This window comes from Bradyrhizobium sp. 22 (genome assembly GCF_000482425.1).
Lineage (GTDB): Bacteria > Pseudomonadota > Alphaproteobacteria > Rhizobiales > Xanthobacteraceae > Bradyrhizobium > Bradyrhizobium japonicum_B.
The window spans coordinates 990,712-1,181,175 of the sequence record NZ_KI519399.1; the positions used below are offsets into that span (position 1 = coordinate 990,712).

Consider the following 190,464-nt stretch of genomic DNA (forward strand, 5'->3'; position numbering starts at 1 on the left):
CGATCAATGGTGCCGCGGCAGGGCCGATCTGGCTGATCACGTCGCAGACTGTCTCGCCGAAGTCCGGGAAGAGCCTCTCCAGATGGGGCAGCGCGACGTCGATGCGGCGCTCCACACGCCATAGGGCGCCTGTGGCGGCGATGGTGATGAATGCGTCTTCGCTGTCGAGTGCATCTATGAGGAACGGTACTGCCCCGTGAGCTCTTGGGCCCAGCATGCCAATCACCTCGCAGGCGGTGGCTGCTGAGCGCCTTCGTGCGCCGCGTACGACCTGGCAAATCGGGGCAAGATGGGATGTAAGGTCGATTTCATCGGCGAGACCTTTCAGTTGTTGGATGGCGATCTCTTCTACACGCTCCGATCGATCTGAAAGCCGAGGCACGATCAGCTCGAGGTGAGTCGCAGGATCGAGATCAAGGGATTCAATGGCATAGCAGGCGCTCCAGCGGACGGCCTCGTCCTCGTCCACGAGCGCGTCGAATATCTCCTGCTGACGTGCGCGAAATGTTGCGAGGTCTGCGGCCGCGTTTGCTAAGCTGCCCAAGCCGTGCAAGGCAGAGCGGCGATCTTCTATCGTCCCCGAGCGCGCCATATCGAACAGGGCCGCAATCGTGCGTTGACGGGAATCCCCAATCACACCAAGTGCCCAAGCCGCGCGTGAGCGCACCTCCTGAACGGGGTCCGCGAGCAACGGCAGGATGCTCTGCGTGGCGAGCATCGCTTCTTGGCCGATCGTCCCGAGCGATGAGCATGCTCGCTGCCGTACAATCGGATTATGGTGCCTTAGTTGCTCAATCAATGGCTCGATGCTGTCCGGCGCACAATAGCTGAGGCCGTAGCTCGCACTCTCGCCGATCTCCTTGTCTCCATCGGCCAGCAGCTCCAGCCAGATAGGAATTGCCGCACGCGCGCGAACGCGGACCTTCCGGCAAAGATCGGAGAGGTCGCGAATGGCGGCTTGGCGGTGCTTCGCGTCAGTGCGTTTGATTTCCGCGGAAACGCGGAAGATAGTCTCCGCTATCGTCCGGTCAGCGAAGGAATGGTCGTCAGTCAACATGGTGCAAGAACCTAAACGGGGTAGAGGCTCCTCAACAAAGCTTGCATTTGGCTCATTCAGATTAGCCTTAAGCCCCGCAAGCTCGCATGCCCGTTCTTGCCCACGATGATATGGTCGTGCACGACGATCCCCAGCGGCTTGGCAATATCGATGATCGCCTTCGTCATCTGGATGTCGGCCTGCGAGGGCGAGGGATCGCCGGAGGGGTGGTTGTGGACCAGGATCAGCGCGGTCGCCGATAATTCCAGCGCGCGCTTGATCACCTCGCGGGGATAGACCGGGGTGTGGTCGACCGTGCCGGTCTGCTGCACCTCGTCGGCGATCAGCTGATTGCGCTTGTCGAGGAAGAGCAGGCGAAACTGCTCCTTGTCGGCGAACGCCATGCTGGAGCGACAATAATCGATCACCGCGTTCCAGGACGACAGGGCGTTGCGGCTGTTGACCCCGCCCTTGGCGACGCGATGCGCTGCCGCGGCGATCAGCTTCAGCTGGTTGATCGCGGATTCACCGATGCCCTCGACCTCGCGCAGCCGCGCCACCGGCGCATGCACGACCTCGGCGAACGAGCCGAAGGTCTTGATCAGCGTCTTCGCCAGCGGCTTGGTGTCGCGCCGCGGCAGCGCCGGAAACAGCGCCATCTCGAGCAGCTCGTAATCGCTGAGCGCATCCGCGCCGGCATTGTAGAAGCGCTCGCGCAGCCGCTCGCGATGGCCGAGATAGTGCGGCGTCTCGTCAGGTTTGCTCTTGTCGTGGTCCGGCTTGGCGGGCATCGGCCGCCAGCATCGCCCTCTCGCCGGAATTTTTCAACCGACAATTGCGCTGCTCTCAGGGCCTCCGCATGGGAGCGGTTATCGCCATGACGCCGACGACGATGAGCAACATGCCGGCCAGCATCGACCAGGTGAAGCTTTCGTCAAGGAGCGTAGTCCCAAGCGCCACGGCGAAGCCGGCGCGCAGATAGCTGCCGCTCGTCGTGCCGAGGGGGCCAAGCGTATGGATCAGGCGGAAATAGATCACCATCGCGAGGGCGGTGCAGACGATCGCAAGGCCGAGCACCGCCGTGATCGCCTGCGTCGTCGGCGCCAGCGTCCAGGGACGGTCGAGGACAGCGGCGATGGGCAGCATCAAAGCCGCGGCGCAGCTCATCGTCCCGGCTGCCGTGACGATCACGGGACGGCCCGCGAACCGCTGCCCCCAGATTGGTGCGAGCGCGTAGCAGAAGCTCGCCGCCAAGATGGCGGCCTGCGCCAGCAGTGCGGCGGTGTCCCCCGATCGCGCGTCCACTCGCATGGTCGACATCGCGATGACCAGCACGAACATCGGCGGCGTCGCATTAAGCACGCCGGCGAGGCCGCTTGTGATGTGGACCTCGCCCCAACTGATCAGGGTAAAGGGCAGCGCGCTTTGCAGCAGCCCTTGCACGACAAAAGCCGCCCACAGCGACCCTTGGCGCGGCAAGGCGTGCCCCTGCGCGAGCGCGATCAGGATCAAGAGAACGGCCGCGATCGTCACCCGCGCCGCGACCATTGTGAAGGGCGGGATCGTCGGAAGCGCGACCTTGATCAGCGTGAATGAGCTGCCCCAGATCAGGGCGAGAAGGAGCAGGAGCCCGATCTCGAGCGCGAGACGGGTTTGTCCTGATGTCGTCTGTTGCGGCTGTGTGCTCATGCGATCTGTTCCGGGTCTATCGACACGATGGTCCGGAGCGGCACCGCAGGCTGGCGGGATTCGGACCTCATCGTCCGGTCAAGTCCGATTTCAGCTACTCGGCGGGGCGCTTCGACACTAGGATTTCGCCATGACGACAGGCCCGGCACAGCGGCAGACGCTGCGACCGCATCTCGACCGTGAAACCTGCGATCGGGCACGCCTCGCGCGTGCGCGCGCTTTCGATGGCCTGTTCTTCTCCGGCGTTCGCTCGACGCGCATCTATTGCCGCCCGGTCTGCCCCGTGCGTCCGGCCCGCTCTGAGAACGTCACCTTCTATGCGACTGCGGCTGCCGCCGAGCGGGCCGGCTTTCGCCCGTGTCTGCGCTGCCGGCCAGAAACCGCGCCGGGCTCGCCGGCCTGGATGGGGACGGCGACCACCGTCGCGCGCGGCATGCGCCTGATCAATGACGGCTTTCTCGACCGCGCGACCATGGCGGAGCTTGCGGATGCCCTGGGCGTCGGGCCGCGTCACCTGCTCCGCCTGTTCATGCGCCACGCCGGCGCGAGCCCGAGCGAGATCGCCGCGACGCGCCGCGTGCAGGAAGCCAAGCGGCTCATCGACCAGACCGAGATGACATTGGCGGAGATTGCGTTTGCGGCCGGCTTTGGCAGCATCCGTAGATTCAACGATGCCTTTGCCGCGACCTACAAGCGGCCGCCGTCGTCATTCCGCCGCAAGCGATAGAGCTGGATCAGCCTTCGTTGAGGCGAAGCGTTCAGAACTCCGTCGAGCTCTGTCCCGCCGGCAGGGCAGAGATGAACATGGATCGCCGCCGAACCGCATCCAAGAAAACGGCACTCGCATCCGTCAATCCGGGCCGCGCCCACTTGGGTGACCGCAGTCTTGCGGGGCATCGGCGCAAGGATGCCGCGCCGGGCGGTTTTTGCAACTCTGAAGTGCTGCGCGACGACGCCGCGGCGGCAAGAAAAAAGGCGCCGTGCGAACACGGCGCCTTCGCATTCACTGCGTGCGGCGCGATCAGGCCTTGACGGCGGCGAAGGCGTAGCCGTTGCCGTCCTTGGTCAGCGTGCCGACGTTCGGAAAGCCGAAATGATAGCCGGCGATCATGCCCTTTTCGGCGATCACGCGGTCGAAGAAGGCGCGCCGCGTGGCCTCCGCCTTCGGTCCGTCGCTGTCGAAGCCGGAGAACCAGCCGGGGTTCTTGACGAACAGCTGGTGGATGCCGGTGACGTCGCTCTGGATGAAGAGCTGCTGCCCGCCGGAGGCCACCAGGAAGGACATGTGGCCGATCGTGTGACCCGGCGTGGCGATGGCCTTGACGCCGGGCGCGAGGTCGGCGCCGTCGCCATACTGCTTGATGTTCTTCCAGGTCGGGAAGGTCGCCTGAATCCGCTTGACGTGGGCGCGGTTGGCTTCGGGCACCTTCTCCACCAGGGCCGCATCGGTCCAGAACTTGTACTCGACTTCGGGCATCATGATTTCCGCGTTTGGAAATACCTGCGCGTTGGTTTCCTTCACCCACAAGCCCGAAATGTGATCGGGATGGAAATGCGAGATCACTACCGTCGACACCGCCGCCGGATCGAGACCGGCCGCCTTCATGTTGCCGGCGAGCTTGCCGACGCTGGCGGGACCGTTGCCGCCGAAACCGCTGTCGAACAGAACGACTTTGCCGCCGGTACGGATCGCGGTGACCGTGAAGGGATTGTCGATCTTGTCGGGTCCGATGCCGGCTGCGGTCAGCGCCTTCTTGACGTCGTCGAGCCCGGCATTCTTGACTATGCCCTCGGTCACCGGCCGCTCGATCGAGCCCTCATGCAGGCTGAACACGTCGATGTCACCGACCTTGTAGGTAAGGCTATCGGCGGCGCGCTGTGCCGAGGCGGCACCGATGAAGGACACGGGCCCCTTGAGACCGAAGACCAGTGCTGCCCCCGTGCTCCCGAGGACCAGATCGCGTCGTGAAACCTCGAACATTGTGATGCTCCCTTTGAGTGGATCCTCGGAAGGCGCTTTACACCGGTTGAAAGCGCCCGCGATGGTTCGACACCGGGATGCGTTGCCTATTCCCTGGCGATTGTCATGCGGGGAACGGCAAGATGACGCAGGCTGCTGCTGTATTGAGAGCGATTTGCAACAAGGGTTGCGCTTACGTTGCCGCGATCTGCTTCTCGCCGTGCCGCTCCGACAGCGTGAAGATCTCGACGCCGGTGGCGGTGACGCCGACGGAGTGCTCGAACTGCGCCGACAGCGAGCGGTCGCGGGTCACCGCGGTCCAGCCGTCGGAGAGGATCTTCACGTGCGGCTTGCCGAGATTGATCATCGGCTCGATGGTGAAGAACATGCCGGGCTTGAGCTGCACGCCTTCGCCCGGACGGCCGATATGGATGATGTTCGGCTCGTCGTGGAACATGCGGCCGAGGCCGTGGCCGCAGAAATCGCGCACCACGCTCATGCCCTGCGGCTCGACGAAGCTCTGGATGGCGTGGCCGATGTCGCCGGTGGTGGCGCCGGGCTTCACCGCGGCGATGCCGCGCATCATCGCCTCATACGTCACCTCGATCAGCCGCTCCGCCTTGCGGGCGATCGGGCCGACCGCATACATCCGGCTGGAATCGCCGTACCAGCCGTCGACGATGAAGGTGACGTCGATGTTGACGATGTCGCCTTCCTTCAGCGGACGGTCGCCGGGCATGCCGTGGCAGACCACGTGGTTGAGCGAGGTGCAGGTCGAATAGCGATAGCCGCGATACATCAGCGTCGCCGGATAGGCGCCATGGCTGAAGGCGAACTCGCGGACGAACTGGTCGATGCGCTCGGTCGGCACGCCGGGCCCGACGATGTCGGTCAGCTCGTCCAGGCACTTCGCCACCAGCGCGCCCGCCTTGCGCATGCCGGCAAAGGCGGCCGGCCCGTGCAGCTTGATCTGTCCGGTCTTGCGCAGCGAGGTATCGGTGGCTTCGACGTAGCTCATGCGGGTGCGGTCTTCCTCGATGTCGGTGGAAAGGCTTGATATCAGGCCCCAATTTAATGATTGGCGGCCTTCATGCAAGCCGAGCCTACCGGCCCTGGGTGCGAAAGCGGCCTAATTCGGGACTTCTACGGTGGTTTCCACCGGCAGCGCGCCGCCGCGGATGCGGATTTCGCGGACCGGATAGGGAACCCGGATGCCCTCCTGCTTGAAGGCGTCCCACAGCGCCAGCATCACGTCGCTCTTGACGGTGTCCATGCCGTCGGGGTCCGCGAGCCAGAGGGTGAGGGAGAACTTCATCCCGGCCTCCGCGAACTCGGTCAGAATGCAGTTCGGCGGCTTGCCCTTCTGCGCGCGGGGATGAGCGGCGGCGATCTCGGCGGCGAGCTTGCAGACGAGCCGCGGGTCGGCGTCGTAATTGGTGCCGAAGGCGATCTTCACCAGCGTGTTCTTGTCGGTATAGGTCCAGTTGACGACCTTCTGCGTCACCAGATCCTCGTTCGGCACCAGGAACTCGCGGCCGTCGCCGGCGGCAACGGAAATATAGCGCGTCTTCATCGCGCTGATGCGGCCGGTATTGTCGCCGATGGTGACGAGGTCGCCGGGCTTCACCGACTTGTCGGCGAGCAGGATGATGCCGGAGATGAAATTGGCGACGATCTTCTGCAGGCCGATACCGATGCCGACGCCGACCGCGCCGGAGAACACCGCGAGCGCGGACAGGTCGATGCCGACCGCGCCGAGCGCGATGACGATGGCGACGGCCAGAAGCCCGATGCGGATGATCTTGACCAGCAGCACCTGCACCGACGGCGTCAGGTCGGTGGTCGCGTTGATCCGGCTCTCGGCGAAATTGCTGGCGATGTTGGTGGCCCAGAGCGCGATGAGGAGAAGCGCGCCGGCCTTGATCGCCAGCAGCGGGGTCAGCCGGAGGCCGCCGAGCACGATCGCGTAGGCATCGAGCAGCTCGACGGTCGCATCGAACTGGCCGAGGATGGAGAGCGCGGCGACAAACCAGGCCGTGATCGACACCAGCCTGACGATGAAGGCATTGCGCAGCACCGAGGTCAGGAGCCGGATCGCGAGCCAGGCCAGCCCGAGCTTGGCGGCGACCATCAAGAGATAGGAGCGGCTCGGCCAGGTCGCGTGGTACATCACGAGGCGCGAGACGATCACGAGCAAGGTGAACACCGCCGTCGACGCGCTGGAGACCATCACCCGGGCGAAGTGCCGGAGCGGCAGCGGCCAGCGCATCGTCAGCGCGGTCATGTCGACCCGGTTGCGGATGCCGGCCTCCGCCGCATAGGCGATGCCGGCGGCGGCCAGAATGAGCCCGAATTGCAGGTAGAACCAGGGCGAGGAGATCTCCGCCCCGACGCTGCGCGCGGTGGTCTGCACGAACTCCATGAAGTCCTTGAGGTCCATGTCCATCGGTCTCGTCGGCAAGCGGGGAGGATTTGATTCGAGGGAGCCGCAGAATCCCACAAAGGGCGCGGCCGGACCACCGATACACCGGCATGTGATGGACGTTAAGGCCGCAAAAACGGGCAGATTGCCGCGAGACGCGAAAATGAGTTGGCGCGTGAGTCTGCCGACGATAAGGATGCCATTCCAGCTGTTTTAACCCGGAAGGTGGATGGCCTCCCTCGACTCCGTCAGCCTCGCCATATTGCTCGGCGCCGTCCTCGTCATGGCCGGTATCCTGTCGAGCCTGCTCGCGCTCCGCTTCGGTGCGCCCTTGCTGCTGGTCTTCCTTGCGGTCGGCATGCTCGCCGGCGATTCCGGTCCCGGCCAGCTCCAGTTCGACGACGTCCGCACCACCTATCTGGTCGGCTCGGTGGCGCTGGCCCTGATCCTGTTCGACGGCGGCCTCAGGACGCGCTTTGCCAGCATCCGCACCGTGCTCGCGCCGTCCGTGGTGCTTGCGACCGCCGGCGTGCTGCTGACCGCGCTGATCACGGCGCCGTTCGCCAAATTCGCGCTCGATCTCAACTGGACGGAATCGCTGCTGGTCGGCGCCGTGGTGGCCTCGACCGATGCGGCCGCGGTGTTCCTGCTGGTGCACACCCAGGGCCTGCGCCTGCGCCCGCGCGTCGGCGCGACGCTGGAAGCGGAATCCGGCACCAACGACCCCTTCGCGATCTTCCTCACCTTGATGCTGGTCGAGTACATCTCGGTCGGCTCGAGCTCGCCCGGCCACGTGCTGACGGAGTTCGTGCTGGAGGCGGTGCTGGGCGCGGTGGTCGGCGTGTTCGGCGGCCGCCTCGTCGTCATCGCGCTCAACAAAGTGGCGCTGCCGCAGGGGCTGCATGCGCCCTTCGTGACCACGGCCGCGCTGGTGATCTTCGGAGCTTCCCAGATCATGCATGCCTCCGGCTTCCTTGCGGTCTATCTCGCCGGCATCATCATCGGCAACCGGCCGACGCGCGCGCACAACCAGGTCGTGGCCTTCCTCGATGCCGCGACCTGGCTGGCGCAGATCGTGATGTTCGTGCTGCTCGGCCTGCTGGTCTCGCCGAGCAGGCTGGGGGACAGCATCGTGCCGGCGGTCGCCGTCGCGTTCATGCTGATGCTGGTGGCGCGGCCGATCGCGGTGTTCGTGTGCCTTGCGCCATTCCGCTTCAATTGGCGCGAGAAGATCTTCATCGCCTGGACCGGCCTGCGCGGCGCGGTCGCGATCTTCCTGGCCTCGATCCCGATGCTGGTCGGCCTGTCCAAGGCCTATCTCTATTTCGACGTCGCCTTCGTCGTCGTCATCATCTCGCTCTTGCTGCAGGGCTGGACCCTTGCACCGGCCGCGCGAAAACTGCACGTGGCGCTGCCGCGCGCCGAGCGCGGCCCGCGCCGTGTCGAATTGGATCTGCCCGGCCAGCTCGAGCAGCAGCTGGTCGGATATCCGGTGCGGCCCAAGAGCCTGTATTTCCGCCGCGGCCTGATCCCGTCCTGGTCCAAGCCGACGCTGGTGATCCGCAACGAGAACATCCTGACGCCGCTGGAGGCCGATCCGATCGCGCCCGGCGATTACATCTATCTGCTGGCCCCGCCGGAAAAGGCCGAATCGCTCGACCGCTTCTTCGTCGACATGCAGCCGAGCTCGGCGCCGGATCCGCATCTGCTCGGCGACTTCATGGTCTCCGGCGAGCACACGCTGGCCGAGCTTGCGGAGATCTACGGCGTGACGGTGAGCGAGGAAGCGAGCAAGCTCACGCTCGCGGACTATTTCGACATCCATCTCGACCACGCGCCGAAAGAGGGCGCCGAGCTGCCGCTGGACGAGATCGTGCTGGTCGCGCGTAGCATCTCCGGCGGCCGCGTCAGCGTCGTCGGCCTGCGCCTGCCGGAAGAAGACGAGACGCCCCCGCCGCTGACCCGCGCGCAGGCGCTGCGGAAGAAGCTTTCGGATATGTGGACCTCGGTGGCGGGGGTGTAACGCAGCCTACGATGGCTACGCTCGCAATAACTCGTGTCCCGGACGTGCTGCAACGCGCAAGCGTTGCTGCGCAGAGCCGGGACCCATGGCGCGGTGTGGGTCCGGCTCTGCGACGCATCACTGCGTGCTGCGTCGCGTCCGGGGCACGAAACGCCTCACGCCAGCACCTTCACCCCGCCGAAGCTCGTCACCCGGCCCTGCTTCAGCATCACGATCTGGGTGGCGAGCTGGCGCAGCTCGGCGGCGTCGTGGCTGACATAGACCATCGGCACGTTGGCCTCGTCGCGCAGCCGCACCAGGTAGGGTAGGATCTCGAGCTTGCGGCCCTCGTCGAGCGCGCCGAGCGGCTCGTCGAGCAGCAAGAGGCGTGGCCGTGACAGCAGCGCGCGTCCGAGCGCGACGCGCTGGCGCTCGCCGCCGGAGAGTTTTCCGGGACGACGATCGAGCAGGGCACCGATGTCGAGCAGGTCGATGATGCGCCTGTGCTGGGCGGGATCGGGCGCAAGGCCGTTCATGCGGCGGCCGTAGTCGAGATTCTGCGCGACGTCGAGATGCGGGAACAGCCGCGCGTCCTGAAACACGTAGCCGATGCGGCGGCGATACGTCGGCACGTGGATGCCGGCCGCGATGTCGTCGACGGTCTCGCCGTCGATCACGATGGTGCCGCGGTCGGGCCGCAACAATCCTGCGATCATGTTGACCAGCGAGGTCTTGCCGGCGCCCGACGCGCCGAACAGGCCGATGACGCGGCCCTCGCTGGTGAAGGACGCCTGAAGCGAGAAATCGCCGAGCTTCTTCTCGACATCGACGCGCAGCATGGTCAATTCCCGTGCAGCCGCGCGGTGGCGCGGCGGGCAAACCATTCGGCCGATATCAGCGCGCCCAGCGCCAGCGCGATCGAGACGATCACGAGCCGGCCGGCCGCGGCGTCGCCGTCCGGCGTCTGGATCAGCGAATAGATCGCCGACGAGATCGTCTGGGTCTCGCCGGGAATGTTGGAGACGAAGGTGATGGTCGCGCCGAACTCGCCGATCGCCTTGGCGAAGCCGAGCACCATGCCGGCGAGCACGCCGGGCAGCGCCAGCGGCAGCGTCACGGTGAAGAACACTTTCCATGGCGCGGCGCCGAGCGTCTCGGCGGCCTGCTCCAGCCGGCGGTCGATCGCCTCGATCGACAGCCGCATCGGGCGCACCAGCAGTGGAAACGCCATCACGCCGCAGGCGAGCGCCGCGCCGGTCCAGCGGAACGAGAACACGATCCCGAGATGGTCGGCGAGGAAGCCGCCGATGAGGCCGCGCCGGCCGAAGCTGAGGAGCAGCAGATAGCCGGTGACGACAGGCGGCAGCACCAGCGGCAGATGCACCACGGCATCCAGCACCGACTTGCCCCAGAAGTCCCTGCGCGCGAGCAGCCATGCCAGCGCGATGCCGAACGGCGTCGCGACCAGCGTGGCGATGATCGCGACCCTGAGCGAGAGCAGGATCGCGGTCCATTCGGCGGGAGAGATCTCGAACATCGAGTGCTGAATATCAGGTTGTCGGGCTGACCAGGAACTTGAAGCCGTATTTTTCCAGGATGGACTTGGCCACCGAGGAGCGCAGGAAGGCGAGATAGTCGCCGGTGCCGGCCTTCGCGATCGTGGTCGCGGCGACCGGATAGATGATCGCGGGATGCGAGTCCGCCGGGAAGGTGCCGACGATCTTGACGCCGGGCTCGACCTTGGCGTCGGTGGCATAGACGATGCCGAGATTGGCCTCGCCGCGCGCCACCAGCGTCAGCGCGGCGCGCACGCTCTCGGCCATCGCGAATTTCGCTTCGGCCGCCTGCCAGGCGCCGAGCTTTTCGAGCGCCGCCTTGGCATATTTGCCTGCGGGCACCGACTTGACGTCGCCGGTCGCGACCCGGCCGTCGCCGGCGAGCTTGGCGAGGTCGAAACTTTGCGCGATCGTGACGCTGTCGATCTTGGACTCCTTCGGCGCGATCAGCACGAGGCTGTTGCCGAGCAGATTGACTCTGGAAGACTCGTTGATGGTCTTCCTGGCGATCGCGTAATCCATCCAGTCGGTGTCGGCCGAGACGAACACGTCCGCCGGCGCGCCCTGCTCGATCTGCCGGGCGAGCACCGAGCTCGCGGCATAGCTGACCGAGAACTTGACGCCGGTCCTTGCGGTGTAGTCGGCATCGACCTCGTCGAGCGCGTTCTTCATCGACGCGGCGGCGAACACGGTGATGGTCTTGTCCTCGGCTGCGGCCGGCGAGAGGGAGGCGGCGGCAAGGATTACGAAGGCAAGGATCACGAAGGCGGTGAGAAGTCCGGACTGGCGAAACATGGATGCGCTCCGTGCGAACTCGCGCGCGCAGGCGGCGCACGCAAATCTGGCGTTGATTGGTCAGATGCGACGGGCGGACGCGCCGTTCCACGGCTCCACTTTGGCTTACGGCCAGCGTGGGATATCGCAGCAGCGAAGATAGCAGGCCAGGTCGGAAGGTCAAACCCGGCGCGTCATCCCGGGGCGCGCGTAGCGCGAGCCCGGGATGACAGCGGTGGGCGAGGGGACAGCGTATCCTACGGCTTCGCATCGCCCGCGTGCAGCACCGCCTTGCAGGCCGCCGGCATCTGCGCCAGCGTCATCGGCGGCTTCGGCTTTGGCGGCTCCGGCGGCGGCTTGGGGTGCAGCACCGCGTCGGAGAACCAATAGGCGAGATCGGCGGGCTTGCAGCCTTCGTCCTCGGCCTGCGAGGGCTGGCCTTCGCATTCGCCGGCGCCGGCCGGGCAGCGCATGCGGATGTGGAAATGGTAGTCGTGGCCCCACCAGGGCCGGATCTTCGACAGCCATGCGCGGTCGCCCTTGGCCTCGCGGCACAGCGCCTTCTTGATCGCGGCGTTGACGAAGATGCGCTGCACCGCCGGCTCCCGCGCCGCATCGCGCAGCACCAGCACATGGCCGGGCGTGAACACTTTCGGATCGACGTCGAGCCGGTCCTGGCGCACCATCATCACCGCCGACATGTCTTCGCGCTCCTCGCGCGAGAGCCGGCGGTCCGGCATCGGCGTCAGCCAAATGTCGGCGTCGAGACCGATCTGGTGGCTGGCGTGGCCGGACAGCGCCGGGCCGCCGCGCGGCTGCGCGATGTCGCCGACCAGGATGCCCGGCCATCGCGCGTCCTTGTGCGCCTTGGCCGCGAGCCGCTTGATCAGCGCGATCATCTCGGGGTGGCCATAGCTGCGGTTGCGCGACAGCCGCATCACCTGCCAGTGATCGCCGTTGAGCGGCATCTGCTCCGCGCCGCCGATGCAGCCCCTGGTGTAGGAGCCGATCACGTGGGCCGGGCCCTTGGACGGCAGCAGCTTGCGCGCGAACAGCTCCTTGGCGGCCAGATCCGGGTCGTTCGGATTGGCGAGCGGCGGCAGCGGCTTCGGATTCACGCTGCCTTTGTCCTGGGCCAGCGCGGTGCCGGCGGCCAGGGGAACGAACCAGAGCAGGAGGAGGATGATGCCGCGGCGACTCATGCAGACGTCCTTATAGCCTAATGCCGCATCAGGGGTAAGAATGAGGCTGGAGCCGGCCGCCGGCTCGGCGCTGCTCGTTAAATCGTGTCTCAGGCCGCGTTTCTTAAGGCGGCAATAACCGTATCCTGCATTGACCAAAATTCGTGCGCGGCGCGAGGGAAATCCGCGGCTCGCATGCAATCGTGCCTGATTTCGGAACTGATTCAAGCGCACGCGCAATTTTGCATCAGGTCGACCAACGATTGCGGCTCCGGACAGGGTTTGACGGCGCCTGGCGCCACGGCCACGCCGCGCAAACAGGCAGCAAGGTCCGCATCGCGCGGACCGCGGCGGGGCGAGATTACTTTTTTTTCAGACACTTGCCTCAAGACTTTTTCATTCAGGACTTGCGCGGGCGGGCGCGACGGGAACGAGTGAAGTTGGGTTTGAAGTCTCGAAAAGCAAAAAAGCGAAGGCAAGGCTTGCCTGCCCGGGCCGGCCGCTCGCCGCGCAAGCCGCGCTTCGCATGCGCACCGCGACCCCTGTCCGAACGCGACGAAGTCCTGCGCAGCCGCGCCGAGGCGGAGGCCGCGATCGCGGACGCACGCAAATCACATGAGCGGCTGCGCCAGGCCATCGACATCCTGCCGCAAGGCATCGTGTTCCTCGACGCCGAAGGCCGCTACGTCCTCTGGAACAAGAAATACGCCGAGATCTACAGCAAGACCGCCGATCTGTTCGAGGAAGGCGCACGCCTCGAAGACACGCTGCGCATCGGCGTTGCCCGCGGCGACTACCCGGAGGCCGTGGGCCACGAGGACGAGTGGATCGCCGAGCGGCTGCAAAAACTCTATCAGCCCGGCGCGCGCCACGAGCAGAAGCTGTCGGACGGCCGCGTCATCCTGATCGACGAGCGCTTGACCGACGACGGCGGCGTGGTCGGCCTGCGCGTCGACATCACCGAGCTGAAGCAGCGCGAAGCCTCGTTCCGCCTGCTGTTCGACGGCAATCCCGTCCCGATGATCGTCTGCGCGCTGGACGACGAGCGCATCCTCGGCGTCAACGATGCCGCGGTCGCGCATTACGGTTACAGCCGCCCCGAGTTCGAGCGGCTGAAGATCCGCTCCTTGCAGGCCTTCGACAGCGAGCCGCCCTGGACCGCCGATCGTTCCAGCGAGGAGCAGGCCGGCCGCACCTGGAAGCACGTCAAGGCCGACGGCGCGCTGATCGACCTTGCGATCTATTTCCGCGAATTGACCTATGCCGACCGGCCCGCGGTGCTGCTGGCGCTGATGGACATCACCGAACGCAAGCGCGCCGAGGCGCGGCTCGCCTTCATGGCCCAGCATGACTCCCTGACCGGTCTGCCCAACCGCGCCCTGCTGCGCCAGCAGACCGACGAGATGCTGCTGCACACGCGGCGCAGCCCCGAGAAGGTCGCGCTGCTGATGCTGGGGCTGGACAATTTCAAGGCGGTCAACGACACGCTCGGACACGCGGTCGGCGACAAGCTGCTGCGCGGCGTCGCCAAGCGGCTGCGCTCGACCTTGCGCGAGGAAGACGCGCTGGCGCGGCTCAACTCGGACGAGTTCGCGATCGTGCAGAGCGGCCTGATGCGGCCCGAGGACGCGGTCGGGCTGGCCAAGCGCCTGCTCGAGGCCATCGCCGATCCCTATCTGCTCGACGGTCATTCCGTGGTGATCGGCGCCTCGATCGGCATCGCGATGGCGCCGGGCGATGGCGACGATTCCGAGAAGCTGCTCAAGAGCGCCGACATGGCACTGTCGCGCGCCAAGCAGGACGCGCGCGGCAGCTTCGCCTTCTTCGAGGCCGCTTTGGATGCGAAAGCGCAGAGCCGCCGCAAGATCGAGGTCGAGCTGCGCGACGCGATCCAGAGCGACGTGCTGCGTCCGTATTATCAGCCGCTGATCGACCTCCAGAGCGGCCGCATCACCGGCTTCGAAGCGCTGGTGCGCTGGCCGCACGCCGAGCGCGGCATGGTCTCGCCCGCCGAGTTCATTCCGGTCGCCGAGGACACCGGCCTGATCAACCCGCTCGGCGGGCTGATGCTGCGCCGGGCCTGCCTGGATGCCGCGGCCTGGCCGGACGACGTCCGCGTCGCCGTCAATCTGTCGCCGCTCCAGTTCCGCAGCGGCAATCTTCTCTCGATGGTCACCGAGGCGCTCAAGGGTTCCGGCCTGCCGCCGCGCCGGCTCGAGCTCGAGATCACCGAGACGCTGCTGCTGGAAAAGAGCGCGCAGGTGCTGGCGACGCTGCATGCCTTGCGCGCGCTGGGGGTGCGGATCTCGATGGACGATTTCGGCACCGGCTATTCCAGCCTCAGTTACTTGCGCAGCTTTCCCTTCGACAAGATCAAGATCGATCAGTCCTTCGTTCGCGATCTCGGCGCCAACCGCGAGGCGCAGGCCATCATCCGCTCCATCGTCAGCCTCGGCAAAGGCCTGGGCGTCACCATCACCGCCGAAGGCGTCGAGACCGAAGCCGAGCTGAGCTGCCTGCGCGCGGAAGGCTGCCACGAAGGCCAGGGCTTTCTGTTCAGCAAGGCCCGGCCCAATATCGAGATCGTCAGCCTGCTCGCCGCCCAGCGCGGCATCGACGGCGATGAGGATGCGCTGGTGGCGTGATGCGGCGGTCGCCGCCTGGCGATGCCGATGTGAACGGACGCGCCGCTTTCTCCATCGTCGCAACACGAGGCCTAAACTCGAAGTCCGACGAAGGGGTGGGCTCATGACGCCGACTTGCTGACGCAAAGCCTTCGACAATGGCGGACCTGAGGTCGGCCAGTCGCGTTGTGCTCCAGGAGAAGGTGTCCCACCCATGTGCCGAGCACAAGATTCCTTCTCTGCGCGCTTGGTTGTTGGACAAGGGGGCGTCCGGTTCAGAGGGAGCACGACGAATGTTTGGTAAGTCCGACGGCACTTGGTTGAACGAGCCGAAAACTTGGTCCGAAAAGGAAAACCTCCTTGAACTGATAACGGACAAGGCCACTGACTTCTGGCGCGAGACACATTACGGCTTTGTCCGCGATAGCGGACATTTCCTCGGTTTTGAGGCGGGAGATGCGTTCACGGCCGAACTTCGCATCCGGGCTGATTTCAAGGCGCTCTACGATCAAGCGGGCCTGATGGTGCGCATAGACGAACGTCGCTGGCTCAAGGCGGGGATCGAGTTTTCGGACGGGCGCGCCATGCTGTCGAGCGTGCTGACTGCGGGGCAATCGGACTGGGCAACAGCCCATTATGAGCACGACGCCAGTGACTTCCGATTGCGTGTCACGGTTGCGCACGGTGTTCTTCGTTTGCAGGCTTCGACCGATGGAAAGATGTGGCCTCTCATGCGGCTCGCGCCATTCGCGAAGAGTTCTTCCTATCTCGTTGGACCCATGGCTTGCACGCCGGAGCGGTCGGGATTGGCGGTCGCATTCTCGGATTTTCGGCTGGGGCCGCCGCTTGGCAAGGAGCTTCATGATCTAGGATGAGGAGCACGAGCGAAAGCGAGTTGACGTCCGCTAGCCAGGGAAAACTGGCGATGTACTCGCTCGTCGAAATCAGGCCGCGGCGCGGCCGAGGGCAAGCGATGGCCTGCGCCTGGTCGGGAAGCTCAGCGCCACCGCGACGGCGGCGAGCCCGATCGCGAACGAGCCGGCGTGCAGCCAAGTGTAGCGCTGGAAATTGTCGAACACGAGGCCGCCGGCCCAGGGTCCGAGCGCCATGCCGAGGCTGGCGAAAGCCGACACCGCACCGAACACCGTGCCCATGATACGCGCGCCGAAGAACTCGCGGACCAGCACGGCATAGAGCGGCATCACCCCGCCATAGGCGAGGCCGAACACGACCGACAGCGCGTAGAATTCGCCGAGCTGCGCCACCGCAAGATAGGTCGCGATGCAGATCGCCTGCACCAGGAGCCCGCCGACCAGCACGGGCTTGGCACCGATGCGATCGGCCAGCGCGCCCAGCAGCAGGCGGCCGCCGAGGCCCGAGACGCCGGCGACGCTGTAGACCGTCACCGCCGTGAGCGGAGCGATGCCGCAGACCATTGCGTACGACACCATGTGGAAGATCGGGCCGGAATGCGCCGCGCAGCAGGCGAAATGCGCCGCCGCCAGCGCAATGAATTGCGGCGTGCGCAACGCCTGCGCCGCGGTCAGCTCGACCTCCGGCGCGGCGTCTGCACGCGTGTCGGCCGCGGCCGCGGGCGCCGGCCGCACCAGGAAGCAGGCGGGGATCAGCAGCGCCCAGGCGGCACAGCCGATCACCAGCATGGCGGTGCGCCAGTCGTAGGCCGTGATGAGCCAGCTCGCGGCCGGTGCGATCGTCACCGGCGACACGCCCATGCCGGCCGAAACCAGCGCCACGGCGAGACTTCTGTTCTTCTCGATCCAGGCGCTCGCCAGTGCCATCATCGGTGCATAGAAGCTGCCGGCGGCAATGCCGATCAAGACGCCGAAGCAGAGCTGGAACTGCCACAGGTGTGTGGCCTGGCTCGCGGTGACGAGGCCGAGCCCCAGCAACAGGCTTCCCGCCAACACCACGATGCGCGTGCCGAACCGGTCCGACAGCGCGCCCCACAGGAACGCGGCAAATCCCATGAAGAGGAAATCCAGCGTCGCCGCCGCCGATACCCCGGCGCGCGACCAGCCCATGGCGTCCGAGATCGGCTGCAGGAACACCGCCAGCGACAGCATCGTGCCGAACCCGACACACGTCATCAGCGCGCCTGCGGCGACAACGACCCAGCCATAGTCGAAGCGTGACGGCTTGCTCATGCGTTTCCTCGGCGCTGTTGGTTTTGTTGGTGGTGCGCGGGAGAGATCGTGGCCCATCCGCTTCCGGAGAGCAAGGCGCGCTGGGCGCACGGCTGACACCGGCTGCACGTCATGATAGCATTCCGCTCGCCATCGGCCTGCTTTGTTGTTCTCACTAACGCATCCGCAAGAACGCGTGAGGAGGCAAGTCCAATGACATGGGAAGCGCTCTGCAGCCCGCGCAATTGCCGTGGGCTTGTCTTGTCAGCCATGCTCGCCGCCGCGGTCGCGGCATCCCCAGCCTGCGCAGACGACGGCCGCAGCTCCGCCCGCGAGCCGGGGCCGGTGTTTTCGGATAGTGGCCCGGATGCCGAGCTCTACGGCGCGGCCGAGGGCTATCCGGTCGGCACACGCGGGGGCGCCCCCCAGCTTGACAAGCTGGTCGGGGCCTACAGCCATTACGACGAGCTCTATCGTTCGCGCCCGGTTCGCCGCGCAACGGTGCCATGGTCATTCAAGCGCGCGCCGGAGCCGCCGATTGCCTATAGCTTCGATAGCCAGCGGCTGAGCATCGCGGACTACCTCAAGCGCAACCCGGTGACGGGACTCCTGATCGCCCGGGACGACACCATCCTGTTCGAGCATTATCAATATGCACGCACCGACCGCCACCGCTTTGTCTCGCAATCCATGGCCAAGACGCTGGTGGCCATGCTGGTCGGGATCGCGGTCTCGGAGGGGCGGATCAAGTCGATCGACGACCTCGCCTCGACCTACGTTCCCGGCCTTGCAGGAACGGAATATGGAAACGCATCCATCCGTGCCCTGCTGAACATGTCGTCAGGCGTCGCGTTCTCGGAAGTCTACGACGGCAAGGACGACATCGCCCGGCTCGGGCGGGCCCTGTTCGTCGACGAGCCGAAGGACCCCGCCGCAATCGTCGCGCAATTCAATACCCGAACCGCACCGCCGGGGACCAGATGGCACTATGCCAGCGTTGAAACGGAAATTCTCGGCCTGGTCCTGCGCGCCGCCACGGACACGACGGTTGCCGACTATCTCCACGACCGGATCTGGGGTCCCATCGGCACCGAAGCGGATGCCTCGTGGGCGATCGACGGCAGCGGGCAGGAGATCGCCTTTTGCTGCTTCAACGCCACCTTGCGCGACTATGCGCGCCTGGCCCGGTTGCTCGCGCATGACGGCGCCTGGGAGGGGCGGCAGCTGATCCCCCGGCAATGGCTGCTCGATGCCACGACGGTCAGGCCAGAGGATGGTCATCTCGCGCCGCGCGTTGCCACGCCCTTTCTCGGTTACGGCTATCAGGTCTGGCTTCTCCCCGGCGAGCAGCGCAGATTCGCCCTGCTCGGCATCCGCGGCCAAATCATCCTGGTCGATCCCGCCTCCAAGCTCGTCATGGTGCACACCGCCGTTCGCAAGAAGCCGACCGAGCCCGGTGGCCTCAGGGAGCCGCTGGCGCTGTGGTCTGCCGTGCTTCAGCAGCTCGGGCACTGATGAATTGCTGATGCCTGCCAATGGCATACAGCCGCGCCCGGCGCGGTCCGTCGCGTCGGAAATCCGCGGCTGCATTTGAACCTGTCCGGCTTCCGGGAGCACCAACGGCGCGTAGGTCCCTGATGTCAGCGACGAGGGAAGGCGCGATGAAGGCTTTGAAAACAATCTGCGTTGCAATGACTGCGCTTGCCTTCAGCCTGTCGTTCGGCACGCCATCCCATGCCGCAGAGGACGAGGCGGGCACGCTCACGCAGCAGATCAAGCAACTTTATCAGGCCGGGAAGTACATGGAAGCGCTGCCTCTGGCCCAGAAATCGCTGGCCCTTCGCGAGAAGGAGTATGGCCCCGATGATGCGCGTCTCGCGACGCCGCTGAACGACCTCGGCACGATCCACTACAATCTTGGCCAATACGCCGTTGCCGAACCGCTGTACAAGCGCGCGCTGGTCATTGACGAGAAGACGCTAGGTCCGGATCACTCCGAAGTCGCAATGGTGCTGAACAATCTCGGCGACCTCTATCGCGCGGAAGAGCGTTACGCCGAAGCGGAGCCGCTGCTCAAGCGGTCGATCGCCATTCACGAGAAAAGCGATGATCCATCAATCGTGATGGCGCTGAGCAATCTGGGCGCCGTTTACAGCCATCAGGGTCGCTACGATCAGGCCATACCGCTGTTCAAGCGAGGCCTCGCCGTGCTGCAGAAAGCGCGTGGTCCCGACGATCCCGAAGCGACGGTGCTGATGAACAATCTGGCCGACGCTTATATCAATCGCAATCGCTATGCCGATGCCGAGCGGCTGCTGAAGCGGTCAATCGCCGTGACCGAGAAGGCGTACGGCCCGGATCACCCCGACATCGCGCAGGCACAGAACAATCTGGCTGCACTCTACGGGCGTCAAGGCCGTAACGCCGAGGCCGAGCGGCTGTTCAAGCGGTCGGCGTCCACTTTCGAGAAAACCCTCGGCCCTGACCATCCGGATCTCGCCGGCGTTCTGGAAAACCTCGCCGGTCTCTACAAGTATCAAGGCCGCTATGCCGATGCCCAGCAGGTCCTGAAACGGTCGATGGCCATCCGAGGGAAGACGAGGCCGATCTGAACCAGGATGGTAGGGCGTTTGCCCACACCACGACTTTCTCCAACTTTCTTGGCACATTGACGCCGGACCATGTCGGCATGGGCCGGTCTCGATCGTCCTTGGGTCGACACGTCGCGGACGTGCTGGAAATGGACCCGGCACATGTGACGAAATTCCGTCAACTCGAGCCGTCAAAGTCGCACTGGAGCAATGGCCATGAGGATCACCGTCGAAACCAGCGTAGCTGCCCCGATCGATCAGGTCTGGCAGGCCTATACGACGCCAGCCGACATCGTGAAGTGGAATGCGGCGTCCAACGACTGGCACACGACCAGGGCGACGGTCGACCTGCGGGAAGGCGGCGCCTTCTCGTCCCGGATGGAGGCCAAGGACGGCAGCATGGGCTTCGACTTCGCCGGCACCTACACCAGGATCGTCGAGCACAAGCGGATCGAATACGCGTTCGGCGACCGGAAGGCCGAGGTCGAGTTCGTACCCGGCCCGAACGGCGTTGTCGTCCGCGTCGTGTTTGATGGCGAAACGACGCACTCGGAGGAGCAGCAGCGGAGTGGCTGGCAGGCGATCCTCGACAATTTCGCAGGATACGTCGAGGCGAAGCGGAAGCGGGAATGATCAGGACGCGGACGTGCTGCCGGACGCCGGCATCACGCACCCTTGCGATGCTGCCAACCTGCCCCTGTTTTGCCCGACAGGGCAAACGGATTTCGCGAAACCGAAAAAGCGCAATGCCGCCAATGGGACGGCTACTGTGCATGGGGTTGTTTTCGCAGTTTTTGGTTTTGGCGAGTCCCAATGGCTCGCGCCGAGCTGATCCAGCCACGACATCTGGTCTCGCTTCTCCGCCGTCATGGCCGGGCTTGACCCGGCCATCCACGTCTTCACGGCGCCAAGAACGTGGATGCCCGGGACGAGCCCGGGCATGACGATGGTCGGTATCGGCGGCTCAGCTCGGGAGGTCGCTCAGCTGTCCACCTTCAGCGCCGCAATGAAGGCTTCCTGCGGGATGTCGACCTTGCCGAACTGCCGCATCTTCTTCTTGCCTTCCTTCTGCTTCTCCAGAAGTTTTCGTTTGCGGGTGATGTCGCCGCCGTAGCACTTTGCGGTGACGTCCTTGCGCAGCGCGCGCACCGTCTCGCGCGCGATCACCTTGCCGCCGATCGCCGCCTGGATCGGGATCTGGAACATGTGCGGCGGGATCAGCTCCTTCATCTTCTCAACCATGGCGCGACCGCGGCCTTCGGCGCGGGTGCGATGCACCAGCATCGAGAGCGCATCCACCGGCTCGGCGTTGACCAGGATCTGCATCTTGACGAGATCGGCCGGCTTGTAGTCGGTGAGGTGATAGTCGAACGAGGCGTAGCCCTTGGACACCGACTTCAGGCGGTCGTAGAAGTCGAACACCACTTCGTTGAGCGGCAGATCGTATTTCACCATGGCGCGGGAGCCGACGTAAGTGAGCTCCTTCTGCGAACCGCGGCGGTCCTGGCACAGCTTCAAGACGCTGCCGAGATATTCGTCGGGCGTCATGATCGTGGCCTCGATCCAGGGCTCCTGGATCTCGGCGATCTTGACCACGTCGGGCATGTCGACGGGATTGTGGATCTCGAGCTCGCTGCCGTCGGTGAGCTTCATCTTGTAGATGACGCTCGGCGCCGTCGCGATCAGGTTGAGATCGAACTCGCGCGACAGCCGCTCCTGGATGATCTCGAGGTGAAGAAGCCCGAGGAAGCCGCAGCGGAAGCCGAAGCCGAGCGCGGCCGAGGTCTCCATCTCGAAGGAGAAGCTGGCGTCGTTGAGCCGCAGCTTGCCCATCGCGGCGCGCAGCGTCTCGAAGTCGTCGGCGTCGACCGGGAATAGGCCGCAGAACACGACGGGGATCGCGGGCTTGAAGCCCGGCAGCATTTCCGTGACAGGCTTCCTGTCGTCGGTGATGGTATCGCCGACGCGGGTGTCGGCGACTTCCTTGATCGCGGCGGTGATGAAGCCGATCTCGCCGGGGCCGAGCTCGTCGACCTGCTGCATCTTCGGCGTGAAGAAGCCGACGCGCTCGACGTCGTAGGCGGCGCCGGTGCCCATCATGCGCACGCGCTGGCCCTTCTTCATCGTGCCGTCGACGATGCGCACCAGCACCACGACGCCGAGATAGACGTCGTACCAGCTGTCGACCAGCAGCGCCTTCAGCGTCGCGTCGCGGTCGCCCTTCGGCGGCGGCAGGCGGGTGACGATGGCCTCCAGCACGTCGGGCACGCCGAGGCCGGTCTTGGCCGAGATCATCACCGCGTCGGAGGCGTCGATGCCGATGACGTCCTCGATCTGCTGCTTGACCTTCTCGGGCTCGGCGGCGGGCAGGTCGACCTTGTTCAGGACCGGGACGATCTCGTGATTGTTGTCGAGCGCCTGATAGACGTTGGCGAGCGTCTGCGCCTCGACGCCCTGGCTGGCGTCGACCACCAGCAGGGAACCTTCGCACGCCGCCAGCGACCGCGACACTTCGTAGGCGAAGTCGACATGGCCGGGCGTGTCCATCAGGTTGAAGATGTAATCCTTGCCGTCCTTGGCGCGGTACGACAGGCGTACCGTCTGCGCCTTGATGGTGATGCCGCGCTCGCGCTCGATGTCCATGGAATCGAGCACCTGCTCCTTGCCCGCCATTTCGCGGTCGGAGAGCCCGCCGGTCATCTGGATCAGGCGGTCGGCCAGCGTCGATTTGCCATGGTCGATATGGGCGACGATGGAGAAATTGCGGATGTTGGAAATAGGGACGGTCGTCATGGGCGCGGGATACCACTCACATCCCCCTGCGGCAACCATATTGCTGTAATTTCAGGGCCTTTGTTCACGCCAAGCTGATTCCACGACGGGCCAAAACGCGCTACGCAACGGCCCATGTCCACGACCTCCATCTCCGCTGCCGGAGCACGGGCAAAGACCCGCTTGAGTTACGACCGCTTCCGGGCCTTCCTGGTCGCCTGCGCGGTCCGCCCCGAGGCGCGGCTGTGGCTGGTGATCCAGTTCGCCATCCTGCACGCGGTGCTGTGGACCTTCATCCTGATCAATCTGAAGGCGGCGCAGGACGTTCACATGGACGTCGCAGAAGCCTGGGGCTGGGGCCAGAAATTCCTCTGGGGCTATGGCAAGCACCCGCCGCTGTCGGGCTGGGTGGCCGGCGTCTGGTTCAGCGCGTTCCCGGCGGCGGATTGGGCGACCTATGCGCTCGCGATGACGACGGTGAGCGTCGGCATGGTGATCTGCTGGCTGATCGCCCTGCGCGTGGTGGATGCGCGCCGTGCGTTCCTGGTCGTGGTGATGGTCGCGCTCTACCCGATCTTCAATTTCAAGGGCTTCAAGTACAACCCGGACCTCTTGCAGCTCGTTACGCTGCCGCTCCTCGTCCTGGCTTATCTCAACGCCTTCGAGAAGCGGAGCTGGCAATCCGGAATCCTGCTCGGGCTTGCCGGCGCGCTGGCGCTGATGACCAAATATTGGGTGCTGACGATGATCGGCGCGATCGGCCTCGCCGCGCTGATCCATCCCGACCGGTTGCGTTTCCTGTCCTCGCCGGCGCCATGGGTGGCGATCGCCACCATGGTCGCGGCGATGATCCCGCACCTCGTCTGGCTGGCGGATGCGCATTTCGTGCCGCTGACCTATGCCGGCGACACCTACAGCCTCAAGGACAAGGCCCAGCTGCATCAGCTCGTCGCGGGCTACGGGCTGCATAACCTTGGGCTGCTGGCCTTGCCGGTGGCGCTCGCCGCGCTGGCCATGGCGCTGGTGCCGCCATGGCTCAAATTGCTGCTGCGTGCGCCCTTGCGCATCGTCACGCGCGCCTGGGCGCGCGGCGCCAATCCAGGCGTCAATGTCTCACAGGCGCTGAATGTCTGGATCGTCCAGATCATCGTCGCGGTCGGCCCGCCGCTCGGCGCGCTCGCCTTCAGCATCTACATGAAGACGGATTGGGGCATCTCGCTGTTCTTCCTGGTGCCGCTCGCACTGGTCGCGATCCCGACGCTGCGGGTGCAGAGCGCCGCGTTGTTCAACATCGCCGCGATCTGGCTCGTGCTCAGCGCCGCGACGCTCGCCGCTTCGCCCTGGATAGCGGCGCGCGAGATGGCGGCCAATGCCGGCAACGCCCAGATCTATGGCGCGCGCTCCGAGCTCGCGCGCGAATTGACCCAGGCCTGGCACAGCCGCTTCGGCACGCGCTGGGCCGTCGTTGCCGGCACGATGGAGCAGATCCAGCCGCTGGTGTTCTACAGCCCGGATCATCCGGCCGCGCTGCTGCCGCTCGAGGCCTGGAATTCCGGACTGACCTCGCGCGACGACGCCAGGAAGTACGGCTTCATCGGCGTGTTCGATCCGAGCCCGACCGACGGCCGCTTGCCCGTGTTCGAGAAATGGGTGTCGGAGGTCGCGCCCAACGCCGAGCGCATCGTGATGACCACGCGCCGCTTCACCCACGGCAAGGCCGGCCCGTCGATGAGCTGGAATGTCTACATCGCGCCGCCGGCGAAGTGATTTCTTCACCTCTCCCCGCTTGCGGGGAGAGGTCGGATTGCATCGAAGATGCAATCCGGGTGAGGGGGTACAGGTCTCACGACGATCTCATGCTTGGAGAGAGCCCCTCACCCCAACCCTCTCAGCGCGAGCGAAACTCGTCGCGGCCCCGTAAGAACGGGGCGAGGGAGCGCACCTGAGTGCGCGGCGCGCCGCTAAACCCCTTCTTCGTTGAACTTGCTTTCAACGAGCTCGGTGATCGCCGCGAGCGCGGCTTCGGCGTCGGGGCCGGCGGCGGCGACCGTGATGGTGGTGCCGGGTCCCGCGGCGAGCATCATCAGACCCATGATCGACGTGCCGCCGACGGTCTCGCCGCCGCGCGTCACCCACACTTGCGCGTCGAAGCGCTCGACCGCCTGGACGAATTTTGCCGAGGCGCGGGCGTGCAGGCCGCGCTTGTTGACGATCAGGAGATCCTTGGAGATCGCGCCCGCGGGCACGCCTGTCCCCGCTTGTGACGCCTCGCCGGTCATTTGCCGGCGAGCACGCGGCTGGCGATGGTGACGTATTTGCGGCCGGCTTCCTGGGCCATCGCGATCGCGTCGGGCAGCGTGCGCTCCTCGCGCACCTTGGCGAGCTTCACCAGCATGGGCAGGTTGATGCCTGCGAGCACTTCGACCTTGGGCCGGCTCATGCAGGATATTGCAAGGTTCGACGGCGTGCCGCCGAACATGTCGGTGAGGATCGCAACGCCGTCGCCGGAATCGACGCGGTTAACCGCTTCGATGATGTCGCTTCGGCAGAGATCGGAATCGTCTTCGGCGCCGATCGTGATCGCTTCGATTTGTTTTTGTGGGCCCATGACATGCTCAAGCGCTGCCTTGAATTCGTCGGCAAGGCGCCCGTGGGTCACAAGTACTAGACCAATCATCGGAAAACTCCTCGCGGGCGCTTTTGGTGCACCGCACGAACGCGCCACTTTGACCATCCAGAGCCCCCGCGCAAGAGGGGATGTTGCGTATCTCCCTGAATCTAGACGGATGGATGAGGGGAGCTGCGCCGGTCTATTCGGTCGCGATAGTGGGGTTCATATGGTTACCATTTCCCTTCAAACAATCGCCTGAAGGGTTAACGGAAGATGAACTCTTGGTAGTGGTCAAGGCCGCGACAACCAAGGGGAGGGGTGAATGATCGCGGCCCACCGGGATTCGCGGTATTTCGACACCAGAAATGCTGGTTTTCAGGGCTTCGGGCGGCGGCAGGCGCTCGGCGTCCGCGGCGTCGAGATCGACCACGAGACCGACGGTCGCATGCTCCACGAAGTCGCAGGCGCGGATTCCGAGGCCCCGGATCTCGATCAGGCCCTTGAGGCGCGGCGCCGGGCGGACCTCAATTTCATCGCCGAGTGTCGCCAGATGGACACGGTCATCCCCGACCAGAACGGCCCTATCGACCACGCCCGCGCGTCCCGCCATGATCAAATCGAAGGCAAGGCGCGACTTGCCCGAGCCCGAGGGCCCGCGGATCAGCACCGCCACGGGCCCGACCTTGACCGCGGAGGCGTGAACGCTGGGTCCGGCCTCGATCAAGCTGCCGTCGTTCAATCTGCCCTGGCTCATAGCGCCGGCAGCCTGACCACGAAGCGCGCACCTGCGATCGTCGGGACGCCCTCGTCATCCGGCGGGCCGGCACGGTTCTCGGCCCAGATGCGTCCGCCATGGGCGTCGACGATCTGCTTGGAGATCGACAGGCCGAGGCCGGAGTTCTGGCCAAAACCCTGATGCGGACGGTCGGTGTAGAAGCGCTCGAAGATGCGCTCCAGCGCGTCGTCGCGAATGCCCGGGCCGTCGTCGTCGACCACGATCTCGATCTCGGAGCGCACGCGGCGGCAGGTGAGGCGCACCTTGTTGCCGGCTTCCGAGAACGATTGGGCGTTGGAGAGCAGGTTGGAGACCACCTGTCCGAGCCGCGAATCATGGCCGCTGACGGCGAAGGTGTCGCTCGGGCTGCGGCCCTCGAAGCGCGTCTCGACCGCGACGTCATGGCCGAGCTTGGTTTCATTGGCGACGGACACCAGCGTCGTCAGCAGGCGGCGCAAGTCGACCGGGATCGCATCCTGGCGCTGCAATTCGGCATCGAGGCGGCTGGCATCGGAGATGTCCGAGATGAGGCGGTCGAGCCGCTTGACGTCGTGCTCGATCACCTCGAGCAGGCGCGCGCGGCTGGTTTCGTTGCGCGCCAGCGGCAGCGTCTCGACCGCCGAGCGCAGCGAGGTCAGCGGGTTCTTCAATTCGTGGGCGACGTCGGCGGCGAACATCTCGATCGCCTCGATGCGGCTGTAGAGCGCGCTCGTCATGTCGCGCAATGCGCCTGAGAGATGGCCGATCTCGTCGCGGCGGCGGGTGAAATCCGGAATCTCGATGCGGGCCTTGATGCGGCGGCGGACGCGCTCGGCGCTGTCGGCGAGCCGGCGCACCGGACCTGCGATCGTGCTCGCGAGCAGCAGCGACAGCATGATCATGACGGCGGCCGCGACGCCGCCGACCTTGAGGATGGCGAGGCGCTCGGCGGTGACCATCTGGTCGATGTCGTCGCCTTGCGTCGACAGCATCAGGGCGCCGTGAATCGCGCGCGAGCGCAGCACGGGGACTGCGACCGAGACGATCACCTCGCCGCGGGCATTGACCCGCACCATCGAGCGCTTCTGGCCCTGGAGCGCATCGCCCACCTCCGCATAGCCATTGCCGTTCTCGGGCCCGAGCTCGCGATAGAGCGGCAGGTCGCCGCGGTTCAGCCAGGTGCGGACCGCGACCATGCCGCGTTCGACGATGCCGGGCTTCTCGGCCGGCGGCGGCAGGTTGTAGCGCAGCACGTTTTCGAGGTTGCGGCTGTCCACCAGCAGGCTGCCGTTCGGATCGTAGATGCGGGCGCGCGTCTTGGTCGGCGAGATCAGCGTGCGCAGCACCGGCGCCACCCGCTCCGGATTGATCGGGAAGTCCAGCGGCGAATATTCGTCCGAGCCGCCATAGGTCTCGCCCGGCTTGAGGTCGAGCAGCCGGTCGGGATCGATGGTGATGGCGTTGGTCTGCACCGTGGCGGAGGCCGCGATCGCGCCGGCGATGATCTCGGCCTGCACCAGCAGGCTCTGCGCCCGCGCGTCGATCAGGCCGGCGCGGAATTGCGACAGATAGAGGATGCTGGCGACCAGCGCGACGAGGCCGGCGAGGTTGAGCGAGACGATGCGGCGGGTGAGGCTGGAAAAGGACAGCGCGAAGAAGAACTGCCCGGCGCGCTTCAGCCAGTTCAGCGGTCGGAAGCCCTGCGGCTTGGCTTCGGCAAATGGCTCCTGAACGCCGTCGGATGCGACGTCGCCGGCGCTCTGGTTGGGATCAGGCTGCGTTCGGTCCAGCAATGCTTACGCCCGTGTTCAGACGGCGTTGAGAAGGTCCCCATATTCTAGAGCATGATCCGGAAAAGTGTGCAGCGGTTTTCCGAAAGGATCATGCTCGAGAAACAGAGCACGATGATCTCATCGCGCTTTGGAGCGATCCCGGTCCCGATGCAATCAGAACCGGCGATGCTCGTCGTCCGTTCGTGAAGCTGCCTGCCGCCTCAGGCTTCCTTGAAACGATAGCCGACGCCGTACAACGTCTCGATCATCTCGAACTCGTTGTCGACCACCTTGAACTTCTTGCGCAGCCGCTTGATGTGGCTGTCGATGGTGCGGTCGTCGACATAGACCTGGTCGTCGTAGGCTGCGTCCATCAGCGCGTTGCGGCTCTTCACCACGCCGGGCCGGGTCGCCAGCGCCTGCAGGATCAGGAATTCGGTGACGGTCAGCGTCACCGGCTCGTTCTTCCAGGTGCAGGTATGCCGTTCGGGGTCCATGCGCAAAAGGCCGCGATCGAGCGCCTTGGCGTCGTTCTCCTTCGGCGCGACGGTCGGGTCCTTCGGCGCCGAGCGGCGCAGCACCGCCTTGACGCGCTCGACCAGGAGGCGCTGTGAGAACGGTTTGCGGATGAAATCGTCCGCGCCCATCTTGAGGCCGAACAGCTCGTCGATCTCCTCGTCCTTGGAGGTCAGGAAGATCACCGGCAGGTCGGATTTCTGCCGCAGGCGGCGCAGCGTCTCCATGCCGTCCATGCGCGGCATCTTGATGTCGAGGATGGCCAGATCAGGCTGGGTGGTGCGGAAACCGTCCAGCGCGGAGGCGCCGTCGGTGTAGGTCATGATGCGATAGCCTTCGGCTTCCAGCGCGATCGAGACGGATGTGAGAATGTTGCGGTCGTCGTCGACCAAAGCGATTGTGGGCATGAGCCTCTGCTTTCTGCTTTCCGTTTGGGTCGTGGCTTGAAACGGCGAGCAATCCACTGATGCGCCGCATACATGGGTGCCGAAATCGGCGTTCGAACCTTGTCACCGAGCAATGCAAGCTGGGCTGAAGTGTGACCAAGTTCCACGAAACACGGCAGATTCGCCGCATGTCGACCCATAACCAGGCCCCCGTTTACCCGAAAAAAGGCCTCCGATGCAACCACCTGAGCCGAGAAAGCCGATGCAACCGACCGCTGATTTCGACCCCGCCAAGCTCGCCAAATCCCTGCTGCGACGATCGCGCCAGGGGGCGCTGGCAACCCTCATGGCCGGCAGCGGCGATCCCTATTGTTCCCTGGTCAATCTGGCCAGCCATCCCGACGGCTCGCCCATTCTGCTGATCTCGGGCCTTGCCGTGCATACGAGGAATATCCTTGCCGACAGCCGGGTCTCGCTGATGCTGGACGAGCGGGCGGAAGGCGATCCGCTGGAAGGCGCCCGCATCATGCTGTCGGGCCGGGCGGAGCAGGCCGAGGCCGAAAAGGACCTGCTCCAGCGGCGGTATCTCAATGCCCATCCGTCGGCGGAAGACTTTGTTTCCTTTAAAGATTTCTCGTTCTTCCGGATCCGTCCCACGGGAACCCATCTGGTCGCCGGTTTTGGTCGGATCGTCGATCTCAAGCCCGAGCGGTTCCTCACGGATCTCACCGGGGCCGAGGATCTGCTGGCGGCGGAGGAGGGCGCCGTCGCGCATATGAACGCCGACCATCGGGAGACCATGGGCCTCTATGCGACCAAGCTGCTGGGTGCCAGCGCGGGTGATTGGCGCTGCACCGGCTGCGATCCGGAAGGCCTCGACCTGCAGGACGGCCCGATCGCGCTGCGGCTGGACTTCCCGGAGCGAGTGACCGACGGCACGTCGCTACGCAAGATGCTGGTCCGCCTTGCTGGCGAAGCGCGTGGCAAGGTGGACTGACGCGCAACGCTTTGAACGCTGTCCTCCGCCGCCGCGACCCAACACCGGTATGGTTCGAGGCCGGCCGAGAGAGGGTTCATGACACGCCGTCGTTTGACGCTGGTCGCAGGTTTGGCGCTCGCGATCGCCGCATCGCTTGCTACCCCATGCCTTGCACAGAAGGGTCTTGCCGCGGAGAGCACGCGGCTCAATGCGCTCATCCGTGCCGGAAAATATTCGGAGGCGCTGCCGCTCGCGCAGGCGATGGTCGCTAGCCTCGAGAGGGAAAACGGCCGCGATCTCTCAGGCGCGTTGAACAATCTCGGCCAGGTCCATGCCGCTCAGGGGCGTGACGATCTGGCTGAGCCGCTCTACAAGCGCGCGATCGCGCTCATGGAAAAATCACTCGGCCTCGACAACGCATTGGTTGCGGCCGAGCTGACCAATCTCGCCGCGCTCTGTCAGCGGCAGGGTCGTTTCGCAGAGGCCGAGCCGCTGTTCAAACGTGCACTGGCCGTGCGCGAGAAGGCGCTGCCGCGCGAACATCCCGACGTCGGTCAGTCCCTCAACAATATCGCCACGCTCTACGCCAAGCAGCAGCGCCCGGCCGACGCCGAGCCGCTGTTCCAGCGGGCGCTCGGGATATACCAGAAGGCTGCCGGGCCCGAGCATCCTGCGGTCGCAACCGTCCTGAACAACATCGGCCAGGTCTATCGCGATCTCAACCGCGATGCCGAGGCCGAGGCGCCGATCAAGCGCTCGCTGGCGATCCGCGAAAAGGTGCTGGGGTCCGATCATCCCGACGTCGCGCGCTCGCTGAACAATCTCGCCGGGCTCTACGAGCATCAGCAGCGCTATGCCGATGCCGAGCCGCTCTATCGCCGCGCCCTGTCGATCCGTGAGCGTGCGCTTGGACCCGATCATCCCGATGTCGCGACCTCGACCAGCAATCTCGCCAATTTCCTTCAGGCCTCGGGGCGGACCGCCGACGCCTTGCCGTTCGCACAGAGGACGCTCGCCGGCAATCGCGCGCAGCTGCGCGTCATGCTGCCCATCCTGTTCGCCGCGCGGCAGCAGCGTCTGCTTGGGGATGACAAGGCGCTGGACGAGGCGCTCGCGGCGATCCAGCGCGGCACGCAATCCTCCGCCGCCGCTGCCGTAAACAAGCTCGCGGTGCGGATGGCCGCCGGCAGCGACCGGCTCGCCGAGCTCGTGCGCAAGGATCAGGATCTCGCCGCCGAATCCGAAGCCCTCGACAAGGCGATCGTCGCGGCGGTGTCGAAGCCACCCGCTCAGCGCGACCCCGCGCTCGAGCAACGCAGCCGCACGAGGATCGCGGCGATCGGAAACGAGCGCAGCACATTGCAGAAGGCTCTCACGCTCGAGTTTCCCGACTACGCCTCGCTCTCCAACCCGCTGCCGCTGGCGATGAAGGACATCCAGCCCCTGCTGTCGGCCGACGAGGCGATGGTGATCTTTGCCGTCGGCGACAAGCAGAGCTATGTCATCGCGATCACGCGCGAGGGCGCCGACTGGAAGGAGGTCCCGCTCGGCGCGGATGCGGTGACGCAGAAGGTCGCCGGCTTCCGCAAGGGGCTGGATGTCGGCAAGGCGCGCGATGCCTCCGGCAAGTCGGGCCTGTTCGACCTCGCGTTGGCCCATGAGCTCTATGCGGCGCTGCTCGGCCCCGTCGAGGCGTTGACGAAGGACAAGCGCAATCTGCTGGTGGTGCCCTCGGCGGCGCTGACGGCGTTGCCGTTTCATCTGCTGGTCACGGAGAAGCCCCAGGCTGCCATTCCGGACCGACTCGAAGGCTATCGCGATGCCGCCTGGCTGCTGCGGCGTCAGGCCGTCTCGGTGCTGCCGTCGGTGATCTCCCTGAAATCGCTGCGTGCCTTTGCCCGCAAGGATCAGAGCGTAAAGCCGATGACCGGCTTCGGCGATCCCGTCTTCAACCCCGCGGCCGAAGATCCGGCCGACCGTCGCGCAGCCGGCGGCAAGGTCGCCGCGCGCAGCATTGCGACGATCGCCTACACCGATTTCTGGCGCGGTGCCGGCGTCGATCGCGCGCGGCTGGCGCAGGCGCTGCCGCAACTGCCCGATACCGCCGACGAGCTGAACGCGGTGGCGAGGGACGTCGGCGCGGCCAAAGCCGACATCCATCTCGGGCGCGATGCCAGCGAAACGACGCTGAAGCGTGCAGCGCTTGCTCAATACGGCATCATCTACTTCGCCACCCACGGTCTCGTCGCCGGCGACGTCAAGGGGCTGGCCGAGCCCTCGCTCGCGTTGTCCATTCCCGATCAGCCGTCGGAGTTCGACGACGGTCTTCTGACCGCGAGCGAGGTGGCGCAGCTCAAGCTCAACGCCGATTGGGTGGTGCTGTCCGCCTGCAACACCATCGCCGGCGACAAGCCCGGCGCCGAGGCGCTGTCGGGATTGGCGCGCTCGTTCTTCTACGCTGGGGCCCGCGCGCTCCTGGTCTCGCATTGGGCCGTGGATTCGGAGGCCGCGACCCGCCTGACCATTTCGACGTTCGAGTTGCTCAAGAACGAGCCAAAGATCGGTCGTGCCGAAGCCTTGCGCCGCGCGATGTTGACATTCGTTGACGACACCTCCTCGCCGCGCAACGCCTACCCAGCCATGTGGGGGCCGTTCGCTCTGATCGGCGAAGGTGAGGTGAGATAGGAAAGGCGCCGCGCGATTGTGCGTCGCAATAACCTGACATAACGCGCAACCCCCCGTTTGGTTGCGCGATCATCGGCGATTTCGTGATGCATCCGCTCAAAGCTGACATGCGCGACGTTTGGCGCGGTCCTTGAATAAACCAAATCCTGCGGGATCAGCTTGGCAACGCCAGCGTTCATGATTATTAGGTCGTTCAGCCGAGGCCGAATGGCCCATTCATCACGGTGACTGCGATGGCGTCCAAACTTGGTCGCGCAGGGTGTCGCGGGTTCTAGGAGGATTTTTTCGTGCAAGAGACGGGCGTGCGCAACGGTGCCTTCGGCGCCGACAAATTCGGCTTAAAGAATCTCAAGCAGGTTCACTGGAATCTTGGTGCGCCGCAGCTCTATCAATACTCGCTCGCGGCCGGCGAGGCGGTGCTGTCCGCTGACGGCGCACTCTGCGCCGACACCGGCGAGTTCACCGGGCGCAGCCCGAAGGACAAGTTCACGGTGCGTGACGCCACCACCGACAAGAAGATGTGGTGGGCCGGCAACCAGTCGATCACCGCGGAGCAGTTCGAGACGCTCTATCAGGATTTCCTCAAGCACGCCGAAGGCAAGAAGCTGTTCGCGCAGGACCTCTACGGCGGCGCCGACCCGGCCTACCGGATCAAGACGCGCGTCTTCACCGAGCTCGCCTGGCACTCGCTGTTCATCCGCACGCTTCTGATCCGCCCCGAGGCGATCGAGCTGTCGACCTTCGTGCCGGAGCTCACCATCATCGACATGCCGAGCTTCCGCGCCGATCCCAAACGTCACGGCTGCCGCTCGGAGAACGTCGTCGCGATCGATTTCGCCCGCAAGATCGTCCTGATCGGCGGGTCTTATTATGCCGGCGAGATGAAGAAGTCGGTCTTCACCACGCTCAACTATTACCTGCCCGAGCGCGGCGTGATGCCGATGCACTGCTCGGCCAATGTCGGCGCCAAGGGCGACACCGCGATCTTCTTCGGGCTGTCGGGCACCGGCAAGACCACACTGTCGGCCGATCCCAACCGCACGCTGATCGGCGACGACGAGCACGGCTGGGGCCCGAACGGCGTCTTCAATTTCGAGGGCGGCTGCTATGCCAAGTGCATCAAGCTGTCGAAGGAAGCCGAGCCCGAGATCTTCGCGGCCTCGACCCGCTTCGGCGCGGTGCTCGAGAATTGCGTGCTCGACGAGGACACCCGCGTGGTCGATTTCGACGACGGCTCCAAGACCGAGAATACGCGCTCGGCCTACCCGCTCGACTTCATCCCGAACGCCTCGCGCACCGGCCGCGCGCCGCAGCCGAAGAACGTGGTGATGCTCGCCGCCGACGCCTTCGGCGTGCTGCCGCCGATCGCAAAACTGTCGCCGGCGCAGGCGATGTATCACTTCCTGTCCGGCTACACCGCCAAGGTCGCGGGCACCGAGCGCGGTCTCGGCAACGAGCCGCAGCCGGAGTTCTCCACCTGCTTCGGCTCGCCCTTCCTGCCGCTCGATCCCAGCGTCTACGGCAACATGCTGCGCGACCTCATCGCCCAGCACAATGTCGATTGCTGGCTGGTGAACACCGGTTGGACCGGCGGCAAGTACGGTGTCGGCTCGCGCATGCCGATCAAGGTGACGCGCGCGCTGCTCACCGCCGCGCTCGACGGAAGCTTGCGCAACGTCGAATTCCGCACCGACAAGTATTTCGGCTTCGCGGTCCCGACCGCGCTGCCCGGCGTGCCCAGCGAGATCCTCAACCCGGTCAACACCTGGAAGGACAAGGACGAGTTCGACAAGACCGCCCGCGCGCTGGTCGGCATGTTCCAGAAGAACTTCGCCAAGTTCGAAGCCCAGGTCGACGCCGACGTGCGTGCGGCCGCCCCGGACGTGAAGCTCGCGGCGGAGTAGGGTGAGACCGTCATTCCGGGGCGATGCGAAGCATCGAACCCGGAATCTCGAGGTTCCGGGTTCGCGACTTCGTCGCGCCCCGGAATGACGCTGATGACCTACGCCTTGAAATACGCGATCTGCGTCGTGGTCGCGAGCAGCCGGCCGTTCGGCGACCACAGCTCGGCGTTCTGGTCGGCGTAGCTCTTGTGCATGATCTTCGAATCCGCCGTCGCCAGCACGCGGGTGATGTCCTCGCTCGCGAGCTCCTCGCTGTCGCTGTGGAAATAGGTCGTCAGCGACACCGTGCCGAACGGCACCAGCTCGCGCCGCGCGTGGAAGATGCGGCCGAAGAAGGCGTCCGACATCGACGTCAGCGACAGCATGTCGAGCTTGCGCGGCGTGCGGTCGCTGATCCAGATCTTCGAATAGGTGCTGGCGGGCTCGGCCTGTTGCGGGCCGATCCGCATCTCGCCCTCGACGAAGCGGAATTCGTACTGGTTGGCCCAGGACGCCGCGATCTTCGGAAATGGCATCGTCTCCTCGAACGGCTTGGCCTCCGGATATTGCGCCACCCGGTGCTCCCAGGACGGCCGCCGCTCGGCGAACACCGCGGTGGCGAGCGTTGCGACCTCGCCGCCGCCCTGGCTGAGCTCGACGCACCAATGCTGGCTGGAGCGGTTGGCCTTGACCAGCCGCACGTCGAGATCGAACGCGCCCTTGGCGATCGGCGCGCAATAATTGACGGTGAGCGCCAGCGGATCGCCGGCGGCCTGCGGATGCTCGATCAGCGCGCGGAGGATGGTCGCGGCCGTGGCGCCGCCGAACGGGCCGACAAAGGCCCAGTAATCGTCGCTGGTGTGCCCCTGCCAGCTGGAGTCGCCGGCGGTGATGCGCGTGGCTTCGTCGAAGGGGTGCGCGAGCTTGGCGTGCATGGGAGTCCTCGGTGTCGCCCCACCCGTCATTGCGAGCGCAGCGAAGCAATTCAGACCGTCTCCGCGGAAGGATTCTGGATTGCTTCGCTGCGCTCGCAATGACGGCGCTTGAGGTGGCGGCGTCGGTTCACCGACTCCGCCTTGGGGATGATGGCAGTCATATCATCATCCGCCTTGCGAGATGCAAATAACCTCGCAGGTAATTCCGCTTCCATGCCGCGGAAAATCAGCCTGCGACGTTCCGCAGATCCGGCAGCAGCGGCGTGGTCGGGTTCACCGGCACGTTCCAGATCTCCTCGGCGTATTCGCGGATGGTGCGGTCCGACGAGAACCACGCCATGCGCGCGACGTTGAGGATCGAGGCGCGGGTCCAGGCCGGCGAGACCTGCCAGCGCGCATCGACCGCGCGCTGCGCCTCATAATAGGAATCGAAATCGGCGCTGACCATATAATGGTCGAGATAGCGCAGCGCGTGCGCGATGGATTCGAAGCGGCCGGGATCGCCGGGCGAGAACTCGCCGCCGCCGATCGCGTTGATGGCGCGCTGCAGCTTCGGCGAATTGCGGATCACGTCGGAGGCGTCAAGCCCCTGTTTGCGGCGGATCATCACGTCGCCGGCCTCCATGCCGAAGATCGCGATGTTCTCCGCGCCGACATGGTCGCGGATCTCGATATTGGCGCCGTCGAGCGTGCCGATGGTGATGGCGCCGTTCAGCGCCAGCTTCATGTTGCCGGTGCCGGAGGCCTCCATGCCGGCGGTCGAGATCTGCTCGGAGAGGTCGGCCGCGGGAATGATCACCTCGGCCAGGCTGACATTGTAGTCGGGCAGGAACACGACCTTGAGCTTGCCGGCGATCGCGGGGTCGTTGTTGACGATTTCGGCGACGTCGTTGATCAGCTTGATGATCAGTTTCGCGTAACGGTAGCTCGCCGCCGCCTTACCGGCGAAGATTTTCACCCGCGGCACCCAATTGCCGTTGGGATCGTCCTTGATCGCCTGATACAGCGCAACCGTCTCGATGACGTTGAGGAGCTGGCGCTTGTACTCGTGGATGCGCTTGATCTGCACGTCGAACAAGGCGGTCGGATCGACCTTGATGCCGAGCCGCTCGCCGATCAGGCGCGCCAGCGCAGTCTTGTTGTGAAGCTTGACGCTGCGGAACCTCTTCTGGAATTCGACGTCGCTGGCGCGGGCCTCGATCAGGCTGAGCTGGGTGGGATCGTCGAGCACGGCCTCGCCGCAGGCTTCGCGCAACAGGTCGGTCAGCTTCGGGTTGGCCAGCATCAGCCAGCGGCGGAAGGTGATGCCGTTGGTCTTGTTGGTGATGCGGCCGGGATAGAGATGGTTGAGGTCGTGGAACACGGTCTCGCGCATCAGGTCGGAATGCATCGCCGAGACGCCGTTGATGCGGTGCGAGCCGACGAAGGCGAGCTGGCCCATGCGCACGCGGCGGCCGCTCTTCTCGTCGATCAGCGAGACCGAGGCGCGGAAGTCGATGTCGCCGGGGCAGCGCGCCTCGGCGAGCGCGAGGTGCTGCACGTTGATGCGGTAGATGATCTCGAGGTGCCGCGGCAGCAGCCGCTCGAACAGCTCGACCGGCCAGGTCTCCAGCGCTTCCGGCAGCAGCGTATGGTTGGTGTAGGAGAGCGTGGCGACGGTGATCTTCCAGGCCTCGTCCCAGCGGAAATTGTGCAGGTCGACCAGGATGCGCATCAGCTCGGTGACGGCGAGGCTCGGATGGGTGTCGTTGAGCTGCACCGCGACCTTGCCGGCGAGGCTGCGCAGCTGCCCGTCGGAGGCCAGATGCCGCTTCACCAGGTCCTGCAGCGAGGCCGAGACGAAGAAATATTCCTGGCGCAGGCGCAGCTCGCGGCCCGCCGGGCTCTCGTCGTTGGGATAGAGGAATTTGCAGATCGCCTCCGCGCGCGACTGCTCGGCGCTGGCGCTGACATAGTCGCCCTTGTTGAAGGCATCCAGCTTGAGCGGATCAGGCGAGCGCGCCGACCACAGCCGCAGCGCGTTGACGTGCTGGCCGCGCCAGCCGACGATCGGCGTGTCATAGGCGATCGCCTGCACCGTCTCGGCGGGATGCCAGATCGCGCGGTCGCGGCCCTTGTCGTCGACATGCTCGACGCCGCCGCCGAAATTGACGTCGTAGATCACCTCGGGCCGCTGCAATTCCCAGGGATTGCCGAAGCTCAGCCATTCGTCCGGATATTCCTGCTGCCAGCCCTGATTGATGATCTGGCGGAACAGGCCGTAATCGTAGCGGATGCCGTAGCCGATCGCGGGGATCGACAGCGTCGCCATGCTCTCCATGAAGCAGGCGGCGAGGCGTCCCAAGCCGCCATTGCCGAGCGCGGCGTCCGGCTCGCATTTGCGCAGCTCCGGCAGCGAGACGCCGAGATCGCCGAGCGCAACCTCGAAGATCTTCAAAAGGCCCATGTTGTTGAGCGCATCGCTGAACAGGCGGCCGATCAAAAATTCGAGCGAGAGATAATAGACGCGCTTGCGGCCGGCGTCGTAGCTGTGCTTCTCCGCGGTGAGCCAGCGATGCACGATGCGGTCGCGTAGCGCCAGCGCTGCGGCCTGATACCAGTCGTGCTTGGTTGCCATGCCGGCATCCTTGCCGATGGCAAGCCGCAGCTTCGCCAGGATTGCGCCCTTGATCTCGGCCAGCGCGAGTTCGTCGATGGGCTGCCCCGGGGCCGGAAAACTGGGTTGGAACGATGAATCCTGCAAAGCCGTCATTTCCTAGGTCGAACTCTTACCAATCTACACGTCGTGCCCTTGCACCCAGAACCGTCGCAGGTGGCCGTGCATTGCGCTGGCGCTATTTTATGCAAGGAACGGGCCGAATTGGGAACCCGGGTGAGCACGGAGAAACCTCAGATTCGGTGCTAGATTACGAAAGATTCAGCCATCAGTGTGGAGAGGAGACGATCATGAGACGGGTGATTGAAATCGCCGCTGCAGCCCTGCTCGTCGTCTGCATCGGGGCCTCCAGCGCGGCGTTTGCCGCCGGCAAATCCGGCCGCAGCGCCGATGGCCTCAGCTGCGGCTTCACGGCCCCGCAAAAGGCGTCGCCCGCGGCTCGCTGCGCTGCGATCAAGCGCCAATGCGGCGGCAAGTTCTATGCGAATGCGTGCGGTGACAAGCTGCTGTCGGCGGCGAATTGAGCGCCTGACCTCAGCCGGGCTCAAGCCGCCTTCGCCTGCACCGCATCGCAAAATTCGGCGAGACGATCCGCAAGCCGCAGCGTGGCCGGGCTCGCATCCGGTGCAGCCATCAATGCGACCTCGGTCTTGTTGATCGGTGCAAAACCTTCCTTCGCCGTCAGCACGCGGTGATCGGACTGGATCGACATCTCCGACAGGATGCTCAGCCCCATGCCGGCGGCGACCGCGGCCTGGATGCCGGCGAGGCTCGAGGAGGTATAGGCGGTGTGCCAGGCCCGGCCGGCGCTTTCCAGCGCATGGATGGCACCGGCGCGGTAGATGCAGCCGAGCGGAAAGCCGATCAACGGCACCGAGGGAACGTCGACATCGACGGGATGGCTCTTGCTGGTGACCCAGTGCACCCGCTCCGGCCACACCGCGATCGCGCCGTTCGCGCCGGCCTCGCGCTTGTAGAGTGCAAGGTCGAGCTCGCCGCGCTCGAGATCGCGCGCCAGATGCTTGCTCTGGTCGGCCCGCACGTCGAGCCGCAGGCCGGGATGCGAGCGCGCGAACGCGCCCAACAGCTTGGTCAGCCGGTACGCCGCGAAATCCTCTGGGATGCCGAGCCGGACCGCGCCTTCGCCATCCGGCCGGCGCAGCACGTCGCGCGCCTCCTCGGCCAGCGAGAGCAGACGGCGCGCATAGGAGAGCAGCCGCTCGCCGGCCTCGGTCGGCCGCACGCTCTTGCCGTTGCGATGCAGCAGCACCTGGCCGATATCGTCCTCCAGCCGCTTGATCTGCTGGCTGACGGTCGATTGGGTGCGGTGGACGCGCTCGCCGGCGCGGGTGAAGCCGCCGGCCTCGACCACCGAGACGAAGCTGCGCAGCAGCTCGAGATCCAGCATCGCTGTTTCCATTCGAAAATCAACTGATCGGAAGTTAATCATTTAATTTCCAAATGACAAGCGGCGTCCCTAGATCGAGGGCCGGAACAAGAACATCCCGAGAATGCCCCTCATGTCGCTCGCCCCCTCAATCCCGGCCCCGACCACTCGCTTCAACACGCTGCCGCTCGCCATCGGCCTGTTCTGCCTGCTCTGGAGCTACGCCTTCGTCGCCGGCAAGATCGGCGTCACCCATTGCCCGCCGCTGATCCTGCTCGCCGCGCGCTTCTCGCTCGCCGGCATCTTGATCCTGGGCGCCACGCTGATCCGCGGCGAGACCTGGTCACTCTCCTGGCGCGATGCCGCGATCTTCGCCGTGCTCGGCATCGCCAACAACGCGCTCTATCTCGGTCTCGGCTACACCGGCCTGCAATCGGTCTCCGCCGGCCTCGGCGGCCTGATCGTCTCGGCCAATCCGGTATTCACCGCTGGCCTCGCCGCGCTGCTCCTCGGCGAAGGCATGACCTGGCGCAAGGCAAGCGGCCTCGTGCTCGGTGTCGTCGGCGTGACGGCGATCGTCTGGCACCGGCTGTCGGTCGGCACCGACAGCCTGCACGGCATCGGCTTCACGCTGGCCTCGCTCGCCTCGATCGTCGCCGGCACTATCCTGTTCAAGCTGCTCGCGCCGAAGGGATCGTTGTGGATCGGCAACGGCGTGCAGAACCTCGCTGCCGGCATCGTGCTGACGCCGGTCGCCCTCACCTTGGCCGACATTCACGCCATCGACGTCACACCGAGCCTGATCGGCGCCTTCGCCTTCCTCGTGCTCGGCGGCTCGATCCTCGCCTACTGGCTCTGGTTTCATCTGCTGAAGATGTGCGGCGCCACCGCCGCCAGCGCCTATCACTTTCTGATGCCGCCGCTCGGCATGCTGTTCGCGTATCTTGCCCTCGGCGAGCACGTCGAAGCGCGCGACCTGCTCGGCATCATCCCGGTCGCGCTCGGCATCTATCTGGTGACGCGGCCGGCGAAGGCGGTGGCGTGAGCCCAGCTTTCGTCATGGCCGGGCTTGACCCGGCCATCCACGTCTTCGTCGCCGCGCGCAAGAACGTGGATGCCCGGGACTAGCCCGGGCATGACGGCGACGAGGCAGCGCACCCCTCAATCCTTCCGGAACACGATCGACGCCATCCATCCCGTCATCAGCGCCATCGCCACCGTGGCGAGGCCGTACAGCAACCCGTTGTGGCGCGCGGTGTTGGCGACGAACTGCTCGAAGCCGACCTTGACGATCTCGAACGCGGTCTCGGTCTTGGCGACGAACGCGCCGTTGGCGAACAGCTTGATCTCCACCTCATAGGTGCCGATCGGCACCTCGGCCGGCAGTGGAATGCCGGTGCGGAACAGGGTCGGGGTCAGGAACGTGACGGCGCTTCCGTCTTCGCGATAGAGCCCGCGTTGGGTACGCAGGCGGATGAAGGCCGAGCGGAACGCGTCATTCGGCACCACGTCGGCAAAGTCGCCGCTGACGCGCTGCGTCAGCAGCACGTTGTTCAGCCCGATCTGCTGCCGCCGTGCGATCTCGGGCGAGGTGATGGTCTCGAACGGACGGTTGGCGAACAGCGCCAGATAGCTCGGCACCTGCAGGAACTGACGGTAATCGGTGTTGATCCAGATCCCGAAGGTACGTTCCTTCCGCCGCGTCACCATGTCGGCGCGCGGGCCCATCACGGTGACGACGAGATCGTAGGCGGTGCGGTCGGCAGGCGTGGTGGCATCCTTCTCCACCGAGCCGAACAGCACCAGCTCCTCGCCGGAATAGTTCGGTGTCACCGTGACGCGGTGGTTGGAGACCGACACGATCAGCCGCTCGGCGCATGCGGCGCCGCCGAGCAGCAGGACGAGCACGAATGCGAGGAGTGCGCGCATCATCCGCTCACTCCGAGCTCGCGGATGGTGAAGAGGTCCGAGGGTTGGATCACCAGCTCGATCGCGAAGCGGATTCCGACCGAGAGGATCAGCAGGCCGAGCAGCAGGCGCAGCTGCTCGCCGCGGATCTTCTGCCCGGCGCGGGCCCCGAACTGCGCACCGGTGACGCCGCCGATCATGAGGATCAGCGCCAGCACGGCGTCGACCAGGTGATTGGTCGCCGCGTGCAGCATGGTCGCGAACAGCATGGTGACCAGCGTCAGCACCATCGAGGTCCCGATCACCGTCGAGGTCGGCACCCGCAAGAGATAGATCATGATCGGCACCAGGATGAAGCCGCCGCCGATGCCCATGATGGCGCCGATGAAGCCGATCACGATGCCGACCACCACCACCGGGATGACCGAGAGATAGATCTTCGAGCGCTTGAACCGCATCTTCAGCGGCAGGCCGTGGATCCAATTGTGCGTGCGGCGTGGCGGCAGCGCGCCGCGCCGGGTCCGCATCAGCGCGCGGAGGCCTTCCGAGAACATCAGGCTGCCGACGGTGGTGAGCAGCACGACGTAGGAGAGCGCGATCATCAGATCGAGCTGGCCGAGCGCACGCAGCTGGGTGAAGGTCCACACGCCGAGCGCCGTGCCGGTCACGCCACCGCAGAGCAGGACGCTCGCCAGCGCCGGATCGATCGCGCGCCGCCGCCAATAGGACAGCGCGCCGGAAAACGAGGAGGCCGCGATGTGGCTGGTGACCGAGGCGACCGCGACCGCGGGCGTGATGCCGATGAAGATCAGCAGCGGCGTCATCAGGAAACCGCCGCCGATCCCGAACATGCCCGAGACGAAGCCGACCGCGGCCCCCATCGCCAGCACCAGCAGGACGTTGACGGGAAGATCGGCGATCGGGAGATAAAGCTGCATCGAGGGACCACGCTCCGGCGAGACGGACCGATTGCGCAAATGCCCGCCGGACGGTCGGAACGATTGCCGCGCCCCTCAATAGCGGAATTCGGCGCGGGGAGGGACCCTAGAATTTCCGGCGTGGTGAATGGGTGCGCAAGTGCCGTGAAATCCGCGATGCCCGCCACGACGAAGCTGCGCTCCCTCCCCCGCGTGCGGGGGAGGGCTGGGGAGAGGGTTGTCTCCGCGGTGGGACTCTCCCAGAGGAGAAAGCCCTCACCCGCGTCGCTTCGCTCTGCGACCTCTCCCGCAAGCGGGAGAGGTGCACCGAGCCGTGGCTCGTTCTGTCTGCTTGAAGCTATTGGTCTTTAATGCGCCGCCGACGCCGAACGCTTGGCCGCAACCGGCTTCGGCGCCGGCTTGGCGCTCGCCTGCGGCGCGCTGTCCCAGCCGCCGTTCGGGGCCGGAACATTGACGGCATCATCCGGCTGCGGCTCGGCCGCAAAAGTCTGGATCGCGAGCTTGGCGGCGGCGAGCGATTGCGGATCGAGCCGCTTGGCGACGTCGTCGCGCTTGCCGGCGGCGTCGGCATCGCCCTGCGCGGCCGCAAGGCTGAACCATTTGTAGGACTCGGCGAGGTTCTGCTCGACGCCGATGCCGCGGGCATAGAGGATGCCGAGGTTGAATTGGCTGTCGGCGACGCCGCGATCGGCCGCTTTCCGGAACCACTGCGCCGCGCTCTTGTAGTTGGCCCCGCGTCCGCCGCCATCGGCATCGAGCACCGCGAGATTGTGCATCGCCTTGGCGTTGCCGCGCTCGGCGGCCTGGGTGTAGTAGCGGCGGGCGATGTCGGCGTCCTTCTTCACGCCCAGGCCCTTCTCGTAGAGCGTGCCGAGGCGGAAGGTGGCGGGGACGACGCCGGCCTGTGCGGCGCGGTCGTACCATTTGGCGGCTTCGTCGTAGTTGGTCGCAACGCCCTTGCCCTCGGCAAAGCGCAAGCCGATCTCGTAGGCCGCGGTCGGGTCGCCCTTCATCGCGGCGCTGCGCAAGGCGGGGCCGCCGATGCCGTCGGGCAGCTTCTCGCTCGGCGGCACCTGGATGACGCCGAGCTTGGCGCGGCTCGTGCCCGACAGCGCGCCGGTGATGTCGCTGCTCGTCGGCGGCGGCACCGCTGCGGCGGGCGCCGCCGGAATTTCGACCGAGGCCGAGTTGCCGGGATTGGTAGCGGGCGCCGGCGCGGAATTGTTCTGGGATTGCCGGCCGATCGGCGTCGGCGAGGTCATCGATGGCGTGACCTGCTCGGGCGCGGCGGGCTTGTTCTCGATCGCCGGCGGTGGCGAGGGGGCCTGCGGCGCGGGCTGGCTGGAGGTGTTGTCCATCGCTTGCGGCGCCGGCGTCGGGCTGCCCTCGAGCAGGTTCATCGCCATCTTGAAGGTGCCGAGCACGATCACGACCACGCTCGCGCCGACCAGCAGCGAGCGGATCTTCGAGCTGATGGTCGAGCTGCCGTCCTTGCCCTTGTCCTTGCCGCGATCGGCGCCGGCTTTGGCACCGCGAGCCGGCTTCTCCGGCTGCGCGGCGGCGGCCTGGGCGGCGCGGCGGGCGGCCGCGATGAAGCTCGACGACGAGACCGGCTCTTTCGCAGCAGCAGGAATGCCGCTGATCGCGCTCTCGGAGGCGGCGATGCGCTCCGACGGCGTGGCGGCGCGTCCACCCGGCCGTGTCCCCGGCTCGAGCGGATGATCCGGCGGCAATTCCGGTGCGAGCGCGGCGCGGGCGGGCGCCGTGTGCGGCTCCAGGATCTCGCTGATTGCACGCGGTGGAACCGGCGGCACCGGCGGCGGCGCGGCGGCAGCAGCGGCATGGAATTCACGCGGCGCGGCGGCGAAGGCGGCCTGCGCGCTCTGCATCGCGGCGGGATTCGGCAGCTCGGGCTTGGGATCGTATTTCGGCTGCTGCGCTTGCGGCCGCGGCTCGCGCGCGACAGGCGGGGGCTCCATGGCAGCAGCCATGGGAGCAGCTATGGGAGCAGCCATCGGCTGCGGCGCAGCGGCCGGCGGCGCCGTACGCACTGCGCGCAGGTCGCCCTCGATCATGGACAGGCGATCGACGACATGGCCGAGCGCGCTATGGACGGCGTCGAGCGAGTCCTGGGTGCTCCGGTTGGTCTCGGCCTGGCTGAACCGGATATCGGACAGCTCGCGCTTGACGAGATCGACCATTCCGGAATCGACGGGGGCCGAATTGCGGCTCTCGGCCAGCGCGGAATAGGTCGCCTGCTGCCGCTCCAGGTGCCGGAGGATGTCGTGCAGCCCGTCCTCGACGCGGCTCAGATTGCCGTTGCGCGGGTCGGATGCGGCTTCGATCCGCTCCAGCAGGTACGAGACGCGCTGCTCCAGATGCGCGAAGGTCGAGGCGGAATCGTTGCCGACCTGCATGCGGTCGAAACGGTCCGACAGCGCGCGGATCGCGGCTTCCAGATGCTCGGTGCTTTCGGAAGGCTGCGGCCGCTCGCGGGTTTCCAGCGCCGCGGTGAGCGCGGCGATGCGCTGCTCCAGCACCGCGAAGCTGTCGCCCTGGCCGGAGGCGCGGGTGACCTGGTCGACCTTGGACGACAGCAGCTGCACGTCTTCGGACAGGCGGGCCAGCGCTTCGTTGGAGGCGACGTTGGAGACGATGCCGCGCAGCGCCGCGATCGCGCTCTCGAGCTGGTGCACCGTCGAGGGATCGTCATTGGCGCGCAGGATCAGATCGAGCTTGGCGCCGAGATTGCGGATCGCCTCGTCATAGCCGGTGAGCTGCTCGGCCGGCGTCAGCGTGCGCAGCACCTGCTTGATGTCGGACAGCGCATGCTCGATGCCCGACAGCACCTGGCCGTCGGTGCCGTTGGACCGCGTCTCGTCGATCCGCCGATGCAGCGAGCGGATCTCGTTCTCGATCGATTCGATCGCGCGCCGCGGCATCGCCTCGGTGATGGCGGTGCGGATCTCGGCGAGCTCGCTGCGGAAGGCGTTGATCGCCTGCTCGGTATTGTCGGGGCGCTGCAGCGCTTCGATCTGGCTCGTGATCTTGAGCAGATGGCGCTCGAGCGAGGAGAAATCCGGGCCCGGCGGCGGTGGCGCATAGGCAGGGGCGGGCGGCGCCATCGGTGGCGTATAGGGAGCAGCCGAAGGCGCAATCGACGGCGCGGCGCGCGGCGGCATCTGCCGGGGCGCAAAGCCGTCAAGCTCGCTCTGGCGCGCGGTGATCTCGGCGACGGCGACGTCGAACGAAGCGGGGCTCAACGGAGGGGCGTTGCGATAGACCTGCGCTGCCGCACGCTCGACCGCATCGGCCTGGCGCTGGCGCGTCTCGACGGGCGAGGGCGCGGGCGCCGGACGCGGCGCCTGGGGCTGCTGCGGGCGGGAGATCTGCGACAGCCGCGCATCGAGCCGCGAGATCGCGTCGTTGAGCTGGCGTGCGACGCCCTGCTCGCGCGTCACGTCCGGTCGTGAGGAATCCTGGCGCGGGGCCGGCTTTGAAATCCGTTCGATCTGCTGGGTGATCGCGTCGAGCCGCTGGTGGATGTCGGCGACTTCGCGGCTCTCCTGACTCGGTGCTTGAGCCGGCATCTGCTGCGGACGCTGATCGTAAGGTCCGCGAAAGTTCGGCGGGGCAGTGTCGCCGAGCGTGGAGTTCAGCCAGTCGTTCAGCGACATGCCCGCGCGACGCGCAGCAGCTTCGGCCCGCTCCCTGACGGATGGATCGATGCCGTCCACACTCCACGATACGCGCGAATTCATGACTCTGTCCGGTTCCGACTCCGGCGCCCCACCCGGCGCCTCCAGCCTCCCCACGCGTGCCGGTTGCAAACACAATCGAATTTGGCGCGGGTCGTCTGCCTCGAAGTCAGACTTTTGTCCGTTACGGTAAATAACGAGTTAAGGAACGTGGCGCGGGTGTCTTAAAGTTGGGCGGCGGAACCGGGGGGCAGTTGCCCGAAGCCGTCATGCCCGGACTTGTCCCGGGCATCCACGTACTTCGGTGCCGCCAAGACGTGGATGGCCGGGACACGCCCGGCCATGACGGTTGGAGAGTTCAGCCCTTCCCCTCGCGCTTGCCTTCGTCCAGAGGCACCACGGTGGCCTTGCCGCTCATCGCCGACAGCGCATCGAGCGCCTCCTCGCAGAAGTCGGCCACCATCTGCTCGTGCCGGGCGCCCAAGCGGAGCAGCAGCAAATTGCCGAGGTCGAGCCGGCCCTCGGCGGTGCCGTCGGGAAAGCGCTTCTTCAGGATGCGCTCGTAATTGGCGTGGCGGTCGCGGTGGTGCTCCAGGCGCGCCATCAGGTCGGTGCGCAGCGGCTCGATGTCGATGCTGTCGAGGGCGTGGAGGCGGACCAGGAGGTCGTCCTTGGTCGAGGCCGGTGTGCTTGGCCGCGCGGCCCAGTGCCGCAGCGCTGTTCGACCCTCCGGAGTGAGCGTATAAACCAGCTTGTTGGGCTTGCCCGATTGCACGACCTCGCGGCCCTGGATGTGGCCGCGGTCGCGCAGCTTGGAGAGCTCGCGGTAGATCTGCTGATGGTCGGCCTTCCAGAAGAATCCGATCGAGGAATCGAACGTCTTGGCGAGCTCGTAGCCCGTCATCGGGCGTTCCGTCAGGCATGCGAGGATCGCGTCGCCAAGCGCCATGGCCGGCCTCCTTGTTTCAACCTCGACCATCATGCTTGACTTTATGCGCATTGGCGCATATGCGTCAATGTGCATATTGGGACACATCGGGCCGGGCGCAAGATCCGATCCGAAAAACCCAGCGAAATCAATCGCCACGCTACTGTGCATGGGGTTGTTTTCGCACTTTTTGTCCAGGCCTTTAGGGAGGCAGCTGAGAATGACCGGCCTCGATTCCTGGTACGCTTACATGAAGTCCCATGATCGCGCCGCGCTCTGGGACCTCCTGCATCCCGACGCCGTGTTCGAAAGCCCGGTCGTGCATTCGCCGCAGCGTGGCCGCGACATCACCTTCAAATACCTCTCCAGTGCCGAGAAGGTGCTCGGCGGGCCGGGCTTCACCTATGTCGGTGAATGGCGCAGCGACAATGGCGCCGTGCTCGAATTCAGGAATGTCATCGACGGCATCGAGATCAACGGCGTCGACATCATCACTTTCGACAGCGACGGACGCATCACCCATTTCAAGGTGATGGTGCGTCCGCTCAAGGCGATCAACATGCTGCACCGCCTGATGGCCGAGCAGCTGGCCGCCCAATCATGACCCTGCCCTGAGGTTGCGGAACCCGCTAAGCTCGCGGGCCAGGCTGCCTCGCAGGAATCACTGACATCACCGCTTTCTGAGGCCATTGCCGGGAGAACCCCATGCCGATCTACAAAGCCCCCGTCGAAGACGTGAACTTCCTGCTCAACGACGTCTTCCAGATCGACCGCTACGACAATCTCGCCGGCTTCTCCGACGCCTCGAGCGATGTGCGCGAAGCCATCCTCGGCGAAGCCGCCAAGCTTGCCGAAGAGGTATTGCAGCCGCTGAACCGCGTCGGCGACCTCGAAGGCTGCAAGCGTGCCGATGACGGCAGCGTCACCACGCCGAAGGGCTTCAAGGAGGCGTACAAGCAGGTCGCCGAGGGCGGCTGGCTCGGCCTGTCGGCGCCGACCGAATATGGCGGGCAGGGCCTGCCGGTGACGCTGAGCCAAGCCGTCAACGAATTCCAGATCTCCGCCAACATGGCGTTCTCGATGTATGGCGGCCTCACCATGGGCGCGACCGCGGCGCTGATCGTTCACGGCTCGCCCGAGCAGAAGCAGACCTACGTTCCGAAGATGGTGGCGGGCGAATGGACCGGCACCATGAACCTGACCGAGCCGCATTGCGGCACCGACCTCGGCATGCTCCGCACCAAGGCGGTGCGCCAGGCCGACGGCAGCTTCAAGATCACGGGCACCAAGATCTTCATCTCCGCCGGCGAGCATGACCTCGCCGAGAACATCATCCACCTCGTGCTCGCCCGCATCGAGGGCGCGCCCGCCGGCATCAAGGGCGTCTCGCTGTTCGTGGTGCCGAAATTCCTGGTCAACGCCGACGGCTCGGTGGGTGCCCGCAACGGCGTCGTCTGCGGCTCGCTCGAGCACAAGATGGGCATCCACGGCAATTCGACCTGCGTGATGAACTACGACAACGCCACCGGCTGGCTGATCGGCGAAGAGAACAAGGGCATGCAGGGCATGTTCGTGATGATGAACGAGGCTCGCCTCGGCGTCGCCGTGCAGGGTCTCGCGCAGTCCGAGGTCGCCTATCAGAACGCGGTCGCCTATGCCCGCGAGCGCATCCAGGGCCGTTCGCTCACCGGCGCGAAAGCGCCGGACAAGCCGGCCGACCCGATCATCGTGCATCCCGACGTGCGCCGCACGCTGCTCTCGATCCGCGCCTTCAACGAGGCCGCGCGCGCCTTCGTGATGTGGACCGCGCTGAAGAGCGACGTCGCCCACCGCTCCGAAGACCCCAAGGACCGCCAGGCCGCCGACGATCACATGGGCCTGATGACGCCGGTGCTGAAGGGCTTCCTGACCGATTACGGCTTCGCCAACGCGGTGCAGGCGCAGCAGATGTATGGCGGCCACGGCTACATCGCCGAGCAGGGCATGGAGCAGTTCGTGCGCGATGCACGCATCGCCATGATTTACGAAGGCGCCAACGGCATCCAGGCGCTCGACCTCGTCGGCCGCAAGCTGCCGCGCGACGGCGGCCGCGCCATCATGGCGTTCTTCGGCGAGGTCATGGCCTTCGCCAAGGAGAACGGCGGCGACGAGGCGCTGAAGCCGTTCATCACCCCGCTCTCGACCTCGCTCGGTCATCTCCAGCAGGCCACGACGTGGCTGATGCAGAACGCGATGGCGAAACCGGACAATGCCGGCGCCGCCGCAACCGACTATTTGCATCTCTTCGGCTTCGTCGCGCTCGGCTACATGTGGGCGAAGATGGCGAAGGTGACGAACGCCAAGATTGCCGAGAGCGGGGCGACGCCCTATCTCTCGACCAAGCTGGTCACCGGCCGTTTCTTCATGGAGCGGATGCTGCCGGAGACCGCGGCCAATCTCGCGCGCATCCAGGCCGGCTGCGCCACCATCATGGAATTGCCGGCGGAAGCGTTCTGAGCCTGCTTCCGCTGCCTGCTCCCAATCGCATCGAACATCACATCAGGAGGGCGTCATGCCTGAGGCATTCATCTACGACCACGTTCGCACCCCGCGCGGCCGCGGCAAGGCGGACGGCGCGCTGCACGAAGTCACCGCGCTCGCGCTCGCGACCGTGCCGCTGAAGGCGCTGAAGGACCGCAATAACCTGCCGGAGGATTCCGTCGACGACGTCATCCTCGGCGTGGTCGACCCGGTCGGCGAGGCCGGATCCGACATCGCGCGCTTCGCCGCGCTGAAGGCCGGTCTCGGCGAAGCCGTGCCCGGCGTGCAGATCAGCCGTTTCTGCGCCTCCGGCCTCGATGCGGTGAACTTCGCGGCCGCGCAGGTGATGAGCGGCCAGCACGAGCTGGTGATCGGCGGCGGCGCCGAATCCATGAGCCGCGTCGGCATCGGCGCGTCCGGCGGCGCCTGGCCGATGGATCCGTCGATGGCGGTTCCGGCCTATTTCATGCCGCAGGGCGTCTCGGCCGATCTGATCGCCACCAAATACGGTTTTTCGCGCGATGACGTCGATGCCTATGCCGTGCAGAGCCAGCAGCGCGCGGCCAAGGCCTGGGACGAGGGCCGCTTCAACAAGTCCGTGGTGCCGGTGAAGGACATCAACGGCCTCACCATCCTCGCCAAGGACGAGCACATGCGTCCCACGACGACGATGCAGTCGCTGGCGCAGCTGCAGCCCTCGTTCACGATGATGGCGCAGATGGGTGGCTTCGACGGCGTCGCAATTCAGTCCCATCCCGAGATCGAGCGCGTCAATTACGTGCACCATGCCGGCAATTCCTCCGGCATCGTCGACGGCGCCGGTGCCGTGCTGCTCGGCAGCAAGGAGGCTGGCAGCAAGTACGGGCTGAAGCCGCGTGCGAAGATTCGCGCCTTCGCCAATATCGGCTCGGAGCCGGCGATGATGCTGACCGGTCCGGTCGACGTCACCGAGAAGCTGTTCGCGCGGTCCGGCATGAAGAAGTCGGACATCGACCTGTTCGAGCTGAATGAGGCCTTCGCCTCCGTCGTGCTGCGCTACATCCAGGCCTTCGACATCGACAGCGCCAAGATCAACGTCAATGGCGGCGCCATCGCGCTCGGCCATCCGCTCGGCGCCACCGGCGCGATGATCCTCGGCACCGTGCTCGACGAGCTTGAGCGCACCAACAAGTCCACCGCCCTGGTGACGCTGTGCATCGGCGGCGGCATGGGCACCGCGACCATCATCGAGCGGGTGTAGGTCCGTAGGGCGGGTTAGCCGAAGGCGTAACCCGCCGTGCCGCGTCAACAAAGTTGGTGGGTTACGCTTCGCTAACCCACCCTACGAGACCCCATCAACCGCCGCGCCTGGCATCGGCTGCGGCACCGAGGAGCAACCAACATGTCGTACAAGAATTTCAAGGTCGAGACCGACGCAGACGGCATCGCGCTCGTCACCTGGGACATCCCGGGCCGTTCCATGAACGTGCTCGACGAGACCTCGACCAACGAGCTTGAGGCCATCGTCAAGGCAACCACGGCGGACGCCGCGGTGAAGGGCGTCGTCATCACCTCCGCGAAAGAGGCGTTCTGTGCCGGCGCAGACCTCTCGATGCTCGAAGGCATGAACCAGGCCTATGCGAAGGTCTTGAAGGAGCAGGGCGAGACCGCGGCGAACCAGATGCTGTTCGACCAGAGCCGCCGCTTCTCGCTGGTGCTGCGTTCGATCGAGACGTCGGGCAAGCCGTGGGCGGCCGCGATCAACGGCCTCGCGCTCGGCGGCGGCTTCGAGATCACCCTGTGCTGCCACTACCGTGTCGCCGCGGAGAATCCCAAGACGCGTCTCGGCCTGCCCGAGGTCAAGGTCGGCCTGTTCCCCGGCGCCGGCGGCACGCAGCGCGTGCCGCGCCTGGTGCCGCCGCAGGACGCGATGACGATCCTGCTCAAGGGCGATCCTGTCACGGTCGACAAAGCCAAGGCGCTGAACCTGATCCACGCCATCGTTCCGGCCGCCGATCTGATCAAGGCCGCCAAGGACTGGATCAAGGCCGGCGGCAAGGCCGTCGCGCCCTGGGACGAGAAGGGCTTCAAGCTGCCCGGCGGTCCGGTGTTCTCCAAGGCCGGCATGATGATGTTCCCCGCCGGCAACGCGATCTATCGGCGCGAGACCTACGACAATTATCCCGCCGCGCGCGCGATCATGAGCTGCGTCTATGAAGGCCTGCAGCTGCCGATCGACGCCGCGCTGCGCGTCGAGTCGCGCTACTTCACCTCGGTGCTGCGCTCGAAGGAAGCGGCCGCGATGATCCGCAGCCTGTTCCTGTCGATGCAGGAGCTCAACAAGGGCGCGCGCCGCCCGAAGGACGTTCCGCCGACCAAGGTGAAGAAGATCGCCGTGATCGGCGCCGGCTTCATGGGCGCCAGCGTCGGCTACGTCTCGGCCCGTGCCGGCCTCGACGTCGTGCTGATCGACCGCGACCAGGAGAGCGCCGACAAGGGCAAGGCGCATGCCCAGAAGGTGATCGAGGAGCAGATCAAGAAGGGCCGCGCCAAGCCTGCGGATGCCGAAGCGCTGCTCGCGCGCATCACGCCGACCGCCGACTACGCTGCGCTGAAGGACGTCGACCTCGTCATCGAGGCTGTGTTCGAGGACCGCAAGGTCAAGGCCGAGACCTTCGCCAAGGCGCAGCAATATCTGAAGCCGGACGTGATCTTCGCCTCCAACACCTCGACGCTGCCGATCACCTCGCTGGCCGAGAGCTTCAAGGACCAGGGCAAGTTCGTCGGCATCCACTTCTTCTCGCCGGTCGAGAAGATGATGCTGGTCGAGATCATCAAGGGCAAGAACACCGGCGATCTCGCGATCGCGGCTGCGCTCGACTATGTCCGTCAGATCGGCAAGACGCCGATCGTGGTCAACGACTCCAGAGGCTTCTTCGCCAACCGCTGCGTCGGCCGCTACGTCGCCGAGGGCAACGAGATGTTCCTCGAAGGCGTGCCGCCGGCGATGATCGAGAACTGCGCCAAGATGGCCGGCATGCCGGTCGGCCCGCTCTCGCTCTCGGATGAAGTCGCGCTCGACCTCGGCCTCAAGATCATGAAGGCGACCGAGGCCGATCTCGGCCCCAACGCCATCAACCCCGATCAGAAGAAGCTGATGGTGGAGATGGTCGAGAAGCAGGGCCGCCTCGGGCGCAAGAACAGCAAGGGCTTCTACGACTATCCCGAGAAGGGCAAGGGCCAGAAGAGCCTGTGGCCGGGCCTCTCGGCCTTGCAGCCGAAGCAGCTCGACCCCGACACGCTCGACGTCGAGGAGCTGAAGCAGCGCTTCCTGGTGGTGCAGGCGGTGGAAGCGGCGCGCACCGTCGAGGATCACGTCATCACCGATCCGCGCGAGGCGGATGTCGGCTCGATCCTCGGCTTCGGCTTCGCGCCGTTCACCGGCGGCACGCTGTCCTACATCGACTTCATGGGCACGAAAAAGTTCGTCGAGCTCTGCCGCAAGCTGGAGGCGAAGTACGGCTCGCGCTTCACGCCGCCGAAGCTGCTCGAGGAGATGGCGGCGAAGGGCGAGACCTTCTACGGCCGCTTCGCGCCGAAGAAGGCGGCCGCCTGAGGCGAAGTCTGTAGCCCGGATGGAGCGTAAGCGTAATCCGGGACAGCATCTCCGCGGAGGCAGTGACCCGGATTGCGCTTCGCTCCATCCGGGCTACTTAGAAGCAAAGGTCGGATCGTCGATCCGGCCTTTTCTATTTTCGTCTCCGAACGGCGAGAACGCGCGGCCCGAGACGGCATCGTCGGCGCGGCTGGCTTTCCAGGTGCCTTCGTCGCCGCGGCCGATGCGCAACTCGAAGCGCCAGCCATTCTGGTTGGTGAAGGCGATATCCGTTGTGCCCATCTTCTTGGCGTAGCTGCACGGATATTCAGTCGGCCGGTCCGGAAAGACGATCTTTCCTTCCTTGCTCTCGAACACGGCCGAGGTGATCTGTGGATGGATCATCAAGATGCAATCGCGCTGCGGCGCGACCGGCGTCGAGAGCCCGAGCATCGCGAGCGGAGCGCCGGCGGCGGTCATCAGGACGATCATGTTCATGGGGCGGCTGTCTCCTGGCGGTGTTGCTTCGACGCCGCCACCCTTCAAACGGTTCACCCCGAAACCGGCGGAATCTTCGATCCGGCCGATCGATCTTGCGCCTTGTCAAATCTGCTGATGTCCCAGCCGTGCTCGCCTCGTCCTGGCACCGCTCTTGCTGACGGATCCATCGGATGGCCCGTCAGCATTGAAAGTGTCCCGCAATGATCCTCACGGTGTTTCAAGACAGCGCAGCCGGCGTTGCGGTGAGATATGTCTCCCTTTTGCGGCTGGGACGGCCGCGGCCCCGCCGCAGGCTCTTCAGGCTGCGCAGAAAAATCCCCTCATGGGTCGGCCTGGCCTTACTCGTTCTCGTCGTCGATGTGGCGCTGGCCGTGCTTGCCTGGGTCGCCGTCGATGTCGTCCTGCACTGAAAGCTCGCCTCTGTGCACGTAGAGCGAGGCCGCCACATAGGCGACCTGGCCGACAATCAGGCACGCGACGACGATTGGAATGCCCGTCCAGAATCCGAAGCCCGAGGTCTGAAGCACTGTTGCAGCAAGGAGCGCGGTCGCCGGCGAAACCAACAAGAGAGTCCAGACTCGGAAGAAGAGTCCCGTCGATAATCCAGCGATCATGCTCGCGAGCACGAGCAGGAATATGGTTGTCACCAGAGCTTCCCGGTTCGCAGGTCCTTATCGCCTACAGGGCTGAAACTGAGCCACTTGGATCGCTGTCACAACAATGCTGACCTCCGCCGCGCACATCACGCGGAATTATTGTTAACTCCGACAATGCTCGTAAAATTGATGTCCCGGGCTCTCGAACATCCGGGCTTGCGCAGCCGTTCAAGCAGAAAGAGCCGGATCATCGATCCGGCTCTTTCGTCATCCCGTCTATCGGGCCTCGCCTTACTTCGCCTGGGCCAGCCCTTCCTTCTTCAGTGCTTCCTGCACCTGCGGCCGCGCCGCGACGCGGGTCTTGTAGGCGGCAAGGTTCGGCATCGCCGAGAAGTCGAACTTCATCCGGTCCGCCCAGGTCAGCATCGTGAAGAGATAGCCGTCGGCCACCGTGAACTGCTTGCCCATGAGGTAGTCGCGGCCGGCGAGCTGGCTGTCGATATATTTCAGCTTGCCCATGACGCGGTCTTTGAAGAAGGCCTTGGCCTCGTCGTTCAGGGCCGGCGCGAACAGCGGGCCAAAGCTCTTGTGCACCTCGGAGGTGAGGAAATTGAGCCATTCAAGCAGCTTGTAGCGCTCGGAACTGTCGCGGGCCGGCGCCAGCGCCTTGCTTGAGGCCTGATCGGCGATCATCTGGACAATCACCGGGCCTTCGGTCACGATCTCGCCGCTGTCGAGGCCCAGCGCAGGGACCTGGCCCTTGGGATTCAGCTTCAGATAATCCTCACCATTTTCGAGCTTCTTGGCCCGGAGATCCACCTTGACCAGCTCATAGGGGAGGCCGGCTTCCAGGAGCGCGATGTGGGGGGACAGCGAGCAGGCACCGGGCGAATAGTACAGTTTCATGGAATTTCCTCCTCTTGAAGCTTGGTTCGGCCGAAAGAGCGATTACATGCAACTGCTTGAAATAGTCAAGATTGATGCAGCTGCATCAAATGAGGTAAGAGACGGGCGACCAGCTTGAGCGGGACCATGAAACGCAAACCATCGACCGAGGCGACTGCCGCCTGGATCCGCCTGATGCGGGTGCAGAGCCGTGTGCTCGATTGCGTCGAGCAGGACTTGAAGCGCGCCGGTTTCCCGCCGCTGGCCTGGTATGACGCGCTGCTCGAATTGTCGCGGGCGCCGTCGGGCGAACTGCGGCCGGTGGAGCTCGAACGGCAGATGCTGATTCCGCAATATTCCACCTCGCGCCTGATCGACCGGCTGGTCGACGAGGGCCTCGCCTCGCGGCGCGAATGCAAGATCGACAAGCGCGGCCAGTTCGTCGAGATCACGGAAGCCGGCCGCGAGCTGCAGAAGCGGATGTGGGGCGCCTATTCGGCCGCGATCGAGAAATATGTCGGTTCGAAGCTGTCCGATGCCGATGCCGTCAAGCTCAGCGATCTGCTCGACCGCCTGGGCTGCTCCTGCGGCGAGATGAAGCTTCCGCCCGTCGCCAACGCCAACGAAAACGCGCCGTCGCGATGACTGCGCGGCACACCAGCTCGTCCGTGCGCCCGGTGGGTTCGCGGACCATCCCCGTCACCCGCGCGCATTCGACCGAAGCGCCTTTGATTAGAGTTTGATATGGCGCGAGACCAGATCGATATGACGCCGCTGCAATCGCGCGACGAACTCGTCGCGTGGTTCGAGGCCGGCTGCAAGGACCCGTCCGAATTCCGCATGGGCACCGAGCACGAGAAGACGCCGTTCACGCTCGAAGGCCACCGTCCGGTGCCTTACGAGGGCGCGCGAGGCATCGGTGCGTTGCTCGAGGGCATGAAGCTCCTGCTCGGCTGGGAGCCGATCATGGAGAAAGGCAACATCATCGGCCTCTACGACGTCACCGGCGGCGGAGCGATCTCGCTCGAGCCCGGCGGGCAGTTCGAGCTCTCCGGCGCCCCGGTCGAGAACGTGCACCAGACCCAGAGCGAGCTGATGGCGCATCTTGCGCAGGTGCGCGAGATCGCAACGCCGCTCGGCATCGGCTTTCTCGGCCTCGGCATGACGCCGTCCTGGTCGCGCGCCGAGATCCCGATGATGCCCAAGGGCCGCTACAAGATCATGACCAACTACATGCCGAAGGTCGGCCAATATGGCCTCGACATGATGTACCGGACCTGCACGGTGCAGACCAATCTCGACTTCTCCTCCGAAGCCGACATGGTCAAGAAGCTGCGCGTGTCGCTCGCGCTGCAGCCGGTCGCGACCGCCCTGTTCGCCAATTCGCCGTTCACCGAGGGCAAGCCGAACGGCTTCCTCTCCTTCCGCTCCGAGATCTGGCGCGACACCGACAATGCCCGTTCGGGCATGATGCCGTGGGCATTCGAGGACGGCATGGGCTTCGAGCGCTATGTCGACTACGCGCTCGACGTGCCCATGTATTTCGTCAAGCGCGGCGAGGACTACATCGACGTGTCGGGCTCCTCGTTCCGCGCCTTCTTCGACGGCCGCAACAACAACCTTCCCGGCGAGCGTCCGACGCTGTCGGACTGGGCCAATCATCTCTCGACGATCTTCCCGGAAGTGCGGCTCAAGCGTTATCTCGAGATGCGCGGCTCCGACGGCGGTCCGTGGGGCCGGTTGCCGGCGCTGCCGGCGTTCTGGGTCGGGCTGCTCTATGACGATGTGGCGCTCGATGCGGCCTGGGAAATCGTCAAGCACTGGACCGCGCCCGAGCGTCAGGCCCTGCGCGACGACGTGCCGCGGATGGGCTTCAAGGCGCGGATCAGGGATCGCTATCTGTTCGAGATCGCCAAGGAATGCCTCGTGCTGGCACATGCCGGCCTGCGCCGGCGGGCCCGGATCGACCAGGTCGGCCGCGACGAAACGCGGCATCTGGAGCCGCTCGACCGCATCATCGATTCCGGCCGGACGCCGGCCGAGGAAATGTTGGACAAGTTCAACGGTCCCTGGAAGGGTTCGGTGGAACCCGCCTACGCGGAATACGCTTTCTAGACCATAGACCATAGACCAACGACCGCGCTTTCAGCCGTTCATCGCCCATACAGGTTTGCGGCGATCAAATGACCGGCCGAAAAACCTGAGCGTCGTCAATAACTCGAAAGCTGTTCCAATGGGGAAGGGCCGCCTGTCCGGCGCCGTCATGGCAAAGGTCGTGGCATGCGCCGCGCTGCTTACGCTCGCTTTCGCGAGTGCGCCGACGCACGCCCAGACCGCGTTTGATCGGCCCGGCGGCGACTATTTCAGCACACCGGTTGCGTCGGGCGATCCGGAGGATTGCGCACTGCTGTGCGAGCGCGACCGCCGCTGCCGCTCGTGGAGCTTCAGCTATCCCGACGTCGAGGGCGGCTCCGCGGTGTGCTGGCTGAAGAACACCGTGCCGGCGCGCGTGCCGGGGAGCTGCTGTATTTCCGGCGTGCGCGGCGCCGGCGTGATCGAGCCGCGGGTCGAGGGCGTGGAGACGTCGATCGACCGCCCCGGCGGGGACTTGCGCAATTTCGAGCTGAAGGACGGCGAGGGCGTGGAGGTCTGCAAGGCCGCGTGCACCGCCGACAACAAATGCCGCGCCTTCACCTATGCCCGCCCCGGCTACACCGGGCGCGAGGCGCGCTGCTTCCTGAAAAAGGAAATCAAGCCGCCGCGCCGCAAGGCGGGCTTCACGTCGGGCGTGGTGCGATAGGGGCGGTGTCGTGCCCCGGACGCCATCAGCGCGTTCACGCGCGTCTTCGACGCGCTATGGCGGCGCTCATTCAGCGCAGCGCTGCAGAGCCGGGGCCCATGCCACTCCGCATTCGATAGCGCCATGGGTCCCGGCTCTGCGCCGCATCGTTTCACGATGCGCCTTGTCCGGGACACGTGAGGCTTAAGCGTCCGCTCCGATCACCGTGAGCTCCGGCCACAGCGCCTTCCATCGCACGGCTTTCATCGCGTAATTCGCCGCAGAGAAATTCGGTCCTGGATTTGGCCGCGCGATCAGGGCTGCAACGTCGTCAAAGCCGTGTGGCGCGTAGACCTCGTAGCTATCTCGTCCGCGTCTCACGCCGATCTGCGTGTTCTGCGTCAGGAAGCGGTCGATGCCTTCTCTCGAGCTTCGCAGGGGCGGATAGGGCAGGCCGTGCTTGGCTGGGTACCACAGATGCACACGCGCCTGGTTGCGGATCTCGACCTTGACGCCGAGCTGCGTGAGCCGTGCGTCCAGCTCGCGGATGACCGCGTCCTCCGCCTTCCACGAGGTGTCGGGATCGAAATAGAACACGTCGTAATCGGCGATACCATAATCGACCGCGCGGCCGGTGAGCACGTTCCATACGGTCTGCACCAGGCATCCCGAGACCAGCCAGGCATCGGGAAGGGCGAGGCGATCGAGCTCATCGATGATCGCGACGTTGACGGGATTCCTCAGCGCCAGTGCGAGGAATTCGTCACGGTTCATCGTGAGACGAGGAGGATCAATGCACGGCGGTGAAGAACCGCGCCAGCCGGAAGCCGGACAGCCAGGTCCACACCGGCTGGCTTCGCATGCCGAGATCCCAGGAGCCGAGCACCGCATCCGCACGACCGATCAGATTGTCGATCGGCAAGAGGCCGACGCCGCCGGAGCGCAGCGACACGCGGCTGTCGGAGGAATTGTCGCGGTTGTCGCCGAGCACGAAGAGGTGACCGGCCGGCACCGTCACTTCCGGCGTGTTGTCGAGCGGGCCGTTGTCGCGCATCTTGAAGATCAGATGCGAGACGCCGTTCGGCAGCGTCTCGACATAACGGTAGGCGGGCTCGTTGCCGCCATTGTCGTCCTCGGCAGCGCCGACACCGTCGGGCTTGAGCTCGGCCGGGCGGTCGTTGATGAAGAGCTGGCCCTGCCGCATCTGGATGCGATCGCCGGGAAGGCCCACGACGCGCTTGACCCAGGCCTGCGAGCGATCGCCGGGCCAGCGGAACACGACGACGTCGCCGAGCTTCGGCGTTTCGGCGAACACGCGGCCGGTCTCGGGCAGGCTGATCTGGATCGGCAGCGACGAGGTGCCGTAGCCATAGGGGAATTTCGAGGCGAGCAGCGCATCGCCGATCAAGAGCGTCGGCTCCATCGAGCCCGACGGCACGTAGAACGGCTCGGCGAGCGCGCCTTTGGCGATGAAGACCGCGGCGACGATGCCGGCGAGCTGCGCGATCTGTCCGCCCCAGCCGCTGCTTTTCCGCTTGGGAGTGACCTTGGGAGTGACAGTGACCTTCTCTTCAACGCTCATGCGCCGGTTCCACCCACGGTAATGCGCTCCATCAGCAGCGACGGCTGGCCGACGCCAACGGGCACGCCCTGGCCATTCTTGCCGCAGGTGCCGATGCCGGTATCGAGCGCGAGATCGTTGCCGATCATGCGGATGCGATGCAGGTCGGTCGGCCCGTTGCCGATCAGCATGGCGCCCTTCAGCGGCGCGCCGATCTTGCCGTTCTCGATCTTGTAGGCCTCGGTGCATTGGAACACGTACTTGCCCGAGGTGATGTCGACCTGGCCGCCGCCGAAATTCGCGGCGAAGACGCCGTTCTTCACCGAAGCGAGGATCTCGGCCGGATCGCGGTCGCCCGCGAGCATATAGGTATTGGTCATGCGCGGCATCGGCACATGGGCATAGCCCTGGCGGCGGCCGTTTCCGGTCGGCTTCATGTTCATCAGCCGCGCGTTCTGACGGTCCTGCATGTAGCCGACCAGGATGCCGTCCTCGATCAGCACGGTGCGATTGGTCGGCGTGCCCTCGTCGTCGATCGACAGCGAGCCGCGGCGCGAGGCAATGGTGCCGTCGTCGACCACGGTGACGCCCTTGGCCGCGACCTGCTGGCCCATCAGGCCGGCGAATGCAGAGGTCTTCTTGCGGTTGAAATCGCCCTCCAGGCCATGGCCGACCGCTTCGTGCAGCATCACGCCGGGCCAGCCGGCCCCGAGCACGACGTCCATCTCGCCGGCGGGGGCGGGAATCGATTCCAGATTGACCAGCGCCTCGCGCAGCGCGCCGTCGGCGGCGTCGCGCCAGGACCTCGTCTCGATGAATTCGGCATAGCCGGCACGGCCGCCATAACCCTTGCTGCCGCTCTCCTGACGGTCGCCCTGGCCGGCCACGACGGAGATGTTGACACGGACGAGCGGACGGATGTCGCGATAGCTCTCGCCGTCCGGCCGCAGGATCTCGACGACCTGCCAGGTCGCGCCGAGACTGACGCTGACCTGCCGCACTCGCGGATCCTTGTCGCGCAGGTAAGCGTCGATTTCGGCGAGCAGCTTGACCTTGGTCTCGAAGCCCGGCGCGTCGAGCGGATTGTCGTCGCCATAAAGCCGGACATTGGTGTGCGGAGGCGGCGCGGCAAAACTGCCGGAATAGCCGCCGCGCACCGCCGCAACCGCATCCGCAGCACGCATCAGCGCCGGCAGCGAGACGTCGGAGGAATGCGCATAGCCGACCGCATCGTCCTTGACCGCGCGCAGGCCAAAACCTTGCGAGGTGTCGTAGGTCGCCTGCTTCAGCCGCCCATTGTCGAACATCAGCGCTTCGGTCTGGCTGTACTCCAGGAACAGCTCGCCGTCGTCGGCGCCGGAAAGCCCGCGCGCCAGCTCGTGGCGAACCTGGTCGCGATCGAGATTGGCGCGGTCGAGCAGGGAGGTCGTGGCAGGATTGGTCATGCGTCCATCCATTAGCGGAAGATGTGGGTCAAGATAATGGTTTCCCGACCGGTCCGCGAGAGGCCGGGCGTCACATTACCGAAACGATAGGGTTGTCAGTGCGGATCGGCGCTACGGCAGCTTGTCATAGCCCTCGCCGAGGCCGTTCAGGCTGAGCGGGAAGCCGATGCCTTCTTCCGGTGTCTCGAAGATGATGAAGGTGGCGGTCTTGGCGGTGCGGAGCTGGCCGAGCAGCTTGTCGTCCATGACGACCTCGGCGACGCAGCCATTGGGCAGGCAGCGGACGAAGCCGGCTCGGCCGACGTCCTGGTTGTCGAGCTTGAGGCCGAGACCGGAGGGCAGCAGCACACCCAGCGGCGCCACCACGCGCATCAGGCGGCTCTTCTGGTCGGCGGTCTTCAGCACGATCACGGTCAGGCCGGCATTGGAGCGGTCTTCCGCCACCACGCTCTGGATCAGCGCGCATTGCTCGGTCTGGGCGCCGGGCGGCGTGTCGCAGCGAATCTGCCAGTCGCCATGGACAGAGCGCACCGCGCCCTGCGCATGGGCAAGGCCGGGAAGCGCCAGGAGGAGGAGCGCAGCCAGCAGGGTGGCCAGCACCGGGAGGCGGTCAAGCGGCCTAGTCGCCGGTCTTGCCATCGATATCGAAAACCCCATCGGGTCGGTCCCTCCGCTCGCCTTCCTCGCTCGCGCTTGGCGGATCTGGCGGACTGATACGGGAATGACGGCGTCTTGAAGGCGATTGCCAAGCAAATTCCGCGCCGCCTCGCACCGCCGCCGCCCGCACGAATCAGGTTCCTGCGCGGCCATCTGCCAGTGCCTAACGCGGGCAATTCCGCTGTCAAGCGGCAGCATCCCGGCCAACGGTATTTTTGTCCGATGTTACTAGGAATTATCCTGCGGGTGATGGCTGGCAGATCAGGCGCAAGACTGCATTGCGATAGATCAAGAATTATGGTTTGAGAGGCTAGATTTCGGCGTTCTAGCGATCTGGCCCGAATTCCTCTTAGAGGTATTCTTGCGCGGCGGTTTGTCAGGCGGGCGGATCGAATAAGCGTTGCCCGGACGCAGGGGAGCGCACTTGGGGTGATTTCGTAAGGGGAGCGCGAACGGCATGAGGATGTCGATGGGTCGGGTGGGCCAGTATCTGCTGGAATTGGCCACCATCGCCGTGGTGGCGGCTGGTGTCACGCTGGCGACGGGCGGCGCGGCATTCGCCGAGGTCGGGCAGCCGGCTCCGTGGGAGTGGACGCTCCAGCAGTCCGGCTCTCCGGTGATGGACAACATCGTCTGGTTCCACAACTTCCTGTTCGTGCTGATCACGCTGATCACGCTGTTCGTTCTGGCGCTGCTCGTGGTCGTGGTCGTCAAGTTCAACGCGCGGGCCAATCCGGTGCCGTCGCGGACCACCCACAACACGCTGATCGAGGTGGCCTGGACGCTCGTTCCGGTGCTGATCCTGGTCGGCATCTCGGTGCCGTCGTTCCGGCTGCTGTTCCTAGAGCTCGACATTCCGAAAGCGGATCTGACCATCAAGGCGACCGGCAAGCAATGGTACTGGTCCTATGCCTATCCCGATAACGGCAAGTTCGAGTTCGACTCGCTGATGGCGCAGGACAAGCAGCCCCGTCTGCTCGGCGTCGACAACGAGATGGTGGTGCCGGTCAACAAGGTGATTCGTGTCCAGACCACCGGCGCCGACGTCATCCATGCCTTCGCGGTGCCGGCTTTCGGCGTCAAGATCGACGCCATCCCGGGCCGCCTGAACGAGACCTGGTTCAAGGCCCCCAAGACCGGCATGTATTACGGTCAGTGCTCGGAATTGTGCGGCAAGGACCACGCTTTCATGCCGATCGCCGTGCGCGTGGTGAGCGAGCAGGAGTTCGCCTCCTGGGTCGAGACGGCGAAGAAGAAATATGCGAGCGGCGGCGCCAGCACCTACGCCTCCGCGGCCGGTCCGACGCAGTAAGCGTCGGATGACGGCTTGAGGCACTGAAAGCGATAGAAGGGCGGGACCTCCTGGAGGTCCGAATGGGACGCAAGGCAGGATTTGAACATGGCAACGAGCGCAGCGGCACACGGCGATCACGCCCACGGACATGACGAGCACGCCCATCCGACCGGATGGCGCCGCTACGTCTATTCGACCAACCACAAGGACATCGGCACGATGTACCTGGTCTTCGCGGTCATCGCAGGCATCATTGGCCTCGCGATGTCGATCGCGATCCGTGCCGAGCTGATGTATCCGGGCGTGCAGGTCTTCCACGAGACCCACACCTATAACGTGTTCGTGACCTCGCACGGCCTGATCATGATCTTCTTCATGGTCATGCCCGCGATGATCGGCGGCTTCGGCAACTGGTTCGTGCCGCTGATGATCGGCGCGCCCGACATGGCGTTTCCGCGCATGAACAACATCTCGTTCTGGCTGCTGCCGGCCTCCTTCGCCCTGCTCCTGATGTCGACCTTCGTCGAGGGCGAGCCGGGCGCCAACGGCGTCGGCGCCGGCTGGACCATGTACGTGCCGCTGTCGAGCTCCGGGCATCCCGGCCCGGCCGTCGACTTCGCGATCCTGTCGCTGCATCTGGCGGGTGCCTCGTCGATCCTCGGCGCCATCAACTTCATCACCACGATCTTCAACATGCGCGCGCCGGGCATGACCCTGCACAAGATGCCGCTGTTCGTGTGGTCGATCCTGGTGACGGTGTTCCTGCTGCTGCTGTCGCTGCCGGTGCTCGCCGGCGCGATCACCATGCTGCTCACCGACCGCAATTTCGGCACGACCTTCTTCGCGCCCGACGGTGGCGGCGATCCGGTGCTGTTCCAGCATCTGTTCTGGTTCTTCGGCCACCCCGAGGTGTACATCCTGATCCTGCCCGGCTTCGGCATGATCAGCCAGATCGTCTCGACCTTCTCGCGCAAGCCCGTGTTCGGCTATCTCGGCATGGCCTACGCCATGGTCGCGATCGGCGGCATCGGCTTCGTGGTGTGGGCGCACCACATGTACACGGTCGGCATGTCCTCGGCGACGCAGGCCTATTTCGTCGCCGCGACGATGGTCATCGCGGTTCCGACCGGCGTGAAGATCTTCTCGTGGATCGCCACGATGTGGGGCGGCTCGATCGAATTCCGCGCTCCGATGATCTGGGCGGTCGGCTTCATCTTCCTGTTCACGATCGGCGGCGTCACCGGCGTCGTGCTGGCGAACGCGGGCGTCGACCGCGTGCTGCAGGAGACCTACTACGTCGTCGCGCACTTCCACTACGTGCTCTCGCTCGGCGCGGTGTTCGCGATCTTCGCCGGCTGGTACTACTGGTTCCCGAAGATGTCGGGCTACATGTACAATGAAGGGCTCGCGAAGGCGCACTTCTGGGTCACCTTCATCGGCGTCAACCTGGTGTTCTTCCCGCAGCACTTCCTCGGCCTGTCCGGCATGCCGCGTCGCTATGTCGACTATCCCGATGCGTTCGCGGGCTGGAATCTGGTCTCGTCGCTCGGCTCCTACATCTCCGGCTTCGGCGTGCTGATCTTCCTGTACTGCGTGGTCGATGCCTTCATGAAGAAGGTGCCGGCGGGCGACAATCCGTGGGGTGCGGGCGCGACCACGCTGGAATGGACGCTGCCCTCGCCGCCGCCCTTCCATCAGTTCGAAGTGCTGCCCCGCGTGCAGTAAGCGATCACCGCGGCGCCCGTGACGGGCGCCGCGGCTCTTCCAACGAAGCGAGTTGAATTCGTGTCCGTCCTCGACCAGAACGCCATCGACATCAATCCGCGCATCTCCGAGGCGGAGGTCGGCGACTACATCGCGCTGCTGAAGCCGCGGGTGATGTCGCTGGTGATCTTCACCGCGCTGGTCGGGATGGCGATGGCGCCGGGACACTTCCACCCCGTGCTCGCGTTCACCTCGCTGCTCTGCATCGCCGTCGGTGCCGGCGCCTCCGGCGCGCTCAACATGGCGCTCGAAGGCGACATCGACTCCAAGATGTCGCGCACGGCGAACCGGCCGATCCCGCGCGGCCGCATCACCCGCCCCGAGGCGATGGCCTTCGGCCTGACGCTGTCCTTCTTCTCGGTGATGACGCTCGGCATCCTCGTCAACTGGATCGCAGGCAGCCTGCTCGCCTTCACCATCTTCTTCTACGTCGTGATCTACACGATGGGCCTGAAGCGCTGGACCGCGCAGAACATCGTGATCGGCGGTGCCGCCGGCGCGCTGCCGCCGGTGGTGGCCTGGGCCGCCGTCACGGGCACGGTCGACGTCGAGCCGCTGCTGCTGTTCGCCATCATCTTCTTCTGGACCCCGCCGCACTTCTGGGCGCTGGCGCTGTTCCGCTCCGACGACTACGCGCGCGCCGGCATTCCGATGCTGCCCAACGTCGCCGGTCCCGATGCGACGCGGCTCCAGATCCTGCTCTACACAATCGTGCTGATCGCGGTCGCCGCCGCACCCTGGGCGCTCGGCTATTTCGACGCCGTCTACGGCATCGTCTCGCTGATCCTCGGCGCCGGCATGCTGGTGCTCGCAATCAATGTCTACATCCGCCGCGAGCGAGCTGCGTCGCTGCGCGCGACGCGAAAACTGTTTGCCTTCTCGATCCTGTATCTGTTCGCACTGTTCGCGACCCTGCTGGTCGAGGTCGTGGTCCGGGCGCTGGCTCCGATGGTTGGGGGCGCATGATCACAGCGATGGCCGACAAACCCGAGACAGGCGGAATCGTCCTCACCGAGGCGCAGAAGAAGAGTCGTCGTCAGCGCTCGATCGCGATCGCACTCGCGCTCGGCGTGCTCGTGGTGCTGTTCTTTGCCGTCACCATGGTCAAGGGGCCGGCGGTTCTCGTGCGGCCGATGTAGACGATGAATCAGGAGCCGACCATATCGCAGGACAGCGCCAAGCCGGGCGATCGCAAGCCGGCCGATCTTAAGCTGACCAAGCGCCGCGGGCTCGGACGCGATGCGGTGGTTGCTTCGATCTGCGGCGGCGTGGTCGCGCTGATGGTCGGCGCTTCCTACGCGGCGGTACCATTCTACAATTGGTTCTGCCGCGCCACCGGTTTCAACGGCACGACCCAGGTCGCGACCTCCGCGCCGGCCACGGGGCCGATCGCGCGGAAGATCTCGGTGCGCTTCGATTCCAACGTCGCGCCCGGCCTGCCCTGGAAGTTCGAGCCGGAGCAGAACGAGATCGAGGTCAATATCGGCGAGGTCACGACCGTCTTCTATACCGTGACCAACCAGGCCGCGCGCACCACGGCCGCGCAGGCCGCCTACAACGTCGCTCCGCTGACGGTCGGCTCCTATTTCCAGAAGATCAACTGCTTCTGCTTCACCGAGCAGACCATGGCGCCGGGCGAGAAGCGGGAAATGCCGGTGGTGTTCTACGTCGATCCGTCGATCGCCGACGATCACGAGAACGACGCGCTGAGCACCATCACGCTGTCCTACACCTTCTATCCGGTGAAGGATCCCGTGGTGAAGCCGCTGGCATCGGGCGAAGGCGACAAGCGCAAGGGAAATCTCTGACCGCCGGGCTCGTGCTCGAAGGGTCGGAAAACGAGGGGACAAGTGCCTGGCAGGCACGGGATTGAGGAGAGAGACCGCAAATGGCAACGGCGCACACCAAGCATCACGACTATCACCTGGTCGATCCCTCTCCCTGGCCGTTCGTCGGCTCGCTTTCCGCTTTCATCATGGCGGTCGGCGCGGTCGCCTGGATGCACCACATGTTCTCTGCCGCGCCGATCGTATTCGGGGTCGGCACCGTGGGCGTGCTCTACACCATGGCGAGCTGGTGGACCGACGTGATGAAGGAAGCCCAGTACAAGGGCGACCACACCCGCGTCGTGCAGCTGCATCACCGCTACGGCATGATCCTGTTCATTGCCTCGGAGGTGATGTTCTTCGTCGCCTGGTTCTGGGCCTATTTCAACGCGGCGCTGTTTCCGGCCGACGCCGTCCACGCCACCCGCGATGCGGTGTTCGGCTGCGGCCTCGGCACCCAGCCCGGCGCCTGCGCAGTCCCCGGCACCTGGCCGCCGAAGGGCATCGAGACCTTCGACCCCTGGCACCTGCCGCTCCTGAACACGCTGATCCTGCTGACCTCGGGCACCACGGTGACCTGGGCGCACCACGCGCTGCTCGAGAACGACCGCCAGGGTCTGAAATATGGCCTGATCCTCACCGTCGTGCTCGGCGCGCTCTTCACCTGCGTGCAGGCCTATGAGTACAGCCACGCGGCGTTCTCCTTCGCCGGCAACGTCTATGGTGCGACCTTCTTCATGGCGACCGGCTTCCACGGCTTCCATGTTCTGGTCGGCACCATCTTCCTGCTGGTCTGCCTGTTCCGCGCCTATGCCGGCCACTTCACGCCGAAGCAGCACCTCGGCTTCGAGTTCGCCGCCTGGTACTGGCACTTCGTCGACGTGGTCTGGCTGTTCCTGTTCCTCTGCATCTACGTCTGGGGACGCGGCGCCGCGACCATGGCTGGCGCGCACTGAGCCGCGAGGAATCGACCAGAAAGGGCGGCCGCAGGGCCGCCCTTTCGCTTTTGGACCGCCGGAAAGTTTCGGCGAAAACTGTGATAGGGTCCGCCATCATGAATGACGCCGCCGGCAAACCCGAGCCCGAAACCACCGTCCTGCAGAGCGCGCTGCGCGGGCTTGCCTGCCGATGTCCGCGCTGCGGCCAGGGCAAGCTCTATGCGGGCTTCCTGACCCTCGCGCCCGCCTGCGACCGCTGCGGCCTCGACTACGCCTTCATCGACACCGGCGACGGTCCGGCGATCTTCATCATCATGCTGGCCGGCGGGATCGTCGTTGCGGCGGCGCTCATCGTCGAGGTCAAATACCAGCCGCCGTACTGGCTGCATGCGGTGCTGTGGTTGCCGCTGATCCTCGCCACCACGCTGCTGCCGCTGCGTGCGATGAAGTCGCTGCTGATCGCGCTGCAATTCCACCACAAGGCGGCGCCGGGCCGGTTGGTCGACCGCGCGAAATGAACCAGCCTGCGCGCAAGCCCCGCGTGGCCGGCTTCGCGCTGTTCACGCTGTTCCTGGCGGCCGTCTTCGTCGCACTCGGCGTCTGGCAATTGCAGCGGCGAACCGCCAAGCTCGAGCTGATCGCGGCGCTCACCGAGCGCCTGGCCACAGCGCCGGTCCCGCTGCCGCCGCCCGCGCTTTGGGCCAAGCTGAATCCCGCACGCGACGAGTTTCGCCGCGTCAGATTCACCGCGACCTACGCGGCTCTGCCGGACGCGATGGTCTATTCGTCCGGCTCGGCGGTGCGCAAGGACGCCTCCGGCCCCGGCACCTGGGCGTTCCTGCCAGCGCGGCTTCCGAGCGGCGAGACGGTCGTGATCGACGCGGGCTTCGTCGAGAACACGATGCAGGACCGCGGCGTCGAGGATCGCGCGGTGAAGAAGCTCGTGACCGGGCAGCCGGTCGTGCTCACCGGTTATCTGCGCTTTCCCGAGGCATCCGGCTGGCTGACGCCCGCGGAGAACCGCGACAAGCGGCTGTGGTTCGTGCGCGATCATCCGGCCATCGCCAGCGCGCTCGGCTGGGGCGCGGTGGCCCCGTTCTACGTCGATCTCGAGCAGCCGGCGCCCGAGAACGGCATTCCGCGCCCGGGCCCGCTCGACGTGCATCTGAAGGACGACCACCTGCAGTACGCCGTCACCTGGTTCCTGCTCGCGGGCGCCGTGCTGATCGCCTTCGCGGTGTGGGCCAGAGGCCGGCGACAGGGCTGAGCCGGACGGTCTCCGCGCGGGAACCCGGTATCGCCCGGGGTTTATTATTCAGCGCACATTCACGAGTGTGGTCCTAAGCCGCCGGTGTTTTTCGCGGCAGACAGGATTGCGGTGTGAGCGATTTCGATCAGATGGGAATTGTCGTCGACTGGGTGGACGCCTGCCGGAGCGGCGACCTCATGACCTTGCTCGACCTCTATGCCGACGACGCCCAGGTCGAATGCACGTGCAACGGCGCGCGGCATTACCGCGGCCGGAGCGAGCTCGAGGCCTATTGGCAGCCGCGGCTCAGCGCGTTCTCGCTGGCGGGTTTCGGGCTGGAGGAGATCCATCCGATGCCGCATGGCGTCGATCTCGAATATTCCGTCGCCGGCGCGCTGCGCATTCGCGCCTCGTTTCGCTTCAGTCCGGAAGGCAAGATCCACAGCACGCTGTGCGAGCCGGCGCGGCAGAACGCGGATCACGGCTGCGCGTGCTAGGTTATTGCTTGAGCATGATCTTTTCGGAAGACCGCTGCACACTTTTCAGGATCATGCTCTAGCTATTGACCGGCGCCTCGCGTGCCGGTTCGGCCGGAAGGCGGCAGCGCACATAGGTTCGCTCATCCACCCGCAGCAATGACAGCGATCCGCTGAGCGCGCGCACGCGCTCGTGCATGCCGGTCAGGCCGCGGCCGAAGACATTGTCGGCGGGGAAACCGCCGCCGTCGTCCCAGATCTCGATGACCAGCGTCTCGCCGGCGATGGTCGCCTGGACATGGGCGGCGCCGGCCTTGGCGTGGCGCAGCACGTTGGTCAGCGCCTCCTGGATCACCCGATAGATGGTCCGGGCCAGCGCTCCGTCGATCACGTTGAGCTCCGGATCGATCGTATCCGTCAGGGTGATGTGGGGGGCCTGCTTGCGAAAATTCCGGAGCAGCGTCTGTACGCTGGTCGCAAGGCCCAGCTCCTCGATATAGAGCGGCCGCAGCCGATCGAGGATGCGGCGGTTGGTCTGCTGGAGCGCCTCGACCGATTGCAGCACTTGCTGGGCCGGGTTGCCGAGATTTCCCGTCGACGGCGCGGCCTCCACCAGCGCGATCGTGCCTGCGCGGATGCTGAACAGCAGCGGCCCGAGCTCGTCGTGCAGCTCGCGGGCGAGATCGCGCCGCTCGTCGTCCTGGAGCGATACCAGGCGATGCATCAGATCGCGATTGTCCTGGCTCAACTGCGCGAGCGTCGCAGCCAGCGCATTTGCTTCCGTACAGCTCTGGCGAATCTCCGGCGGCCCCCCGACCGGGATCGGCTTTGCGTAATCGCCGCGCCGCATCCGCGTCAGGCCTTCGCCGAGATGCTGCAGGGGTCGCAGCGCCGATCCCGCGAAGATGTAGGCGATGATCCCGGTGAGCAGCATCAGCACGGCGACGAGGCTGGTCAGCGCGAGGAAGCCGATCCACTTCTCGAACAGGTCGGCTGACAGGTCGGGTAGGAACACGATATCGCCGATACGTCTGCCGTCGATCAGCACCGGAGCCGCAGCTTCCGTCTCCGGCTCCATGAGCAGCTCGACAAACCATTGCGGCACCCCCTGCAAATTTCGCACGGCGTCCTTTGGCGAGGGCGCAAGAGCGCCTTCCACGGAACGGAAATGGATGTCCGGGGATCCGGCCAAGGAACGGACAAAGGCGTCAAGCGTCTTCTGCGGATTGTCCGAGGCTCGCAAAGTGTCGTTGAGGGCGGCCGCGATGGTTCGGATGGAACGTCGAGCGGGCTCGTGCTCGTCGGCGAGCTGGCTGGTCGCGAATATCTGGAGCAGGACGCCGCCCAGGACCAGCGCCGCCAGAAAACTCGCGCCGAGCGGAAGAAACAGTTGCGTTCTGAACGAGAGTCGTTGCCACATTAGGTCAATTCTAACGCGCATCGGCGGAATTTGCTCTTTCCATTTGTTCCCGCCGGTCTATGAATCGAGAAACAAGAGAGCGCGCGATGCAAGAGACTGCCAAGCCGGGGACCCGGGTCCTGATTGTCGACGACCATCCCGTGGTGCTGTCGGGTTGCCGGACCCTGTTCGCTTCCGACCATTCGATCCGCATCGAGGAGGCGACGGACGCCAAATCAGGGCATCGCGCCTATGTCAGCAAGCGGCCGGACGTCGCGGTGATCGACATCAGCCTGCCGGATGTCTCAGGCTTCGAGCTGATGCGGCGAATCCGCAAGGACGATCCCGACGCCAAGATCATCATGTTCAGCATGAATGACGATCCGGCCTTCGTGGTGCGGGCCGTCGAGCTTGGGGCGCAAGGCTACGTTTCCAAGGGCGACGATCCCAGGATCCTGCTCAAAGCGGTGCGCAAGGTGGTCGCGGGCGACAATTTCATCTCACCGCAACTCGCGGAAGCCGTGACGTTTTCGGGGGCGGCGATCAAGGCCAACCCGGCCTCGCAGATGACGCCGCGGGAGCTCGAGATTCTCCGCCTTCTCGGACGCGGCGACAAGATCGTGGAAGTCGCGGAGGCGCTTGGTATCTCCTACAAGACGGTCGCCAACACCACGTCCCTGCTCAAGCAGAAGCTGGGGGCCAAGAACCATTCCGACCTGATCAGGATCGCAGTGGAAATCGGCATGAATTGACGTCCGGATGCTGGCGGCCCGGGCACTGACGGCCTGGGCACTGGCGGCCCGGAAGCACCGAACCGGCCGCTCCAGGACGCAGCCGGTTCGGCGGGACGGATCGGTGTCAGCGTGCAGCCGGGCAATGCATGGACACCGCCGACACCCATCCGCCGATTCCAATGGGGGGAGACGGCATTCGTTCCCGGCACCTCCAAGAATTCGGGCAATATAAGAGTTCAGGAAATAGCGGAAATACGCGCCGCTTCTGCTTGGATGCGCGCGCCAAGGGCCGGATTGTTATCGGGAAAAATAGGAACATTTTCGCCCCCTCGCCGTTTTGGCTCTTGACGGTTTCGTGACAGGCGACGAAAGGTTGCGCGACAGTTTTTGACGGGTCGGGGACCCCGATAGGCAAACCGGTCTGCACACATCAACGACAGACCTTCCAAGAGAGGGGTTGCGGCACGACCGCAGCCCCTTTTTCGTTGGACCGGGTCGAGGCGGGAAGCGGTTTCCTGATGCCGCAAAACACTTTATGGTGGCGCAAAGCCTCTGGCGGCTAACAAGTAATTTCGTAAAATCAAAGGCTTAACGGGCGGCTCAGGCCGCCCGGCCTTTGGAGGGCAGTTTGACTCGTTATATCTCGACCCGGGGCGAAGCCCCCGAACTCGGCTTCTGCGACGTGATGCTGACCGGGCTCGCGCGCGACGGCGGCCTGTATGTGCCGACCATCTGGCCGCAGCTGTCGACCGAGACCATCACCGGCTTTTTCGGCCGTCCCTATTGGGAGGTCGCGGTCGATGTGATCAGTCCCTTCACCGGCGGCGAGATCACCGACGCCGAGCTCGGCCGCATGGCGAACGAGGCCTATGCGACCTTCCGCCACCCGGCGGTGGTGCCGCTGCGCCAGATGTCGCCGCACCAGTTCGTGCTGGAGCTGTTCCACGGTCCGACGCTCGCCTTCAAGGACGTGGCGATGCAGCTCATCTCACGGCTGATGGACCATGTGCTCGCCAAGCGCGGCCAGCGCACCACCATCGTGGTCGCGACGTCAGGCGATACCGGCGGCGCCGCTGTGGAGGCTTTCGCCGGCCTCGAGAACGTGGACCTGATCGTGCTGTTTCCGCACGGCCGCATCTCCGAGGTGCAGCGGCGGATGATGACGACCACGGGCGCGGCCAACGTCCATGCGCTCGCCATCGAGGGCAATTTCGACGATTGCCAGGCGCTCGTGAAGGGGATGTTCAACAACCATCGCTTCCGCGATGCGACCTCGCTCTCGGGCGTCAATTCCATCAACTGGGCGCGCATCGTCGCCCAGGTGGTCTATTATTTCACCTCGGCCGTTGCCGTCGGTGCGCCGGCGCGCGCGGTGGATTTCGTGGTGCCGACGGGCAATTTCGGCGACATCTTTGCCGGCTACGTCGCCAAGCGCATGGGATTGCCGGTGCGGACCCTGCGCATCGCCGCCAACGTCAACGACATCCTGGCGCGCACGCTGAAGACGGGAATCTACGAGGTGCGCGAGGTGCACGCGACGGCGTCGCCGTCGATGGACATCCAGATCTCGTCGAATTTCGAGCGGCTGCTGTTCGAGGCCGGCCGGCGCGATGCGGCGGGCGTGCGCCGCCTGATGGAGCAGCTGAAGCAGTCCGGGCGTTTCGTGCTGCCCGATGCGACGCTGGCCGCCATCCGCGAGGAGTTCGACGCCGGACGCGCCGACGAGACCGAGACCGCGGCTGCGATCCGCGCCGGCTGGCGCGAGGCAGGCGAGCTGGTCGATCCCCACACGGCGGTGGCGCTCGCTGTCGCCGACCGCGACACCACGGACACGCGGGTGCCGAGCATCGTGCTCTCCACCGCCCATCCCGCCAAATTCCCCGACGCCGTCGAAGCGGCCTGCGGCCAGCGGCCGCAACTGCCGGCCTGGCTCGACGGTTTGATGACCAAATCAGAACACATGAAGGTGATGAAGAACGATCAGGCCGAGGTCGAGCGGTTCGTGCTGTCGGTCAGCCGCGCTGCAAAGCAGGGAGTTGCCGGATGAGCGTCGAGATTTCCAAGCTTGCCTCCGGCCTGACCGTCGTCACCGACAAGATGCCCCAGCTCGAGACCGCCGCGCTCGGCGTCTGGGCCGGCGTCGGCGGCCGTGACGAGAAGCCGAACGAGCATGGCATTTCCCATCTGCTCGAGCACATGGCGTTCAAGGGCACCACGAAGCGCTCCTCGCGCGAGATCGTCGAGGAGATCGAGGCGGTCGGCGGCGACCTCAACGCCGGCACCTCGACCGAGACCACGTCCTATTACGCGCGGGTGCTGAAGGCCGACGTGCCGCTCGCGCTCGACGTGCTCGCCGACATCCTCGCCAATCCGGCCTTCGAGCCCGACGAGCTGGAGCGCGAGAAGAACGTCATCGTGCAGGAAATCGGTGCCGCGCAGGATACGCCCGACGACGTCGTGTTCGAGCATCTGAACGAGCTCTGCTATCCCGACCAGCCGATGGGCCGCTCGCTGCTCGGCACGGCCAAGACGCTGCGCAGCTTCAACCGCGACATGCTGCGCGGTTACCTCTCGACGCATTATCGCGGGCCCGACATGGTGGTGGCGGCGGCCGGCGCGGTCGATCACGATCAGGTGGTCGCCGAGGCCGAGAAGCGCTTTGCCAGTTTCGAGGCGGCGCCGGGCCCGAAGCCGCAAACCGCTCAGTTCGGCAAGGGCGGCGCCAAGGTGGTGCATCGCGAGCTGGAGCAGGCGCATCTGACGCTGGCGCTGGAAGGCGTGCCGCAGAACGATCCGGCGCTGTTCTCGCTCCAGGTCTTCACCAACGTGCTCGGCGGCGGAATGTCCTCGCGCCTGTTCCAGGAGGTGCGCGAGAAGCGCGGCCTCTGCTACTCCATCTATTCGTTCCACGCGCCCTATACCGATACCGGGTTCTTCGGGCTCTACACCGGCACCGATCCGGCCGATGCGCCGGAGATGATGGAGGTCGTGGTCGACATCATGAATGATTCGGTGGAGACGCTGACCGAGGCCGAGATCGCGCGGGCCAAGGCGCAGATGAAGGCGGGTCTGCTGATGGCGCTGGAGAGCTGCTCCTCCCGCGCCGAGCAGCTCGCCCGGCACGTCCTCGCCTATGGCCGGCCGCAGACGGTCGAGGAACTGGTCGGGCGAATCGACGCCGTCAGCGTCGAATCGACCCGGGACGCGGCGCGTGCGCTGTTGTCGCGGAGCCGGCCTGCCGTTGTCGCATTGGGCAGTGGCAGGGGTCTGGACACGGCGGTGGCTTTTGCGGAAGGATTGACCCGGGCGCGCGCCAAGGCGCGGCTGCACTAGGAGCCGCCCAACGGCGCCCGCCCCCGGAAGCATCACCATGGCCCTCTTTCGCCTGCCGTCCAGTGGACCCGCCGCCCTCGCACCGCGCGGCAACGGGCTGTTGTTGCGCGCGCCGCAGATGTCGGACTTCCTGCAATGGGCTCATCTGCGCGAATCCAGCCGCGATTACCTGACGCCGTGGGAGCCGATCTGGCCCTCGGACGATCTCACCCGCTCGGGCTTCCGCCGCCGTCTGCGCCGCTATTCCGAGGACATCGCCGCGGACCGTTCCTATCCTTTTCTGATCTTCCGCGAGCTCGACGGCGCCATGGTCGGCGGCATCACGCTGGCCAATGTCCGCCGCGGCATCGTGCAGGCCGGCACCATCGGCTATTGGGTGGGGCAGCCCCATGCCCATCGCGGCTACATGACGGCCGCGCTGCGGGTGCTGCTGCCGACATTGTTCGGCGAGCTCAATCTGCACCGGGTCGAGGCCGCCTGCATCCCCACCAATGCGCCGTCGATCCGGGTGCTGGAGAAGTGCGGCTTCTCACGCGAGGGGCTCGCCCGCCGCTATCTCTGCATCAACGGGGTCTGGCAGGATCATTTGCTGTTCGGCCTCCTGCACGAGGATTTCCGCGGCTGAGCGGCCCGGTTCATGCGGCCAAGTCCCCCTTTTTGCTGCCTTGGGTTCGCCGATTTTGGCGATATAACCGCATGCCCCGGACCGCGATCGGCCGGACAATTGTCATTGGAGTATAGGCGTTGATGGTGCAGCAGCTTCGGTCATCGCGGAATGCGTTGCGGCTGGGAGGGGGAATCGCGCTGGCATTGTCGGTTGTGCTCGCCTCTGTCCCGCCGGTGAAGGCCCAGTCTCTGACCGACCGCTTCAAGAGCCTGTTCGGCGGCAAGTCCGACGAGCCGGCCGAGCCGAAGCCGGCGCCTGCGCCCGGCCAGCCGGCCGAAGACGAGCTCGATTGCCCCCAGGTGACGGTGCGCGCGGGAGCCTCGACCTACGCGGTTGGTGTCCCGGGCAAGCCGGCCGTCGGCAACGACATTCGCTTCCAGGCCTCGATCACCAAGATGGCGCGCGAATGTGCCCGCAGCAGCGCCGGCATCACGGCCCGGATCGGCATCCAGGGCCGCGTCATCGCCGGTCCCGCCGGTGCGCCTGCCTCCGTCGAGGTGCCGCTGCGTTTCGCGGTCGTGCAGGGCGGCGTCGGCGAGAAGGTGATCGCCTCGAAGGCCTACCGGACCACGGTCGACATGACCCCGGGCGGCAGCGTGCCCTTTACCTTCGTCATCGAGGACATGACCTATCCGGTGCCAGCACCCGCGGTCGCCGATAATTACATTTTCTATGTCGGCTTCGACCCGCAGGCGCTCGCGCCCGAGCCGAAGGGGCGGAAGAAGAAATGAGCCTCGTGCCCCGGACGCGCCGCAGCGCGTAGCGGTGCGGCGCAGAGCCGGGGGCCCAGGAGCTTCGGATGCATGTTCCGAATTTATGGGTCCCGGCTCTGCGGAGCAGCGTTGCACGCTGCACCGCGTCCGGGACACGGGTCGCGCCAAACAAAAAAGCCGGCGCTCATCGCGCCGGCTTTCTGATTGGTGAAGGCAACACCCTCAGTTCAGCTTCTGCCTGACTTCGCTGATGCCCTTGGCCAGCAGATCGTCAGCGACCTGGCCCTTGACCGACTGCGACAGGATCGTCGAGGCGGCCTGGACGGCGGCTTCGGCGGCTGCGGCGCGAACATCGGCCAGCGCCTGGGCCTCGGCGAGCGCGATCTTGCTCTCCGCGGTCTTGGTCCGGCGTGCCACGAAGTCTTCCATCTTCGCCTTGGCATCGGTCGCGATGCGCTCGGCTTCGCTTCTGGCGTTGGCGATGATCTCGGCGGCTTCGCGTTCGGCCGAGGCGGTGCGCGCCTTGTAGTCGGCAAGCACCTTGGCGGCTTCCTGCTTGAGGCGCTGGGCGTCGTCGAGCTCGGCCTTGATGCGGGCGGCACGATGATCGAGCGCGGTCATCGCCGTCTTGAAGACCCCGAGATAGCCGAACACGACCATCAGGATCACGAAGGCGACGGCGACCCAAAATTCAGGTTCGAAGACCATCTCGACTAACCTTTCAGGGACGCATCGACCGCGGCATTGACCGAGGCGGCGTCGGGAACGACGCCGGTCAGCTGCTGCACGATCTGGCCGGCCGCATCGGCCGCGATGCCGCGGACGTTGCTCATGGCGGTGGCGCGGGTCGAGGCGATGGTCTTCTCCGCCTCGGCGAGCTTGGCCGCCAATTGCTGTTCCAGCGCCTTGCGCTCGGCCTCGGCCTGCGCATTCGCCTTGTCGCGGGATTCGTTGCCGATCGCCTGCGCCCGCGCGCGCGCCGCAGCGAGCTCGCTTTCGTAGGCCTTCAGCGCCGCCTCGGACTGATCCTTCAGCTTCTGCGCCTCGGCGAGGTCACCCTCGATCTTGTTCTGACGCGCCTCGATCGCACCGCCGATGCGCGGCAGAGCGAGCTTGGACACGATCACGTAAAGCAGGACGAAGAAGATCGCGAGCGACACCAGCTGTGAAGCGAAGCTGCTGCTCTCGAACGGCGGAAAGCCGCCACCGTGGTGACCACCGTCAGCCTCGGTATGAGCGCCCGCCGGACCTTTTGCGCCGCCATGACTCTCAGCCATGGAGTTCTCCTGTTGCAGTCACACGCGCCGTCCCAGGGACTGGAACGGCGCGAAAAACGTCGTCCTCAGAGCGGAACGAACAGCAGCAACAGCGCGATCAGCAGCGAGAAGATGCCGAGCGCTTCGGTCACGGCGAAGCCGAAGATCAGGTTGCCGAACTGGCCCTGAGCGGCCGACGGGTTGCGGACGGCTGCGGCGAGGTAGTTGCCGAAGATCACGCCCACGCCGACGCCCGCACCGCCCATGCCGATGCACGCGATGCCCGCGCCGATAAGTTTTGCTGCTGCCGGATCCATTTTAGACTCCTTGGAAGAAAGATTGGGTGGTGGGTGGAAATTCCCCGGACCGTTCAGTGTCCCGGATGAATGGCGTCGTTGAGGTAGATGCAGGTCAGGATCGCGAACACGTAGGCCTGCAGGAACGCGACCAGCAGCTCCAGCGACGTCAGCGCGACCGTGAGCGCGAGCGGCAGCACGCCGCCGACCCAGCCCAGCGCCCCGAGCGAGAAGCCGAGCATGGCGACGAAGCCCGCGAAGACCTTCAGCGCGATGTGGCCGGCCAGCATGTTGGCGAAGAGACGGACGCTGTGGGAGACCGGCCGCAGGAAGAACGACAGGATCTCGATGAACATGACCAGCGGCAGGATGTAGATGGGGACGCCGTGGGGAACGAAAATCTTGAAGAACTTCAGGCCGTTCTTGTAGAGGCCGTAGATCAGGACGGTGAAGAAGACCAGCAGCGCGAGCGCCGCGGTGACGATCAGATGGCTCGACACCGTGAAGGTGTAGGGGATGATGCCGACCAGGTTCGAGACGCAGATGAACATGAACAGCGAGAAGATCAGCGGGAAGAACTTCATGCCTTCCGCGCCGGCCGTCGAGCGGATGGTCGAGGCGACGAATTCGTAGGAGATCTCGGCGATCGACTGCAGGCGCCCGGGAACCAGCTGGGTTCCGCTGGCGAGCATCAGGATCGAGATGATGGCCACCGCCACCAGCATATAGAGCGACGAATTGGTGAAGGCGATCGTGTGATTGCCGATATGGCCCAGCGTGAAGAGAGGCTCGATGTTGAACTGGTGGATCGGATCGATTTTCATCAGCGCGGCATCTCTTGGTCTGCCGGGCAATGCCGGCGGGTCTCGGTCTGCCGGCCGGGCCGGCCCGTGCCGGCAAGACCGGCACGATCACTCTGCTGGTGCGGATCGGCTAAGATCCACCGCGCCTGTTCTGACCCGCGCCTGCCGTTCTCACCACATTCACCACGCCGGCGACGAAGCCCAGCAACAGGAACACGATAAACCCGAAAGGCGAGGTCGACAGCAAGCGGTCGAAGCCCCAGCCAATCCCCCCTCCGACAGCGACGCCGGCGATCAACTCCGAGGATAGTCGGAAACCAAGCGCCATCGCCGAGGCTCTGGCCGCTCCGTCTCCACCGTCACCTGCGGGTTGCTCGGTCTTGATCCGGCGGTCGCGAAATTCGGACAACCTGTGATCAAGACTTCCGAGCCGTTCGGAAAGCGCAGCTTCCTCGGACGATCTATCGCGATCTCCATTCCCGCCGTGTCCCGTGCCCTGTGTCATGCAACAAAGACCCGAAACGCCGCGGCTGAATGGAAATTACGCCCGCCACCCTCAAAAGCCGCGCGGACCATACTGATGGCCTATAATCAAGTCAAGCCAAGTCACGATTGCGTCGCTTTCGGTTATGTAGCTGATTTATTTGACAATATTGGCGCGAACGGCAGCGCTGCACACAGCGTGACGCCGCACCGCAGCAGCGTGCCGCAGGATCGGCGGCTGCGACCACCCTTTCGCCGCGCTGCCGGGATCGAAGACGCCCCAGGGATCGTTGATGTCGGCGTGCATTTTGGGCGGCGGATCGCTTTGCCGGGGTGTAGAATTTGCCGGATTGCCACCTATGCGTCGTGGCGGAGAGCGCGATGAGACCAGTGACGTCATCCACAACATCCTTCCCAGCATCCTGGCTTGCGGCGGCGGTGTTCGCAGCGGCGATCGCGATCGGCGGCGGCCTGATGGCTGCGCCATCGGCACCCGATGGCGAAAACGGTCGCTACAGCATGACGCCCATCCCCGAGGGCGTGCTGCGGCTCGACACCCGCACCGGCACGGTCTCGACCTGCACCAAGAACGGCGCCGGCTGGGCCTGCTATGCGGTGCCCGACGAACGGACCGCGCTCGACGCCGAGATCGGCAGGCTCCAGGCCGAGGTCGAGAAGCTGAAGAGGCAGCTCGCGGCGGGGCCGACGGTGTCGGGCAAGGTCGACGAGGCGCTGCCGAAATCCGACCCGCTGCAGAAAGCCGAGCCCAGGAGTGCCGAGCCCAAGCGTGCCGAGGGCGAACGCAAGATCGAGATCCCGCTGCCGAGCGACCAGGACGTCGATCGCGTGATGTCGTTTCTGGAAAAGGCCTGGCGGCGGCTGATCGACATGGCCAACCGCGTGCAGAGGGACGTGTCGGGAAAGATTTGAGGAGCCGTTGAAGCCCTCGACACGTTGAGCTCTCGTAAGGGGGGTAAAGGCGCAAAGCGCCGTGCCCACGAAATCTCTACGATGATGAAGAAAGACGTGGGCACGCTTCGCTTTGCCCACGACAGCTTTCCGAGTTGAGAGACCTTTCATGATGTCCACCAAATCCGTCACCCGCTCGGCGCCATCGTCGGTGCAGGCGACCACGGTCGCGTCGTCGCTGCTGACGGTGCAGACATCGGGCCACGGCTTCACCGATCTCACCAGCGAAGCTGCAAGATTCATCGACGAGGTTCGCGCCCGCGACGGTGCCCTGACGCTGTTCATCCGCCATACCTCGGCCTCGCTGACGATCCAGGAGAACGCTGACCCTTCCGTGCTCGTTGACCTCGCCACGGCGCTGTCCCGGCTCGCGCCGGAGAATGCCGGCTGGACCCACGACACCGAAGGACCGGACGACATGCCGGCCCACGTCAAGACGATGTTGACCGGGACCTCGCTTCAGGTCCCGGTTCTGGAAGGCAGGCTCGCGCTCGGGACCTGGCAAGCCATTTATCTGATCGAGCATCGCAGGCGTCCGCATCGCCGCGAGGTGGTGCTGCAATTCGTCGGCGCGTCGCGGTGACCAAAACAAAACCGGCCGCGGGAAGCCGCGGCCGGTTGGTGCTGGTTGAGATCGGTGCTTTCGATCAGGTGCCCTTGATGTCGACGTCCTTGGTCTCGGGCAGGAACAGGAAGCCGATCACGACGGTAATGGAGGCGAAGATGATCGGGTACCAGAGGCCGGCATAGATGTCGCCGGTCGAGGCCACGATGGCGAAGGCGGTCGCCGGCAACAGGCCGCCGAACCAGCCGTTACCAATGTGGTAGGGCAGCGACATCGAGGTGTAGCGGATGCGGGTCGGGAACAGTTCGACCAGCATCGCCGCGATCGGGCCGTACACCATGGTGACGAACAGCACCAGGACGAACAGCAGCCCGATGATGGCGGCCGGCTGCGCGCGGAAGATGTCGAACGGATGCGCCATCTTCACGATGCCGGCGTCACCCGTCTTCGGATAACCGGCCGCCTGCACCGCGGCGAGCACCGCCGGGTTGCCGTCCTTGGCATTGGTGTAGGGCACTTCCTGGCCGTTCACCATCACCTTCACGCCAGAGCCGGCTGCGCCCGGCGTGGTCGAGTACTTGACCGACGACTGCGACAGGTAGGCGCGCGCGGTGTCGCAAGGTGCGGTGAAGACGCGGGTACCGACCGGGTTGAACAGGTCGCCGCAGCCCTTGGGATCGGCCACCACCTCGACCTTGACCGTCTCGATGGCCTTTTCCAGCGCGGGGTTGGCGTTGGTGGTGATCATCTTGAAGATCGGGAAGAAGGTCAGCGCCGCGATCAGGCAGCCGCCGAGGATGATCGGCTTGCGGCCGATACGATCGGACAGCATGCCGAACACGATGAAGAAGCCGGTGCCCAGCAGCAGCGACCAGGCGATCAGCAGGTTGGCGGTGTAGCCGTCGACCTTCAGGATCGATTGCAGGAAGAACAGCGCGTAGAACTGGCCGGTGTACCACACCACGCCCTGACCCATCACGCCGCCGAGCAGCGCCAGCAGCACGAGCTTGCCGTTCTGCCAGTTGCCGAAGGCTTCCGTCAGCGGCGCCTTCGAGCCCTTGCCCTCTTCCTTCATCTGCTGGAAGATCGGCGATTCGTTGAGGCGAAGCCGGATCCAGACCGAGATGCCGAGCAGCAGCACCGAGACCAGGAACGGGATGCGCCAGCCCCAGGCCGCGAAGTCCGCCTCACCCGTGATCGTTCGCGTGAATAGGATCACAATCAGCGACAGGAACAGGCCGAGGGTCGCCGTGGTTTGGATGAAGGACGTGTAGTAGCCGCGTTGGCCGTTCGGCGCATGCTCCGCGACATAGGTCGCCGCACCGCCATATTCACCGCCGAGGGCGAGGCCCTGGGCGAGACGCAGCGTGATCAGGATGATCGGGGCCGCGATACCGATGGTGGCCGCGTTGGGCAGCAGGCCGACGATGAAGGTCGACAGACCCATGATCAGGATGGTGACGAGGAAGGTGTATTTGCGGCCGACGATGTCGCCGATGCGGCCGAACACGATCGCGCCGAACGGACGCACCAGGAAGCCGGCGGCGAACGCAAGCAGCGCGAAGATGTCGCGGGTTGCCGGCGGATAGGCCGAGAAGAACTGCGCGCCGATGATGCTGGCCAGCGAGCCGTAGAGATAAAAATCGTACCATTCGAAAACAGTGCCGAGCGAGGAAGCGAGAATGACGAAGCGTTCGTCCTTCGTCATTCCTCCTGCCCTTGTTTGAGATACAGCCATAGTCGACATGTTGAGTCGCTCCCCGAAACGTGTTTCCTCGCGCCCCCGGATGTCCGGACATGCCGGATCGATCCAGGACTTGCCCATAAGGTAACATCGGCGTGAAACCTGCCCCAATACGACTTTCGGCCTTGCGCACTGACGCGCAGCTGATGCGCGGTATCGGGCGCCGGTGTGCGATCTTCGCGGGGCTCCGGGATTAACCCTTTGCGGCAAAGGGATAATGCGCACTTGCATGCCACGGCCGCTCAGGGAAGAATTGCCGCACCCGGGATCGGTCCGCCGGCCTGCGAACGACAGCAAGAGAACGATGAACGCTCCATCGACCCATCTCGTCATCGCCGATGACCATCCCCTGTTCCGCGATGCGCTGCGACAGGCGGTGGCCGGCGTCCTGACCTCGGCCCAAATCGACGAGGCCGGGTCGTTCGAGGATCTGACCAAGCTCCTGGAACAGTCCTCGGACGTCGATCTGATCCTGCTCGACCTCTCGATGCCCGGGATCTCCGGCTTTTCCGGCCTGATCTATCTGCGCGCGCAATATCCGGCGATCCCGGTGGTGATCGTCTCGGCGTCCGACGACAGCGCCACGATCCGCCGCTCGCTCGATTTCGGCGCGTCCGGCTTCATTCCGAAGCGCTTCGGCGTCGAGACGTTGCGCGACGCCATCCTCAAGGTGATGGAAGGCGAGGTCTGGGTTCCCGCCGACACCGACCTGTCCGCGGCTGGCGACCCCGACATGACGCGCCTGCGCGACCGGCTGGTGACGCTGACGCCGCAGCAGGTCCGGGTCCTCATGATGCTGTCGGAGGGTCTCCTCAACAAGCAGATCGCCTACGAGCTCGGGGTCTCCGAGGCCACCATCAAGGCGCATGTCTCGGCCATCCTGCAAAAGCTCGGCGTCGAGAGCCGCACCCAGGCCGTGATCGCGGCCGCCAAGATCGCCGGCGGCCAGTGGAGGCAGGGCACGCCGACGGGCTGAGCTCCCGCTACAGCCTCTTCAGGAGCGCATCGGCAGCCCTGATGTCCGCCGTCTCGGAGCCTTCGGCAAAGCCGTCGAGGGATGATCGCAGCAATCGCTTCGCTTGCTCGTGCTGGCCTCGCTTGTCGAAGAGCCCGGCGAGATCGATTGCCGCTCGCAGCTCCCAGGCTTTCGCGCCTTTGGCGCGGCTGAGTTCGAGCGATTGCATGAGGCAGGCCTCTGCGTCCTCGATCTGCGGCTCCGGCATCTCCGCCAAGACCCTGGCCCTCATGCGCAGCAGCTCGGGGGTGTAGAGGTGATCGCCGCTCCGCGCGACGAGGCGGATCGCATCGTCGATCAGCCCGGCGCTCTGCTCGATCTGCCCGAGCGCCAGCAAGCCCTGCACCAGCGCGATGTTGAAGGTCGTGGTGAGCAGCTCGTAGCCGGCATCGTGCAGCTCGCGCAGACAGGTCCTGATGGTCTCGACGCCACCGGCGGCGTCGCCGCGCCGGATCGCCAGCTCGCCCTTGACGCCCCGGCCGACCGCGAGATAGGGGCCCATCGAGCGCGAATTGGCATGCGCGATGAAGCGGTCGATGTTCTCGTCCGCCCCGTCGAGGTCTCCGCTCCAGAGCTCGATCGAAACCGCCCAGATCAGCGCGATACAGAGCGTGATCGGGTGATCCATCTGCGCGGCCTCGGTGACCGTCTGCTGCGCCAGTTGCCGCGCATCTGCGGGCCGGCCCTGCAACCAGAGTTCGCGGGCCAGCGTGATGCCGGCCCGGTTACGATGATCGAAGCCGTAGACCGTGCTGATCCGTTCCGTGCCGGGTCCCTCCCAGGCGATCTCCAGCATCTCGCGCGCGCCGCGATGCTCGCCGGCCAGATGCAGCGACACGCCGAGGAGGGAATGGGCGAGGGCGACCGAGGCGGGGTCGCCCAGCGACCTCGCGACCGCGAGGCTCTCTCGCGCGTAACCAAGCGCGGCGTCGAACTCGCCCATCCGCTCGTGAAAGATATGCATGCGGCCGAGCAGCTGGAGCCGGTTGATGTCGTCGCCATGCGCTTCGGCGATCTCAAGGCTCCGGCTCAACGCGCCGCGCGCCGCTTCGCTGCCGCCGCGCGTGAACATCAAGGTCAGCCCGAGGGCGGCCTGGACGTGCATTTCTTCGGTGCTGCCGCGCGCGGAGGGCGCCAACGCCAGCAGCGCGCGTTCCGACCAGCGCCGGCATTCGATCAGCAGGGACATCGCCAGGAAGATCGGCGCCGCGGCAGCGGCGAGCGCAATGCCGATGCCGGGATCGCCGCCCGCGCCGAAGCACCAGTCGAGCGCGGCGCGCACATTGTGAAGTGCGGAAAAGTGAGCCGCGCGTTCGTCCGGGCTCGGCACCGTGGCCCATGTCATGCCGGCCTGCTCCAGCCATGGCCGGTAGTAAGTCGCGTGGCGGGCGGCGAGCGCCGCGTCATCAGGTTCGATCTCGAGCAGATATGCGCGCGTCGTGTCGAGCAGACGGTAGCGCATCATGGCGCCGATCGGTCGCGGCGCGACCATCGATTTGGCAACGAGACCGTCGATGGCGTCGAACAGACGGGCATGATCGACGCGCTGGTCCGGCACGACCTCGAGCGCTGCGTCGATGGTGAAATGCCCGGCGAAGACCGCAAGCCTGCGCAACACGAGGCGTTCGAGATCGGACAGCAAGCCGTAGCTCCAGTCGAGCGTAGCCTGCAACGTCTTCTGCCGGGGTGGCGCCGTCCGCTGGCCTTGCCAGAGCAGATTGAGACGCTCGCCCAGCAGCGCGGCCGTCTGCTCCAGGCCGTAGGCTTCGACCCGGCCGGCGGCGAGCTCGATCGCCAGCGCCATGCCGTCGAGCTTGCGGCAGATCCGCGCGATGATCTCGGCATTTGCGTCGTCGAGCGTGATCTGCGCGCCGCCGGCCGTGGCACGTTCGAGGAACAGCTGAAGTGCGGGATAGGTCTGCGCTGCGGCGGCCGTCAGTCCGGAACTGTCGGGTGGAACAGCGAGCGGGGCCAATCGATAGACCTGTTCGCCCTCGACGCGCAGGGCTTCGCGGCTGGTCGCGAGGATATGGACCTGCGGCGCCGCGTGGAAGATCTCCGCGGCCAGCGGTGCGGCCGTGGCGATGACGTGCTCGCAATTGTCGAGGATCAGCAGCATACGCTTGTCCCTGACATGTGCGAGCAGCGTCGGCAGGGGGTCCTCGGTCTCGGCCGGCAGACCAAGCATCAGCAGGATCGAGGTGATCACGAGATCGGGATCGCTCAGCGCGGCCAGATCGACAAAGTGCGCGGCATCGGAGAATGTTTCGAGCAGATCGTGCGCGATCGCCACGGCGACCGCCGTCTTGCCGACGCCGCCGGGACCGGCAATCGTGACGAAGCGCGAGACGACGAGCTTGCCGGAGACGGCGGCGATCGCATCCTCGCGCCCGACCATCCGCTGCAAGCGGTTCGGCAGCTTCACGGGCGGCAGTTCCAGCCTCGCTGCGGGGCGCCGCGCCGGCGCGATATCCGTTCGCGAGATCGGCGCCACGAAGCAATAGCCGCGGCCGGAGAGCGTCGTGATGTAGCGGGCGCCATCCTTGCCGTCGCCGAGCGCCTTGCGAAGCGCTGCGACGTGAAAGCGCAGATTGGCCTCCTCGACCGTGAGGCCGGGTCACACCAGCGCCATCAGGTCCCATTTGCTGACGACCTCGTTCGGCCGCGCCATCAGCGCCATCAGCGTGTCGAAGGCCTTCGCGCCGAGCGGCAACGCGACGCCGTCGCGCATCACGAGCCTTTCATGCGGCGTCACGGAGAATGGCCCGAACGACAAGGTTCCGGTCGCGGTTCCGGCCGGCTCGGTCATGGCGAAATCCTGGTCCCTTCGACAGGACCCGATAGCCAGATGAGCGCGATCGGGCAAGGCCGTCCCTGCATCGCCAACAGACCGCGGATGCAGGCCTTGTGACGCCGGCAAGACGAGACCTCACAATTTCTCACAAGTCCAAACGGGTGTGCCGTCGCAGCCACTGCTAGTCGGTGGCGTGACGGCAAGGAGAGCTTCATGACGCAGGCGCAGACACTCTACACGGCCAGGACCCACACCAGCGGCGGGCGGCACGACGGCATGTCGCGCAGCTCCGATGGCCGGCTTGACGTCAAGCTGTCGCCGCCGGGCGGCGCAGGCATCGGCACCAATCCCGAGCAATTGTTCGCCGCCGGCTGGTCGGCCTGCTTCGAAGGCGCGATGGAGATCGCGGCCCGCAAGCGCAAGATCGAGCTTCCGAGGAAATGCGCTGTCGATGCGGAGATCGATCTCGTGCTCGACGACGGCGCCTATTCGCTCCGGGCACGGCTCAATGTCAGCCTGCCAGGCCTCGATCCCGAGATCGCGCGCGGCATCGTCGATGATGCGCATCAGACCTGCCCCTATTCCAAGGCCGTTCGCGGCAACATCGACGTCACGGTCGCACTGATCTGACGCACCAGCACCCATCACCACAAGGTAACAACATCATGAAGCAGATGATCGACCAGCAGCGCCGCAACTTCTTTGGTATCGCCGCCGGAACCATCGCCGTCGGCCTCGGGGCGATCGACCTCGTGCGCGCGGAGACGGAAGCGCCGCGATCATCCGGATCGAAGGCGTCCTTCGGCGCCATCAAGCAGATCGACGCCGGCGTTCTCAATGTCGGGTATGCCGAGGCTGGTCCTTCGAACGGTCCCGTGGCGATCCTGCTGCATGGCTGGCCCTACGACATTCACGCCTTCGTCGACGTCGCGCCGATCCTGGCAAAGGCGGGCTATCGCGTGATCATCCCTTATTTGCGCGGTTACGGCTCGACGCACTTCCTGTCCAGTGAGACGCCGCGCAACGGCGAGCCCGCCGCAATGGCCACCGACATCATCGCGCTGATGGACAAGCTCGATATCAAGAAGGCTGTCGTCGCCGGCTTCGACTGGGGCGCGCGCACCGCCGACATCATCGCCGCGCTGTGGCCGGAGCGTTGCCGCGCGCTGGTGTCGGTCAGCGGTTACCTGATCTCCAGCCAGGCCGCTGGCAACATGCCGTTGCCGCCGCAGGCGGAGCTGCAATGGTGGTATCAGTTTTACTTCGCCACCGAGCGCGGCCGTGCCGGATACGAGAAGTACACGCACGATTTCGCCAAGCTGATCTGGAAGCTCGCCTCGCCGCAATGGACGTTCGACGACGCCACCTTCGCCCGCAGCGCCGCGGCGCTGGACAACAAGGATCATGTCGCGATCACGATCCATAATTACCGCTGGCGGCTCGGGCTCGCCCAGGGCGAAGCGAGATATGAGCAGTTAGAGAAGAAGCTGGCGGCGGCTCCCGTCATCGATGTGCCGACGATCACGATGGAAGGCGACGCCAATGGCGCGCCGCATCCTGACCCCAGTGCCTACGCCAAGAAGTTTTCAGGCCGGTACGAGTTTCGCCTGATCACCGGCGGCATCGGCCACAATCTGCCGCAGGAAGCGCCGCAAGCGTTTGCCAAGGCCGTCATCGACGCCGACGGCGCCTGATCATTCTTGCGATGCCCCGGTGCAGCGTGGCTGGACCGGGGATGTGCCGTCCTCCCAGCCTGAAGAAATCTCATGACGCCGATCGAATCCGAAAAGAACAAGCGATCCTATGCCACGGCGATCACGCTGGCCGTGCTGCTTCTAATCGTTCTCCTGACTTGCGTGCCATATCTGGTCTCGATCGCTCTTGCCGAGGGACCTGGCGCGGTCGAGGCATCGCCGATCTTCGGCGTCACCATTCCGTCGGGTTACAAGCAATGGGAGCTGATCGCACCGGCCGAAGAGGCCGCGCCGCTCGACGAGCTTCGCGCCGTTGTCGGCAACCAGACCGCAATCGACGCCTATCAGGCCGGCAAGCTTCCATTCCCGGACGGGACCGTGTTGGTCAAGCGCGCTTGGAAGCGGAAGCAATCACCTGAATTTGCATCCGCGACGATCCCCGGAACTGCTACGACGGTCCAGGTGATGGTCAAGGATTCCAAGAAATATGCCTCCACTGGAGGCTGGGGCTTTGGCCGCTTCATCAACGGCAAGCCGGTTGACGAGGCCCAGCACCGCACCTGCTGGGGCTGTCACGAAGCCCGTGCCAAGAGCCACGATTACGTGTTCACGCGGCTCGCGCCTTAAGTCCTTTCGGAGACTGGTATGAAGACCTGGTTCATCAGCGGCAGTTCGCGCGGGTTGGGTCGCGCCATCACGGAAGCCGCACTGGTTGCGGGCAACCGGGTCGTGGCCACGGCTCGCAATCTCGACCCGCTCGAACCGCTGCGCGAACGTTTCGGGGAAAGACTGCGGCTGGCAACGCTTGACGTGACTGACGAAGCGGCAGCGCAAGCGGCGATCGACCTCGCGGTGGAAGCCTTCGGCGGTCTCGACGTCGTCGTGAACAATGCCGGCTATGGCGATCTCGGTTCGGTCGAGGACACCAGCCTCGCCTCGTTCCGGCAGCAGATCGAGGTCAATCTGATCGGCACCATCATCGTCACCAAGGCGGCGATCCCGGTGCTGCGCAAGCAGCGCCGCGGGCACATCATGCAGGTCTCGTCGGTCGGCGGCCGCATCGGCGCGCCGGCCCGCGCGCCCTATTCGGCGGCGAAATGGGGTATCGAAGGCTTTTCGGAATCGCTGGCGCGCGAGATGGCGCTGATCGGCGTGCATGTGACCATCGTCGAGCCCGGCGGCTTCCGGACCGGCTTTGCCCAGACCTCGCATGAGACCGACGAAGGACGTCCGGAGTACGACGCGGTGGTCGGTGCCGCGGTCAGGATGCAGCGCGACTACGATGGCCGTCAGCCCGGTGATCCCGCCAAGGCGGCCGTTGTGGTATTGCAGCTTGCGAACATGGATCACCCGCCTCTGCGCATCGCGCTCGGCAGCGATGCCGTCAACGCCATCGCGGCGGCGGACAGGCTTCGTCTCGAGGAATTGGAGAGGTGGCGCGCGCTCAGCTTATCGACCGACTACTGACGCACGCGTCTCACTCCGCTGCCACCATCTGCTGCGTGCGCCACTGGCCGAGCAGGGCGCGGAGCGAGGCCGGCTTCACCGGCTTGTTGAGCACCGCGACCTTCTCGTCGCGGGCGGCGACCTGCACGGCGGGGCTGCGGTCGGCCGTGATCAGGATCGCGGGGATGCCGTCGCCGAAACGGCGGCGGATCTCGCGGATCGCGGCGATGCCGTTGCCGCGATCGAGATGATAGTCGACCAAGAGGCCGGTGACGCGGCGGCCGGCGGTTTCGATCGCGGCGATCGCGCCTTCGGGATCGGCGACCGCGATCACCTCGGCGTCCCACGCCTTCAGCAGCGTCCGCATGCCGTCGAGGATCGCCGCGTCGTTCTCGATGCAGACGATCAGCGCGCCCGAGATCGGCGTGTGCGCCAGCGGCGTCGCACTGGTCACGGCGGCGGTGTGGGTGATCGCCTTCGCCGTCGGCACCGTCACGGAGAACACCGAGCCGCCGCTTGCAGTCCCGTCGATGGCGATGCCGTGCTTGAGCACCCGCGCCAGCCGTTCGACGATCGAGAGCCCGAGGCCGAGGCCGCGCGCGATCCGCGCCCCCTGCTCCAGGCGATGGAACTCCTTGAAGATCTCGCCGCGCTTGACCGGCGGGATGCCGACGCCGGTGTCGTAGACGCAGATCCTGAGCGAAGTGCCCTGGCGGCGACAGCCGACCAGCACGCGGCCGCGCGGGGTGTATTTGATGGCGTTCGAGATCAGGTTCTGCAGCAGACGCCGCAGCAGGAGCCGATCCGATTCGACCGGCAGCGAACAGGGCACGAAGACGAGCTCGAGGCCCTTGGCCCGCGCGATCGGTGCGAACTCGATCTCCAGCGAGCGCATCAGATCGGCCATCTTGAAGCTCGAGATCGAGGTCGTCATCGCGCCGGCGTCCAGCCGGGAGATGTCCAGCAGCGCGCCCAGGATCTCCTCGATCGCCTGCAGCGATTCGTCGATGTTCTCGACCAGCCGCGTCTCCTCGCCGTTGTGCTGGCGCTCGACCAGGCTGGTGACATAGAGCCGGGCCGCGTTCAGCGGCTGGAGAATGTCGTGGCTGGCGGCGGCGAGGAAGCGGGTCTTGGAGATGCTGGCGTCCTCCGCCGCGCTCTTGGCCAAAGCGAGCTCGGAATTCAGCCGCGTCAGTTCCTCGGTGCGGTCGCGCACGCGCTTCTCCAGCGTGGCGTTGGCGCGCTCGAGCGCTTCGGCCGCCTCGAAACTGGGTGTGACGTCGGTGAAGGTGATGACGAAGCCGCCGCCCGGCATGCGGTTGGTGAGCACCTCGATCACCATGTGGCGTTCCGGCAGGCGTTCGAGATACGGCTCGCTGTCGGTGGTGTAGGCCGCGAGCCGCTGCTCGATCATCGCCTCGCTGTTGGCCTGACGGTCCGGATCGCTCGCGTCCATGAATTCCAGGATCTCGCGCAGCGGCGTGCCGAACTGGACGATGTGCGGGGGGACATTGAGGAGATCGCCGAACTGCCGGTTGGAGCAGATCAGCTGCAGGTCGGCATCGAACACCGCGATGCCCTGGCGCACGTGGTTGAGCGCGGTCTGCAGGATCTCGCGGTTGAAATGCAGCGCCGCGTGCGAATCGTCCAGCAGCTTGAGCGCGGCTTTGGCCGAGACCGTGCGCTTGCGCAGCAGCAGCGACATCACGAGGCGGGAGGAGGCAGCCCCGATCGAGGAGGCGATCAGGTGCTCGGCGTGCTGCAACAGCTCGAAATCGGCAGGAGCTCCCGGCTCGAGCCGCAGATTGCGCCGCGCGGAGAACGCCTCGAAGGAGTGCCGCGCACGGTCGGGTCCGAGATATTGCGCCACCGTGGTCTGGATGTCCTGCACGGTGACCGTGGTGCGCCAGCGGCGGAAGCTGGGGGAGATCGGCGCGAGCGTATCGGGCACGAACAGGTCGGCCTGCAACAGCTCGATCGACGAGGGCCTTCGCGCCAGCGACAGCAGCACATAGGTCAGGATGTTGAGCGACAGCGACCAGATGACGCCGTGCATCAGGGGCGGCAGGTCGGCGCCGAACAGCGCCTGCGGCCGCAGCGCCTCGATGCCGAACGGGCCGTGCTGGAGCAGCAGGATTCCCGTGGTCGAGGAATCCATGAAGCTCGGCATGAACAGCGTGTAGAGCCACACCGCGAAGCCGACCAGCATGCCGCCGATCGCGCCGCGCGCGGTGGCGCGCCGCCACAACAATCCGCCGAAGAAGCTCGGAGCAAGCTGTGCGATGGCGGCAAAGGAGAGCAGGCCGATGGCGGCGAGCTGGGTACTGCCGAGCGCGCGATAGTAGAAATAGGCCATCACCATGATGGCGAAGATCGCGAGCCGCCGCGAGCGCAGCAGGAAGTTGCTGAAATCGGCGCCGCCGGTGCGCCCCTCGGGCCGCCGCTGCAGCACCAGGGGCACCACGAGGTCGTTCGAGACCATGATGGAGAGCGCGACGCATTCCACGATCACCATCGCGGTGGCCGCGGACAGGCCACCGACGAACACGACGACGCTGAGGAGATCCGCGCCGGCCTCCATCGGCAACGCCAGCACGTACATGTCGGGTTCGGCCGCGCCGAACGGGAAGGTGACGAGGCCGGCAAGCGCAATCGGGATCACGAACAGATTGATGGCGACGAGGTAGAGCGGGAACAGCCAGCGCGCGCGGCCGACCTCGGCGTCGGAGGAGTTCTCGACCACGCTGACGTGGAACTGGCGCGGCAGCAGCATGATCGCGCAGAGCGACAGCAGCGTCATGGTGAGAAAGTTGCCGATGGAGGGCGAGTAGTTGATGGCGCGCACCGCCTCCGGCGTCTTCATGGCGCGCTCGATCAGCTCCTGCGGCGAGAACATCCAGAAGGTGACGAAGATGCCGGCGGCGAGGAAGGCGACCAGCTTGATGATGGATTCGGTCGCGACCGCCAGCATCAGGCCGTGCTGGTGCTCGGTGGCGTCGGTCTGCCGGGTGCCGAATAGCACCGCGAACGCCGCCATCGCCAGCGTCACCATCAGCGCCACGTCGCCGACGAGCGGGATGTGGGAGAAGGCCTGGTCCTCAGTCAGGATCGTCTCCAGCGAGGAGGCAACCGCCTTGAGCTGGAGCGCGATGTAGGGCACCGAGCCGATGATCGCGATTCCGGCGACGGTCGCCGCCACCGCCTGGCTCTTGCCGTAGCGGGCCCCGATGAAGTCGGCGATTGAGGTGATGTTGTGGGCCTTCGCCAGCTGGATCACGCGGCGCAGGACGCCGGCCCCCAACCCGATCATCAGGATCGGGCCGACATAGATGGCGAGGAAGTCGGTCGAGGTGCGGGTGGCGAAGCCGACCGAGCCGAAGAAGGTCCAGGACGTGCAATAGATCGCCAGCGACAGCGGATAGATCAGCCCGGGGGCACGCCCGCGTCCGGCCGGCGAGCGGCGGTCGCCATGGCTCGCCACCAGAAACAGAAAGCCGATATAGCCGAAGGCGGCGGCGATCACGCCCCAATCGTGCAGCATGGTGAGCGCACTTCTCCCTGGACGCGGCCCGCGCCCGAGCTCATTTCCCAGCAAACTTAGCGCGTTGGACGGGGCGAGGCGACAGCGAAATGCCGGGCGGGGGAGGAACTGCAGGTGTCGTTAAGGTGCAAGTCGAGCGGTTGGCTCTTACCCTTCCCTGGAGGGGAAGGGTCGATCGCGCGAAGCGCGAGCGGGGTAGGGTGATCTCTCCACCCGGGCACTGTTCGTCGCGGAGGGACCGTCACCCCACCCCGCGATGCATTCCGCTTCGCTACATGCGTCGCGACCCTCCCCCTCCAGGGGAGGGTAAAGAAAGGAGACCTACTCCGCCGCGAGCGACTTGGCGCGCAGCGGCAGGTCGAGGCGGTCCCACACCTGCAGCAGAGCTTCGGCGAGCTGATCAATCAGGCCGTCGTCGTGATAGGGCGAGGGCGTGATGCGCAGCCGCTCGCTGCCCTTGGCGACCGTCGGATAGTTGATCGGCTGGATGTAGATGCCGTGCTCCTGGAGCAGGAGGTCGGACGCCTGCTTGCACTTCTCGGGATCGCCGACGAACAGCGGCACGATGTGGGTGTCGCTCGACATCACGGGCAGGCCGGCGGCGTTGAGGATCGCCTTGACGCGGGCGGCGCGGTCCTGGTGGCGCTCGCGCTCCCAGTTCGAGGTCTTCAGATGCTTGATCGCGGCGGTCGCCGCCGAGCAGATCGCCGGCGGCAGCGCGGTGGTGAAGATGAAGCCCGGCGCATAGGAGCGCACGGCATCGATGATCTGGCCGTTGGCGGCGATGTAGCCGCCGAGGCAGCCGAACGCCTTGGCGAGAGTGCCTTCGAGCACGTCGATGCGGTGCATGACGCCGTCACGTTCGGCGATGCCGCCGCCGCGCGGGCCGTACATGCCGACGGCGTGGACCTCGTCGACATAGGTCATCGCGCCGTATTTCTCGGCGAGATCGCAGATCTTGGCGAGCGGGGCGACGTCGCCGTCCATGGAATAGAGGCTTTCGCAGACGATCAGCTTCGGACGGCTCGGGTCGGCCGCTTTCAGCAGCTCCTCGAGATGCGCCACGTCGTTATGGCGGAATACGACCCGCTCGCAGCCCGACTGGCGGATGCCCTCGATCATCGAATTGTGGTTGAGCTCGTCAGACAGAATGAGACAGTTCGGAATGAGCTTTGCGATGGTCGGAATGCCGGTCTGGTTCGAGACATAGCCCGAGGTGAACAGCAGCGCGGCTTCCTTGCCGTGGAGATCGGCGAGCTCGGCCTCGAGCTGGACCAGCGGATGATGGGTGCCGGCGATGTTGCGGGTGCCGCCGGCCCCGGTGCCGACGCGCGTGGCGGTCTCGACCATGGCGCCGACCACCTTCGGGTGCTGGCCCATGCCGAGATAATCGTTGGAGCACCAGATCACGACGTCGCGCTTGCCCTTGGGCGAGTGCCAGACCGCGTGCGGGAACCGGCCGGCCGTGCGCTCGAGGTCGGCGAACACGCGGTAGCGCCGCTCCGCGTGGAGACGATCGAGGGCGGAATCGAAGAACTGGTTGTAATCCATCGGCAAAACCTGCAACGGAACCCGGCCAAGGCGGCCACCCATTTTTAGAGCTTTTCCAGCTCCAATGTCTATGCGCCAGCACACATTTGGTGCGAGGCGCGCGGGTATATTGATAGCGTCGTCTCGCAGGCGATAGTTGATGTGGATCAAACGCCTAACGCGTCCCGCCGCCGCGGATGGCGGCTCCCGCGAAAGCCGCAGACCGCTGCAGCCGGCTTGGACATTTTGTCCATGGGGCGCCCTGCGTCCATGATGGCCGAGCTGGTCGCGCCGATCTCGTCGTCTTGTTCTCGTCCGGGCGCGGGTCGGTGCCCGCCAAGCTCATGCGAAAGGACGCCCGATGAAACGTGTCATGATCCTCAACGGCCCCAACCTCAATATGCTCGGCATCCGCGAGCCGCATATCTATGGCACGACGACGCTCGCGGAGATCAACGCGAGCTGCGAGGACGCCGCCGCCAAGCTCGGCCTCGAGCTGGCCTTCCACCAGTCCAACCATGAAGGCGTGCTCGTCGACCTGATCCAGTCGGCGCGGCAGGATGCCGACGCCATCGTCATCAATCCGGCCGGCTTCTCCTTCACCTCGGTCGCCATCATGGACGCGATCAAGACGTTCGAGGGCCCGGTGCTGGAAGTCCACATCTCCAACATCCACGCCCGCGACGAATATCACCGCCACTCCAGGATCTCGTTCGTGGCGACCGGCGTGATCTGCGGCCTGGGCCCGTTCGGCTACATCGCGGCGCTGCACGCGATCGCGAATATGAAGTGAGTATTGCTGCCGTGACGGTGTGCTCCCTCGCCCCGCTTGCGGGGCGAGGTGAAGGAATGTCTCACGTCGTCCGAAACTGCAGCACGCCGTCCTTCGTCTCCGCGGTCAGCCGGCCCTCGACGATCATGTAATTGACGTGGGCGACCAACTCGCCGGCGGCAAATCCCATCTGGTGCTCGTCGAGCACATGCTTGTTGAACACCACGGGCACCAGGGCGCGCGAGGTCTGCGGCACCTCGCGGCAGGCTTCCGCGATCAGCCGGCAGCGCTCCTCATGGTGGTCAGCGAGCTGCTTGATGCGGGTCTTCAATCCGTAGAACGGCACGCCGTGGCCGGGCAGCACCAGCACGTCATAGGGCAGCGTCGTGGTGAGGCTGGCGAGCGAGGCCAGATATTCGCCGAGCGAGTTCTGGTCGGGCTCGACCGCCCAGACGCTGACATTGGGCGAGATCCTGCTCAGCACCTGGTCGGCGGAGAGGAACAGCTTGTCGTCGGCGCAATACAGCATGACCTGGTCGAGCGCATGGCCGCCGCCGGTGATCACCTTGAAGCGGCGCGTGCCGATCACGACGTCGTCGCCATGGGAGATGCGGCGGTAGGAGGGCGGCAGCACCGAGACGCGCTTGAGATAATCCTGGCCGCGGCCCAGCAGCTTCTCGGTCAGCGACTCGTCCATTCCGTGGCGGCGGAAGAACAGCCGCTGCGCTTCCTGCCGCTCCGCGGTGCCGCGGTTCTGGTGATAGACCGATTGCAGATACTCGACCTGCGACATCACCAGCGGGCAGTTGAACCGCTCGACCACCCAGCCGGCGAGGCCGACGTGGTCGGGATGGGAGTGGGTGACGATCAGGCGGGTGACGGTGACGCCCTTCAGCGGTCCGTCGAACAGCTTGGTCCAGGCCTCGATCGTCTCCTCGTTGCCGAATCCGGTATCCACCATCGCATAGCCGTCGCCGTCGGCGAGCAGGTAGATGTTCACGTGGTTGAGGCGGAACGGCAGCTTCAGCCGGGCCCACAACACGCCGGGCCTGACTTCGACGATCTCGTCGTGGCCGGGATGCTGGTCCCAAGGATAGCGCAGCGCCTCGGCCGAGGACGGCGCGGTGTCGGTTTTCGAGCTCATCCTATCCGCTTAAACCCAGCGCGGGCGGGGCGCCAGCCGAAAAAGGGCGAGCCGTGGTCTCTGCATGGCGGTCATACCGGGCGGCGTTTTTCCGTGTCCCGGTCGTGGCGGCAAAGAAAAAGTCGTCATTCCGGGGCGCGCGGAGCGCGAACCCGGAATCTGGAGATTGTTGCGCGAGATTCCGGGTTCGCCTCTGCGAGGCGCCCCGGAATGACGATCAGGCCGCCCGCATGTTGTTGAGGAACGCGTCGATCTCTCCGCGCAGCATGTCGGCTTCGCGGCGCAGCGCGTCGGAGGCGCCCAGCACTTCGCTTGCGGCGGCGCCGGCTTCGGCGGAGGCGGTGGAGACGCCGACGATGTTGCTGGAGACCTCGCTGGTGCCGCCGGCCGCATGCTGGATGTTGCGCGCGATCTCGCGGGTGGCGGCGCCCTGCTCCTCGACCGCGGCCGCGATCGTCGTGGTCACGTTGTCGATCTCGCCGATGATCCGGCCGATGCCCTGGATGGCGCCGACCGCCGACGTCGTGATGTCCTGCATGCTGGCGATCTGGGTGCGGATCTCCTCCGTTGCCTTGGCGGTCTGACTCGCGAGGCTCTTCACCTCGGAGGCGACCACGGCGAAGCCGCGGCCGGCCTCGCCGGCACGCGCCGCCTCGATGGTGGCGTTGAGCGCCAGCAGATTGGTCTGTGAGGCGATGGTCTGGATCAGATCGACCACGACGCTGATGCGGCTCGCGCTGTCGGCGAGGCTCTGCACCGTGGCGTCGGTCGCGCCGGCCTCGTCGACGGCCTTCTTGGCGATCGCGGCCGAGGTCACGACCTGCTTGCTGATTTCCTCGATCGAGGACGACAGCTGCTCGGTGCCCGACGAGACGGTCTGCACGTTGACGGAGGTCTCCTCGGCGGCGGAGGCGACCGCGTTGACCAGCGCGTTGGACTGGTCGGCGGTGGTCGACATGCTCTGCGCGGTCGACTGCATCGAATTGGCCGATTGCGCCAAATTGTCGAGCGCGGTGCGCACCGTGTTCTCGAATTCGGCGATCTTCGCCTCCATGCGCTCGGCCCGCTCGGCCTTGGCGATGCGGTCCTTGTCCTGCTCGGCGGAGAGCGCCCGGGCTTCGATCATGCTGTCGCGGAACACGGTCAACGTGTCGTTCATCGCGCCGATCTCGTCCTTGTGCTTGGCGCGCGCGATCTCGGTGTCGAGATCGCCGGCCGAGAGCAGCTGCATGGCGCGCTGCAGGCCGGTGATCCGGCGCAGGATGTTGCGGCCGACATAGAGCCAGACGAACAGCGCCGAGCCGACCAGCATCAAGGCGCCGAGCGCCAGCATCACGGACGTCGCGAGCGAGGTCTCCTGCTGCGCCTGGGAGGTCGAGGCGTTGGTCTCCTTCTGCACGCCGTCGACGAGCTGCTGCACGCTGATGCCGAGGCCGACATTGAGCTTGCGGGTCTCGTCCAGGATGGTCTGGCCGTAGTCGATGGAGTCGAGCTCCTTCTCACGCAGATTGAACACGCCGGTCTTGCCGGTGCCGAGCGCGAGCAGCTTCTCGGCCGTCTCGCGCAGCATCTTGTTGCCCTGGTTGTCCGGCAGCAGGTCGAGGTTGGATCGCAGGCGGCCCTGCGCCGTTTTGAATTCCTTCTGGATGTCGTCGAGCTTGTCGCTGCTGTTGGCCGACAGCGCCGCGCTCATGTCGGCGGCCGCGAGATTGCCGCTGGCGACGACGTTGCCGAGCTGACCGACGGTCTGCGCGGCCTCGCTTGCATCCGCAGCGGACAGGTCGGCCGAGCCGAGAATGGCGTTGACCCGGGTCTGCGCGTCGAGCATCGCCGGGCTGGCCGCGCCGACGAAGGCGCCCTGCGCGCTGCGCAGCGCGTCATATTGCTTGTCGTGAAGGGCGGCGATATCCAGCCGCTCGCGGGCGGCCTTGGCGAGGCTCTGCGCCGCCTCGTTGATGCTCTTCATCGTCTCGCTCAGTCCGGAGACGACGGACTTGTCGCCGCCGAGCTGGATAATCTCGGTGAGCTTCTGCTGCGTCTGCTCCTGCAATTCCTTGAGCTTCTTGGTGCGCTCGTTGAGGGCTTCCTCGCTTTGCGCCGCGAGCAGGGCCGGTCCCTGCGCCGCAAGGCTCGCGCTCAGCGCCGACAATTGCAGGCTGGCGGTCAGGCGCGGAATGTCCCGTCCGCTCAGCTCGGTCATGCGTCCGCCGAGATTCTGCAGCGCCAGGCCGGCGCCGGCCGCGATCACGAGGCCCATGCCCGCGATCACGGCGAACGCCGCGAACAGGCTGCCGCGCACGCCCCATGTCGGCATCTTGAATCGCGGCTTGAATCGACCAAGCAAAGGGCCAAGGCCCAGACGGATAGCCATCGAAAATTCCCCCAGCGTTCTTGCTTCTCTTTGTGGCCGGCAGTATCGGCACGGCCGGGTTAAAAAAATCGCAATATCCGCAAACGGTTGCGTCTGTTCCGCAGGGCGAAAAAACAAGGGCCGGCGACAGCGCCGGCCCTTCGTCCTGTTAAAGTTGCGGTAACCGATCAGTAGCGCGCGGCGGCCGGGCCTGCCCAGTTGAAGCGGTAGTTGACGCCCGCCTTGATGGTGTGGTCGTCGGTGGTGAAGCTGCCGGTGCCGACGAGCGGACCCGCGGTGAAGCTCGCGTCGCCGAAATTGTAATACTGGTACTCGGCCTTGGCCGACCAGTTCGGGGCGAACATGTATTCGAGGCCGGCACCGACGGTGTAGCCGTTGCGGTGATCGCCCGTGATGACGAAGGCGGCCGGCACGCCGCCGACGGTCACCCTCTCGTTATTGTCCGAATAGGCGTAGCCGCCCTTCACGTAGACGAGGCCGGGACCCCAGGTGTAGCCGATGCGGCCGGTGATCGAGCCGAGACCGCGCTGGTCGTTGGTGTAGGCGATGCCGCCCGGAAACACGGCGCCGACGCTGCCGGAGAGCCAGGAATACTGGCCCTCGACGCCGACCACGACGTTCGGGTGGAACTGCCAGTCCGCACCGACCTGCACGCCGCCGAGGAAACGGCCGTTGCCGTTGTTGCCGGTGGAGAGGCCGCTGAAATTGTTGTCGCTGGAGAACGCGCCGCCGACATGGCCACCGATATAGAAACCGGTCCAGTTGTAGATCGGCGCGGCATAGGCCGGCGCGGGCGACTTGTAATAGTTGCGGTTGCCGAGATCGGCGCCGACGGCCGGTGCAGCCGCGCCCATCGCGAGCAGCGCAACGGTCGCAAATAGAATCTTTTTCATCGTCTTGAACTCCAGCACTCAATGTCCCCGGGCAGGCGCGCTGTCCGCGCCGGCGTTGGTTCTGCAGATAGCTCGCTTTTGATGAAAATGCTGTCACATGCATGGCACAGCGGCACTCAACCCAACCTATTGGGCTGCAAATGATTTTCGTGCTTAATGCGGGCTTAAGAAATGCTGAAGGAAGGTTTAACGCCGCAGCGTCTCGGTAACCTCCAGGCGCACTTCGTTAACCGAGCCGCCGGCGCGCCTCGTCCCGCATCTGCTGGCGGAACGCCGCGCGCTTTGCCGGTCGGTCCTCCTCGCGCACGTCGTGGCGATCGAAGATGTCGAACTTCTCCAGGATCGGATAGCGCTCGCTCGCCATCGCGAGCACGCGCAGCACCTTGGTCGCCGAGGGCGTCGGGCCGCTCACCTCCCAGCGCCGGATGGTGTCGGCGCCGCCCTTCTCCGGCAATCCGCAGAGCTTTGCCATGTCGAGCGCGGTGAGCTTTCGCTCGAGGGCGTCGGAGAGGTCGGCGCGGAGTTGCTTCAGTTCAGGGCCGGTCATGTCGCCTCAATCCGCGAGTCGCGTGAGGCCAATGCACTAACGCTGATTCGGGTCCATCCGAAGGCGGAGCGTTCGCGCCCGGCACCTTCCCCCGCGCACGGAGTTATGAACGGGACGGCCCTGGACATCGTCCGCTGAATGGACACATGGCGACAAGGGCGCCAGCTTCGGAGAGATCAGCCATGATGGGCTTCAAATTCGCCATTGCCGTCGTCATCGGGGCCGGACTTCTGCTCGCGCCGGTCGCGGCCGAGGCGAAGAAGCAGCGCGCGGGCAGACCTTACAGTGCCGGCGTGGTGGCCCCGAACTATGGAGGCGGCGCGTCGCCGGCCGCGCAGCCGAAAGCGTACGGCTCGTCCGGAGCGTCGGTCGGCACCGTCACGGCGCCGTCGATCGGATCCTACAATTGGCCGTCGGTCGGCGTGACCAATTCCGTTCCGACCTGGAGCAACACCACCCGATAGAGCGATGCCGATCAGCTTGAATAGCTAGATTCCGCGGCGAACCTGTTGCCCGATCACGCAGCGCCATGCGGCCAGCCGCTCGGTCGGATGCTGGTTCATCCAGTCGGCGAGCTGCGGCGCGCCCATCAGGCAGGATTGCACCGAGACCTCGGCAAGATCCGAGGTGGTGACGGTTTGCTCGTAGCAATTGTTCGGAGAAGCGAGACTGCAAAGCACCGCGATGATCTTGATCACGATCCGGTGCTCCCGTCGCCGACGAACGCCCGGCCGGGCGGCACCTTATCCTGACCTTCGCCGGCCGGATCGGCCGAAGGGAAGATGCTGTCGTAGATGGCGCGCGCCTCCTGGATGAGACGCATCCGCTCACGCTCGGACTTCGAGACAAATCGAACAACTTCGCCCATATTGGCTCCGTATCAACTGGTATCTGTCATCAGATGACGAAAATCATTCCATTGTGATCTATGGTGCCGGCTTCGCCTTTGAAGCGGCGCGGCTGATCACGACGGAATAAAATACGTGTGAGCGCACCCGGGCATCTCGATACCTCCAGCGCCGTTCATGCGCAGGTCGAGAAGCCGCTCACCACCTGTATTCGCTTGCAAGGCTCTTCGGGCCAGCGCGCGAAGCCGGTGTCAGCTTTGCTCCTTGCCTTCATCAGCAAGGATCATTCCGGAAAGCAAATGCCGCTAGCTTGAATATGTTTCACCTTCGGGCATGCAAGTTTTTGGAACCAACGCGAGGTTTGGTGATCCGATGCAGTCACGCTTCACGCCGCCGGCGCAGGCTCCTTCCGTCCCGGCACCGCAGCCAGCAACTCGCGCGTATAGGCATGCTCCGGCGCGGCGAACAATTGCGCGGTCGGCTTCAGCTCGACGATGGCGCCGCGCTGCATCACCGCGATGCGGTCGCAGATTTGGGCGGCGACGCGTAGATCGTGGGTGATGAACAGCATGGAGAGACCGAGGCGCGCCTTGAGGTCTTCGAGCAGCTTCAAGACCTGCGCCTGTACGGAGACGTCGAGCGCGGAGACGGCTTCGTCCGCGACGATGATCTCCGGCTCGAGCGCCAGCGCGCGCGCGATGCCGATACGTTGGCGCTGGCCTCCGGAGAATTCGTGAGGATAGCGTTCGAGCGCGCCGGCATCGAGACCGACCATCTTGAGCAGGTCGCGGGCCCGATCGAAGGCGATCTTCGCATCGATGCCGGCCGCGATCGGGCCGGCGGCGATGATGTGGCCGATCTTGCGGCGCGGATTGAGCGAGGCGAACGGATCCTGGAAGATCATCTGGATGCGATGGCGCTCGGCGCGCAGCGCCTTGCCGGAGAGGGAGGTGAGATCGGTATCGCCGATCCGCACCGTGCCGCGGTCGGCCTCGATCAGCCGCATCACGAGACGCGCCACCGATGATTTTCCGGAGCCGGATTCGCCGACGAGGCCGAGCGTCTCGCCCTTGAGGATGCTGAAATTGACCGCACGCGCGGCATCGACGCGGCGGTCCTCGCGAAACCAGCCGCCCGAGGTGACATAGGTCTTGTCCAGACCGATCACCTCGACCGCCCTGGCCCGTTCGTCGAGGGACTTGCGCGCCGGGGGATCGATCGAGGGGACGGCGGCGAGCAGCGCCTTGGTGTAGTCGTGCTGCGGCGCGTTGAAGACGGCAGAGGCCGAGCCTTCCTCCACGACCTTGCCATGGCGGAGTACCACGACCTGGTCGGCGATGTCGGCGACCACGCCGAAATCGTGCGTGATGAACATCACGGCCATGTTGCGGCTGCGTTGGAGGTTGCGGATCAGCTTGAGGATCTGCGCCTGCGTGGTGACGTCGAGCGCGGTGGTCGGCTCGTCCGCAACCAGCACCGCAGGCTCGAGCGCCAGCGCCATCGCGATCATGGCGCGCTGGCGCTGGCCGCCGGAGAGCTGGTGCGGATAGGCGCGCACGATCCTTTCAGGATCGGGCAGGCCGACCTCGCGCGCCAGCGACAGCGCCTTGGCGCGCCGCTCCCTTGGCGTCAGCAGGCCGTGCGCCTCGAACATCTCCGCCATCTGGTCGCCGATCCGCATCAAGGGATTGAGCGCGGTCATCGGCTCCTGAAAGATCATCGCCAGCCGGCGGCCGCGCAGGTCGCGCCAGCCGGCGTCATCGAGCTTGAGCAGGTCGCGGCCTTCGAACTGGATTTCGCCAGCGGCGACGGACACCGTATCGGGCAACAGGCCCATCAGCGCATGCGCGCACATCGACTTGCCGGAGCCGGACTCGCCGACGACGCAGACGATCTTGCCGGGGTGCAGGTCCAGCGAGACGCCATCGACCGCGAAGGGCCGCTCGGCACCCTTCGGCAGCGCGATCCGCAAGTTCCTGATGGAGACGGCAGGCGGGGCGATCATCATCAGCGTCCCTCCCGCGACAGGCGCGGATTGAGCGCGTCGTTGAGACCTTCGCCGATCAGGTTCAGCCCGAGCACGGAGATCAGGATGGCGATACCGGGAAACACGGTGATCCACCACGCCTGGCGGATCACGGTGCGGCCGGCGCCGACCATGTAGCCCCAGGAGATCAGATTGGGATCGCCGAGGCCGAGGAAGGACAGCGAGGATTCCAGCAGGATCGCGGTCGCCACCATCAGCGAGGCCAGCACGATCACCGGCGACAGCGCGTTGGGCAGGATCTCGCGCAGGATGATCCAGCTGTTGCTTTGTCCGGTGACGATAGCCGCCTGGACATATTCGCGCGTGCGCAGCGACAGCACCTCGCCGCGCACCAGGCGTGCGACCGGCGGCCAGCTCACCAGCGCGATCGACGTCACGATCGAGTAGATCGAAGGCTGCAGGATCGCGACCAGCACGATCGCGAGCGCGAAGCTCGGGATGGTCTGGAAGAATTCGGTGAAGCGCATCAGGGCGTCGTCGACCCTGCCGCCGAAATAGCCGGCCATCGCGCCGATGGGAATGCCGACGACCAGCGCGACCAGCGTCGAGACGAGACCGACCAGCAGCGAGACCCGCGCGCCGAAGATCATGCCGGCAAAGACATCGCGGCCGAGCGCGTCGGTGCCGAGCGGCACGGCGCCGAGCGTGAAGGGCGGCAGGAACGGCCGCTGCACCATGCGCCAGGGCGAGTTTGGAAACAGCATCGGCCCGAACAATGCGACCGAGATCGCGAGCAGGAGGATGATCAGACCGACGACGCCGCTCGGGCTCTTGAACATCGATTTCCAGAACTGTCTCATGAGGCGAATTCAATGCGCGGATCGACCAGGCGATAGACGAGGTCGGTGATGAGGTTGAAGATCAGCACCATGGCGGAGCAGATCACGAACACGCCGAGCAGCAGATTGTAGTCGCGCTGGAGCAGGGCGTCGTACATCAGCCGCCCGATGCCGGGCCAGGCGAACACGGTCTCGGTGATGACGGCGCCGCCGATCAGCGTGCCGGAATGCACGCCGGCGAGCGTCACGACCGGCAGCAGCGCATTGCGCAGCACGTGGCGGCGCTGGATCACGGCATCCGAAAGGCCCTTGGCGCGCGCCGTCTTGACGAAATCGAGCCGCTTCACTTCCAGCATCGAAGCGCGCGTCATGCGGGTGTAGGTCGCCATGAAGAACAGACCGAGCGTCATCGCCGGCATGATCAGGTGCTTTGCGACGTCGACCACGTGGGAAAAGCCGGTGAGGTTGGCGCCGACCGTCTCGTAACCGAAGCTCGGCAGCCAATCCATGGTGACCGAGAACAGCAGGATGCCCATCAGCGCCACCCAGAAGATGGGCATGGCGTAGAAGACCAGCGCAAAGACCGTGATGGCGGTGTCGAGGAAGGTTCCGGCGAAGCGCGCGGCGAAGGTGCCGAAGAGGATGCCGAGCATCAGCGAAATCGCAAACGCGGTCAGCGTCAGCAGCAGCGTCGCCGGCAGCCGCTCGCCGATCAGCTTTGCCACCGGCGCCTGCTGGCGGAAGGAGAAGCCGAGGTCGAGGCTGACCACGCCCTTGACGTAGATGAAGAGCTGCTCCGGCAGCGGCTTGTCGAGGCCGAACTTTTCCCGGAGCTGCTTGACGAAGACCTGATCGCTGGCGCCGGCCTCGCCCGCCATCACGATCGCGGGGTCGCCGGGCGCGAGCCGGATCAGGAAGAAATTGAGGACGACGATCGCGAGCAGGACGATCACGCCCTTGAGGACACGCTGGGAGATGAAGGAGAGCATTTAGGTTTGCGAGCTAGTTGGTTGAAGCGGTCGTGCTGCACGCGACACCTCTCCCCGACGGGGAGAGGTCGCGCCGAAGGCGCGGGTGAGGGGGATCAGGTCCCACGAGGGAGTGCAACCCCTCACCCGAACCGCATCTGACGATGCGACCCGACCTCTCCCTTCGGGAGAGGTGGGCACCGCCGTCACTTGTCGAGCCATGCGTCCTTGAAGCCGTCATTGACCCCGATCCCCGTCGTGATCAGGTTCTTGACCTTGCAGCGGGTGATGGTCGGGAATTGCAGCTCGAGCATCCAGGCCACCGGCACGTCCTCGACCAGGATCTTCTGCGCCTTCTCGTAGATCTCCTTGCGCTTGGAATCCGGCGTCGCGACCGCGCCCTCGGCGAACAGCTTGTCGATCTCCGGGTTGGAATAGCCCTCGACGTTGTTGAAGACCTGGCCCTTGGCGATGTTGCTGGAGATGTAGTTGCGGCCGACCCCGAGCGCGGGATCGCCGTACTGATAGAGATAGGTGAAGGCGATGTCGTAGTCCCAGTCGCCGATCTTCTGGTTGCCGCCGGCAACGTCGGTGGCGATGGTCTCGATGTTGATGCCGACGTCCATCAGGTTCTGCTTCACGGCTTCACCCCAGCGCTGCCAGGTCTCGCCATAGGCGAGCGGCAGCAGGCGGATCTTCTCGCCCTTGTAGCCGGCCTCCTTCAGCAGCGCCTTGGCCTTGGCCGGATCGTACGGATACTTCTTCACGTCGTCGGTGTAATATTTGATGGTCGAAGCGGAGGGGCCGGTCGCGACCTTGCCGAGCCCGTTCCAGATCACGTCCTTGGCGAAATCGCGGTCGATCGCATACATGACGGCCTGGCGGACCCGCTTGTCCGCGAGCGGACCCTGGCGGTTGTTCAGCCACAGCCAGGCCAGCGGCGAGAAGAACTCCCAGCCGGCGCCGGTGACGCAGGTGTCCTTCAGCTTGGACAGCCGCGGCACGTCGAAATTTTCGACCGAGCCGCCGGGCAGCACGTCGACCTTGCCGGTCTCATATGCCACCGAGCGCGCCGCGGCGTCGGGAATGATCTGCCAGTAGATCTCGTCGAGATAGGGCTTGCCCTTCTCGTAATAGTTCGGGTTCTTGACCAGGCGGATGAACGATCCCTTCTGCCATTCCTTGAACATGAAAGGGCCGGTGCCGATGGGCGCGTTGTTGTAGGGATTGGTCTTGAAGTCGGTGCCGTCATAGAGATGCTTCGGCACCATCGGCATCGAGCCGACCTCGAAGATGCCGAGGAACGGGCCGAACGGCTGCTTCAGCGTGAACACCACCGTATGGGCGTCGGGTGCCTCGACCTTGTCGACCTGCGCCAGATTGGTGCGGGCGCGCGCATGCGTCTGCTTCAGCATCTCGATCGAGAACAGGACGTCCGCGGCGGTGAAGGGCTTGCCGTCGTGCCAGGTCACGCCCTTTCTCAGTTTGAAGGTGTAGGTCTTGGCGTCCTCGCTGACGCTCCAGCTTTCGGCGAGTTCGGGTTGGGGCTCGAGCTTGGGGCTGTAGCGCAGCAGCCCCTCGAAGATGTTGCCCGACACCATCTGGGTCGGACCGTTCTGGACCAGTGCCAGCATCAGGCCGGGCGGCTCGGGCTGGATCACGGCATTGATCACGCCCCCCGTTTTCGGCTCTTGCGCCAATGCAGGGGCCGTAAAGCCGCAAGCCAGGAGAAGACCAAGCAACACTCGTTTCGGCATGTCGTAACTTTCTCAAGCGAGGCCAGCCGAAAGCGCTTCGCAACGTGCTCGCGCGCAAAGCTACGACCAGTCCGTCCCAGTCCCCATCCGATATCGAGGCTCACACAGTCTCGTTCGGCGCCGCAAGATGAAAGTCTCGACAGCATCAGCACAAAAAATGTACAGCGCGTCCTGTTTTCCCCGCAGGCCGTCGCGCGCGGAGCAATCAGGAGGCTTCAGTCGTGGCGAGAGTTGGCGAAGGCGGTGCACAAGCTTGCGCCTGCGACCAAAGGCATCAGGCCGTCATGATGCGCTGAGCGCCCGTCGCAATTCGTCGAGCGCCTCGGCGAGCTGCTCGCGGTGCGCGATGTCGTCCTTGGGGATGCCCGCGACGCTGCCGGCGAGCTCGCGCAGGATGCCGGCGAGCAGGCCGAAATTGATGTGCAGGTGGACCGATTTGCGCTCGTCGGCGGCGCCCGGATGCTGCAGCGTCAGCGCAACGCCGCTGCCGTCGAGCCGCGCCTCGAATCGCGACGAATGCTCGAACGTGCCGACATAGAACTTGTCGGGATATTCGAGCGCGACCTCTGCCTTGTCGGGGACCGGCCTGGACATGTGAACCTCGTTGATGCCGGTCTATCCTGACCGGGAATGGATCGGGCCGCCTTGCGATAGGTCAGAGGCGGCTTGCGAATTTGACCTGGATCAAAGTCGGATCACCGCTTTTGCGATCGAATGGCAACTGGCGGAAGGCGGCACTGCCTGTCCTCCTCCTTGAGCGTGAGACGATCGATGGACATCCAGGCCACCCATATCCCGGCGCTTGACGATAACGGACCTGATGTCGCCGGCCTCGAGTCACCGCCGGATCCGGGCATGCAGCATTGCCTGGAGCTGCTCGGCAATGCGGGCCTGCGCCCGACGCGCCAGCGTCTCGCGCTGGGCCAGTTGCTGTTCCTGAACGGCCACCGTCACGTCACCGCCGAGAGCCTCTATGACGAGGCGATGGCGGCGAACGCCTATCTGTCGCTCGCGACCGTCTACAACACGCTGAACCAGTTCACCGAGGCCGGCCTGCTGCGCCGGATCGCGGCCGACGGCATCAAGTCGTTCTTCGACACCGACACCTCGGTGCATCCGCACTTCTACCTCGAAGGCGAGGATGTGCTGGTCGACGTTGCCGACGGCCTCGCCTTCACCAAGATCCCCGAGGCGCTTCCCGGCCACGAGATCGCGCGGCTCGACGTCATCGTCCATCTGCGCCGCAAGCGAACCTAGCGCTTATTCTCCGGGAGCGCCGCGCGCGCCTCAGCGCAATCCGGCGCGCCGGAAGCCTTCCAGATAGTGCGCGCGATCGGCGTCGTTGGCCCACGGCAGCTGCGTCGCGATCCAGTGCAGCGAAATGCCCGGCTGGGCGCGGCGGAGCTCGCCGAGCGCCGTCTCCGCCAGCATGTCGTCGCCGGTCATGCCGGCCGAGACCGCAAGCACGCGGTAGGCTCCGGTGGAGATCGCCGCGATGGCGGATCGCCTCCCGCGCGAGCGCGATGGCCTCGTCATATCGGCGTTCGGTGAAGCGCGCATAGCCGGCGATGCCGTGATAGATCGCCAGCGAGGGATCGCGGGGCGACAGCCGGATCGCACGCTGCGCGGCCTCGAACGAATCCTTCGCCCGTCCCGCATAGGACAGCGCCAGCGCGTAATAGCCCTGCGCCAGGGAGAAGTTCGGGTTGAGCGCGAGCGCCTGCTCGAACTCGGACAGCGCGTCCGCGAGCCTGCGTGTCGAGAAGCAGACGCTGCCGAGCGCGACATGCGCCCAGGCATCCTCATGATCGCAGCGCACCGCGGCCAGCGCGGCGGCTTCCGCCACCGGCGCCACCGTGGCGAGCTCGCTCCAGCCGAGATGCGCGCCGAACATGTGGTTGGCTGCCAGCAGCGACAGCGCCCGGCCGTAGCTCGGATCGATCCCGATCGCGCGTTCGAGCAGCTTTCCTGCGGTCTCGTGATCGCGCGGGGTCACGCGCCAATAATGCGACAGCGCCCGCATCAGGAGATCCCATGCGTCCAGGCTCGCCGGTGTCTTGCTGTGCGCGCGAAAACTCTCCGCTGCGTGAATCTGCGGCTCGATCGCCGCCGCGATTGCGTTGGTGATCTCGTCCTGGACGGCGAAGACGTCGCCGAGCTCGCGGTCGTAGCGCTCGGCCCACAGATGGCCGCCCGAAATGGCGTCGTTGAGTTGCGCGGTGATGCGGACCCGGTTGTTCGACTTGCGCACGCTGCCTTCGACGACGTAGCGGACGCCGAGCTCCTCCGCGATCTGCCCGATATGGACTGCACGTCCCTTGTAGGTGAAGGACGAGTTGCGGGCGATCACCATGAACCAGCGCTGCTTCGACAGCGCCGTGAGGATGTCCTCGCTGATGCCGTCGCCGAAATAATCCTGTGCGGGATCGCCGCTCATGTTCTCGAAGGCGAGCACCGCGACCGCCGGGCGATCTGCCACGCGCGGGAGAGCGGGCCCGGCTTCGGCCGGCACGATCGCTGCGGCTTCTTCCCGGACCTCGCCGACGAAGCGAAAGCCCTTGCGCGGAATGGTCTTGATCAGCCGCTGGGTCGCGCCATCGTCGCTGATCGCCTTGCGCGCGGCGTTGATCCGGCTGTTCAGCGCGGAATCCGAGATGATCCGATCGGCCCAGATCTGGCTGATCAGGTCATCCTTGCTGACCACACGCCCGCGTTGCGCGACGAGATAGAGCAAGAGATCGAACACTTGCGGCTGCAACGGCACGGGCACCCCGCCGCGGGTGAGTTCCCGCAGGGTGCCGTCGAGCACGTTGTTTTCAAAGCAGAATCGCACGGTTTCGTCGTCTCAAGCAAAAATCAAAGTCGTCTCAGGCGAAAATCAACCGCCCGCGAAAGTCTTGGGGCGTCCGATCCGCCATGGTGCCAAGACCAAACAGTGTCGATGTCTCGGCACAACGGAGCGTTTCATGACCCAACTTGATCACCAAATTCATTCCACAAGCCCGGAGATTATGGGCACACGCATTTTCAAGCTCGCCGCCTTTTTGTACGGAATTACGGCCTATCTCGTCTTCTTCGTCACCATTCTCTACGCCATCGGCTTCGTCATGGGGGTGATGGTCCCCAAGACCATCGACACCGGAACCGACACGCCGCCAGTCGAGGCGGTTATCATCAATCTGCTCTTGATGTCGCTGTTCGCCGTTCAGCACAGCGTGATGGCGCGCAAGCAGTTCAAGGCGTGGTGGACGCAGTTCGTCCCGAAGCCGGTCGAGCGCTCGACCTATGTGCTGTTCGCGAGCCTGTCATTGCTCCTCCTGTTCTGGCAGTGGCGACCGTTGCCTGCAATCATATGGAACGTCGAGAATCAGGATCTCGCCGTGACACTGGTCACGCTGTCCTTCGCGGGCTGGATCCTGGTGTTCACCAGCACGTACCTGATCAATCATTTCGAATTGTTCGGACTGCATCAGGTGACCAACCATCTGATCGGGAAGGAGATGGCGCCGCCGCGCTTCAAGACGCCGCTGCTCTACAATTTCGTCCGCCATCCGATCTATCTCGGTTTCATCGTCGCGTTCTGGGCGGCGCCGACCATGACCGCGGGCCATCTGCTGTTCGCGGCCGTCACCACGCTCTACATCTTCGTCGGCATCGCGCTGGAGGAGCACGACCTCGTCGCTCTCTTTGGTGACGAGTACCGGGACTACAAGCGGCGGGTCTCGATGCTTATTCCCTGGCGCCGATCGCTCTAGCCTCGGTCGGCTCCGCGAGCATCTCACGCGTCTGCCCCTCAACGTCGCCCCGGGGTGATGTCCCCTTCACCCCGACAGCTCTCCCCGCATCCCATCTGTCCCGACATATCGTGGACGAGGAGCGGGGAGGAATCCTTCCCTTCATCTCATCAATGGAGACGATGCAATGAAACATGTCGGAAACTGCTTCTGTGGCGCGGTGACGATCGAGGTCACGGGCGCACCGGAGGCGATGGGCTATTGCCATTGCCGCTCCTGCCGGTCGTGGTCGGGCGGTCCGGTCAACGCCTTCAGCCTGTGGAAGCCCGAGGCCGTGCGCGTCACCGAAGGCGCCGGCAATGTCGAGACCTTCGTCAAGACGCCGCTCAGCCAGCGCAAATATTGCAGGAAGTGCGGCGGTCATCTCATGACCAATCACCCGCCGCTCGGTCTGGTCGACGTCTTCAGCGCCACCATCCCGACGCTCGCCTTCGCGCCCGGCGTTCACGTCAATTATGCCGAGACCGTGCTGCCGATGCGCGACGGCCTGCCCAAGCTGAAAGATTTTCCGGCCGAGTTCGGCGGCAGCGGCGAGATGATGCAGGAGTAGCGGCGCTGGCATCGTGAGGGCGGCAGCACGCCGCCCTCTTATTCCTCAAGGCAGAACGCGAACGGACTAGCCGCCGCGCGATTCAACGACCTTGCGGCAGGAATCCGAGAGCTTCGACTTGTTGTCGCGCAGGCAGGCGTTCATCTGCGGCGGCTTGCCGATATGTTCGGCGCAGAATTTGCTAGCGTCGCCGCGACAGGCCATCTGCTCCTGGACCGACGGACCGGATTGCGCGGCAGCGGGCAGGACGGCGGCAGCGAGCAGCAGCGCGGCAAGAACCGAAATCTTCATAAAGCACCTCTTTGGAATCCTCGTTGGTCCCGACCGGGATCAATCGGGCCGGACCATCCCGCAAAGGCCGGCCGCCGGTCCATGCCATGTTCATGGCACCGGCCAACCCTCCCAGGCTGCGGTACCCCCATCTTCATGGCATGTATCCGGGCGCCGTCTTTTGCCATTCAGGCTATACCTAGGCTGCGAAACCCGATGATTGCATCGGGACGCCAACGGGAAGCAGGAGAGCTGAGAATGTCGAAGAGAGCTGGAGCGCTGAGCGCGGGGCTGACGGTCATGGCGCTCGCGGGCGCGGCGATGGTGTCGCTGGGCACGAGCCCGGCGCAGGCGGTGGTCTATTGCAAGACGGTCGGCGTGCCCAAGGGCTGCGTGGTGCGACCGACGGCGGCGGTGGTGGTGGCGCCGGGAGCGCCGGTCGCCGCCGCGGCAGTCGCAACGCCCGGCGTCGGTGCGCCCGGTGTCGGCGTGCGCGCGGGAACGCCGATGAATCGCGGCGGCCCGGTCAACCGCGTCGGCAGGCGCTGATATTTCCATTGAATTGATAGCATTGCTTCGGGCCAACGGAGCCTGCGGACGAACACCCCCGTCCTCCGCAGGCAGCTTCCCGGCCCGTCCCCTCTCTCCGTGCGCCCCACACGTCCGGGGAGGGGGCCTTTCAGCCCACAGCCATGTCGCTGTCGGGAAAGCGCTGCGGCAATTGCAGCCGCACACGCGTGCCGGACGAGTCCGAGCTCAGATCGAGCACGGCACCGCAGCGCGCGGCGCGGCTTTTCATGTTGCGCAAGCCGCGCGCGGTCTGGCCGTTGCGAGCGGCCTCGCTGTTGCTGTCCGGCGCAAAGCCGCGGCCGTCGTCGGTCACGCTGATCACGCCGTACGGCCCCTGGCCGGCGTCGAACGTGTCGATGGTGACCGCGATGCGGCGGGCCTGGGCGTGCTTGACCGCATTGGTCACGGCCTCGTCGAGGATGCGCACGATCTGGATGACGTGCCATGGCCGCAGTTCCGGATGCAGCGGCACGCCTTGCGGCGTCGCCACGCGCCAGTCGAGCGTGATCTCGTGCGGCCGCAATTGCGCCGTCGTGCGCTCGCGCCAGGAGCCGAGGGCGAGCATCAAATCGCCGCCGATGTCGTCCATGGAATCGATGACGAGACGCAGATCCTTCAGGGCGGCACGGGCCGCGTCGGTGATCATCGCGCCCTCATGGCCGCGCTCGGAAAGTGCGACGATGCTGACGAGCTGGCCGCCGAGGCCGTCATGCAGGTCGCGCATCAGGCGCGTGCGCTCGTTGGCGAGCGCGGCGGCGCGGGCGCGCTCCTCCTCGCGGGCAAAGCTCGCCTTCAGCCGTTCCTCGGCCTCCCGCACGCGCGTCACGAGCTGGCCGGCAAAGCTGTCGACCTGGTTCAAGGCGCGGGCGAACCGCCAGGTCAGCCCGGCGCCGATCGCGACCAGCATCGCCGAATAGGACAGGCGCGAGACGAAGATGCGATCGTTGGTGGCGATCTCGAGCACCGTGAGCATGTCCTGGATCCAGCAGGTCAGCACGATGGTCACGGCGCATCCGATCGTGAAGCTCGCCGCGTCCTGCCGCCGCACCACCGCCGTGGCCGTGATGCAAGCCATCAGGACCAGGCAAAGCCCGACGGTCGGAATGCCGAGCACCAGGAAGAGGATGCGCGGCAGCGGCGGGCCCCCGATCAGCCCGACCACGAACACGAGGATGCCGGGCACGAACAGCAGCGTGCCGTAGCGCGGCCAGCGCCAGCCGAAGAACAGCACGGCGAACACGACGATCAGCGCGCTCTCGATCGGCGCGGAGGCCAGCAGCACGGCGGCAAGCCGCGAGGTGGCGGCCGGCGGCACCGGCGGCGGCGCGAACGCCTGCACCACGCCGAGCACCATCGCCGCGGCCAGCACGCCGTAGACCGGCTCATGACGACGCATCAGCCACATGATCGCGAGGATGACGGCCAGGATCGCCTGCCAGGCCGAGAACACCACCGGCAGCGTGACGAACAGCAGCGTTCGCGTCTCATAGGCCGGGCGCAGGGCGACGTCCGGGCCGACATAGACGGTGTCGAGAAAGCCCTTGAGCGGTCCCCATACGTACAGCCGTACCGTGATCTCGTTGCCGCCTTCGCGCAGCAGCGAAGCGGGAATGGCCGCGATCTGCGGCGTGTTGCGGTCGGGCCGGTTGGCATTGGCGTCGCGCCGGGAGTCGAGCACGACGACGCCGTTGACGGCGACCTCCACCGCGTTGCTGAAGCGCGGCAGGTAGACCGACCAGCCCGCGGCCGCTTCGCCGCTGGGGAACGTGAAGGCGCCGGTGTAAAACGGCGGGTCGGTCAGGGAATAGCGCGACGACGTGAAATGCGGCAGCGTCACGGGGCGGATCTGGCCGTCCTCCCGCGCCGAAAAATCGCTCAACGCGAAGCCTTCGGGGTCGCTCGGCTGCAATTGCCGAAGCCCGAGGATGGTGACGATCACGATCAGGGCCTGCACCAGCAGATAGGGCACGAGGCGCGAGGCCAGCAGCCGGCGCTGCGCGGCTTTGCCGGCTGCCTTCGTAGGTGCCTTCGCAGGTGCTTTGGCCGCGATCTCGCTCACAGCTTGATCAGGCCCTGCTGCACCGCCTCGAACACCGCTTCGCTGCGCGTGTGCACCTCGAGCTTGCGATAGATGTTCTTGATATGGCCGGGCACAGTCTGCTTGGACAGGCCGAGATGGCTCGCGATCTCGGCATAGCTGAAGCCCTTGGCGATGCCCCAGAGAATGTCGATCTCGCGCGGCGTCAGCCTGGCGGTGTTGAGCACGGGGCCGGGCGGCGGCTCTGCCGAGCTTTGCGCCGCACCTTGCGTCCTGCGCACGATGAAGCGGGCGATCGAGGCCGAGATCGGCGAATGGCCGGCGACCAGGTCGCGCACCGTGGTGGCGATATCGGTGGGGAAGGCGTCCTTGAGCAGGTAGCCGGTGGCGCCGACCGTGATCGCGGAGATCACGCTTTCCTCGTCGCCGAGGGCCGAGATCACCATGATCTCGGTCTCGGGGAAGCGCTGCCTCATCTCGCGGATCAGCTCGATGCCGTGCCCGTCCGGCAGCCGCAGATCGGTCAGCAGCACGCGCGGCGCGCCGCCGGCAAGCGCAGACCGGGCTTCGCCGAGCGTGCCGGCGCTGCGCACCTCGTAGCCGGCCTTGACCAGCGCATCCTGAAGCCGCCAGCAGGTCGGCGCGTCGTCCTCGACGAGGAGGATGGTGATGACGTCACCCGTCTCGCCCTGTTCGGTCATGATCTAAGGTCCCGCCCGCGTGTCCCCCGCGGCGCAAGGGCAAGTTTAGCCGCAGCGGGGATGCGGGGACACCCATAATCATGGGGGCGAGGAAGTCATTGGACTGCCAAGTCATGGGATTGCCAAGTCACGGGGGGCGGATGATGGACGGCCGCCGAGCCGCCGATGCTTTCACGGCAGGTCGACGCGCGGCGGCGGATAGCGCCGCGCCAGGACCGACAGAGAGAGAGGCCGCTCTTCGTCCGGCAACTCCAGATATGCCAGCACCAGCGGTCGCTTCCAGTCGCCGACACCGAAATCCATCGCCATCCATTTCTGCGGCTCAGGGCCCTCGAGGCCGCGAACCCAGACCAGATAGCGCGGGAGGTCGTCGGCATCCGTATCCGTCGTGCGTCTCCTGGCCATCGAAGCTATCCGCTGCATCACCAATCATGCCTCACGATATAGGGAATAACTTGGCATAGGGAATAACTTGACGAAGCCCGGGCGACTTGGGGGAGCTAGCCCGCGCCGGGGACGCAATCGCCGTCATTGCCGGAGCGGCTCTCCACCACGCGACTACGGATAGGGACGAGGAATTCCTTGGATTTGGGTTGGAAGCGGGTAGGCAGCCTTGGCGACAGGAGCAGATTGCTCCCGTTGCTCGTCAGGATTTCAACCGTTCGAGAAATGGGCGCATGAGCGAGACAACTTCATCGAGGTTGGTTTCGAGCAGCCAGTGACCGCCGTCCAGGAGATGCAGTTCGGCATCGGGCAGGTCGCGGAGATAGGCTCGCGCCGACTCCTCTGGCATGTAATGGTCCTGCGGCCCCCACAGGATCAATGTCGGCGGCTTGTGCTGCTGAAGATATCGGCGGTGCTCGGGAAACCATTAACGGTTCGCCTTGAGGCCAAACAGAACGTCTGCGGCGGCGTCCTTCCGCCGCTCGGTCATCAGCGACCAATGCAATTGCCAAAGGTCCGGCGTGATGAGGCGAGTCAGATCCGCGCGCACATCATTCAGGAACTCGTCGCGGAAATTCTCTTCGGTGACAGCCTGCCTCATCGCCGCACGCATCTCCTGGTCGGGCAGCGACCAGGACTTTTCGATGTCGGTGTATTTCGGGCCAAGCGCATCTTCGTAAGGTATGTCACCGTTCTGAATGACCTGAGCCACCACCCGCTCCGGCCGCATGATTGCCAGCCTGGCCCCGATCGGCGAGCCGAAATCATGCAGGTAGATCACGAAGCGCTCGATCTTCAGATGGGTCACGAACCGGTCGAGCCACGCGGCATAGCCGTCGAAGCTGTAATCGAAGTCATCGGGTGTCCCGCTATAGCCAAACCCGGGATAGTCCGGAGCAATCAACCGCCATTTATCGGCCAGCCGCGGCATCAGATTGCGGAATTCGTAGGATGAACAGGGATAGCCGTGCGGCAGGAGGACGACGGGCGCGCCTTCCGGTCCTGCTTCCCGGTAGAATGTGTCCACGGGTCCGATCTGAACCCTGCAATGCCTGACGCGTGTGTCCATGTCCTGCTTCCTTCGTAGATAAAGCGACCTGTGGAGCGGGGTTCCCGGGCGTATGGATCGCTAGGCGAAGGGAACAACCGCAGGACGCTCGCCGTTACGAGGCAACACCGGAACGGGAGGTCGTTGTGATCCACCATGTCTCGGTCGGGACGAATGATATTCAACGTTCGAAGCGCTTCTACGATGCCGTCTTGCCCATCGTCGGCATCATGCCGATGGCTGAGGACGAGGGCGGACTGGGCTACGGAAGCGGCACGTTTCACTTCAGCGTTCAGGTTCCGATCGACGGACGACCTGCGACTGTGGGCAACGGCAGTCATATCGCCTTTGCCGCCGAAGACCGCGCGATGGTCGATCGTTTCTACGCCGCGGCATTGAAACACGGTGGCCGCGACGATGGGCCTCCGGGTCTGCGGCCGAATTACGATCTCAATTACTACGGCGCGTTCGTCTGTGATCCAGACGGTCACAAGATCGAGGCCGTGACCTATTCGGCAAGATAGGCGTGACGAGACGCTCATGCGGACCATTCCCTATGCAATGATCGAAGCGCCTTCGACGCTGGGCCTGGCGACCGACGGAGTGGAGCGGTTGCCCGAGCAACTGCTGAACCTTGGACTTGCGGAGCGCATCGGCGCGCGCCGTGCCGGGCGGCTGGCGGTGCCCCCGAAAGACCCAGTGCCCGATCCCGAGACCGGCACCTTGAATGCTGGGGCAATTGCGGCGTGGTCGCCCAAGCTCGCCGACGCGGTGGAAGCGGTGCTCGACGCCGGCGAATTTCCGGTGGTGCTGGGCGGCGATTGCACGATCGTGCTGGGTTCGATGCTCGCGTTGCGACGGCGCGGCCGCTACGGGCTGTTCTTCATCGACGGCCATGCCGATTTCTTCCAGCCCGAGGCGGAGCCCAATGGCGAGGGCGCCTCGATGGATCTTGCCTTCGTTTCCGGCTGCGGTCCGCCGCTCCTGGCCGACATCGAAGGTCGCGGTCCTCTGGTCCACCCTGAAGACGCTGTCGCCTTCGCGTTTCGCGATCACCGGGATCAGGAGGAGTACGGAAGCCAGCCGCTTCCCGAACGGCTCAAGGTGCTTGACCTCCCGGCTGTGCGGGCGATGGGCATCGAGGCCGCGGCACGCGAAGCGGTCGATCACCTGACGCGAGCGGAGCTGGACGGCTTCTTCATCCATCTCGACGCCGATTGTCTCGACGACGCCATCATGCCGGCAGTCGATTTTCGCGTGCCGGGCGGATTGTCGTGGGACGAGTTGGCAACTGCGCTCCGGGCGGCCTTGGCGAGCGGCAAGGCGGTCGGCCTCGAGATCACCATCTACAATCCGCGCCTGGACGAAGACGGCCGCGCCGGATGCGGCCTGGCTGATCTGCTCGCAGCAACGCTCGGGTCGTAGTTCGAGTTTGCCGAACCAGTCCGTCTTCGCCAAGAGGCTTCGCCGGACACGCTTCACCCTTCGGGCCCGCGTGGCCGCGCCCACGCGAAGCCCGCAGGGCGAAGCGTGGTGCCCCTGGCCGGAATCGAACCAGCACTCCTTGCGGAACTCGATTTTGAGTCGAGCGCGTCTACCAGTTCCGCCACAGGGGCCCTCGGTCGGCTCTTGAAGGGAGCGTCGCGAAGCCGGCGGACTATAGCCATGGACAAAGCGGGGTCAACCCGCGCCAAAGTGATGTCCGCCGTTCTCGACAGCTGCCTGGACCGGGGCTAGAGGCTAAGGCCACGCCCCATCCGGAAGAGGCCGCCGTGACGACCCAGAGTGCCGCAATACCTGCATTCAGGCCGGGGGCCGCGAGCCCCGCGCTGACGGCCTCGCTGCTCGTCACGCTGATCGCGGCCGCGGCCATCGCAGGCGCCTGGTTCTTCCAGCTGGTGCTGGAGATCCTGCCCTGCCCGCTCTGCCTCGAGCAGCGCTACGCCTACTACCTCGCGATTCCGCTTGGCGCGCTCACGGCTTTTGCGGCGAAGAATCGCGCGCCGCGGCCGCTGCTGCTGGCGGGGCTCGCGATCCTCGCGCTGGCGATGCTCGCCAATGCCGGCCTCGGCGCCTACCATTCCGGCGTCGAGTGGGGGTTTTGGAAGGGACCGACCGATTGCAGCGGTCCCGTCGTCAATCTCGGCAGCGCCGCAGATCTCCTGTCGAAGCTCGACACCGTGAAGGTGGTGCGCTGCGACGAGGTGCAGTGGCGCTTTCTCGGCCTCTCGCTCGCCGGCTACAACGTGTTGATCTCGCTCGTGATGACCGCGATCGCCGCATGGGGATTGGTACGGACGGCAAAGCGCTAAAGCTCAATCGTCCACGTCGTCCTGGGTGCGCCCGAACAGATGCACGATGCCCGGCGTTGCGATCGTCACGAACACGAAACGCGACAAATGATGGGCGCCGACGAAGATCGGGTCGATGTGCAACGTCAGCGCCAGCGCCAGCATGGCGTCCATCGCGCCAGGCGCGAAGGCGACCACGATGTCGGAGAACTTGACCTGCGTGGTGAGCGCGACGATGCCGACGAAGATGGCGGAGACGGCGATGGCCACGGCAAACGAACCCAGCGCCGCGTTGATGTGACCGGCGAGCGTCTTGATCCGCATCCGCGCGAAGCGGCTGCCGATCAGCGCGCCGATGCCGACCAGCGCGACGCCGCGCACCCAGTCCGGCAGGCCGCCCTCGACCCAGCCGGCGCCATGCAGCACGCTGGAGGCGATCATGGCGCCGAACATCCAGCTCGCGGGAAATCTGATCAGCCGCAGCACCAGCGCCATGGCCAGCGAGGCCGCGACCAGCTCCACGAGGTCGAGCGGCGAGGCATTCGTCGTCGTCGTCAGCGACGGCGCGGCGGAGGGAACCACGCCCGCGATCGCGAGCACCATCGGCAGCGCCGCGGTGAGGATGATGACGCGCATGGTCTGCACCACCGCGATGCCCGGCAGGTCGGCGCCGCGCTCGACCGCGAGAATCGTGATTTGCGACAGCGCGCCGGGGCTGCCGGCCAGGAAGGCCGAGGTGCGGTCCCAGCCATGGATGCGCTGGAGGTAATAGCTGGAGCCGAAGGTCGAGCAGAAGGTCGCGAGCGCGAGCAGCCCGATGGTGAGGGGATAGGCGCCGACCTGTTGCAGCAGATGGCGCGAGACCACCGAGCCCAGCGAGATGCCGAGCAGCACCAGGACGGCCTGGGTCAGCAGCGGCGGCAGCGCCAATTGGCGGCCGCCGATGGCGGCGATGCCGACCGCGATCATCGAGCCCGAGATCAGCCCGCCGGGAAGGCCGGCGAGGAGAAACACCAGGCCTCCGGCGGCGCCGATGACGAGCGTCTCCGCCGTACTTAAGAGCTTGGCACGGCTCGGCCATTCGAACGGCAGGGAGGTGGTGATATGCTTCACGCCGCCTTATCGCAAATCGGCGGCAGACGCACAATTGCAGGCTCCTCATGCCGCAATGCGTGCGCCTCGCGGTCGCGCGCGGAGGGGCGCGAGGGTTATTTCTTGTCGGCGGCGGGCGCGGCAGGGGCGGCAGGGGCAGAAGTCGCGGCAGGCGCGGCGGTGCCGGCCCTCGCTTCCTTCTTGCACTCGCGACGGAATTTCTTGCGCTCCTTGCCCTTCAGCCCCTTGGCGTCGGCCTGCTTGGAGCATTCGATCGACTCGGCCGTGCGCTCTTTCGCTGCCTTCGCGGCCTCGGTCTTCACATCGGTCTTCACATCGGTCTTGGCCGCCGGCGCGGCGGTCTGCGCGAAGCAGGTCGCGGTTGCGAGCAGGGAGGCGAGGGCGATTGCGGCGAGGCGAGAGGCGAGGGTCATGGTGTTGCACTCATCTTGCGAGTATTGCGAGGGCTGCGAACCTCAGCTCGCATTGCTGAACGCGACATGAATAATCCGGAGCAAGGCGCTCACTATATTTTGGCAGCAAGCGCCCTCGCGTTCTTGTCGCAGATGTCCGGCACGCTAGGATAGCAATTGTTATTTCACTGCCCCATCGGGGGAAGATCAACGAGGAGACCCAGGGATGACCATCCGATCGAGATTGCTGTGCGCGATTGCCTTGTCGGGATTCGCTGCGCTCGCGCTGTCGGCGCCGGCCCAGGCGCTGACCGCGCAGGAGTGCAGCGCGAAATACCAAGCGGCCAAGAAGGACGGCTCGCTCGGCACCATGAAGTGGAATGACTTCCGCAAGGCCCAGTGCGGCGCGGATGCGACGCCGGCCGCGGCGCCGACCGCGGCTGCGCCCGCCGCACCCGCGGCTCCGGCCGAGCCGAAGCAAGCGAAGAAGGAGGCGGCCCCTGCCGCCGCGCCGACGCTGCCGGCCGGTCCCGCCGTCTATCCGAACGCGGTCGATCCGAAATACGCCAAGGAGACCCCCGGCAAGGCGCGCCTGCACACCTGCGTCGACCAGTACAATGCCAACAAGACCACCAACGGCAATGGCGGCTTGAAGTGGATCCAGAAGGGCGGCGGCTATTACAGCGAATGCACCAAGAAGCTGAAGGGCGCCGCCTGAGCCTGGACGCGATGCCGAGGCCGGAGCAACGCTCCGGCCTTTTCATCTAGTCCAGGCAGCTCGTCGTCTAGTCCAGCAGCTTCTCGGCCGATTTCGCCACCAGCTGCGACCGCTTCCGCGGGCCGCGCTCGACGAACAAGAGGCTCTGGCCGAAGATGAAGCAGTAGAACAGGAAGGCCTGCGCCTCGGCCTCCTCGGCCGCAAGCCCGGTGGCGCGATAGAGCTCGGCGACGTGCTTGAGCCGCGCGGCGTCGACGCCCGCCACCGCCGCCGCGGCGTTCTCGTCCGAGCGGGCCCATTGCCGGATCGCGAGCTCGATCGCCATGGCTTCCGGATTGAGCCGCTCCGAATAGAGCTGGATCACCGCCTTGAGCCGTTCGCGGGGCGTCTGACCGTCGAGGCGCGTCTGCTGCGCGACCGATGCCGCGCGTCCCTCGCGCCAGCGTTGCAGCATCGCGTCGAGCAGCGCGGCGCGGTCGGCGAAGCGGCGGTAGAAGCCGCCCTTGGTGACGCCGAGATTCTTGGCGAGCACCTCGACCCTGACACCCTCGACCCCCGAGCGGGCGAGCTCGGCAAAACCCGCCTCGACCCAGACATCGCCCTTGCCGTCGCTCATGAAGGAAGCCTCTCGGATTCTGATACGGTGCCGTATTGCTAACCCGTCGCGCGCTTGATACGCTACCGTATCGCGAAAACATAGGGAGAGGCGTGCACATGGACCGAGGCCAGCGCGAATCCGCATCTTTCGCTCATGCCGTCCGCGAGATCGCTCGCCGGCATCCCGCTGGGTCGGCCGAGGCCTGAGCCATGGCTGCGTTCGAGCCCAAGAACCCGGGCTATCGGGCGGCGGCCATCGCCATGTTCGATCGCCAGCCGGCGATGCACACGCTCGGCATCGTGATCGTCCGCCTCGCACCGGGCGAGGTCGAGCTGGCGATGCTGCATTCTGCGGCCTTCACCCAGCAGAACGGCTTTGTCCATGCCGGCATCGTCACCGCCGGGCTGGACAACGCCTGCGGCGTTGCCGCCTTCACCCTGATGCCGCGCGAGGCGGACATCCTTACCGTCGAGTTCAAGACCACGCTGCTGGCGCCGGCCAGGGGCGAGCGCTTCGTCTTCAAGGCCGAGGTGGTCAAGCCCGGCCGCACGCTGACCTTCTGCGAGGCCAGAGCGTTTGCCGAGCATGAGGGCAAGACCACGCTGATTGCCACGATGACCGGGACGTTGATGGCGATGCTTCCGCGCATTCACGCTGCGGGTGCCATGACATCGCCGCCGTGACGCTCTATATGACCAGTAACAATTCCCGACCCCGAACCGTATTCGGGAAGATGGGACCGAAACGGGACGAGATATGGCTGGATCTGGGAATAAGGGCCTGGTGCCGACGCGCCGCGCGGCGCTGACGCTGATCGGAGCGGGCGCCCTCGCGGCGGGCCGCATCACCCCGGCACTGGCAGCCGCCGGTGACGACGAGGTGCTGACCGAAGCCAAGGTGCTGCGCGATCCCGACACGCCCGTCGCCGGCAATCCCAATGGCAACGTCACCATCGTCGAATGGTCCGATTACAATTGTCCTTATTGCCGCAAGCTCGAGCCCGAGCTGCGCCAGGTCGTCCAGGACGACGGCAAGGTGCGGCTGGTGATGAAGGACTGGCCGATCCTCGGGCCGGTCTCGGTCACGGCGGCGCGGTCCGCGCTCGCGGCGAAATTCCAGGACAAGTATCACCAGGCGCATGACGCCCTGATGGCCGTCAGCTCGCGCCTGACCGAGCCGCGCATCAACGAGCTGCTGGCGGCGGCCGGCGTCGACATGGACCGGCTGAAACGCGATCTTGCCGGCCGTGGCAGCGACATCGATGCCCTGCTCAAGCGCAACAACGATCAGGCCGAAGCCTTCGGCTTCCGCGGCACCCCGTCCTTCATCGTCGGCAAGTACCGCGTGCCGGGCGTGCTCAGCATGGCCGAGTTCGAGCAGGTTATCGCCGATGCCCGCAAGGCCAAGATGAACTGACGCGTACAGCCTTGACCGCAGCCAACACAAAGGCGCCGCCGCGGATCCGCGACGGCGCCTTTTCATGATGGAGCGTCGTTACTTCGACGAGATCCGGACCCAGTCCTTGTGCGCGCGATCGCGCAACGCATCCCAATCCGCCTTGGCGACGTCCCAGTTCACGATGGTGCGATTGGTGACCGCGACCTCGCCATTGGCGACGGATGAGGTCTGCATCGAGTCATAGACGTAGACGCCGCCGGCAAGAAGCAGCGCGCCCAAAATCATTCCAAAAAACGTCCTCATAGCGAACCTCCGGTGACGCGCCGATAACGTCGGGCGCGGCACGATGGTTCCGCGGTCATGCGGCGCATCTAAGGACGGGTTGTTCATTTTCCATTCAGCCACTGCACCAGCTCCGCATTGATCTCGCGCGGATAGGTGTGGCTGAGGTCGTCGATCTCGCGATAAATGACGTCGGCGCCGGCGGCCGCGAGCGCCGCCTGCGTCTGGCGCGCGGTCTGCACGGGAAACATCCAGTCGAGCTTGCCGTGCGTGATGAAGATCGGCAGTCCTCGAAGGCGCGTGGCGTCGGCTATCTCGGCCATCAGCGGGTGGAAGGTCGCGGACACCGGCGCCAGATGGGTGAAGGGCGAGGCGCCGTCGAGCCCGCTCACGTAACAAAAGGTGCCGCCATCGCTCATTCCGGTCAGCAGCATGCGCGAGGCATCGACCGCCCAGCGGCTGCGCACGGTCTCAAGGATACGCACGAGATTGGGTGTATCGGTATCGTCGCCCATCAGCGCCCAGGTCGGGCCGGTCGCGGTCGGCGCCACCAGGATGGCGCCGAGGCTGCGGGCGTCGCGCAGCCAGCTCCACAGGAAGCCGCGTCCGTTGCCGCTGCCGCCATGCAACGCCATCACCAGCGGCATGGCGCGATCGGGCCTGTAATATTCGGGCACGTAGATCGAGAAGCCGCCGCGGCTGCCGGGTTCGTTGTGGTCGTGGAAGATGCCGGTATCTTCGCCTGCGCCAGCTTCGAGCCGAGACAGCACGTCCGTATTGTCGCGATTGGCGGCGTTGAGGAAGAAGCTGCTCACCGGCGGAAACTGCATCGCCAGCGGATAGAGCGCCTCCTGCGCGCGCGGCAGGTGGCGCAGCGCGCGGAACACCGCGACGAGATCGCCGTTGCCGCGCTCGACCTCGCGAATGCCGGCAAAGGCGGCGAGCGTCTCGTCGCAGGCCGTATCGAGCCGCTCTCGCAGGCCGGCGAATTGATCCGGCCAATCTCCGGTCGAAGCCCGGGCCTTCCGCAACACCTCGTCCGGGGCGCCGACCGTGTTCATCACGGACGCAAAGGCCGGCGGATGCAGATGCCGGGCGAAGAACCCGAGCGCCTCCAGCGCATTGAGCAGCGGTGGCAGCACGGCCACGATGTCGTCGATCACGGCCTCGCTCATCGCGGCTTTCTTCAGCAGAAAATCAATGCAGCTTCGGCGCTTTCAGCAGCTTGAAGCGGTCGGTCGAGGCCACCGTGACGTCGAAGGTGACGCCTTCGTGGTGCACGGTGAGCGGCACGTCGACGCCGGCGGCGCCGAGCGCCCACATCTTCCTGTAGAACGCGGTCTGGCTGGTGACCTTGTCGCCGTCGACGGCGAGGATGACGTCGCCGGCCTTGAGCTCGGCGCGCGCGGCCGGACCGTTGGCGGAGATTCCGATCACCACCACGCGATTGTCGATCTCGGTCGAGTAGAGCCCGAGCCAGGGCCGCGCCGGCTTGTTGACGCGGCCGAACTTGCGCAAGTCCTCCAGGATTGGCTTCAACAGGTCGATCGGGACGATCATGTTGACGGGCTCGGCCTTGCCGCCGCGTTCGCGCTCCAATTGAAGCGAGCCGATGCCGATCAGCTCACCGCGCTCGTTGAGCAGCGCGGTGCCGCCCCAGTTCGGATGCGCGGGATAGGTGAAGATGGCTTCGTCCAGCAAGTATTCCCAATAGCCGGCGAATTCCTGCTTGGCCACGATCTGGCTCGCGACCGAGCGGGTGCGGCCGCCAGCACCGCCGACCACGACGCGGTCGCCGAGCCGGGTGTCGGCCGAGTTGCCGAGCGGCAGGGGTTCGATATCAAGATCGCCGAGCGCCTGCACCAGGCCGAAGCCGGTCTCGGAATCGAAGCCGAGCGCATGACCCTCCACCACGCGCCCGTCGGCGCGGTGCAGCCACACCGATTCCGCCTCGGTGATGAGGTAACCTATCGTGAGCACCAGCCCGTCGTCGATTACGACGCCGTTGCCGGCGCGTTCGGTGCCCAGCGTCTCGGCGCTGAAGGCGTCAGGCGGGATGATGGCGTGCAGGCCGACGATCGATCCAAGCGCCCGGTCGAGGTCGAAACCGTAATCGCTCGCACGCGGCTGATTGGCCGGCGGCACTCTCCATTCGGTCAGGGCGGACATGGAGTTTCTCCTGGTCGTTCTCTTGGCGCTTTGACATGCCTCCAGCGCAAGAAGCGCCGCGTGAAATCAGAGACAATCTATGCTGCAAACGCCTCTCTTTAAAGACCACCCTGCGTTGACCGGCCGAGAAACGCAGCAATTCTGGAGCAGGCGCGACTTGCAAGTCTCGGCGTTGCCCGAAAAGACATTGTCGGTCCCATGTGGCAGGCGTATCGTTCCCTCATCTGTGGAACAAGCCATGAGCGATGACAAGAATTTCGATCGGTTGACTCTGGAAAATGCGCTGACCGAGCTTGGCCGCCGGGCCTACGCCGCAGGCCGTACCGTCGAAATCGTAATCTATGGCGGATCGGCCCTCCTACTGACCTTGAACCGGCAGATCAACACCGGGGACGTCGACGCGGTGTTCGAAGGCAACAAGGATTTCATCAAGAGGCTTGCGGCCGAGATGGCGGAGGAGTTCGGCTGGGACGAGAACTGGTTGAACGACGGAGTGAAGGGGTGGTTGAGCAAGAGAGACGCGGATCCAGACGTGAAGGCCCTATTCAAGACCTACCCCACCGAGGATCAACCAGGCCTCCGCGTCTACACCGCCAGACCGGAATACTTGTTTGCCATGAAATGCCGGGCGATGCGTGTCGGCGGTGTGGAAACGAACTCGGACATCGACGACATCAAGCTCCTCGCACGCGCGATAGGCGTCAAGAACAGCCGGGATGCACTGACATTGGTCGAAAAATTCTATCCGCAGAATATGCTTCAACCCAAGACCCGGTTAGGTCTCGAGGAGATTTTCTCAAATCTCGAAAATGGAACGGAAGACGATCACACGCCTCCGGCGAGCCAGTCATGAGCCTGTTCAGCAAGAAGCCCGCGACGCTAAGTGATGTCGTTCGCCGCGTACGAGCTGGCGAGCAGAAGTTCGACCCGTCGCTTCGCGAATTTCTCGATTGGTTCTACATGAACCCGCACGCGCGCCAGCAGGCCATCGAAGAACGACCTGCATCGATCGACCCTGTACACGACGCCTATGCAGCGGCAGTGGCGGAGCACCTTGCGCGCGTGTACGGATTGCAGATACCGGAGTGGACCGAGGTTCACGGTAATGAGCTTCGGGAGCCCTTCTTTGCAGGCGGTCTACAATCTCTGAAGGGGGTGCTGGTTGCAGAGAGCCCGACGGCCTTCCGCCGGCGTCTCCTGTTCGTCAGTAAAGACGCGCTGTCGAGGCCGAGAATGTAGTGGTGCGGTGGTGTGTGCGGCCTGTCGCCTTGGACCGCGCCGTGAGACCCGGCCGGGCCGCATGGCTGATGTCCCTGCCCCTGCTAGGCGGCTCCTACCTAAGCTGCTAACCATTGCCGCTTGGTTTGACCTTGGGATCACGGACGACAGACAATGGACAACCGCAGCGACATCTGGCGTGGCGTCGACACGATCAAGGCGCGTTTCATCGACCTCAGCGACAGGGTCTGGGGCATGCCCGAGGTGTGCTACACCGAGGCGCGGTCCGCCGCCGAGCATCTCGCCGAGCTGCGTCATCAGGGTTTTCGCGTCACCGAGAAGGTCGCGGGTATTCCGACCGCGGTGATGGGCGAGTGGGGCGAGGGCGGTCCGGTCATCGCCTTCATGGGAGAATATGACGCGCTGCCCGGTCTCAGCCAGGAAGCGGGTGTCGCCGAACATCGTCCGGTCGAGGCCGGCGGGCACGGCCATGGCTGTGGTCACAATCTGCTCGGCTCCGCCGCGCTGCTCGCCGCGACCGCGGTGAAGGACTGGCTTGCCGAGAACAAGGTGCCCGGCCGCGTGCGCTATTATGGCTGCCCGGCCGAAGAAGGCGGCGCGGCCAAGGCGTTCATGGTGCGCTCCGGCGCGTTCGAGGACGCCGACATCGCCATCACCTGGCATCCGCACAGCTTCTGGGAGGTCGCGGTGACGCCCTCGCTCGCCAACACGCGCGCGGATTTCATCTTCACGGGCCGAACCTCGCACGCCGCGGCCTCGCCGCATCTCGGCCGTTCCGCGCTCGATGCGGTGGAGTTGATGAATGTCGGCGTGAACTACATGCGCGAGCACATGCCGAGCGACGCGCGCGTGCATTACGCGCTGCTCGATACCGGCGGCATCGCCCCCAACGTGGTCCAGGCCCATGCGCGGGTGCGCTATTCGATCCGCGCGCGTGATCTGCCCGGCATGAACGAGCTGGTCGAGCGCGTGTCCAAGATCGCGCAAGGCGCGGCACTGATGACGGAAACCAAGATGGAGATGAAGATCATCTCCGCAGTCTCCAACATCCTGCCGAACGCGCCGCTGGAGCAGGCGCTGCACCGGGTCATGGAAGAGCTCGGGCCGCCGCATTTCGATGATGCCGACAAGAGCTTTGCCGGCCAGATCCGCGCGACGCTGAGCGACAAGGACATTGCATCGGTCTATTACGCGATCGGCATGGAGCCGACCGATCGGCCGCTGGCCGACTTCCTGGTGCCGCTCGATGCCAAGCGCAACCCGCTGGTCGGGTCGACCGACGTCGGCGACGTCAGCTGGGTCGTGCCGACCGTGCAGGTCCACGCCCCAACGGTCGCGATCGGCACGCCTTTCCACACCTGGCAGGTGGTGGCGCAGGGCAAGAGCCCGCATGCCCACAAGGCCATGGTGCAGGCGGCCAAGGCGATGGCCGGTCTCGGCATCAAGGCGCTGACGGATCCGGAACTGATCAAGGCGGCCAAGGCCGACCTGAAGAAGCGCACAGCGAGAACGCCTTATGTCTGTCCGCTGCCGGATCACGTCGAGCCGCCGCTCGACATGTCCGTCGCGTAGAATTTTGCCTCGATACTTCGTCTGATCGGGCGAACAAATTTTCCGCAGTGCAGCGTGCAATCCAGCGTGTTTTGATGCTGGATTGCCGAACGGATGGGCTGCGGAACGCGGTTTTGCCCAACAGACAGCCAGAAGACCGTTTGCATACACACGGTCCCAGTTGACGCGCCCCCCATTCGGTGTGCCATCTACTGCCAGCTATTTGGGCGGCCGCCTTTGCCGGCCGTCTTCATCACGATGGGAACCAGACGGGGGACAACCATGCTGGATAAAGAACTGCGTTCGATGATCGGGCAGGTGAAGGACGGGCGGATGGATCGCCGCGCCTTCATCAAGCACATGGCCGCGGTCGGCCTCACCGCTCCCCTGGCCAACCAGATCCTCGCGCTCGGCGGCGTCGCGATGGCCCAGGGCGTCTCGACCTACAAGCCGACCAAGCGCGGCGGCGGCGGTGCGCTGAAGCTGTTGTGGTGGCAGGGACCGACCTTGCTCAATCCGCATTTCGCCACTGGCACCAAGGACCAGGACGGCTCGCGCCTGTTCTACGAACCGCTCGCCTGCTGGGATCCGGACGGCAACATGAAGCTGGTGCTGGGGGCGGAGATCCCGTCGATCCAGAACGGCCTGCTCGCCGCCGACGGCAAGTCGGTGACGTGGAAGCTGAAGCCCGGCGTGAAATGGCACGACGGCAAGCCGTTCACGGCCGATGATCTCGTATTCACATGGCAGTACATCAAGGATCCGGCCACTGCGGCTGTGACCATCGCAACCTATCGCGATCTCACGGTCGAGAAGATCGACGATCTCACCGTCAAGATCACTTTCCCGAAGCCGACGCCGTTCTGGGCCGACGCCTTCGTCGGTGCGACCGGCCAGATCCTGCCGAAGCACCTGTTCGCCGATTTCATCGGCTCCAAATCGCGCGAAGCCCCGAACAACCTCGCGCCGGTCGGCACCGGTCCCTACAAATTCGTCGAGTTCAAGCCGGGCGATCTCATCCGCGGCGTGATCAATCCCGACTATCACATGGCCAACCGGCCCTATTTCGACACGCTCGAGATGAAGGGTGGCGGCGACGCCGTCTCGGCCGCACGTGCGGTGATCCAGACCGGCGAGTACGATTTCGGCTGGAACATTCAGGTCGAGGACGACGTGCTGCTGCGCCTGGAGAAGGGCGGCAAAGGCAAGACCGTCTACGCCGTGGGCGGTGACACGGAGTTCATCGCGCTCAACTTCACCGATCCGAACGTCGAGATCGACGGCGAGCGGTCTTCGATGAAGACCAAGCATCCGTTGTTCTCGGATCCCGTCGTGCGCAAGGCGCTGTCTCTGTTGGTGGACCGCGAGTCCGTCAAGAAGGCGATCTACGGCCGCGCCGGGCGCACGACCGCGAACTTCCTCAACGGTCCGGAGAAGTTCGTCTCCAAGAACACGAGCTGGGAGTTCAACATCGAGAAGGCGGCCAAGATGCTCGAGGACGCCGGCTGGAAGCCGGGCGCCGACGGCATCCGCGAGAAGGACGGCAAGAAGCTGAAAATCGTCTATCAGACCTCGATCAACGGTCCGCGCCAGAAGACCCAGGCGATCGTCAAGCAGGCCTGTCAGAAGGCCGGCATTGACGTCGAGTTGAAGTCGGTGGTGGCTTCGGTGTTCTTCTCGTCGGACGTCGCCAATCCCGACACCTATCCGAAATTCTATGCCGACATCGAGATGTTCCAGATCCCGCTGAGCCAGCCGGATCCGTCGCAGCACATGCGTCGCTACCTCTCCAGCAACGTCGCGACCAAGGAAAACAAGTGGCAGGGCACCAACTTTCCGCGCTGGGTCAATAAAGAGTACGACGCGGTGATCCAGGCCGCCGACAGCGAGATGGATCCGGTCAAGCGGGCCGCGCACTACATCAAGGCCAACGACCTGATGTGGCAGGACACGGTGTTCATCCCCGTGATGCATCGCCTCAAGGTCGAGGTGGCTGCGAACAATCTGCGCCCGGTGATCTCCGGCTGGGCCAACGAGACCGACAATCTGTTCGACTGGTATCGCGAGGAATGATCCCCCAAAGCTAGACGGGGCTTCCCCTCATGAGCCAATACGTCCTGCGTCGCCTGCTGATCGCGATTCCGAGCCTGCTCGGAATCTCGGTCGTCCTGTTCGTCGTGCTCGCGCTCGCGCCCGGCGATCCGTTTTCCGAGTTGGCGACCAACCCGAACGTGCCGCCCGAAGTGCAGGCGGCGCTTCGGGCCAAGTTCGGCCTCGATGACCCGATCTACCTGCGCTATCTGCACTGGCTCAACGCCATGCTGCACGGCGACTGGGGTTTCTCCTTCGTCAGCCGGATGGACGTCGACCAGTTGATCCTCCAGCGCCTGCCGGCCACACTCTACGTGATCGGCTCGGCGCAGATCCTGGCGCTGCTGATCGCGATTCCCGTCGGCGTCTACGCCGCGACGAAGCCCTATTCGCTGTTCGACCAGGTCGCGAACACGCTCGCCTTCGTCGGTTTCTCGCTTCCGACCTTCTTCACCGGCATTCTGTTCATCCTGATCTTCTCGATCACGCTGGACTGGCTGCCATTCGTCTATACCACCGACATCAAGGCGACCGGTATCCGCTGGGTGCTGGAAATGATCCGCCAGGCGATCATGCCGGTGGCGGTGCTCGGCCTGTTCCAGGCGGCGTCGATGACGCGCTTCGTGCGCTCGGCGATGCTCGACGTGATCCGTCTCGATTATGTCACCACGGCGCGCGCCAAGGGCCTCGGCCAGGCCAAGGTCATCGTCAAGCACGTCATGCGCAACGCCATGATCCCGGTCGTGACCCTGATCGCCTTGCAGATGCCGGCGGTGTTCGGCGGCGCGATCGTCACCGAGCAGATCTTCCGAATCCCCGGCATCGGCTCGCTGCTGATCTCTTCCATTCTTTCCAACGACACGCCGGTTGTGATGGCCGTCACCTTCGTCTTCGCGTGCCTCGTCGTTCTGTTCAACCTCATCGCGGACGTGCTCTATGGCTGGCTTGACCCTCGCATCTCCTTCCGCTGAGCGGCGCGTCTACTCGCCCTGGCGCGAGACGTGGCGGCGCTATAGCCGGCACAAGCTTGCGGTGGTGAGCGCGGTCCTGCTCCTCGTTCTGATCCTGGCAGTGGTGCTCGGCCCCTTCGTCTGGCGCGTCAAGATGGACGACATCGATATCGTCGCGGGCATGCAGGGGCCCTCGCTGGCCCATCCCTTCGGGACCGACGATCTGGGGCAGGACATCCTCGCCCGCATGATCTATGGCGGGCGAATCTCGCTGGCGGTCGGTCTTGCCGCCATGCTGGTCTCGGTCCTGGTCGGCGTGCTGATCGGCGCGCTCGCCGGCATGTCGCGCGGTGCGCTCGGCCATGGCCTGATGTGGCTGACCGACCTGTTCCTGTCGCTGCCGCAGCTGCCGTTGCTGCTGCTGCTGATCTATCTGTTCCGCGACGGGCTGAAGCAGGCGTTCGGACCCGAGGGCGGCATCTTCATCCTGATCGTGCTCGTGATCGGCGGCCTGCGCTGGATGCCGGTGGCCCGGCTTGTGCGCGCGCAGTTCCTGTCGATCCGCGAGAAGGAGTTCGTCGAAGCTGCACGCGCGCTCGGCGCCAGCCCGGTGCGGCAGGTGGTGCGCCACATCCTGCCCAATGCGCTCGGCCCCGTGATCATCGCCGGCACCATCGACGTCGCCGCCGCCATCATCGCGGAATCGACCCTCTCCTTCCTCGGCCTCGGCTTCCCGCCTGATACCCCGACCTGGGGCCGGCTGCTGTACGACGCCAAGGACTTTCTCGACATCGGCCCGCATTGGGCGCTGTTTCCGGGCGGCGCCATCTTCATCGCGGTGGTTGCCATCAACTTCATCGGCGACGGTCTGCGTGACGCGCTCGATGCGCGACGGGTGATCTGATGGCGCCGCTGCTCGAGATCAAGGGCCTGAAGACCCACTTCTCCACCGACGACGGCATCCTGCAGGCCGTCGACGGCGTCGATATCTCCATCAACCGCGGCGAGACGCTCTGCGTCGTCGGCGAATCCGGCTGCGGCAAGACCGTCACCGCGATGTCGATCCTGAAGCTGATCGCGATGCCGCCGGGCCGGATCGCGGCTGGCCAGATCATCTTCGAAGGACGCGATCTGGTGCCGCTGACCAGCAATCAGTTGGACGAGATCAGGGCCAAGGAGATCGGCTTCATCTTCCAGGAGCCGATGACCTCGCTCAATCCGGTGCTCACCATCGGCGAGCAGATCGCCGAAAGCCTGCGCCGGCACGAAGCGCTGACCAAGAAGCAGGCGCTCGAGCGCACCATCGAGATGCTGAAGCTGGTGCAGATCCCGAACGCGGAAGGCCGCGTGCACAATTATCCGCATCAATTCTCGGGCGGCATGCGCCAGCGCGTGATGATCGCAATGGCGCTCGCCTGCAAGCCCAAGCTGATCATCGCCGACGAGCCCACCACGGCGCTCGATGTCACCATCCAGGCCCAGATCCTCGATCTGCTCCAGGACATGAAGGACCGCTTCGGCATGGCGGTGATGCTGATCACCCATGCCATGGGCGTCGTCGCCGAAACCGCCCAGCGCGTCGTCGTGATGTATGCCGGCAAGGTGGTCGAGGAAGCCCCCGTCAACGATCTCTTCGGCGACCCCCGCCATCCCTACACCCAAGGCCTGATCCGCTCGATCCCGCGCATCGACCTCGACAGCGAGCACAAGACGCGGCTGGAGGCGATCGGCGGCTCGGTGCCGATCCTGATCAATCCGCCGGTCGGCTGCCGCTTCGCGCCGCGCTGCAAGTTCGCCATGAATGTCTGCACCGAGAAGGAGCCGCTGCTGCGCGAGATCGCGCGGGGCCACCGCATGGCCTGTCACCTGGGAGATCTGAGCGTGGGAGCTGCGTCATGAGCGAACCCTTGCTCCGCGTCAGCGGCCTGAAGAAACATTTCCCCGTGCTCGGCGGCCTGTTGTCGCGCCAGGTCGGCACCGTCTATGCGGTCGACGGCGTGTCGTTCTCGGTCAACCGCGGCGAGACGCTCGGTCTCGTCGGCGAATCCGGTTGCGGCAAGTCGACCACGGGACGCTGCGTGCTGCGCCTGATCGAGCCGACCGACGGCGAGGTCAGCTTCGACGGCCAGGACGTGCGCAAGCTCGGCGGCGATTATCTGCGCGCGATGCGGCGGAACATGCAGCTGGTGTTCCAGGATCCGTTCGCCTCGCTCAATCCGCGCATGACGGTCGGTGCGATTCTCGGCGAGGCGCTGGTCATCCACAAGCTCGGATCCTCGGCAAAGGAGCGCGATGAGCGCGTCGCCAGCCTGCTGGTCAAGGTGGGGCTCAAGGCCGAGCACATGCGGCGCTATCCGCACGAATTCTCCGGCGGCCAGCGCCAGCGCATCGTGATCGCGCGGGCGCTCGCGGTCGAGCCGAAGCTGATCGTCTGCGACGAGCCGGTGTCGGCGCTCGACGTGTCGATCCAGGCCCAGGTGATCAATCTGCTGGAAGACCTCCAGGCTGAGCTGAACCTCACCTATCTCTTCGTCGCGCACGACCTCTCGGTGGTCGAGCACATCTCCGACCGCGTCGCGGTGATGTATCTCGGACGCATCGTGGAGCTGGCGAAAGCGAGCGATCTCTACCGCAATCCGCAGCATCCCTACACCAGGGCGTTGTTGTCCGCGGTGCCGGTGCCCGATCCCAAGCTGAAGCGCGAGCGCATCCGCCTCAAGGGCGATGTCCCGAGCCCGATGAAGCCGCCCTCGGGCTGCCACTTCCACACCCGCTGCCCGATCGCCCAGCCGCGCTGCGCGGAGAGCGCACCGGCGCTGAAGGAAGGAGCGAACGGTCACCTCGTGGCCTGCCACCTGGCGTGAAGGTGCGGCGCGACTGTCTTGCGAGGACGATCTTGCGACGGCGTTCAGCGAGGCGTGCCGTTCGTCGTCCGCAGTGACTGGACGAAATCAAGCACCGCCAGGATCACCACGCCGACCACAATGATGATGAGCGGAACGGCCTTGATCCAAACCAGCAGGATCCCAAGAAAGGTGATCATGAGCGCGAGGCCGATGAGTCCGGTGATCAGATTGGTCATCGCACGTTCCTTTTCTCCGCGCGGGGAGCCGAGTTCGTCCCGGCGTCCGGGACGTTGCGCCGAGTGCTGCCACGCGTGCGCCCGATCGTCTTGACGAGCCAGCGCGCCGTGCGCAAGAGGCGGGCATCGTTGCCGCGGCGGCCGACGAGCTGCACGCCCAGCGGAAGGCCGGCTTCGGAACGCATCAAGGGCAGGCTGATGGCGGGCACGCCGAGATAGGTCCAGAGCGTGCAGAAAACCGGGTTGCCGGTCGTTTCGATGCCGGGCGCCGCACCCGGCGCAGCCGGCGTCAGGACGGCGTCGTACTCGTCGAAGATTTGGTCCAGAGCCTGGTTGAGCGGCGCAATCCCGGCCAGGGCGCCGCAATAATCCATCGCAAGATGCGCGCGGCCGCGCTCGATCGCCTGGCGCAGGCGTGGGCTCAGTCTGTCGCCGCCTCGCTGATAGTCGCGCCGCAGATTGTGCGCCATGTCGACTTCCATGATGATGCGGTGCATATCGACGGCCCTGTCGAAGCTCGGCCCGAGCTCGACTTCGCTGCACGCCTCGCCTAATGCCTCGACAAGCTCGGCAAAGGCCTCACGTGTCACCGGCTCGGCCTGATCCCAGACGGGAGAGCGCACGAAGGCAAATCGCGGCGGCAACGGCGGCTCGCTCGCCGCTACCGCAGAGAATGGCGGGCGCGCAACAGGCCGCGTGTCCAGATCCTCCGGGTCGAAGTCGACCATGACCTCGGACAGCAGGGCCACGTCCTCCACGCTGCGCCCGAACACGCCGACATGGTCGAGCGTGCGCGACAATTCGAGCGCACCGCTGCGCGGAATGAGGCCATGCGAGGGCTTGAAACCGACCACGCCGCAGAAGGCGGCAGGACGAATCACCGAGCCGTTGGTCTGCGAGCCGACGGCACCCGGCACCATCAGCGCCGCGACGGCCGCGGCGGAGCCCGAGGACGATCCGCCAGGCGTGTGATCCGGGTTGTGCGGATTTCGGGTCTTGCCCGGATTGTAGTACGCGTACTCGGTGGTCACCGTCTTGCCGAGGATCACGGCGCCGGCCGCCCGCAGACGCGCCACGGCCGCCGCATCGCGTCGCGGCGTGCGTCCGGCCCACAGCTCCGATCCGAACTCCGTCGGCATGTCGCCGGTGTCGAAGATGTCCTTGATGCCCACGGGCACGCCATGCAGCGGGCCTATGGCCTTGCCGTGCTTGCGATGATCGTCAGCAGCCTCGGCCTGCCGCATCGCGTGGTCGCGATCGAGAAACGCCCACGCCTGGATATCGCGATCGACCGCGTCGATGCGCTCGAGGCAGGCGCCGACGAGCTCTTCCGAACTGAATCGGCCGTCGCGGATGCCGGCCGCGGCTTCGATGAGGCCGAGCGCGCTGAGACTCATGCGCGGCCTCTCGGCGGTCTGCCGGGCGCGCTCATCGCGATCCATAGAGATAGGTGGGCAACCACAATGCGATCCCCGGGAAGATGTAGACCAGGGCCATGGTGAAGAAGACCAGGCCGACGAACGGCAGCGCGCCGGAGAAGATGTCGGTCAGCTTCACCTGAGGCGGCGCCACGCCCTTCAGGTAGAAGGCCGCCATCGCGACCGGCGGCGTGTTGAACGCCGTCTGCGTGTTCAGGGCCACCAGGATGCCGAAGAAGATCGGATCGATGCCGTATTGGGGCAGCAGCGGCAGGAAGATCGGCACGAAGATGATGATGATCTCGGTCCATTCCAGCGGCCAGCCGAGCAGGAAGATGATCACCTGGGTCAACAGCAGGAAGCCGATCGGCGACAGGTTCAGCGAGGCGAAGAACTGCTCGACAACGGTCTGTCCGCCGAGGACGGCAAACACCGCGGAGAACGTCCACGATCCGATGAACAGGTAACAGACCATCGCGGTCGCACGCACTGTCAGATAGACCGATTCGCGCATCATCGTGAAGTTGAGCGAACGATAGGCGGCGGCCAGAACGATGCTCATGAGGGCGCCCACCGCGGCTGCCTCGGACGGCGTCGCCAGGCCAAACAGGATGGCGCCGAGCACCGAAACGATCAGCAGCGCCAGCGGCAGGAACGATGTGGCGAGCGCCCAGATGACCGTGCTGAGCGGCACGTTGGTCTGCTCGGGGGGCAGCTTCGGCGCCAGCGCGGGATTGATGATCGCGCGCGACATCGCATAGAGGACGTAGAGTCCGGCCAACAGGAAGCCCGGAAAGAAAGCGGCCGCATAAAGCTTGACCGCCGAAACGCCGGCGGTTGCCGCATAGACGATCAGCAGAATGCTCGGCGGAATCAGGATGCCGAGGCAGCCGCCGGCGCAGACGACGCCTGCCGACAGCTTGGTGTCGTAGCCGGCGCGCAGCATCGCCGGCAGGGCCAGCAGGCCCATCAGCGTGACGACGGCGCCGACGATGCCGGTCGCGGTCGCGAACATCGCGCAGGTAATCAGCGTGGCCACCGCCAGCGCGCCCGGCACGTTCTTCATCGACAATTGCAGCGAGTAGAACAGGCGGTCGAGGATGTTCGCGCGCTCGATCAGATAGCCCATGAACAGGAATAGCGGAACCGCAACCAGGACATCGCTGGACGTGACCTCGAACGTCTTCTGCACCAGAAGGGTGAAGATGCGGTTCTGGAAGAAGTCCTGGCCGGGGGTGTAATAGGCATAATAGCCGAACGAGACGCCCATCGCCATCAGCGTGAAGGCGATCGGGAAGCCGAGCATGATGATGAAGATGAAGAGGCCCAGCATCAGCATGCCGAGTTGAGGATCGGTCATGCGCCTGGTGCCTTCTCGCTCTGCGGCTCGGCCGCCTGCTGCTGATGTTCGCGGATGACGAGGCTCTCGGTCTCCTCCACGTCGTGCAGGCGTTGCGGCCATCGGCCGGTGCGGATGCACAGCACGCAACGGATGATTTCGGCGACCCCTTGCAGAAACAGCAGGAAACCGGTGAGCGGGATCAGCGCCTTCAGCGGAAACACCGGCACGCCGGCCGGACTGAAGATGCTGACCTCGCGGAAGCGCACCGACATCTGGGCGTAGTTCCAGCCCGAATACATCAGTGCCGCGATCGCCGGCAGGAAGAACAGGATATAAAGGACGAGGTCCATCGTCGCCTGCGTGCGCGGCGACCAGAGGCGGTAGACCACGTCGGCACGCACATGGCCGTTGCGCGAGAGCGTATACGCGCCGGCCATCAGGAACATCGCGCCATAGGTGATGTAGCTGATGTCGAAAGCCCAGGTGGTCGGCGCACGCAGCACGTAGCGCACGAAGACCTCGTAGCTGACACCCAGTGTAAGGACGAGAATCAGCCAGGCGAACGCCTTGCCCACCCAGGTGCTGAGCTCATCGATGAAGAACAGGAACTTCGTCATGCGAGCTGAACTCGCTGCGAGCAGACCATCCGGATGTCCCCCTCCCAAGTCGCGGGCGGCGCTTCAATTGCGCCGCCCCTCACGATACGGCCCATGCGATGCGCTGCGACAGCGGTCAGACCTTGAGCACGCCCGGGAAATGATGCTCGAAGGCGCCGCGGTAGTCCGTCGCGTTGTTCATGTTGTAGTAAACCACGCGGCGCACCCATTCCTTCTGCGAGTCCATCACCTTCTTCATGAACGGATCCGAGCCGAGCTGGGCGATCAGGCCGTCCCAGGCCTTGATCTGCGCGTCGAACACCGACTTCGGCGTCCGCTGGACGTTGACCTTGTCCTTGTTGATCAGCTCCTGCAGGTCCTTGGAATAATAATCCATGGCCTTCCATTCGTTGGCGGAGGACACGGCTTCGGCGGCGTATTGCAGGATCGCCTGCTGTTCCTTCGGCAGCGCGTTGAATTTGGTCCGGTTGAACATGATCTCGAAGTATTCCGTCGCCTGATGGTGACTGCCCATCATGTAGTTCTTGGCGACGTCCTGTGCGCCGAAGCGCCGGTCGGAGGTCGGATTGTTGAACTCGAACCCGTCGATCACGCCGCGCTCCATCGCGGGCACGATCTCGCCGCCCGGTAGCTGCGCGACGGATGCACCCATCGCCTGGAAGAGATCGGCGGCAAGGCCCACCGTGCGATACTTCAGGCCCTTGAGATCGGCGTCGCTGGTGATCGGCTTCTTGAACCAGCCGAGCGGCTGCGTCGGCATCGGCATGGCGAAGAAGCTCTTGATGTTGACGTTCATGATCTTGGTCTGGAGCTCCTCGAACAGCTCCTTGCCGCCGCCGTTGTGGATCCAGCCGAGGCCTTCGTTGGCGTTGAAGCCGAACACGGGACCTGTCCCGAACAGCGATGCTGCCTTGTGCTTGCCGTACCAATAGACCGTCACCGTGTGGGCCGCGTCGATCTGGCCGCCATGGACGCCGTCGAACACCTGGAACGGATGCACGACCGAGCCGCCGACCAGATAGTCGATGCGCAGCCGGCCCCCGGCCATCTCGTTGACGCGCTTCACATAATCTTCGGCCATCTCGTTGAAGACATCGGCCTTGCCCCACGAGCCCTGCATCTTCAGGGTCGCTGTCTGCGCCCGGCTGACTTGGGGCATGGCGATAGCAGCAGCGCCGGTCGCGCCGGCGGTCAACAGGAATTTGCGACGAGTCGTTCTGGTCTTTTCAGACTTAGCAATCATGGACGTCCTCCCTGGCGGCCTGGTTTGTTCGAATGCGCTTGTGCGCTTCGTTTATGACCGCTGGAGGTATGCCGCATTCCAGCGACTTTGATCACAGTTTGGACGCAATGCCGGCATCCGACAAGCTGCGCGATGTCGCATTTTGGATGTCGGCGAGCTTTTTGTTTGCGGGGAGCCGCATATTTGTCGCGTGTCGCAGCGCAGCAAATGCAGACGCTCTCTCAGACCCGGGAGAGGTCTTCGGCTTGGAGACGTCAGACTTGGGAAAGCTGCGTGTGCACCGCCGAAACGGACCAACGGCTGGTCAATGGCAATGACGGTCGAAGGCGAGCTCTTCAGCGTCACCCGCAGCTGCGCCGGCAAGGGCAGCATTGGCATCGGCCGGTGAGCGCCGTCATTCCTCCAGCGTGAAGCCGACGCGCAACGTGACCTGATAATGGCCGACGGCGCCGTTTTCGATGTGGCCACGAGTCTGCACCACCTCGAACCATTTCATCTCGCGAATGGTCTTCGAGGCGCGGCTGATCGCGTTCTGGATTGCGTCCTCGATCGAGGTCTCCGACGATCCGACCAGATCCAGAATCTTATAGACATGGTCTTTTTCAGCTGCAGCCATGATGGCCTCCATGGGTTGTGCTGCGGTACGCATCGACGCGTGAGCTCCATTTGAACGACCGTCAGGCGGTCCGGTTCCGTTCTGCGCGATGGCCCGCATGCGCCGGCCGCGGTGGAGCGGGCCGCGCCGGGCTGCTAAGCGCTATGCATGGATATGACGCGGCGTGACAGGACGATCGGCTCTCTCTGCCTCGGCGTGACGGCCTTCGGTTGGGCGCTGAACTGGCCGCTGATGAAGCTGCTGCTCCAGCAATGGCCACCGCTGTTCGCCCGCGGCCTTGCCGGGGTCTGCGCCTCGCTCATTCTCGGTACCCTGGTGCTGAGCCGGAAGGAATCGTTCGCCGTTCCGCGCGAGGCGATTCCGCGGCTGGCGTTCGCGACCTTCACCAATGTCTTCGCATGGATGGGCCTCGGCACGGTCGCGATGAAATATGTGACGGTGAGCGAGGGCGCTCTGCTCGCCTACACCATGCCGATCTGGGCGATGCTGTTCGCCTGGCCGGTGCTGCACACGCGGCCGACGCCGCGCGATATCTTCGGGCTGGTCCTCGGCGTTGCCGGCGTCACGCTGCTCTTGAGCGGCAACGGTTTTGTGTTCGGCGCCGACAAGCTGATCGGGATTGCGCTGGCGCTGCTCTGCGCCATCCTGTTCGCGCTCGGCAACGTGCTCAACCGCAAGCCGCTGCCGATGCCCCCGCTGGTCGTGGTCGCCTGGCAGGTTGGCCTCGGTTGCGCCGCGATGCTGGTCCTCGGCATGCTGTTCGAGCATCCCGACGTCACCGCCATCACCCCGCTGGGGCTCGGCTGCTTTGTCTACATGACACTGGTGCCGATGGGCGTCTGCTACGTCACCTGGTTCGAGACGCTGCGCCGTCTGCCACCGACCACGGCTTCGACCGGCATGCTGATCGTGCCCGTGATCGGCGTGGTGTCCGCCGCCATCATTCTCGGCGAGCCGCTGGGCTACCGCGAATGGGCGGCGATGGCGCTCACGCTTGGTGGCGTGACGCTGGCCTTGCAGCGGGGATGAGGCGAGAACTGGCGCTCCTTACGGATCCAGTTCCGTATCCCAGTACAGATAGTCGAGCCAGCTGTCGTGCAGGTAGTTCGGCGGAAACAGGCGGCCGTTGCGGTGGAGCTGGTGCACGGTCGGCGCGAATGCGTTCTGGCGCGGAAACATCTTGGCTTGCGCCGGCGTCAGGTTGCCCTTGCGCAGGTTGCAGGGCGAGCACGCCGCGACCACGTTCTCCCAGGTGGTCTGGCCGCCTTTGCTGCGCGGGATGATGTGATCGAAGGTGAGGTCCTCGGGCGAGCCGCAATATTGGCAGGCGAAACGATCGCGCAGGAAGACGTTGAACCTGGTGAAGGCGGGATGGGTGGTCGGCTTGACGAAGGATTTGAGCGAGACGACGCTCGGCAGCTGCATTTGCAGCGTGGGACTGTGGACCGCCTGGTCGTAATGAGCGACGATGTTGACGCGGTCGAGGAACACCGCCTTGATCGCGTCCTGCCACGACCAGAGAGACAGCGGGTAGTAACTCAGCGGCCGGAAGTCCGCATTCAGCACCAACACCGGCCAACTGCCTTGCGAGACATGTGCGTTCAAGTAACGCTCCCGGCCTCCAATATACGCTGCGAAGCAGCATGTGCTCACATACTACATGCAGCGTGACGGGATTGTGAAGCCCGTTGAGCGACTTATTCAGGCGCAAGCAATGCGGCGGCGGGGTGGCAAAAGCGCTCAAAACGCCGCGATCTGCGGAGAGCACGCGGCGGGCGCGGAACTGCTTTTTGTCCGGGGGCGTGGCGTGCCGCGGCGGCTACTCCCGTACCCGCTCCAGCTTCTGCAAGCACCGCGTTGCGCGCACGACGGCCGGCATCTCCGCGTCCGGAAAGCTCGTCTTCCAGTCGGTGACGCCGACCTCACCGACATAGATATCGCCCTGCGAATCCAGCGCGATGCCATGGGGCGCCAGGAATTTGCCGCTGACGACGCCCGGACCGGCCTCGCCGCCGAGCCGCGCGATGCGCTCGCCCCTGGCGTTCACGATTGACAGCCGTGGCCCGAGATTGGGCACCTTGCGGTTGACCGCCAGGCCGGGACCGAGCTCGCCGATCACGAACGTCGGGTTCTTCGCCCCGCCGCAGCAGCACAGCGCGCAGGGCCGGTGAAGGTTATTCCACTGCGTCTCGTACCTGCCCTCGCCATCGAACACCTGGACGCGATGGTTCTCGCGGTCGGCGACATAGACCCAGCCGTCGGCGTCGGTGGCGATATTGTGCACGATGTTGAACTGGCCGGGATCGGTGCCGGGCTCGCCCCAGCTCCTGATGAGCTTGCCGTCGGGCGTGAATTTGTGCACGCGCGCATTGCCATAGCCGTCGGAGACGTAGATCTCGCCCTTCGGCGACAGCGCGGTGTGCGTGCAGCGGTGGAACGGCTCGCCGCTCATGAACGGCGACGGTTTCTCGGGAATGCCGATTGTCAGCAGCACCTTGCCGTCGGTGGTGCATTTGCGCACGGTGTGGTCGCCGTCATCGGTGCAATAGAGGTTGTCGTCCGCATCGATGTGCAGGCCGTGCGCGCGCGTGAACAGGCCTTCGCCAAAACTGCGCAGGAAATTGCCCTCGCGGTCCAGCACCACCATCGGATGGGCGCCGCGGTTGAAGACGTAGATGCGATCGTTGCTGTCGACGGCGACCGAGGCGACGTCGGTGAGCTGCCAGCCGTCAGGGAGCTTGGCGAAGTTTTCGACCACGCGAAAGCGGTGCTCGCCGCTGCCGAGAATGGCTGGCATCAATCTCTCCTCCTGTCATTCCGGGGCAAGCGCAGCGTGAGCCCGGAATCCATTGTGCGGCATAGCTTGCGGATGGATGGATTCCGGGCTCGCACTGACGCGCGCCCCGGAATGACGGTGGTGCCTATGTCCGCCCCAAAATCCCTTCCTCGATCGCCTTGATCTGCAGCGCCAGATATTTCGAGTTGATGCGGCACTGCGCCAGGCTACCGGCGATGAACCAGAGCCCAGGCTGCCTGGTGCGCGCATACATGTTGCGCAGCTCGAAGCCGTCGCCAAAGCCCCAGATCGGGCCGACGCGGTCGGCCACGGCATCGCCGAACAGCTTCCGAACGAGATATTCCTGCGGCTTGTAGCCGGTGGCGAGCACGATCAGGTCGGCCGCGATGGTGGAGCCGTCATTCATCCGTGCACCCTCGGCGTTGAAGCTTTCGATGTCGTCGAACTGCCTGAGCCTGATCCTGCCTTCCACGATCAGGTTGGAGCAGCCGACGTTGAAATAATAGCCGCCGCCACGGGTGAGGTATTTGAACTGCCAGCCGGTGCCGGCCTCGCCGAAATCGAGCTTGAAGCCGACGCGCGAGAGGCCTTCGAGCAGCTCCTTGTCGAGCTGCTTGGACTGCTCGGTCAGCATGACATGCGTCTTCTTCGCGAGCGGCGTCGGCATCGAGGCCGCGATCAGATCGTTGTCCTCCAGCGTGCCCTCGTTGTAGGTGGCGTAAGCGAGCTGCGCCGACGGTTCGATATTGGTGACGAGGGTGGGCGAGCGCTGCACCAGCGTCACCTCGGCGCCGCTGGAATACAGATCCTGCGCGATGTCGTGGCCGCTGTTGCCGGTGCCGATGACGATGGCGCGCTTGCCGGCCCAGCTCTCGCCGTCCTCGTAGCGGCTGGAATGCAGCAGCGTCCCCTTGAAATTGGCGAGGCTCGGAAGCTCCGGAATGTTGGCGATGCCGCTGACGCCCGTCGCCATGATCACGTGGCGCGGATGCATGGTCCGCTCGCTGCCGTCGGCGCGGAGCAGCGTGACGGTCCAGCGTCCCTTCGCCTCGTCATAGGCGCCGCCCTCGAATTCGGTGCCGGTCCAGAAGTTCAGCTCCATCGCATCGACGTAAGCCTCGAACCAGTTGGCGAGCTTGTCCTTGGGGATATAGGTCGGCCAGCTCGGCGGAAACGGCATGTAGGGCAGGTGATTGACCTGCACCTGGTTGTGCAGCGTCAGCGCATGATAGCGCTTGCGCCAATTGTCGCCGATCCGCGTCTCGCGATCGACGATCAGCGTGTCGACCTGCAACTGCTTCAGCCGCGCTGCAATCGCAAGCCCGGCCTGGCCGCCGCCGACCACCAGCACGGCCGGATCGCGATCAGCATAATCGCGCGAGGCGTTGCGCAAATCGAGCCAGTTCGGTCCGCGGAAATCGCGCGAATAGGCCTGGCCGCGTGGGCGCGAGGTGCCGAGTTGCTCCTCAAAGCCCTTGAGTTCATCGAGCGCGGTCAGCAGCGTCCAGGCTTTCAGACCGTCGGCGTCGGTGCTGTCGGGTGCGAGCCGGACGATACCGCTGCCGCGCCCGATCGCGGTTTCGAAATCGAAGATCGCCTCGACGCAGTTGCGGCCGGCGCGCGTGACCCAGCGCGGCGGTGCGCGGTGGGGCGCGATCTTGAAATTGGCCGGTGCCGCCTTGGGCGCGAGTGCGGCCAGCGCATGGGCAATCGTGTCGCGGCCGGCGAGCGTCTGCAGCTTCCAGCTCAGTGCCAGCACGTCGCGCCAGAAGCTGTCGGCGAGGAAGAGATGGTCCAACGCGGCGGGCTCGGGCTTGCTCAGCGCTCGCTCGAACGCGTCGAGCCAGCCCTGCGCGGATGCGGCAATATCCTTCGTCCTGTCCAGCATGCGCGACCTCGTGGCCGTCTTCGCGGCGTTTCCTCTGGTCGAGGCTATACGCTTTCGCAAGCGGCCGACAGCCGGTCACCCGAGCAATGGCGGCATATCGCCCTGCCTGGACGGAATAGGCCGCTGACGCTTCAATCCACCTTAGAGGGCTGCCGGAGGCAGTCCACCCGGCTTGCCGTCCGCCCAGTAGGGATCGCGCAGCTTGCGCTTGAAGATCTTTCCGGTCGCCTCGCGGGGCAGCGCATCCAGGAACTTGATCTCCTTCGGCACCTTGAAGTTGGCCAGCCGCTCGCGCAGGAAGGCCTGCACAGCACCGGCGGAGAGCTGCGCGCCGGTGTCGGGCTCGATGCAGGCGCACAGTCGCTCGCCATATTCGGCGTCGGGGATGCCGAACACGGCGCAGTCGCGTACACCAGGCATTCCAATCAGCACGCTCTCGATCTCGGCTGGATAGATGTTGACGCCGCCCGAGATCACCATGTCGCGCTTGCGGTCGCACAGGAACAGATAGCCGTCCTCGTCGAGATAGCCGACGTCGCCGACGCTGACGAGGCCGTCGCGCCCTGCCTCCGCTCGGGCCTGCGCCTTGCCGTGATAGTCGAAGTCGGGCACTGCGGTCTGACGCATGAAGATCTCGCCGACCTCGCCAGCGCCGCAGCGGCTGCCGTCGTCGCGAAAGATCTTGACGATGCCGCCCTCGATGGCGCGGCCGACCGTGCCGGGCTTCTTCAGGGCTTCCTCGGCAGAGTGCCACACCGGAATCCCGGTCTCGGTCGAACCAAAATATTCGTTGATGACCGGCCCCCACCATTCGATCATGGCCCGCTTGATCTCGGGCGGGCAGGGCGCGGCGCCGTGCACCACGAAGCGCAGTGACGAGAGGTCGTAGCGATGTCTTGTCGCCTCCGGCAGCCGCTGCAGCCGGACGAACATGGTCGGGACCATGTGGATGTGGGTAACGCGGTGACGCTCGATCAGCGCAAGCAGCTCCTCCGCATCGAACCGCGGCTGGAGCACGATGGTGCAGCCGTTGCGGAACGCCATCATGCCATAGGAATGCGGCGCCGAGTGATACATCGGCCCATTGATCAGCACGATTTGGTCCTCGCGCGGCTTGATGCCGTAGGCGATCGCGCCGACGCGTTCGGAGGCGGCGGCCTGTTCGGGCTGCATCGGCATGCGCCGCACGCCCTTCGGCATGCCTGTCGTTCCCGAGGTGTAGATCATCGCCGCGGCCCGTCGCGGCGGCTCCTGCGTTTCCGGATGGCCGTCGCGCCAGCGGTCCCAATCAGCCAGTCCGGCCGACACTTCGGTCAGCCCCGGGGGAAGGGCGAAGGTCGCCGCGAGCTCGGGCGGCGTCCGAACCACGAAGAGATGGACATCCTCCGGAATGCCGCCGCGGATCTGCGGCAGGAGGTCGGCGTGGCAGACCAGGATCTTCGCACCGCTGTCGGACAGGATGTAGCGGACCTCTTCCGCCTTGAGATGCCAGTTGATCGGCACCACCGGGCTGCCCAGCGCGGCGGAGGCGGCGACCACCTCAAACAACGCGAAATCGTTGCGCAGCATCATGGCGACCGGGGCACCCTCAACGAGACCGAGCTCGCGGAGTCCGCTCGCCGCCCGCCTGATGCGCGCCTGGATCTCGTCATGGGCGATCCGGCGCTCGCCGCTGATGATCATGGCGTCTCCCTTTCCGCTCATGTCTAGCGATCGTCGAGCACGTCGCCGAAGCCGACCCAGCTCTTGCCGTTGAAGCGGCGCAGCTGCAGCTGCTGGAACGGCAGATAGTCGTCGGGGCCGGTGCTCACACTGATGCCCGGCAGCAGCAGCGGCAGCTTGACGTCTTTCAGCGAGGCGGCCTGGCGCATGATGTTGTCGCGGCTGACATCGTCCTTGCACGCCTTCAGCACCGTCATCAGCAGCGTCGCGTAATGGTAGCCGGCCGCGTAGTTGGAGTTGGAGAGATCTGCATTCGGCATGTACTGCTTCATGAAGGCGAAATACTCCTTCACGCCGGGATCGCCGGCCCATTGCGGGTCCATCGTGTCCTTCTGGTTGCTCGACGAGATCAGGCCGACCGCATTGTCGAGCCCGGCCGGCTCCAGGAACGAGATCGACGAAGCCGACGTCGGGACGAAGAACAGCTCGGGCTTCCAGCCGATCTCGGCGACGCCCTTGATCATCTGCGACGTGAACTTGCCGAGTACGACCCCGAACAGCACGTCGGCGCCCGATGCCTTCAGGGTCGAGAGCTGCGAGCTGATCGTCGGCGCGCTGGTCTCGTAGGTCTGCTCCGCGACGATCATGCCGGCGGCCTTGTCGCCGAGCGCGCGCTTGAAGCCGGCGACATAGTCGCGGCCGAAATCGTCGTTCTGGGACAGGATGGCGATCTTCGCGCCGGGCTTGGTCCGCAGCACGTGCTTGGCATAGACCACGCCCTCGGATTCGTAGGCGGCCATGCCGGGCATGGTCCATGGATATTTCTGCGGATCGGCCCATTTCGTCGCGCCCGAGAGCACGAACAGCTGCGGCACCTTCTTGCCGTTGAGGTAGCGCTGCACGGCGCTGTTGGTGGCGGTGCCGAGCGAGCCGAACATCATCAGCACCTCGTCCTGCTCCACCAGCTTGCGGGTCTGCTCCACCGTCTTCGGCGGCGAGTAGGCATCATCCAGCGTGATGAACTTGACCTTGCGGCCGTTGATGCCGCCCTCGGCATTGATCTTCTCGAAGAACGCCTCCTGGGTCCGTCCGATCGTCCCGAAGCCGGATGCCGGGCCGCTGTAGGGCAGGGTCTGCCCGATCCGGATCTCGTCGCTGCCCTCGGCGTGGGCACTGCCGCCGGCGAGCGCCAGCAAGGATAGGCCGAACAGTGCGGCTGCCAGCTTCATGATGTCCTCCCGTGTTGTCTTGTTAGTCCGGAACGTCAGGCGCTCGCGCGCATCAGGAAATCCTGCCTCGCCTGATCGAGTTCACCCTTCATGCGGTCGACGAGCTCGGCGACTGCAGGGACGTCGGAGATCTGACCGATGCCTTGGCCCGATCCCCAGATGTCCCGCCAAGCTTTCGATTTCATGTTGCCGCCGGAACCGAAGTTCATCTTCGTCTTGTCGGCGACCGGGAGGTTGTCCGGATCGAGCCCTGCGGCGGCGATCGACGGTCCCAGATAATTGCCGTGCACGCCGGTGAACAGGTTGGTGTAGACGATGTCGTGCGCGGCGTGCTGCGTCAGCGCGGACTTGTAGGCCTCGTCCGCATTGGCTTCCTTCGTGGCGATGAAGCGCGTGCCCATATAGGCGAGGTCGGCGCCGAGCGTCAGCGCCGAGGCGATGCCGAAGCCGTCGCTGATCGCGCCCGACAGCAGGATCGCGCCGCCGAACCATTGCTTGACCTCGCGCACCAGCGCGAAGGGTGACAGCGTGCCGGCATGCCCGCCGGCGCCGGCGCAGACCAGGATCAGGCCGTCGACGCCCTGTTCGGCGGCCTTGCGTGCATGCTTGACGTTGATGACGTCGTGGAACACGAGGCCGCCATAGGAATGCGCGGCCTCGACGATCTCGGCCGGCGGCCGCAGCGAGGTGATGATGATGGGCGCCTTGTGCTTGACGCAGGTCTCCATGTCCTTCATCAGCCGGTCGTTGGAGGCATGGCAGATCTGGTTGACGGCGTAGGGCGCGACCTTCTTGCCGGGATTGCGCGATTTGTATTCGCCGAGCTCGTCCTCGATCCGGCTTAGCCACTCGTCGAGCTTCTCGACCGGACGGGCGTTGAGCGCCGGAAACGAGCCGACCACGCCCGCCTTGCACTGGGCGATCACCAGCTCCGGGCCGGAAACGATGAAGAGGGGTGAGCCGACGACGGGCAGCTCGAGCGAATCCTTCAAGAGAGTGGGCAGCGCCATCATGTCCTCCTGAAACGCGGCCCCGCCGGCGGGCGGATGACGAGGCGTTTCCCTGTTGATTGTCGCGCGGGCGGATGGCCGCCCGCGTTTGTGGATTTGATCCCACTATAAGGTTGGACGGCGCGCTCCGGCCGTTCAATAATGAACGGATCGTCATTCAGATGTGAACAGGGCGTCCGATGGACTGGGACCTTTGCAAGACCTTCGTCGCGGTGGCCGATACCGGCAGCTTCACCGCCGCCGCCCGCCGGCTGCACACCAGCCATCCCACCGTCAGCCGCAAGATCGCGGCGCTGGAAGCCCAGCTCGGCACCCGATTGGTGGCGCGCGCCGCCGATGGCCTGGCGCTGACCGCGGATGGACGGACGTTGCGTGAGCACGCCGAGGCAATGGCGGCCGCGGCGCTACGGGCCGAGACCGCGGTCGCGGCGGGAGGACACAAGGCGCGGGGCATCGTCAAGCTGTCGATCGGCGCGACGCTGGCCTCGCATTGGCTGATGCCGCGCCTGCCCGCCTTCCTGCGTGCGCACGATCATATCCAGCTCGAGATCATCACCCATCCGTTTCCGGCGAGCGTGCGCCGTCGCGAGGCGGACGTGGTGCTGCGGCCCTTCGACAGCGGTGAGGAAAACCTGGTCGGCCGCAAGATCGGCCGTCTCGGCACGGGATTCTATGCCTCGCGTGACTATGCCGCCGGCCGGTCCTTGCCCGAACGGCGTGGCGAGTGGAAGGAGCACAGCGTCATAGGCTTCGCCGACCAGACGTCCAATGCGCAGCTCGCGCGCTGGAGCGACGTCGTCACGCGGCAGGCGAGGGTGGTGATGCGCTGCTCGTCCCAGGGAGACATGCTGGCGGCAGTCCGCGCCGGGATCGGAATCTCCGCGCTCTCGTGCTTCGTCGCCGAAGCCTATTCCGATCTCGTTCGCGTCGCCCCGCAGAAGCTCGCCAGCGTCGCGGATCTATGGCTGCTGGCCCATCCCGACCTCGTCGAGCTTCCGGCGGTGCGCGCCGTGGTAGACTTCGTCGCCGAATGCGCCCGGGCCGACCGCGCGAGGCTGCGCGGTTAGGGTCTCGTGCCCCGGACGGCAGCGCAGCACGCAGTGTTGCGCTGCTGATCCGGGGCCCATGCATCCACCTCGCGATGCTCATGGGTCCCGGCTCTGCAGCGCGTCACTTCGTGCCGCACCGCGTCCGGGACACCGCATCTGTCATGATCACGCTTGGCCCGCGAGCGCGCCCTCGCGCTTCTTCACCGCGCGATAATAGCTCCACCACAGATGCGCGGCGGCGCCGCGCAGCGGTCGCCAGGGTTCGGCGAGCGGCGCCATCTGCTTCTCGGTCGGCCGCGCCTTCAGACCGAGTCCGATGCGGATGCCCTCCTGCACGGCGAGGTCGCCGGCCGGCCAGGCATCGCCGTGGCCGAGGCAGAACAGCAGGTAGACGTCGGCGGTCCAGGGGCCGATGCCGGGCAGCGCGATCAACGTGTGATGGGCGGCATCGGCATCTTCCTCCGCGAGCACGTCGAGGTTCAGCCGCTCGGCGGCGATTTCGCGCGCCAGATGCTTCAGCGTCTTGATCTTGGCGGCCGAGAGGCCGAGCCGCCCCAGCCGGTCGGCGCGGGCGCGGCGCACCGCGTCGTGGTCGAACGGATCGAAGGCCGCGGACAGCCGACCCCAGATTGCCGCGGCGCTCGCGGTCGAGAGCTGCTGTCCGCAGACGATGTGGGCAAGCCCCGCAAAACCCGGCTCGCGCCGCCGCAGCGCCGGCATGCCCGCGATCTCGAACACTGGTTTCAGGCGCGGATCGCGCTTGATCAGCGCATGGACGGCCTCTTCGAGATCGGATTGGGTTTCGAGGTGGAGGGTCATGACAATCTGGCAAGCTCTCTGTCGTCATGGCCGGGCTTGTCCCGGCCATCCACGTCTCTCTGGCCACCGAGCATGTTTAGCATGGGAGAGCGTGTCCGTAAGTCCGTGACCTTGACACGCTCGCGGTGTGATACCGAAGAACGTGGATGGCCGGGACAAGCCCGGCCATGACGAGTCCTTTCGCATGGCGCCACCCGTTTTCCGATTCGCCCCCAGCCCCAACGGCTTCCTGCATCTCGGCCACGCCTTGTCCGCGCTGCTGAATTTCGAGCGCGCGCAGGAGACCGGCGGGCGTCTGTTGCTACGGATCGAGGATATCGACGCGACGCGCTGCCGACCGGAATACGAGGCGGCGATCTTCGAGGATCTTGCCTGGCTGGGGATTGACTGGGAGATTCCGGTGCGGCGACAGTCGGAGCATCTCGCCGATTATCGCGCCGCGCTGGATAGACTGTCGGCGCTCGGTCTCGTCTATCCCGCCTTCGAGAGCCGGGCAGAGATCGCAAAGCTCGTTGCCGTGCGCGAGGCGAACGGGCCGTGGCCGCGCGATCCCGACGGCGCGCCGCTTTATCCTGGCGATGCCAGATCATTGTCGGCTGACGAGCGGTCGCATTTGATCGCGTCAGGCGCGCCCTATGCGCTTCGGCTCGACATGCAGGCCGCCTGCCGCCATGCCGCCCGTCTGAGCTGGAGCGAGCTGGGTGACGGGCCTGATCGTGAGCGCGGCACCGTCCCGGCGCGACCGCAGGCCTGGGGCGACGTGATCCTGGCCCGCAAGGAGATTCCGACCAGCTACCATCTGTCGGTCGTCGTCGACGACGCGCTTCAGGGCGTCAGCGAGATCGTGCGCGGCCAGGATCTGTTTCACGCAACGTCCGTCCATCGCCTGCTCCAAGTGCTGCTTGGCCTGGGCGAACCGGCCTACCGCCATCACCGGCTGATTTGCGACCGCGAGGGGCGGAAGCTGTCGAAATCGAGCCGCTCGACCGGTCTGCGCGACTTGCGCGCGGCCGGCGTCACGCCTGCCGGTATCCGCCAGCTGGTGGGATTAGGTTAAGTTTCTCTGGGGGTTAGCGAAACGTCGCCGTGACTCCGGGTGTTTCGCCGTGCCATGCTCGGCAACAGCCCGGGGGTCCGAAGGGGATACTTCGAAGGGGATTCATGGCGGCGAAGAAGCGCCCAGCGCGCACCACGAAGACGTCCAGGCGGCCGCCTCGGAAGCGGTCCGGGGCGACGGGGCAGGTGCGCAAGCGCAGCACCAGGACGGTCACGCCTGATGTGGTCCAGGCGGCGCTCGCCGCCTTTGCCCATGAGGTTCGCACGCCCCTGACCGGCATTCTGGCGATCAGCGACCTGCTCGCGACTTCCGATCTCGGCGAACGGGAGCGGCGCTGGGCCGACACCATCAAGGCCGGTGCCGAGCATCTGGCGAGCCTTGCCACGCTGTTCGTGGATGCTGCCAGAAGCGGCAAGGGGGCCGGGAAGGGTGGCAGCACGCTGCGGCAGGACCTGTTCGATCTGCGCACGCTCGCCCGCAGCGCCGGCGATTCGCTTGCGGGGCGCGCCGCGGCCAAGGGTCTCCAGGCCCAGGTCGAGATCTCCGACCAGCTTCCCGGCCTCGTGGTCGGCGATCCCGTCCGCCTGCGCGCGGCGCTCGAGAACCTGATCGACAATGCCGTGAAATTCACGGACCAGGGCGCCGTGGCGCTCGCGGTCGCTCCCACCGTGGGCAAACAGAAGGGCAAGGCCAAAGGCAAGGACAGGGTCGCCGTTGCTTTCGCGGTGTCCGACAGCGGCATCGGCCTCACCATGGGCGAGATCAAGCGGCTGTTCCGCCCGTTCACCCAGGCCAATGTCACCATCGCCTCACGCTTCGGCGGCGCCGGCCTCGGCCTATCCTCGGTCAAGCAATTGGCGCGAGCGATGGGCGGCGACATCACCGTCGCGCCGCGCCGCGGCGGCGGCGCCACCTTCACCCTGACGATATCGCTGGATGCCACCGGACCGGGCAATTCCAGCAAGGCGAAGGACGAAGCCGGGACGGATGCGGCCGCGGCGCTGCGCGTCCTCAGCGTCGAGGACAACCCGTTCGGCCGTGTCGTGCTCAACACCATCCTGACCGAGCTCGGTCATCATGCCGAGTTCATCGGGCGCGGCGAGGACGCCGTCGGCCGGCTGGCGCAAGGCGCGTTCGATGCGGTGCTGATGGACATGGTGCTGCCGGGCATCGACGGCGTCGAGGCCATCAGGCGCATCCGCACCATGGACGCGCCGTTGGCTCAGATCCCGATCATCGGGGTGTCCGGCCGCGGCGAGGACGAAGCGGCCTCGCGCGAAGCCGGCGCCGACGCCTTCCTGGTCAAGCCTGTGTCTCCGAGGGCTTTAGCGACTGCGCTGCTTGAAGCGACACGCCGTGAGGAAGCCGCGACTTGATGATCGCGGCGTTGAGCTCGCCGCCGTAAACGAAGATCGCGGCGATGAAGTACAGAAACACCAGCGCGATGATGACCGAGGCAAGCCCGGCATACATGGTCACGTAATTGTTGGCGAAGCGCGCCAGATATTGTCCGAATACGATGCTCGAGATCAGCGATGCCACGATGGTGAAGACGATGCCCGGCAGGATCTGGAGGAAGCTGCGGCGCCCCGCCGGCAGCCAGGCGTGCAGGATGAGCAGCGCCACCACCAGCGCGCCGATGGAGATGCCGTAGCGCACCCAGGTAAGAATGCTTTCGTTGGATTCGACGAACAGGGGAATGTGGCGCCGCGCCGCCTCGATGATGAGCGGGCCGAGCACGATCAGGAACGCCATGGCAAGGGCAGTGAAGGCCGCGATGATCGTATAGGCAATCGATTCCAGCCGGAGCCAGTACCAGCTCCGCATCTCGACCACCGCGTAGGCGCGGTTGAGTGCGACCCGCAGCGCCTCGACACCGTTGGAGGCGAAATAGACCGACAGCGCCGCGCCGATGGTGAGCAGGCCGGTGCGGGTGGTGGTCAGCACGTCATGGACCTCGCCCGAGATCGAATCGGCGACCTGCTTGGGCCAGACCTGGAGCATCAGGCTTGCGGCCTGGTCGGCGAGCTCCTTGGAGCCGAAGAAGCCGGCCAGCGAGGTCAGCACGATCAGGAACGGGAACAGCGCCATCAGCGTCGACAGCGCGATGTGGCTTGCGATCGCCCAGCCGTCGTCGGCCAGGAACGTGTAGAATGCATCCTCCAGGACGCAGTAAATGTAGCGGACGGCTTTCACTGGATGCCCCGTACTGCTTCCGCGCGCCGCAGGCGGGGAGAGGGGAAGACGGTCGATGCCGGATGCAAATCGGAAATCATACAGCCAGCTTCTGACATTATCGGCTTAAAAGCCAGATCGCGAAGCGCCGCGCCGTCATTCCGAGGTCGATACGCCGCGCCTCGCTCCGCGGTCTCGGCGCATCGCCCCGGAATGACGAAACTGAGGAGATGGCGGACCGGCGCGCACGGTGTTATCACCCCCCGATGGCATCTCTCCTGACGACTTTCATCCTGCCGGCGGCGGCCGGCGCCGTGGCTCTGGTCCTGCTGCTCGGCCTCATCAACATGATGCGCGGCGGCTCGCCCAACACCTCGCAGAAATTGATGCGCTGGCGCGTGCTGCTCCAGTTCGTGGCGATCATCATCGCGATGCTCGCGGTCTGGGCGATGGGGCGCTGACATGGTCACGTTGAACCGCATCTACACCAAGACCGGCGACGACGGCACGACCGCGCTCGGAACCGGCGAGCGCCGTCCGAAATACGATCTGCGCATCGAGGCCTATGGCACCGTCGACGAGACCAACGCCGCGATCGGCGTGGTCAGGCTCCATACGCAAGACCTGCCCGAGCTCGACGCGATGCTCGGCCGCATCCAGAACGATCTGTTCGATCTCGGTGCCGATCTCGCGGTGCCCGAGCGTGAAGGCAAGGCGGAGCGCCTGCGGGTGGTGGCGAGCCAGGTCGAGCGGCTCGAGCGCGACATCGACGCGCTCAACGACAAGCTTGCCCCGCTCACCTCCTTCGTGCTTCCCGGCGGCACGCCAGCTGCGGCCCATCTCCATGTGGCACGCACGATATGCCGCAGGGCGGAACGGGTCATCGTGGAACTGGCAGCCCGGCCCGGCGAGCCGGTCAGCGCGGCAGGCATCCAATATATGAACCGCCTCTCGGACTTCCTGTTCGTCGCCAGCCGGGCCGCCAACGGCAATGGCGCCGGTGACGTGCTTTGGGTTCCCGGCCAGAACCGTTGACCATCGCGCCTTCCGCATTTCAGGAGGCCAAATTTAGGCCCGTTCGCGCGTTGACCGGGGCAGATCGGGCCTTTAGGTTCCGCGCCAGTTGATAACCCCCCTCCCAAATTGAGTGAAAGAGGATCGATGAAGGTCTTAGTGCCGGTAAAGCGGGTGGTCGATTACAACGTCAAGGTCCGCGTCAAGGGCGATGGATCGGGCGTTGAACTCGCCAACGTCAAGATGTCGATGAACCCGTTCGACGAAATCGCGGTCGAGGAAGCGCTGCGCCTGAAGGAAGCCGGCAAGGCGACCGAAGTCGTGGTGGTCTCCATCGGGCCGGCGCAGGCGTCGGAGACGATCCGCACGGGTCTTGCCATGGGCGCCGATCGCGGCATCCTGGTGAAAGCGGAAGGCGCAGTCGAGCCGCTCGCGGTCGCCAAGATCCTGAAGAAGGTCGCCGAAGAAGAGCAGCCGGGTCTCATCATCCTGGGCAAGCAGGCGATCGACGACGATTCCAACCAGACCGGCCAGATGCTGGCTGCACTGCTCGGCTGGTCGCAGGCGACATTCGCCTCCAAGCTCGAGGTCGAAGGCTCCGGCTTCAAGGTGACCCGCGAAGTCGACGGCGGCCTGCAGACCGTGCAGCTGAAGGGACCGGCGATCGTCACCACGGATCTGCGTCTCAACGAGCCGCGTTACGCCTCGCTGCCCAACATCATGAAGGCGAAGAAGAAGCCGATCGCGGAGAAGGCCGTCGCCGATTACGGCGTCGACGTCGCCGCGCGTCTCGAGGTTCTCAAGACGACTGAACCTGCGGGCCGCAAGGCCGGCGTCAAGGTCAAGGACGTCGCCGAGCTGGTGTCGAAACTCAAGAACGAAGCCGGGGTGCTCTGATGACGACGCTTCTGATTGCCGAACACGACAATGCGTCGCTCAAGGACGCCACCAACAAGGCCCTGACCGCAGCTAGCGCGCTCGGCGCGGATGTCGAGGTTCTCGTTGCCGGCCAGAACGCCAAGGCCGCGGCCGATGCCGCTGCCAAGCTCGCCGGCGTGAAGAAGGTGCGGCTCGCCGACGGCGACCTCTATGCGCACGATCTCGCCGAGCCGCTGGCCGCGCTGATCGTATCGCTGGCGTCCGGCTATGACGCCATCGTCGCGCCCGCGACCTCGCGCTTCAAGAACGTGATGCCGCGCGTCGCCGCGCTGCTCGACGTCATGCAGGTCTCGGAGATCATCAAGGTGGTCGCCCCTGATACCTTCGAGCGCCCGATCTATGCCGGCAACGCCATCCAGACGGTGAAGTCGAAGGACGCCAAGAAGGTCATCACGGTGCGGACCTCGACCTTCGCCGCTGCGGGCGAGGGTGGCAGCGCGCCGGTCGAGGCCGTTCAGGCTGCGGCCGATCCGGGCCTGTCGACCTTCGTCGGCGAGGAGGTCGCCAAGAGCGATCGTCCCGAGCTGACCTCGGCCAAGATCATCGTTTCCGGTGGCCGTGCCATGCAGAGCCGCGAGAATTTCGCCAAGTACATCGAGCCGCTCGCTGACAAGCTCGGGGCCGGTGTCGGCGCCTCGCGCGCGGCGGTGGACGCCGGCTATGCCCCGAACGACTGGCAGGTCGGCCAGACCGGCAAGGTCGTGGCGCCCGAGCTCTATGTCGCCGTCGGCATTTCCGGCGCCATTCAGCATCTGGCCGGCATGAAGGACTCCAAGGTGATCGTCGCGATCAACAAGGACGAGGACGCACCGATCTTCCAGGTTGCCGATTACGGCCTGGTCGCCGACCTCTACCAGGCGGTTCCGGAGCTGACGGCCGAACTCGGCAAGCTCGGCAAGTAAAAGACGTCGAAAACACCGGCCGGAGGTATAAACTCCGGCCGGTGTTGCTTTTTTGAGCCGTTTTCTTGGCGTGGGGCACGCCTTCGACGCGATCCAATCTAGGTTTCGAGCCAAGGTTCTGATTAAATCGGACCTCCCGGCTCAAGGGGTAGTGGCAAGCGCGCGTCGCGCGGTTCCGGTGGATGACAATATGGCGGCAGTGATCAAGAAGGTCGGCGTGATCGGCGCGGGTCAGATGGGCAACGGCATCGCGCATGTCGCGGCGCTCGCCGGCTTCGACGTGGTGCTCAACGACATCTCGGCCGACCGCCTCAAGTCGGGCATGGCCACCATCAACGGCAATCTGGCGCGCCAGGTCTCCAAGAAGGCGGTTTCCGAGGACGACAAGGCCAAGGCGATGGCGCGCATCACGCCGGCCGAAAAGCTCGACGACCTCGCCGATTGCGACCTCGTGATCGAGACCGCGGTGGAGAAGGAAGAGGTCAAGCGCAAGATCTTCCACGAGCTCTGCGCGGTGCTGAAGCCCGAGGCAATCGTCGCCTCCGATACGTCCTCGATCTCGATCACGCGGCTTGCCGCCGCCACAGACCGGCCCGAGCGCTTCATCGGCATTCACTTCATGAATCCGGTTCCGCTGATGGAGCTGGTGGAGCTGATCCGCGGCATCGCCACCGATGATGCGACCTTCGAGGCGTCCAAGGAATTCGTCGCCAAGCTCGGCAAGCAGGTCGCGGTCTCCGAGGATTTCCCGGCCTTCATCGTCAACCGCATCCTGTTGCCGATGATCAACGAGGCGATCTACACGCTGTATGAAGGCGTCGGCAATGTCGAGGCGATCGATGCTGCGATGAAGCTCGGGGCGCACCATCCGATGGGCCCGCTCGAGCTCGCCGATTTCATCGGGCTCGATACCTGCCTCTCCATCATGCAGGTGCTGCACGAGGGTCTCGCCGACTCCAAATACCGTCCGTGCCCGCTGCTGGTGAAGTACGTCGAGGCCGGCTGGCTCGGCCGCAAGACCCAGCGCGGCTTCTACGATTACCGCGGCGCCAAGCCGGTTCCGACGCGATAGGGGCAGTCTCGTGCCCCGGACGCTGCGCAGCGCGTCAGCGATGCGCTGCAGAGCCGGGGCCCAGCAGCCAAGCGCACGCTGAGACATGGGTCCCGGCTCTGCGGTGCGTCACTTCGTGTCGCACCTTGTCCGGGACACGGCTACTTCACTCCATCCGTGACATTTCATGTCCCGTTAACCTCTCGCGCCTAGGCTGCGGCCAGTACGAGGGTTCGCGTAATGGACATGATGGCAATGGTCAGCACCATGCTGGCCGCTCAGCAAGGCGCACTGCAGTCGAGTATTGCGGCGACGCTGACCAAGCAGAACGCGGATATGGAGAAATCCACCGTCCTGACACTGCTCGGCGCCGGCCAGCCCTCGCTCGCCAATGTCGGCCCTGGCGTCGGCGGCAATCTCAACGTCACCGCCTGAGACTAATTAGAGCGCCGCGGCAGCCTTGCCCGTCGCCGCCCGGATCAGCTTGAGCGCGTCCTCGCTCGCCCATTCCGCCGGCCCCGCGATCGTCGCGATCTCACAGCCCTGCGGATCGACCAGCACCGAGGTCGGCATGCCCAGGGCTCGGCCTATGGCCTTAAGATCCTGAAAAACCTTGGCTTTCTGATCGCTGAAATAGCTCAGTCGGCTGAGATTGGCCTCTTTCAGGAAGTTTTTCGGTTTCTCGGGGTCGCGGGTGTCGATATTGATCGCCACCACCTCGAAATTCGGGCCCGACAGCTTGCCCTGCAGCTCGTCCAGCGCCGGCATTTCCTTCCGGCACGGCACGCACCAGGTCGCCCAGAGGTTCACCAGCAGCGTCTTGCCGCGGAAATCCGACAGCTTCTTCGGCTTGCCGTCGGAATCCTCGAAGGCGAGGTCGGGCAGCTTCAGCGGCGCGCTCGCCATGGTCAGCGCTGCTACCTCGCCATGGGCGAGCGGGGCGATCTTTTGCGCCGTGGCCACTGCCGACCGGCAGGTCGGATCGCCTGCGGGCGAGCGACCGAGGCCGAGCCCATACAGCGCGGCAAAGCCGGCGAGGCCCCCGATCGCCACGATGGCGATCACGAGGGGGACCCGGCGCGTGGCGGAGGGCTTCTGGTCGAGCATATCGTTTGTCATCCGGTCGCAGATATGGCTATCAGGGGCCTCTTAATACGGCTGGCGGCGGCCGGCAAACGTGCGGCAAATCAAGGCGTGAGCAGGGGATCATGAGCAACAAGATGTGGGGCGGCCGGTTCTCGGAACGTCCCGACGAGATCATGGAGGAGATCAACGTCTCCATCGACGTCGATCGTCACCTCTACGCCCAGGACATTGCCGCATCCAAGGCCCACGCTGCGATGCTCGCCAGCCAAGGCATCATCACGGGTTCTGATGCGAAAAATATCGGCAAGGGTCTAGACACGATTTTGTCAGAGATCGGCAAGGGCGGCTTCGAGTTCAAGCGCGCGCTCGAGGACATCCATATGAATGTCGAGAGCCGCCTGTCCGAGCTGATCGGCCCCGCCGCCGGACGGCTGCACACCGCGCGCTCGCGCAACGACCAGGTCGCGACCGATTTCCGTCTGTTCGTCCGCGACGTGATCGACGAGACCGATGCCGCGCTCGCCGCGTTCCAGCAGGCGCTGGTCGAGCGCGCGCTGGAGCATGCCGCAACCGTGATGCCCGGCTTCACGCATCTGCAGACCGCGCAACCCGTCACCTTCGGCCACCATTTGCTCGCCTATGTCGAGATGGCCGCGCGCGACCGCGGCCGGTTCCAGGATGCGCGCAAGCGGCTCAACGAATCCCCGCTCGGCGCCGCCGCGCTGGCCGGCACCTCGTTCCCGATCGACCGCCACGCCACCGCCAAGGCGCTTGCCTTCGACCGTCCGATGGCGAACTCGCTCGATGCCGTCTCCGACCGCGACTTCGTGCTGGAGACGCTGTCGGCGGCCTCGATCTGCGCCGTGCACATGTCGCGCTTTGCCGAGGAGATCGTGATCTGGACCTCGCCGCTGGTCGGCCTTGTCAGGCTGAGCGACAAGTTCACCACGGGATCCTCGATCATGCCGCAGAAGCGCAATCCGGATGCCGCCGAGCTCGTGCGCGCCAAGACCGGCCGCGTCATCGGCGCGCTCAGCGGCCTGCTGATCGTGATGAAGGGCCTGCCGCTCGCCTATCAAAAGGACATGCAGGAGGACAAGCAGGGCGCCATGGAGGGCTTTGCCGCGCTGTCGCTGGCGATCCGCGCCATGACCGGCATGGTCCGCGACCTCGTTCCCGACGAAGCCAAGATGAAGGCCGCCGCCGGCGAGGGCTATGCCACCGCGACCGATCTCGCCGACTGGCTGGTGCGGACGCTGAAGATGCCGTTCCGCGAGGCTCATCACGTCACCGGTCGCATCGTCGCCAAGGCGGCCGAGGGCAGCGTGGCGCTGCACGAGCTGTCGCTGAGCGAGATGCAGGCCATCGAGCCTGAGATCACCAAGGACGTGTTCGGCGTGCTGTCGGTCGAATCGTCGGTGAAGAGCCGCACCAGCTTCGGCGGCACCGCGCCGAAGAACGTGGCGTCGCAGGCCAAGGCCTGGGCGAAGCGGCTGGAAAAAGAGCGAAAATCGGGCCGAGGGTAAAATTTCGCTGATGTTTCATGGTCATCCGGCTCTCGCCAGAGTGCGCCAATCTCTGTATGGTGCGGCCCGCGTAGTGGGGATTTCGTCGTGACGTCAAAGTTTCGCCCGGCCGGTTCGGGGTGGGCCATCATTGTCTTGAGCCTGACGGCGCTCGCGCTTGCCGGCTGCGGCCGCAAAGGCCCGCTCGATCTGCCGCCGACGGCTTCCGCGACCAGCGGCGCCGCAATCGATACGGAGACCGACGCTCCGAGGACGCCAGGCGCCTTCAATCCAACCACGGGTGGTGCGGATCCTGCGCCCGCGGCGGCCAAGGGCCGCAAGAAGCCGTTCATTCTCGATCCGCTCCTGGACGAACCGCCCGGCCGGAGATAAGCCGGGACAACCGAGCCTGCGCCATGAACCATTTCGACTATCGCAACGGCGTGCTGCACGCCGAGGCGGTGAATCTGTCCGAGCTGGCAGCGACCGTCGGCACACCGTTCTATTGCTATTCGACCGCGACGCTGGAGCGGCACTATCGCGTCTTTGCGGATGCCTTCGCCGGCGAGAAGGTGCTGGTCTGCTACGCCATGAAGGCGAACTCGAACCAGTCGGTGCTGCGCACGCTGGCCAAGCTCGGGGCCGGCGCCGACGTGGTCTCGGGCGGTGAGTTGAAGCGCGCGCTGGCCGCCGGCATTCCCGCCAGCAAGATCGTCTTCTCCGGCGTTGGCAAGACCGAAACGGAGCTCCGCGCCGCGCTCGGCGCCGACATCCTCTGCCTCAACGTCGAATCCGAACCCGAGCTCGAGCTGCTGTCGCGGCTTGCGACCGAGATGGGCAAGACCGCGCGGATCTCGCTGCGCGTCAATCCCGACGTCGATGCCGGCACCCACGCCAAGATCTCCACCGGCAAGTCCGAGAACAAGTTCGGCATCCCGATCGTGCACGCCCGCGAGGTCTATGCCCGCGCCGCCAAGCTGCCCGGCATCGAGGTGACCGGGACCGACGTGCATATCGGAAGCCAGATCACCGACCTCTCCGGCATGGAGACCGCGTTCCGCATCCTCTCCGAGTTCGTGCAGACGCTGCGCGCCGACGGCCACGACATCTCCCATGTCGATTTCGGCGGCGGCCTCGGCATTCCCTACGACATGAACCGCGAGGCGCCGCCGGAGCCGGCCGCCTATGCCGCCATGGTCAAGCGCGTCAGCCACAATCTTGGCTGCACGCTGATGTTCGAGCCGGGCCGCATGATCGTCGGCAATGCCGGTATCCTGGTCGCCAGAGTGATCTATGTGAAGCACGGCGACGGCAAGAATTTCGTCATCATCGACGCCGCCATGAACGACCTCATTCGCCCGACGCTGTACGAGGCCCATCACGACATCCTGCCGGTGAAGCAGCCCGCCAGCGGCGCCGCCACCATCATCGCCGACGTCGTCGGCCCGGTCTGCGAGACCGGCGACTATCTCGCGCTCGACCGCACGCTGCCGACGCCCGCGCCCGGCGATCTCCTCGCCATCATGACCGCAGGTGCCTATGGCGCGGTGCAGGCCGGCACCTACAACACCCGGCCGCTGGTGCCGGAGGTGCTGGTGAAGGACGATCAATACGCCGTGGTGCGCCCGCGCATCGAGGTCGAGCAGCTCATTGCGATGGACAAGCCGGCGCCGTGGCTGTGAGGCGGTGATCGCAGCCCGGATGGAGCGCAGCGAAATCCGGGTTCTGGTCGCGCCGTAACAATCCCGGATTACGCTGCGCTCCATCCGGGCTACGGGATCTGCGTTATTTTTTTCCGCCCACCACGACACCCGCCTTCGTCTCGATCGGCTTGATCGCCGCGGTGAAATCGGACTCGGCGCCTTCCGCCGCTATCACGGTCTCCCACAACCGCCCGACCGCGTCGGCGACCTCCATCGACAGGCCGAGCTGCTTCATCTCCTCCAGCGCCAGCCGCACGTCCTTCACCATCAGTCCCGTGGCGAAGCCGAAGTCGAAGCTGCGCGGCAGCACTGAGCGCGGAAACTTGTCGCGGCTCGCGGTGTTCATGCCCGAGCCGGCATTGATGACGTCGATCATCACGGCGGGGTCGAGCCCGGCCTTCACGCCCATCACCACGGCCTCCGAGGTCGCCACGATCGCGGTGGCCGACAGCAAATTGTTGGCGAGCTTCATGGTCTGTGCCGATCCCGGCTTCTCGCCGATGAAAAACACTTTTCCGATCACGTCGAGGACGGGCTTGAGCAGCTCGAACTCCGCCTTCGGGCCTGACACCATTACTGCCAGCGTGCCCTTCTCGGCGCCGCCGACGCCGCCGGAGACGGGGCAGTCGATTTGGACGATGTTGCGCTTGGCGAGCAGGCCGTGAATCTTCACGGCCATCGCCGAGCCGACGGTGGAGAGGTCGACGAAGCGTTTTGCCCGGCTGCCCTCGATCACGCCGTTGGCGCCCGTCGCGACCTCGAGCGAAGCCTGCAGCGAGGGCAGGCTCGCCATCAATGTCTCGACCTGGTCGGCGACGTCCTTCGGCGATGTCGCGGCCGTCGCGCCGAGGGCCACGAGCTTGCCCGTGACCTCGTTGCGCGTGTCGAACACGACGAGCCTGTGCCCTGCCTCGATCAGGCGCCGCGCCATCGGGAAACCCATGTTTCCGAGGCCGATGAATCCGATGTCCATGGTGTTCTTTCCTCCCGTCGTCATTGCGAGGAGCGAAGCGACGAAGCAATCCAGGAGCGTTTCCGCGGACGAATTCTGGATTGCTTCGCTGCGCTCGCAATGACGGAGCAATACGATTCAGAGCAATTAGCCTGTCTCACGCCTTGCCGTCGATCTCCGCAAACACCTCGCGCGCGATGCGGAAGCTGTCGACCGCGGCGGGCATGCCGCCATAGATCGCCACCTGCATCAGGATCTCGCGGATCTCCTCGCGGGTGACGCCGTTGGTCAGCGCGCCCTTCAGATGGGCGCGGAATTCGTGCTGGCGGTTGAGGATCGCGATCATGGCGATGTTGAGCATGCTGCGGGTCTTGCGCGGCAGCTCCTCGCGGCCCCACACCGTGCCCCAGCAATATTCGTTCAGCATCTCCTGAAACGGACGGTTGAAGTCGTCGACGTTCTTCAGGGCGTTGTTGACATAGGCCTCGCCCAGCACCGCTTTGCGGACTTCCAGGCCTTTGTCGTGCATCTTCTTGTCCATGGCGTTTCCCTTGCTTCCCTTGTGTTCCCTGAGGTGGCGCGCGGAAATTACGGGGTTGGGCCGGGCCAGTCACGTCCTCGTGTTATGCGGGAAAAGGGGTATCTCCCGTACCGGAACGGATGCCTCAGTGCTGCCGTTGTGATAGGCTCCTCTCTACCGGGCAACCTGGAGAGTTGATTGAACGGCGTCACCCCCGACCCGTCAGACCCGATCCGCAACAGTGATGCTCTGTCGCGGCTGAAGCTGGCGCAGGCCCTGGACCGGGCCCTCTATGCCATCGCGTGGGAGCGTGCCTGGCCACATCTGGCGCGGCTTCTGACCGTCGTCGGCCTGTTCCTGGTGGTGTCCTGGGCCGGCCTCTGGCTCGCGTTGCCCTTCATCGCCCGTGCCATCGGTCTCGTCGTTTTCGGCGGCATTGCGATTGCGGTGCTGTTGCCCCTGATTCGCTTCCGCTGGCCGAGCCGCGAGGAGGCATTGAGCCGGCTCGACCGTGGCTCCGGTATCCGTCATCGCCCGGCCACGACGCTGACGGACACGCTGTCCTCGCAGGATCCGATCGCACAGGCGCTGTGGCAGGCGCAGCGCGAACGCACGTTGGCTTCGATCAAGCGCATCCGCGCCGGTCTGCCGCATCCGCGGCTCGCGCTGCATGACCCCTGGGCGCTGCGCGCGCTGGTCATGGTGATGCTGGTCGCGACCTTCTTCGCCGCCGGCGACGAGCGCGCGATGCGGCTCGGGGCCGCCTTCGACTGGAATGGCGTGCTGGCGCCCGCCAATGTTCGCGTCGACGCCTGGGTGACGCCGCCGCTCTACACCGGCAAGCCGCCGGTCATCCTGTCGGCCGCCAACAAGGAGGCCGCGGCGCTGCCCGCCTCCGGTCCGCTTGCCGTTCCCGCCGGCTCGACCCTGATCGTGCGCTCCTCCGGCGGCAGTCTGGACGTCACCGTCTCCGGCGGCCTCAAGGAGGTCGCGCACACAGAAGCCGCGCCCAAGGGAACCAACGAGAGGCATTTCACCATCAGCGCCGACGGCACCGCGCATGTGCGCGCGCCCTCCGGCCAGCCGCAATGGGCGTTTGCGGCCACGCCGGATCGTGCGCCGACGATCGTGCTCGCCAAGGATCCCGAGCGCCAGGCGCGCGGGGCCCTCCAGCTCTCCTACAAGATCGAGGACGATTACGGCGTGACCGGCGCCGAGGCGCATATCGGCTTGCGCCCCGACGACGCCAAAAATGCCGGCAAGGATGGCAGCAAGGATTCCGACAGCAAGGCCACGCCGCGGCCGCTGTTCCAGCCGCCGCAATTCCCGCTCGTGCTGCCGAACGCGCGCACCCGCAACGGTGTCGGCCAGACGGTGAAGGACCTCAGCGAGGATCCCTATGCCGGCGCCGACGTCACGCTGACGCTCACCGCCAAGGACGAGGCCGGCAACGAGGCCAGAAGCGAACCGTTCAACATGCGCCTGCCCGAGCGTCTCTTCACCAACTCGCTGGCGCGCGCACTGATCGAGCAGCGCCGCATCCTCGCGCTCGACGCCAACAGGAATTCGGACGTCTACACCGCGCTCGACGCCCTGATGATCGCACCCGAATTGTTCACGCCGGACGCCGGCTGCTATCTCGGCCTGCGCAGCCTCGCGACCCAGCTCGAGGCCGCCCGCACCGACGATGCCCTGCGCAACGTGGTGGCGAGCATGTGGGCCTTCGCGGTCACCATCGAGGACGACGGTGTCGCCGGCAGCGTCAACGCCGCGCTGCGCTCGGCGCAGGATGCGCTCAAGGCGGCGCTGGACCGCGGTGCCAGCGAGGACGAGATCAGGGTGCTGACGCAGAAGCTTCGCGAGGCCATGGCCGGCAAGGTGCGCGATCTCGCGCGGCGCGCCGAACAGAATCCGCTCGGTGCGCGGCAGCCGTTCCCCGCCGAGGTCCAGCTCATCCTCGACAAGGCGATCGAGCTGCGACAGAAGACCCAGCATGCGACGCCCGAGCAGCTTGCAGACCTGGCGCAGCAGCAGGACACCTTGCGCGAGCAGCTTCAGGCCTATCGGAAGTCGGCCAATAGCCGTGCCAACAAGGCGGGGGACGACAGGACCAACCAGTTTACGCGGGACCGGAAATGCGGAAGCTAGCACGCGTGCCAGTCTTGCAGGCGATATCGGTCGCCTGCCTCGCCTTCCTGTTGGGAAGCGTGACTCCCGTCGTGGCCCAGCAGGACCAGGATCCCGATGCTCTGCTCGACAGCGCCGAAAAGGCGATGCAGGAGTCCGGCGACAGCCTCAGGCAGAGGGAATCCGGCAAGAGCCTGAACAATCAGTCCGACGCCATTCAGAAGCTCGAGGAATACAAGCGGGCCACGGAGAGGAGCCAATCCTCCAGTCGCGATCGCTCCGTCATCACGCAGCGGGATCTGGACGACCTCCTGCGGCAGATCGAGAAGGCAGCGCGCGAGGGCAATCGCGAGGCAGCCCAGCGCATGCTCGAGCAGCTCGCGCAGATCATGGAAAATCTCCAGATGGCGCAGCCGGGGCAATCCGGCGAGAGCGAGATGGAGCAGGCACTCAACGAGCTCAGCGACATGATCCGCAAGCAGCAGCAATTGCGCGACAAGACGTTCAAGCAGGGTCAGGATTCCCGGCGTGACCGTTCGCGCGGCAAGCAGCAGGGCGATCAGTCGATGTCGGACCTCCAGCAGGATCAGCAGTCGCTGCGCGACCGCCTGAAGAAGCTGCAGGACGAGCTCGCCAAGCGCGGTCTCGCCCAGAAGGGACAAAAGGGCCAGAAGGGGCAGCAGGGTCAGAAAGGCCAGCAGGGCGACCCCGGTCAGAGCGGCGATCAGGACGGCGATCAGGGCGATGACGACGGCAGCCTCGACGCCGCCGACGGCGCCATGGGCGATGCCGGCTCGAAGCTCGGCGAGGGCAATGCCGACGGTGCCGTGGACTCGCAGGGCAAGGCCCTCGAGGCGATGCGCAAGGGCGCGCAGAAGATGGCCGAAGCGATGCAGCAGGGCGACGGCGACGGGCAGGGCGATGGTCCCGGCAATCGGGCCGGCCGACAGCAGAGCGGCGGCAATCAGACCGATCCGCTGGGGCGTCCGCTTCACGGCCGCGATCTCAGCGACGACTACACCGTCAAGATCCCCGGCGAGATCGACGCCCAGCGCGTCCGGCGCATCCTCGAAGAGCTCCGCCGCCGCTTAGGGGACAGCTCGCGCCCGCAGATCGAGCTCGATTACATCGAGCGTCTGCTGAAGGATTTTTAGGGCGCCGCATTCTCGACAATTGCGAGCGCAGCGAAGCAATCCGGAATCTCTCCGCAGAGGGACACTGGATTGCTTCGTCGCATCAGCGCAAAATTGCTCCGCAATTTTGCGCGAGCTCCTCGCAATGACGACGTGGTGGCATTGCGCGTCAGTCTACGACCGTCACTCAGGATGACGGGCCAGATGCGGGTGTGTTGAGAGGTTAAGCCTTCTTCGCCGCCAGCGCATCCGCCACGGCGGTGCGGATGTCGGCGACCGAGAACGGCTTTGTCACGACGTCGTGCACCAGCGCATTGAGGTTCGAGGCGCGCTCGCGCTGGTCGGCAAAGCCGGTCATCAGCAAGATGGTCAGATCGGGAAAGTCGCGCGCGGCGGAGAGCGCCAGCGCGATGCCGTCCATGACAGGCATCTGGATGTCGGTGAGCAGCAGGTCGAAGGCGCCGTCCTCGCGGCTCAGGATCTCCAGCGCCTCGGCGCCGTCTTGCGCGGTGACGGTCTCGTGGCCGTCCATGGCAATGGCGCGCGCCACCAGCGTGCGCATTGAATCCTCGTCGTCGGCGATCAGGATTTTCGGCATAAGAGCAACCTTGGGATCAACTCCGCGCGGGCCTTGCGAGGTTGATTATACGCTGCCGCCGGCAATGTCGCGCCGGTTGAAGAAGCGGACGTCGATATTGCGGCCCTCCGGGGGCGGCGAGGCGAGACGCGAGCGGAAGAAGGCGCGCTCGCCGGGCCGCAGCACGGTCTGCTCCAGCACCGTATTCCAAGCGTAGATCTCCGCTCCTTGGGCGTCGCGCACGGCAAAGCGCAGCCGCGGGATGTCGAGCGGCTTCTTGCCCTCGCCGACGATCATGCCCTCGATCACCAACACCTGCTTACCGTCCACGGTCTCGCTGGACAGCTTCACGTCCTTGAAGGCGAGGCCCCGCAGGTTCACCTCGAGCCCGACCAGCTTGTAGAATGCCGCCGTCTGCGGCAGCAGCCGCACCATGTCGCCGCGCCAGATCACCAGCGCCAGCACCAGCGCGCCCATGGCTGCACAGGCGGTCGGCAGGCCGAAATAGGATTTTCGCGGGGCAGCAGTGGCCACCGGGCGGCTGACCCGCGCACCGCGGCGGCGGAACAGGCCGCGGAACCACGAATGGTGCTGCGCGCCGGCGACCTCTTGCTCGGCCTCCCGGGCCGCTGTCGACCACTCGTCCTCGGTTTCCCTGGCTTCTTCCTCGGGCCAGTCACTGGCGATCGAGGGGCTGTCGACGACAGGCGCATCGGTGGCGTTGTCGTCCGTAGCATAGGAATTCCACTGCTCGGCGAGGTCGGACTGGTCATCGGCCTGACTGGCTGCAGCCATGGCCGGGACGGACGCCTCCTCGATGGCGTCCTCGGCATGGGCAATCCAGGTCTCCTTGCAGCGGGAACAGCGAACCGCCCGTCCGTTCGCCCCAAGGCTCGCGAGCTTGATGGCGTAGGATGTCATACAATGGGGGCAGACAATATGCATGGACGAGCCTTGATGCATGAACCAGGATTGAACGAGGTCTTGCCCCTGACCCCGCCGGAAGAACCGGGCGGCCAGGATGCTGCCAATATGCTACTGGCCGACCGTTAACGAACCGGAAACCATAACGGCGGCAAAACCCGTTGATCGCGCTGGCGGAGCGCAGCCACGCGACCCGCGCCCCCTCTCGAACGGAGCTGAACTTGGTTCGGTTCGAAAATGTCGGATTGCGTTACGGCCTGGGGCCGGAGATCCTGCGCGACCTCAGCTTCCAGATCCCGGCGCATTCGTTTCAGTTCCTCACCGGCCCGTCGGGTGCCGGCAAGACCTCGTTGCTGCGCCTGTTGTTCCTGTCGCATCGACCGACGCGGGGCCTCGTCAATCTGTTCGGCCACGACATCTCGCAGCTCGGCAAGGACGAGATCGCGGACTTGCGCAAGCGCATCGGCATTGTGCTCCAGGATTTCCGCCTGCTCGATCACATGACGACCTATGAGAACGTCGCGCTGCCGTTCCGTGTCATGGGCCGTAGCGAGTCGAGCTATCGCAAGGAGGTGATCGACCTGTTGCGCTGGGTCGGGCTTGGCGACCGCATGGACGCGCTGCCGCCGATCCTGTCGGGCGGCGAGAAACAGCGTGCGGCGATCGCGCGCGCCGTGATCTCGCGGCCGCAGCTGCTGCTCGCGGACGAGCCGACCGGCAGCGTCGATCCAACGCTCGGACGCCGCCTGCTGCGTCTCTTCATCGAGCTCAACAAATCGGGCACCGCCGTCATCATCGCGACCCACGACATCGGCCTGATGGACCAGTATGAGGCGCGGCGGCTGGTGTTGCACCAGGGACGGTTGCACGTCTATGAGTAGGACCGACGAGCGCGGCGTGATGGTCGACCTCGGGCAGGAGCGTCCGCAGCTGCCGGCCAAGGCGCGCAACATGTCGCCGATCGTGCCGCGCGCCTCGATCCAGGGCCGGGCCCTGGTCGCCGTCGTCGCCATCATGACCTTCCTCGCGTCGATGGCCACGGGCACCGTGCTGCTGGTCAGCGCCTCCGCCGCGGAATGGCAGTCGGACGTGGCGAGCGAGATCACCATCCAGGTTCGTCCGCAAACCGGGCGCGATCTCGAACGCGACACCGCAGCGGTGACGGAGGCGATGCGCACGCAAGCCGGCGTCGTCGAGGTCAAGCCGTTCAGCAAGGAGGAGAGCGGCAAGCTGCTCGAACCCTGGCTCGGCACCGGGCTGTCGATGGACGATCTGCCGGTGCCGCGCATGATCATCGCGCGCGTGCAACCCGGCACGCCGCTCGATCTCGAGGCCTTGCGCGCACGGGTGAACCAGGTCGCGCCGGGCGCCAGCGTCGACGACCATCGCGCCTGGATCGAGCGGATGCGCTCGATGACCAACGCCACCGTGCTCGCCGGCCTCGGCATCCTCGCGCTCGTCATCGTCGCCACGATCATCTCCGTCTCGTTCGCGACCCGCGGCGCCATGGCGGCGAACCGCCCGATCGTCGAGGTGCTGCACTTCGTCGGCGCCGGCGACCGCTACATCGCCAATCACTTCCTGCGTCATTTCCTCAGGCTCGGCCTCGAGGGCGGCGTGATCGGCGGCGGCGCCGCCATGCTGGTGTTCGGCTTCTCCGAGTCGATCGCCGGCTGGTTTTCCGGTACCCCCGTCGGCGACCAGTTCGCCGCGCTGCTCGGCACCTTCTCGCTGCGGCCATCCGGCTACATCGTGCTTGCGGTCCAGGCCGTGCTGATCGGCGCCATCACCGCGGTGGCCTCGCGCCAGACGCTGTTCGCGACCTTGAACGACGTCGACTAGGGTTGAGATACCGGACTCCACTTCGCCTCAAAACATCCTAAAATCAGTCAGGGAAGGGATCACCGACATCGCATGACCTCGCCGACCGACGATCGATCGCCGAAACTGCCGCGCGGCTGGCTGCGCGCGGCAATCGTGTCGGCGATTGCGCTGGCCTTCGTCGGCGCCGCGGCGGGCTTCGTCGTGTTCCTGTCGCAATTGCGCGGCGCCGAGATCGCACCGAGCCGCAAGGCTGACGGCATCGTGGTCCTGACCGGCGGCTCTTCGCGGGTCTCGGATGCGATGGCGCTGCTCGCCGCCGGTTACGGCAGGCGACTGTTGATTTCCGGCGTGCACCCGACCTCGACGGCGAACGACATCTCCAGGACGTTGCCGGAGAACCAGTCCTTCATGACCTGTTGCGTCGATCTCGACCGCACCGCGCTCTCGACCCGCGGCAACGCGGCGGAGGCGCGGCGCTGGGCCGAAGGGCGCCGCTTCAAGTCGCTGATCGTGGTCACTTCGAACTACCACATGCCGCGCGCGCTGGTGGAATTCTCGCATGCGATGCCGGAAACGGCGCTGATCCCGTTCGCGGTGGTCGGCGAAAAATGGCGCGAGGAGCCGTGGTGGACCTCGGCGTCCACCTTGCGGCTGCTGCTGTCGGAATATGTCAAGTACCTCGCGGCCGAGCTCAGGGTGCGGCTGGAGGATTTCGGGATTGACCTTTCGCCCGAGATATCGGAGCAGCCTGCAGGTCGGCAACCAAAGCGGCCCGCCACCGCCCAAGCCAATTGACGTGCCAATTGAGACGCCAGTTGACCGGTAAATTGATGGACCATCGATGTTCCTGATTTTCCTGCGCTCGCTCGTGTTCAACGTGCTGTTCTACGCCGTGCTGGTATGCCTTGCGATCGTGGCGCTGCCGACCTTCGCATTGCCGCCACGCGCCATGCTGACGGTCGCCGAATGGTGGGCGAAGGCGACGCTGGTCCTGATGCGGGTGGTCTGCAACATCAAGGTGGAATTCCGGGGGACGGAGAAGATTCCGCAGGGGCCGTTGGTGATCGCGGCGAAGCACCAGTCGTTCTGGGAGACCTTCGTGCTGCCGGGCTTCTTCGACCGCCCGATCTTCATCCTCAAGCGTCAGCTGATGCAGATTCCGGTGTTCGGTCAGTTCCTGGTCAAGACCGGCATGATCGCGATTGATCGCAATGCCGGCGTGAAGGCGCTCCTGGACATGACCCGGCGGGCGCGCGAGGCGGTGCGCAGCGGCCGGCAACTCGTGATCTTTCCGGAAGGCACGCGCCGCGCGCCCGGCGCGCCGCCGGATTACAAGACCGGCTTTGCGCAGATCTATTCGTCCTGCGGCGTGCCGTGCTTGCCGGTCGCGCTCAACTCCGGCCTGTTCTGGCCCCGCCGCACCTTCCTGCGCTATCCCGGCACGCTCGTGGTGGAGTTCCTCGATCCGTTGCCGCCGGGCCTGCCGAAAGACGAGTTTCTCTCCCGCGTGCAGACGGCCATCGAGGATGCGACCGGCCGCCTCGTCGAAGCTGGCCGCAAGGAGCAGGAGCAATTGATCGGCTCGGCGCCGAGCTACAGGCCGGCAGAGGGCTAGCGGCTTTCGCGGTCTTCGTTTTGACCCGCGTGCAGAGAATGCGCATCGCCATGCAGCATCAATGCAAGCTGGTGCAGCTGCGTGTCGCGAAAGCCTTCGGCTTCGATCGCCTTCACCGTCGCGGTGACATAGTCGCGGTTGGCGCCCGACTGGCCATGGCCCTGGAGGACATGGCGGTGCTGCTCGGCGAGCGAGAGACGGCCGGCATATTGCGCATGGCCGCGGTCGACGACATAGGTGAGCGCGGAGACGCGCTGGCGCGCGTCGTTCTCCAGCCACACCGAGCGCATCACCTCGCGATAGACCGAGGTGACCTGCTCGCGCGCGCGCAAGTAAGCGACGACCTCGGTGCGGTTCTTTTCAGCGACGCGGAAGGCGATGCCGCGGCAGGCGCCGCCGCGATCGAGCCCGAGCACCAGGCCCGGCTTCTCCGGCGTCCCGCGATGCACGAAGGAATAGACGCAGAGCGCGCGATGCTCGCCGACCAGCCGCGCCGGGACGCGCTCCTCGAAGTCGAAGCCCGGCCGCCACATCAGCGAACCGTAGCCGAACACCCAGAGGTCGCCTTTGGCGGTGGTGACGGAGGGGAGGGTGATTTCCGACATTTCGGGCACGGCTACCAGAATGAAGGTCCCAAGCGAAGCGAATTCTCCGCCTTTCGCCGCAGCCGCACCACGCTTACATTTGCCTGAATCTGGGATCAAAGGGTCGCCGCATGTCCAATATGACCGTTGCCGCAGGCCGCCGCTCCCGTTGGGGCCTTTTCGCCGCACCCATTCTCGTCGTGATCCTCGCCGTCGCGTGGAGCTGCTTCTGGTTCTATGCGGCCTCGCGGGCCGAAACGGCCGCAGACGCCTGGCGGGCGCAGGAGGCCAAGTCGGGCCGCATCTATGATTGCGCCAAGCGCTCGATCGCCGGCTTCCCGTTCCGCTTCGAGATCCAGTGCTCCGGCGCCAGCGTGTCCCTGGTCTCGCAGAATGCAAGCAAGACGCCGTTCACGGCCAAGCTCGACAACATCCTGGTCGTCGCCCAGGTCTACGATCCCAAGCTTGTGATCGCCGAATTCTCCGCACCCGCGACGCTGACCGACGGCGTCACGCAAAACACCTTCGTGGTGAACTGGAGCAAAGGCCGCAGCAGCGTGGTCGGCCTGCCCTCGGTGCCGGACCGCGCCTCCATCGTGTTCGACGATCCCTCGCTCAACCGCCTCGACGGCAGCGTGCAGGTGCCGCTCGCGCGCGCCAAGCAGATCGAGCTGCACGGCCGCCTCGCGGACGGCTCGCCGGCGGATCATCCCGTGCTCGAGACCCTGCTGCACGTCGCGCAGGGCAGCATCCAGGGCGTTCATCCCCTGCTCGCCGAGCCGTTCGAGGCGGATACGCGCGCCAAGGTCACCGGCCTCTCCGACCTCACGCCAAAGCCGTGGCCGCAGCGCTTCCGCGAGATGCAGGCCGCCGGCGGTCACATCGAGATCGTGCAGTCGCGGATCCAGCAGGGCGAGATGATCGCGGTTGCGGCCGGCACGCTTGGCCTTTCGGCCAACGGCCGGCTCGACGGCGAATTGCAGATGACGGTGACGGGTCTCGAACGCGTGATCCCCGCGCTCGGCATCGAGAAGATGCTGGAGGAGGGCGTGCCGCAGGCAACGCTCGACCGCGTCGCGCCCGGCGTGAAGTCGCAGGACCTCACCAATCTGTTCGGCGCGCTCGATCGCGCCGTTCCGGGCCTCGGCAAGGTCATCAAGCAGAACGCCAATGCCGGTGTCGCCGCCGGCATCAACTCGATCGGTAGCGAGAGCACGCTCGAAGGCAAGAAGGCGCGCAGCTTCCCGCTGAAATTCGTCGACGGCGCCGTGCTGCTCGGCCCGGTCAAGGTCGGCCAGATCCCGCCGCTGTATTGACTTGCCGTCATTCCGGGGCACGCGTAGCGTGAACCCGGAATCTCGCGCATCAATTTCGGGATTCCGGGTTCGACGCTGCGCATCGCCCCGGAATGACGGAAGATGAGGAGGCGCCTCTACGGCTTCTTCAGCGCCGCCAGCGGCCGGCCGAAATCCGGCGCGGCCGAGTCCTGGCCGATCTCGACGATGCCGCGGCGGATGGCGCGGGTGCGGGTGAAGTGGTCGAACAGCGCCTCGCCGTCGCCGCGACGGATCGCGCGCGTGAGCTTGGCGAGATCCTCGGTGAAGGTGCCGAGCATCTCCAGCACGGCCTCCTTGTTGGCGAGGAAGACGTCGCGCCACATCGTCGGATCGGAGGCCGCGATGCGGGTGAAGTCGCGGAAGCCGCCGGCGGAGAACTTGATGACCTCCGACTCCGTCACCTGTGCCAGCTCATCGGCGGTGCCGACGATGGTGTAGGCGATCAGATGCGGCAGATGGCTGGTGATGGCGAGCACGAGATCGTGATGATCCGGCGTCATCACCTCGACCTTGGCACCCATCGCCGCCCAGAACGCCCGCAGGCGGTCGGTCGCCGCGGCATCGACACCTTCGGGCGGGGTCAGGATGCACCAGCGGTTGATGAAGAGCTCGGCGAAACCAGAATCCGGCCCCGAATGCTCGGTGCCCGCCACCGGATGCGCCGGCACGAAATGAACGGTCTTCGGCAGATGTGGCGCCATGTCCCTGACGATGGCGCCCTTGACCGAGCCGACATCGGAGACAACAGCGCCGGGCTTCAAATGCGCGGCAATCTCCTGCGCCACCGGCCCGCAGGCGCCGACGGGAATGCAGAGGATGACGAGATCGGCATCCTTCACCGCTTCCGCATTGGTCGCCACCACCTTGTCGACGATGCCGAGCTCCATCACCCGCGCGCGCGTCTTCTCCGAACGCGCGGTGGTGACGATCTCGCCGGCCAGGCCCTGGAGCTTCGCAGCGCGCGCAATCGAGCCGCCGATCAGGCCGAAGCCGATCAGCGCGACGCGCTGGAAGTGCACCTGCTCGCTCATTTGCCGCCCAAGAAGTCGCGCAAGCCGTCGACCACGAGGCGGTTGGCCTCCTCGGTGCCGATGGTCATGCGCAGCGAATGCGGCAGGCCGTAGTTCTTCAGGCCGCGCAGCACGAGGCCGCGCCTGGTGAGGAAGGCGTCGGCGTCGTCGGCGGTCCTGCCCTTGTCGGTCGGGAAATGGATCAGCACGAAATTGGCGACGCTCGGCGTCACCTTCAATCCGAGCTTGCCGATCTCCTCGGTCAGCCAGTTGCGCCAGGTCTCGGTGAACTGCTTCGACATCGCCTGATGCGCGGTGTCCTCGATCGCGGCGACCGCGGCATACATCGCCGGCGTCGACACGTTGAAGGGACCGCGGATGCGGTTGACGGCATCGATGATGTGCTCGGGGCCGAACATCCAGCCGATGCGGAGCGCAGCGAGGCCGTGGATCTTGGAGAAGGTGTGGGTCACCACCGTGTTCTCGGTGGTGGCGACGAGCTCGATCCCCATCTGGTAGTCGTTGCGCGAGACGTAGTCGCAATAGGCGGCATCCAGCACCAGCAGCACGTGCGAGGGCAGGCCGGCGCGCAGCCGCTTGACTTCGTCGAACGGGATGTAGGTGCCGGTCGGGTTGTTGGGGTTGGCGAGCCAGACCAGCTTGGTCTTCGGCGTCACCGCCTTGAGGATGGCATCGACGTCGCAGGTGAGATCCTTCTCCTGCGCGATGACGTTCGTGGCGCCGACCGCCATGGTCGCGATCGGGTAGACCAGGAAGCCGTGCGTGGTGGAGATCGCCTCGTCGCCGTGGCTCAGATAGGTGTGGGCGAGCAGATTGAGGATCTCGTCCGAGCCGGCGCCGCAGATGATGCGGTTGGGGTCGAGCCCGAAGGAGCGGCCGATCGCCTCGCGCAGCACGCGCGAGGTGCCTTCCGGGTAGTCTTCCAGGTGGTCCGCCACGCGCTTGAACGCCTCGATCGCCTTGGGCGAGGGCCCGAACGGCGTCTCGTTGGCGGAGAGCTTGAACACCTTGCGGCCCGGTTCGGCGACCGGGCTCTTGCCGGGCGTATAGGGCGCAATATCGAGAATGCCGGGATTCGGCACGGGGCGGGACATCTTGAACTCCGAAAATGGCAGGGCGTGGCGCGTGGTTTACGATTTCGCCCCGGTCGGGGGCACCGTATAGCGCGTTGCGTGGCTGCCGACGAGGGCCACGGAGCGCACCGAGGCCCCCGCCTCGATCAGGGCAGCCCTGATTTTGTCGATGCTGGTCGTGCTCGTGACCGAGACCAGCAGCGCCGCGCCGTCGAAGGCGGTATCGGGGACCGCCACGATTTCGGCGAGTGGCGACAGGGCGCGCGCGACCTCGGCGTTCCATCCGGACACGCGCACGCTGAAGGTCTCGACCTCGGTCACCAGAGCGCTGTCGGGGACGCGCGAGATTGCGAACACCGGCAGGGCGGCCGGATGGTCGGCACGCTCGATGAAAGGCATTCGCGCAATGATCTTCGGCGCGCCGGCGGCTTCCAGCTCCAGCCACCACGGCGTGCGGCTCGACGTCGCCGAGACCAGCGCCAGATCGCCCTTGGATCTCGCCACCGCCTCGACCGCGGCCTGCGCGCTGAAATGCGCGACGTAAGGCACCGTGAAACCGAAATGGAAGCGCGCGGAATCGCGCATCGCCGGCTCGCTCACCGAGATGTCGGCATGCACGGAGAACGGCGCCTGCACATAGGTGAAGGTCGAGATGATGACGCGCCAGATGCTCTCGACCGTGTCGAGCGGCAGGATGCCGCGATGACGCTGCACGATCTCGCGCATCATGGAGGCCTCGCGCGCCGGGCGGAACGCGGAGCCGACCTCCTGGGTCTGCTTCACCTGGATCAGGCGGTCGATGATGTCGCCGCGCTGCATCAGCAGGCGATGCATGGCCTCGTCGATCGCATCGATCTCCTTGCGCAATTCCTGCAATGATGGCGGCGCGGGCGGACGTTGGGACATGTCTGGCTGTCGATCGTTTCGAATGGGGGATGTCCTGATTAGGCAGTCGGGACGGCGAAAGCAAAGAGAAATGACGTCCTTCTCCGTCGACGCGGCAGAGGCGAATTGAGCCGATCCGGGCCGCGACTTGACGAAAACCGCCCAAGACGGTAGCTTTTCCCCGTTCCGTGGTCATTTGAGCCGGCCGGCTTGCAGCCACGTTAAAAAACTCGCTAAACAGGCCGGGGACGCTTCCGATCCCGGCCGAACCTATCGTTCAGGCCGGGTTTTTCATGGCCTGATGCAAGTGGCGGTCAGCGTTTGATCGCAAACGAGGTCGATGGTCAGATGGGTGGCGTCAAGTCGATACCGAGTCCTGCGATCAGCGCCGACGAGCGGTCGCATGAGGTGGATCATCCGAGCTCGCAGGTTGCGCATTTCGGCGCCGAGCAGCCGCTGCGGCTCGATTGCGGCGTCGATCTCAGCCCGTTCCAGATCGCCTACCAGACCTATGGCGAGCTCAATGCCGATCGCTCCAACGCGGTCCTGATCTGCCATGCCCTGACCGGCGATCAGCATGTCGCCAATGTCCATCCCGTCACCGGCAAGCCCGGCTGGTGGGAAACCCTGGTCGGCCCCGGCCGTCCGATCGATCCAAAGCACTACTTCATCATCTGCTCCAACGTGATCGGCGGCTGCATGGGCTCGACCGGGCCGGCGTCGATCAATCCCGCCACCGGCAAGGTCTGGGGGCTCGATTTTCCCGTCATCACCATCCCCGACATGGTGCGCGCGCAGGCCATGCTGATCGACCGGCTCGGCATCGACACATTGTTTGCGGTGGTCGGCGGCTCGATGGGCGGCATGCAGGTGCTGCAATGGACCGCGGCCTATCCGAAGCGCGTGTACTCCGCGCTGGCGATCGCCTGCGCGACGCGGCACTCGGCGCAGAACATCGCCTTCCACGAGCTCGGCCGCCAGGCCGTGATGGCCGATCCCGATTGGCACGGCGGCGGCTATGCCGATCACGGCATCCATCCGCATCGCGGGCTCGCGGTGGCGCGGATGGCGGCGCACATCACCTATCTCTCCGACGCGGCGCTGCATCGCAAGTTCGGCCGGCGCATGCAGGATCGCGAGCTGCCGACCTTCTCGTTCGACGCCGACTTCCAGGTCGAGTCCTATCTGCGCTACCAGGGCTCCTCCTTCGTCGAGCGCTTCGATGCCAATTCCTATCTCTATCTGACGCGCGCGATGGACTATTTCGACATCGCCGCCGACCATGGCGGCGTGCTGGCGAAAGCGTTCGCCGACATCAAGACCCGCTTCTGCGTCGTCTCCTTCACCAGCGACTGGCTGTTTCCGACCTCGGAATCGCGCGCGCTGGTGCATGCGCTGAACGCTTCTAGCGCGCGGGTGTCGTTCGCGGAGATCGAGACCGATCGCGGACACGACGCCTTCCTGCTCGACGTGCCCGAATTCTTCGACATCTCCCGCGCCTTCCTACAATCGGCCGGCAAGGCGCGCGGGCTCACCGGCAAGAAGGACGGCTAGCGATGTCTGTACAGGAAGTGCTGCCGCTCGGCGGCCTTGCGGCGGGGCAGTCCGGCCAGTTTCGCGCCGATCATCTCCTGGTCGCCGAGATGGTCAAGCCGGGCTCGAAGGTGCTCGACGTCGGCTGCGGCGAGGGCGATCTGTTGCAGCTGCTGGAGACGCGCGGCATCGACGGCCGCGGCATCGAGCTGTCGCGCGAGGGCGTCAACCGCTGCGTCGCCAAGGGCCTCGCGGTGGTGCAGGGCGATGCCGACACCGACCTCGTCAATTATCCCGACGACGCCTTCGACTACGTGATCCTGTCGCAGACGCTGCAGGCGACGCGGCAGCCGCGGGTGGTGCTGGAGAATCTGCTGCGCATCGGCCGAAGAGCCATCGTCTCGTTCCCGAATTTCGGGTTCTGGAAGATGCGGCTCCAGCTCCTGGTCGGCGGCCACATGCCGCGCACCGAGAACCTGCCGGCGACCTGGTACGACACCGCCAACATCCACTTCTGCACCATCAAGGATTTCGTGCAGCTCTGCGACGAGATCAACGTCAAGATGGAGCGCTCGGTGGCGCTCGATCTCTACGGCCGCCCGGTGCCGCTGAACCTGCCCTGGTGGGTGTGGAACATGTTCGGCGAGCAGGCGGTGTTTCTGCTGAGCCGGGGTGGGGGGAAATAGCCTCTCTCCGTCAATTCCGAGGCGATGCGAAGCATCGAGCTAGGATGCGCAATTGCGCATCCGAGAATCCATCGTGCCACAGCGTTTGCGGCCTGATGGATTCCGGGCCTGCGCCTTCGGCACATCCCGGAATGACAGCTAGTGTGGCACCAGCGAGCGCGGATCCCGCGCCGGCCAGCGCCCCGCTTCCACCAGCGTCACGAACCGCTCGACGCTATCATTGAACAGCGCGGGCTCTTCGAGATTGAGCACGTGGCCGGACTTCGGAAACATCGCGAGCCCCGCCGCGGGAAGGTGCTTCTTCAGGAACAGGCTCGGGCCCACGCACGGATCGTCCTCGTCGCCGCAGATAATCAGTGCCGGCGTCGTCGTCTTCCTGATCGCATCGGTCATCGTGTAGATCGACGGCCGCCCACCCTGGAAGCCGCGCATCGTGCGCGCCGAACCCTGGGCGTCGTGACGCGCCAGCGCGGCATAGAAATCGGCGTGGCCGCGCGGATCCTTCACCAGGAAGGGAATCCGGCTCGGCGCCTCGCGCGTGACTTTGGCGACCTCCACCGAGCCAAGCGTCTCGAACTGCTCGGCATTGGCGCGGCATTGCTGGCGCCAAGCCGCCAAATTCTCCAGCTCGGAGCCCGAGCCGACGCCGGCCAGCGTCATCGACAGCGCGCGCTGCGGCGCGTTCAATCCGATCTGCAGCGACGAATAGGCACCCATCGACAGGCCGACGAGATGCGCGCGCTCGATTCCGAGATGATCGAGCACCGCGAGGGCGTCGCTGTAGAAATGCGTGTAGCTGTAGACCTCGCCCTCGGGCACGTCCGACGGCGTATATCCGCGCGCCGAATAGGTGATGCAGCGGTGGCCGCGCGAGAAGTAACGCATCTGCGGCTCCCAATTGGTGTAGTCGGCCGCGAACTCGTGCAGAAAAATGATCGGCGTTCCCTGACCCGCCTCTTCGAAATAGATGCGGACGTCGTCCCTGGTCTTGGCGTGGGGCATTAACCGTTTCCCTCTGTTCAAGCCGCCTTTGCAGGATCGCAGTTAATGCTGTTGTCCGCAATGCGGCAGCATCCTCCAGTGTCGGCACAAAATCATCGCAGCTATTCGCGGGCTACCCGCGTCTTTTTCTCGCCACATCCGGCGGCTTAACGGCCGGACGGATGTCGGCTCTTGCACGGGCCGGCGGGAAGTGGGGTGTCAACGAAGGATGAAGAATGTTTGAGTTGTTTGCGTCTCGCCTGTCGCGTTGTGTTGTTGCGCTGGCGATCTTCTCCGCGGCTCTTGCCGCATTCGCTTCTCCGGCCTCAGCGCGGCCGCATCATCGTCATAGCGCAGAGCGGCACGCTCACGTGCATCACGTCAGACATCATCATCACCGCCATCATGCACGCAGTTCGCGCTTCGAGCGCAGCGCTGCGCAGCTGCAGGCGAGTGGCTTCGGCAACAGTTTCGCAGCCTATGATCCGAACGCCAATGGCGGCACGGCCAGCAACGGCATGTCCAATTCTGCCACGAGCAGCGGCGGCTTTGGTGGCGGCTCGGGCCTTGTGTCCGAGGCGCGCCGCTACATCGGCGGCAATCCGACCGGGCGCGGCAGGCTGTGGTGCGCGCGCTTCATGAACATGGTGCTGCAGCACACCGGTCATCAGGGCACCGGATCGGACATGGCGAGCTCGTTTGCGCGCTACGGCACGCGCGTCTCCGGTCCGCAGGTCGGCGCCATCGCGGTGATGTCGCGCGGTCGCCGCGGCGGCCATGTCGGCATCGTCACCGGCATCGATGCGCAGGGCAATCCGATCATGATCTCCGGCAACAACGGCAACCGCGTCCGCGAGGCGCCGGTCTCGCGCGGGAAGATCTATGCGTATGTGATGCCGAATTGAGCCTCGTCATTGCGAGGAGCTCTTGCGACGAAGCAATCCAGACTGTTTCCGCGGACGCATTCCTGGATTGCTTCGCTGCGCTCGCAATGACGGAGCGTGTTGAGCCAGCGCAGAAGCTCACACCAGCCTCGGCTCTTCCACCGCCACCGCATCGCCCACGCCGATCTCGCCACCTTCGATCACCTCGGCGTAGATGCCGCAGTCCATGTGGCCGAGATGGCGCGAGAGCGTCGGCGGGATCTCGAGATCGCGCTTGGCCGTCACCGGGTCCACATTGGTGGCGGGGCAGCGGACGATGCGCTTGACCACCTTGAGCCGCGCCTGTCCGATCGCAAGCGTCTGGCCGACGAGATCGAGCTCCGACCAGGCCGGCCAGCCCTTCACGTAGAGATTGGCGCGGAAGCGCAGCGGATGCACGGCGGTGCCGCCCAGCATGGCCTCGATGGCGCGGACACTGCCGAGATTGATGATGGAGACCACCTTGCGGGCGACGTCGGAGAAGCTGTGGTCGCGGCCGGACAGCAGCTTCGGCGGGCCCTTGAGTTCCGGCTGAAAGTTCTCCGCGACGTAGCGCTCGATGGCCGCCCGCCCGGCCGCGGTCTCCAGGTCCCCGCTGGCGACGACCTGACCGCCCTTGCGGATGGTCAGGACATTGCTGGCGTCGTCGAAATGGCTGTCGAGCTCGGCCAGCCGCTCATTGCGCGCCAGCATCAGGAACTGGATCTTCGGCTTCCATTCGGGGGCTTCAGGATCGAAACCGCTCGGACCGTTCTCGATGGCGTAGCGGCGGTCGGCGGGCAGGGTCTGGCCCGGTCGCAAGGGGACGCGGCGCAGCGGCTCCGGCGTCAGGCCCTTGACCGGGTAGCGGTAGAGGCCGGTGATCTCGGCGGTCTGGCTGGCTGTCATGCCGCTACTTAGAGGATTCGGCCGGCCCGCGCCAAGCAGCCGAGAAGCGCACGAAATTGTGAACGCGCCTCTTTCCTTCCACCGGACCGCTTCCCACATCTGCCTCAGGCCGGCGCCAAGCCGGCAAAAGACCATCGTTCCCGCTTGAGAATCCTCAATGCGGTCAGTCGAAACCCAATGAAGATGCCGTATTGGGGTGCCTGAGAGGGCCCCAAGGGCAGGCCGAGGGACAGAAAAGATGAACATCGAGAAATATACCGAACGCTCCAGGGGCTTCATCCAGTCCGCGCAGTCGCTTGCGATGCGCGAGGGGCATCAGCAGTTTTCGACCCTGCACATGCTGAAGGTCCTGCTGGACGACAATGAGGGGCTGGCTGCCGGCCTGATCGACCGCGCCGGCGGCAATTCCCGTGCAATTCTGAAGGCAACCGAGGACGCCCTCGGCAAGGTGCCGAAGGTTTCCGGCGGCGGCGCCGGCCAGATCTACCTCGCACCCGAGCTTGCCCGCACCTTCGACGCCGCCGAGAAGGCCGGCGAGAAGGCCGGCGACAGCTTCGTTACCGTGGAGCGGCTGCTGCTCGGCCTGACGCTGGAGAAGTCCAGCGAGGCCGGCACGATCCTGAACAAGGGCGGCGTCACCCCGCAAAACCTCAACGCGGCGATCGAGGCGCTGCGCAAGGGCCGAACCGCGGACTCCGCGACCGCCGAGAACGCTTATGATGCGCTGAAGAAATATGCCCGCGACCTGACCCAGGCGGCGCGCGATGGCAAGCTCGATCCGGTCATCGGCCGCGACGAGGAGATCCGGCGGACCATCCAGGTGCTGTCGCGCCGGACCAAGAACAATCCCGTCCTGATCGGTGAGCCCGGCGTCGGCAAGACCGCCATCGCCGAAGGCCTCGCCCTGCGCATCGTCAACGGTGACGTGCCCGAGAGCCTGAAGGACAAGAAGCTGCTGTCGCTCGATCTCGGCGCGCTGATCGCCGGCGCGAAATATCGCGGTGAGTTCGAGGAGCGGCTGAAGGCCGTGCTGCAGGAGGTCACTGGCAGCGAGGGTACCTTCATCCTGTTCATCGACGAGATGCACACGCTGATCGGCGCCGGCAAGGGCGACGGTGCGATGGACGCCTCCAACCTGCTCAAGCCGGCGCTCGCGCGCGGCGAGCTACACTGCATCGGTGCGACCACGCTCGACGAATATCAGAAGCACGTCGAGAAGGACGCCGCGCTGGCGCGGCGCTTCCAGCCGATCTTCGTCAGCGAGCCCTCGGTCGAGGACACGATCTCGATCCTGCGCGGGCTGAAGGACAAGTACGAGCAGCACCACGGCGTGCGGATCACCGATTCCGCGCTGGTGGCGGCGACAACCCTGTCCAATCGCTACATCACCGATCGCTTCCTGCCCGACAAGGCGATCGACCTGATGGACGAGGCCGCGGCCCGGCTGAAGATGCAGGTCGATTCCAAGCCGGAAGAGCTGGATTCGCTCGACCGCGAGATCATCCGGCTCAAGATCGAGCAGGAAGCGCTGAAGAAGGAAACCGATCCCGGCTCCAAGTCCAGGCTCCAGACGCTGGAGAAGGACCTGGTCGAGCTCGAGGAAAAGTCGGCTGCGCTGACGTCGCGCTGGAGCGCGGAGAAGAACAAGCTCTCCGACGCCCAGAAGCTGAAGGCCGAGCTCGACGGTCTGCGGGTCGAGCTCGCCAACGCGCAGCGGCGCGGCGAATTCCAGAAGGCGGGCGAGCTGGCCTATGGCCGGATTCCGCAACTGGAGAAGCAGCTTGCCGATATCGAAGCCAAGGAGAACACCGGCGAGATGGTGGAGGAGGCGGTCACCGCCAACCACATCGCGCAGGTGGTCTCGCGCTGGACCGGCGTGCCCGTCGACAAGATGCTGGAAGGCGAGAAGGAGAAGCTCCTCAAGATGGAGGAGCAATTGGCGCAACGCGTCGTCGGCCAGGCCGAGGCCGTGCGTGCGGTCGCAACCGCCGTCCGCCGCTCGCGCGCAGGCTTGCAGGATCCTAACCGCCCCACCGGCTCGTTCATGTTCCTGGGGCCGACCGGCGTCGGCAAGACCGAGCTGACCAAGGCGCTCGCCGAGTACCTGTTCAACGATGAGACCGCGATGGTCCGCCTCGACATGTCCGAATACATGGAGAAGCACTCGGTCTCGCGGCTGATCGGCGCGCCTCCGGGCTATGTCGGCTATGACGAGGGCGGCGCGCTTACCGAAGCGGTGCGGCGCCGGCCTTACCAGGTCGTGCTGTTCGACGAGATCGAGAAGGCGCATCCTGACGTCTTCAACGTCCTGTTGCAGGTGCTCGACGACGGCCGCCTGACCGACGGCCAGGGCCGCACCGTCGACTTCCGCAACACGCTGATCATCATGACCTCGAACCTCGGGTCGGAGTATTTGGTGAATCAGCCCGAGGGCGAGGACACCTCGGCCGTGCGCGAGCAGGTGATGGGAATGGTTCGCGGGCATTTCCGCCCCGAATTCCTCAACCGCGTCGACGAGATCATCCTGTTCCACCGGCTGCAGCGCAGCGAGATGGGCCGGATCGTCGAGATCCAGTTCGCGCGGCTGCAGAAGCTGCTGACCGATCGCAAGATCACGCTGACGCTCGACGCGGCCGGCCGTGACTGGCTCGCCGCCAAGGGCTGGGATCCCGCCTACGGCGCACGTCCGCTGAAGCGCGTGATCCAGCGCCACCTCCAGGATCCGCTCGCCGAGATGATCCTCGCCGGCGACGTCAGGGACGGCGACAGCGTCGCGATCTCGTCCGAAGGCAACGTGCTGACCTTCAACGGCAAGGCGCCGCAGACCGCCGAGATCACGCAGTTCGAGGCGCCCGTGGCGAAGCGCAAGCTGAACTGAGGGTTGGCCTACGAAAGCAACCGGACGCCCCGGAGAGGTCAACCTCTCCGGGGCGTTTGACGGGTCAGACGGCCCTCCGGTTAACCGAGCGCTGATGCGGAGCCGGGATCGACAGGGCCCTGCTCCTCGTCGTCTTCATCGAGATCAGAGAGAATATCGACGAGCTCGCGAACGCGGCCCTGCGCCAGCGGCCGCAGATCGTTGATCATCGGCTCGTCGTTGGCGAGCCAGGCCCTGGCTTCTGCGAACTCCTCGGCGGTTGCGCCGGTTCCGATAATCCGGGCAATGGTGACATCGTCTGCGCCGTCTACCGCCTTGGCGACATCGTCGCGTGAGAGGTGCGTCATGGGCAGCCCTCCTGCTGTCGGCTTCGTCAGCGTCCAACCGAGAACCGGCCCACCGGTTCCCGGCCAACGCGTGCAACCCAAGCCTACTTCTTGGCGACCTTGTAGATCGCGTTATCGACGTCCGAGCTGAAGTAGATGTTTCCCGACGCCCCGACTGCAACACCCGTCGGAATATTGCTCGGCAATCCGCCGGGCGTACCCGGGAGGCCGATCGGAAGGTTGGCCGCGATCTCCGTCACCGTGCCGCTCTCCGGCGCGATCGCGATCAGCCGCTTGGCGCCGACTTCCGCCACGATCAATTGGCCATCGGGACTGCGCGCGATGCCTTCCGGCATTTTCAGCTCCTTGGCGAGCACCGTCTTCCCGCCCTTGCTGTCGATCCGGGACACTGTGCCGGCAAAGGCCTCGGTGACGTAGACCTCGTCGGTCTTGCCGCGAACCAGCCCGACCGGGCCTTCGAGCTCGCCGATCAGCGTCGCACGGTCCTTGCCGTGCTCGCCGCTCACCTTGACCAGCGATTTAGTGCCGAGCTCGGCGACCAGGATGCTGCCGTCCCCGAGCACGATGGCGTCGTGCGGCGCCTTGAAGCCGTGCAGCATGTCGCGCGTGGTGCCGGTCTTGGCGTCGATCACCTGCACGGTGCCGGTGAACCAGCTCGACAGCACCACGTCGTTGCCGTGCGCCGTCGCGCTCATCGGATATTCGAGCGTCGTGCCCGCGGCGTGCATGCGCGCCTTCTCGGTGACCTCGCCGGTCGCCCCATTCACGGTGCGGTAGGCGAACACGTCGGCGACGTGGATCGTATCCTTGCCGTTCTCGCTCGTGACGCCGATGCCGCCGGGCAAAGCCAGCTTGCCGATGATGATCTGCCTGGCCTGGCCGGTCGCGGGATCGACCTCCTGAATGCCGTTGTCGGCCATGTTGGAGACGTAGATGCGGTCCTTGGCGTCGATCGCAAGATTGTCCAGCGACGGCTTCAATTGCGCGACAATGGTCTTGGCGCCCGATTTGGGATCGACCCGGACGAGCTGGCCGAGCGCGGTGTCGATCACAAAGAGATTGCCCTTGGAATCGAAGTTCACCGCGGCCGGGATCTTGAAACCCTCGGCGACGACGGTGAGCTCGGCCTTGTCGACGTCGACCTTTGCGACCTGGCCCTTGAACCAGAGCGGACCGTAGAGCCTGTCATCAGGACCGAACTCGAAGCCGTTGAGGCCGCCCATCTTCTCCATGATCTGGCGCGGCGGCTTCACACCCTCGACGTCGATCTCGTACAGCGTATCGCCGAGAAAGACGGTGGTGGCGTAGAGCCGGCCGTCCTTGCGAAAGGCGAGCGAGTTGATGCCGGGAAGGCCGGATGCGAGCTTCTTGATCGGGCCGTCGCCTTTGCGGGAATAGAGATCGCCGGTCAAGAATCCGGTCCAGGCCATGGTGCCGTCGGGCGCGAACGCGATGTCGTCGGCCATGCCCACAGGGGAGGGGATTGCAACCTTGGCGCTACCGGCAGAGATGTCGACCTCGTAGAGCGCTGCGCCGGCGACGCTGCCGGCGAACAGGTGGCCGGCTTTGTCGACGCCGAGCCCGTGGACGCCATGGAATGCCGAGCCAGGAACGAGCTTCGTGACCTCCCAGCTGTCCGCCGACGCGCTCGTGGTGGCGAAAAGCGCGGCGATCAGGGCTGCGCAGGCGAGCCTGTTGTTCATGGCGAGACCTCCCGTTTTTTGGAAAGTATTCGCCGCTCACGCCGCTTTGGCAAACGAAACTTGACGTTGTGACGCCGCGAACGGTCGTGCCGTGCAGCGTTTGTGTTTGAAATTCTGTTTGAAAATGTCTGGCCGACGTGTCGGCCGGTTGCCGGCTTACCGGTTCGTGACTTGCAGCGGACCGCCGGTCGCATCCGACATGCGGGCAATGGCGCCGCCGCGGCCGCTCATCATGCCCTCGAGCCGGTCGCGCTCCTTCTCGAAGCTTGCGAGCATCGGGCCTTCGAGCGAACGGCCGCGCGGCAGCTTCACGCGCATCGGGTCGACGAAGCGGTTGTTGACCAGGATCTCGTAATGAACATGCGGGCCGGTCGACTGGCCGGTCGAGCCGACGAAGCCGATCACCTGGCCCTGACGCACCTTCTTGCCGACTTCCATGCCCTTGGCGAAGGCCGACATGTGGCCGTAGGCGGTCTCGTAGCCGTTGGAATGCTTGATGCGGATATATTTGCCGTAGCCGCCTTCGGGGCCGACCTTCTCGATCACGCCGTTGCCGGAGGCGAAGATCGGGGTGCCGTAGGCGGTGGCCCAGTCGACGCCGGTGTGCATCTTCACATAGCCGAGGATCGGGTGGCGGCGGCCGCCGAAGCCGGAGCGCATGATGGCGTTGTTGATCGGCTTCCTGACCAGGAACTTCTTCGCGCTCTTGCCGGTCTCGTCGTAATAATCGACGACGCCGTCGTCAGGGCTCTGGTAGCGGTAGTATTTCTTGGTCTCGCCGCCGACGGTGAGGGAGGCGAACAGCACGTCGTTCTTTTCGATCGAGGTCACGCCCTCGTCTTCGCCGGCATAGAACACGTCGAAGGAATCGCCCGGCTGCACCTTGCGCTGGAAATCGACGTCGTAGGAGTAGATCTTGATCATGTCCTCGATGACCGGCATCGGCACCTTGTTGCGCATCGCGGTCTCGTAGATGCTCTGGTACAGCCGCACGCCGGAGCCGTCATCCTCGTCATCGTCGTCGCTGCTGGCGCTCGCCGCGGCGTCGGCGGCAGTATTCATGCTTGAGACGTCGACCGCGACGTATCTGCCGAGATCGGACAGCGCCGCGATCGCCTCGACCTTGGTCTCGTTGGCGACGACGACGCGGTAGGGCTGGAGGCGGGCGCCGGGACTTGCGGGCGCCATCAGGATGCGGAGCTTCTCGCCCTCCTTGAGGCCGCCGTCGCGGCCGCGGGGCCCGAGCGTCGCGGTGATCGCCTTGATCTCCTCGGGCGTGGCGCCGAGATCGCGCAGCACGCCGGCGACGCTGTCGCCCTTCTTGACCAGATGGATGCGTTCGCCGTTGGGATTGCCGCCGGTGATCTGCTCCTTGGTCTTGGGCAGCAGCGTGACGTTTTCCGGCACCACGCGCGTCTCGAAGCCGGCATAGGGATCGGACGGCGAGGCTTCGGCGGCGTAGGCGGTCCTGATGTCGGAGGGACCGGTCGCGCCGGAGATGTCGGCGGCGGCATTGGCGAGCGAGGCGTAGCGCACCCCGCCATTGCCGCGCCAATTGGCGGCGTCGCGGACCCGCATCAGGATGTCGTCGAGCGCCACCACCGCGGAGATCTTCGCCTTTGGCAGCACCGGCGACAGGTCCTTGGTGACGAAGGAGACCTCAGCGTCGGGCTCAACGGCTTCCGGATTGTTCGGGTCTTCCGCGGCCGCCTTCGGATCGGAGCCGACATCGGTGAGCAGGCGCTGGGCGTTGAACGGTGGAATCTTCGCCGACAGATCGCTCGTCGTCATCGACAAATTGCCGGCGATGCGAACGAACGGACGCACCCGCATCACGTCGCGGTTGCCGACGCGGGCGACGGTGGAGACGCGCACGATGTTGCGGGACGCCGTGGATTCGCTCGGCGGCGGCAGGCGGTCGCTCTTGTGCAGCGTGGCGGCGCGGTCGGCGGCACCGAAGGCGCCGCGCAGCGCGCCCTCGACCCGCTCCGGCACCTTGGCGAAGGTCATCTCGCCGTCGAGAGATGCGAAAACGGCGCCGCCGATCAGGGCCGCGCCGCAGAGTCCGGTCAAGATCGTGCCGCTGAACCATTGCACGGAGACGCGGCGGCGGTCGATCACGGCGGCTTCAGAACCGTCGACCGACAGCGGCGGCTCGTGGCCGAGATCGATGATCCCGGTTTCACGCCCGTAAGCGCCGCGTGACGTCCTGTGGTTCACTCAAGTCCCCCAATCAACGACCCAAGAAGCCTGGTCCCGAACCTCGTCCTCGTCGCCCTCTTGAAGGGGCATCGCCGGAAAAGGCAAGCCGCACAGGCGCCCGCGCTCAGAAGGCCCCCGACGGGGACCGGCCGAAATTACGAACAGCTGGACGGAAAAAGCTCTCTCGATGTCTCTCGAATGTCCGGGGAAGGCCGCGTCATCTGCAAGATCGCCTTCCTCTGACCCCATGAAAACCGCCGGCAGCCCCCACTGGCATCCCCGCGATTCAAGCTTGTCTACTATCAGAACGCCGCGGGATTGTGGCTCAAGTACGGCGCCTGTCATGGAAAAAGTTTCCTGAATGGGCGGTCGCCGGCGCCCCCGCCGAGGGGGCACGGCAAGCCGCCCCCGGAGCCCTTCCGGGGCCCCGTGGAGGCCAAACTTTTTTTCAGTTTTTTCGCCGGGCCGCGCCGGTCGGGCTCTTCGAGGCCCGTCTAACTGGCTGGAAACGTGTAATTATTTTCCCAGATCCACTGTGCGACGATTTGTTGACGATTGGCGTTGACAGCCCGGAAGGTGGGGCCTATAACCCCAACCACTGAGCGCGGCGCCGCCGGGTCACTGACCAAGGCGAGCGAACGCGCCACTGATGCTCCTCACCTTGTTGAGTGACACAACAGCCGACACAAGTCGGTTGGAGTTCATCCATCGTCGGTAAGGGTGTCGGAACCCTTCCCACCTGGGGAAGGTTGGGGCCTCCTGGTCCCGGGCTGTTTGACAAGTGAAGATGAAGAAAGAGAAACGTGGACGGCGGAGTCCTTGCGGGTCTCGCTTCCGGAAAGCTTCGGCTTTTCTGATCGAGACCGGACGAAAGACTTCGGCGGTACACGTTTCAAAGGTTACACCATCGTTGCCAGCGATGTGAATCGCAGGCAGCTCGTCGATTTCGGTCGATGAAAAATGGTGGGACCTCGTCAAACGTTGTGATCAGCCGGTTCAAAGTTCAAGTCCAACTTGAGAGTTTGATCCTGGCTCAGAGCGAACGCTGGCGGCAGGCTTAACACATGCAAGTCGAGCGGGCGTAGCAATACGTCAGCGGCAGACGGGTGAGTAACGCGTGGGAACGTACCTTTTGGTTCGGAACAACACAGGGAAACTTGTGCTAATACCGGATAAGCCCTTACGGGGAAAGATTTATCGCCGAAAGATCGGCCCGCGTCTGATTAGCTAGTTGGTAGGGTAATGGCCTACCAAGGCGACGATCAGTAGCTGGTCTGAGAGGATGATCAGCCACATTGGGACTGAGACACGGCCCAAACTCCTACGGGAGGCAGCAGTGGGGAATATTGGACAATGGGGGCAACCCTGATCCAGCCATGCCGCGTGAGTGATGAAGGCCCTAGGGTTGTAAAGCTCTTTTGTGCGGGAAGATAATGACGGTACCGCAAGAATAAGCCCCGGCTAACTTCGTGCCAGCAGCCGCGGTAATACGAAGGGGGCTAGCGTTGCTCGGAATCACTGGGCGTAAAGGGTGCGTAGGCGGGTCTTTAAGTCAGGGGTGAAATCCTGGAGCTCAACTCCAGAACTGCCTTTGATACTGAAGATCTTGAGTTCGGGAGAGGTGAGTGGAACTGCGAGTGTAGAGGTGAAATTCGTAGATATTCGCAAGAACACCAGTGGCGAAGGCGGCTCACTGGCCCGATACTGACGCTGAGGCACGAAAGCGTGGGGAGCAAACAGGATTAGATACCCTGGTAGTCCACGCCGTAAACGATGAATGCCAGCCGTTAGTGGGTTTACTCACTAGTGGCGCAGCTAACGCTTTAAGCATTCCGCCTGGGGAGTACGGTCGCAAGATTAAAACTCAAAGGAATTGACGGGGGCCCGCACAAGCGGTGGAGCATGTGGTTTAATTCGACGCAACGCGCAGAACCTTACCAGCCCTTGACATGTCCAGGACCGGTCGCAGAGATGTGACCCTCTCTTCGGAGCCTGGAGCACAGGTGCTGCATGGCTGTCGTCAGCTCGTGTCGTGAGATGTTGGGTTAAGTCCCGCAACGAGCGCAACCCCCGTCCTTAGTTGCTACCATTTAGTTGAGCACTCTAAGGAGACTGCCGGTGATAAGCCGCGAGGAAGGTGGGGATGACGTCAAGTCCTCATGGCCCTTACGGGCTGGGCTACACACGTGCTACAATGGCGGTGACAATGGGATGCTAAGGGGCGACCCTTCGCAAATCTCAAAAAGCCGTCTCAGTTCGGATTGGGCTCTGCAACTCGAGCCCATGAAGTTGGAATCGCTAGTAATCGTGGATCAGCACGCCACGGTGAATACGTTCCCGGGCCTTGTACACACCGCCCGTCACACCATGGGAGTTGGTTTTACCTGAAGACGGTGCGCTAACCCGCAAGGGAGGCAGCCGGCCACGGTAGGGTCAGCGACTGGGGTGAAGTCGTAACAAGGTAGCCGTAGGGGAACCTGCGGCTGGATCACCTCCTTTCTAAGGATGGTTCTTCAGAAGCTTGCTTCTATCGAACCGTTTTAGAAACATCAGTGGCCAACAGATCGCCAGATCGTTGAGCTGCATTGGCGGGATTTCGCCGTCTACGTTTCTCTTTCTTCGCGGACGAACACGCGCTGGGGCTGCAGGCTTGCAGAATCCCTGGTCCTTAACAGGATAAGCGTTAGGGGCTTGTAGCTCAGTTGGTTAGAGCGCGCGCTTGATAAGCGTGAGGTCGGAAGTTCAAGTCTTCCCAGGCCCACCAGCCTTCGCGCTTCGCTGCTTCGGCCAGGCGAGCCTTTCGAAACGAAGGCTGCCGCGCCGTAGTCTTGGCGAAGGCGGGCTAATCAAACGAGCATTCGTCTTCTGGTTACGGGGCCATAGCTCAGCTGGGAGAGCGCGTGCTTTGCAAGCATGAGGTCGTCGGTTCGATCCCGTCTGGCTCCACCACGCTTCGCCTTTCAGGCTTCGCGTGGCGCAGCCAAGCACGGTCGAAGCGTGCCCGGCGAAGCTCACTTGAGCGTAGACGGGCTGGTTGAGATCAGCCCGTAACCATCATCGTCCGCGAAACATCACTTCGCATCCTGCTAGTCTGGATAGACAGCAAGATGCGTGATTTCTGACATCGTAAAGAGGAGATCGATCCGAGTTGGATCGTGCGGCAAGCAATTGCCACGCGAGACTTCATTATCTCCGGATCATTTCGGCGCTCGTGCGTCCTTCAAGGTCAAACTTGGAAGACATGCGAGTTGTAAATGATCCTTTTAGCGAAGCTTGACCGCCTCGCTATCGGAACGATCTTACGAAGCAAGCTGGTCTTTCTAGTCAATGTCCGGCTGTACGTAGCATTCATCGAGGGTGCGCGCCGCAA

The 190,464-nt window shown here is 65.4% G+C and carries 177 protein-coding genes, 3 tRNA genes, 1 rRNA gene, 3 pseudogenes and 1 riboswitch (1 of these 185 only partly in view); of the genes and pseudogenes, 91 read left to right on the forward strand and 93 right to left on the reverse strand.

Going from position 1 to position 190,464, the window contains the following annotated elements; all coding sequences use genetic code 11:
* The 3 genes in view from K410_RS0105940 to K410_RS0105950 are tightly spaced (at most 56 nt apart) and all read right to left on the reverse strand, a layout consistent with a single transcriptional unit that may run on beyond the window.
* Window positions 1-1,057, reverse strand: partial view of a HEAT repeat domain-containing protein gene (locus tag K410_RS0105940; RefSeq protein ID WP_028133993.1) — the 5' portion only. Its footprint begins 578 nt before the window's first position; 1,057 of the gene's 1,635 nt are visible here — the first part of the coding sequence; its start codon is at window positions 1,055-1,057; its stop codon lies beyond the left edge, outside the window.
* Between the two features lie 56 nt (window positions 1,058-1,113).
* A complete protein-coding gene (gene radC / locus K410_RS0105945; protein ID WP_028133994.1) occupies window positions 1,114-1,827 on the reverse strand; it encodes a RadC family protein in 714 nt (237 codons plus the stop codon).
* Window positions 1,828-1,882: 55 nt separating this feature from the next.
* The gene (locus tag K410_RS0105950; RefSeq protein ID WP_028133995.1) at window positions 1,883-2,725 is read right to left on the reverse strand and encodes a DMT family transporter; all 843 of its coding nucleotides are present in this window, start codon (window positions 2,723-2,725) and stop codon (window positions 1,883-1,885) included.
* Window positions 2,726-2,855: 130 nt separating this feature from the next.
* On the opposite strand from K410_RS0105950, the gene K410_RS0105955 reads away from it, so the two are divergent.
* Entirely contained in the window at window positions 2,856-3,452 is a 597-nt protein-coding gene (locus K410_RS0105955; protein ID WP_049819950.1) for a bifunctional transcriptional activator/DNA repair enzyme AdaA, read from the forward strand.
* Between the two features lie 71 nt (window positions 3,453-3,523).
* Window positions 3,524-3,757: a hypothetical protein gene (locus K410_RS39275; protein ID WP_155253251.1), complete on the forward strand. Its 234-nt coding sequence runs from the start codon at window positions 3,524-3,526 to the stop codon at window positions 3,755-3,757.
* On the opposite strand, the gene K410_RS0105960 is transcribed toward K410_RS39275, so the two are convergent.
* The 3 genes from K410_RS0105960 to K410_RS0105970 form a co-directional block, all read right to left on the reverse strand.
* Window positions 3,747-4,706 carry an MBL fold metallo-hydrolase gene (locus K410_RS0105960; protein ID WP_028133997.1) on the reverse strand — a complete coding sequence of 320 codons (960 nt, stop codon included), beginning with the start codon at window positions 4,704-4,706 and terminating at the stop codon, window positions 3,747-3,749. The genes K410_RS39275 and K410_RS0105960 overlap by 11 nt on opposite strands.
* Window positions 4,707-4,878: 172 nt before the next feature.
* Window positions 4,879-5,703: a type I methionyl aminopeptidase gene (gene map, locus K410_RS0105965; RefSeq protein WP_028133998.1), complete on the reverse strand. Its 825-nt coding sequence runs from the start codon at window positions 5,701-5,703 to the stop codon at window positions 4,879-4,881.
* A gap of 111 nt (window positions 5,704-5,814) precedes the next feature.
* Window positions 5,815-7,131: a mechanosensitive ion channel family protein gene (locus K410_RS0105970; RefSeq protein ID WP_028133999.1), complete on the reverse strand. Its 1,317-nt coding sequence runs from the start codon at window positions 7,129-7,131 to the stop codon at window positions 5,815-5,817.
* 205 nt (window positions 7,132-7,336) lie between these two features.
* Here K410_RS0105970 and K410_RS0105975 point away from each other — a divergent pair, with 205 nt between their 5' ends.
* Complete coding sequence (locus tag K410_RS0105975; protein WP_028134000.1) at window positions 7,337-9,130, forward strand: potassium/proton antiporter; 1,794 nt, start codon at window positions 7,337-7,339, stop codon at window positions 9,128-9,130.
* A 155-nt stretch (window positions 9,131-9,285) separates the two neighbouring features.
* On the opposite strand, the gene modC is transcribed toward K410_RS0105975, so the two are convergent.
* The 4 genes from modC to mepA all read right to left on the reverse strand — a co-directional run bounded on the left by modC (window position 9,286) and on the right by mepA (window position 12,641).
* The gene (gene modC, locus K410_RS0105980) at window positions 9,286-9,948 is read right to left on the reverse strand and encodes a molybdenum ABC transporter ATP-binding protein (RefSeq protein ID WP_028134001.1); all 663 of its coding nucleotides are present in this window, start codon (window positions 9,946-9,948) and stop codon (window positions 9,286-9,288) included.
* Between the two features lie 2 nt (window positions 9,949-9,950).
* Window positions 9,951-10,646, reverse strand: coding sequence for a molybdate ABC transporter permease subunit (gene modB / locus K410_RS0105985; protein ID WP_028134002.1), 696 nt, complete (start codon window positions 10,644-10,646; stop codon window positions 9,951-9,953).
* Window positions 10,647-10,659: 13 nt separating this feature from the next.
* A complete protein-coding gene (gene modA / locus K410_RS0105990) occupies window positions 10,660-11,460 on the reverse strand; it encodes a molybdate ABC transporter substrate-binding protein (RefSeq protein ID WP_028134003.1) in 801 nt (266 codons plus the stop codon).
* 236 nt (window positions 11,461-11,696) lie between these two features.
* On the reverse strand, window positions 11,697-12,641 hold the full coding sequence (gene mepA / locus K410_RS0105995) for a penicillin-insensitive murein endopeptidase (protein WP_028134004.1): 945 nt from the start codon (window positions 12,639-12,641) through the stop codon (window positions 11,697-11,699).
* 461 nt (window positions 12,642-13,102) lie between these two features.
* On the opposite strand from mepA, the gene K410_RS0106000 reads away from it, so the two are divergent.
* Window positions 13,103-15,265, forward strand: coding sequence for an EAL domain-containing protein (locus K410_RS0106000; protein WP_028134005.1), 2,163 nt, complete (start codon window positions 13,103-13,105; stop codon window positions 15,263-15,265).
* A gap of 272 nt (window positions 15,266-15,537) precedes the next feature.
* Window positions 15,538-16,119, forward strand: a complete 582-nt coding sequence (locus K410_RS0106005; protein WP_028134006.1) for a DUF1349 domain-containing protein — start codon at window positions 15,538-15,540, stop codon at window positions 16,117-16,119.
* 69 nt (window positions 16,120-16,188) lie between these two features.
* Here K410_RS0106005 and K410_RS0106010 read toward each other — a convergent pair whose 3' ends face one another.
* Window positions 16,189-17,409, reverse strand: a complete 1,221-nt coding sequence (locus K410_RS0106010) for an MFS transporter (protein WP_028134007.1) — start codon at window positions 17,407-17,409, stop codon at window positions 16,189-16,191.
* A 192-nt stretch (window positions 17,410-17,601) separates the two neighbouring features.
* Between K410_RS0106010 and K410_RS0106015 the strand changes: the two genes are divergently transcribed.
* The 4 genes from K410_RS0106015 (at window position 17,602) to K410_RS39280 (ending at window position 20,811) form a co-directional block, all read left to right on the forward strand.
* Window positions 17,602-18,903, forward strand: coding sequence for a serine hydrolase domain-containing protein (locus tag K410_RS0106015; RefSeq protein ID WP_049819951.1), 1,302 nt, complete (start codon window positions 17,602-17,604; stop codon window positions 18,901-18,903).
* Window positions 18,904-18,923: 20 nt separating this feature from the next.
* Window positions 18,924-20,000 (forward strand): tetratricopeptide repeat protein, encoded by a 1,077-nt coding sequence (locus K410_RS0106020; RefSeq protein WP_245269330.1) that lies wholly within the window; start codon window positions 18,924-18,926, stop codon window positions 19,998-20,000.
* Window positions 20,001-20,195: 195 nt separating this feature from the next.
* Window positions 20,196-20,612: an SRPBCC family protein gene (locus tag K410_RS0106025; protein ID WP_028134010.1), complete on the forward strand. Its 417-nt coding sequence runs from the start codon at window positions 20,196-20,198 to the stop codon at window positions 20,610-20,612.
* A 13-nt stretch (window positions 20,613-20,625) separates the two neighbouring features.
* Window positions 20,626-20,811: a hypothetical protein gene (locus K410_RS39280; RefSeq protein WP_155253254.1), complete on the forward strand. Its 186-nt coding sequence runs from the start codon at window positions 20,626-20,628 to the stop codon at window positions 20,809-20,811.
* A 149-nt stretch (window positions 20,812-20,960) separates the two neighbouring features.
* On the opposite strand, the gene lepA is transcribed toward K410_RS39280, so the two are convergent.
* Entirely contained in the window at window positions 20,961-22,772 is a 1,812-nt protein-coding gene (gene lepA, locus K410_RS0106030; RefSeq protein ID WP_028134011.1) for a translation elongation factor 4, read from the reverse strand.
* Between the two features lie 114 nt (window positions 22,773-22,886).
* Here lepA and K410_RS0106035 point away from each other — a divergent pair, with 114 nt between their 5' ends.
* On the forward strand, window positions 22,887-24,518 hold the full coding sequence (locus K410_RS0106035) for a glycosyltransferase family 39 protein (RefSeq protein WP_028134012.1): 1,632 nt from the start codon (window positions 22,887-22,889) through the stop codon (window positions 24,516-24,518).
* 194 nt (window positions 24,519-24,712) lie between these two features.
* Here K410_RS0106035 and K410_RS0106040 read toward each other — a convergent pair whose 3' ends face one another.
* The 5 genes from K410_RS0106040 to K410_RS0106065 form a co-directional block, all read right to left on the reverse strand.
* Window positions 24,713-25,030, reverse strand: coding sequence for an HPr family phosphocarrier protein (locus tag K410_RS0106040; protein ID WP_028134013.1), 318 nt, complete (start codon window positions 25,028-25,030; stop codon window positions 24,713-24,715).
* Window positions 25,027-25,428 (reverse strand): PTS sugar transporter subunit IIA, encoded by a 402-nt coding sequence (locus tag K410_RS0106045; protein ID WP_028134014.1) that lies wholly within the window; start codon window positions 25,426-25,428, stop codon window positions 25,027-25,029. Before K410_RS0106045 ends, K410_RS0106040 begins: the two co-directional genes overlap by 4 nt.
* Before the next feature lie 133 nt (window positions 25,429-25,561).
* The gene (locus K410_RS0106050) at window positions 25,562-26,086 is read right to left on the reverse strand and encodes an HPr kinase/phosphorylase (protein WP_028134015.1); all 525 of its coding nucleotides are present in this window, start codon (window positions 26,084-26,086) and stop codon (window positions 25,562-25,564) included.
* 26 nt (window positions 26,087-26,112) lie between these two features.
* On the reverse strand, window positions 26,113-27,909 hold the full coding sequence (locus K410_RS0106055; RefSeq protein ID WP_028134016.1) for a sensor histidine kinase: 1,797 nt from the start codon (window positions 27,907-27,909) through the stop codon (window positions 26,113-26,115).
* Between the two features lie 200 nt (window positions 27,910-28,109).
* On the reverse strand, window positions 28,110-28,811 hold the full coding sequence (locus K410_RS0106065) for a response regulator transcription factor (protein ID WP_008542552.1): 702 nt from the start codon (window positions 28,809-28,811) through the stop codon (window positions 28,110-28,112).
* A gap of 241 nt (window positions 28,812-29,052) precedes the next feature.
* On the opposite strand from K410_RS0106065, the gene K410_RS0106070 reads away from it, so the two are divergent.
* The 3 genes from K410_RS0106070 (at window position 29,053) to K410_RS0106080 (ending at window position 34,358) form a co-directional block, all read left to right on the forward strand.
* Entirely contained in the window at window positions 29,053-29,787 is a 735-nt protein-coding gene (locus tag K410_RS0106070) for a HugZ family pyridoxamine 5'-phosphate oxidase (RefSeq protein ID WP_028134017.1), read from the forward strand.
* A 78-nt stretch (window positions 29,788-29,865) separates the two neighbouring features.
* A complete protein-coding gene (locus K410_RS0106075) occupies window positions 29,866-32,454 on the forward strand; it encodes a CHAT domain-containing tetratricopeptide repeat protein (RefSeq protein WP_028134018.1) in 2,589 nt (862 codons plus the stop codon).
* A 287-nt stretch (window positions 32,455-32,741) separates the two neighbouring features.
* The gene (locus K410_RS0106080) at window positions 32,742-34,358 is read left to right on the forward strand and encodes a phosphoenolpyruvate carboxykinase (RefSeq protein ID WP_028134019.1); all 1,617 of its coding nucleotides are present in this window, start codon (window positions 32,742-32,744) and stop codon (window positions 34,356-34,358) included.
* A 98-nt stretch (window positions 34,359-34,456) separates the two neighbouring features.
* Here K410_RS0106080 and K410_RS0106085 read toward each other — a convergent pair whose 3' ends face one another.
* Both K410_RS0106085 and K410_RS0106095 read right to left on the reverse strand, forming a co-directional pair.
* A complete protein-coding gene (locus K410_RS0106085; protein ID WP_028134020.1) occupies window positions 34,457-35,272 on the reverse strand; it encodes an acyl-CoA thioesterase in 816 nt (271 codons plus the stop codon).
* A gap of 226 nt (window positions 35,273-35,498) precedes the next feature.
* A complete protein-coding gene (locus tag K410_RS0106095) occupies window positions 35,499-38,024 on the reverse strand; it encodes a glycogen/starch/alpha-glucan phosphorylase (RefSeq protein ID WP_155253255.1) in 2,526 nt (841 codons plus the stop codon).
* A 194-nt stretch (window positions 38,025-38,218) separates the two neighbouring features.
* Between K410_RS0106095 and K410_RS0106100 the strand changes: the two genes are divergently transcribed.
* On the forward strand, window positions 38,219-38,452 hold the full coding sequence (locus tag K410_RS0106100) for a hypothetical protein (protein WP_028134022.1): 234 nt from the start codon (window positions 38,219-38,221) through the stop codon (window positions 38,450-38,452).
* Window positions 38,453-38,472: 20 nt separating this feature from the next.
* Here K410_RS0106100 and K410_RS0106105 read toward each other — a convergent pair whose 3' ends face one another.
* On the reverse strand, window positions 38,473-39,336 hold the full coding sequence (locus K410_RS0106105; RefSeq protein ID WP_028134023.1) for a LysR family transcriptional regulator: 864 nt from the start codon (window positions 39,334-39,336) through the stop codon (window positions 38,473-38,475).
* A gap of 112 nt (window positions 39,337-39,448) precedes the next feature.
* Between K410_RS0106105 and K410_RS0106110 the strand changes: the two genes are divergently transcribed.
* Window positions 39,449-40,360 carry a DMT family transporter gene (locus tag K410_RS0106110; protein WP_028134024.1) on the forward strand — a complete coding sequence of 304 codons (912 nt, stop codon included), beginning with the start codon at window positions 39,449-39,451 and terminating at the stop codon, window positions 40,358-40,360.
* A gap of 116 nt (window positions 40,361-40,476) precedes the next feature.
* On the opposite strand, the gene K410_RS0106120 is transcribed toward K410_RS0106110, so the two are convergent.
* The 4 genes from K410_RS0106120 to K410_RS0106135 all read right to left on the reverse strand — a co-directional run bounded on the left by K410_RS0106120 (window position 40,477) and on the right by K410_RS0106135 (window position 46,808).
* The gene (locus tag K410_RS0106120) at window positions 40,477-41,247 is read right to left on the reverse strand and encodes a TIGR02186 family protein (RefSeq protein ID WP_028134025.1); all 771 of its coding nucleotides are present in this window, start codon (window positions 41,245-41,247) and stop codon (window positions 40,477-40,479) included.
* Window positions 41,244-42,161, reverse strand: a complete 918-nt coding sequence (locus K410_RS0106125; protein WP_028134026.1) for a sulfite exporter TauE/SafE family protein — start codon at window positions 42,159-42,161, stop codon at window positions 41,244-41,246. Before K410_RS0106125 ends, K410_RS0106120 begins: the two co-directional genes overlap by 4 nt.
* Before the next feature lie 347 nt (window positions 42,162-42,508).
* Window positions 42,509-45,922, reverse strand: coding sequence for a tetratricopeptide repeat protein (locus K410_RS0106130; RefSeq protein WP_028134027.1), 3,414 nt, complete (start codon window positions 45,920-45,922; stop codon window positions 42,509-42,511).
* Window positions 45,923-46,217: 295 nt separating this feature from the next.
* Window positions 46,218-46,808 carry a PadR family transcriptional regulator gene (locus tag K410_RS0106135; protein ID WP_028134028.1) on the reverse strand — a complete coding sequence of 197 codons (591 nt, stop codon included), beginning with the start codon at window positions 46,806-46,808 and terminating at the stop codon, window positions 46,218-46,220.
* A gap of 199 nt (window positions 46,809-47,007) precedes the next feature.
* Here K410_RS0106135 and K410_RS0106140 point away from each other — a divergent pair, with 199 nt between their 5' ends.
* The 4 genes from K410_RS0106140 to K410_RS0106155 all read left to right on the forward strand — a co-directional run bounded on the left by K410_RS0106140 (window position 47,008) and on the right by K410_RS0106155 (window position 52,902).
* The gene (locus K410_RS0106140; protein WP_028134029.1) at window positions 47,008-47,391 is read left to right on the forward strand and encodes a nuclear transport factor 2 family protein; all 384 of its coding nucleotides are present in this window, start codon (window positions 47,008-47,010) and stop codon (window positions 47,389-47,391) included.
* 101 nt (window positions 47,392-47,492) lie between these two features.
* Window positions 47,493-49,283, forward strand: coding sequence for an acyl-CoA dehydrogenase C-terminal domain-containing protein (locus K410_RS0106145; protein WP_028134030.1), 1,791 nt, complete (start codon window positions 47,493-47,495; stop codon window positions 49,281-49,283).
* A 55-nt stretch (window positions 49,284-49,338) separates the two neighbouring features.
* Window positions 49,339-50,547, forward strand: a complete 1,209-nt coding sequence (locus K410_RS0106150; protein ID WP_028134031.1) for an acetyl-CoA C-acetyltransferase — start codon at window positions 49,339-49,341, stop codon at window positions 50,545-50,547.
* A gap of 141 nt (window positions 50,548-50,688) precedes the next feature.
* The gene (locus K410_RS0106155; RefSeq protein WP_028134032.1) at window positions 50,689-52,902 is read left to right on the forward strand and encodes an FAD-dependent oxidoreductase; all 2,214 of its coding nucleotides are present in this window, start codon (window positions 50,689-50,691) and stop codon (window positions 52,900-52,902) included.
* A gap of 93 nt (window positions 52,903-52,995) precedes the next feature.
* Here K410_RS0106155 and K410_RS36560 read toward each other — a convergent pair whose 3' ends face one another.
* The 3 genes from K410_RS36560 to gstA all read right to left on the reverse strand — a co-directional run bounded on the left by K410_RS36560 (window position 52,996) and on the right by gstA (window position 54,884).
* Window positions 52,996-53,379 carry a hypothetical protein gene (locus K410_RS36560; protein ID WP_049819952.1) on the reverse strand — a complete coding sequence of 128 codons (384 nt, stop codon included), beginning with the start codon at window positions 53,377-53,379 and terminating at the stop codon, window positions 52,996-52,998.
* A 341-nt stretch (window positions 53,380-53,720) separates the two neighbouring features.
* Entirely contained in the window at window positions 53,721-54,029 is a 309-nt protein-coding gene (locus K410_RS0106165) for a hypothetical protein (RefSeq protein ID WP_049819953.1), read from the reverse strand.
* Between the two features lie 240 nt (window positions 54,030-54,269).
* Window positions 54,270-54,884 carry a glutathione transferase GstA gene (gene gstA, locus K410_RS0106170; RefSeq protein WP_028134034.1) on the reverse strand — a complete coding sequence of 205 codons (615 nt, stop codon included), beginning with the start codon at window positions 54,882-54,884 and terminating at the stop codon, window positions 54,270-54,272.
* 126 nt (window positions 54,885-55,010) lie between these two features.
* On the opposite strand from gstA, the gene K410_RS0106175 reads away from it, so the two are divergent.
* The 3 genes from K410_RS0106175 to K410_RS0106185 all read left to right on the forward strand — a co-directional run bounded on the left by K410_RS0106175 (window position 55,011) and on the right by K410_RS0106185 (window position 57,663).
* A complete protein-coding gene (locus tag K410_RS0106175; protein WP_028134035.1) occupies window positions 55,011-55,508 on the forward strand; it encodes a MarR family winged helix-turn-helix transcriptional regulator in 498 nt (165 codons plus the stop codon).
* A 99-nt stretch (window positions 55,509-55,607) separates the two neighbouring features.
* Window positions 55,608-56,978 carry a glutamate--cysteine ligase gene (locus K410_RS0106180; RefSeq protein ID WP_028134036.1) on the forward strand — a complete coding sequence of 457 codons (1,371 nt, stop codon included), beginning with the start codon at window positions 55,608-55,610 and terminating at the stop codon, window positions 56,976-56,978.
* A gap of 118 nt (window positions 56,979-57,096) precedes the next feature.
* The gene (locus K410_RS0106185) at window positions 57,097-57,663 is read left to right on the forward strand and encodes a PAN domain-containing protein (RefSeq protein WP_028134037.1); all 567 of its coding nucleotides are present in this window, start codon (window positions 57,097-57,099) and stop codon (window positions 57,661-57,663) included.
* 183 nt (window positions 57,664-57,846) lie between these two features.
* Here the strand turns inward: K410_RS0106185 and K410_RS0106190 are convergent, their stop codons facing one another.
* The 4 genes from K410_RS0106190 to K410_RS0106205 all read right to left on the reverse strand — a co-directional run bounded on the left by K410_RS0106190 (window position 57,847) and on the right by K410_RS0106205 (window position 61,305).
* Window positions 57,847-58,416 carry a nucleotidyltransferase family protein gene (locus tag K410_RS0106190; RefSeq protein WP_028134038.1) on the reverse strand — a complete coding sequence of 190 codons (570 nt, stop codon included), beginning with the start codon at window positions 58,414-58,416 and terminating at the stop codon, window positions 57,847-57,849.
* 16 nt (window positions 58,417-58,432) lie between these two features.
* Window positions 58,433-59,224 (reverse strand): signal peptidase I, encoded by a 792-nt coding sequence (lepB, locus tag K410_RS0106195; RefSeq protein ID WP_028134039.1) that lies wholly within the window; start codon window positions 59,222-59,224, stop codon window positions 58,433-58,435.
* The gene (gene tldD / locus K410_RS0106200; RefSeq protein ID WP_028134040.1) at window positions 59,221-60,648 is read right to left on the reverse strand and encodes a metalloprotease TldD; all 1,428 of its coding nucleotides are present in this window, start codon (window positions 60,646-60,648) and stop codon (window positions 59,221-59,223) included. The genes lepB and tldD overlap by 4 nt, the downstream gene beginning before the upstream one ends.
* A 111-nt stretch (window positions 60,649-60,759) precedes the next feature.
* Complete coding sequence (locus K410_RS0106205; protein ID WP_028134041.1) at window positions 60,760-61,305, reverse strand: invasion associated locus B family protein; 546 nt, start codon at window positions 61,303-61,305, stop codon at window positions 60,760-60,762.
* 457 nt (window positions 61,306-61,762) lie between these two features.
* Between K410_RS0106205 and coxB the strand changes: the two genes are divergently transcribed.
* From coxB to K410_RS0106250, 9 genes are all read left to right on the forward strand, one after another.
* Window positions 61,763-62,617, forward strand: coding sequence for a cytochrome c oxidase subunit II (gene coxB / locus K410_RS0106210; protein ID WP_028134042.1), 855 nt, complete (start codon window positions 61,763-61,765; stop codon window positions 62,615-62,617).
* An 87-nt stretch (window positions 62,618-62,704) separates the two neighbouring features.
* Entirely contained in the window at window positions 62,705-64,324 is a 1,620-nt protein-coding gene (gene ctaD / locus K410_RS0106215; RefSeq protein ID WP_028134043.1) for a cytochrome c oxidase subunit I, read from the forward strand.
* A 60-nt stretch (window positions 64,325-64,384) separates the two neighbouring features.
* Window positions 64,385-65,329, forward strand: a complete 945-nt coding sequence (locus tag K410_RS0106220) for a heme o synthase (RefSeq protein WP_028134044.1) — start codon at window positions 64,385-64,387, stop codon at window positions 65,327-65,329.
* Window positions 65,326-65,502, forward strand: a complete 177-nt coding sequence (locus K410_RS0106225; protein ID WP_028134045.1) for a cytochrome c oxidase system small membrane protein — start codon at window positions 65,326-65,328, stop codon at window positions 65,500-65,502. The genes K410_RS0106220 and K410_RS0106225 overlap by 4 nt, the downstream gene beginning before the upstream one ends.
* Window positions 65,503-65,505: 3 nt before the next feature.
* A complete protein-coding gene (locus K410_RS0106230; RefSeq protein WP_028134046.1) occupies window positions 65,506-66,171 on the forward strand; it encodes a cytochrome c oxidase assembly protein in 666 nt (221 codons plus the stop codon).
* Between the two features lie 80 nt (window positions 66,172-66,251).
* Complete coding sequence (locus K410_RS0106235; protein WP_028134047.1) at window positions 66,252-67,145, forward strand: cytochrome c oxidase subunit 3; 894 nt, start codon at window positions 66,252-66,254, stop codon at window positions 67,143-67,145.
* A 98-nt stretch (window positions 67,146-67,243) separates the two neighbouring features.
* Window positions 67,244-67,645, forward strand: coding sequence for a DUF983 domain-containing protein (locus K410_RS0106240; protein WP_028134048.1), 402 nt, complete (start codon window positions 67,244-67,246; stop codon window positions 67,643-67,645).
* Window positions 67,642-68,394: an SURF1 family protein gene (locus K410_RS0106245; protein ID WP_028134049.1), complete on the forward strand. Its 753-nt coding sequence runs from the start codon at window positions 67,642-67,644 to the stop codon at window positions 68,392-68,394. Before K410_RS0106240 ends, K410_RS0106245 begins: the two co-directional genes overlap by 4 nt.
* A 113-nt stretch (window positions 68,395-68,507) precedes the next feature.
* Window positions 68,508-68,873 (forward strand): nuclear transport factor 2 family protein, encoded by a 366-nt coding sequence (locus K410_RS0106250; RefSeq protein WP_028134050.1) that lies wholly within the window; start codon window positions 68,508-68,510, stop codon window positions 68,871-68,873.
* Window positions 68,874-68,931: 58 nt separating this feature from the next.
* On the opposite strand, the gene K410_RS0106255 is transcribed toward K410_RS0106250, so the two are convergent.
* A complete protein-coding gene (locus K410_RS0106255; RefSeq protein ID WP_028134051.1) occupies window positions 68,932-70,272 on the reverse strand; it encodes an ATP-binding protein in 1,341 nt (446 codons plus the stop codon).
* Between the two features lie 86 nt (window positions 70,273-70,358).
* On the opposite strand from K410_RS0106255, the gene K410_RS0106260 reads away from it, so the two are divergent.
* The 5 genes from K410_RS0106260 to K410_RS0106280 all read left to right on the forward strand — a co-directional run bounded on the left by K410_RS0106260 (window position 70,359) and on the right by K410_RS0106280 (window position 75,716).
* A complete protein-coding gene (locus K410_RS0106260) occupies window positions 70,359-71,003 on the forward strand; it encodes a response regulator transcription factor (protein ID WP_028134052.1) in 645 nt (214 codons plus the stop codon).
* 610 nt (window positions 71,004-71,613) lie between these two features.
* Window positions 71,614-73,032 (forward strand): threonine synthase, encoded by a 1,419-nt coding sequence (thrC, locus tag K410_RS0106265; protein WP_028134053.1) that lies wholly within the window; start codon window positions 71,614-71,616, stop codon window positions 73,030-73,032.
* On the forward strand, window positions 73,029-74,318 hold the full coding sequence (locus tag K410_RS0106270) for a M16 family metallopeptidase (RefSeq protein ID WP_028134054.1): 1,290 nt from the start codon (window positions 73,029-73,031) through the stop codon (window positions 74,316-74,318). Before thrC ends, K410_RS0106270 begins: the two co-directional genes overlap by 4 nt.
* A 37-nt stretch (window positions 74,319-74,355) precedes the next feature.
* Window positions 74,356-74,943, forward strand: a complete 588-nt coding sequence (locus tag K410_RS0106275) for a GNAT family N-acetyltransferase (protein ID WP_011084002.1) — start codon at window positions 74,356-74,358, stop codon at window positions 74,941-74,943.
* Between the two features lie 122 nt (window positions 74,944-75,065).
* The gene (locus K410_RS0106280) at window positions 75,066-75,716 is read left to right on the forward strand and encodes a hypothetical protein (RefSeq protein ID WP_028134055.1); all 651 of its coding nucleotides are present in this window, start codon (window positions 75,066-75,068) and stop codon (window positions 75,714-75,716) included.
* Window positions 75,717-75,920: 204 nt separating this feature from the next.
* Here the strand turns inward: K410_RS0106280 and K410_RS0106285 are convergent, their stop codons facing one another.
* From K410_RS0106285 to K410_RS0106310, 5 genes are all read right to left on the reverse strand, one after another.
* The gene (locus K410_RS0106285; RefSeq protein WP_028134056.1) at window positions 75,921-76,406 is read right to left on the reverse strand and encodes a F0F1 ATP synthase subunit B family protein; all 486 of its coding nucleotides are present in this window, start codon (window positions 76,404-76,406) and stop codon (window positions 75,921-75,923) included.
* A gap of 5 nt (window positions 76,407-76,411) precedes the next feature.
* A complete protein-coding gene (locus tag K410_RS0106290; RefSeq protein ID WP_028134057.1) occupies window positions 76,412-76,975 on the reverse strand; it encodes a F0F1 ATP synthase subunit B in 564 nt (187 codons plus the stop codon).
* 65 nt (window positions 76,976-77,040) lie between these two features.
* Window positions 77,041-77,271: a F0F1 ATP synthase subunit C gene (locus K410_RS0106295; protein WP_007599451.1), complete on the reverse strand. Its 231-nt coding sequence runs from the start codon at window positions 77,269-77,271 to the stop codon at window positions 77,041-77,043.
* 53 nt (window positions 77,272-77,324) lie between these two features.
* Window positions 77,325-78,074, reverse strand: coding sequence for a F0F1 ATP synthase subunit A (locus K410_RS0106300; RefSeq protein ID WP_028134058.1), 750 nt, complete (start codon window positions 78,072-78,074; stop codon window positions 77,325-77,327).
* Window positions 78,075-78,183: 109 nt separating this feature from the next.
* Window positions 78,184-78,558: an AtpZ/AtpI family protein gene (locus tag K410_RS0106310; protein WP_028134059.1), complete on the reverse strand. Its 375-nt coding sequence runs from the start codon at window positions 78,556-78,558 to the stop codon at window positions 78,184-78,186.
* Between K410_RS0106310 and K410_RS39285 the strand changes: the two genes are divergently transcribed.
* From K410_RS39285 to K410_RS0106325, 3 genes are all read left to right on the forward strand, one after another.
* On the forward strand, window positions 78,466-78,921 hold the full coding sequence (locus K410_RS39285) for a hypothetical protein (protein WP_196236060.1): 456 nt from the start codon (window positions 78,466-78,468) through the stop codon (window positions 78,919-78,921). The genes K410_RS0106310 and K410_RS39285 overlap by 93 nt on opposite strands.
* A complete protein-coding gene (locus K410_RS0106320; protein ID WP_028134060.1) occupies window positions 78,918-79,466 on the forward strand; it encodes a hypothetical protein in 549 nt (182 codons plus the stop codon). Before K410_RS39285 ends, K410_RS0106320 begins: the two co-directional genes overlap by 4 nt.
* A 148-nt stretch (window positions 79,467-79,614) precedes the next feature.
* Window positions 79,615-80,088 carry a secondary thiamine-phosphate synthase enzyme YjbQ gene (locus K410_RS0106325; RefSeq protein WP_028134061.1) on the forward strand — a complete coding sequence of 158 codons (474 nt, stop codon included), beginning with the start codon at window positions 79,615-79,617 and terminating at the stop codon, window positions 80,086-80,088.
* Between the two features lie 64 nt (window positions 80,089-80,152).
* Here K410_RS0106325 and K410_RS0106330 read toward each other — a convergent pair whose 3' ends face one another.
* A complete protein-coding gene (locus K410_RS0106330) occupies window positions 80,153-81,778 on the reverse strand; it encodes an MFS transporter (protein ID WP_245269331.1) in 1,626 nt (541 codons plus the stop codon).
* Window positions 81,779-82,118: 340 nt separating this feature from the next.
* Between K410_RS0106330 and K410_RS0106335 the strand changes: the two genes are divergently transcribed.
* Entirely contained in the window at window positions 82,119-82,790 is a 672-nt protein-coding gene (locus tag K410_RS0106335; protein WP_028134063.1) for a response regulator, read from the forward strand.
* A gap of 7 nt (window positions 82,791-82,797) precedes the next feature.
* Here the strand turns inward: K410_RS0106335 and K410_RS0106340 are convergent.
* A pseudogene (locus K410_RS0106340) lies at window positions 82,798-85,638 on the reverse strand (ATP-binding protein).
* Between the two features lie 198 nt (window positions 85,639-85,836).
* Between K410_RS0106340 and K410_RS0106345 the strand changes: the two are divergent.
* The 4 genes from K410_RS0106345 to K410_RS0106360 all read left to right on the forward strand — a co-directional run bounded on the left by K410_RS0106345 (window position 85,837) and on the right by K410_RS0106360 (window position 88,784).
* Complete coding sequence (locus K410_RS0106345; protein WP_028134064.1) at window positions 85,837-86,253, forward strand: organic hydroperoxide resistance protein; 417 nt, start codon at window positions 85,837-85,839, stop codon at window positions 86,251-86,253.
* A gap of 35 nt (window positions 86,254-86,288) precedes the next feature.
* Entirely contained in the window at window positions 86,289-87,317 is a 1,029-nt protein-coding gene (locus K410_RS0106350) for an alpha/beta fold hydrolase (protein ID WP_028134065.1), read from the forward strand.
* 72 nt (window positions 87,318-87,389) lie between these two features.
* Entirely contained in the window at window positions 87,390-87,944 is a 555-nt protein-coding gene (locus tag K410_RS0106355) for a cytochrome P460 family protein (protein WP_028134066.1), read from the forward strand.
* An 18-nt stretch (window positions 87,945-87,962) separates the two neighbouring features.
* Window positions 87,963-88,784 (forward strand): SDR family NAD(P)-dependent oxidoreductase, encoded by an 822-nt coding sequence (locus K410_RS0106360; RefSeq protein ID WP_028134067.1) that lies wholly within the window; start codon window positions 87,963-87,965, stop codon window positions 88,782-88,784.
* A gap of 10 nt (window positions 88,785-88,794) precedes the next feature.
* Here K410_RS0106360 and K410_RS0106365 read toward each other — a convergent pair whose 3' ends face one another.
* Window positions 88,795-92,304: a PAS domain-containing hybrid sensor histidine kinase/response regulator gene (locus tag K410_RS0106365; RefSeq protein ID WP_028134068.1), complete on the reverse strand. Its 3,510-nt coding sequence runs from the start codon at window positions 92,302-92,304 to the stop codon at window positions 88,795-88,797.
* Window positions 92,305-92,625: 321 nt separating this feature from the next.
* Window positions 92,626-93,855 (reverse strand): 5-aminolevulinate synthase, encoded by a 1,230-nt coding sequence (hemA, locus tag K410_RS0106370; protein ID WP_028134069.1) that lies wholly within the window; start codon window positions 93,853-93,855, stop codon window positions 92,626-92,628.
* A gap of 340 nt (window positions 93,856-94,195) precedes the next feature.
* Here hemA and aroQ point away from each other — a divergent pair, with 340 nt between their 5' ends.
* Complete coding sequence (gene aroQ, locus K410_RS0106375; protein WP_028134070.1) at window positions 94,196-94,627, forward strand: type II 3-dehydroquinate dehydratase; 432 nt, start codon at window positions 94,196-94,198, stop codon at window positions 94,625-94,627.
* A 61-nt stretch (window positions 94,628-94,688) separates the two neighbouring features.
* Here aroQ and K410_RS0106380 read toward each other — a convergent pair whose 3' ends face one another.
* The 4 genes from K410_RS0106380 to K410_RS0106395 form a co-directional block, all read right to left on the reverse strand.
* Window positions 94,689-95,750, reverse strand: coding sequence for an MBL fold metallo-hydrolase (locus K410_RS0106380; RefSeq protein WP_028134071.1), 1,062 nt, complete (start codon window positions 95,748-95,750; stop codon window positions 94,689-94,691).
* A 217-nt stretch (window positions 95,751-95,967) separates the two neighbouring features.
* On the reverse strand, window positions 95,968-98,121 hold the full coding sequence (locus K410_RS0106385; RefSeq protein ID WP_028134072.1) for a methyl-accepting chemotaxis protein: 2,154 nt from the start codon (window positions 98,119-98,121) through the stop codon (window positions 95,968-95,970).
* Between the two features lie 167 nt (window positions 98,122-98,288).
* Window positions 98,289-99,014: an outer membrane protein gene (locus tag K410_RS0106390; protein WP_028134073.1), complete on the reverse strand. Its 726-nt coding sequence runs from the start codon at window positions 99,012-99,014 to the stop codon at window positions 98,289-98,291.
* Between the two features lie 226 nt (window positions 99,015-99,240).
* A complete protein-coding gene (locus tag K410_RS0106395) occupies window positions 99,241-99,561 on the reverse strand; it encodes a hypothetical protein (RefSeq protein WP_028134074.1) in 321 nt (106 codons plus the stop codon).
* Between the two features lie 182 nt (window positions 99,562-99,743).
* On the opposite strand from K410_RS0106395, the gene K410_RS0106400 reads away from it, so the two are divergent.
* Entirely contained in the window at window positions 99,744-100,025 is a 282-nt protein-coding gene (locus K410_RS0106400; protein WP_028134075.1) for a hypothetical protein, read from the forward strand.
* 24 nt (window positions 100,026-100,049) lie between these two features.
* Here the strand turns inward: K410_RS0106400 and K410_RS0106405 are convergent, their stop codons facing one another.
* From K410_RS0106405 to K410_RS0106435, 7 genes are all read right to left on the reverse strand, one after another.
* Complete coding sequence (locus K410_RS0106405) at window positions 100,050-100,259, reverse strand: hypothetical protein (RefSeq protein WP_028134076.1); 210 nt, start codon at window positions 100,257-100,259, stop codon at window positions 100,050-100,052.
* On the reverse strand, window positions 100,256-100,429 hold the full coding sequence (locus tag K410_RS40250; protein WP_196235994.1) for a hypothetical protein: 174 nt from the start codon (window positions 100,427-100,429) through the stop codon (window positions 100,256-100,258). The genes K410_RS0106405 and K410_RS40250 overlap by 4 nt, the downstream gene beginning before the upstream one ends.
* 365 nt (window positions 100,430-100,794) lie before the next feature.
* On the reverse strand, window positions 100,795-102,414 hold the full coding sequence (locus tag K410_RS0106415; RefSeq protein WP_028134077.1) for an ABC transporter ATP-binding protein: 1,620 nt from the start codon (window positions 102,412-102,414) through the stop codon (window positions 100,795-100,797).
* Between the two features lie 2 nt (window positions 102,415-102,416).
* Complete coding sequence (locus tag K410_RS0106420; RefSeq protein WP_028134078.1) at window positions 102,417-103,256, reverse strand: ABC transporter permease; 840 nt, start codon at window positions 103,254-103,256, stop codon at window positions 102,417-102,419.
* Window positions 103,253-104,224: an ABC transporter permease gene (locus tag K410_RS0106425; protein WP_028134079.1), complete on the reverse strand. Its 972-nt coding sequence runs from the start codon at window positions 104,222-104,224 to the stop codon at window positions 103,253-103,255. Before K410_RS0106425 ends, K410_RS0106420 begins: the two co-directional genes overlap by 4 nt.
* Window positions 104,225-104,409: 185 nt before the next feature.
* Window positions 104,410-105,960, reverse strand: a complete 1,551-nt coding sequence (locus K410_RS0106430; protein WP_028134080.1) for an ABC transporter substrate-binding protein — start codon at window positions 105,958-105,960, stop codon at window positions 104,410-104,412.
* Between the two features lie 282 nt (window positions 105,961-106,242).
* Window positions 106,243-106,554: a hypothetical protein gene (locus K410_RS0106435; protein ID WP_028134081.1), complete on the reverse strand. Its 312-nt coding sequence runs from the start codon at window positions 106,552-106,554 to the stop codon at window positions 106,243-106,245.
* Between the two features lie 177 nt (window positions 106,555-106,731).
* Here K410_RS0106435 and irr point away from each other — a divergent pair, with 177 nt between their 5' ends.
* Complete coding sequence (gene irr / locus K410_RS0106440) at window positions 106,732-107,217, forward strand: Fur family transcriptional regulator Irr (protein WP_028134082.1); 486 nt, start codon at window positions 106,732-106,734, stop codon at window positions 107,215-107,217.
* 30 nt (window positions 107,218-107,247) lie between these two features.
* Here the strand turns inward: irr and K410_RS0106445 are convergent.
* Window positions 107,248-108,793, reverse strand: a pseudogene (locus K410_RS0106445) (winged helix-turn-helix domain-containing protein).
* Between the two features lie 133 nt (window positions 108,794-108,926).
* On the opposite strand from K410_RS0106445, the gene mddA reads away from it, so the two are divergent.
* Complete coding sequence (mddA, locus tag K410_RS0106450; RefSeq protein WP_028134083.1) at window positions 108,927-109,715, forward strand: methanethiol S-methyltransferase; 789 nt, start codon at window positions 108,927-108,929, stop codon at window positions 109,713-109,715.
* A 166-nt stretch (window positions 109,716-109,881) separates the two neighbouring features.
* Window positions 109,882-110,304, forward strand: coding sequence for a GFA family protein (locus K410_RS0106455; protein ID WP_028134084.1), 423 nt, complete (start codon window positions 109,882-109,884; stop codon window positions 110,302-110,304).
* A gap of 66 nt (window positions 110,305-110,370) precedes the next feature.
* Here the strand turns inward: K410_RS0106455 and K410_RS0106460 are convergent, their stop codons facing one another.
* Window positions 110,371-110,595 (reverse strand): hypothetical protein, encoded by a 225-nt coding sequence (locus K410_RS0106460; RefSeq protein WP_028134085.1) that lies wholly within the window; start codon window positions 110,593-110,595, stop codon window positions 110,371-110,373.
* Between the two features lie 237 nt (window positions 110,596-110,832).
* Between K410_RS0106460 and K410_RS0106465 the strand changes: the two genes are divergently transcribed.
* On the forward strand, window positions 110,833-111,123 hold the full coding sequence (locus K410_RS0106465; protein ID WP_028134086.1) for a hypothetical protein: 291 nt from the start codon (window positions 110,833-110,835) through the stop codon (window positions 111,121-111,123).
* A gap of 130 nt (window positions 111,124-111,253) precedes the next feature.
* Here K410_RS0106465 and K410_RS0106470 read toward each other — a convergent pair whose 3' ends face one another.
* The 4 genes and pseudogenes from K410_RS0106470 to K410_RS0106485 form a co-directional block, all read right to left on the reverse strand.
* Window positions 111,254-113,203, reverse strand: a complete 1,950-nt coding sequence (locus K410_RS0106470; protein WP_028134087.1) for a sensor histidine kinase — start codon at window positions 113,201-113,203, stop codon at window positions 111,254-111,256.
* Window positions 113,200-113,883 (reverse strand): response regulator transcription factor, encoded by a 684-nt coding sequence (locus K410_RS0106475; protein WP_028134088.1) that lies wholly within the window; start codon window positions 113,881-113,883, stop codon window positions 113,200-113,202. The genes K410_RS0106470 and K410_RS0106475 overlap by 4 nt, the downstream gene beginning before the upstream one ends.
* Window positions 113,884-114,054: 171 nt before the next feature.
* Window positions 114,055-114,288: a hypothetical protein gene (locus K410_RS0106480; RefSeq protein WP_028134089.1), complete on the reverse strand. Its 234-nt coding sequence runs from the start codon at window positions 114,286-114,288 to the stop codon at window positions 114,055-114,057.
* Window positions 114,289-114,529: 241 nt separating this feature from the next.
* Window positions 114,530-115,396, reverse strand: a pseudogene (locus K410_RS0106485) (alpha/beta fold hydrolase).
* A gap of 125 nt (window positions 115,397-115,521) precedes the next feature.
* On the opposite strand from K410_RS0106485, the gene K410_RS0106490 reads away from it, so the two are divergent.
* Both K410_RS0106490 and K410_RS0106495 read left to right on the forward strand, forming a co-directional pair.
* Window positions 115,522-115,899 carry a VOC family protein gene (locus K410_RS0106490; protein ID WP_028134090.1) on the forward strand — a complete coding sequence of 126 codons (378 nt, stop codon included), beginning with the start codon at window positions 115,522-115,524 and terminating at the stop codon, window positions 115,897-115,899.
* A 16-nt stretch (window positions 115,900-115,915) separates the two neighbouring features.
* Entirely contained in the window at window positions 115,916-116,800 is an 885-nt protein-coding gene (locus K410_RS0106495) for an arginase family protein (RefSeq protein ID WP_028134091.1), read from the forward strand.
* A 106-nt stretch (window positions 116,801-116,906) separates the two neighbouring features.
* Here K410_RS0106495 and K410_RS0106500 read toward each other — a convergent pair.
* Window positions 116,907-116,991: transfer RNA gene (locus K410_RS0106500), tRNA-Leu, on the reverse strand.
* 156 nt (window positions 116,992-117,147) lie between these two features.
* Here K410_RS0106500 and K410_RS0106505 point away from each other — a divergent pair.
* Window positions 117,148-117,687: a disulfide bond formation protein B gene (locus K410_RS0106505; protein WP_028134092.1), complete on the forward strand. Its 540-nt coding sequence runs from the start codon at window positions 117,148-117,150 to the stop codon at window positions 117,685-117,687.
* Between the two features lie 3 nt (window positions 117,688-117,690).
* On the opposite strand, the gene K410_RS0106510 is transcribed toward K410_RS0106505, so the two are convergent.
* Window positions 117,691-118,779: an AbrB family transcriptional regulator gene (locus K410_RS0106510; protein WP_028134093.1), complete on the reverse strand. Its 1,089-nt coding sequence runs from the start codon at window positions 118,777-118,779 to the stop codon at window positions 117,691-117,693.
* 95 nt (window positions 118,780-118,874) lie between these two features.
* Window positions 118,875-119,192, reverse strand: coding sequence for a PsiF family protein (locus tag K410_RS0106515; protein ID WP_028134094.1), 318 nt, complete (start codon window positions 119,190-119,192; stop codon window positions 118,875-118,877).
* A 205-nt stretch (window positions 119,193-119,397) separates the two neighbouring features.
* On the opposite strand from K410_RS0106515, the gene K410_RS0106520 reads away from it, so the two are divergent.
* On the forward strand, window positions 119,398-119,889 hold the full coding sequence (locus K410_RS0106520; protein ID WP_028134095.1) for a hypothetical protein: 492 nt from the start codon (window positions 119,398-119,400) through the stop codon (window positions 119,887-119,889).
* 67 nt (window positions 119,890-119,956) lie between these two features.
* Here the strand turns inward: K410_RS0106520 and K410_RS0106525 are convergent, their stop codons facing one another.
* Window positions 119,957-120,505 (reverse strand): TetR/AcrR family transcriptional regulator, encoded by a 549-nt coding sequence (locus K410_RS0106525; protein ID WP_028134096.1) that lies wholly within the window; start codon window positions 120,503-120,505, stop codon window positions 119,957-119,959.
* A 191-nt stretch (window positions 120,506-120,696) separates the two neighbouring features.
* Here K410_RS0106525 and K410_RS36565 point away from each other — a divergent pair, with 191 nt between their 5' ends.
* Window positions 120,697-121,170: a PaaI family thioesterase gene (locus K410_RS36565; protein WP_049819954.1), complete on the forward strand. Its 474-nt coding sequence runs from the start codon at window positions 120,697-120,699 to the stop codon at window positions 121,168-121,170.
* Window positions 121,171-121,243: 73 nt separating this feature from the next.
* Complete coding sequence (locus tag K410_RS0106535) at window positions 121,244-121,903, forward strand: DsbA family protein (protein ID WP_028134097.1); 660 nt, start codon at window positions 121,244-121,246, stop codon at window positions 121,901-121,903.
* Between the two features lie 78 nt (window positions 121,904-121,981).
* Here K410_RS0106535 and K410_RS0106540 read toward each other — a convergent pair whose 3' ends face one another.
* From K410_RS0106540 to K410_RS0106550, 3 genes are all read right to left on the reverse strand, one after another.
* Window positions 121,982-122,188, reverse strand: coding sequence for a hypothetical protein (locus K410_RS0106540; protein ID WP_028134098.1), 207 nt, complete (start codon window positions 122,186-122,188; stop codon window positions 121,982-121,984).
* A gap of 83 nt (window positions 122,189-122,271) precedes the next feature.
* Window positions 122,272-123,342 (reverse strand): alpha/beta hydrolase, encoded by a 1,071-nt coding sequence (locus tag K410_RS0106545; RefSeq protein WP_028134099.1) that lies wholly within the window; start codon window positions 123,340-123,342, stop codon window positions 122,272-122,274.
* A 22-nt stretch (window positions 123,343-123,364) separates the two neighbouring features.
* Window positions 123,365-124,336 carry a S1C family serine protease gene (locus K410_RS0106550; RefSeq protein WP_028134100.1) on the reverse strand — a complete coding sequence of 324 codons (972 nt, stop codon included), beginning with the start codon at window positions 124,334-124,336 and terminating at the stop codon, window positions 123,365-123,367.
* Window positions 124,337-124,574: 238 nt separating this feature from the next.
* Between K410_RS0106550 and K410_RS0106555 the strand changes: the two genes are divergently transcribed.
* The 8 genes from K410_RS0106555 to K410_RS0106590 all read left to right on the forward strand — a co-directional run bounded on the left by K410_RS0106555 (window position 124,575) and on the right by K410_RS0106590 (window position 133,031).
* A complete protein-coding gene (locus K410_RS0106555) occupies window positions 124,575-125,189 on the forward strand; it encodes a hypothetical protein (protein WP_028134101.1) in 615 nt (204 codons plus the stop codon).
* Window positions 125,186-125,575, forward strand: a complete 390-nt coding sequence (locus K410_RS0106560; protein ID WP_028134102.1) for a hypothetical protein — start codon at window positions 125,186-125,188, stop codon at window positions 125,573-125,575. The genes K410_RS0106555 and K410_RS0106560 overlap by 4 nt, the downstream gene beginning before the upstream one ends.
* Window positions 125,576-125,728: 153 nt before the next feature.
* Window positions 125,729-127,147 carry a M20 family metallopeptidase gene (locus K410_RS0106565; RefSeq protein WP_028134103.1) on the forward strand — a complete coding sequence of 473 codons (1,419 nt, stop codon included), beginning with the start codon at window positions 125,729-125,731 and terminating at the stop codon, window positions 127,145-127,147.
* Between the two features lie 261 nt (window positions 127,148-127,408).
* Window positions 127,409-129,199 carry a peptide ABC transporter substrate-binding protein gene (locus K410_RS0106570; RefSeq protein ID WP_028134104.1) on the forward strand — a complete coding sequence of 597 codons (1,791 nt, stop codon included), beginning with the start codon at window positions 127,409-127,411 and terminating at the stop codon, window positions 129,197-129,199.
* A gap of 29 nt (window positions 129,200-129,228) precedes the next feature.
* The gene (locus K410_RS0106575; protein WP_028134105.1) at window positions 129,229-130,188 is read left to right on the forward strand and encodes an ABC transporter permease; all 960 of its coding nucleotides are present in this window, start codon (window positions 129,229-129,231) and stop codon (window positions 130,186-130,188) included.
* The gene (locus tag K410_RS0106580; RefSeq protein ID WP_028134106.1) at window positions 130,154-131,071 is read left to right on the forward strand and encodes an ABC transporter permease; all 918 of its coding nucleotides are present in this window, start codon (window positions 130,154-130,156) and stop codon (window positions 131,069-131,071) included. Before K410_RS0106575 ends, K410_RS0106580 begins: the two co-directional genes overlap by 35 nt.
* Window positions 131,071-132,066 carry an ABC transporter ATP-binding protein gene (locus K410_RS0106585; RefSeq protein WP_028134107.1) on the forward strand — a complete coding sequence of 332 codons (996 nt, stop codon included), beginning with the start codon at window positions 131,071-131,073 and terminating at the stop codon, window positions 132,064-132,066. Before K410_RS0106580 ends, K410_RS0106585 begins: the two co-directional genes overlap by 1 nt.
* Window positions 132,063-133,031 (forward strand): ABC transporter ATP-binding protein, encoded by a 969-nt coding sequence (locus K410_RS0106590; RefSeq protein WP_028134108.1) that lies wholly within the window; start codon window positions 132,063-132,065, stop codon window positions 133,029-133,031. Before K410_RS0106585 ends, K410_RS0106590 begins: the two co-directional genes overlap by 4 nt.
* A 44-nt stretch (window positions 133,032-133,075) precedes the next feature.
* Here K410_RS0106590 and K410_RS39290 read toward each other — a convergent pair whose 3' ends face one another.
* The 6 genes from K410_RS39290 to K410_RS0106625 all read right to left on the reverse strand — a co-directional run bounded on the left by K410_RS39290 (window position 133,076) and on the right by K410_RS0106625 (window position 138,485).
* A complete protein-coding gene (locus K410_RS39290; RefSeq protein ID WP_155253262.1) occupies window positions 133,076-133,249 on the reverse strand; it encodes a hypothetical protein in 174 nt (57 codons plus the stop codon).
* Entirely contained in the window at window positions 133,246-134,691 is a 1,446-nt protein-coding gene (locus K410_RS0106600) for an amidase (RefSeq protein ID WP_349509792.1), read from the reverse strand. Before K410_RS0106600 ends, K410_RS39290 begins: the two co-directional genes overlap by 4 nt.
* Window positions 134,678-136,027 (reverse strand): TRAP transporter large permease, encoded by a 1,350-nt coding sequence (locus K410_RS0106605; RefSeq protein ID WP_028134110.1) that lies wholly within the window; start codon window positions 136,025-136,027, stop codon window positions 134,678-134,680. Before K410_RS0106605 ends, K410_RS0106600 begins: the two co-directional genes overlap by 14 nt.
* Window positions 136,024-136,626, reverse strand: coding sequence for a TRAP transporter small permease subunit (locus K410_RS0106610; RefSeq protein ID WP_028134111.1), 603 nt, complete (start codon window positions 136,624-136,626; stop codon window positions 136,024-136,026). The genes K410_RS0106605 and K410_RS0106610 overlap by 4 nt, the downstream gene beginning before the upstream one ends.
* 115 nt (window positions 136,627-136,741) lie before the next feature.
* Window positions 136,742-137,869 carry a TRAP transporter substrate-binding protein gene (locus K410_RS0106615; RefSeq protein ID WP_028134112.1) on the reverse strand — a complete coding sequence of 376 codons (1,128 nt, stop codon included), beginning with the start codon at window positions 137,867-137,869 and terminating at the stop codon, window positions 136,742-136,744.
* A gap of 394 nt (window positions 137,870-138,263) precedes the next feature.
* Complete coding sequence (locus K410_RS0106625) at window positions 138,264-138,485, reverse strand: dodecin (RefSeq protein WP_028134113.1); 222 nt, start codon at window positions 138,483-138,485, stop codon at window positions 138,264-138,266.
* Window positions 138,486-138,632: 147 nt separating this feature from the next.
* Here K410_RS0106625 and K410_RS0106630 point away from each other — a divergent pair, with 147 nt between their 5' ends.
* A complete protein-coding gene (locus K410_RS0106630) occupies window positions 138,633-139,514 on the forward strand; it encodes a DMT family transporter (RefSeq protein ID WP_028134114.1) in 882 nt (293 codons plus the stop codon).
* A gap of 18 nt (window positions 139,515-139,532) precedes the next feature.
* On the opposite strand, the gene K410_RS0106635 is transcribed toward K410_RS0106630, so the two are convergent.
* The 6 genes from K410_RS0106635 to K410_RS0106660 all read right to left on the reverse strand — a co-directional run bounded on the left by K410_RS0106635 (window position 139,533) and on the right by K410_RS0106660 (window position 147,071).
* Window positions 139,533-140,090, reverse strand: coding sequence for an HNH endonuclease (locus K410_RS0106635; RefSeq protein WP_028134115.1), 558 nt, complete (start codon window positions 140,088-140,090; stop codon window positions 139,533-139,535).
* Window positions 140,091-140,304: 214 nt separating this feature from the next.
* Window positions 140,305-141,282, reverse strand: coding sequence for a peptidyl-alpha-hydroxyglycine alpha-amidating lyase family protein (locus K410_RS0106640; protein WP_028134116.1), 978 nt, complete (start codon window positions 141,280-141,282; stop codon window positions 140,305-140,307).
* Between the two features lie 124 nt (window positions 141,283-141,406).
* Window positions 141,407-143,170: a flavin-containing monooxygenase gene (locus K410_RS0106645; protein WP_028134117.1), complete on the reverse strand. Its 1,764-nt coding sequence runs from the start codon at window positions 143,168-143,170 to the stop codon at window positions 141,407-141,409.
* Between the two features lie 141 nt (window positions 143,171-143,311).
* Window positions 143,312-144,853, reverse strand: a complete 1,542-nt coding sequence (locus K410_RS0106650; protein WP_028134118.1) for an acyl-CoA synthetase — start codon at window positions 144,851-144,853, stop codon at window positions 143,312-143,314.
* Window positions 144,854-144,876: 23 nt separating this feature from the next.
* Complete coding sequence (locus tag K410_RS0106655; RefSeq protein ID WP_028134119.1) at window positions 144,877-146,061, reverse strand: ABC transporter substrate-binding protein; 1,185 nt, start codon at window positions 146,059-146,061, stop codon at window positions 144,877-144,879.
* Between the two features lie 35 nt (window positions 146,062-146,096).
* Window positions 146,097-147,071: an NAD(P)H-dependent flavin oxidoreductase gene (locus tag K410_RS0106660; RefSeq protein ID WP_028134120.1), complete on the reverse strand. Its 975-nt coding sequence runs from the start codon at window positions 147,069-147,071 to the stop codon at window positions 146,097-146,099.
* A gap of 179 nt (window positions 147,072-147,250) precedes the next feature.
* On the opposite strand from K410_RS0106660, the gene K410_RS0106665 reads away from it, so the two are divergent.
* Window positions 147,251-148,138, forward strand: coding sequence for a LysR family transcriptional regulator (locus K410_RS0106665; protein WP_028134121.1), 888 nt, complete (start codon window positions 147,251-147,253; stop codon window positions 148,136-148,138).
* 147 nt (window positions 148,139-148,285) lie between these two features.
* Here K410_RS0106665 and K410_RS0106670 read toward each other — a convergent pair whose 3' ends face one another.
* Window positions 148,286-148,939, reverse strand: a complete 654-nt coding sequence (locus tag K410_RS0106670) for a DNA-3-methyladenine glycosylase family protein (protein WP_028134122.1) — start codon at window positions 148,937-148,939, stop codon at window positions 148,286-148,288.
* A gap of 184 nt (window positions 148,940-149,123) precedes the next feature.
* Between K410_RS0106670 and gluQRS the strand changes: the two genes are divergently transcribed.
* Together gluQRS and K410_RS0106680 are read left to right on the forward strand one after the other, a co-directional pair.
* Window positions 149,124-149,996, forward strand: coding sequence for a tRNA glutamyl-Q(34) synthetase GluQRS (gene gluQRS / locus K410_RS0106675; RefSeq protein WP_028134123.1), 873 nt, complete (start codon window positions 149,124-149,126; stop codon window positions 149,994-149,996).
* 104 nt (window positions 149,997-150,100) lie between these two features.
* Window positions 150,101-151,372: an ATP-binding protein gene (locus tag K410_RS0106680; RefSeq protein ID WP_028134124.1), complete on the forward strand. Its 1,272-nt coding sequence runs from the start codon at window positions 150,101-150,103 to the stop codon at window positions 151,370-151,372.
* Here K410_RS0106680 and K410_RS0106685 read toward each other — a convergent pair.
* The gene (locus K410_RS0106685) at window positions 151,299-152,192 is read right to left on the reverse strand and encodes a YihY/virulence factor BrkB family protein (protein WP_028134125.1); all 894 of its coding nucleotides are present in this window, start codon (window positions 152,190-152,192) and stop codon (window positions 151,299-151,301) included. The genes K410_RS0106680 and K410_RS0106685 overlap by 74 nt on opposite strands.
* 245 nt (window positions 152,193-152,437) lie before the next feature.
* Here K410_RS0106685 and K410_RS0106690 point away from each other — a divergent pair, with 245 nt between their 5' ends.
* The 6 genes from K410_RS0106690 (at window position 152,438) to K410_RS0106715 (ending at window position 156,512) form a co-directional block, all read left to right on the forward strand.
* Entirely contained in the window at window positions 152,438-152,632 is a 195-nt protein-coding gene (locus K410_RS0106690) for a twin transmembrane helix small protein (protein ID WP_028134126.1), read from the forward strand.
* Between the two features lies 1 nt (window position 152,633).
* Window positions 152,634-153,206 carry a cob(I)yrinic acid a,c-diamide adenosyltransferase gene (locus K410_RS0106695; RefSeq protein WP_028134127.1) on the forward strand — a complete coding sequence of 191 codons (573 nt, stop codon included), beginning with the start codon at window positions 152,634-152,636 and terminating at the stop codon, window positions 153,204-153,206.
* A gap of 126 nt (window positions 153,207-153,332) precedes the next feature.
* Window positions 153,333-154,082 (forward strand): electron transfer flavoprotein subunit beta/FixA family protein, encoded by a 750-nt coding sequence (locus K410_RS0106700; RefSeq protein WP_028134128.1) that lies wholly within the window; start codon window positions 153,333-153,335, stop codon window positions 154,080-154,082.
* A complete protein-coding gene (locus K410_RS0106705; protein ID WP_028134129.1) occupies window positions 154,082-155,026 on the forward strand; it encodes an electron transfer flavoprotein subunit alpha/FixB family protein in 945 nt (314 codons plus the stop codon). Before K410_RS0106700 ends, K410_RS0106705 begins: the two co-directional genes overlap by 1 nt.
* 190 nt (window positions 155,027-155,216) lie before the next feature.
* Window positions 155,217-156,098 carry a 3-hydroxybutyryl-CoA dehydrogenase gene (locus K410_RS0106710; protein WP_028134130.1) on the forward strand — a complete coding sequence of 294 codons (882 nt, stop codon included), beginning with the start codon at window positions 155,217-155,219 and terminating at the stop codon, window positions 156,096-156,098.
* Window positions 156,099-156,317: 219 nt separating this feature from the next.
* Complete coding sequence (locus K410_RS0106715) at window positions 156,318-156,512, forward strand: hypothetical protein (RefSeq protein ID WP_028134131.1); 195 nt, start codon at window positions 156,318-156,320, stop codon at window positions 156,510-156,512.
* Window positions 156,513-156,518: 6 nt separating this feature from the next.
* Here K410_RS0106715 and tlpA read toward each other — a convergent pair whose 3' ends face one another.
* Window positions 156,519-157,184 carry a thiol:disulfide interchange protein TlpA gene (gene tlpA / locus K410_RS0106720; protein WP_028134132.1) on the reverse strand — a complete coding sequence of 222 codons (666 nt, stop codon included), beginning with the start codon at window positions 157,182-157,184 and terminating at the stop codon, window positions 156,519-156,521.
* Window positions 157,185-157,285: 101 nt separating this feature from the next.
* On the opposite strand from tlpA, the gene argH reads away from it, so the two are divergent.
* From argH to lysA, 3 genes are all read left to right on the forward strand, one after another.
* The gene (gene argH / locus K410_RS0106725; RefSeq protein ID WP_028134133.1) at window positions 157,286-158,689 is read left to right on the forward strand and encodes an argininosuccinate lyase; all 1,404 of its coding nucleotides are present in this window, start codon (window positions 157,286-157,288) and stop codon (window positions 158,687-158,689) included.
* Window positions 158,690-158,776: 87 nt separating this feature from the next.
* Complete coding sequence (gene lptM, locus K410_RS0106730) at window positions 158,777-159,061, forward strand: LPS translocon maturation chaperone LptM (RefSeq protein WP_028134134.1); 285 nt, start codon at window positions 158,777-158,779, stop codon at window positions 159,059-159,061.
* Window positions 159,062-159,084: 23 nt separating this feature from the next.
* Entirely contained in the window at window positions 159,085-160,350 is a 1,266-nt protein-coding gene (gene lysA / locus K410_RS0106735; RefSeq protein WP_028134135.1) for a diaminopimelate decarboxylase, read from the forward strand.
* Window positions 160,351-160,453: 103 nt separating this feature from the next.
* On the opposite strand, the gene K410_RS0106740 is transcribed toward lysA, so the two are convergent.
* Together K410_RS0106740 and K410_RS0106745 are read right to left on the reverse strand one after the other, a co-directional pair.
* Window positions 160,454-161,344, reverse strand: coding sequence for an NAD(P)-dependent oxidoreductase (locus tag K410_RS0106740; protein WP_028134136.1), 891 nt, complete (start codon window positions 161,342-161,344; stop codon window positions 160,454-160,456).
* Between the two features lie 136 nt (window positions 161,345-161,480).
* Complete coding sequence (locus K410_RS0106745; protein WP_028134137.1) at window positions 161,481-161,864, reverse strand: carboxymuconolactone decarboxylase family protein; 384 nt, start codon at window positions 161,862-161,864, stop codon at window positions 161,481-161,483.
* Between the two features lie 177 nt (window positions 161,865-162,041).
* Here K410_RS0106745 and K410_RS0106750 point away from each other — a divergent pair, with 177 nt between their 5' ends.
* Together K410_RS0106750 and K410_RS0106755 are read left to right on the forward strand one after the other, a co-directional pair.
* On the forward strand, window positions 162,042-163,991 hold the full coding sequence (locus K410_RS0106750) for a TIGR02302 family protein (protein WP_028134138.1): 1,950 nt from the start codon (window positions 162,042-162,044) through the stop codon (window positions 163,989-163,991).
* Entirely contained in the window at window positions 163,979-165,124 is a 1,146-nt protein-coding gene (locus K410_RS0106755) for a DUF4175 family protein (RefSeq protein WP_028134139.1), read from the forward strand. The genes K410_RS0106750 and K410_RS0106755 overlap by 13 nt, the downstream gene beginning before the upstream one ends.
* A 202-nt stretch (window positions 165,125-165,326) precedes the next feature.
* Here K410_RS0106755 and K410_RS0106760 read toward each other — a convergent pair whose 3' ends face one another.
* On the reverse strand, window positions 165,327-165,701 hold the full coding sequence (locus K410_RS0106760) for a response regulator (protein ID WP_028134140.1): 375 nt from the start codon (window positions 165,699-165,701) through the stop codon (window positions 165,327-165,329).
* Window positions 165,702-165,746: 45 nt separating this feature from the next.
* Window positions 165,747-166,625, reverse strand: a complete 879-nt coding sequence (locus K410_RS0106765; protein ID WP_028134141.1) for an MJ0042-type zinc finger domain-containing protein — start codon at window positions 166,623-166,625, stop codon at window positions 165,747-165,749.
* Window positions 166,626-166,825: 200 nt separating this feature from the next.
* Between K410_RS0106765 and ftsE the strand changes: the two genes are divergently transcribed.
* The 4 genes from ftsE to K410_RS0106785 all read left to right on the forward strand — a co-directional run bounded on the left by ftsE (window position 166,826) and on the right by K410_RS0106785 (window position 170,043).
* Window positions 166,826-167,485, forward strand: a complete 660-nt coding sequence (gene ftsE, locus K410_RS0106770) for a cell division ATP-binding protein FtsE (protein WP_018646542.1) — start codon at window positions 166,826-166,828, stop codon at window positions 167,483-167,485.
* Complete coding sequence (locus K410_RS0106775; protein WP_028134142.1) at window positions 167,478-168,446, forward strand: cell division protein FtsX; 969 nt, start codon at window positions 167,478-167,480, stop codon at window positions 168,444-168,446. The genes ftsE and K410_RS0106775 overlap by 8 nt, the downstream gene beginning before the upstream one ends.
* 72 nt (window positions 168,447-168,518) lie before the next feature.
* On the forward strand, window positions 168,519-169,223 hold the full coding sequence (locus K410_RS0106780) for a YdcF family protein (protein ID WP_028134143.1): 705 nt from the start codon (window positions 168,519-168,521) through the stop codon (window positions 169,221-169,223).
* A gap of 46 nt (window positions 169,224-169,269) precedes the next feature.
* A complete protein-coding gene (locus tag K410_RS0106785) occupies window positions 169,270-170,043 on the forward strand; it encodes a lysophospholipid acyltransferase family protein (RefSeq protein ID WP_028134144.1) in 774 nt (257 codons plus the stop codon).
* On the opposite strand, the gene K410_RS0106790 is transcribed toward K410_RS0106785, so the two are convergent.
* Window positions 170,040-170,648, reverse strand: a complete 609-nt coding sequence (locus K410_RS0106790) for a gamma-glutamylcyclotransferase (protein WP_028134145.1) — start codon at window positions 170,646-170,648, stop codon at window positions 170,040-170,042. The two genes, K410_RS0106785 and K410_RS0106790, sit on opposite strands and share 4 nt — an antisense overlap.
* A 110-nt stretch (window positions 170,649-170,758) precedes the next feature.
* On the opposite strand from K410_RS0106790, the gene K410_RS0106795 reads away from it, so the two are divergent.
* Window positions 170,759-171,943 (forward strand): DUF2125 domain-containing protein, encoded by a 1,185-nt coding sequence (locus K410_RS0106795; RefSeq protein WP_028134146.1) that lies wholly within the window; start codon window positions 170,759-170,761, stop codon window positions 171,941-171,943.
* Window positions 171,944-172,059: 116 nt separating this feature from the next.
* Here K410_RS0106795 and K410_RS0106800 read toward each other — a convergent pair whose 3' ends face one another.
* The 3 genes from K410_RS0106800 to K410_RS0106810 are packed head-to-tail and all read right to left on the reverse strand — an operon-like array spanning window position 172,060 to window position 174,974.
* Window positions 172,060-172,995, reverse strand: a complete 936-nt coding sequence (locus tag K410_RS0106800) for a prephenate/arogenate dehydrogenase family protein (protein ID WP_028134147.1) — start codon at window positions 172,993-172,995, stop codon at window positions 172,060-172,062.
* Window positions 172,992-174,089 (reverse strand): histidinol-phosphate transaminase, encoded by a 1,098-nt coding sequence (hisC, locus tag K410_RS0106805; protein WP_028134148.1) that lies wholly within the window; start codon window positions 174,087-174,089, stop codon window positions 172,992-172,994. Before hisC ends, K410_RS0106800 begins: the two co-directional genes overlap by 4 nt.
* A gap of 36 nt (window positions 174,090-174,125) precedes the next feature.
* Window positions 174,126-174,974 (reverse strand): chorismate mutase, encoded by an 849-nt coding sequence (locus K410_RS0106810; RefSeq protein ID WP_028134149.1) that lies wholly within the window; start codon window positions 174,972-174,974, stop codon window positions 174,126-174,128.
* Window positions 174,975-175,131: 157 nt separating this feature from the next.
* A riboswitch (SAM riboswitch) is annotated at window positions 175,132-175,211 on the forward strand.
* A gap of 90 nt (window positions 175,212-175,301) precedes the next feature.
* Here K410_RS0106810 and metX point away from each other — a divergent pair.
* Window positions 175,302-176,507, forward strand: a complete 1,206-nt coding sequence (gene metX, locus K410_RS0106815; protein ID WP_028134150.1) for a homoserine O-acetyltransferase MetX — start codon at window positions 175,302-175,304, stop codon at window positions 176,505-176,507.
* Between the two features lie 2 nt (window positions 176,508-176,509).
* Complete coding sequence (metW, locus tag K410_RS0106820) at window positions 176,510-177,172, forward strand: methionine biosynthesis protein MetW (protein WP_028134151.1); 663 nt, start codon at window positions 176,510-176,512, stop codon at window positions 177,170-177,172.
* A 138-nt stretch (window positions 177,173-177,310) separates the two neighbouring features.
* Here the strand turns inward: metW and K410_RS0106825 are convergent, their stop codons facing one another.
* A complete protein-coding gene (locus K410_RS0106825; protein WP_028134152.1) occupies window positions 177,311-178,174 on the reverse strand; it encodes an alpha/beta fold hydrolase in 864 nt (287 codons plus the stop codon).
* Between the two features lie 215 nt (window positions 178,175-178,389).
* Here K410_RS0106825 and K410_RS0106830 point away from each other — a divergent pair, with 215 nt between their 5' ends.
* Window positions 178,390-179,058 (forward strand): TIGR02594 family protein, encoded by a 669-nt coding sequence (locus tag K410_RS0106830; RefSeq protein ID WP_028134153.1) that lies wholly within the window; start codon window positions 178,390-178,392, stop codon window positions 179,056-179,058.
* A gap of 117 nt (window positions 179,059-179,175) precedes the next feature.
* On the opposite strand, the gene K410_RS0106835 is transcribed toward K410_RS0106830, so the two are convergent.
* Window positions 179,176-179,964, reverse strand: coding sequence for an MOSC domain-containing protein (locus K410_RS0106835; protein WP_028134154.1), 789 nt, complete (start codon window positions 179,962-179,964; stop codon window positions 179,176-179,178).
* Window positions 179,965-180,202: 238 nt separating this feature from the next.
* On the opposite strand from K410_RS0106835, the gene clpB reads away from it, so the two are divergent.
* Window positions 180,203-182,842, forward strand: coding sequence for an ATP-dependent chaperone ClpB (gene clpB / locus K410_RS0106840; RefSeq protein WP_028134155.1), 2,640 nt, complete (start codon window positions 180,203-180,205; stop codon window positions 182,840-182,842).
* 80 nt (window positions 182,843-182,922) lie between these two features.
* On the opposite strand, the gene K410_RS0106845 is transcribed toward clpB, so the two are convergent.
* The 3 genes from K410_RS0106845 to K410_RS0106855 all read right to left on the reverse strand — a co-directional run bounded on the left by K410_RS0106845 (window position 182,923) and on the right by K410_RS0106855 (window position 187,112).
* Window positions 182,923-183,189, reverse strand: coding sequence for a hypothetical protein (locus K410_RS0106845; protein ID WP_028134156.1), 267 nt, complete (start codon window positions 183,187-183,189; stop codon window positions 182,923-182,925).
* Window positions 183,190-183,272: 83 nt separating this feature from the next.
* Window positions 183,273-184,892 (reverse strand): Vgb family protein, encoded by a 1,620-nt coding sequence (locus K410_RS0106850; protein WP_028134157.1) that lies wholly within the window; start codon window positions 184,890-184,892, stop codon window positions 183,273-183,275.
* Window positions 184,893-185,048: 156 nt separating this feature from the next.
* A complete protein-coding gene (locus tag K410_RS0106855) occupies window positions 185,049-187,112 on the reverse strand; it encodes a M23 family metallopeptidase (protein WP_028134158.1) in 2,064 nt (687 codons plus the stop codon).
* Window positions 187,113-188,104: 992 nt separating this feature from the next.
* Between K410_RS0106855 and K410_RS0106865 the strand changes: the two genes are divergently transcribed.
* The 3 genes from K410_RS0106865 (at window position 188,105) to K410_RS0106875 (ending at window position 190,043) form a co-directional block, all read left to right on the forward strand.
* Window positions 188,105-189,593, forward strand: a 16S ribosomal RNA gene (locus K410_RS0106865).
* Between the two features lie 188 nt (window positions 189,594-189,781).
* Window positions 189,782-189,858, forward strand: a tRNA-Ile gene (locus tag K410_RS0106870).
* Between the two features lie 109 nt (window positions 189,859-189,967).
* Window positions 189,968-190,043 (forward strand) — tRNA-Ala (locus K410_RS0106875).
* Window positions 190,044-190,464: the final 421 nt, after the last annotated feature.

Coding starts and splice junctions, on each gene's coding strand:
- radC (WP_028133994.1), bottom strand. CDS start 1,827: ATGCCCGCCAAGCCGGACCACGACAAGAGCAAACCTGACGAGACGCCG.
- K410_RS0105950 (WP_028133995.1), bottom strand. CDS start 2,725: ATGAGCACACAGCCGCAACAGACGACATCAGGACAAACCCGTCTCGCG.
- K410_RS0105955 (WP_049819950.1), top strand. CDS start 2,856: ATGACGACAGGCCCGGCACAGCGGCAGACGCTGCGACCGCATCTCGAC.
- K410_RS39275 (WP_155253251.1), top strand. CDS start 3,524: ATGAACATGGATCGCCGCCGAACCGCATCCAAGAAAACGGCACTCGCA.
- K410_RS0105960 (WP_028133997.1), bottom strand. CDS start 4,706: ATGTTCGAGGTTTCACGACGCGATCTGGTCCTCGGGAGCACGGGGGCA.
- map (WP_028133998.1), bottom strand. CDS start 5,703: ATGAGCTACGTCGAAGCCACCGATACCTCGCTGCGCAAGACCGGACAG.
- K410_RS0105970 (WP_028133999.1), bottom strand. CDS start 7,131: ATGGACATGGACCTCAAGGACTTCATGGAGTTCGTGCAGACCACCGCG.
- K410_RS0105975 (WP_028134000.1), top strand. CDS start 7,337: ATGGCCTCCCTCGACTCCGTCAGCCTCGCCATATTGCTCGGCGCCGTC.
- modC (WP_028134001.1), bottom strand. CDS start 9,948: ATGCTGCGCGTCGATGTCGAGAAGAAGCTCGGCGATTTCTCGCTTCAG.
- modB (WP_028134002.1), bottom strand. CDS start 10,646: ATGTTCGAGATCTCTCCCGCCGAATGGACCGCGATCCTGCTCTCGCTC.
- modA (WP_028134003.1), bottom strand. CDS start 11,460: ATGTTTCGCCAGTCCGGACTTCTCACCGCCTTCGTGATCCTTGCCTTC.
- mepA (WP_028134004.1), bottom strand. CDS start 12,641: ATGAGTCGCCGCGGCATCATCCTCCTCCTGCTCTGGTTCGTTCCCCTG.
- K410_RS0106005 (WP_028134006.1), top strand. CDS start 15,538: ATGTTTGGTAAGTCCGACGGCACTTGGTTGAACGAGCCGAAAACTTGG.
- K410_RS0106010 (WP_028134007.1), bottom strand. CDS start 17,409: ATGAGCAAGCCGTCACGCTTCGACTATGGCTGGGTCGTTGTCGCCGCA.
- K410_RS0106015 (WP_049819951.1), top strand. CDS start 17,602: ATGACATGGGAAGCGCTCTGCAGCCCGCGCAATTGCCGTGGGCTTGTC.
- K410_RS0106020 (WP_245269330.1), top strand. CDS start 18,924: ATGGCATACAGCCGCGCCCGGCGCGGTCCGTCGCGTCGGAAATCCGCG.
- K410_RS0106025 (WP_028134010.1), top strand. CDS start 20,196: ATGAGGATCACCGTCGAAACCAGCGTAGCTGCCCCGATCGATCAGGTC.
- lepA (WP_028134011.1), bottom strand. CDS start 22,772: ATGACGACCGTCCCTATTTCCAACATCCGCAATTTCTCCATCGTCGCC.
- K410_RS0106035 (WP_028134012.1), top strand. CDS start 22,887: ATGTCCACGACCTCCATCTCCGCTGCCGGAGCACGGGCAAAGACCCGC.
- K410_RS0106040 (WP_028134013.1), bottom strand. CDS start 25,030: ATGACCGGCGAGGCGTCACAAGCGGGGACAGGCGTGCCCGCGGGCGCG.
- K410_RS0106045 (WP_028134014.1), bottom strand. CDS start 25,428: ATGATTGGTCTAGTACTTGTGACCCACGGGCGCCTTGCCGACGAATTC.
- K410_RS0106065 (WP_008542552.1), bottom strand. CDS start 28,811: ATGCCCACAATCGCTTTGGTCGACGACGACCGCAACATTCTCACATCC.
- K410_RS0106070 (WP_028134017.1), top strand. CDS start 29,053: ATGCAACCGACCGCTGATTTCGACCCCGCCAAGCTCGCCAAATCCCTG.
- K410_RS0106075 (WP_028134018.1), top strand. CDS start 29,866: ATGACACGCCGTCGTTTGACGCTGGTCGCAGGTTTGGCGCTCGCGATC.
- K410_RS0106085 (WP_028134020.1), bottom strand. CDS start 35,272: ATGCACGCCAAGCTCGCGCACCCCTTCGACGAAGCCACGCGCATCACC.
- K410_RS0106095 (WP_155253255.1), bottom strand. CDS start 38,024: ATGACGGCTTTGCAGGATTCATCGTTCCAACCCAGTTTTCCGGCCCCG.
- K410_RS0106100 (WP_028134022.1), top strand. CDS start 38,219: ATGAGACGGGTGATTGAAATCGCCGCTGCAGCCCTGCTCGTCGTCTGC.
- K410_RS0106105 (WP_028134023.1), bottom strand. CDS start 39,336: ATGCTGGATCTCGAGCTGCTGCGCAGCTTCGTCTCGGTGGTCGAGGCC.
- K410_RS0106110 (WP_028134024.1), top strand. CDS start 39,449: ATGTCGCTCGCCCCCTCAATCCCGGCCCCGACCACTCGCTTCAACACG.
- K410_RS0106120 (WP_028134025.1), bottom strand. CDS start 41,247: ATGATGCGCGCACTCCTCGCATTCGTGCTCGTCCTGCTGCTCGGCGGC.
- K410_RS0106125 (WP_028134026.1), bottom strand. CDS start 42,161: ATGCAGCTTTATCTCCCGATCGCCGATCTTCCCGTCAACGTCCTGCTG.
- K410_RS0106130 (WP_028134027.1), bottom strand. CDS start 45,922: ATGAATTCGCGCGTATCGTGGAGTGTGGACGGCATCGATCCATCCGTC.
- K410_RS0106135 (WP_028134028.1), bottom strand. CDS start 46,808: ATGGCGCTTGGCGACGCGATCCTCGCATGCCTGACGGAACGCCCGATG.
- K410_RS0106140 (WP_028134029.1), top strand. CDS start 47,008: ATGACCGGCCTCGATTCCTGGTACGCTTACATGAAGTCCCATGATCGC.
- K410_RS0106145 (WP_028134030.1), top strand. CDS start 47,493: ATGCCGATCTACAAAGCCCCCGTCGAAGACGTGAACTTCCTGCTCAAC.
- K410_RS0106150 (WP_028134031.1), top strand. CDS start 49,339: ATGCCTGAGGCATTCATCTACGACCACGTTCGCACCCCGCGCGGCCGC.
- K410_RS0106155 (WP_028134032.1), top strand. CDS start 50,689: ATGTCGTACAAGAATTTCAAGGTCGAGACCGACGCAGACGGCATCGCG.
- K410_RS36560 (WP_049819952.1), bottom strand. CDS start 53,379: ATGAACATGATCGTCCTGATGACCGCCGCCGGCGCTCCGCTCGCGATG.
- gstA (WP_028134034.1), bottom strand. CDS start 54,884: ATGAAACTGTACTATTCGCCCGGTGCCTGCTCGCTGTCCCCCCACATC.
- K410_RS0106175 (WP_028134035.1), top strand. CDS start 55,011: ATGAAACGCAAACCATCGACCGAGGCGACTGCCGCCTGGATCCGCCTG.
- K410_RS0106180 (WP_028134036.1), top strand. CDS start 55,608: ATGGCGCGAGACCAGATCGATATGACGCCGCTGCAATCGCGCGACGAA.
- K410_RS0106185 (WP_028134037.1), top strand. CDS start 57,097: ATGGGGAAGGGCCGCCTGTCCGGCGCCGTCATGGCAAAGGTCGTGGCA.
- K410_RS0106190 (WP_028134038.1), bottom strand. CDS start 58,416: ATGAACCGTGACGAATTCCTCGCACTGGCGCTGAGGAATCCCGTCAAC.
- lepB (WP_028134039.1), bottom strand. CDS start 59,224: ATGAGCGTTGAAGAGAAGGTCACTGTCACTCCCAAGGTCACTCCCAAG.
- tldD (WP_028134040.1), bottom strand. CDS start 60,648: ATGACCAATCCTGCCACGACCTCCCTGCTCGACCGCGCCAATCTCGAT.
- K410_RS0106205 (WP_028134041.1), bottom strand. CDS start 61,305: ATGGGGTTTTCGATATCGATGGCAAGACCGGCGACTAGGCCGCTTGAC.
- coxB (WP_028134042.1), top strand. CDS start 61,763: ATGAGGATGTCGATGGGTCGGGTGGGCCAGTATCTGCTGGAATTGGCC.
- ctaD (WP_028134043.1), top strand. CDS start 62,705: ATGGCAACGAGCGCAGCGGCACACGGCGATCACGCCCACGGACATGAC.
- K410_RS0106225 (WP_028134045.1), top strand. CDS start 65,326: ATGATCACAGCGATGGCCGACAAACCCGAGACAGGCGGAATCGTCCTC.
- K410_RS0106230 (WP_028134046.1), top strand. CDS start 65,506: ATGAATCAGGAGCCGACCATATCGCAGGACAGCGCCAAGCCGGGCGAT.
- K410_RS0106235 (WP_028134047.1), top strand. CDS start 66,252: ATGGCAACGGCGCACACCAAGCATCACGACTATCACCTGGTCGATCCC.
- K410_RS0106240 (WP_028134048.1), top strand. CDS start 67,244: ATGAATGACGCCGCCGGCAAACCCGAGCCCGAAACCACCGTCCTGCAG.
- K410_RS0106245 (WP_028134049.1), top strand. CDS start 67,642: ATGAACCAGCCTGCGCGCAAGCCCCGCGTGGCCGGCTTCGCGCTGTTC.
- K410_RS0106255 (WP_028134051.1), bottom strand. CDS start 70,272: ATGTGGCAACGACTCTCGTTCAGAACGCAACTGTTTCTTCCGCTCGGC.
- K410_RS0106260 (WP_028134052.1), top strand. CDS start 70,359: ATGCAAGAGACTGCCAAGCCGGGGACCCGGGTCCTGATTGTCGACGAC.
- K410_RS0106270 (WP_028134054.1), top strand. CDS start 73,029: ATGAGCGTCGAGATTTCCAAGCTTGCCTCCGGCCTGACCGTCGTCACC.
- K410_RS0106275 (WP_011084002.1), top strand. CDS start 74,356: ATGGCCCTCTTTCGCCTGCCGTCCAGTGGACCCGCCGCCCTCGCACCG.
- K410_RS0106280 (WP_028134055.1), top strand. CDS start 75,066: ATGGTGCAGCAGCTTCGGTCATCGCGGAATGCGTTGCGGCTGGGAGGG.
- K410_RS0106285 (WP_028134056.1), bottom strand. CDS start 76,406: ATGGTCTTCGAACCTGAATTTTGGGTCGCCGTCGCCTTCGTGATCCTG.
- K410_RS0106290 (WP_028134057.1), bottom strand. CDS start 76,975: ATGGCTGAGAGTCATGGCGGCGCAAAAGGTCCGGCGGGCGCTCATACC.
- K410_RS0106295 (WP_007599451.1), bottom strand. CDS start 77,271: ATGGATCCGGCAGCAGCAAAACTTATCGGCGCGGGCATCGCGTGCATC.
- K410_RS0106300 (WP_028134058.1), bottom strand. CDS start 78,074: ATGAAAATCGATCCGATCCACCAGTTCAACATCGAGCCTCTCTTCACG.
- K410_RS0106310 (WP_028134059.1), bottom strand. CDS start 78,558: ATGACACAGGGCACGGGACACGGCGGGAATGGAGATCGCGATAGATCG.
- K410_RS0106320 (WP_028134060.1), top strand. CDS start 78,918: ATGAGACCAGTGACGTCATCCACAACATCCTTCCCAGCATCCTGGCTT.
- K410_RS0106325 (WP_028134061.1), top strand. CDS start 79,615: ATGATGTCCACCAAATCCGTCACCCGCTCGGCGCCATCGTCGGTGCAG.
- K410_RS0106330 (WP_245269331.1), bottom strand. CDS start 81,778: ATGACGAAGGACGAACGCTTCGTCATTCTCGCTTCCTCGCTCGGCACT.
- K410_RS0106335 (WP_028134063.1), top strand. CDS start 82,119: ATGAACGCTCCATCGACCCATCTCGTCATCGCCGATGACCATCCCCTG.
- K410_RS0106345 (WP_028134064.1), top strand. CDS start 85,837: ATGACGCAGGCGCAGACACTCTACACGGCCAGGACCCACACCAGCGGC.
- K410_RS0106350 (WP_028134065.1), top strand. CDS start 86,289: ATGAAGCAGATGATCGACCAGCAGCGCCGCAACTTCTTTGGTATCGCC.
- K410_RS0106355 (WP_028134066.1), top strand. CDS start 87,390: ATGACGCCGATCGAATCCGAAAAGAACAAGCGATCCTATGCCACGGCG.
- K410_RS0106360 (WP_028134067.1), top strand. CDS start 87,963: ATGAAGACCTGGTTCATCAGCGGCAGTTCGCGCGGGTTGGGTCGCGCC.
- K410_RS0106365 (WP_028134068.1), bottom strand. CDS start 92,304: ATGCTGCACGATTGGGGCGTGATCGCCGCCGCCTTCGGCTATATCGGC.
- hemA (WP_028134069.1), bottom strand. CDS start 93,855: ATGGATTACAACCAGTTCTTCGATTCCGCCCTCGATCGTCTCCACGCG.
- aroQ (WP_028134070.1), top strand. CDS start 94,196: ATGAAACGTGTCATGATCCTCAACGGCCCCAACCTCAATATGCTCGGC.
- K410_RS0106380 (WP_028134071.1), bottom strand. CDS start 95,750: ATGAGCTCGAAAACCGACACCGCGCCGTCCTCGGCCGAGGCGCTGCGC.
- K410_RS0106385 (WP_028134072.1), bottom strand. CDS start 98,121: ATGGCTATCCGTCTGGGCCTTGGCCCTTTGCTTGGTCGATTCAAGCCG.
- K410_RS0106390 (WP_028134073.1), bottom strand. CDS start 99,014: ATGAAAAAGATTCTATTTGCGACCGTTGCGCTGCTCGCGATGGGCGCG.
- K410_RS0106395 (WP_028134074.1), bottom strand. CDS start 99,561: ATGACCGGCCCTGAACTGAAGCAACTCCGCGCCGACCTCTCCGACGCC.
- K410_RS0106400 (WP_028134075.1), top strand. CDS start 99,744: ATGATGGGCTTCAAATTCGCCATTGCCGTCGTCATCGGGGCCGGACTT.
- K410_RS40250 (WP_196235994.1), bottom strand. CDS start 100,429: ATGGGCGAAGTTGTTCGATTTGTCTCGAAGTCCGAGCGTGAGCGGATG.
- K410_RS0106415 (WP_028134077.1), bottom strand. CDS start 102,414: ATGATCGCCCCGCCTGCCGTCTCCATCAGGAACTTGCGGATCGCGCTG.
- K410_RS0106420 (WP_028134078.1), bottom strand. CDS start 103,256: ATGAGACAGTTCTGGAAATCGATGTTCAAGAGCCCGAGCGGCGTCGTC.
- K410_RS0106425 (WP_028134079.1), bottom strand. CDS start 104,224: ATGCTCTCCTTCATCTCCCAGCGTGTCCTCAAGGGCGTGATCGTCCTG.
- K410_RS0106430 (WP_028134080.1), bottom strand. CDS start 105,960: ATGCCGAAACGAGTGTTGCTTGGTCTTCTCCTGGCTTGCGGCTTTACG.
- K410_RS0106435 (WP_028134081.1), bottom strand. CDS start 106,554: ATGTCCAGGCCGGTCCCCGACAAGGCAGAGGTCGCGCTCGAATATCCC.
- irr (WP_028134082.1), top strand. CDS start 106,732: ATGGACATCCAGGCCACCCATATCCCGGCGCTTGACGATAACGGACCT.
- mddA (WP_028134083.1), top strand. CDS start 108,927: ATGACCCAACTTGATCACCAAATTCATTCCACAAGCCCGGAGATTATG.
- K410_RS0106455 (WP_028134084.1), top strand. CDS start 109,882: ATGAAACATGTCGGAAACTGCTTCTGTGGCGCGGTGACGATCGAGGTC.
- K410_RS0106460 (WP_028134085.1), bottom strand. CDS start 110,595: ATGAAGATTTCGGTTCTTGCCGCGCTGCTGCTCGCTGCCGCCGTCCTG.
- K410_RS0106465 (WP_028134086.1), top strand. CDS start 110,833: ATGTCGAAGAGAGCTGGAGCGCTGAGCGCGGGGCTGACGGTCATGGCG.
- K410_RS0106475 (WP_028134088.1), bottom strand. CDS start 113,883: ATGACCGAACAGGGCGAGACGGGTGACGTCATCACCATCCTCCTCGTC.
- K410_RS0106480 (WP_028134089.1), bottom strand. CDS start 114,288: ATGGCCAGGAGACGCACGACGGATACGGATGCCGACGACCTCCCGCGC.
- K410_RS0106495 (WP_028134091.1), top strand. CDS start 115,916: ATGCGGACCATTCCCTATGCAATGATCGAAGCGCCTTCGACGCTGGGC.
- K410_RS0106515 (WP_028134094.1), bottom strand. CDS start 119,192: ATGACCCTCGCCTCTCGCCTCGCCGCAATCGCCCTCGCCTCCCTGCTC.
- K410_RS0106520 (WP_028134095.1), top strand. CDS start 119,398: ATGACCATCCGATCGAGATTGCTGTGCGCGATTGCCTTGTCGGGATTC.
- K410_RS0106525 (WP_028134096.1), bottom strand. CDS start 120,505: ATGAGCGACGGCAAGGGCGATGTCTGGGTCGAGGCGGGTTTTGCCGAG.
- K410_RS36565 (WP_049819954.1), top strand. CDS start 120,697: ATGGCTGCGTTCGAGCCCAAGAACCCGGGCTATCGGGCGGCGGCCATC.
- K410_RS0106535 (WP_028134097.1), top strand. CDS start 121,244: ATGGCTGGATCTGGGAATAAGGGCCTGGTGCCGACGCGCCGCGCGGCG.
- K410_RS0106540 (WP_028134098.1), bottom strand. CDS start 122,188: ATGAGGACGTTTTTTGGAATGATTTTGGGCGCGCTGCTTCTTGCCGGC.
- K410_RS0106545 (WP_028134099.1), bottom strand. CDS start 123,342: ATGAGCGAGGCCGTGATCGACGACATCGTGGCCGTGCTGCCACCGCTG.
- K410_RS0106550 (WP_028134100.1), bottom strand. CDS start 124,336: ATGTCCGCCCTGACCGAATGGAGAGTGCCGCCGGCCAATCAGCCGCGT.
- K410_RS0106555 (WP_028134101.1), top strand. CDS start 124,575: ATGAGCGATGACAAGAATTTCGATCGGTTGACTCTGGAAAATGCGCTG.
- K410_RS0106560 (WP_028134102.1), top strand. CDS start 125,186: ATGAGCCTGTTCAGCAAGAAGCCCGCGACGCTAAGTGATGTCGTTCGC.
- K410_RS0106565 (WP_028134103.1), top strand. CDS start 125,729: ATGGACAACCGCAGCGACATCTGGCGTGGCGTCGACACGATCAAGGCG.
- K410_RS0106570 (WP_028134104.1), top strand. CDS start 127,409: ATGCTGGATAAAGAACTGCGTTCGATGATCGGGCAGGTGAAGGACGGG.
- K410_RS0106575 (WP_028134105.1), top strand. CDS start 129,229: ATGAGCCAATACGTCCTGCGTCGCCTGCTGATCGCGATTCCGAGCCTG.
- K410_RS0106580 (WP_028134106.1), top strand. CDS start 130,154: ATGGCTGGCTTGACCCTCGCATCTCCTTCCGCTGAGCGGCGCGTCTAC.
- K410_RS0106585 (WP_028134107.1), top strand. CDS start 131,071: ATGGCGCCGCTGCTCGAGATCAAGGGCCTGAAGACCCACTTCTCCACC.
- K410_RS0106590 (WP_028134108.1), top strand. CDS start 132,063: ATGAGCGAACCCTTGCTCCGCGTCAGCGGCCTGAAGAAACATTTCCCC.
- K410_RS39290 (WP_155253262.1), bottom strand. CDS start 133,249: ATGACCAATCTGATCACCGGACTCATCGGCCTCGCGCTCATGATCACC.
- K410_RS0106600 (WP_349509792.1), bottom strand. CDS start 134,691: ATGGATCGCGATGAGCGCGCCCGGCAGACCGCCGAGAGGCCGCGCATG.
- K410_RS0106605 (WP_028134110.1), bottom strand. CDS start 136,027: ATGACCGATCCTCAACTCGGCATGCTGATGCTGGGCCTCTTCATCTTC.
- K410_RS0106610 (WP_028134111.1), bottom strand. CDS start 136,626: ATGACGAAGTTCCTGTTCTTCATCGATGAGCTCAGCACCTGGGTGGGC.
- K410_RS0106615 (WP_028134112.1), bottom strand. CDS start 137,869: ATGATTGCTAAGTCTGAAAAGACCAGAACGACTCGTCGCAAATTCCTG.
- K410_RS0106625 (WP_028134113.1), bottom strand. CDS start 138,485: ATGGCTGCAGCTGAAAAAGACCATGTCTATAAGATTCTGGATCTGGTC.
- K410_RS0106630 (WP_028134114.1), top strand. CDS start 138,633: ATGGATATGACGCGGCGTGACAGGACGATCGGCTCTCTCTGCCTCGGC.
- K410_RS0106640 (WP_028134116.1), bottom strand. CDS start 141,282: ATGCCAGCCATTCTCGGCAGCGGCGAGCACCGCTTTCGCGTGGTCGAA.
- K410_RS0106645 (WP_028134117.1), bottom strand. CDS start 143,170: ATGCTGGACAGGACGAAGGATATTGCCGCATCCGCGCAGGGCTGGCTC.
- K410_RS0106650 (WP_028134118.1), bottom strand. CDS start 144,853: ATGATCATCAGCGGCGAGCGCCGGATCGCCCATGACGAGATCCAGGCG.
- K410_RS0106655 (WP_028134119.1), bottom strand. CDS start 146,061: ATGAAGCTGGCAGCCGCACTGTTCGGCCTATCCTTGCTGGCGCTCGCC.
- K410_RS0106660 (WP_028134120.1), bottom strand. CDS start 147,071: ATGGCGCTGCCCACTCTCTTGAAGGATTCGCTCGAGCTGCCCGTCGTC.
- K410_RS0106665 (WP_028134121.1), top strand. CDS start 147,251: ATGGACTGGGACCTTTGCAAGACCTTCGTCGCGGTGGCCGATACCGGC.
- K410_RS0106670 (WP_028134122.1), bottom strand. CDS start 148,939: ATGACCCTCCACCTCGAAACCCAATCCGATCTCGAAGAGGCCGTCCAT.
- gluQRS (WP_028134123.1), top strand. CDS start 149,124: ATGGCGCCACCCGTTTTCCGATTCGCCCCCAGCCCCAACGGCTTCCTG.
- K410_RS0106680 (WP_028134124.1), top strand. CDS start 150,101: ATGGCGGCGAAGAAGCGCCCAGCGCGCACCACGAAGACGTCCAGGCGG.
- K410_RS0106690 (WP_028134126.1), top strand. CDS start 152,438: ATGGCATCTCTCCTGACGACTTTCATCCTGCCGGCGGCGGCCGGCGCC.
- K410_RS0106695 (WP_028134127.1), top strand. CDS start 152,634: ATGGTCACGTTGAACCGCATCTACACCAAGACCGGCGACGACGGCACG.
- K410_RS0106700 (WP_028134128.1), top strand. CDS start 153,333: ATGAAGGTCTTAGTGCCGGTAAAGCGGGTGGTCGATTACAACGTCAAG.
- K410_RS0106705 (WP_028134129.1), top strand. CDS start 154,082: ATGACGACGCTTCTGATTGCCGAACACGACAATGCGTCGCTCAAGGAC.
- K410_RS0106710 (WP_028134130.1), top strand. CDS start 155,217: ATGGCGGCAGTGATCAAGAAGGTCGGCGTGATCGGCGCGGGTCAGATG.
- K410_RS0106715 (WP_028134131.1), top strand. CDS start 156,318: ATGGACATGATGGCAATGGTCAGCACCATGCTGGCCGCTCAGCAAGGC.
- tlpA (WP_028134132.1), bottom strand. CDS start 157,184: ATGCTCGACCAGAAGCCCTCCGCCACGCGCCGGGTCCCCCTCGTGATC.
- argH (WP_028134133.1), top strand. CDS start 157,286: ATGAGCAACAAGATGTGGGGCGGCCGGTTCTCGGAACGTCCCGACGAG.
- lysA (WP_028134135.1), top strand. CDS start 159,085: ATGAACCATTTCGACTATCGCAACGGCGTGCTGCACGCCGAGGCGGTG.
- K410_RS0106740 (WP_028134136.1), bottom strand. CDS start 161,344: ATGGACATCGGATTCATCGGCCTCGGAAACATGGGTTTCCCGATGGCG.
- K410_RS0106745 (WP_028134137.1), bottom strand. CDS start 161,864: ATGGACAAGAAGATGCACGACAAAGGCCTGGAAGTCCGCAAAGCGGTG.
- K410_RS0106755 (WP_028134139.1), top strand. CDS start 163,979: ATGCGGAAGCTAGCACGCGTGCCAGTCTTGCAGGCGATATCGGTCGCC.
- K410_RS0106760 (WP_028134140.1), bottom strand. CDS start 165,701: ATGCCGAAAATCCTGATCGCCGACGACGAGGATTCAATGCGCACGCTG.
- K410_RS0106765 (WP_028134141.1), bottom strand. CDS start 166,625: ATGCATATTGTCTGCCCCCATTGTATGACATCCTACGCCATCAAGCTC.
- K410_RS0106775 (WP_028134142.1), top strand. CDS start 167,478: ATGAGTAGGACCGACGAGCGCGGCGTGATGGTCGACCTCGGGCAGGAG.
- K410_RS0106780 (WP_028134143.1), top strand. CDS start 168,519: ATGACCTCGCCGACCGACGATCGATCGCCGAAACTGCCGCGCGGCTGG.
- K410_RS0106785 (WP_028134144.1), top strand. CDS start 169,270: ATGTTCCTGATTTTCCTGCGCTCGCTCGTGTTCAACGTGCTGTTCTAC.
- K410_RS0106790 (WP_028134145.1), bottom strand. CDS start 170,648: ATGTCGGAAATCACCCTCCCCTCCGTCACCACCGCCAAAGGCGACCTC.
- K410_RS0106795 (WP_028134146.1), top strand. CDS start 170,759: ATGTCCAATATGACCGTTGCCGCAGGCCGCCGCTCCCGTTGGGGCCTT.
- K410_RS0106800 (WP_028134147.1), bottom strand. CDS start 172,995: ATGAGCGAGCAGGTGCACTTCCAGCGCGTCGCGCTGATCGGCTTCGGC.
- hisC (WP_028134148.1), bottom strand. CDS start 174,089: ATGTCCCGCCCCGTGCCGAATCCCGGCATTCTCGATATTGCGCCCTAT.
- K410_RS0106810 (WP_028134149.1), bottom strand. CDS start 174,974: ATGTCCCAACGTCCGCCCGCGCCGCCATCATTGCAGGAATTGCGCAAG.
- metX (WP_028134150.1), top strand. CDS start 175,302: ATGGGTGGCGTCAAGTCGATACCGAGTCCTGCGATCAGCGCCGACGAG.
- metW (WP_028134151.1), top strand. CDS start 176,510: ATGTCTGTACAGGAAGTGCTGCCGCTCGGCGGCCTTGCGGCGGGGCAG.
- K410_RS0106825 (WP_028134152.1), bottom strand. CDS start 178,174: ATGCCCCACGCCAAGACCAGGGACGACGTCCGCATCTATTTCGAAGAG.
- K410_RS0106830 (WP_028134153.1), top strand. CDS start 178,390: ATGTTTGAGTTGTTTGCGTCTCGCCTGTCGCGTTGTGTTGTTGCGCTG.
- K410_RS0106835 (WP_028134154.1), bottom strand. CDS start 179,964: ATGACAGCCAGCCAGACCGCCGAGATCACCGGCCTCTACCGCTACCCG.
- clpB (WP_028134155.1), top strand. CDS start 180,203: ATGAACATCGAGAAATATACCGAACGCTCCAGGGGCTTCATCCAGTCC.
- K410_RS0106845 (WP_028134156.1), bottom strand. CDS start 183,189: ATGACGCACCTCTCACGCGACGATGTCGCCAAGGCGGTAGACGGCGCA.
- K410_RS0106850 (WP_028134157.1), bottom strand. CDS start 184,892: ATGAACAACAGGCTCGCCTGCGCAGCCCTGATCGCCGCGCTTTTCGCC.